This is a genomic window from Streptococcus sp. ZY171113 (assembly GCF_057748235.1).
Genome location: NZ_CM173243.1, coordinates 1,323,237 through 1,548,334 on the forward strand (window position 1 = coordinate 1,323,237; position 225,098 = coordinate 1,548,334).

Here is a 225,098-nt window from a genome sequence, read left to right on the forward strand (position 1 = left end):
TTTCATAATGTAGCCTCCTTCTTGTATTCTAAATCTGGCTGATGTAATCTGGATAAAACAGGGCTAAAATCAACTGGTTTCCCCTCTTGGTCAAAGGCCTTAACCAAGACCTGTTCCTTAATGATGTCATGTTTTCCTTTGTAGGAATAGCCTTGCCCATAGGCGATAAAAGCCAAGTCTCCTTCATCTGTCAGAAGGGCATCCACACCATTTTTTATATCTCGTGTCTGCACGAGATTAAAAACCTCATGAAGGGTCGTTGACAACTCAACTGGTTGATTTTTCAGTTTGTGGTAGTCATCTAGGTAACGTGTCTCTACGTCACAAGTCCAATCATCAAGATTGAAAATAGCTTCAATCACTTGTTCCAGTTCAGCATGATGAATTTCTACTTCCAGTTCATCACAAGATAAAATACTACGGCTTGTTAGTTGTTTCATGGCACTCCTCCAATTCTTTTAGGTATTTGGCAATAGTCGCAATGACAGGAACTGATACACTATTTCCTGCCTGCTTATAGAGCTGACTCTTACTTGAAACCGCCTCTGCTCTGTCGAAAGCCCAATCAGGAAATCCCTGGAGACGGAAACATTCTCTTGGGGTTAGTCTACGGATTCTCAAACGATAGAGCTTGTCTTCAACAAGAAAACCAGTCACCTCAAACCATTTGTCCTTGCGGTATTCCAGGGCTGCGACAACGACTCCTTGCTGGGAGCTGGTCGTTAAGGTATTTGCGATTTGTTTTCCTACCCTTCCTCTCTTGGTCTGGGATTCAGGATAAGAGAGATTGACCGAATCGCCCAGCTCTGCTTGGGCAAAACCTTGTTTGGTCGCCTCACGAATTTTTAAGTGTGGAGCTTCTTGACGAAGCAAGAGCTTTGGAATCTTATCCCCACCCTGCATGGTTGTAAGTGTTGGGGACAGGCCTACTGGATCATAAACTCGTCCAGCTTGGTCAAAAGCCGATGGCAATCTCCCGGCAAGCAGTACGCCGTGCCTATCTTGAGCCGTCAAAGTAAACATGGGGTCTTGGTTAGCCTTGAAACGTCTGCCATTCTGTCGTTTATCAAGCCTGTCTGGTGTTAAGACTGGAATGGCAATCTTAACACCCTCTCCCTTATTTACGGTTAAGGTTGGAGATAGACCTGTCGAGAGATAAACCGCTCCACTCATCCCTCTACCCGACGGATTAACATTACCTAATCGGTCAAGATGAGTTGGGCTACCTTGTCCTCGGAGAGGAAATACTGGTCGGAAACCTCGCTTTCGAGAATGTCCGATAATAAAGACCCGCTCCCGATTTTGGGGAAGGCCGAAATCTTTACTGTTAAGCACCTGCCACTCGACATGATACCCCAATTCATCCAGCGTATTGAGGATTGTGGCGTACGTCCGTCCCTGGTCGTGACTGAGTAACCCCTTGACGTTCTCAAAAAATAGATAAGATGGTTGAATTTCCTTGGCACATCGAGCAAGCTCGAAAAAGAGAGTGCCTCTAGTGTCCTCAAATCCCAGTCGTCTGCCTGCGAGAGAAAAGGCTTGGCAAGGAAAGCCCCCACAGAGGACATCCACTTGTCCTCGGAGTTTTCTGAGTTGATCATCGGTGATTTGGGTAATGTCATGGTATTCTAATTCTCCTTCTGTGTCGTGAATGGCCTGATAAGACCGTCTAGCGAATTTATCTATTTCGCAAAAGCCAATGCAGGTATGACCTTGACTTTCCATTCCTAAGCGAAAGCCGCCAATCCCTGCAAAACAATCAAAAAAGTTCATCTGTTTCTCCTTTCGGGTATCAAAAAAGACCTTACATCTCATAAAGCCTTGGTTAGATATGGTCCTCCATCTCTGGAGCATTGATAATCTCAACCACCAAACTGATGATTGACACAATAAAAATGCCTAGTGCAAGTTTCCACCACATGATTCTCACCTCCTCTCCTGTTCTTGTCGGCGTTCCTTATTCCACTCTGCCAGAATCCCATTAAAAACATACTCAGCTATAACCTCTGCCGTTCTGGCAAATCTCATGTTGTCCAAAGCATACTGGTAACGGTCATCAAAGTGCCTCATGACAAATTCAGCAGCGTTCCTAGAAAAGCCTTCTCGCCTAAACTGATCATGAACCAGTCCCCAAATGTAGTCCTTATCATAAGGGCTCATTTTTTCAACCTTTCGAGTAAGCCCAATCTCCTCCTCGTCCTCTGAAAGAAATTCAGTCTCACTCCTATTAGTCTCACTATCTTCAGTCTCACTAGTGGCTGAATCTAAGACGGGGCCCGTCTGTTTTTGAGACTGGCCCCGTGTTTTTTTAACACCACCCCCGTCTAAATTTAAGACGGGGGTCGGTTCATGTTCCAACTCACCAAGGTAAATCTTATTGGCGAGCCGTCCTTTTTCACTTGATGACTGTTGGACTTCCTCAATCAAACCATAGTCTCGCAGTGATTTCTTAATAGTTAAAAGTTTTGACTTTGAACAGCCTAAAAGTTCCATCAATTTTGAGTTGGAGTAAATCAAGTAGATAAAGCCTTGCTCATCTATCCAGCCCCTACTCAAAGACAACTCAAGTCGATCTTTCAAAACGGCATAGGCAACCTTGACCTCCAGCTTCATGTCCTTGTATCGATCACTCTCAAACAAGAGCTTTGGAAGTTTGTAATATCTTTCCGATGTCTGATAATGATTGGCACTAATGCGTTTCATGATTGCCCTCCAATAATTTGATTTCTAGTTGACCCCCTGTTTTGACGTTAATCAGGCCACTCATTTCTAATTCTTTCAGTATTTCTGTCGCTTTTGGTAGTGTTATTCCCATAGAAAGCATGAGATACCCAACAACACCAAGGCGAGTTGATTCTGCAAGTTCCACGATTTTCCTCCTCTTAAAATAAAAAAGGCAAGAACACTCTAAACTGTTCTTGCCTAAGCAATAATATTTTATAAACTGTGATGAAATCCTCCTTAATGACAGATTGTAGAACGCTCAAATCCTTGATTTATCAGCGTTTTAAGCACCTGTCATTATTATGACACAATCCCCGCCTGGGAAGACAATTCCAGGCCAGTCTTGTTTAAGTCGCTCCATAACGACAACCTTTTCACAGTCACGAATCATGCATAGATTGGTAAAAATCGCTTGTTCTGGCATTGCTTTCTCCTAAAATTAGGCCATCTTATTGAAATCCCAAACGGCATCGACCCAGCCTTCGTAGAAGTCGGGTTCGTGGCAGACCATGAGAATGGAGCCCTTGTAGGCTTGGAGGGCTCGTTTGAGTTCATCCTTGGCATCCACATCCAAGTGGTTGGTTGGCTCGTCCAGAATCAGGACATTGTTTTCACGGTTCATGAGGAGGCAGAAACGGACCTTGGCCTGCTCACCACCTGAGAGGACCTGAATCTGGCTCTCAATGTGCTTGCTGGTCAGACCACAACGAGCCAGAGTTGCCCGTACTTCCGCTTGGTTGAGGGCTGGGAAGGCATCCCAAACCGCCTCAAGTGGGGTCTGGCGGTTACCACCAGCCACTTCCTGCTCAAAGTAGCCAAGTTCCAGATATTCGCCCCGCTCAACCGAGCCACCCAGCGGTGGAATGATGCCCAAAAGGCTCTTCAAAAGCGTCGATTTACCGATACCGTTGGCACCGACAATGGCGATCTTCTGGTTGCGTTCAAAGGTCAAATTAAGCGGTGCCTTGGTCAGAACACGGTCATAGCCAATTTCCAAATCGGTGGTTTGGAAGATGAAACGGCTTGGGGTCCGAGCCATCTTGAAGTCAAAACTTGGTTTTGGTTTCTCAGCTTGGAGCTCGATGATATCCATCTTATCCAGCTTTTTCTGGCGGGACATGGCCATGTTTCGCGTGGCCACCCGAGCCTTGTTACGGGCAACAAAGTCCTGAAGATCCGCAATTTCCTTCTGCTGACGCTCGTAGGCCGCCTCCAACTGGGCCCGTTTCATGGCATGAACTTCCTCAAACTGGTAGTAATTTCCAGAATAGCGGGTCAAGAGCTGGTTCTCCACGTGGTAAACAATGTTAATCACATCATTCAAAAACGGAATATCGTGGGAAATGAGGACAAAGGCGTTCTCGTAGTTTTGCAGGTAACGTTTGAGCCAGTCAATGTGCTCGGCATCCAGGTAGTTGGTCGGCTCATCCAGAAGCAAAATGTCTGGTTTTTCCAAGAGCAACTTGGCCAGAAGAACCTTGGTCCGCTGACCACCAGACAGGGCTGTCACATCGGTATCCATGCCATAGTCCATAACCCCAAGGGCACGAGCCACCTCGTCAATCTTGGCATCCAAAGTATAGAAATCCCGACTCTCCAGACGGTCCTGGAGCTCGCCCACTTCTTCCATGAGGGCATCCATATCTGCCCCCTCGTCGGCCATAGACATGTAGATGTCATTGATCCGAGCCTCGGTCTTGAAGAGCTCATCAAAAGCCGTCCGCAAGACATCACGGACCGTCATGCCCTCTTCCAGCACCGCATGCTGGTCCAAATAACCCGCCGTCACATAGCGCGACCACTCCACCTTGCCCTCATCTGGCTGGAGCTTGCCCGTCACAATGGACATGAAGGTCGATTTCCCCTCACCATTGGCCCCGACAAGACCGATATGCTCGCCCTTGAGCAGGCGGAAGGACACGTTCTCAAAAATGGCACGGTCACCAAAACCGTGGCTCAAATTCTTAACTTCTAAAATACTCATGATTCGTCTTTCTATTCTTTAAGGAAATAGCAGAGCCAAAAGCTCGCTCCTTCTATTTTAGCAGATTTTACCAGAAAAAAACAGGCAGGCCCAGTAAAATCCCCAGCGCAAATCCGACCACAACATCCTTGGGGTAATGAACCCCACCCAGGACCCGCAAGACCGCAAGGACTGCCGCCACCAGCAAAATCAAGCCACCTAGAATCGGCTGATTAGCCAAGGCAACGGTGCCGATAACACTGGCTGAAAAGACGTGGCGGCTGGGGAAGGACTGACCAACCGTATCCTTTTCGATGATGGGTTCAATGGCCCAGGCCTCATAGGGTCTGGCTTTATTGAGGTGTTGGCGTAGCCAGGACACTAAAACAAAGCCCAGAGCTGGGCAAATGACCTGGCCCCAGAAAGTCGGCCAGTCCTGTCTCAGACCTGTTCGTAGTAATACCAAGGGATAGAGGCCATAAACGCCTCTGGTCAAGGCCGTGTTGGCCTGAACAACAAGAAGCTGACTGCTCGGCCATTTTTCCAAAAAAGCCAATAAATGGGCGTAAAAATGCTGGTAATCTTTCTGTCTCATAGCTCCATTTTATCACATTTGCCTGTAAAAAACAGGCTAGGAGCAGTTGAAACCGTTCGCTCCTAGCCCGCCTGATTGCTTCCACTTCAGGTCATTCTGGCATGGGTCCTCCTTAAAAAAACGTTCGGTGGAGAATGCCGTCCTCGTCCCGCTCATAAAAGAGCTCTGAACTCTCCTCCTCCAAATAAAACTGCAACAAATCATCCATAGAATCTGCCAAATCCACTTTGCCCTGAGCAATGTCCTCCTGGGAGACCCAGATGACCTCACCTTCCTCAGACGACCGCAGCTGACCAGTAAAGTCATTGGTTCGGTAGAGAAAAACCAGGTAACGGGTCTTGTCGTCTCGGGTGTGGAAATGCTTGACTCCAACCAGCTTAGGATTGGCAATGATCAAGCCTGTCTCCTCATAGATTTCACGGATAACCGAGTCGTGAATGCTTTCTCCGATTTCCATTTTTCCCTCTTATGTCAAGTAACTGACACTATTTATTTACTTGATTTCTGACTAATTATATCACAAAACAACCTATCAAGAAAGAGACTTGATAGGATTCAAGTCTCTTTATCAACTATTTATAGATAACTGTAAAAAATCCGAGGCAGTCAACGACTACTTTTTCAATGTGAATGCTAATTATTTCTTTGGTTAACTTATCCTTAGTCAACAACTGAACTTTGTTAGCTTCGTTTAGCTGTTCTTCTAAATTCTTAACAGTTTCGTCTATTAGCATTTTCTTAGCAATATAATCTTCTCTGGTCATCAGGTTATCCTTGTAGTCTTGGAATAAGGATAGTTTTTGTTTCTTCAACCGTTCAATTTCTCTAAGCAATCTAGTCTTAGAAGCAATTTGACGGGGCTTAACCACCTTTTGTCCTAGCTTCTCCTTGATTGATTGTTCAATCCTATCTACTCGGCAGGACTTCATTTTTTCACCTTGTCCTTTACAATAGCGACAGGAAAAATACTGATAACCTTGATGGTTATATGAACCAATCAAAGAATGGTCACAATGCTCACAACGAATCAGTCCTGTTAAAATGCTCGGAATTTTCGGAGGCTGAGGGTGTTTTTTCTGAGTAACCTTCTTAGCCTTTAGTTGAGTAACTTGTGCAAATAGTTCTGCCGAAATAATCGCTTCGTGATTATTCTCAATTCGTTCCCACTCTGATTTTGGTAGAGAAACATGCTTCCCCCTTATGTAGGTTCGAGTATTATAGAGATAAGTTCCCTTATAGGCTTCATTCTTCAAAATTTGAGAAACGTTTATAACGCTCCAAACATTCCTCTCTTGCTCCTTTGTTAGTCTGAGAGACTTTTCGTAACGTGCCTGACTGATTTGCATTTTTCTCTCTGCTGGGGTAATGACTTGTTCTTTATTCAAGATTCGAGCAATCTTTTGGTAACTATTACCATCAAGGTACAAGGTAAAAATACGTCGAACAATTGGTGCAACTGCCTCATCAATGATAATCTTGAATCGGTCCTCTGGATCCTTGATGTAGCCAAAGGGTGGCAACCAACTCATGTTTTTTCCAGAGCGTTTCATGCTGTTCATCGTACTCTTAACCTTTTCAGAAACATCCTTGGCATAGAAATCATTGAGGAGGTTTCTAAAGGGAACATCAATATCCAGTCCATTCTGTTCAGATGTCAAACTATCATATTGGTCATTTATAGCTATGAAGCGAACTCCGAGAAAAGGGAAAATATTTTCCAAATAATTCCCTAATTCCAGATAATCACGCATAAAACGCGACAAATCTTTAACAATGATATGACGGATAATTCCCGCCTTAACATCAGCCATCAAGCGTTGAAAGGCAGGTCGATTGAGACTTGTTCCTGAAAAACCATCGTCCACATACTCCAAGCGTTCCCAACGACTAAAGTCTGGTGATTGATTAAGGTACTGATTCAAAAGATAGCGTTGGTTGGTAATGGAGTTACTTTCGTCTGTCCCGTCCTCATCGACGGAAAGACGAAGGTATAAAGCCATTTTAGACATGGTCATCACCTCCCATCAGGCAGGTAAAAGTTACTGTCACAGACTTATCCACTTCAACATCTATCCGTTCTATCACTTCATTAAGCAGTTCTGCCGTTAAAACTGATTGATTTTGGCATTTAGAAAGATGTTTAACCCAACTGACCTGTTGACAATGTTTCTCCTCAATTCTCATCGCTAAAGCCTCATAATGGGCTATTTCTTTTGAGAGAGTTTCAATTTTTGAGGTAATCATCGCCTTTTGAGACAAATAAGTCTCTCGTTCCTGAGCCTCAAGGCGGTAATTCAGATAAAGCTCGCCTTGCTCAGCTTGTAGACTAGCCAAAGTCCTTTGAAGATTTTTTGTTTTCTTTTGGCAGTCTCTAAGGCATTCATCCCTCTTCATTTCTAATTTGGGCAATAAGTTTTTAACCGTGCCAAGCCGTTTCATCTCTGTCTGAATCAAGCTCAACACAATCTTATCTAAGGCTTGTTCACTGATATAGACAGTTTGTTTCTCTGAAGCTTCTGAACCATGAAGATAGTCCATAAAGTAATAGTAATCATACTCTGATTTTGAATTTGAGAAATGCCTACAGTACCTTCGCATTTGAGTTGATTGCCCCTTGGCATAGATAAGACCCTTATAACGATTAGTAGTACGAGGTTGAGTATGTTTCCTTATGTTACGACGTCCGCCGATTAGTTTTTGAAGTGTTTGATGCTCTACTTTAGTAATATAAGCTTCATGACAATCATCTACTTGAATAAAATCTTTCTCAGTTAAGGTTTTATTATGCCGACGTTGAATGAGACTGCCATAAAACGCAGGATTTTGAACAAGCCGCTGAAGGTTCGCAACTTGCCACTGTCGTGTATCATTCTCTGTTCTATACCTTTCTCCTGTTTGGCGATAAGCCATTGGCGTAGCAACTTTCTGCTGATTAAGGTATTTTGTCACCCGGTTGATAGATTGGCCTGCCATTAACTTTTCAAAGACATCTACCATAACAGGTTGAACTATCGGATCAATGATTAAACGATTACCACCCTCTCTTCTTTCTAACTTATACCCATAGGGAGCAAAGCCAGCGATGAAATAACCTTGCTTTGCTTTCTGAATATGACTAGCGGTAACTTTCTTGGAAATGTCCTTAGAATAGAGGTCATTGACCAAATTCTTAATTTCCACCTCAAAGGATTTCTTTTCTTCTAGTACTTTGAGAGTGTCTAAGTTATCATTGATTGAAATAAACCGAACCCCCATAAAGGGAAACACCTTATCAATCAGTAGACCCATTTCAATGTAGTTGCGACCCAAGCGTGACAGGTCTCGAATGATAATACAGTTTATGACACCATTTTTAATGTCTTCCATCATGTCCAGATAGGCAGGTCGATTAAAGGTTTTACCAGAATACTCATAGTCGATGTAACACTTCGTTATAGTTAAACCTTTTTCCTTCGCAAAGGATCTAGCTAGACTTTCTTGCGTCTCTAAGGACTGAGATTTGTTTCGCCAACTTTCTGTACGTTCATTCGACAAACGAATGTAAATGCCTGTCCGATAGGTTTGGAGGGATAACTCTTCCACCGTTTCCTTACGGTAGCGGTTCTTGGTACGTGCCATTAGACCACCTCCGTCACTCTTTGAGATAACTGTTGGAGGATTTCTAATTCTGCTATATCATGAAACACCAGAGTCAGCTCCTGATTTTTGTGAACGACAATTCGGTCAAGTAAGGTAACTAGAGTGATACGATTGAGTTCGTCGTTTTTCTGCATCTCACTCAACTGGTTTAGCCATTTTTGCTTATCCTGGAGTTTATCATACAAGGTTTGGGCTAACTCTTTCTTTTGAATGATAGTATCTTCAATTTTCTTTAGCTTCTGGCGATAGCTTCGCTGAAACTCTTGGTATTCTGTTTCATTGATTAGGCCATCGTCTAAATCTAAATACAAAGACTGGAGCAACTGTTCATACTTCTTTCGATTAGCAAACAGCGAAGTAAAGTCAACTTCCAAAAACTGTGCTTTATTCAAATAATCAGGAACAGTTTTAATAAAATAAGATTTCCAGTCAAGGTGTTGATAGATGAGCGTCGAAACCAAGTCAAGTAACATATCTTGCTTAATCGCATGGCGACTACAGCCTCGTCCGTTATTATAAGTGCTACAAATATACTGAACAGTCTCTTTGTCCTTGTAATGGAGTTTTCGTTGTAACAGCTGCGACTGACAATCACCACAGAACAATAACCCTGCAAAGAGGTCAGGTAACATCTTCCCATGTTTGACATCTCTAAGTAAGAGGTTATTAGCTACTTCAAAAGTGCTCTTGGAGATAATCCCCTCATGTGTATCATCAACTCGTACCCAATCTTCTGGATTCACAGCCACAGACTTTTGTGACTTGTAATTGATTTTGGTTTGCTTCCCCTGTTCCAAACTACCAGTATAGACACGATTTGTCAAAATACGATTGACCATTTTCGTGTCCCACTTATAGCTATGTCCATAAAAGCCTTTAATCTTTTCCTGACAGGCTTTCTTACGTTGCAACGGAGTTTCTATCCCTGCCTGGTTAAGAAAGCCTGCGATAGCGTTTGACGAATATCCCTCTAGTTTAAGAGCAAAGATTTTCTCAATAGTAGGGCGTACATTCTCATCAACCACTAGATGATTCCGTTGCTTGTCATCTTTGCGATAGCCATAAGGGGCAAAAGCTCCAATAAACTCGCCCTTTTGCCGTTTAGCTTTTTGGGTGCTTCGAACTTTTGTTGAAATGTCTCGACTGTAACTATCGTTAATGAGACTTTTGATAGGCATGACCAAATGCGTTTCATTGGTATCAGCCGTCAGGCTATCATAGTGGTCATTGACCGAGATAAATCTGACTCCCATAGCCGGAAAAATTCGCTGGAGGTATTTTCCAGTTTCAATGTAATCTCGACCAAAGCGTGATAAGTCCTTGACAATTATGGTATCAATGACCTTATCATTTACCATTTCCATCATACGGTTAAAATCAGGACGGTTAAAGGTTAATCCACTGATACCATCATCCACAAATTCTTCTAAAATCATAAAATCGTGATTTCTGGCATAGTCTCGCAAAAGCGAGCGTTGGTTGATGATGGAATTGCTTTCCACATTGTCCCCATCATCTCGTGATAGGCGTAAATAAATACAGGCGTTTGTCATGTGTCTCTCCTTAATCAGTGTTTAGGTGCTTACCGATTAAGGACTGAGGTTCTACAACTCTATTTTACATCATTTCTAAAAACATGTCCGCTAAAAACTCAAATTTTTTCAAGCTTTCGACCTAATAAATCATCTAAAACCTCGGTAATCTTTAATGGCTTATCGGTTACTCGAACCGTCACCTTATAGCCCTCAATCATAACTTGCGATAACTCCGCACCTGTTCGTGTTTTTTTCATAATTATTATTTCCTTTACTTTAAAATGTTGACCTCCGTGGGCAGAACTGGTTAAGTCCTACATGGGGATTGCACCCGCTGTCCTTTCTCGTTGGCAGCCTAAACGGTTAGAAGTATCATTATCATCACTTGTTGTCCTGGCAGATAGGTTACCAACCTATTTTATAGTCAACATTATTCGCTCATATCTTTGCGTGCTTAACTAAATTGCTAGACAAGTGAAAATGTCCCACCTTAGTCTATTCAATTGTCAAAGAACAAACTAGGAGGAACTATTTTTTCTTATATCGTTGAATCCGTTTAGGAAAATTTGTTAATCCCAGTAGATAGTCAACACTGACGTTATAAAGATTTGAAATTTCAATAAGTACTTTTGCAGTTAATTCTCTCTCTCCTCTTTCAATTTTTGAATAAGCTGAATGACTAAAAGAAAGATAGTTAGCAACTTCTTTTTGAGTAAGATCATGATCTTCTCTCAAATCTCTTATACGTTGATACATCAAGCACTCTCCTACGTTAAGTATAGAGTATTCTTCTCTCTATTCTTCAAAATTGTCCAATTTGGACAGTGGGAGTCAGCCATATGTGTGTAACACAGAAAAATGCACCAGATTATCTCGTGCATTTTTTTAATATAATAAAGCAATTGCTTCCAAATTCATTGAAACTTTTGAAAATTTTTCACTCGAAGAATAATGAATCAAAATCCCATGACATTAACTTTTTAGCCAATATTTTTTTTAGGTCAAAAAAATCAATTTTTCCTATGTTTTTTATCGCTCTCTCTTGTCCTATTATATAGCTAGCCGCATAAAAGGGTGGTAACTCTTGAAATAATGACGTAAAGCTATCCGTAACCATTACACCATATGAGGAAAAGATTGAACTATAAAGAATTTCTTTCGATGTTTTTGTTCTATATTTTGAATAATTTTTAAATAATTCTATTTGAAAATCCAACTTGCTTCGATTCTCAATTAATAAATTTGATAATAATTTTCTATATTCACTAAGTTCTTCCTTTATTATAATATTACAAATAGAACTCTCAATAAAATGAGCAAGACCTTCCTCATCTTCAATAGACAAAATAACATCATAATATATCTGGTAATAATTCAAGATTGCATGTGAAATTTCATGAAGAATATAAACATTTCGAAATGCTTCTTTCTTCAACGTCGGAAATACTAAAACACTTGTATTACTTAATGGAAGATGTACACACCTAAACGTATCTGTATCAACATAAACAATTTTTCTCTCTACTATATCCTTTACATATTTAAACAGATCTATATCTAGTTTTTTTAACAATAACAATATATTTTCTATTGTTAATTTTTCAAAGTAATTATCAGAATCAAAAATTGTATACATGTATTTAGACAGATCCATTTCTTTTATGCTTCTCAAACCATTTGTTTCACGCCAAATATTGTAATCAAATTTATTTTGAAAAAGTAATTCATTTAATTTAATATTATATTCTTCTTTTTCCAAACAATCTAACTTTTTTGAAAAATCACCATAAAGTTGTGGCAAATTGACTGGAGAGACGTTCATAATTTTTTGCTGTACACAAGAAGGTAAACGCTCTAACTCTTCTATTTTTTTATGTAGATCAACAATATATTCGTCAAGTTCTCCCTCTTCATAAAAATCTTCTAAAAAAACTAAAGAACTATATTGTTCTACAATTGAATAACCAACTCTTCTATTATCCATTCTTCTTACTCAATAACTTAGTAGATAAATACAATAAAATACAGATGACCGCAAATGCAAAAATTAGCCAAACTTTCAAAACAGGGAATGCATCCGATAACCACCCGTTTATATATATAAATATACTCATAACAAGTGATTCTAGCGCGTAATATAGAGATACAATCGTAGTCCTGTATTCATTATTTAGTATGATTTCATTATGAAGAATAACATTGATTCTAATTGATAAAACTGTAAAAGTTACAATATAAACTAAAAACAGCAGAAGTGTAATAATAGATACTTTAGTATTACCGATAATAATTACTAATAAAGTACTTAAAAACAATAAAACTGTAATAAATTTTTTATTATTCTTCACATTTGCTACTTTATCCGAAATGCCCCCTCCAATCATTCCAGCTAAAGAAATAAAAATCCAAATATAACCATGAAGATTTGAAAAAATCGGAACCTGAAATACAGCTTGCCATTGATTAGAAGGTCCGACATCTAGTACAGCTGGCAAAAGAAAAAGTACCAAAATCACTTTAAGTTCTTTAATCATCACTAATTCTGCAAATGTTGCCTTAAGGGTTTTAAATGAATTACTAAATATACTTGAAAAATCTACGTTTTTAATAGTAGAATGAGAAGAAAATACAATCGAAACAAAAAGACCTAGTAAACAGAATATGAGCACACTAACTATAATGGGCAACTTTACATCATAATTATATAAAAACTTTGAACTGGTAAATCCAAATATCAGTGTTAAAATTGAAGATAAAATTGAACTTCTCGAAAAAATTTGTGCGACCTTTTCTTTTTTACCAATTTCATCTAGAGAATTAACCATCCAACTTTGAACAGTTCCAGATTGAAAAGACTCAGCTAGTGCCGAAATAAACGCTGACATTAACAATAATGGAAATATGTTAGATAATAGTAACACCAGACCTATAGCTCTCAAGAAAAAACTCATAACAAGTGTTTTCTTAACACCGATCGTGTCGGTAATAGCTCCACACGGAACTTCTGTCAAAAAGGAAAATATAAAAAATAGACTTAGGTAAATCCCTAACTGATGATGAGTGAAACCTTGCGTGAGCAAAAATATATATAATATAGGATTAAATAACGCCGTCCCAACTGAAATACCTGATAGTATTATAAAATACTTAGTCATAATGTTCTTCATTTTTATTTCCTCTCTCCTTAATGACTATATACTCAATACCAAATTTATCTCTACTTAAAAAACCGAAGTCTACTAGATATCTCCTTAGTAAAGCGTAGTCATCGTAGTATACTTTTAAAATTTCGTTCAATTCTTTCTCAGAAAAAGAAGTTCCTTTTTGTTCGATTTGTTCTAATAAAAAATCAAACACTGCCATTTTTGACCGCATTTTCTTCGGAATTGCTGACAGTTTACCATTTATAAAAAATCTGCTTATTTCACTCATTGAGTTTCCCCTCATTAATAAAAATTATTTTTCTATAATAAATAGCTAAGTACTTATAAATTTCATTTTCTAGTTTAGGCACATTTCCTACCAACCGAATATTACTAGTGTGAATTAAAGACATGTAATCTGCTTCGAAATAATTGTCCAATGAATTAAATCTATGAACAGAATCCAAAGCCGATTCTATAATTCTAGCAACTTTTTCCGTTTTTTGTCTATCTTCTTTACCGATCAAATAAAATTTTAAAATTTTAAATCTTTCATATGAAGACAGCCCAAAGTGATCAAATAAATATATAGTATTTTCTAAAACCAATTCATATATATTTGTTTCACTCAAACTATCAAAGTCAATAGTATTTAATAATGTTTTTAAAATTCTAACGGAATCTTTACATGAGAAGTCTTCAAATTTATCTATCCCCATGTTATAATATCTACCTGTTTCTTTAATATATGGTTTTATAATAAAATCTTTTAAATTACCCTTCTTAAGAATTCTAAGTATTTCTGAGATCTTTTCAATATTTTTACATCGTAACCTTAAAACTTTTTCACCGTCATCATTGACATAAAATATATAGAAAAATTCTATTTTCTTTCTCATCAACTCCGCCATCACTTCCAAAACATTGTCAATAAAATTCTCCAATACAATTTCAAAAAAAATCCATTTATCAAGAGTATCAACATCTTTCACCGTATTTAGTATTGGAATATCTCTGTAATTTCCGTAGTGCTCTTCTCCTCGTTTCAATGATACTACTATTTCATTCGCATACTGCTTATTATCGATTAATAAGCAACTTTTCTCTTGTATAGCCTCTTTAATACAAAGTACTCCATATTTTTTAAGCTCTTTAAATAAATACTTAAAAACGCTCTCATCCGTAAGATCAATAAAAATTTCAACGTCATCCTTAGCATAACAGAATAGATTGGCAATAGAGTTATCTATATTATAAATAATTGATTCCTTAACAGCCTCAGCTGAATTAAAAACTAATTTATTATTTTTAATAAAGAATTGTTCCCTATAAATTATCAACTTGTTATCCACTGTTACTCTCGGCAAATAGTCAAATGTCTCCGAAAAATCTGGGAGAAAATTAAAAGGAATATTGTCAATGTCAGATAGCATTAGCAATAACTGGCATGTTTCATCAAGTAAAGCAATATTAAGCGTCGAATTTAAACTTATATTAAGAGCGTTATTGTTTGAGTCTACAACAATAAATCTATTATGTGATAAATCAATGGTGATATATGTATCAGATAAATCAATTCCCAATGTCGAACTTGAACAAAAATTGACATTTATTCTATTGCTATATTTATTTCTCAGGAAAAAATCAATAGTTCTATCACTAGATATATAATTAATAGAATAACGATTCTCTGAAAACTTGGCATCTGCATTAATAGAGAATAATTTATACAGTGGCTTGGAATTATCTAAATTTAATAATACCGAACTATCTTCTGTAATCATTGTAGTTACCACATCAATAGAAAAGTTACCACTTTTAGAGAAATTAAATTCTCTAGTATCTAACTCTACAAATTTTTTATCATTTGTTATATGGTATGCACCAATTCGATCCATCAAATATTCATGCCAAGCAATTCCACCTTGATACTCATTGCTACGCTTTAAAACATCTCTTGCAATTCTAACAAAATTTTTATCCCGAATTAAATCAGAAAAACGAATTTTATTAATTGAGTAAGTATCCATGAAATATTCTAACAACTCACTATACGTAGAAATTGTTCTTTGAGGTAATAGTCTACTTAAAAATGAAGACAGAATATTCAAATCTCGATTAGTAATTTGTGGTATGTTTATACATCTGGTATTGATAGGACGAAATAAAATCCCTTCTGAACCACAACTATTTACACTTTCTAATTCTTCATACTCTGGTATTAAAAAACCAGCACCAATCAACTCGTTTATAATGTCAAGTGCTTTATCTTCTGAAAGTTCACCACCGCAATATTCTTTGGTTAATAAATGTACCAATTGATCAATGTAAACTCGATTTTTATGATTAATGCATTGAAATATTTTATCTAGCATAGATCGCTCTATCCTAGAAACTTCTTTGTTGTTTTTAACTATAAAATATTTATTATTGCTTGAAATAAGTGAATTAACAGCTAATTTCCCTGTAAAACTATATTCTAAGTTATAAAATTGTAAATCATTTACTTCAAATTTAGATTGCATTACTCCATTCTGAATATAACATTCATTACTCATTCCGAATAAAGGGGTTGTTCTATACCTCATTCGCTCCAAATATTTTTTTTGTTTAGAGGTAGTAGTGACATTCATATAATCAAAAATAACGGAAATATCTTTAACCTGATTTCCAATACTTCCATCCAATGGCAGTATTGGAAATCTCAATTTCATTTTAGAAATCATCTATGGAATTCTACCTCTCAAAAAGTCTGCGAACTTAGTTTTAGTATTTGAAACAAAATGTGATTAATAGAACTTGCCCCAACTTTAGAATAATCGTTTTTTGAATTATACTCGACAATATCACAACCCAATATTTCAGAATCAAGGGAGAATATAAAGCTCAAACATTTTTCTAAATCTGTCAGGCTCAGCCCATTTGGAACAGGGTAAGTAACTCCTGGATTATAAATAGGATCTAAGCAATCAACATCCACAGAGAGATATAATGGGATATTTACGTCATTTTTCAAATACTCCAATAATGTTTCCAAATCATGAAAAGTCTTTATATTTTTTGACGAATTCAATTCATCAAAAAATAACGGTCCTCGTTGTCCAAAATTAATTATTTCAATTTCACCATCAAAATTTTCTTTAATTTTCCTAATCACATTACCATTATGTAACGAATCAATTTGAGAAATATCAAAATGAGCGTCAAAATAAAGTAGCCTTAATTTATCAATTCCAGATTTGTTTATTCCACTAACAATAGAATATGTTAGTGTATGGTCTCCTCCAATAAAAACTGGAAACACTGTATTGGATAAAAAGATTCTATATGCAACCGATTCAATTTCCCTCAACATAGAGTTAGAAAAATTAATATTAAAGAATCCATAATCACAAATAGGAATTCTACTAAAGAGGTGTCCATCTTCCACAGTCAGCATACTCTGATTTGGATTCGGCCATTTGTGTGAACAATCTTTCAAAGTTATTATAGAATCTCTTTCAAAATCATGTTTTAAAGTACCTTGAAAGTAAGGTACTTCAACTATACCTACCCTTTTCTGAGAAAGATTCTTATCATTTAAATCCTCTAATAAGCATCTTCCTTCTAGACCAAAAAATGTGTACCCTAAATTCGGAATTAGATTATAATAGTTTTCTATATTACTTAGAATACAATAATCTTTAAGTAGCTGAATTTCGATATCATTTAATTCTACCTCAACACAATTACCTCGATTACTAATAAGAAAATCGGCAAAATCCTTAGGCAGCTCTAAAAACACCTCAGAGACTCTGACACCATTTTCTTCTCTACATAAATATTTATTTACATAGTATTTCATTTTATTATTCCTAACTAAATAATTCAATACAATTTAATTGTTTATTCTCTTCTCGCAATATCTTAGAAAGCCTTGGAGTTATTCTACTATTAAAATTATCAATATCCTGTAATCCTGGAACTATTACTCTCACACAAGATAGAGGAGCATCATCTCTAGTTAAATTTACACATATTACTTCAAAATTGTTACTTTTTAAATTATCCACTAAAAATTCAATATCATTCTTAATATTTCCCGTTGATAAATTCAAAGTATTCCTGATGTCTATCTCGCCAGAAGAAAATTTAGTTAAAAAAGGCTCTACAGAGTCTTCTTGACCACTTCCCCACTTAATAAATGGGGAATCTTTTAAACTTTTGTCGTTAATATTATTCATTTCAATTTGAGAAACTCGCATTTGTAAAGCTTCATAAAGAGCCCTTTTTATTGCTATATTAACATTCAAATTAGCTCCCGAACCGTGTGTAAATATCGGAAAAGTATCCGACTCCAAAGTACAATGCACGACATATACAAAATCAAATTGATTGATTAGTGATAAATGAACTTGTATTTTTTTATCCTTTAAAAATTGAATTATGCTCAATATTTTTTTATCTGCTATTGTGGATAAATCTATTGCTTGAACAGATAGTAGCGCCTTATGCACAATAGAATATGAATCTCTCTCAAGAATCTCCAATAACGCTTGTAAGATTGCTCTCGAAAGAGTTACTTCCGCAGAAAGACCTGTGGTTGACTGAGAGTGTAACATCATTTTATTTTCTCTATCATAAGGAAAAAAAACAGAATTGGCTGGGACATAAATTGTTTCTGATTTTGTTAAAGAATAAGCTTCAATCCACTCAAATACCTTATTGTCGGAAAATTGATTTGTAAAATTATTATCTAAAACTAGAGATTCTGGAGACAATACATTATTTTTTTGTTTCAAAACACTTAGACTCTCACAAATAAGACCATGATTATCATAATCAAAAATTCTTGCTGAATACCTCTCATATGCTTCTCCTATCGCACTGCACTTTGATTGGATATCAGTTGCCCCTTTTCCTCCATGAACTGAAAAAATATTTTCAAAAACACCCCTAGACGAATAGCTTTTATAGATTGGATAGCCTAAATCATTAAACTTATCTAATTTTTCTACTTTATACACAGGACATAATTCACCAATAGAATTTAACAATACACGAATATTTTCTTCCGAATCAGAGTTACTTTCAACACGTGTATCTCCCATAATATATGATTCATCTTGGAGTATAACTTCCGAATATTCAATCGTTTTTTGAGTTGGATATAAAACTAAGTCAAGACACTCAAACGTTTTATTACTTTTTCTATAAACTAATGGAAAATCAAAATTATAGACACCGTCAATTGTCTTAATCTGTATATCAAAATCATTGTTATCGAAAAATGATAAATAAGACACTACGCCATATTCACCACAAAATATTTCTAGTAAAGAGTAATCTATATTTTCCCGAATTCTCTTAAGTGTAGAAATAACTTGGCTATTTTCTATATAATAAATATTTTCGTGTGTTTCTATTATATAAAAATCATAACTATATATTTCATGTTCGGATGAACTTAATAATTCTATAATATCATCACATTTACGATAATCATGAAGTGTAATAGAAAATATTTTATAACCCATACAATTAAATATATTCAATCTGTTTTCACTATAAATGGTTAGTCCAGTTTCATCAATATATTTTTCTGACAATATATAAAAATAATCCTCTATTTTACAAATAAACTCATTTTTGTTGTTAATATATATTATATCAAGTGATTTCATATTTATAACTACCGAAAAAGGCTGGAAAATCCAGCCCCTATTTTAAAAATCAATAACTAACTATAAGAGGTTAGTTTAATGAACTGTGCAATAATTAAATTCTAGTTGTAGCAGTAGAATATCTACATTTTGATTGGGCAACAACTGGCTTTGAAATAGAAATTTTTTTGATCAAAATTTTCTCATTTTCATTAAGTTTGCTCATTTTTGACAATCTCCTTTCCTATAAATTTAAACATGTTTACAAAATTATTTTTTAAAAATCTCTCGAGACTATCTCACAATACCATTCGCTGGACCAGGATCAATCTCATTCAGTGGTTTCGGTTTATTTGTTCCACCTTTACCAACAGCTAAAACTAGTCCTCCCAACAAAGACATGACAATGAGTTTCTTTAAAAGCTTCTTCATAAGAATCTCCTTTAAGTTTTGATAAGCTTATTATAGCACCCAAAAATTCATTTGTCAATCTTTTTTATATTTTTTTTTGATACTTTTTTTTTTTATACCTTTTTTGTATTTGCAGAAACAAGAAAACGATACCCGCAAGCATCGTTCCAATATCTAATTTTGAAATTTATCTGAGATATAGTGCTCTACTGCCAGAGCCTTCTCAGTATTATCTTCGATTTGCTTATACAAAAAATGTGCAGTCTCAAAGTAGGTTTTAACCGTCGTTCTTTCTGAAAAGTTTTGACTTAGATTTCCCAACAACAAAAATGAATCTGCTAATAAATAAGTTGTTCGATACTCTTGGCATAATTTAATAGTCGCAGTTACTTGTTTAATAGCTGCTTCCATATTCTTTTGTAGCCAAAAATAGCGACCTAGGTTATAGTTAAATTTGATAGACAACTCCAATTCCTCTATTGTATTTAAAGTCAGTTGCTGCAAATGACTCGCCAACTCTTCCTTCATCATATCAAACCTAGCTAGATTATCTGTATCATGATAGAAATTAAAAAGTGTATTGGAAATTTGAAGGTAGTTTATATCTGTCTTATGAGTTGATTTTAACGCCTTCTCTAACCGTTCTATAGCAACTTCTCTTCTATCACGAACGTAAAAATCAACCAATGAAGCAATCCATTCCAGATATATTTTATCTGACAGTGATAAGCGATGAGATTTTTCTTTCTCTAACTCATAGATATATTTCAAAGAGTCATAATTTCTTTGAGTAATGAATGTTTTAGCTATTTTTTTAAACTCAATAAGCTCTGTACTCTCATTCAAAATTTGCTCGTCAAAAAAATAATCCATACTAACATTAAGTTTTTTAGCTAATTGATGCAATAATTCTGAACCAGGAGTATATTCTCCGTTCTCCAAACGACTAATTTGGCCTTGTTTACAAATACCTTCTGCTAATTCTTTTTGAGATAATTTCAATTCTTTTCTTCTGCTCTTAATCCTAGTAGCTAATAAGCTTCCCACTCTGTTTACTCCAATCTATTATTTCTAATTATTTTATCACGATTTCTAAAACGATTCAAATACGGTATATTTAAAATACATTTAAATTACTCTAGTGGAATGTCAAAACCTCTCTCTTTACTATCGATTGCAAAATTTATAGTGTTAACTAATTTCTCCAATCTCCTCACATGATGTTCATAGTCATCTATGGCTGTATTCATCTGTTTTTGATAATCTTCAATCTCTTTCTCCACCTGATCCAGTTTAATGGCTGATGTCAGATTCATCTTAGCGTAGTCATATCTGGCTAGCCGTCTGTTTTCTGGGGATGAGTTGTTGAGATTGAAAAGAACTTCTGCTACCTTGTTGAGATGAGCGACCTTGTCCTGCAAATCCGTAATAGTCAAATCCTGTTGGGCGATGTCCTTGATTAACTCATCTTTGATTTCCTGGTAAGATTGGTTGTTGATGTCTAACTCAATGAGAAGATTAACCTCTGCGATTTTCTCTTTAAGACTGGCAATCGCTGGCCGCCTACGTTTAGGAATATGCTTACTATCGTGAGTAAGTTGACGGATTAGTTCACGGCCTCTCATGTAACGATTGAGGTCTGAACTTTCTTTGTTATAAATAAAAAACTGCGCGGTCTCTCGTATAAAGACATGGTAGGACTTATCTTGTTCGTTCTCATGAATATCCAAGTTTCGGTTTGGGATAAATACCAAACCGTCTTTTTTAATGCCGTAATTCATCTTGATGAAAAGACCGTCCTTGACCACCTTATCAATCTGATGCTCGGCTAGAACAACTTCAAACTCCTGAATCTGGTCACGTTTCTCTTTGAACTCCTTGTAGGCTACTAGGAGTTCCTCACTTGGAAGTTTGTCCTTGTCCTGCTCTTCTTGATAGATTTCAAAGTCTGCGACCAGGTTAGTCAGGTCAAGGTCTGGCGTGGTCTCTCGTTTGTCAAAATAATCTTCAAAGAACTGGACATCGTAAAGGTGTTTGGTGCTGACCTTTTTATTCTCGATAGAAATGGTTCGACCGTTCTCAGTAAAGGTAAAGGTCACATACTTTTTCTTCGGAGAAATTTTCAGGTTTAACTGCTCTGCCATTTCCAAAAGATGAGATAAGTCTCGTGCTCTGAGCAAGAGAAAATCCAGTCGCTGCTCAATGGCTCGTTTGGCAAACTGCTCTCTGAAATAGTCCTCGGTGTAGGGCTGTCGCTTATCCAGCTGATGGCCGCGGATGACCTGCTTCATGCCCCGGTCGGTCATGAAAAATCTGGCGTGCTTGCGAGAGAAATCCATCTCCACGTTGAGAGCGGGAGCCTTGGCCATAAAATCCTCAAAGCTCTTGCTGTTCTCCATGAGAAAATAGAGCCGCTGCTTGAGTTCAAACTTGTGATTGGTCTTGCGGTAGGTTTCAAACTGTTCATGCGAATAGCGATTGGGCGGAATAATCTTTGCCCCTGCTTCTTTTGCCAAGCGGTCAGAAATCAGGCGAAGATTTCTCTCCTGAGCGTAGTCCCATTTGAGCTTCTTGTACGAATTGAGGTCAATGGAATTTATCAGGATATGGTTATGGATATGGTCTTTATCGGTGTGGGTTGTGACGATGAAACGAAAGTTGCCCCCTGTCAACTCCTTGATAGTCTCGTAGCCAATGCGGTTAATCTCTTCAGGTGTCAGATTATCTTCAGGAGAAAAGGACTGAATCAAGTGATGAGCATGAATTTTGGTCTGCTTGATTTGCTGGCGGTCATTTCTGGAATCGTATAACCTATCGTTGTTGACAAAGTTGGCATGATACATCTCCACCAGCTCCTCGTAACTAGGAAAGTCCAAGTAGTTACTCATGCCAAAATCGGAGACCAGTTTCAGCTGCTCTGTCTTGTCAGGATTGAGGATATACTTGATGAGACTCTTACGATACTTGGTGCTATGCACCGCAAAATGCTTAGTAACAACCATAAAACTCCTTCAGCTGCTGGCATTTGATGTTAAAGTCCTTCTCCACTTCCTTGATGAGTTGATTAATCCCCTGCACCAAGAGCTCACGGTCGCTTGACGTTAGAAGATGAGTTTGGTTGACGGTCCGTGCAATTTGATTGAGGTTATTTCCGATACGTTTCAGTTCAAAGACCAGTTCTTCATAGTTACTGGTATCAATGGTCAGGAAGGTCATGTTAGGATTAAGCAGCACCTTTCTGGCATAAGCAGAGAAATTTTTACAGCCACTCTGTCCGATACGGTCGTTTAAAGTTGTTAATTCCTGCTCCGTCAGAAAAACTTTTTTGAGGTTAGTGCGGTAGCGATTTTCCATATCTACCTCCCCATGTACTTGTCACGAAAGTCTAGACTGAGTGGGATAGCTTTCTCGACTTCAGCCATCAGATCCTGAACACAGGTCAAAATAATTCGTAAGTGCTCTGCCGTGGCCTGCTGGGTCTGTTCAGCCAAGACAGTCACCTGTAAAATGTCTCGACTAATTTGCTCAATCTTCTGGGACTGCCAGAGGGTAAACCAATCCGTTACTGACTGCTTCCTCTCAACCAAGTCCATCAGTTTTTGACGGACAAAGGGAGAAAACTGGTCCGCATGTTCCTGCTTCATCAGCTCCTGGATCTGCTCCAGTTCCTCTGGTGTCAGATTGATTTCCTTACGGATAATGCGGTAGTGGTCTGTCATCTTATCATTCTCCTTCTCTACTTGCTCCTATCGGGTCTAACCCGATACCGTATCAGATACGGGGGTCTTCCTTCAGCCTCATCACTTCGCTTTTCGGCTTTTGCGAGCTCAGTTATTGTGTCCACAATAACCCAAAATCTAATCGCCAGCTGACCACAAACCTTACAGATTGGTCAGCCGACGATAAGAAAATATGGTGGCTTCGCCCCCAAACCCCCAATTAAAAATCAAGGATTGATTTTCTAAAACTAGATAGAGTGTAACAAGAGAAAGCTGAAAAAATTATCACAGAAAAAGAAAAAGAGCCGAATGGCTCTTTAGAAATATTAAGCATTAAAATACTCAGATTTTATTTTAGATACTAGGTTGCTAGCAACAGTTGTTACACCAACGTGCATTAACATAGCATCTGAATAATCTAATTGCTTCGCATACTGATACGCAATTTTTTCTGCTACCGCTTCATCTAAACGGTAATCAGAGACTTTCAACAAGGCTTCTACTAATGACTTGCTATAAAGTTCTATTTGACGATCTATTGTTAGGGTTACCATTGGTCTAGCTCCTTTCCTGTATCTGATAAGTATACTTTATCTATCTTCATTATATCACAAAATTCTTGATTATGGATTGATAATTGCTTAAATGAGTAAGGTTGACGAAAATTTTCTAACACTTCTTGCTTGCTTAACTCTCCAGCTTCATACTGTACGATAACCTGAGTCGGGTTATCATCTGTCTGCACACCGTAAATAAAATCAAATTGGTGTTTAGGAATTCCTGTATGAATCCGATTTTCAAAAACAAATTCCGCAAAATCAATATCATCTTCAGATTGTTTATGCTTTGCAAAATAATGACAACAATATTCAGATGATGTAAAAATTTCTTCAAAGTTCTCTATACAAAATTCTAAAACAATGCCAACTTCTTTACTTGTTTCTAAAAATGTTTGTTCGCTACCTAATCCATTATTTAATGCTGAAACTTGTGCATTTATATATTTACAGGCTTGTTCAAAATCAGAAGTGATATAAAAACCAGCACCAAAATCTAATTCACGTCCAGTGTTATAATCAGCACGAATCCCCTTTTTCAATGATTCTAAATGTTTCTCTAAGGTTGCATGATACCACTTCTTTTTTTGTAATTGCCGACGTTGTTTAGTTGTCAGTTCCAAAAAATAATCTCTCAATTCTATCCAATTAACTTAGAAAAAGGCCACCTAGTTATACATTACTGTACCTTCAATGACTTCTAATCTGGCTAGATTATACCACAACATTCCCTAATAAGCAAAAATTCTCTTACTTCTTACTCTGCTTAAACTGCTCTATCCGCTTTTCCAACTCTTCTGTCTTTAGTGTTGCTCTGGCAGTCTCAATACGGTCATCTAAACTTTCTTCCTGAACAACAGGGCTCGTTGATCTAGGATAACTTGCTGGCGCTTCTTGCTCCTCTTGGCCAAAAACTAAATTGATTAACTTTTCAACCTTGTCTAGTTCTGTGTCTGACATACCTGATAAGATGTGAATCAAGGACTTAAATCTATCGGACGATGAATAAATAGTCTCTTTGGATTTGAATAATCTTTTTAACATGGTTCTCCTTTCGCAAAAAACAGTCCCAGGAGGACTGTTAGCTTAAACAAGTGTATCAATCGCCTTTAGAATAGCGGTGATGGTTTTGATGGTGTTGCCTTTCTCATTGACCAACCCCTGCAAACGATCAAGCTCCATCTGATAGGTACTCATGTCTGCTTCGTGGTTGGCGAGTTGTTTCTGAAGGTGCTCCTTGTAAAGCGTGGTTGGGTCTTTGTCCAAAGTAGGGCTGGGAAGTGCTACTACTGCTGGTGACACTTCGGTATTTTCCTGCGGGGCTTGCTGCTTGTCACCAGCCTTTAGCTTCTGGAATTCTGCCTGATAATCAATACTTTCTGTCGTTGACCCTGCTTCACCCTTACCAAAAAGTGCCGCAATCTTGGCTCGTTCCTGGTCAGGTGTCGTCGCTGGTGTGGGTTGGTCTAGTGAACCCTCAAAGGTCCAATCTGCTTGTGTGGTCATTCTGTTCTCCTTGTGTCATTAGATTCTTGTGGGGTATGTGGTTTGGTCATTTTCCCAAAAGCTCGCTCTAAAGCCTCGTCAAAGCGTATTTGACTGCTAGCTTGACAAGTGATAAAGGTTGAGTACATGGCTTCCTGAAGTTGGTCCTGATAGATTTTGAGGCGCTCTTCCTCCTTGGCCACTTTCTCAGCCTGTTTGCTGACTTTTTCTTCTAAACGAGCCACTTGGCTCAAACTCATAGGCATTCCTCCTTCTTTGTGTTTGGGTCTAGCTTATCAGAGACCTGTTGATTTTTTCATCACAGGTCAAATCTTGGGGAGAATAACCAGTCAAGGAACGCTCCTCATAAAACTGGCAGAGCCAATCGTTCAAACTAGGTTCCAGCTTTCGCCTCATCAACTCCTCATTCCAATCTGATTTACCATCAAACATATCTAAAGGTGGTAAATCCTGCTCAACTGGATACCCCTGCTCTCTTAATTTATCAATAAAGTCTCTCCCTGCCTTATCATGATCGACAGCCAAGGTCAAAAGGTTAGTATATTTCTTGAAGTAAGTGGTAGTTTGTAAAATCACATCCAGATAATGACTTAATCGTCCCTTGTCCAGGCTATCAAGAAAACTAAAGTTACCTTTTTCTTCTGATACTAGTCGGATAACATGATAAGCAATAACACTTTTCTTGAGCCCTTCCATAGACACCAGACGAACATCAGATAGTTCTGCCTGATAACATTCGTAATAGCTCATCAAATCAATGGCAGATTCCGCAAAGACAAGTCGCTTGGGATTTCCTATGGTCAAGCTAATCCCTGCGTAACCGTGAGAGCCTTTCATGATTTTCTTGAGCCGTCCCCGCTTGTATCTTTCTGGGTGTTCCTCAATCCCCTGAAGGCTAGCTCCTACCAAATGACCGTGGTGGTCCTTGCTTTTAAGCACAACCACAGGCTCTGAATGCTTGTCGCTCTGCCATGTCCCCTGAGCAAGTAGCCCTTGCCGACCAAAGGTGTTAATGGTCTCATCAGACAGGTGGCGGATGGTCTTTAGGTAGGTTCGAGCAGAATCAAAGTCCTTACTTTCGGGGAGGTAGTAACGAAAAGGCTCTAGTTTTAACTCCTGAACCTCCTGCTCTGGAAAGTCTCCCTTGTCCAAAAAGTGAATCGCCTCCTTGAAGCTAACCCCTGCCATCAGCTGCACAAAGTCGATGACATCGCCCTGAATATCCCGTGAAAACCACTTAAAGGTATTGGTGTTAGTAAAAATCTTGAAGGAATCGTGCTCCACCTGCTCATAAAGGGTGCTTGATAACCGTTTGAGAGGAATACCGAGGGCTCCGGCCACATCCACGATAGACTTCTTTTTAATCATATCTAATGCAATCATCTTATTCTCCTATCAAAAAAAGCAGAAGCCCAACCTTCTGCTTAGGGTGTTGTTGTTGAAACAGGTAATTCAGGAACAGCCGCTGGCTCTGGTCTATCAAACTGAATTGTCGTCAGTGCTTCTGATAGGCCAACCGAATAGGTCTGAAGGTGATTGACAAGGAGCTTGTCTCCCAGCTTGGTGTAGGTCAATCGCAGGAGACGTTTCTCCACTTGATTGGTCTGAGCCTTGTCCTTTTGCTCCAAGTCTGGAACGTAGGTCACTGTATAAGACACCTCGGCTAAGACCTCATTTGAAGCATGATTGAGGTAAATATCGGCCTCCTGATACTGATAGTCCAAGATATAGTCCTTGTAGACCTGCTGGAGGGTATCTTCTTGGCGAGTCAATTCTTCACGGTAGGCTGAATCCGTCAGATAAGGCTTGATACGCTTGTTATTCTCGCCAAGTTGTTTCTTGGTAAAGTAGTGACGGAGAAACTCCTCGACCCCCTCTTGGGACAAGTGACTAGTTTTCTCCTTTTTGGCCTGCACTTCTTGTAGCTTCCTGGCCTCTTGCTTAATGGCTGCCCTGGTCTCGTTGGCCACACTCTGTTTTCCTAGACTGTAACCCATAGTCGAGACAAAGGCTAGTAAAGCAAGACTGGCTAGACTCACTAAAACGACCTGCTTAGTTCTATCAATCATCTATTTTTCCTCTTTTCTGTTATGATAGACCAAGCATACCATGATGGGATTGGGGATTTTATCACAGAAAAAAAGGACACCCGCAGGTGTCCAAATCTAAGATTAAGCCAGATGCCTTGTGAACATAGTCCTCAGTTTTTTAACCAGTAGTCCGGCCAATAAAATATTTATCCCAACAAAGAAAGTTGGAAAACTGAGCCAACCATCGGTCTGAAACTCGCTCACAAATAAAGAAGTTTCTGTAAACAGGAGGTAGAGACCATAAACCTCCACAAAGGCTAGAAAGAAGCCTCCTCCGATTAACACTAAGCCAGTTGCCATAAGAAACAAGCGGTAAAGCAAAAGGAGGATTCCTCCTGTAGCGATGAGGATGAGGATAATTTGTCCGATTTCTTCAAGCATCTTAACCCTCCCCTAACTGTCTCAGGTAATAACCTGCCTTGGCACTATCCAATGCTTTTAATCTTTCAACCAAATCCAAATACTCTACCCGTGTCCCCTCATCAAGGTCTGGGAAGAAGGTCTCACGATTGGTCATGATAACCTCTAATTGACCAGTCAACTCACGAATGGAAAAACTCACATCACCTGTTGCTTCCTCGTATTGGTTTTTCAAGTCACGATAAACCTCATACTGGTCAGGAGTGCTAAAACCCTCACTCAAAAGGTTATCTAGCTGGTGCTTCATGTTTTCAAATTGGTCTGTCATAATGTCTCCCCTTTTGTTTTTCTACCATTAGTCTACCGCGTTCAATTCTTTTTGTCAGCTCATTGCTGCTAAATTTCTAAAGAAAGTTGGTCGTCAAGGACGATTTCTTGCTTATTGAGTTGATTAAGAAAGGGAGCTAGGGCTTCTTCAATGACCTCTATAGGCTCCCCAGCTTCAATCAGGGGCGCAAGGACATCGTATTGGGCTTTAAGGTTTTGATAATGTTCTTCCTTACTAAAAGTCTTATTGACCTGTTCCTTGGCAACGGCTGCCTTATCCCTCATGGTCTTGGCCAAAGCCTCGGTTGTTTCTTTGTCCTTTTCAATGTCGTCAATGACATTGTTAATCCGCTGGAGCGTTCCAATGGGGGATTTCAAATCCAGGCTCACCGAATACTGGTTGTCTCCCACAACTCTAAGCGTGACAATTTCAGGAACAGGTTCACTCAGGCTTCTGGTCGTCACCTTCAAGGCAAAGCCTCGGTAATGGGCTAAGGTACGGAGTTCCTTGGTTTCAGAGCGATTCTGACGAATCAACTGGTGCAGGTACTCCCCTGCCTCACTTTTTTCGGTGTAGGTTTGGCTGCCAAAGGACATGACAAAATCCTTTCCTTTACTATTTTTTGACCGCTCAATGTCCTGGTCATAAAGACTAAGGCGTTTCTCCATAACCGGCAAATCTCGCTCCGCCACCCGTATGGTTTGACGGTAATCGTCCTTGGTTCGCTCAAACGCACGCCGTTCATTGTCCAAAAGCCCCAACTCATTTTCCAGCTCCATCTTGAGTTTAAGAAAGGGATTGCCTGTAGCCAAAGCCTTGAAATCAGAAGCGGTCATGGTCTGCTCATCAATGTCTTCTGCCGCCCGAACAGGCTCTTTAGAGGTCATAATTTGCGTGATGTACTTGAGCTTATTCTCTTGGGTCTGCCAGAGGTAATTGTCAAAGCTCCCTTTGGTGATGTAGTGATAGATGTCCACCTCTTGGTGCTGATTGCCCTGACGGATAAGCCGACCGTTACGTTGGACAATATCAGTCGGTCATTTTTTGCGGACAGTTCATACATGCTATCCTTTTCTGTTCTCTGCTCCTGCGTTTGCTCTCGTTTGATTTCTCCCTCCGTATCTTCTTGGCACAAGCAGGACAATACCTTGATGCACCAGAGCCCGGGACATATTCAACGCCGCACACCGTACAATTTTTAGCGGGCATTGCTGCCCACCGTTTTGTAGGTATGATATGTAATTCATCGACAAAGCCGATGAATTTATAGTAAATCTTGATTTCCTGCTTCACTGTTCCGTCTGCCATCTTCTCACGCTCCGAAACAAGTATCTTGTCTATGAGTGCGTTTATAACTGTTGCATCCAGTTCTTTTAAGCCTTGATAATTTCGGATAAGGGCGAGGAAGTCACGGATTCCCCGTGATTTCTCGTAGCTTTCATTAAGAGTTTCCGTCACCTCTTTCAGCCTTGCTTCAATTTCAAGCTGCTCTTTCTGGTATTTCCCCGACATCATCTCAAAATTCCGCTCGGTAATACGCTCCATGACCTTATCCTCGTAGAGAGAGGAAAACAGCCTGTCCAGTTCCGCAAGGCGTTTGTTCAGCTTCTTACGTTCTTTCTCTAATGCTTTCGCCCTGCTCTGGTCTGTTTCCGTGAGCCGCTTTTCTATGGCCCTGACCGCCTTTTCATCATTCACTGCCATATCCGCAAAACAGTTGATGTCGGCAAGAACGGCATTGAATAAATCCCTTGCTTCTATATTGTGGGCACTACACTCGCTTCTTCCGTTTCTTGCATAATTATTACATGAATACTGTACACAGTCGATAATCTCTGGGCGTTTCCTCCTGTGTACGTTCATTGCCCGCAGAGCACATCCGCAGTCCACACACTTGATAACGCCTGCAAAAATATTTACAAATCCTCCCTTGTTCTGTGGAAGCCTACGACTTGTAATAAGCTGTTGGACAATATCAAATTCCTCCTGCGTGACTATTCCCTCATGGGTATTGGGTATCACTTCCCATTCTTCGGGCAGCTTAGAGGGGCGTTTCTTGCTTTTCATATTGGCGGCAATCCGTTTGTAGCCTACAAGATTTCCCGCATATATCGGGCTTCTTAAAATGCTCCTCACGCTGTTCCCACTCCAAATATAGCGTTTGTCCTCGTTCCCCTCAAAATGACGTTCAAAGCCTGTTTCGCCACGCTCCGCCGCATAAGCGGCAGGGCGTAGGATATGCTGTTTATTAAGATGTCTGCAAATTTTGGCAACTCCATTCCCTTTTAATGCAAGGTCGAATATCTCTTTTACAACATGTGCCACTTTATCATCTATCAGCAGATGGTTGTGGTCGGCAGGGTCTTTGATATAGCCATAAGGGGCGGTAGTTCCCATGAATTTCCCCTGTTGAAACCTCGCCCGATATGCCGATTTTATCTTAACAGATATGTCAGCGGCATACATTTCGTTTAAAATGTTGCGGAAAGGCGTGATGTCCATAGCAGATTTATTCAAGGTATCTACGCCGTCATTGACCGCTATATACCTCACGTTATGCTCTGGGAAGAAAACTTCCAGATATAACCCACAATCAAGATAGTTTCTCCCCAGACGGGATAAATCTTTCGTAATCACGCAGTTTATCAGACCGCTTTCAATGTCTTTTATCATATTCTGGAAACTTGGTCTTTGGAAATTTGTACCAGAATAACCATCGTCCACATACGTTTTTGCTATGTGCCATCCCTGCTTTTTCACATAATCCGTGAGGATGGATTTCTGTGTCGCAATGCTCGCACTCTCGTTATCCGTACCATCGTCTTTAGATAAGCGGCAATAAATGCCGACTAAATAGATTTTCTTTTCTTCTTTGATTCCTGCCATACTGTAAAACCTCCGTATCTGTCCTATCTGTTTTCATGTCCCATTGCGTACATTCTAAGCGGACAGCCCCTCATTGTCGAAGGTGTCGCCCTCGGCAATCTTCTTCCGAATATCCTCGGAGATAATCGGGACAAACGCTTCTGTAACGGTCTGTGTGCCGACATATTCACGGCTGATTATCATCTGCACTGGTGCTTTTGGCACGATACGCTTTCTCTTTTTATCTGCTTTCTTATCCTCGCCCATACTTAAATCTTCCTTTCCAGACAGGGCAGGGAAGAGTTTGGAAATGTCCCCGCCCTGCCAATCAGATACCATTAATCCTCGCTGTTTAATTCTTTCTGTAATGCTTTAAGGAGTGCCGCCGCTTCATCAGCGTTCAGCGTGATTCCCTTGCCGCACTTTTCACGGTTCGGGGAAAAGCTGCGGATGTCATACTTCGGCTCTTTCCCATTCCATGAAATGAGATTGATTTCCTTTGTGTAGCCACTGTCGCCCGTAGACAATACTGCGATTTCCTTTACGATTTCATACTGGATTTCTCTCATTCTCCATACCTCAACTCTCTGTATTTACTTCCCGAAAAAAGAAGATTAGCGGCTGTCACGGTTGCGTTTCCTCTGCAACTCACGCTCCAAAAGTTTGATGATGGTTTCCTCCATCTGCTTCGGCGTTGTGTTCTTCGGAAAGTATTTTTTCAGCTTGCTTGTGTTGATTTTCAAGGTTTCTTTCTGGTTGCCCTTTTCCTCCGTCATAATCGCAAATATCGTATCCATGTCAAGCCGCCCGCTCTGGCTTAACTGTTTCATCCGCTGTGCCTGTGAGAGTGAGGGCGTTGCTTCTTCGCTCTCCATCGTGGCAAAGAGGTTTTCCTGCTCGTCTTTCTTCAAGAAGGACAGTTCCACCGCAGGCGTGAGGGCGATTTTCCCCTCGTCCACCATCTGCAAAATCGGCGGTATCAGTTCCGTCAGGCGGATAAAACGCTGCACGGTCATCCTGCCCACGCCGAAGCCCTGTGCCACCTTGTCGTCCGTCCGCAACTTCGTCACAACTTGTGACGAGGTTAAGTCTGTGCGGAAACCCTGCCGCTTCATGGCTTCGGATTTCATCTTGTAAGCAAACGCCCGCTCCGATGGCAGGATATTCTCACGCTGCAAATTGCTGTCTACAAGGGTGATGATGGCTCGGTCACGGTCTAAGGGCAGGACAAACGCAGGCACGGTATTTATCCCTGCAAGTTCAGAAGCACGGACACGCCGCTGTCCTGCAATCACTTCATAACCGTCCCCGTCCTCTTTCGGGCGTGTGATTATCGGCGTGACAATGCCAAATTCCTTGATGCTTTCCGCTAACTCTGACAGTGTTTCATCTTCTGCCACATGAAACGGATTGTCGGGGAACGGGTACAAGTCTTTGGTCTTTAACACCTTAAAATCCTGTTTCTTCATTCACATATCTACCTTTCTTTCGCTCTGCTTCTATGATTTTTCTGCAATTCTTCCAACACTTCGGGCGGTATTTTTGACAGCAGCCGCCCCATCTGCTCGTTGGTTCTCTGCAATTCAAATATCTTCTGATTCGCTTTCTGCACCTTTAGTTCCTGCTCGTACTTTTCATCACGCATACGCCCCGCATAGTCTGATTCCTGCCCAATTCTCTCTTTCAAACTGTCGATATACGCCTGCTGTTTCCCGATTTCCTTAGAGAATTTCTCCACGTCTGGCAGCCATGCAGAGAGTAAATCTAACGCTTTATCCCTTTTCTTCCCTGCGTTAAAGGCGTTGATGTCGGATAGGGCAGACACGATTTCTTCATACTGTTTATCAAGCCTGCCGCCTAATTTATAGAGCCATGTGGGGACGTGTTTCCGCTTGGTTTCCATTGAGGACTGCCCCCGTTCAAGCTGATTCCACCGTGAGGACATCCGCTCATGGTAGGCGGTCTGCCACTCGGATAATGATTTCTGGTTGCCTAAGATAGCTTTCGCTGACAGCTTATTGTCTGGCGTAATCGGCACAAAGCAGAGGTGCATATGGGGCGTTCTCTCGTCCATATGGACGACAGCGGAGAGGATATTCTGCTTTCCAACACGCTCCGAAATGAAGTCAAGAGCCGTCTGGAAATACGCTTTTTGTTCTTCGGGCGGTAACTGGTTCATAAATTCTGGTGAAGCTGTGATGAGCGTTTCCACCATCATCACGCTGTCTTTCCTTGTCCTGCACCCCGCTTCGGCTACCATGCGGTTAATCTCTTTCTTGTAGGTGTACTTTGGTGGTGCTATGAGATGGTAATTGTTTTTAGAGCGTTCCATATCTATATCTGGGTTGCTTTTGTAGGCTTCTTTCTTCCGCTCGTTGTGGCGTTCACAAGCCGCAACGCCGCCCGCTTTTCGTTTCTGGAAACGCAGGATTGCATAAGGCATAGGCGGATTCCTCCTTTCTTTCGGCGGGTGACCGTCCTTTGGGGTGACAGCGGTGACGGTGGTGACAGCAGTTTTGGGATACCCCCTGCCGACTGCCGCAACTGTCACCCTCACCCCCTGCATGACGGTCATGTCGATGATGACGGTGTTTTTGGGATACCCCCCTCGCAAGAGCCGTCACCGTCATGCCGCCATTCTTTTATCCGAAGCCGTAAGGCGTAGGATAGCAGGGCACAGCCCTGCCTTAAGGGAGTCCAGAGGGAACGTCTGGCACACGACTTTGCAGGGCAAAGTGTAGTGTGTTACACCCTGTAAACGCAGTCGGAAAAATCGGAATGATTTTTCTGACCGCAGGGGTGGTTTTACACGACCGAAAAGGGCGAGTAAATCTCACGCCTGCATTTTGCGTTTACGGGGTGTTCTCCCGTAGGGATGACAGCGGCAGGGTATCCTAAAATCACTGTCACCACCGTCACTGCTGTCACCCGCAGGGCAGAGCCGCCAGCTTTACATGGCTTTAAGCGTCAATGACAGTAACAGGGGGGTATCCTAATATCGCTGTCACCACCATCACCGCTGTCACCCGCCCTCCTTGCAAGGGCAATCCGCCTGCCGTCTTTCCTGCGGCTGTACTGGTAGCAGATACGGTTCTCGCTTAAAAATGTGGTGCGGTATTCATTCAGCCATTTCGTAATCACCGTGGGTATGGTTTCCGTTTCCCCCATAGCGGCTAACAGTTCCGTTGCCGTGCCTATCCATTCTTCCTTATCCCTCATAAAATCCACCAACCGAAAAAGGACATCTGGTATCGTTTCTTTCGCAAGCTGCTCCTGCGTTTTCCGCTCCACAAGCTCCCAACGGCAATCACGGAAACGCAGCGTGTATTCCTGATAAGGCGTGTCCCTGCCCGTCACATACAGCTTGGCGGTGTCAGACGCACGTTTCTCCTTTTCCAGAACAAAGGTAGCGTCCGCACTCCCCGTTAATCCTGTCGTCCCAGACACCTTGTTGAACACGTCGCTGTCATTCTGCTTTCGGATGTGGTGTACGACAATGACCGCCAGAGAGTGCCTGTCGGCAAAGTCTTTGATGAGGGAGATGTCCCCATAGTCGCTTGCATAGGCATTGTCTTTTGAAGCTGTACGGACTTTCTGCAAGGTATCAATGACAATGAGCCTGCTGTCTGGGTAATCTTTCAGATAATCTTCAAGCTGCACGATAAGACCGTCTGACAGCTTGCAGCTTGCCACGGCAAAGTGGAGCCGCCCGCTTGCTTCGTCCGTCAAACGAAATAACCTGTCCTGTATGCGGCAGAACGTGTCCTCAAGGCAGAGGTAAAGCACATCGCCCTCCATTGTCGGCATATCCCATAAAGGGATTCCCTGCGACACGCATAAGCATAGCTTCAGCATGAGCCAGCTTTTGCCTATCTTCTGTGAGCCGCAGAACAGCGATAAGCCTGTCGGGATAAGGCTGTCCACCACAAAGGATGGTTTCTCAAGCGGTTCATAAAGGAGCGTTTCGGCGTTGACTGTCTGTAACTTCTGCATGGCTTTCCTCCTTTCGGGCGGTGTCTTTGTTTTCGTTGCACATAGGCGTTGACCTCCTTAAAAATAGATTTACTCCCACGGAAAAAAGTGAGAGTATGTAATGCCGCCAATCCCACACAAATAAAAAACAGATTTCTTTTTCGGGCGGTGTCGGTCACGGTTGGAGATATTTCTTCAATTTCCGCCTTTACTTTCTCCTTTGCAATCGCAACAGATTTCTGTATTGCCGAAGCGGTGCAATGCTCCATAGCGGCGATTTGGTAAAAATTGAACTCATACTCGTAGTAGAGCAGGAAACGCCGCCTTTGTATCTCTGGAAGGCTCCCAACCGCCTTATAGAGCGTTTCATTCCGTTCTTCCTCAACCATGCGTTCATCAAGGCTCTTAGGCACACGCAACGCCCGTCTGTAAAGGGTTTCGTCCCATACCTCGTTAAACTCCCTGTGCCGCTCGTCCCATTAGAAAAGATTCCTGTTCCTGCGCTCCATCTGCCGAAACTCCATAAAGAACTGTTCCGACACTTCCAACTCGTGGGATTTGCCCTGCCCGTCCTTAAAGCTGATAAAATACCTTGTGCCGCTTTCCGTGGATTCCTCCCGAAGCGTGTATGCCTTAACCCTGTATGCCATCCTGTTGTCCTCCTGCAAAAAATGAGTGAGGGGATTTCCATCCCTCACCCAGTAGCCCGCAGGATGGCAGGCTGTTTTAGAAGCTATAAAATTTTCCGCAGCTTCTTCCGCAGATGGTCTAACCTCGCATAGATGGCACCAGTCGTCAAATGCACAAGCGGGGCAATCTCCTTTGTGGAATACCCCTGCATTTTCAGCAGGACGATTTTCAAGGTACGCCCGTCCACCGTGACTAATACTTGATAGAGATTTTCGCTCTCAATCTCTTCCAGTAACTCCGCAACCGTACCCACTTCCGCCTGCCGCTCCCTGCCTGCCATGTCCTCAAGATATTCCGCAACGTCATTCGTCCATCGGTAAAACCGCCTGTTGGAATTGAAGTCTGCCCTGTCCGCCATGCGTATCTGCTCAATGGTCGCTTCATCAACGCCGCACTCACGCAGCAGCTTTTCCTCCGCTTCTTTCCAGATACGCCATTTCCTGTCCTCCCGTCCGTGGTTGTATGCCATTCTTACTTCCTCCAATCAGAATTGATTGAGAGGGCAGAGAAAAGCCCCCTCATCTTCCCAAAGGAAAAAACAAGGGGGCTGAACGCCTTAAATTTTAATTTTCTATTATCTTTCTTAGTTTTATTAGGATTCTGGCTTTGCGTTTGTTTACAACGCTCTGGGTTATGCCCAACCTCGCCCCGACTTCACGCTCGGAAAGTCCGTCAAAAAAGATTGCCTGTATCAGCTCCTGTTCACTATCCGACAGCAAAGGCAGGGCGGCTTTCATCCTGTCCACCATGACCGCATTGACAACGGTTTCTGCAATGTCCACCGCTTCATCAGTGATAAAGTCCAGAGGATTCCCCTCGCTGTCCGTAAATCCGTCGAGAGATAGCAGTCTATTCTTTGTATCTAATTTTTGCAGATAACGCCACCGTTCCTTGTCACGGTAGAAGTCTGTGTATTGCTCCCTCACGACTTCAAGCAGACAGCCTTGAATGGGGATAAACAGCTTGTCCATATAGGTCTGGTCGGATTCCCTGCAACGGCAGAACTCCGTGTAGGATAATTCCACATAGCCGCCACTTTCTCTGATATATACCTTTCTTGGTGCATATTTCACCATAAATACCTCCCATCTGAATTTTTGAAATGTAAAAAATCCAGATGGAGAGGCGGAGAACGACACCGCATATCAGAAACAGCCCTACGGCACTTTCCAACAAAAATCGACAAAAGAAAAACCGCAAAGGCTCTGTGACCTTTACGGTTATAGGAAATAGTAATTCTATTGTATGGAGATTGTACTTCTACTTTCAAGGTGAGAAGTACCGTTGCACTGGCAGAAATTTTTTTAACTGGTTTCCTGCCGTTCTCTGATATGCTATGTATTGATAAATTTTGCTTCGTATGAGCAGATAGATAACTGCCCGAAAAAAGGACATAAAAAAATCCCTCCAAATTTAAAAACAAATTCAGAGGGTAATTTAGGGTATAACAAAATAACCCACCCGAATATCGTTTTTTTTATTTGGTGAGTTTGTTCTTTCAAATACGAAACAAAAAGAGCCGATGATTCGTGAATTGTTCCACAATTTCATCGGCTCTGCGTCTTAAGCGTCTGGCTCTTTGATGACAGTTATCTTCAAGTTGTCAACTTTAATCAATCTTTCTTGTCTGCATTTTGGACAATAAAGGGGATAATTCTCCAAAACAGTGTCCTTCCTAATTTTATTACGGGTTTTGCTCCCACAAACAGGACACAATATCCATTCGCATTTCATCATAATTAGTCTCTAATCCTTTCAAATCTCATTTTATATGACTTTTGCAAGCTGTTAAGCTAACTTGTGGAACATATGCCGAACCTTATCTATACGGCTATTCGGGCGGCGGGGTTGGCAAATAAATTTACCAATAGCTGGCTGGTATCCTTTTAACTCTGTCAAGCAGACTCCCTGCCCATTTGTGAAACAAGTTAAATCGTTCCTGTATTCTTGAATACATCTAGCAGGGATTTCTCCTTTCAGAATGACCTCGTCATTCTTTATCTGAGTACTTACAATATCTGCACAATACCTTGGAGCATCATGATACGCCCGTGAGAGATATTCCTGCGGTGCATAAATTTCAAAGTGGAGATATGGCTCTAATAGTTCTGTCCCTGCTTTTTTTAAAGCCTGCTCCAATACGATAGGGGAAAGCAGCCGAAAGTCTGCGGGGGTACTTACAGGACTATAATACAATCCATATTCAAAACAGATTTTACAGTCTGTCACTTTCCATCCATACAGCCCCTGCTCGCAGCCATAAAGAACCCCCTCCATAACCGCATTTTGGAACGATTGATTTAAATATCCAAGTGAAACTCTGCTTTCATACTGCACTCCGCTTCCAATAGGGAGCGGCTCTATGGACAACCCGACAGAAGCCCAGAAAGGATTTGGCGGGACTTCTATGTGGATGGTATATTCTGCTTTTCTAAGCGGTCTTTCCATATATATAACAGTAGGCTCTTTTATTTCTGCCTCCACATGATATTTTTCCTCAAGGATGGCACAAATGACTTCCATCTGCACATTCCCCAAAAAAGAAAGTATAATCTCATGCGTTGTAGTATCCACATAATATTTTAAAAGAGGGTCGCAATCTGAAATTTCTGTAAGTGCCCCAAGCAATATTTCCCGCTGTTCAGATTTCTTTACTGCAATCGTTGTTTGGAGCATAGGGAGAGGATTTTCAATAAATTTTCTCTGCGGCAACAGTATTTCGTTCCCCAAAATACTGTTTAGCTGCAAAACATCATTTGGTAAAATTACAATATCACCAGAGCAGGCTGTATCGGATGAATATAATTCACCGTTTGTCGGAACATACATCTCTGTGATTTTTATTTTCTCTTTTTCAGATATTCTAATAACATCCCTCAAATGCAATGTTCCGCTATATATACGCACATAAACAAAACGCCGCCTTTTCTCTGAATATTCAATCTTAAAAACCTGCCCGCATAGTTCAGATTGACCTTCAGGCGTTGATGAATAAAATTTACTGGCAATTACTTCTATAAGCTGCCGAATCCCCAGATTGTTTTTAGCGCTTCCGTGATAAACGGGAAATAACGTTCCGTTTTGGAATCTCCTGTTTTCTTCCTGTTCCAGTTCTGACATTTTAAACGGTTTCCCTGACATATATTTCTCTAATAGTTCATCGTTTCCCATAATTACCGCATCCCACTGTTCCATATCGTCATTGTCCGTTACATTTATATGGGGATGCTGCCCAACCTTTTGCTTCACTATAATTTCCGAAGAAAGCTTTGCTTTCATTTCTTGATATACCATTGGCAAATCAATCCCCTCTTGGTCAATTTTATTGATGAAAAAAATTGTCGGAATCTTCATTGTCTGTAGTGCATGAAACAGTATACGGGTCTGTGCCTGTATGCCATCCTTTGCAGAAACTAATAATACTGCTCCGTCTAATACGGATAAAGAACGGTATACTTCCGCCAAAAAATCCATATGGCCTGGCGTATCTATAATGTTGACTTTTACATCCTCCCACTGAAAAGATGTCACTGCTGTCTGGATAGTGATTCCCCTTTGACGCTCCAAATTCATTGTATCTGTCCTTGTTGTGCCTTTATCTACGCTCCCTGGTTCTGCAATTGCACCACTGGTATACAATAAACTCTCCGTTAATGTTGTCTTTCCTGCGTCAACGTGAGCCAGAATGCCTAAGTTAATTATTTTCATGTGATTTTCCTCCTATCAACACCCAAAAAAGGGCATAAAAATACCCAGTGATAAATACTCCTATCACTGGGTAAATAACTCCAATAGCCCCAAAACACTTATATGTTTTCGGGCATATAAAATTACATGATAAAAGTATTTTTAAACTGGGTACAAAAAACTAAGCCCCATATTAAAAGTGAAACGGGACTGCTACTTTTTGTTCCCACTATCAAATTGACAGTTTATTTAAGAATACCTTGCCGCATATTTATTAACTCCGTGTATAATACTGAATCTAATTATATTCCTTAACCCTTTATTTGTCAAGCTGACAAACTAAAGCAGAAAAAGCGGCAGGATTTCCCCCTGCCACTAATCATCTGTTTATGCAAAAATAATTTCCTTTTCCACAATCTCCCTCGCACAAGCCCTTATGTTATTGAGGCATCCTGTCCATTCTAAGGCGTTTTCTGCCTTTAGCTGTTCCGTTATGCCCTGTGCCTGTTTCATACCCTCTATGAGCCTTTCAAAGCGTTCCTGTGCCTGTCTGTCAATGTCGGCAAGGTAAGCGTTAAGTCTGCCGCTTGTAAGAAGATTGGTGTATGTAACTTTGCAGTGATGCTTCAGATAATCCAAATGCCGCTGTCCCCAGATGCCTATCGGCTGTTCTTCTTCGGCGGGTACAGTTAAGCACGGTATTAAATAATCGCCTTGCCTTTCGTATTTGCCGCCCATTTCCTCAAAAATTGTCTTTGCCATTGTCTGTTACCTCCACATTCTTTTTTATTTTGAATGTCCGCAAAATCCGTCCTACATCTGAGGGACGCCAAGGAACATCTAAGTGGTGGACAGCTTTCATGCGTGATTGTACGTTTAGACCAGTTCCACCTTTTTCCGTAGAAGCCATGAGAATTCGGACCTCACCGCTATTTACCTGACGAGATAGACTATTCTTCTTGTCGTCAGTATTGGCATCATGGACAAAGGCAATCTGGTTGGCTGGAATACCACGATCGACTAAGAGGACTTTCAATTCGTTATAGATGTCAAAAGCATCTCCATCTTTCTTAGGTGTGCCAATATCTGAGAATATCATCTGGGTACTTTCTGTCGCCATATTCTCCCGATAAAGCCGCTCCACATTATCCACCACTTGAAGAAGTTTCTGACTGTCAGACAGCTTGTAAGCAGGGTCTATCAACCGCATATCAATAGCGAGTTTTCTGGCCTCACCCGTTATTTTGAGCATATTATCCACAGTCGGCTCTACCAGACCGTTCTTGATGTCTTCAGACCGTGCCACTAACTCCTCTAAGTAATAGCGTTGGCTATCCGTCAACTCACTCTCTACTGGGATAATCCTAGCCTCTGGCACAGGTAAGTCCAACATATCTGAGGTTTGAATATCAGCTGTTTCCTTATAAATCCGCATGAGTTCAGGCAGGTTGACAAATTTCTTAAAGCGTTTCTTAGGCTGGTACTTATCTCCCGTTGGAGACAGTTCCATTGAATTCTCAATCTGACCAAAAGCTCCCACCCAAGAATCAAAGTGAGCCACCTGATACCGCTCCAGCACATCAGGCTGAACATAGTTCATCATGGTGTAGAGCTCACTGATGGAATTGGAAACAGGGGTTCCTGTCGCAAAGATGATATGGCGATTGTCATGCTCTGACTGGACCTGCCGCACCTTCATCTCCATGTCCACGTTCTTCTTGGCTGTGATATTGGTAATACCTGCCACGTTGCCCAAGCCTGTGATGGGACGGATATTCTTGAAATGGTGGGCTTCGTCCACAAAGAGGCAGTCAATGCCCAAGTTCTCAAACTCAATAAAGCTGTCCCTATCCAGTTTTTGAAGCTCCTCTAATCGTTCTTCCAAAGATCGAATAGCTCGCTCGGATTCCTTGACCGTGTAGTCATTCTCGCTCTTTAAGCAAATCTCTCGCATCTGGCTCAACTTGTCTATGATATAGGCTTCCTGTTTGGCCTTACTCATGGGAATTTTCTCAAACTGGCTATCGCCAATGACAATGGCATCATAATCTCCCGTGATAATCCGCGACACAAACTGCTTGCGGCGAGATTTGACAAAGTCCTTTTTGGTGGTCACAAAAACTTTCTTGGTCGGGAAGAACTTGAGGATTTCCTGACCAAATTGAGCAGTCAGACTAGATGGCACCACATAGAGGGGCTTGTTGACCATACCTAACTCTTTTAGCTTAAAGCCAGCCCCAAGCATGGTCAAGGTCTTTCCTGAACCCACTTCATGGGCTAAAAGGGCTCGTTTTTCCTCCACAATCCGTTGAATGGCATTCTTCTGATGGGGGCGTAAGCTAATATTTTGAGCCAAGCCATCAATAACCAAATGGCTACCATCATAGGTCTTAGACACCGTACGGTTATACAGGCTATTGTAGGTGTCCGCAATCAAGGTCTGAACTTCTGGAGAGGATAAGACAAAGTCCTGGAAAAGCACCTGCATATCCGCTTCCCTGCTTCTCAAGAGGCTGGTTCGCTGGGCATCGGTCACTTGCTTTTGCTTATCACCCTCTTTGACCGTCTGTGTAATAGTAGGCTGATTGGAATTAAGCAGGTTCTCAAACACCTTCCGCCCACTATCATAGCGTGACCCCCTCACCCCCATAGCCGCTTCTTGGGCAGACACACGACGGTTGGTAAACTCCTTAGACAAGGTATAGGTTCCATCAATAGGACTAACCTCAATGACATCTATTAAACTTGGGTCATCCAGAGGTCTCTCCTCCTCCAAAAGCACTGTATAGGCAAATTGCCCATAAACCTCGTTTGGAATCCAACGAGAGCCAATGCGGTAGGCAATATCTGCTAGACCAATCTGGCGTGGTTTGACAGCCTCAAGCAAAGTCTGATAGTGTCTCCAGTCTGCCAAGGCATTGTCCTCTTTTTGAAGCAAATCCACCTGGTCAAGCTTGGTTAAAATATCCCCTGATAGAAAATCCTGACGAGAAACATAAACCACTTTTCCTAAGAGGGCATAAGCAGGATCTAACAAGACCAAATCCCCTAATTCCTCAATCACATCATCTTCTGTTTTGCCTGAATAAAGAGACATCATAAAGGGAATATCTACTCCACGACCATCAGCTAGACTAGTATTGAGGGCATCTTGGGCAGTCTTGACTTCCTTTAGGACACGGTCTGGACGGACTAAGGCTTTCTCAAAGGCCATCGACTTCTTATACTTTACCTTCTTATCTACTGGGTCAATGTATTCATCTTCTAAACTAGCAAGAAGAGAATACTTGTCATCACTGTCAAATAGATTGCGGTTGACATTGCTATTGAGGTAGCCATAGCCTTTGACAAAGCGGTCATACTGGACATTTAAATCCCCAAGTAAGCCCTCAAAGACATCACGGTCATAGTCATAATCCCGCTGGAGATCAATCATTTCCTGATAGGTGTTGCGAAGATTGACCATGCCCTTAATACGGGCAACCTCCTTATCAGACAAAGTTCCTTCATAGAAGACCGTTTTCTTAAAAAGTCCCTTGTGTCGTCCTGTCTTCGTCGCTTCTGGTGACAGGTAAACATCAACAGCTGTCTCATCGGTCACATTCAAAGCCACAAAACGGTCAATGGCTGCTTGAGAATGTTTGGAATCCCAAGCCACAAAATCCCCAACTTCATTGATATAATAGCTAATTTCTTCTGTCTTAGCCCCTACTCGAATCCCATCACGGTCTCGATAGTAAATAGTATCTCCCTCATAGCCGAAACTATAGAGTTCAAGGCTATCCCAAATGCTTTGTGGAATGCTTTTATCCACCTTTTTCTCCATCAGAACTTGGGATTGGATAAAGATGTTGTCCTTAACTTGTGGAAGTGACACTTGCTTCAAAGCCTCATTTAACTCTAACAATAGGGGATGGTCACTTCCCTTCAAAGATAGTGTACCACCATTAAAATTCTTGACTTCATAAGTTCCCAAAACTTGGGAATTATTATCACCATCAAAATAAGGATTAAGCCAAATACGGTCGTCCTTGGCATACCGCTTACTTCCCGAAAAAGCAAGATCATCTGTGAATGCTCTCTTGTTCAAATCCTTTTGGAAGAAGAGAATATCAGTCGTGACACTCGTTCCTGCGATAGCCTTAAAGGCCGAATCGGGCAGACGAACCCCACCCAAAAACTGGGTCGTGTCCTTGATGTCCTGCAAGACATTGTCCACCCGCTTATCCATTGTTCCCGTTGAGGAAATGACCACCACTTGCCCAGTATCATGAACCACGTCCAGGGACTTTTTAATAAAATAATCATGGATCATATAAGGCTTGTCATAACGGTTGTCCGCGATTCTAAAATTACCAAAGGGAATGTTTGAAATAACCAGGTCAAAACTATCCGTCTGAAAAGGCACATCCTCAAAACCCTGAACGAAAATGGTGGTAGTGGGGTGAAGCTGCTTTGCAATGGCTCCTGTAATGCCATCTAACTCCACACCGTACAGTTCGCACTTCTCTCTTAACTGAGCTGGCATGGCCGCAAAGAAATTCCCCGTTCCCATAGACGGATCCAGCACTCGTCCGCCTGTAAAACCGTCTGCGATTAGCTTGTCCCACATGGCTCTAACGATGGCTGGGTCGGTATAGTAAGCAGTTAGAGAACTCTGTTTCATATCTGAGTATTCCTTATCCAATACCAAACTTTTGAGTTCTGCTCGTTCTTCTTCAAACTGAGGATTGTAGTCATCAAAAAAACTATTAGCTAGACCTCCCCAACCGACATACTTAGCTAGTATCTCCTGTTCAGGTGGGCTAGCCTGTCTCCCAGACTTGTCCAGTTCCTTAACCAAGCGAATAGCTGCAAGATTGGCTTCCACCTTAGCCCGTGTCCCTTTAGGGTAAAAATCGGTCAAGTCCTCTGGAAAGACAAAGTCCTGGACTGGATAAGAAAGAATAGTCTCTTCCACAACCTCTCCTGTATCTTTCTCACTTGATGGTTCACTCTGTTCTTCAGTTGGGGCAATTTCGTCTAAAAAAACAGACTGATCAGGTATAACCTGAACTGAACGAGGAGCTATATCGTCATCAAGAAAAGAAAAAAGGTCTAATTCATCCGGATGACCTGTTTTGTCCATCTCAACTTCCACACTAAGATGAGAGACCGTATCTGGCCGATAAAACAGCTGGCTCTTTTCCAACGCACCAAGCGAACCAACATAAAATACAGGACTGTGTAGCACATCATCATCAGGTAAAGCAGCTAACTCAACTCTAATCTGACCCTGGTCTTCCCAAATCCCTGCGACCTCAAACAGGTGACTACCATAATGAACTAAACTGCCCAAAGGGTAGATTCTATGAACCTGTTCCTTGAGTTCTGACAGGCTATCATCAAAAGGAGTTTCCTGTTCTTTAGCCTGAAGTTCTTCCAATAATAAGCGAGATGCCTTGTCTGGCTCTGCTTGAGCCATCAACTCAAAGACTTTGGCCTCCTCTAGCTTCAGCCCATCTTTGGTCATGCGATTGACCAAAAATACCAAACGCTCATAAGGGAGGCTGCTCTCAAGGAAAAATGTAACGCTATCTCTGTCTAATCCTTGGTCAAGCAACTCCACCGCAAGCCTCAACTGATAGACTGAGGCATGAGGATACTGCCCTAAATAAAGTAACTCTTCACTGGACAAACGGTATTTCCCAACCGCATCTAACAAGACACCTCGACTATCCTCTGGGAAATGCTCAACAGGGAAACCAACTTCCTCTAAAAGCTGGTAGTTTCTTGTCAAGAGCTGACGACTGAGGTCTACCAATTCTGCCAGTTCCTGAGAACCTGGTACTCTAGCCAACTCATCTGCCGACCCATCCGCTTCCAGATAGGTAAAAATGGTCTCACCTTCATAGACAGGGATTTGCCTACGTTCTTCATCAAAGTCACCCAAATGAAACTGTGGAGGTCGCACTAGTTTGGCTAATTCATCGTAGTGGCTTAAAATCGCAAACTTTTGGGTCACGTTCAGCTGGTCATAAGCCTCATAGTGCCGACTTTTGCCTAAGCGACGGTCATAAGAAGAGAGTGGTCCAGCTTGATTGGTCAGATAAGCCGTTACCACATTATCAACTTCTTCAAATCTGACAGTTTCTTCCTGCTTCACCCGACTGAGCTCTGCTTTTTTCTGGTCGAACTGAGTAATGATGTCTGCTTTAATGCCCAAGGGCAAGTCCTGATAGGCTGGTAAATGTTCCACAAGCAAACTCGCCTTATCTAGCTTGGCCACAGATTGACCGTAACTGGCAATGACAGATTGGCTATTTTCCTCAAAGGTCAGTTCAGGCTTAGGGATAACCAGAGGCTCATAGTCCAAAATAAAGAGGTCCAGTTCTCGGCTAATGCGGTCCGCTAGATTATTAGCTACCTTGGACACATTGATAAAATCCACCTGATTCATCTGAGACACCAAACTCCCCAAGGACACACCATAATAGCTTCCCACTTGGTCCAAAAGCTGAAAGCGAACGGCGAGGTTATAGGTCGCTACCAAAACCACCATGTCTTTTTCAACAGGACTGAGCTGGGGGAGTTGTCGTAGGCCAGCCTGTGCAAAGCGATAAGTATAGGCTCCCAAATGTTCAGAAGGCTGGTCTCCTTGGCTCAGAAAAGCTTCTAGTTCCGCACTCACATCGTAGGGAGTTGGGAAAAGATTGACACGACCTTCCTGCTCAATAAAGGTTTCCAAAAGCCTTTCCCAAGGCTCATCAAAATGGTGGGCTTGAAAACGTAGAAAAGCCTCCTTAATAGCCAAATCTTGATGCTGATGTTGACGGAGGCGGTTGCTGATGGATTGTATATTCATCCAGTAGTTCTCCTTTGATTTTCTTTAGTCAAAAAGGACTGAGAAAGCTCTCAGTCCCAATCGCTTAGAGGGTCATTGACAGCTCTCGCTGTGCGTCTACTTGAGGTCTTGCCAAGTCTGCCATGTAGCTTTGTAAAAACTGAGAACGGCTATCCAACTTGTCCTGGGCAAGAGCGAGATGAACCAAGTCCCCAAAATAATCATCGCTATCCTCAGCCAGTTGATGACGAATCAAGTCATCTAGGGTTTCTAAACTATAAGGGTCAAAGTCACCCAGCTGCCAACCATCGGACGACACCAAATAAGTAGCCGACTGACCTTGTAAAACATCTGAAATAAACTCATTTCCATCCCCTGTTCGGTAGAGCTTGTCTAGCAGTCGGGTCAGGTCTTGTTTAATCACCTCGTTCTGCTCATCCGCAACCAGACGGAGTTGCTCATCCAGCAGATAAATGTTGTCTGTAGCCATATAGTAATCATAAAGGTCATTAAGGAGAGTTGAGCTAATGATTTGGGTCTCGACACTCAGAACCGCCTTGGTAAAGGCTGACGTATCTTGGTCCAAAAAATACTGCATGACCTGTCGCATCTCCTGAAAGGTGGCGGTTCGTCCAGATAGGATTTCTGCCAAGTCAGCTTGTCCATCGCCATCAGAATCAGGACTTAGTGGATTGGTTCCCAGAGCCAGTTCTTGAGCATCTGTGAGACCGTCTCGGTCACTATCTTTGGTGTAAATGGTCTTAGGCATGGCTGTCCTCACTTTCTAGCTCTTTCTTCTTACGGTGTAACCCATACGCTAGACCTAGCATCAAGCCACCTCCAACAAGACTAAGGATAGAAGCTTCCTCACCAGTTTGTGGGAGACTGGCAACTGGGGTTGGAACTTGTGGTGGAACAGGTGCAGGTTGATTTGGAACGACTGGTGGCGTTGGAGGTGTTGGTGGTTGCACAAGCTCTGGTGTTGTGGTCTTAACCGTGTTAGAACTAATGGTCACGCCATTAACACTATGGCTAAAGGTGTTTTCCACGTCACCAGCCGCAATCCGTTTCATCTGAAGATAAACATCGGCTTGGAAGGTGGAATCTTCTGAAAGACTGGTCAAAAAGTCTTTATCAAAGGAAATAGACACCTGACCAGACTTAGTATCCACTTCTTGAAGGGTGTACTTGGTCACTTCTGTGCCAGCTTTCAGGACTGTCCCATCTATCAAGGTTACGTCCGTCATCAGATAAGCCTGATAAACACCATCATACTGGTCATGTTTTTCATCGTAATCATCGTTAAAGCGATAGTCAGTGAGAGCTGTCGCTCGATGAGCTGGAATGTGTGCTCCTTGAAGGCGGTAGTTAAAGACCTGATTAAGGGTAATCTCCTTGCCATCCAAACTCTGGTCCTTGTGAGACAAATCAATCACCACATCCTTTTTGGGGTCTAGTTTTGGCACGTTGTTCACAACAGTATCCGTCACATAGGCTAGGCCAAAATCAATCTGATAGGCGGTATTGGTGTAGTCACCACCTGTTTTAACCAAGTCTTTCTTTATGGTCATGGGATTGGTTACCACCAAGGTCTGACCCGTCTTGACATAGGTATCATAAAAGGTCTGTGGGTCATCTGCCGTAAAGACTTGAATGGCTCCTTTAGGCACAAATCCCTTACCTGCCATAGCCTCTTGAACAGCCTTTGGTGCTTCAGTTAGAGAAGCGTACACCTTAACGGATAAGCCCTTGACTGCTTGCCCTTGACCGTCAACAATCTGAATCCCGTCTGGTTGCAATTCCAAGGCCTCTTCTGGGTAATCGTCCACCATATAAAAGCCCTTGGCAATCTGGTCCTTGGTCGCAGCCATGCCCTTATAGGCACTATAATCCATGACAATCTTGTAGTAATTGACCATGTCAGGTAGAACCGTCTTCCCATCAATGATCACTCCCTTGTCAGTGGTGTTGGATTTTTTAGGCGTAACAATCGGAATGAAGTTGGATACGTCTTCCGTCTCGTAAGCCAATCCAAAATCAACCTGATAGGCCTTGTTAACATAGGTCTGACCCGAATTATAAAGGCTGTCCTTGACCGTCATAGGGTCAATAATGGTTAAGGATTGGCCTGTCTTCACATAGGTCTCATAGAAAGCCTCATTGTCTTTAGGACGAAAGACTTGGAAAGCTCCTTTTGGTGAGATTTTCTTGGCAAATAGAGCCTCTTTCAAACTATCTGGAGCTTCTTCCAAATTCTGATAGGTTTCAATCATCAGGTCAGATACAATCTTCCCTTCTTGTGTCACCACTTGAATAGCCTTGGTGTCAATCTCAAGAGCTTCCTCTGGGTAGTCATCCACAAAGTAAAACCCCTTAGCAATGGCGTCTTTAGTAGCCACAATACCCTTGTACTGGTCTAAGTCCCATGACAAGGTATAGAAGTTTTTAGAACCAACAAGCATGGCCTGACCATTGATGTCTACCTGGTCGGCATTGAGGTTCTTCTTCATCGGTTCCGGTGTAACAAGCGTGTTGGTCACTTCCTTCGTCGCATAACCATTACCAAAATCAATCTGATAGGCAGTATTGGTGTAGGTTAAAGTCTTGTCCTTGAGGTCAGTACGAACCGTCATGGGACTGGTCACCAAGAGGCTAGTTCCTGTCTTGACATAAGTGTCATAAAAGGCTTGATTGTCTTCTGGAACAATGACTTGAAAAGCTCCTTTAGGGTTAATCTTAGCCGTTGTCAGTTGATGTCTAAGTGTTTCTGGAACTTCTGACAAGTCCTTATAAGTCGTTGCCACAAAACCAGATAAGGCTTTTCCATCTAGGGTTGTGACACTTACTGTCTTATCATTAGTCATCACAGCTTCTTCTGGAAAATCATCCAAGAGGAAAAAGCCCTTGGCAATGGTCTCCTTGGAAGACTGGTCACCCTTATACTGATCCAGGTCCCAGGTCAACGTATAGTGATTGGTTGAACCAACTAAGACCACCGTATCATTGATAACAATGCCATCGCTGTTTTTGTTGGTCTTATCAGGGATTATCAAGGTCGTTGTAGTCCCATCACCTGGTGTCCGAACGGTCACAGGGTTTGAGGTGACGGTGTAGGCGGTTGGTGTTCCCTGATTGATGATGAGCTTGTAAGTGTTAGTGTAAATCGCACCATCATTGACCACCGTACCGTACAAAACAGGAGCTGTCAGGCGATAGCTCTTAGTCAAGTCCTTATTAACTTCAGAGAGGAGACTGTCCTTAGCTGTCAAGCGAACCAAGTGCTTAGAGCTGTCATAAGCCACTTCATAGGCGGTGTTATGTTCTTTGGTTGTCGTTTCGTTGAGGACATAACCTGCTGGTAGGTAGTCCTCAAAGATGAGGCTAGTTGTCGTGATACGATTTGGGGATAGATTCCCCACTTCCAAAGGATAGTTGACGGGAGATGCCTTAGCAACCATACTCTTGTCAATAGACACACGGTCACTATTTTCCACCTCCTTATGAATACCTGGTTGGGTCGCTAAACGGTAGCCATGTACTTGAACACTTGGAACAGCTGGTGGCGTAGGCGTTTTTTCATAGACGGGTTGAGTTGGCAAAGACACTTTCACCAATGTCAAACTCGGCTCCTCAACAGGGCTGGTTGGTTTTGGTGTGAAAGTTACCAGAGGTTCTGGCGTGAAGGTCTTTGGCGTATAGACAGACGGAGTGTAGGTTAAGGGATCTGGTACAGGGTCAAGGTTAGGTTTGACCAAGGGTTTAGGTGTATAAGGACGTACCGTCCGTGCCACAGGCAGGGTATTGAGGGCAAACCAATAGGTCTTACCTCCCACCTGAGTGGGCATATCTCCCTGACCAAAGGTCACTCGGTAGGTATTGCCAGAAGTCACCGTTGACACAATCGCCCCCTTATAGGCATAGCGGCTGGAAGTCGTGTCCCATTCCTCAGGTGTGCCAATCTCATGGGCTCGGTTAGAACCAAGTGACCGTGCTAGACCCTCACCTGTTACTTGAACAGTTGAACCATTGATAGGAACGAACTTGCCTGATGAATCCTTGACATATTCTAAGCCAATGTTGTTGTGGTTCAGTGATGAATGAGTGAATACTCCTGGTTGTTCCTTAGAAAAGGTCACTTGACTACCATCAGCTAAGGTGTATTTGGCCTCCACTCGAAATTCCATCTTGTCGTTTCGCCAGTCACCTGTTCCGTCTCCCCGATAGGCAATAAACCCTTCTGTCGGGTCATTTGGAACAACCAGCTTAACACTATTGGTTCCTGCTGGGGAAACAAGATTGGTAATATCATAGGTCACGCCTGTAATCTTCTTGCCCGCAAAGCTGGCGTTTTGAAGGTTCGAATAGTTGAACCGCAAAGTCTCCCCTGTACGAAACTGGTCATAAACAAAGAAACCCGTCGAATCAAGGATATTACTATAACCACCCAGCATAGCATTTCCCGTGCTAATAATGTGATCGGGATTGCGAGTAGCTGCCCCGTGTTGGGCTTGAGGTTCTCCACGATTAAGGTCAAGAGCCTGGGCAAGGGCTTCTGAAATATAGCCCTCTTCTCCCTTTCTAATCTCTGCCAGTTCTCTGTCGTAGCGAGCTTTTTCAGAGGCATTATAGGCTTTGATGTCTTGATTTTTAGCGTCTGCTTCTGCCTGTTTCTGGGCATTGCTTTTTTTGATGGCTTCAATCTCTGCTTGACGATTGGTTACTCGAGCCTGTTTATCCTTGTTGGCCTGATCCACAGCTGCTTGACCACGGCGATTTTCTTCGTCAATCGCAGCCTGACCCGCCTGATTTCGCTTAGTAATAGCATCGTTATCTTCTTTTGCCTTTGCTAGACCAGTTGCATTTTCTGCTTCGATTTGCTTGTTTTTCGCTGTTTGAGCGTCTGCTTCAGTTTTCTTAGTCACATAGGTGTCAATAGCAGCTTGGTTCTGCTCACTAACACCTTGGACCAGTTTAGTGTAACCCTCATAGGCTTCAGGCGATGTGCCATCACCTGATGTGATGGTCTTATCTGTCACCGTTATCTTGGCATTTGAAAAACGGTTGGTCAAATCAGAAACAGTGGCATTGACGTCCTTCTCAAAGTTTTTCGCCACATCATCTGCCTGTGTATGACTGACTTTCAGGATAGCATTCTCTCCTTCAATCCGCGCCACTTCTGCCGCATGGTCTGCCTTATCTGATTGATATTTAGCTGTCACATCTTTCAGCTCTGATACCTGCTTATCCATATCGGATTTAGCAGTATCGAGAGCTTGATTGGTTTCTTCAGATGTCTGAGTGATTCCAAGGTCCATGTCCTGACCTGATGTAATTGTCACCCCTTCAGCCTTAGCTTCAGCAATCGCTTGCTTTAATGGTGTCTCATCAATGGTCACAGGCATAGTTCCTTGGGATTGCCCTGTTTCCGAAAGACTAGTGTTATGCTCTACTGTCTCAGTAGGCTGTGCTTCAGGGAGGTTGGTAGCTGGATTATCCGTCAGAACAGTCGAAGGTGCACTCGGTGTCAACAATTCATCAGCCTTGGCAACACCACCACCTAAAGCTAGTACAGCTGTTGCGACTGTTCCTAGTGCAACAGAGCAGAGAGTACGGTACTTCTTGCTTTTGCGAAAGACATGTTTCTCACCCTTTTCTTGGGTAATAATGGGTTTTACTTGAATGGGTAGGGTCATGGGACACTCCTTTATGATATTTTTTGTCGATTACCAGAACTACTGGCTAACCTTGCCCCATCATACCAAGAAGGATTTGCGGATTTTATCACGAAAAAAAGCCAGTAGCACACGGCTACTGGCTAAATATCCTCTTAGAAAGCTTCTCATAATTGCTATTTGAAGTAAACTTTGGTAGAATGTAACATAGAAAGTAAAAGGAGGAAAATTATGGCTACAATTAGTATGACAAGAGATATAAAAATAACAACCGCTGATGCTGAAAAAATTCTAAACAGCAAACCATCTGAGTCACTAGAAAATCTACTACAAGTCATTAAGCCTGCGAAGAAAACTACCTCAAATAAATTGATTGCTCAATACCTATCAAAATCATGATACAAACATTATCGCTGACAGACTACCTAGCAACTATTAGTGAGCAAGCTGATGATCTAACACTTGAAGAAAGCTATGATATTTTCAGAAAGATTATAAAAGACACTGTTGATTTTCATGGTAACAATGATATGTTATCTTACTTATTAGATAAAGCTCTTCAATTTGAAAACCATCACCGCTCACGTAATTTTATTGTTGAAAATAGCGAAACAAATGATATTGTGGGGTTCTTTAGCCTTTCTCTTAAAGTTATAGATATTTCAGATTTAGAGAAATCTATCAAGAAGAAACTTATTCTTAAAGGGAAAAGTCCTAACAATGTTGACACTATCCCTGTCCTACTCATTGGTCAGTTTGGTAAAAACACTAAAATCAATCAAATTACTGGTGCAGAATTATTTCAAGAAGTCTTGAAAAAGATTGAACAATTTAGAAGTATTGTAGGTACTCAGATAGTATTTTTAGACAGCTTAAACCACCCTAAAGTGGTTTCATTCTATGAAACATTTGGATTTGTGACTTATAGTAATTTAATTACTGACGAACAGAAAATCACTTACCAACCTATGGCTCTAAATATGTCTCTTTATAATAAATAATCCAGCTAGTCTAAAATGATTAGCTGGATTATTTATTTTTAATAGCCGTACTATCTCATCTGTATTGATAATAAGATAAGACTTATAACATTTGTAAATGTCATAGTAATACCTCAATGTAGGATTGTAACTTCTTCTCCACTTTGAATAGACGAGCATATTCAAAGAGTTTGCCAAGATTGACCTGTCCCATCGCCATATACCTCCTAAAAGCAGGGGCGATGATTTGAATATCTATTTTATAAATTGGTCGTAAACACTCAACAAGTGTCCGCTCTTTATCGTAGACCGCAATCTGTTGATTTGGCTGTCTTTCTATATAAATAATACCAAGGTCATGATGCGACCTGGTAACCACAGGCTCAATACCTGCCTCTCGGATATTAACGGTATTAGTGCCATAAGGAAAGGTCATCTTCGGCTCGAAAGAAATCGTCAAAGACAGCCCGTGTAACCATAAAGCAGTATCTAATGAATAAATGCCTTTTGGAAAACGATACTGCAAGCTATAATACTCATCAATATAGGTCTCTGGTAAACGATAAATCCCACGCTCATCCGTTTCTAAGACACCTTCCGCAACTAACTGATTGACTTGATGATATGGCCAATTTTCCTTTTCAATATCACGATAAGTCAGAAATCCACCATTCAAAGTTACTCGATTTAATACAGCATTCATCTCAATTCCTCCCTTTAAGAATAGATATGCTAACACTTTTATTAAACGTTAGCATATTCTAAAGAAAAATCAATTTATTTCACCGTATAGGCAAAACTCATAGCTGCGTCTGGTCCGCTGATTTTTCGGAAGGTGTAGTTTGGATTGCCATTGACATTGGTCTCTGAGATGAGAAACGACCCATCTGGGTAGACTTTCTCGACAAATGCCACATGCCCGTAAGGAATAGGTGTGCCGTGACTGCCTCCCGCAAAGGAGATAATAGCACCTGATTGAGGCGTTGAACCTGTCTCACCACCTAATGCTGCAGCCGACGCTACCCAATCTTGACCGTTACCCATAACGCTAGTAATAGAAATTTTCTCTCCGTTTCGCCCTTTGAGCTTGAGACCCAATTGGTTGATACGTGCCGCAACTCCCCAAGTACATTGCCGTAGGCATAACCCATACCGTCACCACCTCCAGGGATAGAATTGTCAAAGAGGTCTCCTCTAACGGCTTCTAGGGCAGCTGGATCACTCTGAGCGGTGCCTCCATTTGGTTGACTAAAGCCTTTTTCAATCTGATAGTACCACTCAGTAGCTCTGGTTTGGCGTTCCAAGAGCTTATCACCACTATTGCCCTCCCAATAGGTCAGAAAGACCTGAGCTAGACTGGCTGGACTGCCCGTATTCTGGAAGAAACCGTTAAGCCAATTGGTGTAATAGGGATTGTCTCCCTCAAGCATAAAGTCCAACTGAAGCTCTAAATCATACCAGGGCTTGCCCTTTCTCTTGGCGTACTCCAAAAGTAAGGTGTGGCGACTTGACCCGTCTGCGGTGTCCGTCCATTGCCCTAAACCAAGGCCTCGACGAAGAATATTGGGGTAGCCACCGTTATAAATGGCAGGGCCTCCCATCGCCAGCCAGTTAGGGTCGTCCCATGAGCTATCGCTTGCCCCAACAGGCGGGCTAAGATAATCCCCTTCTGCCCGTTTTGGATTGATAGCTGATTCAACCGACCAGTTGCCTAAGATGGCTGCGATAGCCTGATTGGTCACCCCCTTGGCTTTTAGAAAGATATAAATGGCTTTGGCTCGTTCAAATTCATCCCCACCAAATTGACCGATATTGGGTAAGATAGTGGTCTGGACTTGAACCACCTTGGGAAAGTAAAAAGCAGGATTGACCATCACCAACTTCTTTTGGTCAGGATCATACTTCTCGTAGGAGACTTTAAGTCCTGTACTATCCTTAGTCTGACCAAGCACATCTCCTGCTATTACTTTTTGCCCCTCAACCAAGCGACCTGTGTGAATGCCATACAAACGCAAAGAGACTGAACTGACCTTTTTACCAGCGGTAATAACGACATCATCACCCTCCAGATGAATCGTCCCATCAAGAGGGGCGAGAACCGCTTGATTTTCCTGAGCTTCTAGGATAATAAACTCTTGTAGAGTGGGCTTGCCGTCCAAATGATAGTAACCATAGCGATAGGTCATGGGCAAGACATCATCGTCTGTCTTCCCCTCAAAGGGATTGTCCAGTTCCTGCAAGCTGGCATAGACACCTTCCTCCGACAGTTCTTTGAGGTCATCTTGTTCCTCTTTGGACAATTGATAAGGCGGCTTATCATAAAGCTCCGCCATAGTTTTAAGGCTATCTCCACCATTTAAGTCCTGCCAAAGCGTGGATAGGTAATCTTTATAAGTGCTAGAGGGTGGCAAGACACTTATCCTATCTTCTAAGGCATAATCCTGAAACTGGCTATTCATGTAGGCCATAACGTCATCTACCTTGGTGTAGTAAGTGATACCCTTTTCGCTTGTTCGGGTCTGTTCCGCATCCTCCCAAGTCATGTGAGTGTAAGCCTTGGTTAACTCAAACTCATCTTGTTGGATAAGGGTCTGACTGGCAAAACCTAAGAAAAAAGACATCATAAGCAATAAAAACAACAAGAAACCTGAAACAATCCAAGTAACAGGATTGCCCATCAAGGCCATAAAAGCCTGTTTGAAACTAGAGATGAGGCTTTGAATAATCTTCCCAACCTGTCTGGTCTGGTGTGCTCGTCTGGCGACTTGCCGTTTGAGGCGTTGGGTGAGTTGGTCTTCCCTTCTGTTCAGACGAAATCCCTTACCTGCTTGCCAGTTTTGGTAACGTTCCTTGGTGTGTCTCACCCGTTTGACCATAAACCGTGTACTGGCTTGTGAGAGCTTGACAGCTGACTTACCGGTGTCAATCCCTGCTCTGGAGTAACGTGCCACCTGGTAGCTGGTGTCCACTACTTCCCTAGCACCAGACAAGTCGTCATCTTGACTGGCTAGGTAAAGAACTTCACGACCAAGGTATCTTCCGGCTCGCTTGAGCTTGGTCTTTGGAGACTTATGCCTAGTCACAGCTTTAACTCGTTTCAAGTCTTGTTTGCTTTGTGAGACCTCTTGTTCCGCCTGCAGGCGGTCAAGGGATTTTGCTTGATAGAAAAAACGGGAATGCTTTGCCTGATTCACTTGGTCAGACAGCTTACTCTTTGCCTTCTCTTTTTCCTTGACTGTTTTCAAGTGTTGCCTGGCCTGCTTGTGCCTGGTCTTTGCTTGGGGTAAGCGATGGTGCTTTAATTCTTGATGGGATAGGTCATAAGGATTGGCGGAGGATAAAAGGCTGTCAAACCGCTTGTCTCCCTCTTCTTTGAGGTCGTCAAATTCTTTCTTAGCACTAGAGACCGTTTCCTGATAAGCCACTTGTGCTGGAGATTTAGACGACACCAGACGATGAAAGAGAAAGCCTCGTCTACCTGACTGAGAAATCAAGTTTTGCCGTGCTTCCTGTCGTTTGAGGCGATAGGTGCGTCTTCCCTGTCTTAGATTGGTTTTCTTGGTCAATCTCGCTCGCTTCAATTCTTTCTTCGTGACAGCCATCTTATTCTCCTTCCCTTGTGGCTTGGACCATCTTATCAGGGTCTGTGCTCATCAGGTCAAAGAGTTGGGTATCGGTTGGGATACGGTTCTTGAAGGGTACAACCGTATGACCGGCCTTAATGAGACCTGCCCCACGTTCGGGATTAACTAGGTATTTCTCCAACTCCTTAGACAAACCAAGCAGATGGACCAACTCTTCTCGGTCATTTTTAGCCTGTTTGAGCAGAATCATAAACTCACTATTGGCCAAAATCCGTCTCCCGTTGGCATCCATCAATAGAGTTTCCACATTTTGTGTTATACCCGTTGGAATCGCCCCGTACTTCCGCACCCGGCTCCAGAGTTTGAAGAAGAAATTGCTGGCATATTCATCCAACAACAACAGCTGCATCTCATCGAAGTAAATCCAAGTAGTCTTACCCAGTTGTTGGTTTCTGACCACCCGATTCCAAATCTGTTCAAAAACCACCATGAGAGCAATGGGTTTGAGGGCTTCTCCTAGTTTTTTGACATTGTAAATCACAAAGGATTTATCTGTCGTCACGTTGGTTCGGTGGGCAAACATATCCAGCGACCCTTTGACATAGAGTTCCATATCAAGAGCTAGATTACCTGCTTCTGGTTCAGGTTGCTTGGACAATACAAAGACCCATTCTTCCAAGGTTGGCTCTAGGAAATGTTGGTAGGTCAGCCGCGTCACTCGGTCAATGATTGACTTCTCTCGGCCGTCCATTTGGCGGTCTAAGAGCTTGCCAATCCAGGACAATAAGAACTCTGATTTAAGCTTGACAGGGTCCTCATCAAAGCCATGACTGGATAAATCAAGAACATTGAGGTAGGTCTGGCTATCTGGGGCAATGATGATACTTTCCCCATCAAAGGCTTGACCAATCAATCCATACTCATTTTCTGGGTCGACCACGATAATCTCTGTTTTATCATCCACCTCTTTGAGCCTGGTAGTTGTGATTTCATGCTTGGTTCCCATCCCCTTACCTGACCCCGATGTCCCTAAGATAAGACCAGATGGGGTGTTGAGAGCCTTGCGGTCAATGGTGATGATGTTATTTGAAATCTGGTTAATGCCGTAATATTTCCCTCCCTTGTCCTGCAAATCCACCGAGGTCCAAGGAGATTGTACGGCGATATTGGAGGTCAAAAGACTTCGAGAAATGCCTTTTAAGAAGTTCTTCCCAAGAGGGAGAAGACTATTAAAGGCGGCTTCCTGCATGTAGGGCAAGGGCTCAATAATCAGGTCATGAGAACCTGCCACTTGCTTCATATCGTTAAAGGCTTCTGTGAGAGCTTCTGGGCTATCTTCTAAAAGTCCAATCAGAAAGACGGTCTCAAAGAGTTTATCCCCTGTCTTGGTCATGGTAGTTAGAAGGTCAGCCGCTTCATCAATGGTCGTTTCTAGGACATGACTGGCCTTTTCCAAGTAGATGCCTGAGCGAGCCATCTTTTGTTGCTCACCGATTTTCTGGGATTCCATCAGGGTCTTCTTGGTTCTGACCTTGGCCATAGCCTCAGACTTTTGTGACCCCTGAGCATGAAAACTGATGATGAGTTCCCTATCTGTCTGCATGAGGTCACGGATAAAACCGTCCCCTAACTCTGTCCCATAATCCCTGACATAGACCACCTGCAAGTAACGGTCATCAATAGCTAGGTAATCCTTGTGCTTAAAGGACATACTTTGTGGGGCAATAAAGTGTTTCGTCGTTAGACCCGACAGAGCTAAGTCCTTATAGCTAAATGGCAGATGATTGTCTCCTCGAAGCATATCCGCAAGGATATTAACCCTAGCCTCACCCTCTAGGAGATTGAAGGTGCAATCAATCTCAGCTAAACCATTTTTAACATACTCACCAACTTGAGATAAGAAGCGATGAGCTTGTTTGGTTGAGGTGTCCGTCCGGCCAAAGGTGATGGCTTTAAGAACATTGAAATTATTTTCGCCATTATCCAAATTCTTGTTCATCATTTGATTCAATTCCTCACGAAAATGATTATAGCCATCACCATGCAGAGGGTAAAGAACGCTTGAACGGAACTTATCTAGGTTGACCCTTTGATTGAAGAGGGTTAGCTGAAAATGCGTGCGGTCATCTAAGGCGTTAATCATGTCCGAATACTTGTCCACAATGAGGGCTCGCTCTTCCAGACCAACTGTCTGGTAATTGACATCACCCAAAAGATAGCTTTGGGAATAATAGTCAGGGGTGACTTGCATGAGGCCATTCTCAAATAAGCCTTGGTAAGCAATGGTATTGATGGTTGTTGGTTGTAGTTCTTGACGCAACTCCTTTTGGCGCTTCTTATCAGTCGCAGATCGCTTGGAATTCGTTAATGGGTTTTGTCGTTTTCGCATGAGTATTTTCCTTTCCAGTTAGGGTACGTACAGGGACAGTAAGGGCAAACCGTAGGCGGTAATGCAGGTAATGTTCAAAGGCTAGGTGATTGGGGCGATAGAACCCAAATAGAAGCAAGGGAAGGGTAAAACTCCCTGTAAAACCATAGACAAACCAGTCCCCAAACTGCCAAAAAAAGAGGTTTAAGCCCAAGACTAAAACTGTTATGACTAGGGCTGGCAAAACAAAGATAACCTGCCTGGTCGTAAAGCCCAGCCAGGCTCGGTGTTGGTATTTTGAAATGTCCTTGAAGACACGGGTATTCATTCAATAATCCTCCATAACAAAGATATTCGTTACAAAAACGGAGCAGAACCTCTACTCCGTTATTCTATTAAGCTAGTGCACATTTGCCCTACATCCCTAAAATGCTTCTGGCTGTTCGTTGGGAACTTACTAGGGCAATAATCAATAAAATGGCTTGGACAAAGCTACCAAACATGATAGCTAGAGCCTCACCTGCTCCTGCCCCGTTTGAGACCGCAATCTTACCTGCCGATTCAAAGAGTGGTAACAGAGACACAATCAAGAAAATGAGAATGCCCTGGATGCCGTAAACCATGATGTTCTTTAGGTAGCCAATCCCTACTCCACGCCACTCATCACTCAAAAAAGTTGGGAGAGTGATTGGGGCAAAGGGAAGCATGAGGTAGAGCTGAATAAAACGAATAGTCACCATGAGATTGACCACAGCGGCACTTGCCATTCTGACCAGCCAAATCAAGAGGGCAAAAAAGGCAATAATCATTTTCCCGACGGTGCCTGACCCTTTTAGACCTGATAAGGTATCGTAGGTTTGACCACCTTCAGCTACCAGCCCTGCAATTCGAGTGAGGGCATGGCCAGCTAAGCCCAAAATAGCTTCCACAATCACCGTGGTATTGGCCATCACCACACCAACCATAATAAAACTGACAATCATTGGTGCAATAGCCTCAATGGTCATGGCTCCACCAGACCCTGCAATCTTCTTGGCTAATTTTGAAAACTCCAAGATTAAGATAAGGGCTAAGATAGCCACGCCAATCGGACGCATGACCTGCTCGGTGACGGCTGTCATGTAAGCCCAGACGGTTGGGTTATAGTCTGATAGGGATTTGACCAAATCAGCTGTCGATTCTAAATCCAGCGAGAAGCCCTCAAAGAGGTTATCTGAGGAGACTTTTTCTGAGACCAGAAAAACTAGCTGAGGGAATAAGTTATTCATCACATCGCTCGTCTCCTTCTTAAATGGTAATTTGGGTCACAAAGGCCCCTGCAGCTCCGACCATCACCCCACCAACAATCTCTAAGATGGCATTTCGGACACCTGGTCCGCCATCTTTGATGTTGGTCGCTAGGTTAATGACCCCAATCACGACAAGAAAGGCTCCTGTCGCCACCAAGCCCTTTTGAAGGAGGGACATGGCCTGGGCAAACATGGAGCTGGCATCAACCCCATAGGTTAGGTTTGGTAGTTTTTGTATCATCTATTTTCCTCATTTCTATTTTAGTGTTGCGGTAAAGCGAGGGTCTTGACTCAGGTTTCGCACTCGGTGTCCCCTTAAATCAAGCGGTGGTTCTCCTGTCAAGGCAAGGTCTGGCTCCCACCACCAGTCGTCCCCTTCCTCATCTGCCAAATACTGCCAGTTGGGGTGCTTGAAGGGGTCATACTTCTTGGCATAGAAGGCAGGGGTATTGGCAATTCTGACCAAGCAATCCCCTCGATTCATGTTGCCAACTTCGTCTGGTGTCATGAGATCACGGGCAATCTTCTGATGGCTGAGAGACCCAGACCCTGTTTGGCCAAAGGACCGACTGGTGTTTCTGACATCAATGGTTTGTTTCCCTAAGAGAGCCGACATAAACTTGAAGGTCTCCTCATCATTTCCCCCTAGATAGAGCAGGCTGTCACAGTTGCCTAAAATAGTCTTCCAGGCATCTTTTTCCTTATAGAGACCTTGGAGTTGGGCAATGTTTTGTAAGATAGGAACAAGGCTGATGTTTCGGGAGCGAACGGTTGAGGTCAATTCCGCAAAGTCTGGAATCTCCCCGACATTCGCAAACTCGTCTAAGTAGGCCCTCACATGAATAGGGAGCTTGCCCTTAAATTCCACATCAGCCTGTCTGGTCAAGGTCGAAAAGACAGTTGAGAAAAAGAGGGCAGACAAGAAGCGAAAGGTAGAATCATTGTCTGGAATAACCAAGTAAACCATAGTCTTCTGCCGTCCCCAACTCTTAATGTCCATAGTGTCTAGCTTAGTTAAGTCAATGACCGACTGGATATTAAAGAGTGCAAACTTAGCCGTCGTCACAGCAATGACTGAATCCAAGGTCTTATCCTTGTAGTTTTGAAAATCCGCCCAGTTTCGCATAGTAAAGTTTTCAGCCCCATAGGTCTTGGCGTAGCGTTCAAACATGACCTCTAGTACACTCTTTTCAGCCCCGTCTGCCTTATGAAGGAGTTTAATCAACTTGGAAATTTCCGCAAAAGACGGGTATCGTCCCCTCTTACGACGGTTCTCCAAGTCTTGTTTCTCTTTTGCATGTAGAGCTTTTCTCTCTTTTTTTGACAAACGATCTTCTTCCATCAGCTGTGCTCTGGTCTTTGGTGGGTTGTAAAAATCAACCAGGTAAGAAGCGATGGCACGAACCAAAGTCATCGACGCCTCATCCCAGAAGGGATCGCTGCGTGACCCATTGCCCTTGGTGTTATTGAAATACACCGTCAGCATACGGTTCAAATCATTCTCAGTTTCCACATAACGAAAAGGATTGAAGCCATTGCTTGTCATCATGGACACTAAGTCTAAAATCTTTATCTGATAACCCTCTTTCAGGAAGAATTTTCCTGTCTTTTGAGGCAGGTGGTCCTTGGGGTCAACCACAATATTTGTACAGTTGGCTTGAATCAGATTGGGTTTGACAAAGCGAAAGGTCTTGCCTGCCCCTGAACCACCGATGACAACCAAGTTTTTATTGCGGTCAAACTTAGGTCGCTTCTTCTCCAGAAGGGTAAGGCGAACGGTCTTAGCTAGTATGGTATCCAAAAAGGGATTTTTACTGGCAAAGGCTTGGCTCTCTTGTTTTGTCCCAAAGCGAGCTGACCCATATTCCTGCCCCTCTCGATAGACCTTGGCTCCTGAAGTCGTGTAGAGATAGGTCAAGCCCATCGCACCAAGACCAAACAGAAACCAAAGGCTAGAGCGAAGGGTAAAGTGAAAATTCCAAGGGTTAGAAGCTATCTCATCCTGGCCATTCATCAAGAGGTAGGTCCATCGTTCAAGAACTGGCAGATGATTCAATTCATCATAGAGGAGGCTCAGGCGATGGCAAACATAGCCTAAAGCCAATCCCATCATGATGAAGACAAGTGGTTTTGCTTTAGACATCACAGCACCATCTCTTTCGTTTTGACGCTAGAGCGATCACTCAGAACAATGCTTTCCTTGGCTAAAGCAATTTCCTCATCTAGTGTCTTGTCCGTCACCAAGCCTTTGAGCTTGTCTGCGTCATTGACCAGTTCTTTTAGGAGGGTGTCTAGGTGGGTATCCAGCAAGGATCTGTCCTTGGTGTAAAAATAGAGATAATCGTCTTGAAAAGCGATAGCCAAAGGCAAATTGTTCTTAGCCAACAGCTCTTTTAACTTCTCGACATCCACGGGCTTATCTAAGAGTTCTGTTTTTAAGTCAATGCCATCAATGGCAAACGGGGTCTTGACCAAATCTGCCAGAGTTTGAAGGCCAATTTTATAGGCTGTTTCTTGATGAAGGCCACGTTTGACAGACCAGTCCAGAATCTTAAGCAGGGTTCTCAGCGTTAAGAGACTACTTCGCTCTAAATACTGAAAGGCTTGGCGTTCCTGTTGTTCACTAGACATAGCTTCTCCTTTCTTTGTAGGGATAGGCCTATCTTAAACTAGTTGCCTCGCCTTTTTTATCACAGAAAAGTAGCTAGTAGCACTAAGCCATTCCAAGAAAGATGGAGACCTGTCGCCCCTAATAGGTCAGTTTTTAACCGCATGAAACCAAGGCAAAGTCCTAAACTCCCATAGACCACCCAACTCCCTAAACTATTAGGCTGATGAGCCAAGGCAAAGACGATACTAGTTACCAGTAAGGCGTGATAAGGCTTTGGAAAGACTGACCAGAGGTAACCACGGTAAACCAGTTCTTCGACTAGACTGGCATTGATTAAAAACAAGGCAAAGACACCCAAAGGCAGTTGACTTTGGACAGAGACGAGACTGGTTTGATTGGTGGAAGTAACGGGAGATACGACACCAATAAGAACAGACACCAGAAACATGAAGCCTAGACAAGTAAGTAACCAAACAAATCTTGATTGAGCGGAAAGAGGCCGAGGATACTTGTTCAATAGCCAAACAAGACTGACTAAGTAAAGCAGCTGGAGAATGACAACTTCCCACAAGAAAAGGTAGGCCAACAAGTAACAACTGACCAATAAGCTATTCAGGTACTGGTAGAGGTAGAGACCAAAAATTTTCCAGATTCTAGCGTCTAAATAGGTCTTCATAATCCACCTCCAATACCAATACGATTTTCTCCACCCACTTGGTCTGGGGCATTTGGCAGGTGGACTTGTAATGTCTAATTTTCTGATAAAGCCGATTGAACTCGCTGGGGTACCGGTAACTCCCCGCAAACATCTTCCGTGTCAAATCAGCCCAGCTCATCTCCTTTTCCGCTAACAAGAGGGCAAGATTTTCCCAAAATAATTCCGCCATAGCTCCTCCTAAACACTCAATAAGGCTTTAAGAGCCCGACGCTTTTCTGCTTTCATCTCACGAGGAAGAAAAGCAGGCAAATCCTCTAGGGTCACATCGGGATAAACCTGTTCCTTATCAACAATCAAAGGTAAACGGAGGCTTCTCCCCCGATTGTCCCAGATAATGTCAACAAATCGAGAAAAAGGGAGGTTATCTCTGCGTTTATAAATCAGACAAGTAGAGGTCAAAAAGTCAAAACAGTCTGGGGACAACCGCATCCATTCAAAAACATCTTCTTTCTTGAGCTGGTCAAAGCCCACTGTATCGCAAACAATGCCATAGGCTTCCAAGCTCTCTATCAGGAGCTGATTGCGTTCCTGGTGCTTGCTTAGATAGAGTCGCATGTGATACCCTCCTTCCCCTTGGTTAGGTCTTCCATCACAAACCCACCAAGGATTCTGGTCATATTGACAGGAACCCTGCCCTCACTAAAGCACTTGACCGTCACTAAACTTGTCAGAATACCGTCTTTTTCTTGATGGGTGTAATTCTGCCCATAGGCTCTAAAGGCTAAATCCCCATCGTCAGTCAGGAAACTATCCACACCATTTTTAATGTCCCTCTCCTCCAAAAACTCAAAGACCCGATGGAGATTGGATTCGTAAAAGAGGGGGACATTCATCTCCTTATGGTAGTCATCTTCAAAGGTCACGGTTATCTCACAGTCATAATTAGGCAAGGAAAAGAGGCGATTTGTTATCCTCTCCATTTCTGCCTGATGAATGACCTCATCCAAGTCTGAACAGGTTCTTATGGATTCTTTATGTAGTAGTTTCATGGTTCTCCTCCAATTTCTTTAATTCTCGTGCGATAGCAGCGATAACAGGTACAGACACACTGTTACCTGCCTGCTTGTAGAGCTGACTGTTACTAGACACAGCTTCTGCTCGGTCGAAAGCCCAATCAGGAAATCCCTGGAGACGGAAACATTCTCTTGGGGTTAGCTTGCGAATTCTCAGACGATAGAGCTGGTCTTCAACAAGAAAACCAGTTACCTCATACCACTTGTCCTTGCGATATTCCAGAGCTGCGACAACGACACCTTGTTGGGAGCTGGTCGTTAGGGTGTTGGCCATCTGTTTGCCTACCCGTCCACGTTTAGAATTTGACTTGGGATAGGACAGGTTGACCGAATCGCCAACTGTCGCCTTGGCATAGCCTTGCTTAGTCGCCTCACGAATTTTCAAATGCGGAGCCTCTTGACGAAGCAAGAGCTTTGGAATCTTATCCCCACCCTGCATTGTTGTAAGTGTTGGTGACAGGCCTACTGGATCATACACTCGTCCAGCTTGGTCAAAAGCCGAGGGCAAGGTCCCAGCAAGCAGTACACCATGCCTATCTTGAGCCGTCAAAGTAAACATGGGGTCTTGATTAGCCTTGAATCGTCTGCCATTCTGTCGTTTATCAAGCCTGTCTGGTGTTAAGACTGGAATGGCAATCTTAACACCCGCTCCCTTATTTACGGTTAAGGTTGGAGATAGACCTGTCGAGAGATAAACCGCTCCACTCATCCCTCTACCCGACGGATTAACATTACCTAATCGGTCAAGATGAGTTGGGCTACCTTGTCCTCGGAGAGGAAATACTGGTCGGAAACCTCGCTTTCGAGAATGTCCGATAATAAAGACCCGCTCCCGATTTTGGGGAAGGCCAAAATCTTTACTGTTAAGCACCTGCCACTCGACATGATACCCCAATTCATCCAACGTATTGAGGATTGTGGCGTACGTCCGTCCCTGGTCGTGACTGAGTAACCCCTTGACGTTCTCAAAAAATAGATAAGGTGGTTGAATTTCCTTGGCACATCGAGCAAGCTCAAAAAAGAGAGTGCCTCTAGTGTCCTCAAATCCCAATCGTCTGCCTGCGAGAGAAAAGGCTTGGCAAGGAAAGCCCCCACAGAGGACATCCACCTGTCCTCGGAGTTTTCTGAGTTGGTCATCGGTGATTTGGGTAATGTCATGGTATTCTAGTTCTCCTTCTGTCTCAAAAATGGCCTGATAAGACCGTCTAGCGAATTTATCAATTTCGCAATAGCCAATGCAGGTATGGCCTTGGCTTTCCATTCCCATACGAAAGCCACCAATCCCTGAAAAGCAATCAAAAAAGTTCATCGATTTCTCCTTTCGGGTATCAAAAAAGACCTTACTTATCGTAAAGCCTTGGTTAGATATGGTCCTCCATCTCTGGAGCATTGATAATCTCAACCACCAAACTGATGATTGACACAATAAAAATGCCAAGTGCAAGTTTCCACCACATGGTTCTCACCTCCTCTCCTGTTCTTGTCGGCGTTCCTTATTCCACTCTGCCAAAATGCCATTAAAAACATACTCAGCTATGACTTCTGCCGTTCGGGCAAACCTCATATTGGCCAGAGCATACTGGTAACGGTCATCAAAGTGCCTCATCACAAATTCAGCAGCATTCCTAGAAAAGCCTTCTCGCCTAAACTGGTCATAAACCAGTTCCCAAATATAGTCCTTATCATAAGGGCTCGTTTTTTCAACCTTTCGAGTAAGCCCAATCTCCTCCTCGTCCTCTGAAAGAAGTTCAGTCTCACTCCTATTAGTCTCACTATCTTCAGTCTCACTAGGGGCTGAAATTAAGACGGGGCCCGTCTGTTTTTGAGACTGGCCCCGTGTTTTTTTAACACCACCCACGTCTGAATTTGACACGGGGGTCGGTTCATGTTCCAACTCACCGAGGTAAATCTTGTTTGCGAGCCGTCCTTTTTCACTTGATGACTGTTGGACTTCTTCAATAAGTCCAAAGTCTCTCAGTGATTTCTTAATAGCCAAGAGTTTTGACTTTGAACAGCCTAAAAGTTTCATCAATTTTGAGTTAGAGTAAATCAAGTAGATAAAGCCCTGCTCATCTATCCAACCCCTACTCAAAGACAACTCCAGTCGATCTTTCAAAACAGCGTAGGCAACCTTGACCTCCAGCTTCATGTCCTTGTATCGGTCACTTTCAAATAAGAGCTTTGGAAGTTTGTAGTATCTTTCCGATGTCTGATAATGATTGGCACTAATGCGTTTCATGATTGTCCTCCAATAATTTGATTTCAAGTTGACCTCCTGTTTTGACATTAACCAGTCCACTTGTTTCTAATTCTTTCAGTATTTCTGTCGCTTTTGGTAGTGTTATTCCCATTGTAAGCATGAGGTAGCCAACAACACCAAGGCGAGTTGATTCTGCAAGTTCCACGATTTTCCTCCTTGTAAAATAAAAAAGACAAGAACACTCTAAACTGTTCTTGCCTAAGCAAAAATATTTTATAAACTGTGATGAAATCCTCCTTAATGACAGATTGTAGAACGCTCAAATCCTTGATTTATCAGCGTTTTAAGCACCTGTCATTATTATGACACAATCCCCACCTGGGAAGGCTGCACCCGACCAGGCATAACGTTCTGGCGAGCGGATTTGCATAACGAAACGGCCTTGGCCGTCTTGGATAAAGCACATGTTGGTTAAAATAACGGGTTCAGTCTTAGCCATGTCACTCTCCTTTTCGGTGGTAATGCCCCTATTATACCACAAGCCAGCCTGACAAAAAAGAGACCTGCTGTAACACAAGTCCCCCTGAGAATCGATAGGCGATGATTTAACAGGATTAGCAGTATCTTGATAATACTCCTCTAGTGCTGAGTTGGTAACTATCTTGTTTGACCATAGACGACATCTTTCAGTTTTTTATGCTCTCGGTAAATGTCATTGATGACAATGCCCTGGTCGAGTAATCCTTTCAGCAAATCATTAAAGGATACGGCCTTAGTATATCGTATTTTGACCAGGTTATCATCCAATACCTCAAGACTATAATTGTTCTCACTCTGTTTTAATTTGGCAATGTCTGGCGTTTCCAAGATGACAACTTCTTCTGCAAAATTAGTTGTTAAAATCTGTTTTACAGTCCCCTCCTTAACAACTTTGCCTGAATCTAGGATATAAACATAGTCAGACACCTCTTCTAGCTCATCTAGGTTATGTGAGGTCAATAAAATTGCTTTTCCTTGTTCTCTCAGAGCCACAACAATGTTGAGCATTTCTAAAGCAGATGGCGTATCAACACCCGATGTCGGCTCATCAAAAATATAGGTATCAAAATCACCAAGAGCTGCTTGAATGAAACTAATCTTCTTCCTCATCCCAAAAGAATAACTTTTTATTTTCTTTTTCAAGTCAGCCCCAAGCCCCAATCGTTCACTCAATTCCAAGGCCTGAGACACATCAGGCAAGTTCTTAAAACGACTCATTGCTTTCAGAAATTCGTAACCTGTTAAATCATCATAAATCTCATGAGTATCCGGCATGACAGATACAGTCGAACCCGAAATGTCTCCCCTATCCTGACGATAGTAATCCATAATCAAGCCAATAAGGGTTGATTTACCTGCACCATTGCTACCAATAAGAGCTGTAATCTGATTATTTTTCAAGGTTAAATGAATGTCAGTTAAAACCGTTTTTCCAAAAAATGATTTATTGACACAATTCAATGTTAACATCTTATATCTCCTTTTTTTCAAATAAATAAAGACCTAAGCCAATAAAAGTGGCACTCAAAGCTAGCAGATAAAGAATCTCTACATCGACATCCAAGTAGGGATAGGGGGTCAGCCATTGAAGAATTTGTAACCACTTCTTATCGGTAAAATACATAGCTGAAATACCGACAGCTGGAAAAATAAAACTAATCAAGGTTGTCAACAAGGCAGAGGTTTTCTCCGATTTACTGATAGAAGAGACAAACACAATAATTGCCTCAGTATAGAGATAGATAACCAAGGTATTAACTGCTAATTGCGTACTAACCGGAACATTTCCCTTAAAAAGCATTAACACTAAGAATGACATTAAAAAGACTGTTACAAAATAGATCATGGTCACGCTATATTTGGCAAGAAAAATTTTCTTTCTGGAAAAATATGGCGTGATGAATCTTAGATTTCTACTTTCAATATCATGGGATAGAATGCCAGAGAACAAGACTGATGAGCAAATAAATCCTATCATGACGTAGATTGAAATGATGATTGCTGCCGCCTGTGACGAACCGTCTGGCGATGCCTTGAACAGTTCCTCCGGCATATAAATCGCTATCAATAATGTGATCGTTGCAAAAAACGCACTGACTATCAATGTTCTAAACGTTTTTAATTCATTTTTCAAATAAAATACCATTAAATTCTTCATAACTTCCTCCTGTCTTCTATTTTCTATGATCATCAGATGACTGCACACTTGGTAACAGACAATGCTAAACTAGAAAATCACCTAAACATCATAACCATTTATTGTCGCAAACCTTTTTTACCCATTAGCGGACCTCCTTTTTAGTGTAACAAGCTTGATAAGTTTAGTATAGCAGTTTATTCCCCAAAAAATTGGCTATTTCCTAAATGGTCATTTAACCGTCCTAAACGGGAAAATAGTGACCCTAAAACAGCTTATTGCCTCAGTTATTTTTTCAACCAAGCACGGGATTAGACCGTATTGGGCTAGATGTTCCAGTATCGAGCATTTTTTATCCAACAAAATCGCCTGAACCAGATAAAAATATGGTGCTGTTCCGACACAAAAAAATGGCCCCTATAAGCTTTCGGTCTGGTGGTCAACAGAAAGCTTATAGAGCCAAGACATTAAGGCTCGATTTCCAGCACTTGCGTAAAAGTAAAGTGCTGACTGGTCGTACGCAAGGAAATGTTGGGGTAGGCTTTTAGAATATCAGTCACGTTGGCTAAGCCCAGTCCACGCTCCCCTACTTTAGAAGAGACGCCGCGTTCAAAGATTCTAGCCAAATCCACCTCCCGTTCAGCCGTAGCATTTTGAATAATCAGGACCTGTTTGTTCAATCGCCTATCTTCAAAAAGGCAGACGGCCAAATTGGCCTTGTCTCCTGCCTCTGCTGCCGCTTCGAGGGCATTGTCCAAAAGGATGGAGACAATGGTCAATAAGTCAATTTGTTCGATATGGCTGATAGCAATCGGCGCTTCAACCTCTAAAGAAATGGGGATGGACAAGCTTTGAGCTTCGGATAATTTTGATAGCAACAAACTTTTCAAAGGCAGGTCTTGGACATTGACCAATCTAGCGACTTCAAATCGCTCTCCTTTTAAGGTTTTCCCTGATTCCTTCAGTACACTATCATAGATGTCCGAAATGAGTTGGAGGTCTTTTTTATCAATACCCAACTTCAAACTGGTCAAAATATTGGCGTAATCATGCCTAAAACTCCGGATTTCTTGATAGAGCCCTTCAACCTGTTTGCTGTAATTGTTAATATTTTGTAATTGAATTTCTTTTTGCAGTATCACTTGCTCCTGCAATTCCTGCCGCAGGTTTCTGTCTAAGATATTGACAAAACAGATGAACAAGAGAAAATAAATAGCTGTCAATGACTCTTTATAACCAGTCATTTTCTCCCAAACCTCTTGATTAATATAGCTTAGGTAAGGTGGTAAAACAAAGTAAATTAACATGAAAATATTAGCCGTGATGAGAGCAATTCTTGTTCGCTTATCTAACAGCCTTGTTTTCAAGTGACTAAAGTCATATTGAAAAATACTAATAAGGACTAGTACAACAATTTTAGCGAAGAGAGAGAAAAAACTGACCCCTAGACTAGTTTGGTAAAGATTATACAATACCGGATGATTATAAACAATAAAATAACCAATAAAATTTTTAACCACATCCCAAAAACCAAGCGGAAACAATGAATAAAAGAATAATAAAGAAAGTCTATTTCCCAGTTTACCCATAGACAAGGTATACAGAATAAAATAAACAGGGTAAATCAATACGGCTCCAATAATATAGTCCCATCCAGTAAACTCAAACACGCCAACAAATAGTACAGTCACAACGTAGAACAGAGCAGTGGCGATCACTGCTTTCCTCGGAGTCAACCTCTGGCCTAAAACCTTCGTATGAATCCATAACAAAAGATAAATATCCAGGACACTTAACAAGACTGCCATCTCACACCTCATTTCACGCCACCACAGGTAGCTCTCTCCCCATTTTATCATAACTCACCGAAAATCGCACTAGGACCAAAAAGCGGCTTGCCAGCCGCAAACCGCTCTGCTTAGCCCAGAAGGCCCAACTCCTCAAGGCCACGATAGAACAGGAACAGCGGGTGGGAAGGCCCCAAGCCCATTCGCTTGAGCCGGTCCGTGAACCGCTCCTTGGTCCCTGCTTTCTGGTCCGCACGGACCGTTTTCCCCGTCAGTTCCCCTTCTTTTGGGACCATAGCAGAGCTGGACAGCTGCTTCATGGCCTGGAAAACAGGGGACCGCTTGCCCAAACCGGTCAAGGATTCCTTGACCAAGTTCCCTGGTCCAGTCAGGTAGTCCTGTCCAGGCAAGTTCTCGTGACCAAGCGAGACCAGCTCACCACCAGCCTGACCAGACCAAGTCGTTCCTATCTGACCAGCATGAGCCTTGCCATAACCAGCCAACAAGAGGGCCAAGAGCAGGGCCACCAAGACCCGTAAGATCTCCTGCCCCTTAGGCAAAGTTACCGTCTTCCCAAAACTAGTTCTCTTCATCGAGCAAACCTCCTTGTCCTATCTTCTTAATAAGCCTATTTTACCAGACCATGCTCACCTTTTTTCCCTATTTCCTAAACGGTCATCCAATCGTCCTGAATGGTTAAGAGTTTTCCAAACTGTCAAGGCCACCTGCCGAGCAAGCATAGCCAGCAAGACATAGGCACAACCTGTCACTAGGCTGACACAGGCCCAAAACTCTGAAACACTCAGCAAACCAACCGCCAAGACAGTCGTCACTAGAAACACTCAGTTGATCACCTCGAACGCCCCCGCCGCAAAGGCCAGCCAGATTAGCTTGTCCAGCAGACTTGGTTTGGACACATCAGTCTTACTCATCTTTGCCATCTCAATGTCTCCTGTCTACTCTTTTCTGGCTAGACCCTTAAAAAGGATGAGTCCACTGTTTACTCACTTCCCGTGAATTGGCCAATTCGGAAATCCTTGAAAAAGCCTTTCTGGCCTCATCAGACAGGACGATGCCACCTGGTGCAAACTCCACACAGAATCGGGTGTAGAAATACCGCAACTTGAGGGCAAAAGCAGCTCCCTCCAGGTGGTTGCCGTCGATGAGTTCTTCCCTCGCCTCCTGGAGCAGTTGGTAGGCAATCCGGTACCTCACAGGGGACAGTTTCATGGCTAAAAAGCTTTTCTCGAAGTCCTTAAAAGCGGCTGCACAATTTTCTTTTAGTTCTTTGGTCATTATCATATCCTCCACTAATGGTTTTGTCAGTTGCAACCTTGACACCTTTATTCTAGCATAAAAAGGGGGTCTTTTGGGGGCATTTCCTAAACAGTCATCTAATCGTCCTAAATGGTAAAAACTGAGCTGGAAAAAAGCTTGTGGCCAAGAAAAAAATGACAGAAGCTCTGCCATTTTTCCAAAAAAAAGCTAATCCAAGCCAATCTCCAGCACCTGACAAAAGGTGTGGTTGGAGCTGCTGGTGTTGAGCGACACGTTGGGGTAACGGTCAATCAGGCTCATGGCGTTATAAAGGCCAATCCCCCGCCCCTGGCCCTTGCTGGTCACGCCGAAAGCGTAGAGGTCTCCGATAGCGACGCTGGCGGCCTTGGTGCTGTTTTCCACTATAAAGACCTGCTTGTCCTTGGCGGTCAGGTAGGCGATGGTCAACTGGGGCCGGGCGGCCTCCAGAGCAGCCTCGCGAGCATTGTCGCAGAGGATAGAAACAATGGTGATGAAGTCCACCAGGGCCATGCCGGCCGGCTCGATGGGGTCAGGAACCTCCAAGGTGACGGCCACGCCCTCTTCTGAGGCTTGGAGAAATTTGGCCGCCAAGAGGCTTTTGAGGGCAGAATTGTTGAGGTTGATCAGGCGGCCGACGTCATATTTTTGGTGCTTCAACCGACTATTGGCTGTCGCCATGACCGAATCATAAACCATCCGAATCTGGTCCAGGTCCTCCTCCTCAATCCCCAACCGCAGGGTGGTCATGAGGTTAGCGTAATCGTGCCGAAACCCACGCACCTCCCGATAAAGGCCCTCAATCTGCTGGCTGTACTGTTCCAGGTTCGTCAGCTGCATGTCCTGCTGGAACTGCAGCTGGGCTTGCAATTTCTGCCTCAGATGGCCGTCGAGTTGTTTTACTAAACCCATAAAGAAAATCAAGTACAAAATCAAAATTAACTGGCGACCAGCCAAGGTCGGTAGGCCTTTTTCATACTCTAAGAAAGCCAGGGTCTCAATCACAACAAAGTAGCCCGCCATCACCCAGTTTGCAAACATCATCACCCGTCGATCATCAACCTCCAAGAGTATCGTTTTTAACTGCCTGAAATCATAATTCAACCACTTTAGGAATACCAACACCAAGCAAATGACAAAAACATAGGTCAGTAGGGCTGGTATGGGAGTGCTTAACAGACTGTCCCTATCACCAAAAAAGGGAATGATGAAATATTCCGTAGCACGAAAGAAAATATCGAATAGTATCGTAACAAATAGCCCATAAAAGATGAGTAAAGTCCTGGATATGGGTCTAAGGAAATACCCTGCAAGAAAGATACCGTACAACGGATCATCCAAAAAATTAAAGATTGTTGTTCCTGACAAGACCATCAATAACAAGAGTAAAGCAACCATGGGAAGCCGTAACAGATAGGCTAGTAAAATGTTCTTCACAGATAAAGTCACACCATTAACCTTGAAAAACAGCCAAATAATACCAAAAATAATGGTTAACCCTGTCATCGTATTCAGCATTCTCTAGCCCCTCTCATGCAAACGCTCAATAGCTGCCAGAACCGCCTCCAGCTTGTTTCTGGCAACCATGCAGCTGCTGCCATTTGGAAAATAGAGCAGGCGTTGGCTCCGGTCCACCTTGACCACATTGGCTGGATTGATGGCAAAAGAGCGGTGACAGACCAAAAGCCGCTTGTCCTGTTTAATGATGTCAGACAGGCTGGCCGTGAACTCCATCCGGTCCGACTTGGTGTAAAGAATGACCCGATGAGGCCGAGGGGAGGTCTCCAGGTAGAAGACTTCCTTAAAGGGAAACTGAACCTGAGCATACTTGGACTTAAAATAAAAGGAATCCTCGGCCAGGGTCTGACTGTCCTTGCCCCGAGCATAGAGCAGGGCCGTCTCCAAGCGAGCCTCAAAGTCTGCCGCCCCCAGTTCCTTATCAATGAAATCCAGAGCCGACACCTGATACCGAAAGGACAGGGGCATAAATTCCGAATGAGTGGTCACAAAAACGATGAGGGCATAGGGGTCAATCTCCCTAATCTCCCTGGCCACCTGCAAGCCCTTGAGCTCCTCGGTCTTGATTTCAATGTCCAAAAAGAACAACTGGTGGGCCCCCTTCTCCTCCACCGCCGCCAAGAGCTGATCCGGCTTACCAAAAATCTCAAAGGTCTTGGGCTTCACACCATGTTTGGCCAAAAGCTGCCCCAAGACCCCCTCAATCCGCCCCTGCTGGATCGGATCATCTTCAAGCACAAAAATATTCATCGTACCCTCCTAACAGTCCTTTACTTCTAGTTTACCATAAAGCTAAAGGCTTTCATACGGGAAAATAGCCGAGCTGGACAGGCATTTTCCACCAAAAACCACCAGCAAAGGGCAACTAAGCTTCCTTACTTCTAGCCAGTAAAGAGGATAGTTGCCCAGGCCAGACGGGCCCTTGCCCTAACGACAGCAATCACCAAGACAAGCTTCACCAGCTTGACCGAGCCTTCTTGCCAACACCTAATCAAGCCCAAACAAGGAAAGGACACCAGCAAACAGACCAAGCTGTGACCGGTCCTTGCGAACCTGACCCTCAATCAAGAAATCCAGCTCCCGTTTCCAGGCTGCTTCCGCCAAGGATAGGCTAATGCCATCACTCAAGAACCCCCGTCCCAGAGCCTCCAATTCCTGCTTGACCACCAGACAATCGCCCATACGAGCTAATTGGGAAGCCTCAATCCGATACTTTACCTGCTGCAACTGGAAGAGCTGGGTCGGCTTAGCTCGACCGGACTCAACCAAAGAAGACTCTAACCGCTCCAACAAGGACAGCATTTTTTCAACAACCATTATCATTTCCTCCAATTTTTCTAAGAGCCTGTATTCACAATCGAAGTATTTGATTGACTAGGCTAGTTTTGGTGCAATCGAGAAACATTTTTGCAGAAATACTGGCCGTATTACCAAAAAATGTGACAAAAAGTGAGCCAAAACTAGCCAGTCAGGTGAATGCTGAGGTGTGAATACAGGTTCTAAAATCTTATAGCACTGTCGTTTATCGTTTATGACTGATTCAGTCTGCCTTGCCCTACCATCAGGGCTGCCTGCGACAAACCATATCGCCCTAAAATAAACGAACGCACTCTATCAGCTGACACCCTTAGTTTAGCAAAAAAACGTCCGAACCCAACTACCTTTTCCTAAACAGTCATCCAAACGTCCTAAATGGTAAAAACTGGCCAGACATCTGACCAGTTTCTGAGTTACTGTCGCCTAAAGTCAACAAACCGAGTGCCCTGATAGGTCAGGATTCCTTGGTCGCCCTCGGCCAGTTGGCCGTAGACCCGACCCTTGACCTTGAATTCTAGGCGGGTCTTGTCCATAAACTCAAAAGTCACATAGTAATCTGTATGGCTATGGTCACCCCAGACATGTTGGCGTTTGGTCACTAGACGGGCTGGTTTTTCAAGAACTTCAGCTTGGTTATTGCTCTGCCATTGTCCCAAAGATCGTAAAAGGCGAAAGACAATAATAGCGACAATCAGCCCAGCAAAGAGGTAAAAGGGCATAAAGGGATCTGGAAAATAGGTCATACTACCACCTCGGTTCTGCATCAAAGGTCCAGCGGCGGGTCCAAGTGAAAGTCTCGCCAGGGGTCACAGTAATGGTCTGGATAATCTCAGGGCTGACGATGTGGTCGGTCGCCCAAATTAGGAGGCTGGTCGGCTTGACGTCGTCCACGCCCGTCACGCTGGCCTTGGCCCCCTTGTGGAGGAGCTTCCAGGTGAAGCTGTCCTTGAGGTCAGCCTGGTCGGTCGCAAGCACACTCAGCGACACATCGGTCTCCGTCTTCTCAAAGCGAATGGCCTTGCCGTCAGCGATGAAGTTGTTGTGGTCATAGCCACCCCAGCCCTCCAGCCGCTCGCTGCCCAGGTCCTTCATGTCCGGAAACTCCAGGCGGTAGTCCGGCGAAATGGCCATGCCGTCGATGCTGAGGAAATTGTGGCAGTACTCCTCGGTCACGATGGTCTTGTCGCCCACATTGGTGATGGCCCCCTCCAAAATCAGGGTATTGCCCTCAATACGGATGGTCTTTTTGGTTTCCGCGGCGTAGCCGCGACATGGCAGAGCTGCTGTCACAAACTCAGCAGAGGTCTCCGTATGGGTAAAGGTCACCGGATAGGGCTCAACCTCCTCATACTTATGGGCAAACTGGTAGCCCAGCTGGCTGTCCTGCTTAATCAGACCCACCCCCAGTTTCGGGAAAAAGTCCCCGATTGGCGTGTCCTCGCTGAAATCACCGCTAAACTCACAGCAAAGCCCACGACCACCAGAAGACAGGTGACGGAGATTCATGGGCTCATTGGCCCCAAAATGGGTATCCCCATCCAAGACAACGTTGGAAATAAAGCCTGCTCGGTCAAAGCGGAAGGTGTCATTTGGTCGCTCGCCTGGCTCTGCAATCTCCACCCGCAAACGCTCATTGGTCAAATAAAACATGCTTGCCTCCTTGAAATCATGGTTTTCTTCATTTTATTATAGCATATCCAAGAGTGTTTGTAAAACGGTTTCAATACTTCTCATCAAAAAACCAAGGCCTGTTCAGCCTTGGCGACTTGGTTTAGGATAGCCGTTCCCGCAACTTCTCCACAAAGAGGTAGGCTGCTGGGCAAATGACCGTGTTTTTCAGAGTCAGGTGATTGATTTGGTAAATCTTCTTGCGGTCGGTATGGGGAAAGGCTGCGCAGGCTTTAGGACGGACATCATAAATGCTGCACAGGTTATCATCACCCAGAAACGGACAGGGCATGGACTTGAAGACCTTATCACCATCCTCATCCACCTGCAAGTAGAGGTCTTCAAAAACAGGCAATTTCATCCGAAAATGCTTGGCAATCCTGGTAATGTCAGCTTCTGTAAAATCAGGCCCAAGGGTCCGACAGCAGTTGGCACATTCCAGACAGTCAATTTCGGCAAAGACCTCCCTATGAATCTCCTGAACCAGCTTATCCAGGTTTTTGGGTGGCTTTTGCTTGAGTTTGACCAAGAACAGCCGGTGCTCCTTCTGCTTTTGCAGGGCCAGTTGTTTGTATTTTTCAATGTCTAAGGTCTGTTTGGGCATGGGCTTATTTCCTAAAATATTCTGTAAATAGAGCTATCATTAGACTCTATCTGAATTATTTTGATTTTAATCTTTTAATTAATTGACCGGCAAATAACAACGCAATCTCATCTGAATTATAAGATTTTGACGATATTGCCTGTATATTACTAACAGATGGATATTTCTTAGATAAGTCTTCATGAGAAATATTATGAATAATAGGTAAAATTAATTTCTGACCTTCGACAGTCTGTCTTGACAAAAATTCATACAATTCTTTCTCAGTCCACTCTCGATCAAAAAAATTATTAGAGATAACAATAATTGCAAAAGTTGCTTTTTGTACACCTTCTAAGATACGTTGCTTCCAATTATCTCCCCATTCAAGAGAGTTTTTATCATAAAAAATATTTATACCAAGCTTTTGTAACGAGGAATTTAAGTCATCTACAAAATCTGGTTTATCAACATTTGCATGGGATAAGAAGACATCGTAAATGGAGTTCTTCTGCTCCTCAATCATAAGTTTTTTCTCATCTTGTTTAGATTTATAAAAATAACCATCCTTCAAAACTTGAAGATAATATGGAATGTTGTCTGCCCAAGTAACCTTAATTAGCTCTGCATCTTGTAATTCTTTGAAACACCCTCGCAAAATAATATCTTCTTTTTTGTTCAAGCTATTAAATCGAGTTCTCCAATAATCTGATACTTCTTCATTATCAAGAATTTCTTGTAAAACTTCTTCAGCTTCCTTCGATACATACATCTCAATACCTGCTTAGTTTTAATATCTATTAAATTCTAGTATTCCTTCTCATTATACCCAAAGTCAGCCAAGTCCAGCTTCTTATCCCGCCAGTTTTTCTTGACCTTGACCCAGGTTTCGAGGAAGACCTTGTCGCCCAGCATGAGCTCGATGTCACGACGAGCAAGAGATCCAATTTTCTTGAGCATGGCCCCTTGCTTGCCGATGATAATGCCCTTCTGGCTATCACGCTCGACCATGATGGTGGCTCGGATATGAACCTTATCGGTCTCTTCGTCCCGCTTCATGGACTCGATGACCACGGCCACCGAGTGGGGCACTTCCTGTTGGGTCAGGTGCAGAACCTTCTCCCGAATCATCTCAGAAACAAGGAAGCGCTCTGGGTGGTCGGTGATCTGATCTTCTGGGAAATACTGGAAGCCTTCTTCCAGATTGTCCGTCAAAATTTCCATCAGGCGGTTGACGTTGTTGCCCTGGGTGGCTGAAATCGGCACGATTTCCTTAAAGTCCATCTGGCTGCGGAAGTCGTCAATCTGTTCCAAGAGCTGGTCAGGGTGAACCTTATCAATCTTGTTGATGACCAGGATAACCGGCACATTAGCCTTTTTCAGGCGTTCAATGATCATGTCATCGCCCTTGCCCCGCTTCTCATCGGCAGGCACCATGAACAGCACGGTCTCCACTTCACGCAGGGTCGAATAGGCCGCCTCCACCATGAAATCCCCCAGAGCCGTCTTGGGCTTGTGGATACCTGGCGTGTCGATAAAGACAATCTGCTCAGTCTCTGTCGTGTAAATCCCCATGATTTTGTTCCGAGTGGTCTGGGCCTTATCGCTCATGATAGCGATTTTCTGACCCATGACATAGTTCAAGAAGGTCGATTTGCCCACATTTGGGCGGCCTAAAATGGCTACAAAGCCTGACTTGAATGACATGCTGTCTCCTTTTTCTATTTCTCTTAATGCCCCATGGCAAAGCTGCCAGAAGCGTATTCTTCAATCATCAGACGATGGCTATCAAAAGCCAAGTCCAACTGGTCAATCTCTTCTTTGCTGAAAAAACGCAGGTCAAGACTTTCCGCATTGCGGTGCTGGCTGATATTAACCTCTTCCAAGGCCTGCATTTCATAAATAAAACTGATGGACTGACACTTGTCCCCATTAGGGTAATGATGTTCAGCCTTGGTATAAACATTGAGCAGGCGTTTGGCTTCTACCGCAAGCCCAGTTTCCTCTCTGAACTCACGGATAGCCGTTTCTAAGGAACTCTCGCCTAGCTCCATTGCCCCACCAGGAAGGCCCCACGTGCCAAAATCACTCCGCCGCTGCAGCAAAATCCTGCCTGCCTCATCCGCCAAAATCCCGCCAGCAAAATTCAGAATAATCTTGTCATGCCCGACCCTTGAGCGGATATAGCCGATATAGTCTTGTGTCATCTTTCCCTTTCTTAAAATAGCAGAGCTAAAACCTTAGGCACAAAGACAAGCAGTCCAACCAAAGCAGCATAAACAGACCAAAGCAAGACTGCTCCTGCTGCCATGTCTTTTGCTGCCTTGGCAAAATCTGAAAACCGTGGGCCACAGACCAGGTCAACCAAATTTTCCACAGCAGAGTTAAACAACTCCAAAGCCATGACGCCGAAAATAGCAGATAATAAGAACAGCCACTCGACGACGGTCACCTGAAAAAGAAGCCCTGCAACCACAGCAATCCCAGCCGCCAACAGGTGTTTTTTCATGTTGCGTTCATCACGCACCCCTTGCTTGATACCAGACCAAGCAAATTCCAAACTTGATAAAAAGGTCCGATTCTTCCAATGCTGGTCGATGGCTCTGGTTTCAAAACTGATGGTGTGTTTTTCAGTCCGAAAACCCTTAACATCAAAAATCTTCAGGTCCTCTTGGTCAGGTTCCTGGGCTAAATTAGTCTCTTGTAAGTCCATAAGCCGTCAAAATCTCCTCTTGTAAACCAAACATCTCCGCCTCATCTTCGGGCGTGTAATGATCGTAACCGTTGATGTGTAAGAAGCCATGAACCGCTAGAAAGCCCATCTCCCGTTCATAGGAGTGGCCATAGTCCTCAGCCTGCTCGGCCGCCTTGTCGATGGAAATAAAGAGCTCGCCGATGTAGCTATCCATTTCACCCAAAATCTCCGCCAAATCAGGGTCTTCGGCCAAATCCTCTACGTCAAACTGAATGCCCGTCTCTGGCTTGTACTCCAAGCTGATGACATCGGTCGGCCGATCCGTATCACGATAGAGGAGATTGAGTTCGTGACTGCGGGCATTGTCCACAAAAGTCACCGCCATCTCCTTGTCAGCCTTGCCCAGCCTATCTGCCGCAAAGGCCAAAATCTCCCTGGTCTGGGTCAAAATGGCCTCAGAGACCTGACCCGTTTCATCAATGAGTTCAATATACATGATACCACTCACCTCTCTTTGTTATTCCCTTTATTATAACATACGTTGAGCTGATATTCACTATGAAACCTTCAACAGACCAACCTTCTCTACAAAAAATACCAATCGCAATTGTGAGACATGGACAGGTATTGACCAATTAGCTAAAAAGAATACTCAAAATTATTCGCTACGATTAGGGAAATCATGACGCCTCTGGAATTTTTCTCTATCGAAATAATCCCCACTCCGTCAGACTGTAGTAGCTGTTTGAAGCATAAAAATTCTTAGCACCCGCTCATACTCTTCTCAGGTTACGATTGATGTCATCAAATCGATTAGCTGTTTTGCCCAATTGTTGTTACCTCCCTACATTCCCCCACTAATTAAAAACAAGGTAGAAAATAAAGTTAGTATCTCTTTTTGTATCAGGGCTTCCTACTTGTCAACTGATTTTACTGATGGTGGTGGGGTCCTGCTTAACATCTCCCTACTCTCGTACCTGCTGTGACAAAAAAAGCGGCTCTCACCGCTTTTAATCTGATTTAAGCTAACTTGCTGGCTGCTGCTTCGTCCACAATAACATAGACTTCAGGATGGTTTTGAAGAACGCTGGCTGGCAAATCTGAGGTAACTTCCCCATGAATCATGCCGTAAACAGCGTCAGCCTTATTCTCCCCATAAGCCATAAGAATGATGGCCTTGGCGGACATAATCGACTTAATCCCCATAGAGTAGGCACGGCGAGGCACATCTTCTTCTTTTTCAAAGAAGCGGGCGTTAGCCTGAATGGTATCTTCGGCCAAATCAACCAGGCGGGTAGTCACATCAAAGGATGTTCCAGGCTCGTTGAAACCGATGTGGCCATTTTGACCGATGCCAAGGATTTGCAGGTCAATCGGGTACTGCTCAATGAGGGCATCGTAACGCTTGGTTTCGGCCTCAACATCCTCAGCCAAACCATTTGGCAAAAAGTTTTCCTTGAATGGCTTGTGCTGGAAGAGGTGGTGATTCATGAAGTAAGCGTAAGACTGATCATTATCAGCCGACAAGCCCTCATACTCATCTAAGTTGATGCTGCGAAGGTCTGAGAAGTCCAGGTCGCTCGCTACGATGTTTTCATAGAAAGTAATCGGGGTACTGCCAGTCGCCAAGCCTAGAGTCTTAGCACCAGCTTCCAATTTCTCCTTAAGCAAGTCAAAGGCAACCTTGCCACCCTCAACCGTGTCCTTAACCTTAAATACTTTCATTGATAGCCTCCTTTTGGTCTATACCGATTTAATACCTCTATTATATGGTATAGACCAATTTTTGTCAAGTGTCATTTTTCATTCCCGATAAAAAACACCCATTCATCATAAGATGAAGTGGGTGTTACACTATCTATGCCAATTTTTCTGCAACGGCTGCCAAGAGGTCAGCTATCTTGCTGGCATCTGAGCCACCGGCCATGGCCAGATCTGGTTTACCACCACCGCGACCTGCGATGATTGGGGCCAGTTCTTTGACCAGGTTACCAGCGTGGGCGTCAGCTGATTTGCTGGCCACCAAGAGGTTAACCTTGTCACCGATAGCTGCAACCAGAACGAGAACGTCTGAGTGATCGCCCTGCTTCCAGTTGTCAGCAAAGGTGCGGAGGGCACCAGCGTCTGATACATCAACCTGGCTAGCAATGTAGCGAAGACCATTGGCCTCCTGAACGGCCTTGAAGAGGTCGCCAGCAGCTGCTGCAGCGGCCTTCTCTTTGAGGCTAGCGTTCTCTTTTTGGAGGTCACGGAGGTCAGCTTGGAGGCTGGCTACCTTGTTTGGCACTTCCTTGATTTGAGGGGCCTTGAGGGTGGCCGCAATCTGCTTGAGGGCATCCTCGGTCTCACGGTAGGCCAGGAAGGCTTCACGGCCAGTCACGGCCAGGATACGGCGGGTACCTGAACCGATACCTTCTTCTTTGACAATCTTGAAGAGGCCAATTTCAGCAGTGTTGGTCACGTGGGTACCACCACAAAGCTCGACGGAGTAGTCGCCAACGGTAACAACACGGACAAGCTTGCCATACTTCTCACCGAAGAGGGCCATGGCACCCATGCTCTTGGCGGTATCCACATCAGTCTCAACAGTCACAACAGGGATGGCTTCCCAGATTTTCTGGTTAACGTCTTCTTCGATGCGACGAAGTTCCTCTGCAGTCACGGCTTCGAAGTGGGTGAAGTCAAAGCGGAGGAAACCAGCTTCGTTGAGGGAACCTGCCTGAGTGGCATGCTCACCGATAACCTCATGCAGGGCAGCGTGGAGCAAGTGGGTGGCCGTGTGGTTTTTCTCAACTGACAGGCGGCGAGCCTTGTCAATTTCCAAGACGTAGTCGGTGCCCAGAGACAGGCTGGCCAAGACTTCAACCGTGTGAAGTGGTTGACCGTTCGGCGCTTTTTGAACGTCGATAACACGAGCAACCGTATCGCCCTTGTCATTTTTTAAGACACCGTGGTCGGCCACCTGACCACCCATTTCAGCGTAGAATGGGGTTTGGTCGAAGACCAGGAGGGCCTGACCTTCTGACACCGCTTCGGTCCGCTCATTGTCCGCAATGATAACAGAAAGCTTACCAGTCAGGCTATCTGCACCGTAAACAAAGGTCGATGGCTCAACGATACCAGCCAGGGTCTCGTTTTGCATGCCCATAGAGCCGCCTTTGACAACGCTGGCCCGTGCCCGTTCTTGTTGCTCGGTCATGGCTACCTTGAAGCCCTCGTGGTCGATGGCAAAACCTGCATCTTCTGCCAATTCCTCCGTCAATTCAACAGGGAAGCCGTAGGTGTCGTAAAGTTTGAAGATTGCCTTGCCGTCAAGGGTGGTCTGACCGTCCGCTTTGAGCTGCGCCAGCAATTGGTCCAAATGAACCGAACCAGCGTCAATGGTGCGAGCGAAGGTTTCTTCCTCACGCTTGACGATTTTCTCGATGAAGGCCCGCTTCTCCAGAATCTCAGGGTAGTAGCTCTCCATGATGGTGCCAACAGTCTCAACCAGCTTGTAAAGGAAAGGCTCGTTGATGCCCAAGCGACGGCCGTGCATGACGGCACGACGGAGGAGGCGGCGAAGGACATAGCCACGGCCCTCGTTACCAGGCAGGGCACCGTCGCCAATAGCAAAGCTGAGGGCACGGATGTGGTCAGCGATGACCTTGAAGCTCATGTTGTCGCCATCTTGGTCATAAACCTTGCCAGACATGTCCGCCACACGCTGGATAATCGGCATGAAGAGGTCGGTCTCAAAGTTGGTCTTAGCCCCTTGAACGATGGAGACCAGACGCTCCAGACCGGCACCCGTATCGATGTTCTTGGTCGGCAACTCCTTGTACTCGCTGCGTGGCACGCTAGGATCAGCGTTAAACTGGGACAGAACCACGTTCCAAATCTCGATGTAGCGGTCGTTCTCGATGTCTTCCTCAATCAGGCGGATGCCGATGTTTTCTGGGTCAAAATCGGTACCCCGGTCAAAGAAGATTTCCGTGTCCGGTCCTGACGGCCCGGCACCGATTTCCCAGAAGTTATCTTCCAAAGGAATCAGGTGGCTTGGGTCAACGCCCAACTCAATCCAGCGGTTGTAAGAATCGGTGTCCGCAGGGTAGTAGGTCATGTAGAGTTTTTCCAGCGAGAAATCAAACCAGTCTGGACTGGTCAAGAGTTCAAAGGCAAAACCGATGGCCTCATCACGGAAATAGTCACCGATAGAGAAGTTGCCCAGCATCTCAAACATGGTGTGGTGGCGAGCCGTCTTACCAACGTTTTCAATGTCGTTGGTTCGGATGGATTTTTGGGCATTGGTAATCCGTGGGTTTTCAGGAATCACGGTACCGTCGAAGTATTTTTTCAGGGTGGCCACACCAGAGTTAATCCAGAGCAGGGTTGGGTCGTTAACAGGCACCAAGTTGGCTGATGGCTCAACCGAGTGACCTTTTGAGGCAAAGTAGTCCAGCCACATTTGGCGAACTTGGGCAGATGTCATGTATTTCATGGGGTTCTCCTATTCATAATCGTGTTTTTTTTCAAAGAGTGAGATGTGTGAGGGTGGTATGGGGATTGTTAGCCCCTATTGTGTGATTGTTATAGTTCAACAATAGATATGACAGAACAACTGTCAAACAAATCACTACCACAATTAAAACTGAGTTGGACAACTAGGAACTGCTGGGTTGGATGTTTTCAACTTGCGTTATCTGATTGTTCAAGTTCAACCACAGCAGTCAAAGAACAACTTCCATTCAAACCTTTACCAAATCCAATCCGATCGCTTAGGTTGCCGCTGAGCTTGCTGCGGCTGCTTCTTTTTCTTTAACGTAATCAATGGCGATGACCAAGGCCACCACCAAGTCGGCATAAGCCTCATCATAGACGGTCACTTGGTAGGTTGAGGTCAGCTTAAACCATTCTTGGTTGATGACCGCAATAGTCTGGCCGTTCTTGGTCAGGGTAAAATCCATGTCCCAGAAATTGCCCTGAATGACCATGTCCAATCCCTCGATATGGTAGCGGGGTTTGAACCAGGTGAACTCTTTTTGCAGGGCAAAGGTTTGACCGCCAGCTAGGCTGATGTCAAACCGGGGTAAAAACCAGGAAAATTTTTCCTTGATAAAGGCGACTTCCTGCTCTGCCATGTCACAAATGGTAAACTCCTTGAACCAACGCAGGAGGGAACCGGTGACCTGGTAGCAGGGCTGGTCATGGCTATCCTTGACCAAAAACTTACCGGACAAGGACCAGAATTTTTGCTTGATATAAAATTGCTTCATCTCTACCTCCTTATGAGCTGCGTCCCTGCATTTCCACATAGTCAATGGCCACCGCTAGAGACCACCAAATCAGTATAAGTCGCATCCAAAACCGTCAGTTGGTAGGTCGAGGTCAGGCGAAAGACTTCCTTACTAATCTAGGTAACTAGCTGACCAGTCTGGTCCTTGAGAACAAAGTCCAGGTCCCAGATATTGCCCTCAACCAACCAAAGGCAACTTGTCGAATTCGTAACGGTCACGGAAAATCGTCAAAGTCTTCCGAATGGTGAAGGCCTGACCATCAGCCAAGGCCACCGTAAACCGAGGCAGGAAGGTCAAGAGTTCTCGGCTAATCCGACTGACCTCCTGGCCGTCTGCTCCGAAAATGATAAAGGTCCCCTCAACCCGATAATCGACCCGGCCCTGCTGGTCCTTAATCGCGAACCGCTCGCCTCCCAGACGAAAGTCTTGCTTTAGCTGATAGGTTTTCACCCTGTCGTCACCACCAAAAAATGACAAAGCCAATCAAACGAGGGGCGAAAAACCGCGGTACCACCCTCATTCAATGACCTTGTCATTCTCATTAGCTATGCGTTTTGACCAGCAAGTAGCAGGACCATTCTCAGGTGACTGGCTCACAGCAACCGCCAGCTTTCTGAACACCTTATCAGAATCATCCATTCTTGCTAGTTGGGACTAGCCCCTTGATGTTATTGGCCTTCGCTACTGCTTGAGCTTTCCGCCGCCTCAGAACTGCTGCTTGACGCAACGGCATCGGTTGTTGCGTAAACAGACAGGATGTTGGCAAAGGTATCATCCTTGATTTTCACGTTGGCTTTTTCAAGAGCCGCAGCAACCACTTGACGTTGGAAGTTGCTGTCAGCTTTTTTCTGATCCAAAAGCCACTTCTCTAACCGCTCCTTGTAGGTCGTCCAATCAGCATTTTTCTCAGCCTTAGCAGTTGGTTTAACAATGTAATAACCTGTTGTAAAGGTCTGCTGGTTAGTAACCGTTACAAGGTCTGAAATGGTATTGACAGCCGTTTTAGCTGCGGCCTCACGCACCTCAGCTGGCAGGTTGTTCTCAGCAGAGTCAAACTTGTACTCAGACTGGCTGGCCTTGGTTTTTTCCTTGGCGATGGCTGCAAAGTCTGCCCCCTCGGCCTTGACTTGTTCCAAAACAGCCTTGGCTTCTTCCTCTGTTTCCAAAAGAATCACTTGGGCCGTAATTTCTGGCGTGTACTTGTCGTAAGCCTGCTTTAAAGCCTCATCTGTAAGATCTTGCTTAGCCGTCTCTTCAACCGCTGTTTCCAAGAGCAGGTTCTTACGCAACTCTTGCTTGTAGGTTTCTGGGGTCAAGCCAACACCTGCCAAGGCTGTCGCAAAGTTGTCGCCGTATTGCTCAGCCGTCTTGTTGTAGGCTTCCGTCAATTTCTCCTCAGTCACCTTGTCACCGTACTGCTCTTCAAAGACACGGGACAAAATCAGGGTCAACATGGCCTGTTGAGCCGCTTGGGTGCCCTTAACTTCTTGATAAAAATCAGCGACAGTAATAGTGTCACCCTTCATGGTCACCAGCTTGGTATCCTCAGTTGTGCCTTTAGCACAGGCAGCCAGGGTCGCCACCGACAAGAGGGTCACAAGCCCCATTGCGAAACGTTTCTTCATGTGTTTACTCCTTTTTACATTAACTTGACTATTATACCACATTTTCTAAAAAATAGCTTAATCAAGTAGATTGATTTGCTCAGTATTTTTTCGGATGATGAGTAGGCCGTCACCCAGCGGGACCAAACTAGCGGTCAAGTCAGGATGATTGAGGGTGGCATCAAAGAGCTTATGGAGGCCACGGTAGATGGCCCGCTGGCCTCGGCTAATGGCTTCCGCTGGCAGGGTGATGTCCCCACCTTGAAAGACGTCATCGATGACCACCAGGCCGCCGACAGTCAAGCGTTTCAAAATTTCTGGCAAGAAAACAATGTACTTGGACTTGGCCGAATCCATAAAAGCAAAGTCATAGGTCTCAGTCAGCGTTCCAAGAACATCTACCGCATCCCCTTCCAGGAGGGTAATTTGGTTTCGGCTGTCATAGTTGGCAAAGTTGGCCTTGGCTAGGCCAATCATTTCCTCGTTACGGTCGATGGTGGTCACCTTAGCCTCAGGTGAACTCTCCGCCATCAGGAGAGCTGAAAAACCGATAGCCGTTCCAATTTCCAGAATGTTCTTGGGCTGTAAACTCTCCAAGAGCAGACGGAAATAGGCTACCGTCTCGTGGGGAATGACAGGAATGTTGTGTTCCTTGGCGAAGGCTTCCAGTTCTGCCAGGGGCCCTGAAACAGGTTTCTGCTGAGTCCGCATAAAATCAACCACTTCAGGTTTGACCACGGGACGTCTCATGTTGTGATTTGAATGTTCGTTATATGTTTTTACCATAACCTCATTATACCACAAAACCACCTGTCTCCCCTTCTAAAAAATGGCAAAACCAAAAAGAAATGGCAGAAGCCATTTCCTTTTCTTATTCAACCGTTACCGATTTGGCCAGGTTACGTGGCTTGTCCACATCCAGACCACGCTGGAGGGAAGCATAGTAGGCCACCAACTGAGTTGGAATAACCATGGCAATGCTGGACAAATAAGGATGGACCGCCGTCACCAGCACGTCGTCGCCTGCCTGGGCAACGCCTTCTTCGGCGATGGTCAGCACGCTGGCCCCACGGGAAGCCACCTCAGAAATGTTGCCACGCGTGTGAGCCGCCACGGCAGGATTGTTGGACAGGAGGGCGATGACAGGCGTGCCGTCCTCAATCAGGGAAATGGTGCCGTGCTTGAGCTCGCCCGCTGCAAAGCCCTCACATTGGATGTAAGAAATCTCCTTGAGCTTGAGGCTAGCTTCCATAGCCACATAGTAGTCGCTGCCACGGCCGATGTAGAAGGCATTTCTGCTGGTCAATAGCAGAGCTTCCACCTTGCTGGCGATGGCCTCTTTTTCCGACAGGCTAGCTTCAATGGATTGGGCAACCAGAGAGAGCTCCCGCACCACATCAAAGTCTACCGCTGGCTGGTGCTGGTTAGCCCGACCGACCGCCGTTGCCAAAAGAGCCAGAGCCGCAATCTGGGCCGTGTAGGCCTTGGTTGACGCCACCGCAATTTCTGGACCTGCGTGAAGGAGCAAGGTATGGTTGGCCTCACGAGACAGGGTTGAACCAGGCACGTTGGTGACAGTCAGGCTTGGAATGCCCAGTTGGTTGGCCTTGACCAGAACCTGGCGGCTATCGGCTGTTTCACCAGATTGGCTGATGAAGATAAAGAGCGGTTTGGCACTCAAGATAGGTGTGTGGTAGCCCCATTCGGAAGCAATACCCAGTTCCACAGGGGTCTGGGTCAGGTCTTCCAAAAAGTTCTTGGCTGCAAAACCAGCATGGTAGGAGGTACCTGCTGCAATGATGTAGAGGCGGTCAGCCTCCTGCACAGCCTTGATAATAGCCTCATCAATGACCAGGTCACCAGCCTCATCGGTGTACTTCTGGATAAGTTTCCTCATGACGGTCGGCTGCTCGTCGATTTCCTTGAGCATGTAGTAAGGGTAGGTGCCCTTACCGATGTCAGACAGGTCAAGCTCTGCCGTGTAGGCTGCCCGTTGGCGTGGGTTGCCTTCAAAATCTGTTACCGTCACGCTGTCCTTGGTCACCACCACCAGTTCCTTGTCCTGGATTTCCATGAACTGGTTGGTTTCACGAATCATGGCCATGGCATCTGAGCAGACCATGTTGTAGCCGTCACCAAGACCAATCAAGAGAGGTGACTTATTCTTGGCAACGTAAATGGTGTCCGCATCCTGGTTATCAATCAAAGCGAAAGCATAAGAGCCTTCAATGATAGACAGGGCTTTCTTGAAGGCTGACAGGGTATCCAGACCTGCGCTAGCAAATTCTCCCACCAAATGAACCGCAATCTCGGTGTCGGTCTGGCCCATGAAGTCGTGGCCGGCCAGGTAGGTGTCCTTGATGGCCTGGTAGTTCTCGATGACGCCGTTGTGGACCAGGGTGAAACGCTTGTCCTGGGACTGGTGAGGGTGGGCGTTGACCTCGCTCGGCTTGCCGTGGGTGGCCCAGCGGGTGTGGCCGATACCAGTTCCGCCATGAATGTCGATGCCCAGCTTGTCCCGCAGGTTGGCGATACGACCAACCGAACGAATCAGACGACTGTCACCCTCGCCCGCCGTCACAAAAATCCCCGCCGAGTCGTAGCCTCGGTACTCCAGCTTTTCCAAGCCCTGCATCAAAATATCGGTGGCATTCTTATTACCAACCACGCCTACAATTCCACACATGTGATAAACTCCTTAAATTGGTCTAGTCTGATTTAATCGACTAAAAAATCAGCTAAACCAGCATATCACATCATACAAAAGCTGTCAAATATAAAAATTGGTCTAGTCTAATTTTATCCAGTAAAAAAGAGGGGCAGTTCCCCCTCTTAGCTGTCATCACATCAAGGCTGGCTACTGAGCAAACCCTGCCAAGAACAGCTGACGGCATTTATCAACAATAATCTCATCATCCAGTGCCACATGGCCATGATTGAGGTGACGCCCCCGATCCCACTCACAGAGGAAAACATCACCAGCTGCTCCCTCCTCAAGGGTAAAATAACGTTGCTGGTTAAAATTCTTGTCGAAAAAGAGCAAAATCTTATGGCAATCTGGCACCTGCTCTGGTTTAGGAAAACTCAACCGCACCAAAAAGCGGTCCTCACTGAGGCTAAAATAGTCCACTGCAAACTCTTCCTCTTGATAAGGGCACTCACTATTGGCCAAAAGGTAAGCATTTCTAAAGGAGGCAAACAAGGCCTTGCTACCTGCTGACAGATAGGCAATAAAGAGCTCTTTCTTCTCAAAAAACTCCTGGGGAAAGAGCTTGTGTTCCAAATGGTAACGAATGTGTTGCGACATCAACTTAACCTCCGACTTTTTCTTATATTATAGCATAAAACGCTCTCATCTGAAAAGTCATTTTCCCTTTTTTTGGAAAATAGCTGAGCTGATAAGGCCGTTAAGGCTTGACAAGCCAGCTCCTCTTCTGCTAAACTAAAACTAACAAAAAACGGAGGTAAGGTGACGTGAACAAGTAAATCTACTGATAAATTCTTATCTGGTAGGTTCACCCAGTTAAGCTGGGTGCTTGTTTCTGGTCCTCAAAGTCTTTTTTGGCACAGTCTTTTTGGCCTTCCCTACTGGATAAGTGGAGAATTTTTTCGTGCCAGAAAGAGGTGTTTATGTTAGAACTCAGAAATCTCACCATCAATCACTTGAAGGACTTGCGACCCTTGGTTGAGCAGCTAACCCTGACGGTCCAGCCAGGAGACCGAGTGGCCCTTATCGGGGAAGAAGGCTCAGGTAAGTCCACTCTGATGAAACTCTTGGTCAATCCAGACCTGATTGTCCCCTATGCCCAGGTCAGCGGAAACTGGACCATCTCAGCCAAGCAGGTGGCCTATCTGCCCCAGGAAGTGCCTGAGGAGCTTTTGAACTTGGCCATTAGCGACTTTCTCTATCGAGACCTGGACTATGCCGTTTTTGACTTCAATCTCCTCTATCGCTTGGCTGGGCAGATGGGCTTTCCAGCTGAGAAATTAGAAGATAGCCAGCAAACCCTAGCCCAACTCTCAGGTGGGGAACGGCTCAAACTCCAGTTGCTCAAACTCTTGGCCACCGGACCTGATTTGCTCCTGCTGGATGAGCCCTCCAGCGACTTGGACCAGGCCAGTCTGACCTGGTTGGAGAGCTTTCTAGCTGACACAGGCCTGACCATGCTCTTCATCTCTCACGACCAGAGCCTGCTCTGCCATTTAGCCACAAAAATCATCCATCTGGAACAGGTCAGAAAACGGCGAGTGGCCAAGACCCAGGTCAGCCACTTGGGCTACGAGGCCTATCTGGAGGCCAGGGAGGCAGCCTTTGAGCGGAACTTGCAGGTGGCTAGAAAGGAACGGGAGGATTACGAGAGCCAGATGACCAAGCTGCGGGGGCTCAAGTCGGCCGTCCACCACCAACTCAATCACACCAAGAATGATGTTGCCGGCAGACTGCTCGCCAAGAAAATGAAGAATCTCCTGTCTCAGGAAAAACGGTTTGATAAGGCCGCCGAGGGCTTTACAGAACTTCCTGACCAGCTGGAGGCCATCGGGCTTGACCTGAGCAAAATCACTCCCCTGCCCAACCAAAAAATTCTGATCAATATTGACACCCAGCTACCAACAGGTCAGACCTGCCAGCTGATCCTAAAGGGCCAGGACAAGCTGGCCCTGGTCGGAAACAACGGGGTCGGCAAGACCAGCCTCCTGAGGGTCATCTACCAAAACCTGCTAGAGAAAGGTAACTTGGCCGTCACCTACCTGCCCCAGACCTATGCCGACCTCCTACCTGATGGCCTGTCTGCCCTGGATTTTCTCTGTCAGGTTGCTGAGATAGAGCCTGCTAGAACCCTGCTGGCCCAACTCCAATTCACTCGGGAAGAAATCTTCCACGCCACCAATCAGCTGTCGGGTGGCCAAAAGGCCAAGCTCTTTCTGGCTAGGGCTTACTTGTCTGGCAGCCAGGTCCTATTACTAGATGAGCCGACCAGGCACCTATCGCCGACTTCCCAAAGGGAGTTTTATGACATTCTGTCTAACTACCCTGGGGCCGTGGTCTTGGTTAGCCACGACCGACAACTCTTGGAAACCTTGAAATGGCCAACCAGGGAATTGGACAGGGAGGGCCTGCATTAAGCGAGAAAAAAGACGAGCCCAGGCCCGTCTTTTTAACTACCCAATCTCAGCAATGGCTTCGATTTCAATTTTCACATCACGTGGCAGGCGAGCAACCTGAACCGCTGAACGGGCTGGGAAATCACTCTTGAAGACCGCCTGGTAAACCCCGTTAAAAGCCGCAAAGTCATTCATGTCAGCCAGGAAGCAGGTGGTCTTGATGATATGGTCAAAATCTGTTCCCGCCTCAGTCAAGATGGCTGCCAGATTTTTCAAGACCTGCTCGGTCTGTTCTTCGATGGTCGTTCCCACAACCTCACCTGTTTCAGGCGACAGAGGAATTTGACCGCTGGTAAAGAGAAGGTTGCCGACCACCTTGGCCTGAACGTAAGGGCCGATGGCTGCTGGTGCCTGTTTGGTATCAATGGTTTTCATAAGAAACTCGCTTTCCTTTTTCTTTCATTTTACCGCAAACAACCAAAAATTGCAACCGCTACCCGATTATGGTATAATAAATCAAAAAAGGAGTTTCCCATGATCATCAAAGAATTTTGTGCTGAAAACCTGACCGACCTCTATCGCCTGGTGGGGACCGACATCACCCGTGTTGAGCTCTGCGACAACCTGGCTGTTGGTGGCACCACGCCCAGCTACGGCGTGCTCAAGGAGGCCGCCCGCTTCCTCCACGACAACCAGATTAACCTGGCCACGATGATTCGCCCCCGCGGCGGCGACTTCGTCTATAACGACACCGAGCTCCGCATCATGGAGGAGGACATCCTCAAGGCTGTCGAACTAGAGAGCGACGCCCTGGTCTTTGGCTGCCTGACACCTGAGGGCCTGATTGACACCGAGGCCATCGAACAGCTTCTGCCCGCTTGCCAAGGGGTGGACATGGTCTTCCATATGGCCTTTGATTTGATTCCAATAGCCGAGCAGCCAGCCGCCTTGGAGCAGCTGATTGAGCTCGGGTTTACCCGACTGCTTCTCCATGGTTCAGCAGAACGCCATAACATTTTTGACAACCTGGATCATCTCAAAGCCCTGATTAAACAGGCTGATGGTCGGATTGAATTCCTCCTCGGCGGTGGTGTCAACAAGACCAACTACCAAGAACTCTTAGCCCAGACAGGCACCAACCAGGTCCACGGGACTGGCCTGCTCTAAGACCAAGTCTGATGAACTTACAAGCCCCCTTGGGAGAGCTTCTCAAACTCCTCCACTACCATCACTTCTACCACCTCCCTGTCCATTTTCCTACAAGCAATCACCATCAATCGCTTGATCGGCTCTTGATAGCCTTTTTAGAAGATGGACAAGTCAACTTCGTCGCCCTAGATCAGGAACGGGGCCTCACCTCTGCTCCAGCCAAAGCCAATAGCTTTAAGCAAAAAGATGTTCTAGCAGGACTGAGTGCCGTACCCCTCAGCAGACTTAGTAATGTGGAACTCTTTGCTTTAGCCCCAAAAGACCAGCCTAGTGTCCGCAGGCTTCACCAACTTTACCCTAATGTCAAGCTCTTGGAGCCTCTCTTTCTGGCTAACCAGCAGCACTTGACTGACGACTATGACCCCTACCGCTACACGCGAACAGCCGACAAGACAAAAACAGGTCTCCCCACCACCAGCGAGGGGCGTTCTGACATCAATTACGACCAGGCTCTGCAAGCTTTTTCAAGGCGGCGGACTGGCGAACCAGCTGAGCTCGCCATGATTTACACCGACCCCAAATCTCAGCAACAGGTCAAAATTTTTGTCCGTGGCTGGTATTTTCTCAACGGTAAACCACCCTTACAACTGAGCTGGCAACCGACTCACACTCGAAAAAGCCCTTATCGAAGTTCCCATATTTTTATTGATAAAACGAGTAAGGCCTTCTTTTTCCAAGGTGAAATCTATAAACAGAGACAAGCACCTGTCTTTATCAAAGACCTGAAATTTTCCAGTAAACCATCTGCAAAGGTGGAACAAAATTGGTTAAATTTCCTCCAAAAAATGGAGGCACTCGATTACAAGGGGCTGATTGAACTCAAGTCTCTTAGCTGATAAACAGCTCTGCCATTCTCCCAAACCACCAAAAAAGGCCCAAGGGCCTTTTTTTTTTTACTCTCCTAAAATGGTAGCGACCTTGGTGTTAATCAGGTCGATGGCTACCAGGTTGCTGACGCCCTCAGGGATAACGATGTCCGCGTAACGCTTGGTTGGCTCGATAAACTGATGGTACATGGGCTTGACCACGCTGGTGTACTGGTCGATGATGCTGTCTAGGCTCCGGCCACGCTCCTCCATGTCTCGCTTGATGCGGCGGATAATGCGGATGTCGTCGTCGGTATCCACAAAGAGCTTGATGTCCATGAGGTCCCGCAGACGCTTGTCCTCAAGAACTAGGATACCCTCAACGATGAAGACATCCTGAGGCTCCTGGCGGTAGGTCTTGGCACTCCGGGTGTGCAGGGTGTAGTCGTAAATGGGAATGTCCACCGGACGACCAGCAATCAGCTCGTTCAAATGCTCAATCATCAAGTCCGTGTCAAAAGCCAGCGGGTGGTCATAGTTGGTCTTGACCCGCTCCTCAAAGGTCAGGTGGGCCTGGTCCTTGTAGTAGGAATCGTGCTCAATCATGGCAATCTTGGCATCCGGGAAATTGGACAGGATGGCCCGAGACACACTGGTCTTACCGCCACCTGAACCACCTGTCACACCGATAATAATGGGTTTTTGTCGCATCTTGCTCTCCTCTTTTTTTCATTCCTAACCATTTTACACCATTTCGGAAAAAGTCGCCAGCCTTTTGTCGCTCCTCTCCTTTTGAAAACCAAAGAACAAAACCTGCCATTTATTGGAGAAAATAGCAGAGCTGACAAGTGAAAATTTGCCTGCACAAAAAAACTGGGACAGTCCCAGTTTTGTCTAATAGGTCCTAAACCGCTGGTAACGGGTTTCTAGTAACTCTTCCAAGGGCAGCTGGCTCAATCGATCCAGTTCGCTGATGAGATTGTCCTTGATGGTCGCCACTACTTCGCTGGTAAAATAACCGTGTTCAGGGATGACCTTGTCCACAACCCCCATGCGGAGGAGCTCGCCAGCTGTGATCTTCATGAGCTCGGCTGCCTCCGCCGCTCGGCTCCCATCCTTCCAAAGAATAGAGGCAAAGCCCTCTGGGCTGAGAACCGCATAAATGGTGTGTTCCAGCATCCAAACCTGGTCGGCCACACCGAGTGCTAGGGCACCCCCAGAGCCACCCTCGCCGATGATGATGGCGATGATGGGCACTCTTAGGTTGCTCATCTCCAGGAGGTTTCGGGCAATGGCCTCGCCCTGGCCCCGCTCCTCAGCACCCACGCCAGGGTAAGCCCCCGCCGTGTTGATAAAGGTGATCACAGGACGGCCAAACTTCTCCGCCTGTTTCATCAGGCGAAGGGCCTTGCGGTAGCCTTCAGGGTTAGGCTGGCCGAAATTCCGCTTGAGGTTGTCCTGCAGGTTTTTCCCTTTTTGGATGCCGATGACCGTCACTGGACGGCCAGCCAAACGAGCCAGACCACCAACAATGGCCCCATCATCCGCAAAAAGCCTGTCGCCATGCAGGGGGAAAAAGTCCTCAAAAACCTGTTCCATGTAGTCCAGACTGGTCAGACGGGTCTGACTTCTGGCTTCTTTCAAAATCCGTGCCACATCACTCATCGGTCACCTCCATGTAGGGCAAGCAAGTCTGCCAAGCGGTCTCGTAAGTCCATCCGATTAACGATGGCATCCACAAAACCATGTTCCAAGAGAAATTCCGCCTTCTGGAAATCATCGGGCAGGTTCTCCCGAACCGTGCTCTCAATGACCCGACGGCCAGCAAAACCAACCAGGCTCTGGGGCTCAGCTAGGATAATATCCCCCTGCATGGCAAAACTTGCCGTCACCCCGCCCGTTGTCGGGTCAGTCAAGACCGTCAGGTATAGCAGACCAGCGTCAGAATGCCGTTTAACGGACGCAGAAATCTTGGCCATCTGCATGAGGGACATGATGCCCTCCTGCATCCGAGCCCCACCAGAGGCTGTAAAAATCACCACGGGCAACCGCTCTATCAAGGCCAGCTCAAAGAGGCGGGTGATTTTCTCACCAACCACGGTTCCCATAGAGGCCATGATAAAGTGTGAATCCATGACCGCCAAGGCACAGGCCTGGCCCTTAATCTTGGCCCGCCCTGTCACCACGGCCTCATCCAGACCAGTCTGTTCACGCACCGCTGCCAATTTATCCACATAACCAGGAAAGTTGAGGGGATTAGTCATTTCAATACCCGTAAAGAGTTCGTCAAAACTCCTCTCATCAACCGTTATGGCCAGACGCTCCTGGGCCGAAATCCTAAAGTTATAGGCACACTTGGGGCAGATTCTGGCCGCCCCCAAGTCCTTGCGGTAAACCATGGCCTTGCAGGCAGGGCACTTGTCAAAAAGCTCATCAGGGACTTCTGGTGTCACCAACCTATCCGACAAAACATCACGGCTAGGCTTAATTCGGATGTACTTTTCCTTACGCTTAAATAATCCCATTAGTCACCCTCCTTGTCCGCCTGATAGGCTGGCAAGAAAGCCTCCATAAGAAAGGAGGTGTCGTAGTCCCCAGCCACCACATGGTCGTCCGAAATCAAGTCAAACTGGAAGTCGGCATTGGTCACCACACCGTCCACCTCAAGCTCGTAAAGGGCCCGCTGCATCTTCATCAGGGCCTCAAAGCGGTTGGCCCCATGCACTATGACCTTGGCAATCATGCTGTCATAGTAGGGCGGGATCACATAGCCAGGGTAAACCGCACTATCCACCCGAATCCCCACCCCACCGCTGGGCAGGTAGAGGTTCTTAATCTTGCCCGGGCTCGGAGCAAAGTTAAACCGCGGATTTTCCGCATTGATGCGGCACTCGATGGCATGCCCCTTGATTTGGACGTCTTCTTGGGAAATGGCCAGAGGCTCGCCTGCGGCGATACGGATTTGTTCCTTGACGATGTCCACACCCGTCACAAATTCTGTTACAGGGTGTTCCACCTGAATCCGAGTGTTCATTTCCATAAAGTAGAACTCACCGATAGCCTCATCCAAGAGGAATTCAATGGTTCCCGCATTTTCATAGCCCACAGCCTGGGCAGCCCGAACAGCCGCCTCACCCAGCTTGTCCCGCAAGGTTTTTCCGATAGCGATAGACGGGGCCTCTTCCAACACCTTCTGGTTATTCCGCTGGAGGGAGCAGTCCCGCTCACCCAGGTGAATAATGTTGCCATAGCTATCACCCAAGATTTGCACCTCGATGTGACGGGCTGGGTAGATGACCTTCTCAATGTACATGGCCCCGTTGCCAAAGGCCGCCTTGGCCTCCTGAGAAGCTGATTCAAAGGCTGCTTCCAGGTCTTCGCGGGCCTTGACCTTACGAATCCCCTTACCACCGCCACCAGCGGAAGCCTTGAGCATGACAGGGTAGCCAATCTTGTCGGCTACTGACAGGGCTTCTTCAGCGGTGAAGACTTCACCGTCCGAACCAGGAATAACAGGAACCCCAGCCTTGATCATCTCAGCACGGGCATTGATTTTGTCCCCCATCTTATCCATGACGCTGCCGCTAGGCCCGATGAAACGGATGTTCATCTCCTCGCACATGGTGGCAAACTTGGAGTTCTCACTCAAAAAACCAAAGCCAGGGTGGATGGCCTGGGCCCCTGTCACCATAGCCGCTGACAGGACCGCATTCATATTGAGGTAGGAATCGATGGACTTGGCTGGGCCGATACAGATGGCCTCATCTGCCAAGAGGGCATGGAGGGAAGACTTGTCAGCTTCCGAATAAACCGCCACCGTCTCGATGCCTAATTCTCTAGCTGCACGGATAATCCGCACCGCAATTTCGCCACGATTGGCAATTAAAATCTTTTTGAACATGATTTTTTCTCTCTCGATTGTTTTCTAAGGTGGGGCGGTCGCAAGCAACCACCTCACGGTGTTTCATTGCTCATCGGTGAGCCTAAGATCTCACCGATACCGCAGTGGTCTTAGCGATGTTATCGCTAAGACCACTTGTCCCACAGCGAAAACAATCATCTTATGGCAGGTCCTCGTGAGGACCTGTCAACCGTCAAGCAATGACTTGTTCAAGAAAACAAGTTAAGACTAGCTAGCACTAGGCAGCTTGTCAAAGCTCTGCTATTGGCTCCAAAAGCCCAAATAGAAGCTTAAACCAAGCCTTAGCTCCCAATCGCAAAGGTCAGGGTGCCACTAGCTGCCAGCTTGCCGTCTACCTCGGCCTTGGCCTCGACGACAGCAATGCTGCCACGGCGTTTGACAAAGGTCGCTGTCATGACCAGCTGGTCACCAGGCACCACTTGCTTTTTGAACTTGACCTTGTCCATGCCAGCGTAAAAGACCAGCTTGCCCTTGTTTTCAGGCTTGGACAATTCCAAGACACCGGCCGTCTGGGCCAAAGCCTCCATAATCAGGACGCCAGGCATAACTGGGTAGCCAGGAAAATGCCCCTCAAAGAAGGGCTCGTTGATGGTCACATTCTTGATGGCCACGATGGTGTCATCGCTGACCTCCAAGACACGGTCCACCAGCAAAAAGGGGTAACGGTGAGGCAGGGCCTCTTTGATTTGGTTAATAGCCATCATTTCAGTCGCACCAATCCTGTTCCAAACTCGATAACGTCCTCATTGGCCACCAAAATCTCGGTCACCACCCCATCGCGTGGGGCTGGAACTTCGTTCATGACCTTCATGGCCTCGATGATGAGGAGGGTCTGCCCCTTCTTGACCGTGTCGCCGACCGCCACAAAGGCTGGCTTATCAGGCGCCGGACTCAAATAAGCCACGCCCACCAGCGGGCTTTCCACCACCTCGCCTTCGGCCGCTTGACTTGAGGCAATGGCAGAGCTAGCAGGACTTTCTGCCACCGCAGGACTAGCTGACGGGGCTGGAGCTAGAGCTGCCGCAGGTGCGGTAAGAGGAGCCGTTACAGGGGTAGCTGGTATTGGCTTGCCCTCATTTTTTGAGAAAACCAACTCCTCGCCACCTGTTTTATAAGCAAATTCACGCAGGCTCGAGGCATCAAACTGAGCCAGCAAGTCCTTAATTTCAGCAATATTCATTTAGTTCTCCCAACGTTTGAAGGCAAGCACCGCATTGTGACCGCCAAATCCAAAAGTGTTGGACACGGCATAAGCCACTTCCGCCTGACGACCTTGACCGTAAACCACATCAGCTTCAATGTCATCAGACAATTCCTTAGTTCCAGCTGTCATCGGAATGAAGCTATGACGCATGGACTCGATAGCCGCAATGGCTTCAACCGCCCCAGCAGCCCCCAGCAGGTGGCCTGTAAAGGACTTGGTTGATGAGACAGGCACTGTCTTACCAAAGACTTGAACGATAGCGGCACTCTCCCCTTTTTCATTGGCAGGGGTTGAGGTGCCGTGGGCATTGATGTAACCAACCTGGGCTGGCTCGATACCAGCCTCATTCAGGGCCAATTTCATAGCCTTAATAGCACCCAGACCTTCTGGGTGCGGTGAGGTCATGTGGTGGGCATCACAGGTATTGCCGTAACCAACCACTTCAGCAAGGATGGTCGCACCACGTTTTTGGGCGTGCTCCAAGCTCTCAAGAACCAACATGGCAGACCCTTCACCCATAACGAAACCGTTGCGGTCCTTATCAAATGGAATAGAGGCACGGGTTGGGTCTGCTGTTGTTGACATGGCCGTCAGGGCTTGGAAACCAGCCATGGCAAACTTGGTGATGGAACTCTCCGTACCACCAACCAAGAACACATCTTGGAAACCGAACTTGATGTTGCGGAAGGCTTCACCAATGGCATCGTTGGCTGAAGCACAGGCCGTGTTGACCGACTTACAGATACCGTTAGCACCAAAACGCATGGCCACGTTACCAGAAGCCATGTTAGGCAAACATTTTGGCAGGGTCATTGGTTTGACCCTCTTGGGGCCCTTGACAGCCAAACGAAGAACCTGGTCTTCGATTTCATAGATACCACCGATACCAGTCGCTACGATAACACCGAAACGGTCGCTATCAAGGTTCTCAACATCCAACTTGGCATTAGCTACCGCTTCTTCTGCCGCATAGAGGGCATAGAGCGAATAATCGTCAAAGCGATTGGTGTCCTTCTTAACGAAGTACTTGTCAAAGGGGAAATCCTTGATTTCACCCGCATTTTTGACATCGTAGGCAGAGGCATCAAACTTGGTGATGGGGCCGATACCGATTTTACCTGTTTCCAGGCTTTTCCAAAACTCTTCTGGGGTATTTCCGATTGGTGAGGTCACACCGTAACCTGTTACAACAACTCTAGTCATGATTTTTCTCCTTTTGAGAATGGTTTTCTTATGGCTAGTTTCTTAAGTGGTCAGGGACGGTAGCAGCCCCTACGGGTCTCATACCTCATTCGGAAGCCACAGTCTTCCGAATGCCCTTGTTCTATCAGTGATAAATCACTGATAGAACCGTGACCACGGCGAAACTCGCCAGTTAAGCTCACTTCGTGAGCCTCTAGCAGAGCATCTCATCAACAATCTTTAACTGTTAATGCCCAAAAATTTACTGCATGGTCATGCCGCCGTCGATGGCAATGACTTGGCCAGTCAGGTAGTCTTGGCTGGCCAGGAAGGTAGCGACGGTCGCTACTTCTTTGGCCTCACCAATCCGTTTCATGGGAATTTGAGCGATGGTCAATTCCTTCATCTTGTCACCCATGGCGTCCGTCATATCCGAGGCAATAAAACCTGGTGCGATGGCATTGACCCGCACATTGCGGCTGGCCACTTCACGAGCCACCGACTTGGTAAAGCCAATCAGACCAGCCTTCGAGGCCGCATAGTTGGCTTGACCGACATTGCCTGTCAGACCAATCACGCTGGACACGTTGATAATGGCACCTTGACGGGCCCTGGTCATGGGCTTGAGCACCGCCTGGGTCATGTTGAAAGCTCCAGTCAGGTTGATGGCCAGGACCTGTTCAAAGTCCGCCTGGGTCATCTTGAGGAGGAGCTTGTCCTTGGTAATCCCAGCGTTGTTGACCAGGATATCCACGCTGCCCAGCTCTGCTATGGCGTCAGCAACCATGCGGGACGCATCCGCACCGCTGGACACATCGCCAGAAATAGCCACCACCTTGACGCCGTAGTCAGCGAAACTATCGATCAGGCTTTGGGCAATGGCAGAGCGGCCATTGAGGATGACGTTGGCACCTTGCTTGGCAAACTCATGTGCCATAGCCAGGCCAATCCCGCGGGTCGAGCCCGTGATAAAAACATTTTTTCCCTTGAGTTCCATGCGATCTCCTATTCTTCCAAAAAGGCTGTCAGACTAGCCAAATCTTCGACCGTCTGGCAGGCCAGGGTCTTGTCAATTTTCTTGATAAAGCCACTCAGCACCTTACCAGGACCAATTTCGATAAACTCGGTCACGCCCAGTTCCGTCATGGTTGCAATGCCCTCATAGAAACGAACAGGCTCCTTGACCTGACGGGCTAGGAGGGACTTGATGTCGCTGTGGGCCATGACCTCAGCAGTCGTATTGCTGATGAGGGGCAGGTTAAAGTCTGAGAAAGTCACGCTTTCCAGTTCCGCAGCCAGGACCTGACTGGCAGGCTCTAAGAGGGCAGTGTGGAAGGGACCAGAGACATTGAGTTCAATCAAGCGTTTGGCACCAGCTGACTTAAGCAGGCCAACGGCCTTGTCCACCGCAGCCACCTCCCCACCGATAACGATTTGGGCTGGGGTGTTGTAGTTGGCTGGGGTCACGATACCGAGCGAGCTAGCCTCCTGGCAAGCTGCTTCGATGACCGCAGGGTCGGTGTTGAGCACCGCCACCATTTTACCAGAACCTGCTGGGGCTGCTGTTTCCATGAACTGGCCACGTTTGGCCACCAGGCCAACCGCTGTTTCAAAGTCTAGGGCACCCGAGGCCACCAGGGCCGAGTATTCTCCCAAAGACAAGCCAGCAACCACGTCAGCAGTCAAGCCCTTGTCCTGCAAGAGCCGCCAGATAGCCACCGAAGTGGTCAAGATGGCTGGCTGGGTGTAGCGGGTCTGGTTGAGCTTGACCTCGTCCTCGTCAATCAAGGCACGCAGGTCGTAGCCCAGCACCCGACTGGCCTGGTCAAAGGTCTCACGAACAATATCAAACTGGTCATAGAGGTCCCGTCCCATACCCAGGTACTGAGCCCCTTGCCCAGCAAATAAAAGGCCTGTTTTTCCCATAGTCTCCTCACTATTCTGCCCAGACTTGGGCTTGTTTGGCGATAACAGCTTTGGCCCCTTCATAGAGGTCAATCAAAATCTCCTCACAGGTCTCTTCCTTGGTCACTAAACCAGCAATCTGACCAGCCATGACTGAACCGTGGTCAACATCACCGTCCACAACGGCATTGCGAAGGGCACCAGCTCCCAAGGTCTCAAAGATGGACAGGTCTGGATTTTCCTGCTTGAAGCAGTCCAATTCCGCCTTGTCAAAATCACGGGTCAGTTTGTTTTTCAAGCCCCGAACAGGGTGACCAAAGTGCTGGGCTGAAATGACGGTGTCAATGTCCTTGGCCTTGATGACCTTGGCCTTGTAGTTGGGGTGGGCGTTGGATTCTTTAGCCACCAGAAAACGAGTGCCGACCTGGACGGCTTCCCCGCCCAGCATAAAAGCTGCTGCCACACCTTCACCGTCAGCAATTCCTCCTGCCACAATAACAGGAATCTCTACTGCGGCAGCGACTTGCCGGGCCAGAGCCATAGTGGTCAATTTACCGATGTGGCCACCAGCTTCCATACCTTCTGCGACTACGGCGTCAGCCCCTAATTTTTCCATCCGCTTGGCCAAGGCCACGCTTGGAACAACTGGGATAACGGTAATGCCAGCCTCATGGAAGCGTTCCATGTACTTGCCAGGGTTACCCGCACCCGTTGTCACCACCTTGACCCCTTCTTCGATGACCAAATCGACGATGTCGTCCACAAAAGGCGATAGGAGCATGATGTTGACCCCAAAGGGCTTATCGGTCAAAGACTTGATTTTATCAATATGGGCCTTAACCACCTCTTTCGGAGCGTTACCGCCACCGATAATGCCCAGACCGCCCGCCTTGGACACCGCACCAGCCAGGTCGCCGTCCGCTACCCAGGCCATGCCGCCCTGAAAAATCGGGTACTTAATGCCTAACAATTCTGTGATACGTGTTTTCATGTGTCGTTTACTTTCTATACATAAGGTTTAGCAAGATGTGCTAGGAAAACAAGGAAGCACTTCTCTTGCTTTCCTAACAGTTTGATTATCAAAAACTTTGAAAATCAAACTATAAGACTAAGAAGTGGAGGCCAGATAACCAGCCTCGGACCTTCTTATTAACATGTAAGTCTTGACTGCTTTAAGCCGCCTGAGACTAGGCGACTGGTCGTAGACGATACCAGGGTGTAGCAGACCTTAAACACCAAGCCTTATGGGCATTGGATAAGGCCTCCACTAGCTCTGCCCTTGGAGTAATATGGACTCCAAGGACTTCCCGTCGCAAGACCAGGCAAGGACCTATCAGGCGAGCTTAAAGAGGTTCTTAGATTTTGCCTTCAACGTAGGCAACCAAGTCGCCAACCGTGTTCAAACCGTCTTCGGTTTCGATTTGGATGTCAAAAGCGTCTTCGATTTCTGAAATCACTTGGAAGACGTCCAGTGAATCAGCGTCCAAGTCATCAAAGGTTGTGGTGAGGGTAACTTCCTCAGCATCTTTGCCGAGTTCTTCAACGATGATTTCTTGTACTTTTTCAAATACTTCCATGGGTAGGGTCTCCTTTAGGATAATAATAATTTTATAAACGGGTGCTAGCCCATTGATAACAAGTTAAAGGTTAATAAGGATGCTGCCCCAGGTTAGCCCGCCGCCGAAACCTGAGAGCAAGATGGTCTGGCTACCGTCCAGTTTGATGTCACCTCTGTCCACACACTCTGAGAGTAAAATGGGTATGGAGGCGGCACTGGTGTTACCATAGGCCATCATGTTGGCTGGAAATTTGCTCCTGGCCACACCGATTTTCTTGGCCATCTTATCCAAGATACGATCATTGGCCTGGTGGAGCAGGTAGTGGTCAACCTGGTCGCTGGTCAATCCTTGACTGGCCAGAAGGTCCAAGATACTTCTCGACACGGTCTTGACGGCAAAGTCAAAGATGGCTCGGCCGTTCATCTGAACGTGGCTGTCTGCCTGCTCTGCTATTGCCGCAAAAGGGGAAGAAAAGCCCAGCTGACCTGACTGAAGGGCAGAACCAGAGCTACCGTCGGTATTGAGGCTCTCGGCCAAGAAGTGTCGACTGTCGCTGGCCTCAAGTAAAACACCACCGGCCCCGTCCCCGAAGAGGACAGCGGTCGAGCGATCAGACCAGTCCAAAATCTTGGAAAAGACCTCGGCACCGATGACCAGGCCCCGCTGGTAGAGGCCCGACTGGATAAACTTGTCGGCCGTTGACAGGGCAAAGGTGAAGCCAGAACAGGCTGCCGTCAGGTCAAAGGCGAAGGCCTTGCTGGCCCCGATAGCCCCCTGAACCAAGGCAGCCGTCGAGGGCATGAGGCTGTCGGGTGTGATGGTCGCCACCAGGATAAAGTCCAAATCAGTCGCCGCCAAGCCAGATTTGGCTAGAAGTTTCAGGGCCACCTGTGTGGCCAAGTGGCTGGTGTTCTCGGTCTGGCTAATCCGCCTCTGGCGAATCCCAGTCCTTGTGGCAATCCACTCGTCACTGGTGTCCAGGAGTTTAGCCAAATCGTCATTGGTGATGATCTGGTCGGGCACATAGTGGGCCACCTGGCTGATTTTAGAGTAGGTCATCACTAAGTTCCTCAAGAAACTGGTGGAGCTTGGCCAGGCCGTTTTGCAGGGCCTCGACTTCACTCTCAGACATGTCATCAATAATCTTCAACACCATGCGTTTGTGGAACTGACGATGGAGGCGGTAGAGCAGACGACCTCTGCTGGTCAAATCAACATAAACCACCCGACGATCCGTCAGTGAACGGGTTCGGGTGATGTAACCCTTAGCCTCCAGTTTATTGAGGCTGGTAGTTACCGTTCCCAGGGTCAAGAGCAATTCCCTAGCAATTTCCGTCGGAGTCACCTGCTCTGACTTTCCAATAATGTCGATGGTGTGCATCTCCTTAATGGTCACGTCACTAAACTTACTGGTCTTGAGGCTATTTTCCTCAACAATCAAAACCTTGTTAAAGATGTCCACCAAGTAACTATTGATTTGATTGTAGTCCATGCGACACCTCCTTTTCTGCTCACGCTTAAAACTATTTGACAATCAAATTATATCAAAACACGAGTGCTTTGACAAGTACAAATCTGATGAAATTGTTTTCTTGCTCTATTGACCAGTGAACTGAGGGCGGCGTTTCTCGGTATAGGCTCGGACACCTTCCTTGAAATCCTCTTTGAAGGCCAGGTCAGACTGTAAGTTCAACTCCAGCTTGGCATAGTCTTCCCAGCCGGCAAACTCGCTGGCCCAAATCATCTGCTTGATGGCGGCATAGGATTGGAAGGAGGCCCGCTTGAGTTTGATAATCAGGCTATTGACAGTCTTGTCCAACTTTTCAGGCTCACAAGTCTTGTAAACAAAGCCGTATTCAAGCCCTTTTTCTGCTGAAACGGCCTCTGCGGTCATGGTCAGCTGGGTGGCTCGGTTGATGCCCAGGGAGCGGGTCAAGAGGAAAATCCCACCAGCATCTGGGGCCAGGTTGACATTGACAAAGGCCTGAATGAATTTTGCCTTGTCCGTTGCAATGCAGAAATCCGCTGCAATGACCAGGTTGAAGGCTGCACCAGCAACTGGCCCATCCACCGCCACAATAACTGGCTTAGGCAACTGCTTGATAGCAAAGGCGATGGTGTTGACCAGCTCTGCTATTTCAACCAAGGAAGACACATCGTCAGCGTCCACAGCCCGCTGCATCTCTGCTAAGTCACCGCCGACCGAAAAGACCTGGCCATTGCCCTTGATAAGGAGGATTTTGACCGCCTCATCTTGACCCGCTTGGCCAATGGCAGCCAAAATCTCCTGGCAAATGGCCACATTAAAGCCGTTGGATACCTCTGGTCGGTTGAGGGTCAGGGTCGCAATGCCGTCTGCCACCTCATAAAGAATGCCTGTAAACATGAGCTTCTCCTTATTTTTATTAGAAGTTTTAATTATTTGATAATCAAACTTTATAACCATTATAACGGATTTTCCTAAAAATGCAAGTAAAAACTGCAGATTTACTGACAAAGCCTGGCAGGTCTGCTATAATGTTAGGGTATCACACAAAAGAATAGGAAGGAACCCATGAAAGTTATCAAATTCGGAGGCAGTTCCCTGGCCTCTGCCCAACAGTTGCAAAAAGTTCTCGGCATTGTCAAAAGCGACCCTAGCCGCCGCTTTGTCGTCGTCTCTGCCCCAGGTAAACGGTCTGCCGACGACACCAAGGTCACCGATGCCCTCATCAAATACTACAAAAACTATGTGGCTAATCAGGATGTGACCGCTGACCAGACCTGGATCATCAACCGCTACAAGGCCATCGTGGACGAACTGGGCCTTTCTGCTAAAATTCTGGATGAGATTGCTGTCAATATTGTCAGCCTGGCCAGCCTCCCAACCGACAAGAACCCCTTCCTCTACGACAGCTTTTTGGCCGCAGGTGAGGACAACAACGCCAAACTGATTGCCGAATACTTCCGCAAAAACGGCCTCTTAGCCCGCTACATCCACCCTCGAGAAGCAGGAATCATCGTGACCCCTGAGCCTGGCAACGCTCAGATTCTGACCTCCAGCTACAACCAAATCCAAAAACTCCGTGATGTGGAGGATATCTTGGTCATCCCTGGCTTCTTCGGCGTGACCGAGACCGGCGACATCTGCACCTTCTCCCGCGGCGGTTCGGACATCACGGGTTCCATTGTTGCGGCAGGGGTAAAGGCAGAGCTCTATGAGAACTTCACCGATGTGGATGGGATTTTCGCTGCCCACCCAGGCGTGGTTCAGAACCCCCACTCCATCCCAGAATTAACCTACCGTGAAATGCGGGAGTTGGCCTATGGTGGCTTCTCAGTCCTCCATGATGAGGCCTTGATTCCTGCCTACCGTGGCAAGGTGCCCATTGTCATCAAAAACACCAACAACCCCGACCACCCAGGCACACGAATTGTCCTGGAGAGTGCCAAAAAAGACAACCCTGTTGTCGGTGTCTCTGGGGACGACAAATTTGTCAGTATTAACATTTCCAAGTACATGATGAACCGCGAAGTCGGCTTTGGTCGCAAGGTCTTGCAAATCTTAGAAGACCTCAACATCCGCTTCGAGCACATGCCAACAGGCATTGACGACCTGTCCATCGTTTTGCGGGAGCGGGAATTGACCCCAATCAAGGAGCAGGAAATCATCGACCAATTGACCAGAAAGCTGGAAGTTGACCATGTGGATATTGAACGAGACCTGTCCATCATCATGATTGTCGGTGAAAACATGAAGAACCACATTGGTGTGACCGCTACGGCAACAACAGCTCTGGCTGAGCACAGCATCAACCTGGCCATGATTTCCCAAGGTTCTAGCGAGGTTTCTGTTATGTTCGTCGTCAAAACAGCTGACGAAAAAGAAGCCGTTCGAGCCCTTTATCACGCCTTCTTTCACTAAACCATAAAGAGGCTGGGAATTGTCCCAGCCTCTTTATTCATCTCATTTTCCTGTCCGAAGATTGGACCTAGTCATTGTTATCCTGTTCCAATTTTGCCGCAAACCGCCTCAGTTCAGTAACCAACACCACCTGGTCTGTCAGCAGGTTATAAAGGCCGTCTTCTGACAAGACTCCCCGTTTGAGGTCAACAGGCAAGTCTCCCCGCTCGTCAGCTTCAAAATCAACCCGCCAGTCAGTTTCATAGTAGGTCTCCAAACCAGCCAGGAGCGGCTTGATGGCTTGGGCTTCTTCTAAGAGAGCCTCCAAGCGGTTAAAAAAATCTTGCACTTGGTCAAAGGCTGCTTCTTGTTGTTTTATACGGTCAATCTGAGTCATTCCATTTCCTCCATAGTCCTTGCGGCCTCATAGGCCCCTAAATCAGCTCCCTTGAGGTAGCTAGGGTCAATCACATCATAAAAGTCAGACAGGGGCAGGCTGAGGCCGCTGTCAAAGACCAGGAGGCCGTTTTTCACCTCAAAACCATCGGAATAATAACCTCTGGCTGCCAACTGGCTAGGCAGGTCCAAGGCAAAGGTTTTGGATAAGAGAAAGTCCTTATCAGCTCGCCCCTCTAGGTCGACTGCCAATCGGTCCACTGCATAACTACCATAGTAAGACAGAAGGTCATTCAGGGTAAATTGGCTCTGATCATCCTTCACATGTTGCCGAGTAATGACCTTACTGGCCAGGAGCTGGTAGCCAGTCTTAGCCTTGGCATAATCGGTCTGATAAACCACCAAGCGGCTAACACCGACCAGCTCAGTTGCTTCCAGCTGTCCACGGATAACCGTCACATCTGCCTGGGGTTGATTTGCTGTCAAGAGCTGATAATTGCCCACCATCATGCCTGTCAGATCGGCCTCAATACTAGCTGGACTAACCAGATAGGCTGGGGACCCATAATGATGGTCCTGACCTGCGTAAGCGACTGGGGCATATTGGGCAGACAGGGCCTTCTCCGTGGCCAGTACCTGGGCTAGAGAGCGAGACAGAGCTTCCCGGTCCCTGACCCACCAGCCCAGAGCTAGGCCTCCAACCAGCGTCAGAATGGCCACCACACTAATAAACCATTTTTTCATCAGTTCCACCTCCCTTGAAATCGTTTCCTTACTTCTATTATAGTCCTTTTGGGCCATTTTTGCCAGAAAAAACCTCCCAGATGGGAGGCTGCTTGAGCTATTTGGACAGGCCTTGGAACCGCCATTTGAAGCGGAAGAACATGTAGGTTGGATAGATGAGGTTGAGGACGCCATAGGCCAAGGCGTAGCCGGCCAGAACATCACTCGGATAGTGCACCCCCAAATAAATACGTGACAGACCAACCAAGATAATCAGGGCAATGAGACTGGTCTGGATAAGCACTTTCTGCCAACCCTTATCAAGGCGTTGACTGGCCACAATCAGAAGGCTACCGAAAATCAGCAAGGCTCCGGTCGCATGACCGCTAGGGAAGGAATAGCCGCCTGCCTCCACCAGATGGGGGAGGCCTGGACGAACCCGTCCGTAGAGGAGCTTAAACAAGGGAATCAACATCCCTGCCAGAGAGCCGCTGGCCAGCACCAAGGCTGCTTCTGCTCGCCAGTTTTTCCAAAAATAAAACAAACCAGCAAAGAGGGCGACCCAGAGGACCTGAGCCAGAGGGTCACCAAGGAGCGTCAGCTGACTAAAGAAGCTGGTCAGAACTGGGGGTAGACCGCCCCGAACCAGGGTTTGGATGCTGCTATCAAAGCCCACCAGTTGGTCGGGGTAGAACTTAACCACATAGCCTAGAAGGACAAAAATCAGGAGGCCGTAAGAGGCCCTGGTGTAGAAGGCCGTCCGATTAGGCATGACCGACCCTCCGCAGGACCCGCCAGAGCAGGGCGAAGGCCAGACTAAAGAGCAGGCCCTGAATCAGGTTGAAGGGCAGGACCATCCCGAAAAGGTAGGGGTTGACCCCGATATAGGCCGCAATATCAAAGTTAGCAAAGGTCGCGTAAAGGGGAATGGCGTAAACCAGGTTAAGCAGGAGCATGGCCACGGTCAGACTGAGGGTGCCAAGGCCACTAGCTAGAACAAAACTCTTGGCTGTTCGGCTCTTTTTCCAGAACATGGCAAAGCAGGCCACAAAGAGCCCCAAGGCCAGGATGTTCATGGGCAGGCCGATATAATCATTGACCCCACGGTTGTTGAGCAAGAGTTTGAGCACCGTCCGCAAGAGCAAAATCACATAGGCAGACTTGAGATCTAAAAGCACCAGGCCAACCAGGACGGGCAGAATACTGAGCTCCACCTTGAGAAAATCAGCACCCGGAATAATGGGGAAACTAAAGAACATGAGGACAAAGGACAGAGCCCCCAAGATAGCGATGTGGGTCAAACGTTGTGTTTTTGACATGAAAAAATTCCTCCAATTTGAACAATTGAAAGAAGTCCCAAAGAGTATGCAACTATGCAGAAAAACCCTTTGTCTTCTCCCATCCAGACTTTTTACTCGTGATTACCGATTTGGATTTGATGACCACTCGTTTTAACTGTCGGTTGTGGAATTGCACCACATCAGCTTTCGCTCACGGACTTCTGATAACCCTTGCTAGACTAGATGGGCTTAGTCTAGGCGACGAGCCGCAGGCAGTACAAGTGGTACGGCAAGGCTCGGCAACGACGATTAAGCCTATCTAGTCAGCAAGGGCAAGCAGTCACCGCCGGTCGGGAATCTCACCCTGCCCTGAAGACAAGACTAGGATACCAAAAAATCTCATTGATTGCAACCGTTTCGTCTCACTAGTTAGTAATTGTTGGAATTTGATGACGAACGAGGTCAAAAAATGACAGAAAGCCTGATTTTATGATAAAATAAAGGTTATGACAGTAAAGACTTTTTTAGCAAAAACAGTGGGGAAATCAGCCCACTTTGCCCTCAGTAAACTCGGACGAGGCTCAACCCTGCCTGGTAAGTTAGCCCTCTCCCTCGACCCGCACATCCTTCAAAATCTGGCCAAGGACTACGAAGTGGTGGTCATCACTGGAACCAACGGTAAGACCCTAACCACTGCCCTGACCGTGGGCATTCTCAAGGAGGCCTTTGGTGAGGTGGTGACCAACCCTAGCGGGGCCAACATGATTACGGGGATTGCCTCGACCTTTTTGAGTGCCAAACCAGGAAAATCTGGCAAGAAGATTGCGGTCCTAGAGATTGACGAGGCCAGCCTGGCCAAGGTGACCGACTACATCACACCTAGCCTGATTGTCCTGACCAATATTTTCCGTGACCAGATGGACCGCTTCGGCGAAATCTACACCACCTACCAAATGATTTTGGATGGAGTTGCCAAAGCACCTACTGCTACCATTTTGGCCAACGGTGACAGCCCGCTCTTTAACTCCAAACCCCTGACCAACCCTGTCCGCTACTATGGCTTTGACACCGAAAAAACGGAGCCAAAACGGGCCCACTTTAACACGGAAGGGGTGCTCTGCCCTCACTGCGACAGCATCATCACCTACCGCCTCAACACCTACGCCAACCTGGGCGACTACACCTGCCCTAACTGTGCCTTTGAGCGGCCGCAATTAGATTATGCCCTGACCCAGTTGACCGAGCTGACCCACCTGTCTTCAGGTTTTATCATTGATGGCCAGGATTACAAAATCAATGTCGGTGGCCTCTACAACATCTACAACGCCCTAGCTGCGGTGGCGGTTGCTGAATACCTGGGGGTTGCACCTGCAACCATCAAGGCTGGTTTTGACAAGTCACGAGCGGTCTTTGGTCGCCAGGAAACCTTCAAGGTTGGAGACAAGGACTGTACCCTGATTTTGATTAAAAACCCTGTCGGTGCCAACCAGGCCCTGGAAATGATCAAATTGGCCCCTTACGACTTCAGCCTGTCTGTCCTGCTCAACGCCAACTATGCGGATGGGATTGACACCAGCTGGATTTGGGATGCTGATTTTGAGATGATTCACCAGATGGACGTCACGGCTGTCAATGCTGGTGGGGTTCGCTACCCAGAAATCGCCCGTCGCCTACGAGTGACTGACTACCCGAGCGACCAGATTACCCCTCAGGCCAGCCTTGAAGACCTCCTTGCCAGCATCGAACAACAGCATAGCCAGCACGCCTACATCTTGGCCACCTATACTGCCATGCTGGAATTGCGTGACCTCCTGACCAAGCGTCAGGCTGTCAGAAAGGAGAGAAACTAATGGTCTACACCTCATTAAAATCAGCTGACAATCAGGACTACCGCTACCAACTCAACATCGCCCACCTCTACGGCGACCTGATGAACACCTATGGCGACTACGGTAACGTGCTCATGCTCAAGTACATCGGGGAAAAACTAGGAGCTCGCGTTCAGGCAGATGTCGTGTCTCTGGGAGACGATTTCGACAAGGACTTTTACGACATTGCCGTCTTTGGTGGTGGCCAGGACTATGAACAATCCATCGTTTCCAAGGACCTGCCTGCCAAAAAAGAGGCCCTCAATGCCTTTATCCAGGAAAACAAGGTCATGGTAGCCATCTGTGGTGGCTTCCAGCTCCTGGGGCAATACTACGTGCAAGCCAATGGCGTCAAGATTGACGGGGTTGGGGTCATGGGCCACTACACCCTCAATCAGGAAAATAACCGCTACATCGGGGACATCAAAATCCACAACAAGGAGTTCAACGAAACCTATTATGGTTTTGAAAACCACCAGGGACGGACCTTCCTGTCTGAGGATGAAAAGCCCCTGGGCGAGGTCCTCTACGGCATCGGGAACAACGATGAACACAATGGCGAAGGGGTTCACTACAAGAACGTTTATGGCACCTACTTCCACGGTCCAATCCTGTCCCGCAACACCAACCTGGCCTATCGCATGGCGGTGACGGCCCTCAAAAACCGCTACGGGCAGGACATCCAACTGCCGAGCTACGACGACATTCTCAGCCTGGAAAGACCTGAAGAATACGAAGACGTGAAGCGTAAGGTTGACATGAACTAAACGACAAAACCTCGGCCGGGACTCGACCGAGGTTTTTCTGCCATGCTTTAGAAAAAGAAAAAAAGAGCCTAGGCTCTTGATGATGGAATCTAGGGGGATCGAACCCCTGACCTTTTGGCTGCCAGCCAAACGCTCTCCCAGCTGAGCTAAGACCCCAAAATCTCAATTTGGTAACTTAAATGTTACTAAACGTGATTACTTTTATAGTTTACCTTAAAAACTAACAACTGTCAAGACCTTTTCAAAAAAAATTATTTTTAATTCACCACAAGCTTAACGAAAAACCTCAATTTAATGTGTAAACCACCTGATCTCGTCTCAACTAGAACTGGGTACACGTTCATCTTGACTTTTCAGTGCTTTAACAAACTATTCAAAATGTCCTGCTCAACTTGCTCAATAAAAATAGAAGGCAAGGATGAAATCCCCGCCTCTAATCTATTCATTTCATTGTAGATAATGTAATCTACTTATCGCCCTTGTTACGAATGACAAAACCTGGTTGTTTTTCGCTTGATGTGCGGTGAGGCTTCTTGTTGTCCTTATTGGCAAAGTCCTTGTAGTTCTTGTTGGACTTGCGTTTGAAATCGCGACGCTCTCCATCTCGGTCATCTCGACGTCGGTCGCCTCGGTAACCACCCTTGCGGTCACGAGAACCACGGTCATCACGGTCACGACCCCTGCCACCTCGACTGCCCTTGCCCTTGGCCTGGCCAGGGGCGAACTTAAACGGCAGTGGTTTTTCCTGGGCAATTTCAACCTTAGGCATGGTTTCTGGATCAGAAACCGTCAGGCTGAGGATGTATTGGGCCAACTCTTCTGGGCTAAATTCGGCCGCCAATTTGAGTGCGTCAGCCTTAAACTTATCAAAGTTGGCACGGATGTTCTCGTCTGCAAAGTCCCGCTCAATCTTCTTGAGGGCCACCTTTTTGGTCGCCGCAAAGGCTTCTTCTGCCGTTGCAGGCTTCATCCCCTTCATGCGTTTCTTGGTCAAATCCTCGATAATGGCCAAATAACCCATCTCGTTTGGCGAGACAAAGGTGATGGACTGGCCAGATTTACCGGCCCGACCCGTCCGACCAATCCGGTGAACATAGCTCTCAGGATCTTGGGGAATGTCGTAGTTATACACGTGGGTGACACCTGAAATGTCCAAACCACGGGCCGCCACATCAGTCGCTACCAGAATGTCAATGTTATCATTTTTGAAATCACGCAGAACCCGCAAACGCTTGTTCTGGTCCAGGTCACCGTGGATGCCTTCGGCACGGAAGCCACGGATTTTCAAACCACGGGTCAATTCGTCCACCCGACGCTTGGTCCGACCAAAGACGATAGACAGCTCAGGCTGGTCCACATCCATAAGGCGGGTCATGGTGTCAAACTTCTCATGCTCACGCACACGAATGTAGTACTGGTCAATCAGCTCTGTGGTCAATTCCTTGGCCGCAATTTTAACATGCTCAGGCTCTTTCATGAACTGAACGCCGATGCGTTTGATCGGATCTGGCATGGTAGCTGAGAAGAGCAGGGTCTGACGGTCTTCGGGCGTGCGGCTGATGATGGCTTCGATGTCTTCCAAGAAGCCCATATTGAGCATCTCGTCTGCCTCATCCAAAATCAGGGTCTCAATGCCGTCCAAACGAAGGGCCTTACGCTTAATCAAGTCCAGAAGACGACCTGGTGTCCCAACCACCACATGAGCACCTGATTTGAGGGCCTTGATTTGTTTCTCAATGCTAGAGCCGCCATATACTGAGCGGACTTTAACACCCTTTTCACGGCCAAAACGGAAGAGCTCTTCCTGGCTCTGCACAGCCAATTCACGGGTCGGGGCAATGACCAAGGCCTGGATGGCTGGGTTGTTGGTGTCAATCTTGTTGAGGGTCGGCAGACCAAAGGCTGCCGTCTTACCCGTACCCGTCTGGGCCTGACCAATCACGTCCTTGCCTTCGAGGGCCAAGGGAATGGTCATCTCCTGAATGGGTGATGGGGTTTCAAAGCCAGCTGCTTCAACAGCGGCCAAAATCTCTGCGGACAGAGCAAGTTCATTAAATTTCATGTGTCTTCTTTCTAAAAAGGCAGTGCGAAGCTGCCTTATAAGGCGTTTTATCTTGTCATGGAATCACAACCTACCTAGTATAACACAATTTCCATAAATAAACAGAGATTTGCCTTGAAACCCTAACTAACACGTTTTCATACAAAAAGACTGGTAGAACCAGCCTTTCGTGCCTTCATGTTGTGTCCAATGCCAATAGGCTGTTTAAGCCTTAAAGGCATCCAAGAGCACCTTAAACTCCTCGTTGGTCAGGGTAATGCCCTTGCCCATCTTGCTGTGGTCTGGGCTCCAGGTACGGATGTCATACTTGGCTTCTGCACCATTGAAGCTGACCCGGTTGAGTTCCTTGGTCCAGCCCTTGTCGTTGGTGGACAGCACCAACAAGTGTTCTGTAATCTCAAAGCTAAATTCTGCCATAGCTTACTCCTTCTAACGGCTCAGCCGTTGTTTTTTCTTACTGAGTTATTCGTAAGACTAATGAAAAATAAGTGATTTAGGGACAATAGCTTGCCTTGCCCAGATAAAGGAAGAAACCGTCAGTCTCGGAAATCGGTGCCTGGTCAGCCTCATAAACCAAGATGAGGCTATTGACTGGATCAGCTAAAACATCTGGAAACTGGGGCATGAGTTGGTCATCATAGGAAAAGCCAGTCAACAAGTGAGGCAGGTCCGAACTGGCTTGGTCAAACCACTCCGCTTCCAAGAAATCTGGGTCTAAGTCAATCCCGAACGCTGTTTCAAAGGCTGATGGGACGTATTCTCCCTCCTCGTCATAAAAACCTGTCACATAGGCTTCTAAGTCGTCCGCGCTAGCCATTTTTCCAACAAAAAGATGGACGGTGGACTGCGAATTATTCCTCATCATCTGATGCCTCCCCTAAAGCACTGGCGAAAAATCCTACTAAAAAGTCAGCCAGACTAGAAAAACTGGTGACAAGTTCACCTGATGGTTTGTCCAACTCTTGATAAGACTGGCTCTGGCGGTCGTAGACCCACCAACTCATATCACTGTCACCCAAATAAAGAAAGTCTGTCGGGTTCACGTCGTGCCAAATGGCATTCATCAGCAGTAAATCATAGCCTTCTTTGTCGGTAGCAAAGTCACGGTCAGCCACATGGCCGTAAAGAATATGACCGTCCCACTCCAGCCCGTTCACCACCGCTAAAATAGCCCGATATGCCTCAGGAAGAACCAAGTCTTCCGACGATTTAAAAGGGCCACAGGTTGGATAGGCCTCTTCATCATGAGATTGGGCCAGAGACTGCAAGGTTTCCAACTGGTTTAACCACTTTTTCTCTATCATTTGTTCAACAACTCCCTAGCCTGCTGTCTGGCCGTCTCGGTCACATCAGCCCCCGCCAACATCTTGGCGATTTCCTCAATCCGCTCATCTGGGGTCAAGAGACGCACCGTTGAGACCGTGCTGGTCTCGCTGCTGGTTTTAGAGATAAAGAACTGGTTGTCCGCGATGGCGATGACCTGAGGCAGGTGGGAGATGGCCAGAACCTGACCGTTCTGGCCGATTTTATAGATTTTTTGGGCAATAGCTTGCGCTACTCGGCCGGACACGCCCGTGTCCACCTCGTCAAAGACGATGGCTGTCTTGTCTTCCTTGCGTGAGAACGACGACTTGATGGCCAACATGAGGCGGGACAATTCCCCGCCAGAGGCCACCTTGACCAGGGGCTTGAAATCTTCACCAGGGTTGGTTGAAATGTAAAACTCCACCGCCTCGTTGCCCTCTCGGCTGAACTTGCTCTTGGTGAAGGTCACCTGGAAACGGGCCTTCTCCATGTAGAGGTCTTGGAGTTCCTGATGAATATCAGCTTCCAGAGCCACCGCCAATTGGTGTCTGGCCTCAGACAGGCTCTTGGCCTCCGCCACCAGTTGCCGCTCCAAGCCTTTCAATTCCTGCTCCATGTCTTCTGAAGACAGGTCCGAACCCGTCAGGTGGTCGTATTCCTTACTGATTTGAGCATAGTAAGTCAGAACATCGTCCACCTGGCCACCGTACTTGCGGGTCATGGTGTGAATGGTATCCAAACGAGACTCGACTTCCATAAGGCGGTTGCCGTCAAATTCCAGACCGTCAATGGTTGCCTCCAGCCGCTTGGTCACATCCTCCAAGACATAGTAGGCCTCAGACAAATGCTGGGACATGTCCTTGTAGCTAGGGTCAAACTCCTCCAAACTCTCCAGGTCGTTCATGGCCGTTCGGACATTGGCTAAACTGGAAAAGTCTTCGTTATCCAGCATGGCATAGGCTGAAGCCAGGGTATCAGCGATGTTTTTATGGTTGAGCAATCGCTCCCGCTCCGCAGTTAGTGCCTGGTCCTCACCAGGTTTGAGGTCGGCCGCTTCCAGCTCGGCCAGCTGGAAGGCCAGCATATCAATCCGTGCCTTGTGCTCCTCTTGATTTTTCTTGATGGTCAAGACCCGTTTGCGGTGCTTGCGGTAGCGGTCAAAAGTCGCTTGGTAGCTGGTTTTCAGTTGCCAAAAGGCCTCGTCCCCAAAGCTATCCAAGAGGCCGATGTGGCGTTGGGGCCGCATGAGCTCTTCCTGGTCATGCTGGCCGTGAATATCCACCAAATGCTCTCCGATGGCCTTGAGGGTGGTCAAGTTGACCAGCTGGCCGTTGACTCGGCTAACTGACCGCCCGTTGGCAAAGATTTCTCGGCGGATAATCAGCTCATCCGTCTCCTCAATCCCGTTGTCAACCAAGACCTGCTGAAGAGCTCGGCTATTTCCCAGAGAAAAAAGCCCCTCAATCTCGGCCTTGGGCTGACCGTGGCGAATGACGTCGTGGCTGGCGCGACTGCCCAGCATCATGTTCATGGCGTCGATGATGATGGACTTGCCTGCCCCGGTCTCCCCGGTCAGAACTGTCATGCCCCGGTCAAAGGTCAGGCGAATCTCCTCGATAATGGCAAAGTTTTTAATGGCAATTTCTAGTAGCATGCCTCTTCCTTCCTAGTCGTCCTTGGGCTTAAAACTTTGGTGGGCTTGGTCAACCAAGGCCTTGATCTGGCCAGCCACCTGATTGATCGGCTGGTCTGTTTTTTCCAGGTGGGCTAAAAATTCCACATTGCCCTGGCCACCTTGAATGGGTGAGAAATCCAGACCCAGAACAGAAAACCCTGTCTCAACCGCCATGGCCGTCACCTCTTCCAGAACCTTGACATGGACAGCAGGGTCCTTGACAATCCCATTCTTACCAATCTGCTCACGGCCCGCCTCAAACTGAGGCTTGATGAGGGCCACCACCTGGCCGCCAGCCGCCAAAACCCCCTGCAAGGCTGGCAAAATCAAGCCCAGCGAGATAAAGCTGACGTCAATTGAAGCAAAGCTGGGCTGGCCTCGGTCAAAATCAGCCAGCTGGGCATGGCGAAAATTGTACTGCTCCATGGAGACCACCCGTTCATTTTGGCGAAGTTTCCAGACCAGCTGGTTGGTGCCCACATCAACAGCATAAACCAAGTCCGCTCCAGACTGGACCATGACATCGGTAAAGCCACCTGTCGAGGCCCCGATATCCAGACAGAGCTTGCCCTCAACAGACAGGCCAAAGACCGCCAAGGCCTTCTCCAACTTGAGCCCGCCTCGGCTAACGTATTTTAGTTTCTCGCCCTTGAGCTTGAGCTCGGTGGTCTCGTCGATTTTCTCCCCCGGCTTGTCGTAGCGGTGGCCGTTAATGACCGCCACCACCAGACCTGCCATGACGCCCCGCTTGGCCTGCTCCCTGGTCTCAAAAAGCCCCTGTTTGTGGGCCAGCACATCAACCCGTTCCTTAGCCATGCAGTCGCAACCTTTCTATCACTTCCTTGCTTCCTGTCAGGTCCGCCCCCAGCTTTTCTTCCAGTTTTTGGAAAATGGCTGACGCTGCTGACAGGGTCTCGTCCAAAATCTCGTAGGACTTGTCCAGTCCCAAGAGGTTGGGGTAGGTGGACTTGTCTGCTGACAGGTCCTTCTTGGGCGTCTTACCCAGGTCTTCAAAACTAGCAGTCACATCCAAGATGTCGTCACGCACCTGGAAGGCCAAACCAACTAGGTCACCCGCCGTCCGAAAATCAGCCTGGGCCTCCCTGTCCAGCTCGGCTATTAGCCCTGCTGCCACAAAAGGAAAGGCCAAGAGTTTGCCCGTCTTGTTGGCGTGAATGGCCTGCAAGTCAGTCAAGGACACCTGCTTCCCCTCGCCAGCCATGTCCAACATCTGACCGCCTACCATGCCGTAGCTGCCCGCCGCATAGGAGAGCTCCCGAATCAGGTCCAACCGCACCTGGGCCGGCAAATCGCTCTCAGCCACCAGGCCAAAGGGGTCCAGAAAGAGGCTGTCCCCAGCCAAAATGGCCGTGGCCTCATCAAACTGCTTGTGGTTGGTCAAGCGGCCCCGGCGGTAGTCGTCGTTGTCCATGGCCGGCAGATCATCGTGAATCAGACTGCCCGTGTGAATCATCTCCAGAGCCGCCGCCACTTGGAAGTGGGCAGGAGCCAAACTCAAGCCCAGCCCCTCCAAAAGCTCCAAGAGCAAGAGCGGACGAATCCGCTTGCCCCCTGCCTCAAGCGAGTAGCGAATGGCTTCAACCAAGCGGTCAGAAACCGCCGCCTGACCATAGTAGGTCGCCAAAGCCGCCTCAATCCCTGCTAACTTGGTCATCTAGTCCAGCTCCTTCTCGCTGCCGTCAGCCTGGACCACCTTGAGCAGGGTCTCCTCAGCTGCCGCCAAGGTCTTCTGCAAGTCCTTGGACAGGACCATGCCTTCTTGAAAGGCTGAAATGGCCTCTTCCAAAGGCACTTCACCATTTTCCAAACGGGTCACAATGGCCTCCAAGGCCTGCAATTTTTCCTCAAATGTCTGTGTTTTACTTGGCATGATTTCCCTCTTTCATTTACTGGGCCAACTCGCCCTTGATTTCTGTCACTTCTGCCACAAATTGGCCGTCAGCCAGGGTCACCTCAACCTGGTCCCCGACCGCTAGACCGGCGACTGAACTCCGACTTGCTCCCTCTTGCTGGACGATGGCAAAGCCTCGCTTGAGGATTCGACTGGTATCCAGAGACAGCAACCGTGCCTCATTTTTTTCTAGCCGAGCGGCCAACTGGGTCAGGGTCTGGCGAATCTGCTGAATCAACTTGGCTTCTTGAGCCGCAACCCCTTGCTGCAAGTGCTTGACCTGACCAGGCAAATTGGTCGCCAGTAGCCGTTGCTGGAGCAGGGCCTGACTGGTCTGGCTAGACCTGACTTGTTCCCTGAAACGATTGACCAAGGCCAAACGAGCACGGTCCAGCCCTTGCAGGTAAACATCGTAGAGCCGTTCAGGCTGACGGAAGATGACTGAATTGGCCAACTTGGTCACCCGCTCCCTGCGGTAGTTGATTTGGCGTTGCAGGGCCTGATGGGCACGTAACTGTCTGTCCTTGACAAAGGCCAGGACATCCGCTTTGGTCACAGGCGTGGCCAATTCAGCCGCAGCAGTCGGAGTCGCCGCCCGCCTGTCCGCCACAAAGTCGGCCAAGGTGGTATCCGTCTCGTGACCCACTGATGAAATAACTGGCAAGCGAGACTCGAAAATGGCCTCGACCACCACTTCCTCGTTGAAGGCCCAGAGGTCCTCAATGGAACCCCCACCCCGACCGACAATCAGGACATCCAGGTCATCACGCTCATTGGCCCGACGGATATTAGCGGCCACTTCCTGGGCGGCTCCTTCTCCCTGAACCTTGGTCGGAAAGAGAACAATCTCCACACCCGGAAAGCGACGGCTGACTGTGGTGTGAATGTCTCTGATAACCGCCCCGCTGGGACTGGTCACCACACCTATTTTCTGGACGAATTGGGGCAGGGTCTGCTTGTGACGATCATCGAAGAAACCCGCCTCGCCCAACCGTTTTTTCAACTGCTCAAAGGCCACCGCCAAGGCACCGATGCCGTCTGGCTCCGCTCGTTCAATCACAATCGAGTAAGACCCACCAGGCTCATAGAGCTGAATCCGACCGATGACATTGACCTTCATCCCCTCTTCCAGCTCAAAGCCCAGAGACTTATAAACCCCAGCCCACATGGTGGCCTGGATGACCGCCTTGTCGTCCTTGAGGGAAAAATACTGGTGGCTGGGCCTACGGCGGAAGTTGGACACCTGACCGGTCAAATAGACCCGCTCCAGATAGGGGTCACGGTCAAATTTTAATTTCAAATACTTGGTCAAATCCGTGACCGACAAATAGTCTGGCATAGGCCCTCCTTACTCTCCTATCTCTAACTGGCTATGAAAACAGAGCAAGGCTCCATTTTCTACTCCTTCTATTATAGCAAAAAGTCAAAAAAGTGACTGGGTTCAGCCACTTTTTCACTTATGATTTGGTCTTGTCTTTATCTTTAGTCGATTGGTCTGACTTGTCCTCTTGTTCCAAACCTTGAATCAGATAAAACAGGCTCACCGCAAACATGGGAAGGCCAAGAAACCAAGGTTTGAGCAAGAAACTCATGGTTAAGCCGTTGAAGAAGAAAACAAAAGCTAACACCAGCTTGTCATTTTTCATAGACCAATCCTCCTACTGAACTGACCGCACCGCAGAGTCATAGGTCTGCTCCATGAGCATGGTGATGGTCATTGGGCCAACACCGCCAGGAACAGGGGTGATGTGGCTGGCAATCGGCTCAACCTCATCGTACTTGACATCGCCGCAGAGCTTGCCGTCCTCGTCACGGTTCATGCCCACGTCGATGACCACAGCTCCTTCCTTGACAAAGTCCTTGGTCACAAAGTTGCCGCGACCGATGGCCACCACCAAGACATCCGCTGTCCGCGCCAGCTCTGGCAGGTTCTTGGTGCGGGAGTGGGCAATGGTTACGGTAGCGTTTTGATCCATGAGGAGCTGGGCCATTGGCTTGCCGACAATGTTGCTCCGGCCAATCACCACAGCATTTTTGCCCGCCAGCTCAATGTCGTAAGCCTTGAACATCTCCATGACACCCGCAGGTGTACACGGCACCATGACCGCGTGACCGCTCCAGAGGCGGCCCATGTTCATGGGGTGGAAGCCGTCCACGTCTTTTTCTGGGGAAATGGCCAGCAAAACCTCTTCCTCGTTGATGTGTTTAGGTAGGGGCAGCTGAACCAGAATCCCATGGAAACTGTCGTCTGCATTGTATTTGGCGATGAGGGACAAAAGATCCTCCTGACTAATGGTATCAGGAACTCGAACCACCTCGCTCTTGAAACCAGCCTTGAGGGCAGACCGCTCCTTGTTGCCCACATAGACTTGACTAGCAGGATCCTCACCCACCAAAATCACCACCAGACCAGGCACGATGCCCTTGTTTGCCTTCAACTTGGCCACCTTTTCTGCCAGTTCTGCCTGCATCTTGGCTGCCAGAGCCTTGCCATCAATAATTGTTGCCATGATAACTCCTTTGTTCTTGATAGGTCTATTTTAACAAAATATTAACAAAAATAAAAGTATTTTTATTTCTGTTCGTCATTTTTGTCATCTAGGTAGTTTTCTTGAGTTTTCTTAGCCAGTTCATTCTTTTTTGTCTGATCTACCAAGAGTTTGGTGTACTTGCTAATGCCAAAAATTTTGACCAAGGAAAAAACGGCCAGTAGGAGAATCACAATCTGTTTCGGTGTCATAAACCCTCTCTTTCTTTTCCTCATTATACCCCGACTGAACCTGAAAGGCAAGAAGAATGACATTTTCCCGCAAATACCGTATAATAGAAGGACATTAGTCAAAGGAAAGGCATCATGAAAACAGACAAGTTACGTCAGAGTAATAACATTGAAGACCGCCGTGGACAGGGCCATGTTGGCAGTTCAGGCACACCGTTTGGCCGTCAAGGCTCATCTATGGGGAGTAACCTCCTGCTGTCTTTACTCTTCTCCCGCATGGGCTGGAAGGGCAAGCTCCTCTTGGTTCTCTTTCTTCTCCTCTTTGGCCGCGGTGGTTTTGGAAATCTCTTCGGTAATAGCGCAAGCTATTCTCCCTACCAGTCCACTCAAGTGTCCACCAACCGCACCAATTTGACTGATGCGGACTCTGAATTTGTCAGCAAGGTTTTGGCCAGTACAGAAGATTTTTGGGCCCAAGAATTTTCCCGTCATGGCATGACCTATCAGCCACCGTCTCTAGTCTTTTACGAAGGCCAAACTCAGACGGCCTGTGGTCTTGGACAGGCAGCCGCTGGGCCCTTCTACTGCTCTGGTGATGAAAAGATTTATCTGGACATGTCTTTCTATGAAGAATTGACCACCAAGTACAGGGCCCAAGGTGACTTTGCCATGGCCTATGTTATCGCCCACGAGGTCGGCCACCATGTTCAACACGAACTCGGAACCATGACTCAATACGCTCAAGCCAAACGTGGCCTGTCTGAAAAACAGGCTAATGCCTTGACCGTTCGTTTAGAACTTCAGGCTGACTACTATGCAGGAGCCTGGGCCAAACACGTGGACGGCCAAGGTTACCTAGATGTTGGTGACATTGAAGAAGCCATGAACGCTGCCCATGCCGTTGGTGACGATACCCTCCAACATGAGGCCTATGGCCGAGTGGTTCCTGACAGCTTTACCCACGGCACTTCTGAGCAACGTAAAACCTGGTTTGACCGTGGTTACCAATACGGGGATTTGGAACACGGCGACACCTTTAACAGCGACATTTAACCCTCACATAGACCGCCATCAGGTGGTCTTTTCTACTGGTTTTGAGACAGCGATTGCTTCCAACAGACAAAGCTCTGCTATGGCCTAAAACAGTAAAACCTCCTCTGAAAACATCAGAGGAGGTTAGCTACTACTGGGATGTGAGGCAATCTGGGCAAATGCCGTAAATCAGAAACTGTTCTCGGGTTACCTGGTAGCCTGTTTTTTCTTCGGCTTCTTTTTTGAAAATGGACAGGTCAACATCCATAAAATCTGCAATTTTGCCGCAGACTTCACAGACCACGTTGAGGTGCTCGTGACCTAAAAAATCAAAATAAGTGGTGTTGTCATTAGACACCTTGAGCTCAGACACAAAACCTTCCTCAACCAGAACCCGCAGGTTGTTGTAGACCGTGGCCAGGCTCATGCCAGGAATAAGGGGCAAGAGGTCACGGTAAATCTGCTCCGCACTGGGGTGGTGCTTGGCCGCAATCATATAACGCAAGACAGCTTTCCTGGTCTCGGTAATTCGGATGTGTTTGCTCTTGAGGTGACTAATCACCTGACCATAGTCCTCTTGCTGAGTGGCCGTCAAGACAATCGCCTCTGCCATAGTGTCCTCCTCGGTGGTATTTCCTCTATTATAACAAATTTTTCAAAAAATTGTCTAAAAAGAAACCTTGCTCACAACTGACCATAGGTCTGGCAGAAAGCCACCTTGAGCTGGGTAAAGGTTCGCAGGTCGTTGAGCAACTGAAAGAGCAAGGCCCGGCTCTCAAAAGCTGCCCTGGTCTGGGGCAGGTCCCGCTGGCGAAACCTGGTCAGATAGGCATCAATGGCCTGCATGAGCTCCTGACCTGAGTTTTCCTCACTCAACTGGTCAGCTGTTTGGGAAAATAGCTGAGCTAAGAGCTGGCTTTCTTCTGACTGATGGTTGAGGTCGTTGACTAAAAGGGCCATCCGTCTCAAGACCTGAAGCTGGGCCATACGCATGTCAAAGTAATGAACCTGGTAGTTGGTCTGGTGAAAAACCTGATTATGCCGATCACGGTAGACTAGATTGAGGGCCGCCTCAATCTCCTCTTCCAATCGGTCAATCAAGATGCCTTCATTTTTACCATTGCCAGACTGGAGAAACACCTGAAACCGTCGCAAAATCACTCGTAGCCCCTCTTCAACCCGCTGGTGATAGGCCTCAATCTGCCTGACCTTAGAGGGCATGTAAAGATTAATCAAGAGAGCCAGACCTGCCCCCAGCAAAAACAGCGCCAGCTCATTTCCCAAAAGAGACCAGCTAAGTTTTTTTTCCTGCAAGAGATGGAGGACCAGAACCGTACTGGGAGCCAGGCCAACCTCCAGCTGAAAGCGATAAACCAAGGGGATGTAGAGGGCTAAAAAGAGGGTAAACGTTAGAAAAGAAAAGCCCAGAAAACTAAAGAGACCGCTAGCCAAGCCCAGGGCCAGAAGGGTGGCCAAGAGCCGGCCACGGGCCACCTTAAAGGAGCTCCGTCTGGTGTCAAGGACGCTGAGCAGGGCAATGACACCTGCCGAACTAGCATAAGCAAGCCCCAGCTGGTCTGCCAGCAAAAAGGCGAGGCTGGTCGCTAAAACCAGCTTGATGGTGCGTTGAAAAAGGGACATGACCACTCCTTTCTCTTGTGTCTATCGTGACCTAATAAGACTTGAAACGATTGCCCAAGTCTCGGATGACCTGAGCCACGGTTTCTGGCTGAGCCATCACCTGCTGGTCGGCATAGGCTGTCAGAGGCTCATAGTCTCCCACCTGAACAGCATAGGTGGCTCTGTCAAAGAAATCCATATCGTTCTTATCATTCCCAAAGGCGACAAACTCCCTGCCGCAAAACCGTTCCACCGTCGCCCCCTTGGTGACGCCTTTTGGATTGAGGTAGAGGGCATTTTCCCCTTCATGGTAAAAGATAGCCGAGCGGTCTAGCTGGTTCAGTTGGCTCATCAAGGGTTCCGCCAGGTCTGGGCGGTCACCGAAAAAGATGACCAACTTGGTCGGATCGGCCAGTTCAGACCAATGTTTACGCTCGGCCATTCCCAAAGGATCAACAAAAGGATAGAAAGCCACGCCCTCAGGACGATTGCAGGCATAATCAAAAGCATCATCCAGAAAATAAGCCAAATCGTGGGTCTGACAGTAAGCCAGGGCCAGCTCTAAGCTCTGGTGGTCAAGCTGCTCCTGATAAACCAACTGTCCGCCCTCATAAGCGATGCCACCGTTGAGACCAATGACCAGCCGCTGAGACAATTCCTGGCCCAAGATACCCAAACAGTCCCGATAGGAACGAGCCGAAGCAAAAATCAAGTCGTGACCAGCCGCTTCTAAGGCTGTCAGGGCTTCCCTGATAGGGTCAGGCAAGTTATCCCCATCAAAGCAAATGGTTCCATCCAAGTCAAAGACAAATCGCATCATCCTACCTCCCTTGCCAAAAAGCCAGTCGGAAAGGTTCCAACTGGCTAGGCTTTTTCTTATTGAACAGTACGAACACGCATGGTGTTTGTTGAACCAGCAACACCTACAGGCACACCAGCAACGATAACAATGTTGTCACCAGCTTCAACCAGACCTTGCTCTTTAGCAACTTTCTCAGCCAACTCGAACATGTCATCAGTTGACTCAGGACGGTCAGTAATCACTGGGATAACACCCCAGTTAAGGGTCAAGCTACGTTGCACCTTGTCAGTGAAAGTGATGGCCAAGATGTCAGCATTTGGACGGTAGTGAGAGATGGCACGAGCTGAGTAGCCAGTTTCTGTTACGGTTACCACCAATTTGATGTCCATTGAGTTGGTTGCATCACGAACCGCTGACGCAATAACATCAGTCTTGCTGTCACGAACATAGTTATCAGAAGATAGACGGCCGTACTCTTTCAAGAGGGTTTGAGCCTTCTTGCTGATGGTAGCCATGGTACGAACAGACTCAACAGGGTACTTACCGTTAGCAGACTCACCAGAAAGCATGGTAGCGTCTGTACCATCGATAACAGCATTGAAGACGTCAGATACTTCTGAACGGGTCGCACGAGGCTTCTCAGTCATGGTCTCAAGCATGTTAGTTGCTGTGATAACTGGCTTACCAACACGGTTACATGCTGCGATGATTTGTTTTTGGTAAACTGGTACCATTTCATAAGGTACTTCGATACCCATGTCACCACGAGCAACCATGATACCGTCAGACGCTTCAAGGATTTCTTCCAAGTTGTCGATACCTTGTTGGTTCTCGATTTTAGAGATCAACTGAACATGCTCGTTGCCAGTTTCTTTCAAGATGTTACGCACTTCGTTAACATCCTTAGCTGTACGAACGAATGAAATGGCGATGTAGTTGAGGCCTTGCTCCAAACCGAAACGAATATCAGCGTTGTCACGCTCAGCCAAGGCTGGGAAAGGAATCTTAGTGTAAGGGATGTTGACACCTTTTTGTTTACCAACAACACCGTCGTTTTCAACGCTAACGATAAACTCACGTTTAGCCTCGTCCTTGTCAACAACAGTCAAACCAAGTTTACCATCGTCAACCAAGATTTGGTTACCAACGTGAACATCATTGAAGATGTCCAAACCACCAGCAACGTTGAGGGCAATCACTTCAGGAGTTGACTTGATGCCTTGAGTTGTCGCCACACGCAACTGGTCACCAGTCTTGTAGGTGTGGAAATCAGCACCGTCTTCGAAAACTTCTGTACGGATTTCAGGACCTTTAGTGTCCAAGAGGAAACCAACCTTGCGGCCAGCGATTTCTTCCGCACGACGAACAGTCGCCATACGAGCACCTTGCTCAGCGTGGTCACCGTGAGAGAAGTTGAAACGGAAAACATCCGCACCCTCTGTAATCAACTGTGCAATGGTTTGAGCTGATGTCTCAACATCCAACTGACCAGCCCAGTAGCCTGACTCGCCATACTTTTTACCGTCACGAGTTTCTACTGCGGGACCGAGGGTTGAAACAACTTTAGCACGTTTATGCATTTTAATTCTCCTTTTTTCTATACAAGTAAATCTTAGTGGGCCAAGTCACGGTTAAGGGCTGCGAAGTCCAAACGTGCCTTGTGAGGGTTGTTGACGATAATCTTACCATCTTCAGTCAAGCTAAAGAGGGCTCCCTCTTCTGCTGTTCCCAGAATTGGGCTTTCCACCAACTCTTCGTTGTGGATACCAACAGCCAAACCGCCACGGCCTGCCTTGAGCAATTCAACCGCATGAGCACCCATCCAAGAAGCAAGGACACGGTCACGCGGGCTTGGGTTACCACCACGCAGAATGTGACCAAGGTTGGTCACCCGCAAATCGCTGGTGTCGCCAGCTTCTTTGAGGAGCTTGGCAAATTCCTCAGCAGGCATAACACCTTCTGCCAGAACGATAATGTGATGGTTCTTGCCCTTGTTCTCATAACCATCCTTGATGTTGGCTACAACTTGGTTGATGTCGTAAGCTTCTTCAGGGATGATGATTTGGTCGGCACCGCCAGCGATACCTGACCAGAGGGCAATGTCACCAGCGTTACGGCCCATGACCTCAACAACAAAGGTTCGGTTGTGGCTGGCAGACGTGTCACGCAACTTGTCCAAAGCGTCCGTCGCTGTGTTAACAGCCGTATCAAAACCGATGGTGTAGTCCGTACCAACGATATCGTTATCAATGGTACCAGGAACACCAACAGCTGGGAAGCCGTGCTCAGTCAGACGCATGGCACCATGATAAGAGCCGTCGCCACCGACAACCACAACACCTTCAATACCGTGTTTTTTCAACTGCTCAATGCCCTTGAGCTGGCCTTCCAACTCCTTGAACTCTGGGTAACGGGCTGACTGGAGGAAGGTTCCCCCACGGGTCAGACGGTCAGATACCCCACGGGCAGTCAGTGGGAAGATGTCCCCTTCAACCATGCCAGCATAGCCACGGTTGATGCCATACACTTCCATGCCCTCGGTAATCGCCTTACGCACAACCGCACGCACGGCAGCGTTCATACCAGGGGCGTCGCCACCGCTGGTCAAAACAGCAATACGCTTCATGTTTATCCTTTACTCCTTTTGGGAAAGTAACCAGTCTTGGCTGGTTCAAATTTAATTGACTTATCTATTATAGCACAGTTTCTAGGAACTTGTCTCAAATTTTTATTCGGTTTTATCGAAAAATCGTTTTCATGGCGTAATCCATCAACTCTGCTTCTAGTTCAAGCGTTTTCGTCACTCGGAGCTGGCTGACCTGGAGAGTGGTTTTGGTGTCCTCATAGCGGAGCACCACAGGGTAATCCCCAGGATAGGCCTGCAAAATCTGCCAGACCGCCTGGTCGTGGTCATGGTTGGCCAGCTGAATCCAGAATTTCTCCGAAACGGGCTTGGCCAGCTGATTGAGCACCATCTGCAAACTGCCATTTCTCTCCTGAATCCGGCCAGTCATCAGGTAAATCTGACCTTCCTCCAGCTGGTCCTTGTGGTGTTGGTAGGTCTCAGGAAAGAGGGTGACGTCACATTTTTTCTTGGTGTCGGTCACGGTCAGAAAGGCCATGAGTTCCCCCTTGGTCTTGGTCCGAATGGTCCGAATCCCCTGTAACTGCACTAAAATCGTGGTCTGACTGCCCTCCACCAAATCCGCCAGCGGGGTAAAATTCCCCTGCTCCTGCTTGGCCAAACTGACCAGAGGGTGGGGACTGAGGCCGACACCTAGCAGGTCAACTTCCAGCTGGTATTTTTCCGCAGGGGTGTAATCATCCGCTGGCAACCAGCTGTAAGCCGAATCCGCAAAGAGGCTGCCCAGTTCGTTGACAAAGGTAAAGAGGTGGTCCAGGTTGACCCCAATCTTTCTGCGGTTGGGTTCAAACTGGTCAAAGAGGCCGATGTGGATCAGCGGCAGCAAGATCTCCGCCTTCTGGTACTTGACGGGCAGCTTGGTCAGGAAATCCTCCACCCCAGAAAAAGGCCTGTTCTCAATTACCCAGTAAGACAGGTCTCGGGGAACCGCCCGTAGGTTGTGCAGACCCAACGTGATGCCCTGCTCGGCTATTTTATCCAAAAAAGGCACCGTGTTGAGGGACAGTCTCCTGAGGGCAAAGCCCGCCTCCAGGGCGTCCGTGATGTAGTCGGGGCTGGAGTAGTTGAGCATGACGTCGTAGAAGACGTCAGGGTAGTGGGCCTTGAAGTAGGCCAGCTGGAAGGCCAGGGCCGAGTAGGCATAGGCGTGGCTGCGGTTGAAGCCATAGCCTGCGAACTTGGCCATCATGGCGTAGAGTTTTTTGGCCGTCTCCAGGTTCCGGCCCAAGGCTTGCGCGCCAGATAGGAAATCGTCCTCCATCTTTTTCATCTCTGCCATGTCTTTTTTGGACATGGCTCGCCGCAGCAAATCGGCACGGCCCAGGCTAAAACCGCCATAGACCTGGGCAATCTGCATGACCTGCTCCTGATAGAGCATAATCCCGTAGGTCGGAGCCAGAATCGGGGCCACCAGGTCATCAATCAGGTCAACAGGCTCCTGGCCGTACTTGCGTTTGATGAAATTGTCGATGTAGTCGCTGGCCCCCGGCCGGTTAAGGCTGGTTGTGGCCACCACTTCTTCAAACTTGGACGGCTTGACCCGCTTGAGCAGGTTGATGGCCCCTGCCTGTTCAAACTGGAAAATGCCCTTGGTGCGGCCGCTGGCAAAGAGCTTGAGGGTCTCAGGGTCTTCGAGGTCAATAGACTTGATGTCGATAACCTTGCCATAATCGGCCGCCACCTTCTCAGCCATTTTTTGAACGAAGGTCAGATTTCGGAGGCCCAGGAAGTCCATTTTCAGAAGACCGTTGGCCTCGACAGCTGGGGCGTCATACTGGGTGATCAGCATGTCCTCGCCAGCCTTGACAGGAATGTGCTGGGTCAGGTCATCATCGCTCATGACAATCCCTGCGGCGTGGATGGAAGTCTGCCTTGGCTGACCCTCAATCCGCTTGGCAATGGCAAAGGCCTGTTCGTACTCAGGCTTGCTTTTAATCAGCTGGCGGAAGGACAGGTTCTTCTCGTAGGCCGAACTAAGCGTGTCCTTGAAGCCGATTTTCTTGGTGATCTTGGTCAGCTCATACTCAGGCGTGCCGAAGCGTTTGAAAACGTCCCGAATGGCCTGCTTGGCCCCAAAGGTTGAGAAGGTGACAATCTGGGCCGAATGGTTGCTGCCGTAGCGGTCACGAACATAATGGAGAAACTCGCTCCGATAGATGTCTGGTAGGTCAATGTCAATATCGGGCATGCTGTACCGCTCACGGTTGAGAAACCGTTCAAAGAGCAGGTTGTTGGCCACGGGGTCAATACCTGTGATGTCCAGAGCATAGGCCACTAGACTGCCTGCGGCAGATCCCCGTCCCATACCCATATAGTAGCCCCGACTGCGACCGAACCGCAAGAGGTCCCAGACAATCAGAAAATAATCGTCAAAACCCATGTCGTGGATAACGGTCAACTCCTCTGTCAGTCGCCCTTGGTAGGCTGCTTGCCAAAGGTTCTTGTCCTTGAGGCCCTTTTCGGCCCGCTCCCGCAGTTCTTCAACGGCTGGCCGTTCTCGGTTAAACCGCGGCAGTTTCAGGTCGGTGTCAAACTCATAGCGGACGCCCGCCACCAGCTCAGCCAGGTTGGCCAAGCTCTCTGGGAACCGCTCCCTGAACCGCTCAGCCATTTCCCCCGCCGGAAAAAGAGCCTGACCCTGGGCAGGCTCCGGCGTGTCCCTTAGGGCCTGGTTGTCCCGAATGGCGTGGAGGACCCTCAGGGTTTGGGTGTCTTCTGGGGTGAAATACCTGGCGGTCTGCAAGGGGATGACGGGCTGGGGATAGGCCACTTGCGGGCTGTCCAGACTAACGCCGATGTAATGGGGCTGCGCTAACGCCACCCGCTCCGCCCAGGCAGCAGGCACCACCACCGCCAAGTCCTGACCATAGTCCACCAAATTCCAATCCTCGCCCATCATGACCTGGCTGGAAATCTTGAGCAAGTCTCGGTAACCTTGACCATTCTTGGCAATCAGGTAGAGGGGGCAAGACCCCTCCTCCAGTTCATAAGCCACCTCCAGCCCCAAAATTGGCTGCAAGCCAGCTTTCTGGGCCAGACGGATAAACTGATAGGCCCCGTAGAGGTTATCCCTGTCCATGATGCCCAGGTACTGGTAACCCAGGCTCTTGCCCCGCTCCACATAGGCCTGCAGGTCAATCACACTATCCATAAATGAATACACCGTCTTGGTGTCTAGCTGAGCAAACATGGCCGCCCTCCTTTTTCTTACTATTATAGCACGAATCCCCTGACAGGGCTGACTTTTTTCTTTCAGCTAGGCATGTCACTTGACAAAATCCCTTTTCTGCTATATTATCTAAATAGTACAATTAAAAAATGAACTCATAGAAAGGATGTGAGACTTATGGCTTGGACCTTTGATGAAAAATCACCCATCTATGCACAGATTATGCAACACATCAAGATGAAAATCGTCTCCTACGAGATTAAGAGTGGCGAACAGTTGCCGACTGTCCGTGATTTTGCTGAGGAGGCTGGGGTCAATCCCAACACCATGCAACGGGCCTTTACCGAATTGGAACGGGAAGGCATGGTCTTCTCAAGACGGACAGCTGGTCGTTATGTGACCGAGGATCAGGAGCTGATTGCTCAAAAACGCCACGAATTGGCCCAGGACGAAGTGACCAACTTTGTCAATAAGATGTTGGCCATCGGCTTCAACCAGGACGATTTGGTGACCGAACTGACCGACTACCTAAAAGGGGCTTAATAGGAAACAGTTTTCATGGCTAACTGGAGCCTTGCCTTAACTGACCTAGCGTCAGTTCTTCTGAGCCTGACCAAACTGTCTCAGGGCAAAAAGCTCCTGGCTCTGACTTGGGCCTTTCTAGCCCTGACCCGCTTCGTCACGCGCCATCAACGCTAGCAGACCTACAAAGACTATTTGAACCAATAGGAGAACGATATGACCCACCTACTCCAACTCCACCACCTCAGTAAATCCTACAGCAAGCACCAGGCCCTCAAGGACCTGACCTTGACCATTGAACCCGGCAAAATCATCGGCCTCTTGGGCCCAAACGGCAGCGGCAAAACCACGCTGATTAAACTCATCAACGGCCTTTTGCAGCCGACCTCTGGCGAGATCCTCATTGCTGGCCAACGCCCTTCTGCAGCCACCAAGGCCCTGGTGTCCTACCTGCCCGACGCCACTTACCTGAGAGACAACATGAAGGTGTCTGACCTCTTGGATTTCTTCCAGGACTTTTACCCTGATTTTGACCATGGCAGAGCGATTACCCTGCTGGCCGATTTGGACATTGACCCGACCAGTATCTTGAAAAACCTATCAAAAGGGAACAAGGAAAAGGTCCAGCTGATTTTGGTCATGAGCCGTCAGGCCAAATTGTATGTTCTCGATGAACCCATCGGCGGGGTTGACCCAGCTGCCCGAGACTACATTCTCAGAACCATCATCAACAACTACAGCCCTGACAGTTCCGTTATCATCTCCACCCACCTGATTAGCGATGTGGAGCAGATTTTTGACGACGTTATTTTCATCAAAAAGGGCGAGTTGGTCTTGCAAGGCAACACCGATGACCTCCGTTTTGAACACGGCAAGTCCATCGACGCCCTCTTCAGAGACACCTTTAAGGTCTAGGAGGTTTTTATGTTTGGAAAACTACTCAAATACGAAATCAAAGCCGCTGGCAAGTGGTATGTCCTGCTCTATCTGGCCACCTTGCTTTTCTCAGCAATTTTCGGCCTGGGCATGAAGGTCATGTTCGGTTCAACCTATGCGACCATTGAATATGCCAATAACCGACCACTATCTACCCTGGCAAGCCTGAGCCTAACCTTTGTCATGTTTGTCATCTTTGCCTTAATCATCGCCCTTAACATCTCCACTTTCTTCCTAATCATCAACCGTTTTTACAAGAATGTCTATGGCCGTGAAGGTTACCTAACCATGACCCTGCCGGTGACCAGTCACCAGATTATCTTGTCAAAACTGACCGCAGCCGCCATCTGGGGGAGCCTCAGTTTCCTGACCTCCATTGCTAGCTTCTTCATTTTCCTATCACCAAGTTTTGACTTCAATCATGTGATGACAGAACTGCCAATCTACATCAAGATGGCCAACAACTATGTGCCGCTTTCCTTGGTCTTTCTTGCCAGCATTGCCAACACCTTTTCGGGAATTCTCCTGACCTATTTGGCTATTTCCATCGGCCAGCTCTTCCAAAACCGTCGTGGACTCATGGGCTGCGTGGCCTACTTTGTCATCTATGTCCTACTCAGTTTCATAGTCACCTTTATCACACCTGAAATGGCTTATTCAAAACTCTTCGGTCCAGACCACTTCATCCTTATCCTAATCACGTCTATCTTCGAAATCATCATCTGCTACTTTGCCACCCATTACATCATGACCAAGCATTTGAACATTCAATAAGTCAAATCCCCGTTGCCTTTAGTTTAGCAACGGGGATTTTTTTATAGGCGAACTCCAAGAGCAATCCGAGCGTAGCGGCTCATCCGCTCAACCGACCAAGCTGGGTACCAAACCAGCTTAACCTCGGACTCGGTCACCTCTGGCACGGTTTTGAGAACATCGTACATCTGATCCGTAATCAAGTCCGCCAAAGGGCAGCCCATGGTGGTCAGGCTGATGTCAATTTCAGCTCGGCCATTTTGCTCAAAACGAATCTCATAAACCAAGCCCAGGTTGACAATGTCAATGCCAAGCTCAGGGTCGATAACCTCTTCCATGGCCTGCAAGATGCGGGTCTTGATGTCGTCGATTTGCTCAGGGGTGTAGGTTTGTTCTGACATGATTTACCGTTCCTCCTTGTCTTCTAACTCTTTAATACGCTTGAGCAGGTCCTGCAGCTGGCCCTCTTTCAAGGCTGACCATAGCAGCCCCTCATGAAAACGTTCTAAACGCACAAGCCCAACCAAGACAGTCACCAGCTCCATCACGGACAGGTCTGTCTGCTCAAGCCTTTCAAAATCCTGTATGTTCTTATCCTTTAGAAGCCTTGGGTAATCAGCCACCTCTGGATAAGCCTGAACAAGATCACCAACAGCTTGGCGAAACTGCTCAACCACGGGCGAGTAAACAGGAAAACGATGATACTCACCAATCCAGTCGGTCTCCCCTTTGGGGCCAAACTGATTGAGATAGGCCGTCAAGGGTGAAAACAAGGCCATAATCCCTTCCTAATCAGTTTCTCTAGTCGGTTGTTAATAGTGAGGTGAGCGACTGGAGAAAGCCGTTCGAGTAATCTCGCTAGGCCTTCATCTTTGCGAGCGTGTCGCTAACGCACCACACCGAAAATCCGGTTCTTTACCAAAATTCTAGGTTCACTGCTCGCTATCTAGTTTTCAAGCTCTCACCTCAAACGTCCCTCGGACTAGTTCACCGATTGATTGCTCTTGGGACCAGAACTATCGAACCAGATGTCCGAGCAAGCTCGCCACGCCTTCTTATTTTCAAGCGTGGTGCTGACGAACCGCACCGAAAATCCGGTTCATTACCAAAATTCTAGGTTCACTGCTCGCTATCTAGTTTTCAAGCTCTCACCTCAAACGTCCCTCGGACTAGTTCACCGATTGATTGCTTTTGGGACCAGAACTATCGAACCAGATGTCCGAGCAAGCTCGCCACGCCTTCTTATTTTCAAGCGTGGCGCTGACGCACCGCACCAACAATCCCGTTCACTCTCCCATTTCTCGGGTCATCGCTGATAAGGTGACACTGCTCGCTCTCTAGTTTTCAAGCTCGCACCTAAAAACGTCCCCCGGACGTTTTTAGTCCTCAATAAAGTCTCTCAACTGCTTGCTGCGGCTTGGGTGGCGGAGTTTGCGGAGGGCCTTGGCCTCAATCTGGCGAATCCGCTCACGGGTCACGTTAAAGACCTTACCCACATCTTCCAAGGTCCGCATCTTGCCATCGTCCAGACCAAAACGCAGACGGAGCACGTTCTCCTCACGGTCGGTCAGGGTGTCCAGGACTTCGTCCAATTGCTCCCGCAGGACCACACGAGTGGTGTAATCAACTGGGTTTTCGATTACTTCATCTTCGATGAAGTCACCCAAGTGGCTATCATCTTCCTCACCAATCGGTGTTTCCAAGGAAACTGGCTCCTGGGCAATCTTGAGGATTTCACGCACCTTGTCAGGGGTCATGTCCATCCGCTCTGCAATCTGTTCAGGGGTCGGCTCGGTACCCAACTCCTGCAAGAGGTTACGTTGCTCACGAACCAGCTTGTTGATGGTTTCCACCATGTGAACTGGGATACGGATGGTACGAGCCTGGTCGGCGATGGCACGGGTAATGGCCTGACGAATCCACCAAGTCGCATAAGTCGAAAACTTAAATCCCTTGGCATAGTCAAATTTATCAACCGCCTTCATCAGCCCCATGTTCCCTTCCTGAATCAGGTCCAGGAACTGCATGCCACGGCCCACATAACGCTTGGCGATAGAGACAACCAAACGTAAGTTAGCCTCAGCCAAACGCTGCTTGGCTTCTAAGTTGCCTTCCGCTACCAAGAGAGCCAATTCTTTCTCCTCATCGTTGGTCAAGAGCGGCACCACACCGATTTCCTTGAGGTACATGCGGACAGGATCGTTGACCTTAGCCGAGTTCGAGCCCATCAGTTCCTCGTCGCTCAGTTCCTCTGGTTGGACTTCAGCAATCATGTAAGTGGTTGACGGGTTACCTTCCTTGTCCGTGATGGCCAAACCACCGTCAGTCAACCGAGTCAACAGGTCGTCAATCTGATCTGCATCCAGCCCAAAGGGGATAACCAACTGATCGGTCACCATATCGTCAACAACCGTTCCCGCTTGCTTGTGCTTACGGATAAATTCGGCTACTTGAACATTAAAAGTTGAAATGTCTGTCGTCTTTGTCATAGGGTCTCCTATTCTAATTGTCTTTTTTGGGCAATAAGGGCAGCCAGAGCTTCTTCTGCTCCAGAAATATCACCAAGTTGACTGTGTTCGCGAATGGCTTTCTGGTGGTGTGTCATGACCTGTTGGCTCAAATAGCGGTCCCGCCACCTGAGCAAGTCCTCCCACTCCCCATCAACCATGTCTTGAGGGAAATTCTCTGCTAAAACAGCATAGTAAGCCTTGTTCACATGTTCAGATAAGTGAGACAGGGTCTGGGGACTAAGGTCGCCATCTCGTTTCAGCACCTGAAACAACTCATCTAACTCTTGAGTGACAAAGGAAAACGCCTCTAGCTGGTTGAGAAGGGCCTCATTGGTCAATAAACGGTAAAAGAGTTGCCGTTCACACCGCAAGAGCCCACCTGATTGGTGGGATAACTGGGGCAAGACCTGCCAGGATGGCGGCGGGGCCTGAGGGGCCTCCTGACCCCTTGCCTGCCACCGCAGGCGATCAACCGCCTGCTCCACCATGAAATAATCAAAATCAGGGAGTCGATCCGCCACCAGCTGGCTATAGGTCTGCTGGGCGGTAATAGACGGCTCCTTAGCAATCAACTGAGCCATCTGGTCCACATAGGCAATCTGGGCTTGCAGGTTATCCAAGTTTCTAGGCAAGTAATAGCTGGCGTAAAATTCCACCTTGCTGATGCGAGCCTGGGTCAGAAAGCTGGCCAGAGCTTCTGGTGAATGGTTTTGCAGGTAGTCATCAGGGTCCATCTGGTCAGGAAAACGGACGATGTCCACCTGAAACTGAGCCAAGAGGTCCAGAGACTTAGCAATGGCATTCTGACCAGCGGCATCCCCATCATAGGTTAAAATCAGCTTAGAAGCGTATTTCTTTAGCTGCTTGGTGTGGTCAGGGGTTAGGGCCGTTCCCATGGTGGCCACGGCATTGGTAATCCCAGCCCGATAGGCCGCAATCACATCCATGAACCCTTCCATCAGGTAGAGCTCTTTAGTCTTTTTAGCCACGCTCTTGGCCTTGTCTAGGTGGTAAAGCTCTGCCGACTTGTTAAAAATCGGGGTAGAACGGGTGTTCTTGTACTTGGCCTGCTGGTCCGCTCCGCCATTGTCCCGCCAAATCCGCCCAGAAAAGCCAATGGTTCGGCCACTATCATCCAGGAGTGGAAACATGATCCGGTCCTTGAAGGTGTCAAAAAAGCGGTTGGAGTCACTGAGGTTAAAGAGGCCTGAGTTGGTCAAGGCATCCGCCTCGTACTTGGGTGACAGGCTCTGGTAGAGGTAGTCGGCCTCATCAGGTGCCAGTCCAATCTTGAAATAGGTCAGAACCTCGTCATCCAGACCCCGCTGGGCCAAGTAAGCCTTAGCAGCCTGGCCCTGGGTAGTGGTCATGAGGACAGCGTGGTAAAACTTGGCCGCATCTTGGTTGATGTCGTAGAGGACCTGGTTGGGGGATTGGGGCCTCGCCTGCTGCTGGGGAGCAATTCCCCCAACCTCGATGCCTGCCCGCTCAGCCAGGATGGTCGCCGCCTCCACGAAGGTGACCTGCTGGTAGTCCTCCAAGAACTTGAAGGCATCACCCGACTTGCCACAGCCGAAACAGTGGTAAAACTGCTTGTCTTCCACCACGTTAAAGGAGGGCGTTTTTTCTTTGTGAAATGGGCAGAGCCCAAGAAAATGCCGTCCCGCCTTGGTCAAAGGGGTTACTTCAGCGATGAGGTCAACGATGTTGATACTGGCCTTTATCTCAGCAATCTTATCTCGGTCAAGAGCCACCTCATCACCCCTTTCAGAAATTTTGGTTCACATTCCATTATAACATAGATAGGTAAAGAAGTAAAATAGTAGGGAGTAAGATGCACGCCGTACGCATGAAGAAAATGCATGCAACTATCTTTTTGAGTTACACGCATTTTTCAGAAATTACCTTGAAAACACCTCGTGTTCGGTACTATTCTATTCATCTCACGGAAATTATACCAAAATTTTCATCTAAAAAGTGCAACACTTCTCTGAAAAATTGTTTTCTTCATGCGTTTGTTCTAAGTAAGAGGAAAACCATCACATGAAATTAATTTTCATTGACTTTCAGAAAGTGATGGGAAAAATTAAATTTTGTGAGCATATTTGTTGCAAGCAGATGACAAAAACGTTATACTAGCCAAGTAATAAAATTTTAAAGGAGATTCTAAATCATCATGATTAAAGAATTAAAAGCTTTTTTGTTCAAGGGCGATGTCCTTAACCTTGCCGTAGCGGTTATCATCGCGGGTGCCTTCGGTGCTATTGTCACTTCATTTGTTGCTGACATCATCACTCCGCTCTTGCTTAACCCAGCTTTGAAAGCTGCTAACGTTGATAAGATTGCTGCACTATCTTGGAACGGTGTTGCTTATGGTAGCTTCTTGAGTGCTGTGATTAACTTCCTTGTTGTTGGTACTGTATTGTTCTTCGTTGTTAAGGCTGCTGAAAAAGCAATGCCTAAAAAAGTTGAAGAAGCTGCACCAGCTGGTCCAACTTCTGAAGAGCTTTTGGCTGAAATCCGCGACTTGTTGAAAAAATAAGTCTAACTAAACTCCCCAAATGGGGAGTTTTTTTGTTAGGCTTGACCTCAAGGCCATGACAAGATTAGCTTTTTGTATTATACTAGACCTATGAAAACCTACGAAATTCTTTTTGAAAAACTTTATCAACAAGATGACTTTGTCCGAGGTCAAGAGTTAGCTGACCAATTGGGCATCTCCCGAACCGCCATTTGGAAAGCCGTACAGGCCCTGGAACAACAGGGTCTGATTATCCAATCAATCAAGAAAAAAGGTTATAAGCTCCTAACGGGTGACCTCATAGTCCCAGAGCGACTAGCCCAAGAACTAGCTATCCCAGTCAGTTACAACCCATCTAGCAGCTCAACCCAGCTAGACGCTAAGGCTGGTCTAGAAACCGGTTTAACCGCTCCCCGCCTCTATCTGGCCCCAAATCAGACTGGAGCTAAAGGCCGTTTTGGCCGCTCCTTCTTCGCCTGCCCTCAGGGGGGCATCTACATGTCCCTCCACCTCCAACCCAACCTGCCCCATCCCGACCTGCCCGCCTACACCCTCATGGTCGCAGCCAGCCTGGTCAAGGCTATCGCCCATTTAACGGGCATCCAATGCCAGATTAAATGGGTCAATGACATCTACCTTGGGCAAAAAAAAATCGCCGGTATCTTGACCGAAGCGATAACAGCAATTGAAACGGGCCTGGTGACCGACATTATTATCGGGGTCGGCATCAATTTCCACATCAATGATTTTCCCGATGACCTCAAGGACAAGGCTGGTTCCCTCTTCCAAGAACAACCGACCATCCTTCGCCAGCAGCTAATTGCCGAAACCTGGCGACTCTTCTTCCAGACCCCCGAACCCGATTTAGTCCGCTACTATAAGGACTGGTCCCTGGTCTTAGGCCGTGAGATTTCCTTTTTGGAAAAAGGGCAAAGCTGCACAGCCAAGGTCCTGGACATCAGCGACAAGGGTGAACTGCTCATCGAATTCCCCTCAGGCCAGCAAGGCTATCTCAATAGTGGAGAAATCAGTCTTACTTCTTGGGACCTGACAAAAAACGGCTAAACCTGTCCACCAAATAAACACGATAGAGGTTTCTCACCAAAAGAACACCCCAAAAAAAGGCTAAAAGAGCTTGGTCTGCAAACAAGGCTTGACTAAAAAACAAGGTTTGAACAGCACAAATCAGTGCCATAATAAGAAACGATTTTATTGGCATACTCCTATTATAGCAAAAAGTCCTAGAAAAATCTTCTAGGACTTTCAGCTTACAAGGCCTTGGCCTCTGTTCGTTCAATCTTATCAACGGTTACCCCTTGAGCTTGAATCTTTTCTGTCAACAGGTCTAATTCATAATTGCCATCAATTTGAAACTCAATAACAACCTTACCTGACTTTCTTGTTGTCGAAATCACCCGTCTGATGTTGAGGTTTTCTTCAGCGATTACCTTGGTCACCTTCTCCATAATACCAACCGTATTGTCCACCAGAACACGAACACGCACCCCAGCTTCACCATAACCCGAAACCTCGAGGAAGGTCCGAAAAACGTCTCGGTCAGTGATAATCCCTGAAAGACGCTCCCCATCAGCAACAGGTAAGACACCAATCTTGTGCTTCATCATCACATAAATAGCGTCTTCTAAACTAGCATAGGGAGATACCGTCACCACATCCTTAATCATGACGTCCTTGACCTTAGTTTTGTTGAGCAAATAATTCATCTCGTAGATAGAAAGACTGGTCGCCTTGGATGGACTGGCCTCAGCAATGGTCTTTTCTGTCACAAGCCCAACCAAACGATCCTGATCAATAACAGGCAAGCGACGAAGCCCCTGCTCTTTCATGATGTCTGCCGTTCTAGCAATAGTCGTCTCTGGCGACACATAAACCACCTTCTGTGTCATAAAATCTTTAACAGCCATATAAACCTCCTTGTGGCTTTTTTTCTATTATACCATAATTTGCAAGTGTTTTCACTTGTTTTTGATATTTTTTTGAAAATAACACAGCAACTAAAAAACAGTTCCAAGGAACTGTTTCAAGTGCTAATCTCTATTTCCCATCAATCGCAAAATATTCAGGAAAAGGTTAATGAAGTTCAAGTAAAGGCTAAGAGCTAGGGAAATCACCCACCCATCACCAACGCGGCCACCCGTTTGCAGGTAAACCTGCTTAATGCGTTGGTTGTCATAGGCGATAATGCCTGAAAAAAGAACAACTGAGACAAGGCTCAACAACAAACTCAGGGCTGAACTTCTCAAAAAGAAATTAACCAAACCTGCAATCACCAACCCCATCAAGGCCCCCATCAGGGCTTTTCTAAAGCCTGACAGGTCTTTTTTAGTGACTTGGCCCCAAATCGCCATGGCAAAGAAAAGTCCAGCAGCGGAAAGAAAAGCTGCCAAAACACTGGTTTTAGTGTAATAGGCCAGGGTAAAGCTCATGGTAAAGCCGTTAAGAGCTGAATAGCCTAGAAACATCGGAAAAGCCACAGGACTATTTTTGGCCGCAGCTGTAGAAGCAGCGACCACCAGGCCAACTTCAATTAGCCAAAGGGCCCAGATGACAACTCGGCCACCTTGTAAAATCGCAATCATCTGCGATTGAAAAACGGTCAGCATGAGACCAGCCACTAGACCTGATAACAGCAGGCCAAGGCCAACCAGGCCATAGATTTTTGCATAAAAAGTTGTCAAACCCACCTGGGCTCGATTGGTAAGTGATGTCATCTGTATTCTCCTTTTCTTCTTCAGAGGTTTCCCTCCCTGTGGTAAACTAGCCTATTTTCCAAGGAAGAGGCTAAATTAAGTAAAACAATACAATGCCTGCCGCCACAGCCACGTTGAGGCTTTCGGCCTGACCTGGCATGGTGATGTGAACCAAGTGGTCTGCCAGCTCTGCCATTTCCACAGAAATACCAGCTCCCTCGTTGCCCATGACTAAGGCGAAGTGGGGGAGTTTGGGGAGGGCACGGTAGTCCACCGAGGTCTTGGACAGGGTTGTGGCAAGGACAGGGACCGCCAGGTTTTTGAGGGCCAGAACCAGCTGGTCCTTGGCCAAGCGGTAAACCGGCAGGTGGAAATGGCTACCCTGCATGGCCCTGAGGGTCTTGGCGTTATAGATGTCGGCCGTCTGCTGGGTCAACAAGACCCCGTCCAAACCAGCCGCATCCGCTGTCCGAATCATGGTGCCCACATTACCAGGATCCTGAACATCCTCCAGGACCAGGTAACGACCAGGCGAAAGCTGGCTCAGGTCCTGATTGGGGAGGGCAATCTGGGTCACAATCCCTTGGGGCGATGGGCTGTCTGCCAAGTCCTTCAATACCTCTGGGCTGACCAAGACCAGCTCGGTCCCTTGGTCAAGCTTGTCCGCCTCATCTGCCACCACAAAAACCCGTTCAATAACCGCACCAGCTGCTCTAGCCTCCTCGTAAAGGTGCCAGCCCTCAATCAGGTAAGATTGGGTACGGTATTTTTTTTGATGAAGTTTTTTGGTGTTTTTGATGAGATTATTGGCTTTTGAGGTTATAATAGTCATAGAAACATTATAACAGAACTGGCCTAGAATGCAAAAAATAGGCTGAAAAATTGGAGGTTCTCATGAAAAAAGTGCGTTTGGTGGTCTCTGGTCGGGTTCAAGGGGTTGGTTTTCGCTATGCCGTCCAAGCCCTGGCTTGGGAGCTGGGTGGCCTATACGGCAGGGTCTGGAACAATGACGACGGCACCGTGGAAATCCTGGCCCAGTCTGATGACAGCCAGCTCATGGCCCGCTTTATCCAAGAAATCAGAAAAGGCCCCTCCCCCTTTGCCAGGGTGAGCTATGTCGATGTCACCATGGTTGCTTTTTCAGATTATAAGGATTTCCGCGTCAGCTATTAAAAAATCAGCCTCCAGAACTATTGAGAAATTTCTCAAAAAAGGGTAGAATAGATAGGTATCACTAAAAGGTAAAGGAAAAATCATCTTGAAAAAAAATCGTCTCCTACTCTCTGGGCTTGGGCTCAGTCTCCTCCTCTTTCTCTCTGGTTGTGTTCGCACAAAAAATGGTGTCCCTACCCGTGATGACTTTGAGTGGATTTACTTGGTGGAACCTATGGCAAAGGTTATCCGCCACTTCGCCATTGACAAGGCTCTAGGCTTTGGTTTAGCCATCGTCATTGTGACCATCCTGGTTCGCTTATTCATCATCATGCCACTCGGTTTGTACCAATCCTGGCAGGCCACTTACCAGGCTGAAAAACGCAACTACTTCAAGCACATTCTGGACCCGCTCAACAAGCGATTGCGTGAAGCTGAAACCAGCGAAGAAAAGATGGCCATCCAAACTGAAATCATGGCTGCCAACAAGCATTACGGCCTCAGCCTCTTTGGCGGTATGGGCTGTTTGCCAATCTTGATTCAGATGCCATTCTTCTCTGCCCTCTTTTACGCTGCACGTTATACGGATGGTATTGCAGGCACCAGCTTCCTTTGGTTCCGTTTGGATAAACCTGACTTGATTCTCACAGGGATCATCGTTGCACTCTACTTCTTGCAATCCCACCTGTCATTAGCAACCGTCCCTGAGGAGCAAAAAGACCAGATGAAGAGCATGATGTACATCACACCGCTGACGATGGTCATATTCGGTTTTGCCTCACCCGCAGGTGTGCTTCTCTACTGGCTTGTCGGTGGTATCTTTGCCATCATCCAACAGTTGATGACCACTTATATCCTCAAACCAAAACTCAAGGCCAAGGTGGCTGAGGAATACCGCCTCAACCCACCAAAACCTTACCGTCCACAGGCGGCAACTGGCCAGCCCAAAGACGTCACAGCAAGTAGCAAAACAAGCCCAATCACAAAAGCCATCAGCGACAACAATAAAAAACGTAACGCTGGTAAACAAAACCGTTAAGCTTTACCCCTTAAATCATCTCTGATTTAACACAAAAAACTGCTAATGAATCATCTGACGGTACGATACCGCAGATGATTCTTTTATTTTACAAAGAGAGCCTTCCTGAAAAAGAATTGTCGCCAGATTTTTCAAAAATATAAAGCGACCTCTTATAAAAAAGCAAGTTTTATCAACTGTCACCCCTTATGACGGAGAGGCAACTGACCTTTGTAAGATGACCTTTGCCTCTTCAAAATAGGGAAGAAATGGACCAGCATTAAAGACATCTTCCCCGTAACTTAAGAATCGCTCACCAGCTTCAACTGATGATAGGGGTTGTCAACGACTATTGCCCAAGAAAGGTAAAACACTTCCCTTCAATCACATGTTATTCATTTTTGATCAAGGCCTTTCGTTAGTAGCCTAGCGGGCAACATAAAGGGCAGATCCCATTTGGAATCTGCCTCTTTATCTTACTTCGTTTTGGTTACTTTAAGGATTTCCACTTCATAGCTGCCTGTCGGCGAATCAATCGTCGCCTTATCACCAGCTTTTTTACCAATCAAGGCCTGAGCCATCGGGCTTTCGTTAGAAATTTTACCCGCTAAAACATCTGCGGCAGCCGAACCCACAATTGCATATTTCTCCTTGGTCTTTTGACCAACTTCACGGATTTCAACGGTTTTACCAATGGCCACTTCGTCCTTGGCAATCGCATCACTATCGATGATTTCCGCATAACGAATTTGCGTTTCCAGGGTTGAAATTTGGCCTTCAACAAAGGCTTGTTCATCTTTAGCCGCATCATATTCACTGTTTTCTGACAAGTCACCATAAGAACGGGCAATTTTCAGCCGTTCGATAACTTCTGGACGACGCACCAAAATCAGTTCTTCAAGCTCTTTTTCCAGCTGAATTTTTTCAGCTAAAGTCATAGGATAGGTTTTTTCTGCCATAGTTTTCTCTTTTCTATTATTATCAAAAGGAAACACGGTACCGAAGCACCATGTTTACCAATTAGTCTAGGTGGCTGTTGACATACTTCTCAACGTTGCTGTTGTGTTCTTCAAAGGTATCTGCATAGTAAACGGCACCTGTGGTAACATCGGCAACAAAATAGAGGTAGTTTGTTTTGGCTGGTTCAATGCTGGCCTCAATGGCTGAAAGACTTGGGCTATCAACGGGACCAGGGGTCAAACCAGGGTTCACATAAATGTTGTAAGGAGAATCAATCGTTGTGTCAATACCTGCGTCCTCAGCCAGTGTGGTCTTATCGCCCAACTTATCCATGGCATAAAGGATGGCAATGTTACTTTGCAATGGCATGTCAATGGCCAAACGGTTATAGAAAACGCTGGCGATCTGACGACGGTCATCGTCAGTCTGACCTTCTTTTTCAACCAAGGATGCCAGACTGAGCACGTCATTAACCGTCATGCCCCGCTCTGCAATTTGCCCATAGTAAGGTGACAAGCGACCGTCCATGGCTGACAACATCTCCTCAACCAAACCTTCTAGCGTGGTTGTCTCATAGTAAGCGTAGGTTGCTGGGAAAAGGTAACCTTCCAATCGGTACTTGACCGCACCTGCATCAGGTAGGCTGGACAGGAGGTTAGGGTACTTGGCAACCATACGCTCGATAAATTCAGGTTTCTGCACCAAGGCGAGGAAATCCTCTTCCTTAAATGGGGTTTTATCCGTCTTATCTTCAGTGGCACCGTTACTGGTGACCACCTTGGCAATCTGCGTCAAGGTGTAGCCTTCTGGAATGACAATCTTACCAAGTGCTGGCAGGACTGGTTCTGGAGTGCCTCCTTCTTGGAGGAGTTTGGAAATATCATCCAGCGACATGCTCTTTTGGAAATTGTAATAACCACTCTGGAAACCAGTGTAGTTTTTGAACTTGGTGTAATAGTTGAAGACGATACCACTCTTAATAACACCGGCTTCTTCCAGCACTTGACCAATCAGCCTGTTGCCAGACCCTTCTGGGATTTCCACTTGAATAAATTCGGTTGCTTGTTTATCCAATGGCTTGACAGCACTTGAGACATAGAAGAGCCCCAGACCGCCAACCGCCAAAATCAGAAAGAGGAGAATGGAGGCAACAACGAGCGATAATTTTTTAGCCAAACGGTTTTTCTTCGCTTTCTTTCCAAGACCGATCGCTGCGGTTGCTCTCGGTGGCAGGTAAACATCGTCCTCGTCGTCATCACTCAACAGAGGCTGGTTAACCTGAGTTTCTTCTTCTGGCTCAGTGATAAGAGCAGAAAGAGGTTCTGGTTGAGTAGGTTCTTCTACTGATGGTTCTGACACAGCAATCTGCGAAACAACTTCTTCTGGCTCCACAAGCGGCTCATGCTCTTCGACTACAATCGTTTCTGGTTGGGACACCATTGCCACTGGCTCTTGCAATGTCACCTCCGCAAGGGGCAGTTCTTCAGCAACTTCTTGAACCGTTTCTTGAGCTTGACGAGCTGCCAGGATTTCCTGGGTCAGTCGTGCTTTTTCGGCCAAACGCTCTTGCTCCAAGACGGCCTGCTCAGCCACATAGGCTTCATATTCAGCCTGACGGCGAGCTTCTTCCTCTTGACGAGCCAATTCGGCCAACTGAGCTTGGCGTTCTGCCTCAAGGCGAGCAGTTTCTTCACGGGCTTGACGAACAGCTTCCGCAGCAGCTTCTTCTTGTCGCTTAGCTTCTTCCGCCATCAGACGAGCCTGACGCTCCATTTCTAAACGTTCAGCCTCTGCACGTGCAGCTTCTTCACGAGCTAGGCGTAAGGCCGCTTCAGCCTCAGCCTGCTTTCGCTCCATTTCTGCTTTCAGCTCTTCCTGACGAAGGCGTTCTTCTTCGGCCAATCTCCGGACGCGTGCAAGACTGGCAGCCTCCAAATCAGCTAAAATCTTTTCCTTAAAATTAGTTTTTTGGTGAGCTTTTCCTGTCTCATCATCCTTAAAGATGTCTTTCAAAGCTGAACCTCCTTGTCTCTATCTCTCGTCATTATACCTTAATTGTTCCTAAAAAGCAAGAAACATCTAAGACTAAGCCTTTAGACTACTGATTATTAATGGTCAGACGTGACAAGAGTTCCTCAAATGCATGCTCATAAGTCTGAATATCCCCTGCTCCCATAAAGACAAAGACCGCATTATTGTGATCCAAGAGCGGAGAAACATTATCGACCGTTACCACTTGGGCTGGTTTAGCAATCCGTGCCGCCAAATCCTCAACTTTTACCTCACCCTTATCTGCTTCGCGAGCCGAACCATAAATTTCTGCCAAATAAACACTATCAGCGTCATTTAAGGCTGCTGCAAATTCATCCAAGAGGGCGATGGTACGGGTAAAGGTGTGGGGTTGGAAAATCGCAACGATTTCCTTACTTGGGTACTTCTGACGTGCCGCATCCAGGGTGGCAATAATCTCAGTTGGGTGGTGGGCAAAATCATCAATCAAAATCGTGTCGTTGATGATTTTTTCTGTAAAGCGACGCTTCACGCCTGGGAAGGTCTTCATGTGCTCCCGAACCAGCTCCATATCAAAACCAGCGACATAGAGGTTACCGATAACGGCCAAGGCGTTGAGGATATTGTGCTTGCCATAGGCTGGCATATGGAAAACGCCTAAATCCAAATCCCTATGCAGAACACGGAAATCTGACCCACCTGTTGTCCGCACCAAATCCACCGCACGGAAATCATCGCTTTCCTCAAAACCGTAGTAATAAATCGGGGCGTTGGCGGTGATGTTTTTCAGATAAGGATCCTCACCATAGAGAAAGAGGCCTTTTTCAACCTGTTTGGCATAATCGTTAAAAGCATCAAAAACGTCGTCCACGCTCGTGAAATAATCTGGGTGGTCAAAATCAATATTGGTAATAATTGAATATTGAGGGTAGTAAGGGGCAAAATGACGCTCGTACTCATCCGATTCGAAGACGAAATACTGCCCCTTAGCTGAACCGCGACCTGTGCCATCACCAATCAAGTAGCTGGTGTCCGTGATGTTTTTCATGATGTGTGACAACAAACCTGTCGTTGACGTCTTACCGTGGGCACCTGCGACACCAAAACTGATGAAATCTCGCATGAAGTCCCCCAAAAACTCATGGTATCGCTTGAAAGGAATGCCCTTATCCAAGAGGTAACGCAATTCAGGGTTGGTTTTATCACCTGTCTCATCGATCACTTCTTTGAAGGCATTGCCAACAATGACTTCAGCCCCTTCTGGCACATGCTCACCTGAAAATGAGAAAATCGGCACACCAGCCAAATCCAGCTCACGCTGGGTGAAATAATATTTCGTGTCGTCACTTCCTTGCACCTGATGGCCCATCTGATGGAGCATCAGTGCCAAGGCACTCATCCCTGAACCTTTAATTCCTGTAAAATGATAGGTTTTTGTCATCATATCTCCTCTAATTGTTGTCCTCTAGGGCTGATAGGTTGAGCTCCTGAGCAATTTGTCTTTCTTTCTTACGTTGGTTATCCTTATAGTTATAAACTTGACTTTGCTTGAGAAAATCAAAGTTTTGCTTCTGCTGCCCCTTGGTTGAGGGGTTGGCTGGTTGCTGATAGGTCTTTGGCAAATCAACCAGGATATAATCGGTCTGTTCCAAAACTTTAGCATAACTGCTCCAGTTGGTCTCGCCAGGCTCTTTATCCGTTGCAGGGCGTTGGCTAACTGGTTCTACCTCGATGGGACGGGCTGGAAGTGCCTTTGACGACCGCTTTTTCTCAGGAAGCACCAGGGCCTGACGTTTCTTTTTCACATCAGCACGGGCTTCATGTCGCAACCGTTCCCGCTGCGACGGGGCAGCAAGTGGTTGGGGAGCTGACGGCTCTACCTTTGACCGAACCTCCTCGGCCTTTACTGTCCCATAGGTCTTATCGCGATAATCCCCACGGATATTGACAATCAAATCCTCATTGTCATAGAGGGTCATCTGCCTTGGGTGAGTAATGACTGGCTCATCATCTGCAATCAATGGAAATCGTTTCAGCTGTTTTTCCATGACGAATGCTCCTTTCTTTCCAACACTTCATTATACCTTAAAAACTGATTTTTTTCAAAAGGTCAGCCTAAGAAATCCCTAAAATTTCCTTGAAATCATCAAGGGTTAGGCTTGTTTTCAAACCGTCCCCTTCCAAAACATCTTTTATCAGGTGACGTTTCTTTTCTTGCAAGAGCAAGATTTTTTCCTCGATACTCCCTTTTGTAATCAAACGATAAACTTGGACAACCTTCTCTTGCCCCATACGATGGGCCCTGCTGATAGCTTGCATCTCAACGGCAGGATTCCACCATAGGTCAACCAAAATCACCGTGTCTGCTCCCGTTAGGTTGAGCCCAACGCCTCCCGCCTTGAGGGACATGAGAAAGGCATCACGACTCCCCTTATTGAAGGCTTTGGTCAATTGCTGACGCTGGGCAACGGGGGTTGCCCCAGTAATCAGGTAACTGGATAAACCTTGACCGGCCAGCTCCTCCTCAATCAAACTCAGCATACCTGTAAACTGAGAAAAAATCAGTGGGCGATGACCGTTGTCTTTCAATTGCTGAATCAATTCACTCAGACCTTGGAGTTTGCCACTCTCGCCGTCATAGGGCATAAAGAGACCTGGAGTATTGCAAATCTGACGCAAGCGTGTAATTCCTGATAGGAACTCAATTTTCTGTCGCGAAAATGCCTCAGGACTGGTCGCTCTAACCTGTTGACTAAGCTGCTCCAACTGTGCCAAGTAAATGGCTTTTTGATCCTTGGTCATCTCATTATGGTAGGTCATCTCAGTCACCTCGGGAAGTTCGGTCAAGACCTCCTCTTTTTTCCGCCTTAAAACAAAGGGCTTGATGATTTTAGCCACCTCTTTTGACGTCAGCTGGTTAAACTGATTCTTGCTGACAAAAAGACCTGGTAAGACAATTTGGAAGATGGACCAGATTTCCAACAAGCGGTTCTCAATCGGTGTACCAGACAGGGCAAAACAACGGTTCACTTCAAAGTCCCGCAAGGCTTGAGCAATCTTGGTCTGGCTGTTTTTCAAAACCTGAGCTTCATCTAAAATCAGCAGGTCATAGCCTCCGGTTTGATAGGTGTCCAAGTCTTGACGGAAACTGTGGTAAGACGTTACTGTTACCTGCTGGTCTTGGGCAAGCAAGGTCTCTCTCTGGGACTTATTGCCCTGAACCACACAAACCTTGGCTTGGGGATAAAATTTGGCAAATTCATCCTGCCAGTTATAGATCAGGCTGGACGGGGCCAAGACCAGGGCCCGTTTTCCAGATGCCAAATGGCCTGATAAAAAGCTAATGGCCTGTAAGGTCTTACCAAGGCCCATATCATCTGCTAAAATCCCTCCAAAGCCATAATGATCTAAGACAGATAACCACTGAACCCCTTGTTTTTGGTAGCCCCTCAAGGTTGCCTGGACGGGTAACTCTCCCAGTTCAAATCGCTCTGGCTGGGACAGATAAGCAAGCATCTCTTCTAATTCAGCTGAAACCATCGCCTGATCGTAGTCCGACAAGGCTTCTTTGACTTGGAGACTGGCCAAATTGGTCAGTTGGTAGCGGCCATGGTCAACCTGCTTTGCCCTCAGGGCTTCAAGTGTCTTAGAAATCCGTTTCACCTCGTCATCAAAGACCATTAGCTGGCCAGACTTGGTGATGAAATAGGCCTCTTGCTGGCGTAAGCTGGTCAAGGCACGGTGGATGTCTTCCTGGTCCAAACTTGAAAAATCAAAATTGACCTCCAGAAGCCCACCAACCTGAGACAAGTGAATTCGTGGTCGCTCCTGACCTTTTAGACGAGCCATCGCTTCGCTGAGTTCTACTGAACCAAATGCCCTTAGCTGCGGTAGCCCATTTTCAAAAAAATCATAGAGGGCTGCTCCCTCTGGTTGGGGACGGCTAACCTTGAAGCCCGACGAAAAACCTAAGCGGGCCAGAAGATTATCCAGTTGCTTCTTCTTGCGAGGGTTGCTCACAAAGGGCAGGTGGTCAAAGTCTTCCGGGCTGGTCACTACCTGCTGACCGTAATCGAGGCTGACCTGTAAGTCTAATCGGCCTGTTGGACTAACATCTAGTGCGAAGGACACCTCAAAATCCACCTGCTCAAAAGCCTTTGGAGCAAGGACTGGCCCAAGCTGAGCAAAATCAGCCAAGCGTTCGGCCAAGTCCCCCTGATCATCAAGGTGCAGGCTTAACTCCCGTTCCTTGTCCGAGTTCAAAGGTAGGGTTTGAATGGCTTTGACCAGAGCTAACTGTTGGTCAGATAGGGAGTAAAACACCCCTGCTTTATAGAGGTAGCGGTAATCAAACAAGGCCTGTTTGAACCCCTCACGAATCCGCAAACGAATCCCATCAAGGTCCACCTCAACCTGAAAGACAAAGAGGCCACTATCGCTCGTCAGCGGCTGAGTCGAAAACTGGGTGAGTTCCTGTCCCAGATTCAAGCTAAGGCTTGACTCAGGCAAGGCTTGAATGAGACGGATTCCCTCCTCAAAGAAACCTGCTGGCAAAAACAAGCGGCGGCCATTGTCAGGAAAAAAGACTGGACTACCACTTGAGGCCATTTTCTCCAGAAAGGCCAAAAACACCTGACTAGCCTGGTCAAAAAAGGTGGCAGCTAGGGGTTCGTAGTAATTTTTCCCAATCTGATAGGAGCCCTGTTGCTGGTAGAGAGCCAGAAAGCCAAGAATATCACGAACAATGTAATGTCTAGTGTCTGGCAGTCGACGAATTCGTAAGGTCCAGACCAATTGTGAACTATAAAAATGCCGTTCCCCCACCACAGACAGCTGGTACTTGACGTCTCCGTCCTCAATACGGTTTAAGCCAGCTAAAAATTTCCTCGCAAAAAGTTGGTCTTCCCTCAGTTGCTGGACAGGAACATCCTCAGGTGGAGCTGGTGGCGTGATGGGCCGACCGTGTTTAACCAAATGTTCTGCCCCAGCCACATGTTGACAATACCCCTTACTAACAAAGACCTCACACGAACAGGTTCCCAGTCCATCTTCAAGGTCATAGGTCACCTCTTGATCCGCCACTTGCAACTGCAAGATGTTGCCACTTTCTGTCGTCACAGAAACCTGACCAGACTTAAACAGGCTGATGCCCTCATTACGGATCCGCCCTGGAATTAATCTTGCCATGCTCCCTCCAATTTCTTCAGATTACTAAAAGTTTATTATATCATAGATGATAAATTTTTTCTCACATCTCTCCTGTTTTTTGACAAAAATAGCCCCTTCTTTCCACAAAATAAGAAATATCCAACCGCCACCTCCGTTTATTTTTATGGTATAATGGTTCTAGTATTTTTTATTGAGGAAAGAAACATGTCAAACACCTACTACAACGCCATTAACTGGAATGCTATTGAAGATGCGGTGGACAAGTCCACCTGGGAAAAACTGACCGAGCAGTTCTGGCTCGATACCCGTATCCCACTGTCAAATGACCTGGACGACTGGCGTCGCCTGTCAGACACGGAAAAAGACCTGGTTGGTAAGGTCTTTGGTGGCCTGACCCTGCTGGACACGGTCCAGTCAGAGAGCGGTATGGCCCAGCTCAAGAAAGATGTCCGCACCCCGCACGAGGAAGCGGTCCTCAACAACATTGAGTTTATGGAATCCGTTCACGCCAAGTCCTACTCGTCTATCTTTTCAACCCTCAACACCAAGAGCGAAATCGAGGAGATTTTCGACTGGACTAACTCCAACGACTACCTCCAGAAGAAAGCTGAGATTATCAACGAGATTTACCTCAACGGCACGCCTTTGCAAAAGAAAGTGGCCAGCGTTTTTCTGGAAACCTTCCTCTTCTACTCAGGTTTCTTTACCCCGCTCTACTACCTGGGCAACAACAAACTGCCTAACGTGGCGGAAATCATCAAGTTGATCATCCGTGACGAGTCGGTCCACGGGACCTACATCGGCTACAAGTTCCAACTGGGCTTTAACGAGCTGTCAGACGAGGAACAAGCAGAGCTCAAAGACTGGATGTACGACCTCCTCTACACCCTCTACGAGAACGAGGAAAACTACACCCGCTACCTCTACGACGGTGTGGGCTGGACCGAGGAAGTGCTGACCTTCATCCGCTACAACGCCAACAAGGCCCTCATGAACCTGGGTCAAGACCCGCTCTTCCCAGACACGGCCAACGACGTTAACCCCATCGTCATGAACGGCATCTCGACCGGCACCAGCAACCACGACTTCTTCTCCCAGGTCGGCAACGGCTACCTGCTGGGAACCGTGGAGCCCATGCAGGACGATGACTACACCATCGGCTTATAAGAAAACAGTGAGTTTCGGCTCACTGTTTTTGCTTGTTTTTTTGGTGAAATAGCTGAGCTGATTTGCTCGTTCTCACAGCTTATCCGACTTGAAAAGAGTGGGCCCAAGCCCACCCTTTTCTTCTGTCTTTGTAAACCAACTGTTCAGCTGGGCTATTGCCCCCAAAAAGAGGGCATCCAGAGCTGACCACCAGCCTAGCGGTAGAAGCGCCGCACCATCTTGAGGTTGCGGATCATGATGTAGAGGTGGATGACGGCTAGAACAATGATGGCCAGGACCTGATTGGTCTGGGTCAGCAGGCCTACCGCCAGCACAAGCAGGTAAAGGATCGGCAGGATGACACCAGAGAGTTTAAGGACGATATCAAAGGCCATCTTGTAGTTGGCTTCCAGTTCCGCCTCATCCTGCTGGAGAACGTTGTTTTCCAGCTCCTTGAGGGTGGGAATCAGAGGCACTTGGGTCCCACGCAGGCGGTTATAGAGCTTGAGCAGGTACATTTGCAAACCAGCAAAGACCAGCAAACCGACAAAGGCGTAACCTGAAAAAACAAGTTCAAAAGCGTCTTCTGCTAGCAGGATCTTGTAGTTGAGGGCCAGGAGGGCGATTCCCAGAACCGAACCAACGCCAGTCGCCACCATGGCATAGCCGTGCTGGCGGTTGACTGAGCGGTAAAGGTCATCGCTGACCTCGTCATCCGCCTCAGCCTCAAAGGCCTTGAGGGTTCTGACAAGGCGATAAATCAGATAAGCACTCGCAAGAAGGGCCAGCAAGAGACCGACATTTCCCAGCAGGTTTAAGTTGTCCACCACCACCTGCTCGCTAATCTTAACAGGCTGTTCAAACAGGCCTAGATAGCCTGATAGGAAACCAAGTGGGGCACCAATTAAGGCTACGATGCCTAATTGCTTCAACCAACGTTTTAAGTTACTGTTCTTTGTCATGTCTGTTCTCCTTTTTCTCTTTCTCCATTGTTGTTGCAAAAGCAGTGCAGTAGAGGATGATAGGGAATATCTCCAGTTCAATGGCTACTGGTAACTTGCCCAGATCTCCCAAAATCACCAGCAAGAGGCCTAAGATAGCTGGTGTCAGCAACAAGCCTCCCACATAAGCTTTGGTCTGGTAAGCCTTGACCAACCAGCTGGGTTTCAGGTAGAGGAGGCCAATCAGGCCATAAAACAACCAGCTGAGCTGCCAGCCTTGCTGACCTGTCAGAAACAGAGACAGACCAAGCAGGAAGGCTGCCAAAATCAGGAAGATGATGCCAAGGGTACGGTAGAGGTCTTTTTGAGAGTTAGTCATGCGGGGACTCCTTTTTGATGTCTGATAAACTATCCATCAGGTTGATGGTATAGAAGATAAAGATGGTCCAGTCCAAATCAACTGGAAAAGGCAACTTGTCCGCTCCAAGCAGCAGAACCAGAATTCCCAAACAGGCTGGCAGGGTGTTTATCAGTTCGAACCAGGGCTTGTCTTGAATCAGCTTGACCAGCCAGGCTGGTCGCAGCCAAATCAGGCCCCAATGTAGGGGCAAGAGAGCCCCCAGAGGAAATTCTGGCTGGCCAGTCGACAATCTAATTACCAGCTGCAAGAGGCTTGCCCCGATTAAGGCCAGTCCCAAAACCCGCCAGATGGTCCATTTTTGCTGTGTTGATGTCGTGTTTGTCATGAGTTAGTCTCCTTCTTCTACGAGCGAAAAAACATTGTCCACGGGTTCCTTGAAAATCCTGGCAATCTTGAGGGCGATAAGGACGGAGGGCAGGTACTCGCCCCGTTCAATCAGGCTGACCGTCTGACGGGAGACCTGGGCCAGCTTGGCCAATTCGGTCTGGTTGAGGCCGTCCCTGGCCCGCAGTTCTTTTAATCGATTTTTAACAATTTCCATAGCAAAACCTCCTATTTAACGAGGAAGAGCAAGGCCAGAGTAGCCACTAAATTATTGAGCAGGTGGAGGGCGATGGCCAGCTCCAAGCGACGGCTAATGCGGTAAACGAGAGCCAGCACCAAGCCCATTCCCCCATAAATGACCCAACTACCCATATCAGTCGGTACATGAATCAGGGCGAAAATCAAGGTGCTAAGGCCCAGGCCCCAGAGCGATTCTCGCTTGAAGAGGCCGCTCATGATTAGACCACGCATGACCACTTCCTCCACAATCGGGGCAACGATGAGCAAAAAGGTTACCATCATCTGAGGCGGTAGGTTGGCATCCATGATGGCCTGCTGGTTGCCTGGGATAAGGCTACCCCCGTTTTGCAAGACCATAATAAGAATGCCAAGTAAATTAAAGATTCGAATAAGGAGGAAACCGCCGAGGACAAAGAGCAGGTGCTGCCACCAGGCCCACTTGGCCTTGCTGTCAAAGAGGCCAACCATCTTGGCCAAGTAGAGGGTTCCCAAGGCGAGGACAAGCCCCAGGCCTGCCAAGAGCCAGCTGTTCCAAACCCCAAACAGTTGGGCTAAGAGGAGTTGCAGCCCCATCAAGAGGACTGCTAGCAGGCCTGCCTGCCATTTTTTAAGTGAAAACATCATGTTAAACCTCCTAAACTAATTCCACCGACTTGATGTCGTCCAAGCGGACAATCTTGGTCAGGACCTGCCCCTTCTTGTCCGTCCGCTGGATTTTGACCCAGTCTTCATCGACGGCCAGGACCATCCAAGCCTCCTGTGTGCTAACCCAATCATCCATCTCCAACTTGACCGACTGGTTGACTAACTCCTTAAAAATTGCTGACATCTGATTTGCTCCCTTTCCTTGTTTGTCTAACTTCTTCACCTGACGGCTCAACTTATCTACCTTATCCCCATAGTAGAGGCAAAGCATGAAGGCCATAACTCCAAAAAATGCCATCACTTACTCCTTTTCTTCTTTTAGGGCTAATAGCAGAGCTGGTAGACTGACCAGCCCTCCCAACCAGGGGAGAAGGCTGACAAGAGCTGCTGCACCATCTCCCAAACCGATTGCGACCCCAACCAGAAAACCAACTATGGCTGCACTCCCAATGATTAGAGCTGCCAGATTTTTAGACACTTGTTTATTCATTTGTTTGTCCTCCACATCAGTTTTTCTTAGACCCTGATTGCCTCCGCCACAAGAGCCAGATGATGGCCAAGAAGAGAGCTACCCTCAGCAGGTCCTGTGAGATGGCATAGAGGATAATCCCCAGAGCCGTTCCAACCAAAAATAGTTTAAGGTGCTTTGTCATCTTACTTCTCCTTTTTTCTTGCCTGTAAACTGGTTTCCAAACCAGCCAAACCACACACCAAGAGCGTGACGGTGCTCGCATCCAAGGACTGCCAGCCCAGCATGTCCTGGATAAGCACCCAAATCAAGCACAGACAGGTCAAAATCTGCACCACCCGAGCCACTGTCCTTCCAGTAATCACTAGGTCTTTTTTAACTTGTTTTTCCATCTGAGAACCTCCTATTTTGTCATCGTTTTCCTTAACTGACTTCATTGTAACACATCATTTTATTTTTGACAAGTATCATTGTCAAATTTTTTATGATTTTTGTCAAAAAAAGTATTTTCCTTGTCATTGAGAATAAGGTGGCCAGCTCTGCCATTTCCCGAAACAACAAAAAAACCGCTGGGGCAAGCCAAGCGGTTAAGGGGTGAGTTGATTAGCGTTCCACCAAGAGGGCGGTGCCCATGCCGCCCCCGATGCAGAGGGTGGCCAGACCTTTTTTGGCGTCACGCTTGGCCATCTCGTGGAGGAGGGTGACCAGGATGCGGGCACCAGAGGCCCCGATGGGGTGACCCAAGGCGATGGCTCCACCGTTGACATTGACCAAGTCTGGGTTGAAGCCCAACTCCTGGTTGACGGCACAGGCCTGGGCGGCGAAGGCTTCGTTGGCCTCGACCAGGTCCAGGTCAGCCACGGTCCAGCCAGCCTTAGCCAGGACCTTTTGGCTGGCGTAAATCGGCCCGCAACCCATGATTTCTGGATCCAAGCCAGCGTCCGCATAGGCGGTGACCGTCGCCAAGGGGATCAAGCCCAGCTGGTCCGCCCGCTCCTTGCTCATGAGCAAGACGGCCGCCGCCCCGTCGTTGATACCTGAGGCGTTGCCTGCCGTCACGCTGCCCCCTTTTTGGAAGGCCGGCCGGAGTTTGGCCAAAGCCTCCAGCGAGCTCTTGGCTCGTGGGTATTCGTCTTTGGCAAATAGCAGAGCTTCTCCCCGTTTTTGAGGGATGGACACCGGCACGATTTCCTCATCAAAGCGGCCTGCTGCCTGAGCAACGGCAGCCTTTTCCTGAGAAGCCAGGGCAAAGGCGTCTTGAACCTCTCGGCTGATGCCATACTGGTCAGCCACCTTTTCAGCCGTTAGGCCCATGTGGTAGTCACCAAAAGCATCGGTCAGGCCATCCTTGAGTAGGGTGTCCACTAGCTGGCCTGAGCCCAAACGGCTGCCCCACCGCTGGTCAGGTAAAAGATAAGGGGCCTGGCTCATGTTTTCCGTGCCACCAGCCACCACTACCTCGGCATCGCCCAGACGGATGGCTTGAACAGCCAGCTGAATAGCCTTGAGGCCTGAACCGCAGACCTTGTTAACAGTAAAGGCAGGTGTGGACTGGGGTAAGCCAGCGGTGATAGCTACCTGACGGGCCACATTTTGCCCCAGGCCAGCTCCCAAAACGTTGCCCATGATGACTTCATCAACTTGGTCAGGAACCAAGCCAACTCGGTCCAAAAGGGCCTCAACAACCGTCGCTCCCAGAGCCACCGCTGACACATCTTTCAAGCTGCCACCAAAGGCCCCAATGGGCGTTCGGACAGCAGACACAATCACAACTTCTTTCATTTTTTCGTTTCTATTCTCGTTTCTGGTAATGATTGACCAAGCGACCGTGGAGCAGGTAATCGACCTGTCTCAGGTCCGCAATGGTCTTGCAATTGAGGGCACACATGATCAACCTCAACTCCTCTTTCCAACCCTCAACCATGCTGACGGCCTCATCAAGAGTGTGATGTTCCACCAGTTCTAAGACCGTTCGGGACAGGCCGACAGCCTTGGCTCCCAGAACCAGGGCCTTGACCATGTCCAGGGGGTGGCGAACGCCACCCGAAGCCAAAATCTCCACCTCGTCTGTCAGGTCTTGGAGATTGAGCAGGGTTTGGACGGTTGATTGGCCCCAGTCGTCCAGGTAGGAGCGATCCCCCCCCCGCTGGTTCTCGATGTAGGCAAAACTGGTCCCGCCTCGTCCTGAAATATCCACCGTCTTAATCCCCAGCTCCTTGGCCCGCAGAACGGTTTTTCTGTCCATGCCAAAACCGACCTCCTTGAGGACCACGGGAAGAGGCATCTTCTGGCCGTAATCAGCTAGGTTGCTCGGCCATTTAGCAAAAGACCGCTCGCCCTCGGGCATGAGCAACTCCTGCATGAGGTTGACGTGGACCTGCAAAAAGAGGGGCTGGACCGCCTCAACCGCCTGCAAGCCCAGCTCATAGGGCTTGTCGATACCGATGTTGGTGGCCAATAGCAGAGCAGGGTGGCTGGTTTTGGTCGGAAAACTATCGTCAGCAGGGTTCTTGAGGGCCGCACTGTAAGAGCCGGTCACCAAGAGCAGGCCACAGCGCTGTGCCAGCTCAGCCAGCTTGAGGTTGATGGCCTTGGCCCGCTCACTCCCACCCGTCATGGCATTGATGTAAAAGGGAAAGTCCCAGCGGTAACCCGCAAAATGGGTGCTTAGGTCAATGTCCGCTAAATCATGATCTGGCAAGGAGCAGTGAATCAGCTCCAGGTCGTCAAAACTATTGTAGGGCGACTGGTAGGCTAGGGCGTGGGTGATGTGATCATCTTTGCGGTTAGACATGGGGTACCTCAATCCAATAACGTTTGGTCTGCGACTGGTCGTCAGGGTCAATATAGGTGTTCTCGTAGCGGCCACCGTTGGCCAAAATGGTTTTTTCAGACCCAAGATTGGTGACATCACAGGTCAGCAAGGCTTGCTGAATACCTAAGCGACCAGCCTCAAGCAAGGCCAGTCGCAACTGCTCCTTGGCATAACCTTTTCGTCGCTCGCTAGGACAGATGGAATAGCCAATATGACCAGCACTATTGACCAAAAAGCCCTGGTCAAGCCAGTGCCTGATGTTACAAATGCCAACCATCTTCTGATCCGCCTCACGAATGCAGAGAAAGGTGGACGAGGGCACTCGCCCTTCTTCAACACCTTCTGGGCTGGTAATGGCAGCCACATAGGCCAGCCAGTCTTCCAAGTCAGCCATGTTTTCTAAGCGAGCACCGCCATAGAGGTGCTGACCTGCTTGGGCAAATTCCGCCTTGTAGGCGGCCACCTGATCCAAATAAGCCCTAGACGGCACAACTAATTTCAAGTCACTCATGACAGGCTCTCCTTATAAATCACAGTCAATCCAGCCGCTTCCCAACGGTCAATCAAGTTCTGGGTCTGGTCAGGGTCAAAACACATGGCAATGCCGCAGTCACCGCCACCTGCCCCGCTGGACTTGGCCACCGCAGGCAGACCCTGACTGGCCGCCACCAAGGCCGCTAGTTCTGGGGTCAGAATAGCTGGGTGGAGGTCAGTCAAATGCTGACCCAAGACTTGCAAACTAGTCATGAGCTGAACTTGATTGCCAGTCTCCAAGGCCTGATAGGCCAGCTCCACACCAGCCTGGCTGGCTCTCAAGAACTCTTCTGTGATACTGGACTTGACCTGCTTGACCAAATCGTTGGAAATGGCAGGCTGACCTGTCCAGCCCACTAAAAAGTCAAAGGACAGAGCTGGTTTAACGGGTTTAATGACATAGCCCCAGTCCAACTCTAGCACGTCTGCCAAGGGGCGACTGGCCAGCCAATCAGCCACCTGCTGACGGTCAAAGGACTGGTAGTAAACCAAGTCCTCATAGACAATACAGGCCACGTCTCCCATGGACCCCAGATCACCCCGTTTGAGAAGGACACAGGAAGCCAAACGGAAGAGCTGGTCAGCTGACAGGTCAAGCTCATAGAGCTCTGCCATTGCCCGCAGGGCCAAAACCACCACCGACCCCGAGGAGCCCAGGCCCAGTTTACGGCCGTCCCGCTCCAACTTGCCGGTGATGGTCAGGGCGAAGGGCGATAGGGGCCGACCCAGGTAGTCGCCAAAAAGGGCGACCGTCTCCTGAATCAAGCCGTAGTTGGCGTCGGGCGTCAGGTCAACGGCGTAGTCAAACAGATCCGACTGGAGGCAAAAGGCCTCCGCCCAAGCCGCCGTCGCCCTCATGTAGAGGGGGATGTCCTTAATCAGGGCAGGCTGGCCAGGGATCAAAACGGCATACTCGCCCGCCAGGTAGAGCTTGCCACAGGTTTTTACCTCAATCACTTACAACTCCTTGGTTCGGGACACGATGACCCGGTAGTCCTCGGCCAAAATCTCGGCCAGGGCCTCCAGGTCCTCCTCACGGCAGAGGACCTTGACGTTTGGTCCAGCGTCCATGGTGAAATAGCAGAGCCACCCAGCCTGCCGCAGTTCTAGGACCCGCTCCATGGCCACATAAGAGCTCTCGGTCAGGTAGGAAAAGGCAGGGCTGGCTGTCCGAGTAGTGGCATGCATGGCCAGGGCGTTCCGCTCGGTCAATTGACCCACCTTTTCAAAATCATTGACCTTGAGATAGGCCAGCATGTCCACATAATCCTGCTCCGATTGACTGACCCAGTCTGCCCAGTTGGTCGAGGTCTCCACACAACGTTTCATTCCCTCACGGCTGGACACGGGTTTCTTCTGGTCGTTTAGAACCAGCATGATCATGCCCAGCTTGAGGTCAGTTTGCACTCGGAAAATCTCTCCCGTGTCCTTGTCCCAGGCCGACAGAGGGCCAAAGAAAGAGCGAGCTGATGACCCCGAGGCAAACTTGGCCAGCTGGGCCAGCTCCGATTGGGCCAGACCTGTTCCAAAGAACTCATTACAAGCCTTGACCAGGGCAGACAGACCAGACGAACTGGACGACAGACCAGCTGCCGTCGGCATGTTGTTGCTGGTGTCAATCCGCACAAAAATTTCCTGGTCCTTGCGGAAAAGGTCCAAAACCTTGCTCATTTTGACCTGCTCGGCCTCATCCTGCAGAACCCCATCAATGTAAAACTGGTCGCTCTCCGCCACCGACAGGGTGGTCTCCGTGAACATGTCCTCCAGGGTCAGGGAGATGCTGCTGGTCGCTGGTTTCATGGTCGCTGCGTCGCTCTTCCCCCAGTACTTGACGATGGCGATATTGGCGTAGGACCGCACGCTTACAGGTTCTCTATCCATGTGTTCACTGCTCCTTCTTCTCTTAGCCTTTGGGCAATGGCTTGCGCTCGGCCATAACTATCGGTCAGGGCGATGATGCAGCCTCCCAGACCGCCACCGCTCATCTTGGCCCCAAAGGCACCAGATTTCAGGGCCTCATCAACCAGATGGTCAGCCTCCTGGCAGGAAACCCCCAACTGGCTGAGCAAGCCATGGGCCTTTGTCATGAGGCCCCCCAACTGGGACAGGTCCCCTGCTGGTAAGGCCTGCAAAAACTGCTCTGCCAGGGCTCCCAAATCAGACAGGATGTCCACCTGCCCCTGCTCTCTTACTTGGTCAACCGCCTGGCTGGTATTGCCATAGACCCCTGTATCCGCAATGATCAAATGGGCGGACAGGTTAACTGGGCAGGCTGAAAAGCCCTGCCCCCGCTGGTAACAGATGGGGCTGTCGCTCAGGCAGGTTTTGGCATCCAAACCCGATGGGTTGCCGTGGGCAACTTTTTCGGCCTGGTTGACCAGGTCTTCTAGGACCTGCTCCGTCAGGTCACGGCCATAGTAGTCAAAAACAGCTCGAATGACTGCAATGGCCACGGCTGCTGACGAGCCCATGCCCCGTTGCTCAGGAATGGCTGAGCTGACCTCATAGCTGATAGCCTGCTCTGCCATGCCCAAAAAAGCCAAGGCCACCTCAACCGCTCGGTCAATGGGATCAAGCGGGTCCAAGGCCAGCTGCTCTGGGGCCGCTGTGACATGAGCCACCGCCTCCACCCGAGGCAGGGGGACCGCCAGAGCTGGGTAGCCGTAGACCACCGCATGCTCCCCCATCAAAATAATCTTACTGTGGGCCAAGCCCACACCAACCGTTTTTTTCATCCCTTCTATTTTAGTATAAATCAGAAAAAAATGCGACTGGAAAGTCGTTTTCAGAAAAAAGTCCGCCTTGGGACCGAGAAGCATCGGTCATCACGTCACCCTGACCATTAAATCAGGCGCTTTTCAAAAAACTCAAGCACACAAAAACCAGCCCGAAAGCTGGTCTTGTCTCACATGACAATCACATTAAAATGATGACCATCCAAATCCGTAAAGGCAGCCCCATAGAAACCGTGGGCAGCTGTCGCTGCCTTGGTGACCTGCCCGCCGGCAGCCACTACTCGGGCTACCAGCTGGTCAACCTCTTCCCTAGTGCTGACGTTGAGGGAAATCATCACTTCTCGTCCCTCAGTCGCTAGGGCAAACGGCATGCGTTGGGCAAAGGTCTCCGTGTCAAACAAGACAATGGTCCCTCCCTCTGGCAGGTTGAGGGCCTTAATGTCACCGTGCGTCGCCACCTGAAAACCGATGGCCTGATAAAAGGCCTCTGCCTTATCCAAGTCTGCTACTGCCATATTAAACCAAAATGATTTCATCATCGTCTCTTTTCTATTACTACAAAGGAGGCCGGACAATGATCCAGCCTCCACATTTCCTTGTTACAACTTAAGCTGGTGATACCACGTTGAGGGTCTCACCAAGTTCCGCTAAACGAGCTGCCCATTCTTCATGGGTCAATCCATGCTGCTCCACATAGCGGTTGCGGGCATGAGCACGGCATTCTGCTGAACAGCCACGAACATACTTATGTTCGTTCTCTTCAGACGTCAACAAGTGACGGTTACAGAATGGGTTAGCACAATTAACATAACGTTCACATGGCGTGCCATCGAACCAGTCCTTACCAACAACAGTTGGGTTCACATGGTTGACGTCAACAGCAATCCGCTCGTCAAAAACGTACATCTTGCCGTCCCAAAGCTCGCCACGCACCTCTGGGTCCTTACCGTAAGTGGCGATACCACCATGAAGCTGGCCAACATCCTTGTAGCCCTCACGCACCATCCAACCTGAGAACTTCTCGCAACGCACGCCGCCGGTACAGTAAACCACCACACGCTTGTCCATGAACTTCTCTTTGTTGTCCCGCACCCATTGCGGCAACTCACGGAAGTTACGGATGTCCGGGCGAATGGCTCCGCGGAAATGACCGAGGTCGTATTCGTAGTCATTACGGGTATCCAAAACAACGGTGTCCTCATCCAGCAGAGCTTCTTTGAACTCCTTCGGTGTCAAGTAAGCACCCGTTGTCTCCAATGGGTTGATGTCATTATCAAAATCGTTGTCTTCCAGACCCAGGTGAACAATTTCCTTCTTGTAACGCACAAACATTTTCTTGAAGGCCTGTTCTTCTTCCAGGTCAATCTTGAACCAGAGGTCAGCAAAACGCTCATCGCTGTGAACCCAGTCCATGTACTTCTGAGTGGTCTCAAAGTCACCTGAAACGGTACCGTTGATGCCCTCTTCAGAAATCAAAATCCGACCCTTGAGCCCGATTGATTTACAGAAATCCAAGTGAACCTGCGTGTATTCTTTGGCATTTTCAATTGGAACATACTTATAGTAGAGTAAAACTCTGATGTCCTTTGACATAGCTGTCTCCTTATCTTTGCATGAGATAATTTAGGGTAATCGCCTTGAGGCAATTAGTTACAGTCTAGCATAAACTTCACAAAAAATCAAGTGTGATTTTCCACACAACCCCTTGACTTGTAAGGGCTTTTATGACAAAATAAAACTAGAAAAAGATAAAAGAAATGAGGCTTTCACATGATTATTGGTGTTCCAAAAGAAATCAAAACCAACGAAAACCGGGTCGGGGCTACCCCTGCTGGTATTTTGGCCCTAACCCAGGCTGGCCATACAGTTCTGGTCGAAAGTGGTGCTGGATTGGGCTCAGGCTTCAGCGACCAGGAATACGCCGACCAAGGAGCAGTTATCAAAACCTCTGCTGCTGAAGTCTGGGCAGCCGACATGGTCCTCAAGGTCAAGGAACCCTTGGAAAGTGAGTACACCTACTTCCGTCCAGGTCTCCTTCTCTTCACCTACCTCCACCTGGCCCCTGCACCTGAACTGACCCAGGCTCTCCTGGACGGTGGCGTGACCGCCATCGCCTATGAGACCGTGGTTAAGGACGGCCAACTGCCCCTGCTCAATCCCATGAGTGAAGTGGCTGGTCGCATGGCGGTTCAGATGGGTGCCTATTTCCAGACCAAACTTCAGGGTGGCTCAGGCATCCTTCTGGGCGGGGTTCCTGGGGTTAAAAAAGGCAAGGTGGTCATCATCGGTGGCGGGGTGGTTGGAACCAACGCAGCCCAAATGGCCCTAGGCCTGGGAGCTGATGTGACCATCCTAGACGTTTCCGCCAAGCGTTTGGCTGAACTAGACGTCCTCTTTGACAAACGGATTCAGACCCTCATGTCCAACCCCCTCAACATTGCAGATAGCGTCAAGGACGCCGACCTCTTGATCGGTGCAGTCCTAATTCCAGGTGCCAGAGCTCCTAAACTAGTGACCAAGGCCATGATTGCCAGCATGAAAAAAGGCTCTGTGGTTATTGACGTTGCTGTTGACCAGGGCGGTATCATCGAGACAGCTGATACCATCACCACCCACGAGCAGCCAACCTACGCCGTTGACGGTGTCCTCCACTACGCCGTGGCCAACATGCCTGGTGCTGTTCCCCGCACTTCAACCATCGCCCTGACTAACGTGACCCTTCCTTACGCCTTGGAATTGGCTAACAAGGGAGCTGAAGAAGCCATTCGAGACAACTCTGGCCTCCTGACTGGCCTCAACACCTATCAAGGTCAAGTCACCAACCAGGCCGTGGCCCAATCCCTTAACCTGCCTTATACCCCCTTCCAACCATAAAAAAACGAAGCAAAATGGCTCAAAACTAAAACAGAGGCTCACAAGGTGAATCTCTGTTTTTTGGTCTCGAACTTGATTAGTCTTTTCGACCCAACCAAGTCACTTGATCAGGAACTGGGTCCTCGCCTCCCTCGTTAAAGGGGTGGCAACGGCAAATCCGTGTCGTTCCCAGCCAAAGCCCCTTGAGGCCATGTTTTTCAATGGCCTCAATCATGTAAGTCGAACAGGTCGGCCGGAAACGACAAGAGGGCGGAAAAAGGGACGAGATAAAGCGTTGGTAAAACCGTATGGGGGCAATTAAGACCTGTCTCATTTGATTTTATTGACAGCTGCATTGTGGAGCTGGCTGATTTCTTTCTTGTTGAGGCGACGGGCTTCACCCGGCTTGAGCCCTGTCAAATCCAGAGTACCAAAGCGGGTGCGTGACAGTTTGTCCACCAAGAGACCGACGCTTTCAAACATCTTCTTAACCTGGTGGTTACGGCCTTCATGAATAATCAATTCGACCACCGAACGGTCTTTTTCCTTGTCCACCTTGATGATGGTGTAGCGGGCAGGCTTGGTTTTCTTGCCGTCGATAACCACTCCCTTGGTCAGCGGCCGCAGGTTTTCCTTGGTTGCAATGCCCTTGACCCGTGCCAGATAGACCTTGTCAATCTCGTTCCGAGGGTGAATCATCTTATCGGTGAAATCCCCATCGTTGGTCAAAATCAAAAGACCTGACGTGTCCCAGTCCAGACGGCCAACAGGGTAAATCCGTTCCTTGACCATGGGCAAAAGGTCAACGACCGTCTTTCTGCCCTTGTCGTCTGACACGCTGGAAATGACCCCACGCGGCTTGTTGAGCAGGTAGTAAACCTTCTCTTCGTTGTAAATCGGTGTGCCTTCCACTTCCACCTTGTCACCGTTTTTGATGGTGGTGGCCAGCTCCGTCACCACTTGGCCGTTGACAGTCACTAGACCCTGTTTAATCAGCTCCTCAGCCTTGCGGCGGCTGGCCAGCCCAGCATGGGCGATGTATTTGTTAATTCTCATTGTCGTTTCTTTCTGCACTTTCTTCTTCTAAGAGGTCACCTGAACCAAACAAGGCAACCTCCTCGTCTGCGATGACCAAACTGGACACGTCTGGCAGCTCAGCCAAATCATTGATACCCATAAAATCCAAAAAATAGGCCGTGGTCGCATAGAGGTTAGGCCGGCCAATAACCTCCTTTTTGCCCGCCTCCGCAATCAAGCCAAAGGCCAGGAGTTTGGCGATGGCTCCGCTGGAGTTAACACCACGGATGTCGTCCACCTCAATCCGAGTGATGGGCTGCTTGTAGGCGATGATGGCCAAAGTTTCCAGACTGGCTCGAGACAGGCTCTGGTTGGTCGGGGTCTTAGCGTAGGCCTTGAGCAGGTCCGCATGCTCAGCCTTGGTCACCAGACGGTAGGCCTTACCCGTCTCCAAGAGACAGAAGGCACACTCCCTGTCAGCCTCGTACTTGCCCTTTAGCTTTTCCAGCTGTTGGGAAATGGCTGACGCTGACAAATCCAAAACCTCAGCCAACTGCCGCAGGGTCAACCCCTCTTCCCCCGCTACAAAGAGCAGGGCTTCTAGTTTTGCAAGGTAGCTCATCTTAGTTCCTTTCTACTCCACTGGCGGTCAACCAGACCTCCCCAAAAACCTCTTTCTGCTCCACCCAAACGGCCTTGATTTTAATCAATTCCAAAACCGCCAGAAAGAGGGTAATCAGTTCAGACAGGGACTGGCTGCCCTCGAAGACCTGAGTTAGGGTCAGGCGGGGCTGGCCTTCCAACTGCTGGGAAATCCGAGCCATCATGTCCTCAATCTTGAAATTCTCCTTGGCTATGGTAGTATGGCTATTGCGAACCTGGGCCTGCTTGGCTGCCATGACCTTAGAGAAGGCCAGATAGAGGTCGATGGTGGTCTTGTCATGATTGAGGGTCATGTCCTCCGCTACCAATTCTTCCTTGGCCTTGGAGAAATAGAGGGCCCGCTCCTCGTGTTGCTGGGCCAATTCCTGACTGGCCTGCTTGTAGAGCTTGTACTCCTCCAACTGTTGCAGCAGGTGGAGCTCAGGGTCCTCCTCAACAGGCGTGTCCTCGACCAGCTTGGGCAGCAGCCTTCGGCTCTTAATCAGCATGAGCTGGCTGGCCATGACCATGTAGTCTCCCGCCAACTCTAACCGCAAAGCCGTCAGGGTGGCCACATAGGCCAGGTATTGCTCGATAACCTCGACCAACGGCACCTCGTAGATGTCCATCTGGTACTTGGACACCAAGTGGAGCAGCAAGTCCAGCGGCCCCTCAAAATCTTTTAACTTAATGTCCATGTGTCCTGTACTTCTCCAAACTTGTCGGGCTCTTGAGTCCCAGATTTTTGGCCAAGGTGCTGACGCTGACACCAGCAGCCAGCTGGGCCAGGATGTGTTGCTCTCGTAACTTTTGAGCCGTCATCTCTGACAAGTTCAAGCTGGTCAGGTAGGTCGACAGGGTCCGAAACAACCATTGGCGGGAAAAGGGCTGGCCTTTCTTATCAAAGAGATAGACCTGAGCCAGCTGATTAGCCAGGTAGGGCAAGAGGCGGTCAGGCAAGTTCAAGACCCTCATCAAGTCGCCTTTTCTTACCGTCAAGACCTGAAAGTCCAGCTGCAGGTCCTCAACCCTGATGGCCAAGAGCTCGCTAGGGGTCAGACCCAGGCTCCAAATCAGAAGCGCCGCCAGCTGGCCCTGATGGTGGACCGTCTCCTGCCAAAGCAGGTCCCAGTCCCCCAAAGCAACCTCATTTCGAGACTTGGCTGGAGTTTGACCAGCTTGCAGACGGTAAAAATCAGCCACCGCCCCCTGCTGATAAAGGTAATAGAGGAATTGATTGACTGCTGACACTTTGCGGTTGCGGGCAGTTGGTTTCAAGTCCAGTAGAAAAGTTTCGTAAACCTGGAGTTTGGTCTGGTTGATCTGGTTATCCACTCGGTTGATAAATTGCTCCAGGTCATAAGCATAAGCCGCTCTGCTATTGGCCGACAAGCGCTTGGTGGCTAAAAAGTCCCCAACCCTAGCCCTCATCAGCGACCTCCGCCCCCAGGGTCAACCCCTTAGACTTGGGCACCAAGTCATAGTCGTCCGCAAAATCATGAAGCAGGCTATTGATGGCCTTTAGAATAGCCTTACGGGTAATAATGCCAGTAAACTCGCCACTTGGTGCCACCACAGGCAGAAAGGAGGCATCAACGAGTTTGTGCATAATCTCAGTCAAATCAGCCGTCAGACCAATCGTGGCAAGGTCCTTGTTGACCATGTAACCAATATCCAAATCAGCCAGGGACTCCAGGGGCAATTCCTGTTCAGCCTGATAGCGAACAATGTCCGACACGCTGATGGTCCCAACGTATTTTCTGTCCTTGGTGATGACAGGAACCCTGGAAAACCCATTGTTGGCCAAGAGCAGCATGACATGGTCTGTGTTATGGGTGTCTACAAAAATCGCCACATCACTGGCTGGGGTCAAATAAGTCGCCCAGTGCTTTTTGAGAAAGACCTCAAATTCTTTTGCAATCATCGTGAAAATTCCTTCGATAAACTTGGGTAAAGCTGGTGGGTCAGGTCATAAAAATGAACCGCAATAGTAGTATCTGACACCTCAATCACCGCATAAAGTTTCTCCTGAACAGGCCCACGAGGCTGGAGAACCGAACCTGGGTTGACAAAGACCGTCTTGCCCTCCTGCCAGGCCGCCGCCGCATGGAGGTGGCCGTAGAGGCAGATATGGGCTTCTGCTTCCTCAGCCAAATAAACCAAGCGATTCCAGCCAAAGTTAATGCCCTGCAAATGGCCGTGAACCTGCAAAATCCGCAAGCCCGGTAAATCGGTCACCAGCTGATCAGGAAAACCACCATCGTAGTCGCAGTTGCCCAAAACCGCCTGCACCCCGACCCAAATGGGGTCGCTGGCCGGCAGTTCCGAATCGCCATTGTGGAAAATGGCATCCACCTGACCCGCATAGTGGGCCAAAATCGCCTCAACCACCCCACGGTCGCCGTGGGAATCACTCATTACAAGGAGCCGTTTGCTTGCCATGCTGGGAAAACCTCCATGAGTTTTTTGACCGCCAGGCCCCTGTGGGACTGGGCATTTTTTTCTTCGGGCAATAGCTGAGCAGAGGTCTTGTCCCCTTCTCCGACTAAGAAGAGCTTGTCATAGCCAAACCCGTTATCGCCCTTTTCTTCAAAAGCAATGTAACCAGGCCAGTCTGCCTCAACCACCAGGCTCTCCCGACCAGGGGCAGCCACCACCAGGGTACAGTGGAACTGGGCTGAGCGATTTTCCTTGTCAAAAACCGTTGCCAGCTCATGGAGGAGCTTGGCCCGGTTGCTGGCATCCGTTGCCTCCGGTCCAGAAAAACGAGCTGACCAGACCCCTGGCAGACCGCCAAGGATGTCAACTTTTAGGCCAGAATCATCTGACAGGACCATCTTGCCCGTCAGCTCCGCAATGGTTTCCGCCTTGAGGCGGGCATTTTCTTCAAAGGTGGTGCCAGTTTCTTCAACGTCAGGCAGGTCAGGGTAGTCGTTGAGGTTTTCAACAGCTATGCCCAACTTGGCAAAGAGCTTGCGGAATTCCTTGGTCTTGCCCTCGTTCTTGGTTGCAATCAAAATGGTATCTCCAAAACCACCAGCCTGACCAAAGAAATCAGCTGTCTTGACCCCACCCTCTGGCAGGTGAACAAAGATCAGCTGGTCTCCTTCGGTCACCATGACCGCACCCGCATGCTGCTTGACCACCAGCTCACGACCCGTCTCTGCCACAATCATGTCAGCGACAAAGCGAATCAGCTGGAAAATGTCCGTCAGCTTGACGATTGTAATCGCGTAACTATTGGGATGAAAGTTGTCCTCCCCCACCTGCACATAGGGATTGTGAAGTTGTCGGAGCAAGAGAGACAGGTTATGCGTAAACTCGTCATTACGATCACCTAGACCGCTGATAAAGCCATGTCCCCCCCACTCACCGATAAACCAGTTGCGGTCGTCCTTATACTCATAAATCTTTTTTGTCATGCCTTATTCCTTCTTTCTGCTGTCGTCTCATTGCTTACTGGCCTAAAGCCTTACCTGTTCCACCGTCATGTCAATTCCTGGTAGCCAATCAGCTGCGATAGCTGAAAAGCTACTTGCACCACCCGTCGTATAGAAACGGTGGGGACCTGTCGGCTGCGTTGGGTCATGGTTAATGCCAAAGTAGTTGAGCAAGACGGAGATGTCCCGCACGCTCTCTGCTCCGCTATCCACCAAAGCCACCGACGGCCCCATGACGTTCTGGATGATGGGCCTAAGGAGCGGGTAATGGGTACAACCCAGAATCAGGGTGTCCACTTGGCCCACCAGGGGCGCCAGGCTCTCATAAACCACCTTCTTGGCCAGGCTGGTCGTCATCTGGTTGGACTCCACCAAAGGCACAAAGTGGGGGCAGGCCAGGCTCTCCACCTGGGTCTGCGGCGAGAGGCTGGTGATTTTTTCCTTATAAATATCAGATTGGACGGTCATGGGGGTCCCAATCAGGCCAATCTTGCCTGATTTTGAGGCCTTGATGGCCGCGCTGGCCCCTGGCATGATGACCCCGATAACGGGAATGTCCAGTTTCTTCTTGATGTCCTCCCAGACCACGGCAGTCGCCGTGTTGCAGGCTAGGACTATCATTTTCACGTTTTTGGTCAAGAGAAAATTGACCAAGTCCCAGGTGTAGGCCGCAATCTGCTCAGCAGGCCGAGGGCCATAAGGGGCCCTGGCCGAGTCGCCGATGTAAACCACTTCCTCGTGGGGGAGCTGCCGCATGAGCTCACGCACCACGGTCAAGCCGCCCACGCCTGAATCTAAAAATCCAATCGGTCTATTATCCATGTTTTCCTTCTAATCGTCAAAAAAATCACGCCAACGGCGTGATTGTTGACAAGTTGGCAATCACTGCCCACTCCTATTTTTTCTTGGCCTTGGCACGGGCTTCTTTTTGCTGTTTCTGCATTTGACGCACCACGGCTTGAACCTTAGCTTCACTTGGTTTTTGACCCATTTGGCTCATCATGGTGCGGATAATGTCCGCATTAAAGGGCGGGTTTTCTTCCAAGTATTTTTCCATTTGCTTGCGGGCAATCAGGGCACCACCAAAGAGGCCACCAAGACCTGCCAGGGTAATCAATAGCATCGCTACCCAAATATTCATGTCACGAACTCCTTTTATTTTCTTATCGTTACTATTATAGCAGAAAATCCCCCCACTGGCAAAGGGAAAAGCCGTCTCCTGCCTCTAGGGCTTGGGGGCAATGGCAGAGCTGGTTAGACCGCTCTTGCTCTGGGAAAACTAGTTTGTCCTGCTCTGCTATGTCCCTAACGCAACTCACTCATCATCCAACCCCATAACCGTGGCCAGGTAGTCCTCTGGGGTTTCCGCCCGACGAATCAAGCGAGCGGTGCCGTCCTCCTGGTAGAGGATTTCCGCTGAGCGGAGCTTGGCATTGTACTGGTAGCCCATAGAGAAACCGTGGGCTCCGGTGTCGTGGATAAAGAGGGTGTCGCCAATCTCCGCCACAGGCAGGTCCCGTTGAACCGCCAGCTTGTCGTTGTTCTCGCAGAGGCCACCGACCACATCAACGGTTTCCGTCGGCGTCCCTTCTGGACGGGTCATGTTGGTCACATGGTGGTAGGAGCCATACATGGCTGGGCGGAGCAGGTTAACGCTGGAGGCATCCACGCCCACATACTTGCGGTAGGTGGTCTTGCGGTGGGTAACCGTGGTCACCAGGCCACCGTGTGGAGCCAGCATAAAGCGGCCCAGCTCGGTGAAAATCTTAACTTCACCCAAACCAGCTGGGGTCAGGACTTCTTCATAAACCTTGCGGACCCCCTCACCGATGATGGCGATGTCATTCGGAGTTTGCTCAGGCTTGTAGTCCACTCCGATACCACCAGACAGGTTGATAAAGTCCAGACTAATCCCTGTCTTGTCCTTAATCTCAACGGCCAATTCAAAGAGCTGTTTGGCCAATTCTGGGTAGTAGTCGTTAGTCACCGTGTTTGAAGCCAAAAAGGCATGGAGACCGAAGGTCTTGACACCAGCTGCTTGCAGGTCTTGGTAACCTTGCAGGAGCTGGTCCTTGGTCATGCCAAACTTGGAATCCTCTGGATTGTCCATGATGTCAGTCCCCAAGGCAAAGACACCGCCTGGGTTGTACCGCAGGGACATGGTCTCAGGCAGGGTCATTTGGCTGCTGACAAAGGCGATGTCCTCGTAGGCGTCCAGGTTGATAATCCCACCAATCTGATCGGCATATTGGTAGTCACTAATTGGCGTGTTGTTGGACGAGAACATGATGTCGGTAAAGCCCAGCTTATGGCTCATGAGCAGCTCAACACCTGTTGCACAGTCCACCCCACAGTTCTCCTCTTGCAAGATTTTCAAGATGGCTGGGGTTGGGGTGGCCTTAACAGCAAAGTATTCCTTAAAGCCCTTGTTCCAAGCAAAGGCCGCATTGACTGCACGAGCTTTTTCCCGAATACCCTTTTCATCATACAAATGAAAGGGGGTCGGAAACTGGTCGGTGATGATTTTCAAGTTTTCTGATGTAATAAATGGTCTTTTCATAGAAACTCCTTCGAATATGCTACCTGCTATTATACCATATTGGGACTAGAAACTCAGCCCTTTCAGACCAGGTTGTGGAAAATCAAGTCCGTTTCCGCCGCCATAAGTAACATCAAAAGAGGAATAAACTCTAATCCTAATCTTGAAAACAATGATACCTTTCCCCTCTATCTATCTTTAACTAGATAACATCCTTTTGTAACACTATAAAAGATAACCAACAAACAAAGAACGATAAGGCTAGGTTGCCAAAAACCTACTATATCTACTGCACTTTGTCCAAAAAGTTGACCGATAAAGTATACTAAAATTAAAATAATGGCATTGAAAACGACAGAGACTAATAAGATTAACACGGAATGTATGATTGCTTCTGCAACACGTATTTTAAAAAGTTGTAATCTTGACACGCCCAGTGTTTGTAACAGTCTAATGTCTTCACTATCTTTGTTGGAAGATAAAATGGTAAGAGAAATCGAATTAGTAATAATCAGAATTATAGGAGCAGACAGATAAGCAATGAAGGAGGCTCTTGCTTCATGGACACTGTTTGCTGTATTCATGAAGGTATACATATTTTGGGTATAAAGTATAAACCCTGAAATGAGCGTTATCCCCATAGCCATTGACGCCTGTATACTTTTTAAATAGCTCGGATTGTATAACAAATGCCAAAACCCCGTATTGATGACATAATTTTTAGTTGGGAATAGCTTCATTGACAATTTCATTAAACCAATCTGGAATGACGGAGATATGGACTGAATGATAAAGAGATGGACAATTAATAAAAATAAAATGAGACTAGACTGTGTTACAATTGTTTCTCTATTTTGGGTAAAACCTGCTGAAACAACAGAGCCGACACACAGTAACCATAGGAGTAAACGGATAGAGAAGCTAACAAACCTAGCCGCCTTAATTCTTCTTGTTCTATGATTTTGTTTTGAATTGGATTCTTTTTTTAGTAGTCGGCTAGAATAAAAATAAGCCCCTAAGCCAACAATCGTTGGTACTATAAAAATACTCAACAAAACAGTTGGAATATTGGCTGTAATCACCAAATCAGGTAACTCATCTCTTCCTAATAACTGTTGTAAAAATTTGTAGTAGCTATCTGTCGCAGCGAATGAAAGTATTGTTCCAATAATACTAACAATCAGGGCCATTAAATAAAACTGACCAGCGATAAGTATAGATAATTGAGATTTACTTGCTCCTAAAATTGTCCATAATTGATAATCCTTTTTAAAGATATCTATTAGCAGTCTTATATTATTTGAAATAAGGAAAAATAGAGTCGTCCCTCCAAAGACAATGAGCATCTGAAATAGTTGAGAAGCGTTTATATTGGCGGTTTTTAAGGCACTAGCAATACCAAATAAGGAGGTCCCAACAATCAGGCTAGAGACAAATAAGAGTGGTATTGTGCCTAACCATTGCCTTTTGGTGTATTGAAATTGGTAAATGATTAATTTTAGCATAAACAGTTCTCCTCAAATTAATCTTTACTGGTTTCAAGTGCTTGGTAGAGCTCAGCTGCGGATGGTTTCATCAGTTGTTGAGAAATCTTTCCATCTTTTAAAATGAGTGCTCTGTCAGTTTTTGAAGCCAACTCAATATCGTGAGTAACCATAAACACACATTTCCCCTGACTGGCTAACTGACGAAGAGAATCAAAAATCAGTTTTCTTGAGACACTATCCAAGGCTCCTGTTGGCTCATCAGCGAAAATAATCTTGCTATCTGCTAATATGGCACGAGAAATAGCCACTTTTTGCTGTTCTCCACCTGATAAGGTAGACACTAATGACGAGAGGTCTGCTTTAAAATTTAGACCATCCAACAAGGCTTTGACGTGATGGCTATCAACAGTCTTTCCTGAAAGTCTCAGAGGTAGGGTAACATTTTCCAGCACGGGTAAAGCTGGCACCAGATTGTATTGTTGAAAAATAATGGCAACATCTTGACGTCTAAATTTAGCAAGTTTGCCATCTTTCAAGGCATATGGATTCACACCATTGATAACAACCTCGCCACTTGTTGGTTCAGATAAACTTGATAAACAGTTTAACAAGGTTGACTTACCAGAACCGCTGACACCAAGGATCGAGACAAACTCCCCATAGTTTACAGATAAAGAAACATCTTTCAATATAGAAACAGTCTTATCTTTACCTAGCAAAAATTCCTTTGAGAGATTTGTGACTTTAACAGCTGCATCTCTAGCCATAATTCTTTCTCCTTTTTTTATGAATTATCAAACCATCAATTGGTCATGAACATGTAAATTGAAAATTTTTCTTATTCTCAGTATCTGTAACTCCTTTTCACGATTTCCGTCGCCAAGCCCCATAAAGTAAAAGGGTCAACCGCAGGGTTCTCCAGCATAGCAAGCAGGTCACAAAGGCAACAAGGAGCAGCATCCAAAGTGGGACGGGAGCCAAATCTGGTTTTGGGAAAAGCAACTCTCTGACCATAAACCCAGTCAGAAAGACAAACAAGGCACTAAAAGCTAAATAAATGGTATAAGCAAGCCCAACAATCAGCCATCGCACCCAATGCCACTTGGACCGATTCTTTTTTGGCCCTGTGGTTAAAATATGCTCTGACCCTACCAACAAACCATCAAATAAGAGTTCAAAAAAGAATTCAAGCATAGTCTTCCCCTTTCTTCAAGATTAGTATAACCTTTTTCTTAGCAAAAACAAAGCCAAAACCTAGCTTCAAAGAAAAATCAGTCCTAAGGATGAGTTACAGCCTCCCAAGAGAACAGGTCCAGCAAAAAACCATCGAAAAAGGTGATAAGCATTAAAACAAGCCATACAAACTGCGAGGGCGAACTATAAGCGTGAAAAATAGTCTCGATAACTGCGAGGGCGAACGATAAGCGTGAAAATAAGTCTCGCTATCTGCGAGGGCGAACTATAATCATGAAAATAAGTCTCGATAACTGCGAGGGCGAACGATAAGCGTGAAAAATAGTCTCGATAACTGCGAGGACGAACTATAAGCGTGAAAAATAGTCTCGCTAACTGCGGGGGCGAACGATAAGCGTGAAAATAAGTCTCGCTAACTACGAGGACGAACTATAAGCGTGAAAATAAGTCTCGCTAACTGCGGGGGCGAACGATAAGCGTGAAAAATAGTCTCGATAACTGCGAGGGCGAACGATAAGCGTGAAAATAAGTCTCGCTAACTGCGAGGACGAACTATAAGCGTGAAAAATAGTCTCGATAACTGCGGGGGCGAACGATAAGCGTGAAAAATAGTCTCGATAACTGCGAGGGCGAACGATAAGCGTGAAAATAAGTCTCGCTAACTGCGAGGACGAATTATAATCGTGAAAAATAGTCTCGCTAACCGCGAGAGCGAACGATAACTGTTAAAACAAGTCACGCAAATGACTGGAACAGCTGACAACTGGCACCGTGTTATCCCTGTAAAAAACTACAACTTTATGGTATCATTCAAAGTGTTAAATACTTGACGCTAGCATGTGTGAGTTTAATCGGATGATTAAGGAAGTGTTCCTATGAGTTCAAAAGAGAAAAAATTTATTCTGAACTATTTTATTTTTAATATTATTTACTTTGTTTTTTTATACCTAGTTCCACCATTTCCGCCATTTTATGAAGATGACGCTATCAAAATATTCATCGTTGGTACTATCTTAGTCTTATTCTTTCTGACAGGAATTCAAAGCATCATTTTTTGTTTGTTCCAGTTGCCTAAAAAGTTAGAGAAAAATGGTCGCTTTCTCTTTTTTCAATTGCTCAATACCCTGATGATCCATTTCATCTGTATTGATGGCATCATGTATGGATTTCAATTCGAATTTACCATCATTCATTTGAAAGAGATACTGATCCTGTCTTTTATCTATTACATCGGTTTCTTAGTGAGTTATTTGAAAAATATCAAGACTAAAAGCTAAGGCGTTCACGTTTTCCGTCAACGTCTTTTTTATAATCGCTTCTAGCCATCATAAAACAAGGCGTCAGCCTCGTCAAAAAAGCAGTCACTCAAACGCGACTGCTTTCTATTCGTAGACACTAAAATCGTACTCTGTACTATGTTAAGAAGAAAAATTGCTACCGCGACATTCTATCGACAGACAATAAAATGTGACGTCAATCACAGGATAAAGAAAACCGCCTACCGGCGGTTCTCATTTCGTCACCTAAAACGCGACATTTAGTCGCATAAACAGAAAAGTCGCTGCCGCGACTTCTGATTCACAGACAATAAAACGAGGCGTCAGCCTTGCAAGGAAAAAGCAGTCGGCAACCGACTGCTTCCTATTTCTATACCATAAAATGTGACGCCAGTCACATTTTATCCACCCAGATAGGCTTTCCTTACTTCATCAGAGGCCAGGAGCTCTTGTCCTGTACCAGACAGAACGATTTTTCCTGTTTCCAAAACATAACCACGGTCAGCGATGGAGAGGGCCTTGTTAGCATTCTGCTCAATGAGGAGAACAGTTGTCCCTTGTTTTTGGATGTCTTGGATGATGTCAAAGATTTCCTGGATGAAAATCGGTGCCAGACCCATAGACGGCTCGTCAAGGAGCAAGAGCTTAGGCTGGCTCATGAGAGCCCGCCCCATGGCCAACATCTGCTGCTCACCACCTGACAGGGTGGCGGCGTCCTGGTTCTTCCGCTCTTCCAAACGTGGGAAGCGGGCGAAGATTTTTTTCAGGTTTGCCTGGTTTTCCTCACGGTTGTTCTTGAGGAAGGCACCCATTTCCAGGTTTTCCATAACGGTCAGACCGGCAAAGACGTGACGGCCTTCTGGCACCTGAGCCAGACCGTCTGCCACGATTTTACGAGCAGGAACTTTTTGGATTTCATTGCCCAAATAAGAAATGGTTCCTGAACTTGGGCGAACCAGACCAGAGATGGTCCGCAGGATAGAGGTCTTACCAGCACCGTTGGCACCGATAAGGGTCACGACTTCTCCCTCGTTAACATGGAAGGAGACGTCCTTAACGGCCTCGATAACGCCGTACTGGACAGATAGGTTGTCAACTTTCAACATAGACATTAGGCTTCACCTCCCAGATAGGCTTCGATAACACGTTTATTGACCTTGATTTCCTCTGGCGTGCCGTGGGCAATCAAGCGGCCGTATTCCAGCACATAAATCCGCTCGGTGACTTCCATAACCAGGCTCATGTCGTGCTCAATCAGGATGATGGTGATGCCGAACTGGTCCTTGATTTGACGAATCAGAGCGGTCAATTCAGCCGTTTCCTGAGGGTTCATACCTGCCGCTGGCTCGTCCAAGAAGAGAATCTTAGGCTTGGTGGCCAGGGCTCGAACGATTTCCAGACGGCGTTGCTGGCCGTAAGGCAGGTTCTTAGCCAGGGTATCCGCATCCGTGTCCAGACCAAAGATGGCCAAGAGTTTGAGAGCTTCTTCTTTCAGCTCTGCTTCATGGCTGTAAAACTTTGGCAGACGCAGGAAGGATGCCAGCAGGTGAGGCTTGGTCTGGTTGCCCAGACCGATCAGAACATTTTCCAAAACGGTCATGTTCTTAAAGAGACGGATGTTTTGGAAGGTCCGAGACAGACCAAGGCTGGCAATGGTATAAGGTGCTTTGCCATTTAACACCGTCCCGTCAAGCGTGACCGTGCCCTCACTAGGCTCATAAACGCCCGTCAGGAGGTTAAAGAGCGTGGTCTTACCCGCCCCGTTAGGGCCAATCAAGCCGACCAGCTCGCCCTCATGGAGCTCCATGGTCACATCGCCGACAGCGGTCAGACCACCGAAATGTTTAGTTAGGTTTTTAACCTCTAAGAGTGCCATCTACTTGCCCTCCTTTTTCTTGAAAAATGAGCTGAGCTGCAACTCTTTGGTCCCCAGAAGACCGCCTGGACGGAAGACCATGACAAGAATCAAGGCCAAAGAGTAAATAATCATCCGCAGGTCAGAGACACTTTGGAGGAACATGTTGAGCGTGCCCAGAACCCCAGCCGATACCATGGTACCAGTCATGGAACCCAGACCGCCAAATACCGCCACAATCAAGTACTCGATGGACCGCAGGACGCTGAAGTCCTTAGGAACGATGGTCCCGATGTAGCCCACATAGAGCGAACCAGCAACGGAAGCCGTCATGGCCGCAATCACAAAGGTGATGACCTTGATTTTGGTGGTGTTGACCCCCATCGATTCGGCCGCAATCTCGTCCTCACGAACTGAGATGACCTCACGCCCCATAGGGCTTCTCAGGAAGTTCATGACCAAAACGGTAATCAGAACCACAGCCACAAAGACCGTCTGCCAGCTGGTGTAGGGCAGAACCCCAGAAATACCAGCCGCACCGTTGGTCAGGCTGCCACCGTTGATGATGGCAATACGGATAATCTCCGCCACACCCAGGGTCGCAATGGCCAGATAGTCACCCTTCAACCGCAAGGTTGGGATACCAACTGCCAAGGCCACCAGACCAGCAACAATCATCCCAACCAACATGGACAGGTAGTAACCAGCATAGGTTGGCATGGAGCGGGTCAGAATAGCTGTCGTATAGGCACCGATGGCCATAAAACCAGCCTGACCCAGAGAGAATTGACCAGAGAAACCAAGAATCAAGTTGGTTCCCAGAGCCATGATCATGGAAATCCCAATTCCCATCAGAATCTGCAAGTGGTAAATCCCCAGAACACCGCTGGCTGCCAAGGCCTGAATAATGACGAAAAGGCCGATAATCAGACCCAACCAAATCAGGTTGACTTTAAGATTTTTTTTCATCTTACACCTTCTCCTTCACATTTTTACCAAGGATACCCGCTGGTCGAACCAGGAGAATCAAAATCAAGATGCCGTAAACCACCGCATCCCGGTAGCTAGATAGACCGATGGAAACAGAGAAGGTTTCCAAGAGACCGATGATGAAGCCACCCAGAGCCGCACCAGGGATAATCCCGATACCGCCCAGAACGGCTGCTACGAAGGCCTTAACCCCAGGCACCATGCCCATCAGCGGGTCAATGGAATTGTAGTAAAGGCCAATCAGGACACCAGCTGCACCTGCCAGGGCAGAACCCAGAGCGAAGGTAAAGCTGATGGTCGAGTTAACGTTAATCCCCATGAGCTGAGCGGCATCGCTATCCACCGAAACGGCCCGCATGGCCTTACCCATCTTGGTCTTCTTAACGATGAACTGCAAGAGGACCATGAGGGCCAAAGAAACCCCCAGAATGGTCAGCTGAACGTTGGTAATGGAGAAGAGGCCCAGGTCATACTTAACCGTCTCCAAAGCCTGCGGGAAAGCCCGCACATTGGCTGAGAAGAGGTAAACCATGCCGTACTCCAGGAAGAAGGACACCCCGATAGCGGTAATCAGAGCCGCAATCTTGGTGGAATTTCTCAGAGGACGGTAGGCCAGAAACTCAATCAGAACCCCGATAGCTGCCGTCAGGGCCATGGCCAAAATCAGGGCCACAAAGAAATTGAGCTTGAGCTGGTTGATCAGATAGTAGCCGATAAAGGCCCCCATCATGTAGAGGTCACCGTGGGCGAAGTTAATCAGGCGGATAATCCCGTAAACCATGGTGTAACCCAGGGCCAGAAGGGCGTAAACCGATCCCAGAATCAGCCCGTTGACAAGTTGTTGGAGCATAAGTCACCAATCTTTCTATTTTTTTGGTCATAGCCCAGCTGGTCAGTCTTTTCAGAAAAGACTGACAAATCAGCTAGAGCTAACTTTACTATTATACCAGCTAAGAGGCTGGATGTCAGCTCCAGCCTCTTAGAATCTTTATCTTATGGTCATACTGACTTAATCAGCTTATTTAACCTCAACCACTTCGGCAGTTTCTTCTTTACCGTCTTTCAAACCAACCATGATAGCTGATTTAACTGGGTTGTGTTTCTCATCGATGGTCATCTTACCAGTTACACCGGCAAAGTCCGCCAACTTAGCCAAGTTAGCTGCCACTTCTTGAGACGATTTGGCACCCTTAGCTGCTTCAGCAATCATGTTAACAGAGTCATAAGCAAGGGCTGCAAACATGTTTGGCTCTTCACCGTATTTCTTCTTGTAAGCCTCAACGAAGGCCTTAGCTTGGTCAGAAAGCTCAACCTTGGTTGAGTAACCAGAAACGTAGAAGACATTGTTGGTGTTAGCCGCACCAGCTGATTCGATGAACTTAGCGTCAGCAAATCCGTCAGGACCAAGGATTGGCTTGTCGATCCCCATCTCACGGGCTTGCTTAGTGATCAAACCAGTCTCAGTGTAGTAACCTGGCATAACGATGGCATCGAAACCTTTATCTTTGAGCTTGGTCAAGGCAGCTTGGAAGTCCTTGTCACCTGATTGGAAGGTTTCTTCCGCAAGGATTTCACCCTTGTAAGTCGCTTTGAAGGTGTCTGCGATACCCTTAGCATAGTCACTTGAGGCATCGTAGTAAAGGACAACCTTCTTAGCTGACAAGGTGTTATCAGCATACTGGGCCAAGACTTGACCTTGGAAGCTGTCTTGGAAGGTGGCACGGAAAATGTACTCTTTAGCACTTCCATCAGCGTTAACCGTCAAGCTGTCCTTGGTACCAGAAGGAGTTACCAGTGGCACACCAGCAGCAGTCACGTTTGGTGCAGCGGCATCCACCGCACCTGATGTTGCAGGACCAACTACGGCAACAACCTTGTCTTGAGTGGCCAAGCTGGTTGCAACAGTAGCTGCTTCAGCTGTTTCAGACTTGTTATCTTTAGAAACAACTTCGATTTTCTTACCGTCGACACCACCAGCTTCGTTAATCATCTCAACCGCCAGGTCAGCACCGTTTTTCTCAGCAGCACCGTAAGCTGCTACGGCACCTGAAAGCTCCAAGTTGTAACCAAGTTTGATAGTCTCCGTCACTTCTGTACCAGCGGCATTAGCAGAACCAGCTGGAGCTGCTGACGGGGCAGCACCACAGGCAGTCAAGACAGCGGCACTGAAAAGGGTATAAGCTGCGTAGGTCAATGTTTTTTTCATGGGAAATCTCCTCAAATCGTTCTATATTTTCTTTTCAGAAATTCATTTACTTTTTCTGAAAAACCACTGCTAACGTGGTATGTTATCAATGATACAGAATTATCAGAAAATTGTCAACCCATATGACCTACTTTTTTTACAAATTTTCTAAAAATTTTTACCGCTGAAGACTTCCCACAAAATCCCGATCAATCTCATCCAGAAGAGAAACCTTGACCTCCTTGACAAACTTGAGTTGTTTGAGCTGCTTGACAGTCTCCTCTACCTCTTCACGGTCGACGTAAAGCAACACATAGCGGCCCTGCTTAGAATGATAGTGAAAATCTCCGAACTTATTGAGCTTTCTGGCTTCACGATTATAGTAAAGGTAGATAAAAACCCCTAAACGGTCTGGATGTAACATAAAACGCCTCCTCTAACTGCTTTTCTCTATCATATCACGATAAGGCCCTTTGGGCAAGTTCTTGGGAAAATAGCCGAGCTGACCAGCAAAAAAGGCTGGAAACCTCTTCCAACCTGCTTAATAGCTCTGCTATTGACCCTCGACGTAGTCAAAACCACGCTCTTTCATGTCGTCAATGCTGCCCAAATCGACAACATTAGTGTAGCCTTTTTCTTCCAAAATGCTTTTGGCTTCCTTGGACTTAACACCCAGGCGGCAATGCACATAGATGGGTTGGTCCTTGTCCTCAGGCAACTCAGCGGTCGCCAAGTCCTCTAAAGGCAGGCTCTGGCTGCCATCAATGTGGCCTTGAGCATAGAGTTCTGCAGTGCGGACATCCAAGAGAAGAGCGTTGGCTTCTAAATCCTTACGGTGTTTTTCAGTCATCTGAAAACCTCCTTTAATCTTTTCTTTAGTTTACAACTTTTTTCCATAACAAACAAGATTTTAGCTCACACCACTGTCTCCTTATGGTATAATAGGGAAAACACCTGAGGAGGACTTATGTTACCAACCAAACTCAACAACTACTACCTCAAGATGGACGAACATGTCCTGACCGTTCCTTATTATAACGAAGAGCGTCGGATTCGAGTTCTCCTGCCCAAAGACTACGACAAGGAAGACTGGGCGAGTTATCCCGTTCTCTACATGCACGATGGTCAAAATGTCTTTTACAGCAAGGAGGCCTTCTCAGGCCATTCCTGGAAGGTCATTCCGACCCTGAAAAACAACCGCCACCTGCCTAAGGTCATTGTGGTCGGTATTGACAACGCTGGGGAAAATCGCCTCCACGAATACGCCCCTTGGATGACTGATGTGGGCAAAACCCCTGAGACGGCCAGTGTCGGTGGTGACGGCATGGCCTACGGGGACTGGGTGGTTAATATTGTTAAACCCTTCATCGACCAGACCTACCGAACCAAGCCTGACCGAGAGCATACCCTGCTTGCAGGCTCTTCAATGGGCGGCATCATCACCGCCTACATGGGAGCTGCCTACCCAGAGGTCTTTGGCAATCTGGGCGTCTTCTCTCTGGCCTCTTGGTTCAGTGAGCGGGATTTCCTCCGCTTCTGTAACAGCCATCCCCTTCATCCCGCCAGCAAGGTCTTTATCCAAGTAGGGACCAATGAGGGGGATGAGATTGATGAGCTCTTTATTTCCAACCTCAACCAGGCCTACATTGATTGTAGCCTGCGTTACTACCAGTCCCTGATCCGGACAGGTCTTGATGTGGACAACATCGACCTCCACATCATGGCCAATGAAATCCACCATGAAAAACATTGGGCCGATCATTTCCTGGAGTTCCTCCAATTCACCCTCAAAGACTAGAACCAGTAAGTGGGGCCCAATCGCTAACCTGCTGGTTTCGATTTTCCCTCGCCTCTCTAATGTTTACGGTTGGGGCTGAAACAGTCCACTAGCCTGTTTCACTCCCACCACCTGTTGGGAAACGGCTGTTTGAGGTGACGAATTGAGCTCGCAACAGTCATAAGAGCTGTAATAGCTAATGAAATCAGCAAAGAAAGGGTCGAGTTGCAAAGAAAAAACCAGGATTTCTCACCTTCAAGGCCGACACACCTTGAAGCACTCAACCACTGCGGCACGTTTAACTCATGAGAAAAGACTAACGAGGTCTGGACCAAGTCCCAGCCTCTTTTTTTCTACCCTAAATCAGAAAAACTCAGCTGCACAAGGTGACAGCTGAGCTATTTTCAACAAATTAATACAAACGGCCCTCTTGCTCCAGCTGACGCAGGAAGAAAGGCATCTGCTGGCGCCACCAGTCCCAATCGTGGGCCACGTCATGGCCCCAGAAGTCGAACCAACCTGGAATGCCCTTGGCCGCAAAGGCCTCTTGTAGGCGTCGGGTGTCGTGAATGTGGGGTTCTTCCCAAGCCCCTTGACCAACAGCCACAATGTAGCGGTTTTGACGGTAGCGGTCGAGGAACCAACTGTCCGTCTGATTCCAGAGGTAGTCAATGGGCGAGTTGTAGTAGGCCTGTTCCTCCCCATGAAAATCTCCTGTGAAAAAACGGACATCATAGACACCTGACAGGGCCACAGCCACGTCAAAGAGGTCTGGGTGACGTAGGGCAAAGTTCATGGTGTGGTAGCCTCCCATAGAACAACCTGTGGCCACTAGGCCACCTGTCCATCCCGTTTCATGGCGAATCAGCGGCACCAATTCGCTAACGATATAACGGTCATAAGCCTCGTGAGCAGCTGCCTTGTCATGAGCAGACTTATAAAGATGAAGCCAAGACTCGCTATCCACCGAGTCAGGGGTATAAAAGCGGAGCAAGCCACGGTCGATAAAGTCCTGGCAGGCCTCAATCATGCCAAAATCGCCGTATTCGTTTTGGCTACCGCCAGATGAGGGAAAGACAATGACTGGCTTACCCGCATGGCCATAGACGTTGAAGGCCATTTCCCGGCCCAGGTTGCCACTCCAGTGGCTGCGTCGTTCAAAATGCATCTGTTACTCCTATTTCTTTTCTTGACTATAAGCGATGATGGCCTGCAAATCAGCCAGGGTCTTGCCACGAATCACCAGGCCAATCTGACCCATGATTTTTGAAAAGACGGCTGGAACCTCTTGGATCGAAATGATGGCTGGACCAAACTTGGATTTAATGTCATCAAGGCTATGAGCGTAGTTCTGATTGCCCTTCCTAGACAGGTAGCCACAGATATAGGACCTGCTGACTTGGGCAGAAAAAGGTTTGCCCTGGACAATATTGACATACTCTTGGAAAATATCAAAGTCGTTAGCGTAGTTCCAGAGGTCAATGGTTGCCCCGCCTGGCGGACGGCAATTGATTTCCAAGGGCAGGAGCTCACCAGTAGCCTTTTTGCGGAAAAACTCAAAGTGGAAAAAGCGTTCCTTAATGCCAAAGGCCTCTACGCAGGCTTGACCCATGGCCACCAAATCTGCTGGTAGTTCCTGACCAACGTACATGAACATGTCCTTGTCCTGGGTCACCATGTTGAGCACCACGTCTGAGTAGGACAGGCCGTCATAGAAAACCACCTGGCCATCACGATCACAAAGGCCATCAAAGGTGATGACGTCCCCGTCAACAAACTCCTCCATGATGTATTCTACCGTCGGATTGGCATAGCCAAAGAAGTCTTCCAGTTCCTGGGCAGTCTTGAACTTATAGGTATCCGATGCCCCTACACCTGAGTTGGGTTTGACAATGATTGGGAAGCCCAATTCCTTGGCCAAGGCCCTAGCATCGGCTGGGCTGGTAAAGACCCGCCCCTTGGCAACATCGAAACCAGCCTGACGAAAGACTTCTTTCATCTGGGCCTTGGTCTTGATGGCCAGCATGTCTGCTGTTTTGTAGCCTGTCACGTTAAAATCTGTCCGTAACTTGGCATCCAACTCCAACCAGTGCTCATTGTGGGACTCGATGCGGTCAATTCGACCGTACTTGTGAGCAAAATAAGCCACTGCTCGATAAACCTGATCGTAGTCCTCCATGTTATCCACACGGTAATACTCAGTCAGGTTATCCCGCAAGCCCTGAGACAGGTCCTCGTAAGCCACATCCGCAACCCCCAAGGCTCGAATGCCAGCCTGCTTGAGCCGATTGGCAAAGGGCTCAAAGTTGGTCGGAAAATGAGGGGATACCAAGACAAAATTTTGTACAGTCATCTTAAAACCTCCTAAATGAAAACTTTTACCTAGTTTACCACAAAAAAAGATAAATTTCCAGATAATTATCTGAAAATATTGAAAATATTATTTCTTTGCTAATTTCAACAGACTTTGTTAGACTAGGTCTATGGACATTCTAAAATTACTCAACACCGTGGCCGGTGAAAACACCTATTTTTTGACCAATGACCAGGCTGTTCTGGTCATCGACCCAGGAAGCGACAGCGACAAAATCGTCGAGACCCTGACCAAGATTGGTAAGCCTGTGGCAGCCATCCTTTTGACCCACACCCACTACGACCACATCATGAGTGTGGATGTGGTTCGGGACCAGTTTGGTCAACCACCAGTCTACGTCTCCGAGCACGAGGCCAGCTGGCTCTACACGCCGACAGACAACCTCTCTGGCTTAGCCCGCCACGATGACATGGCTGACGTCATCATCCGACCTGCCGACCATCACTTTGTCGAGCACCAAACTTACGATTTGGCTGGTTTCCGATTCGAGGTTCGACCGACCCCAGGCCATTCCATCGGCGGCGTTTCCTTTGTTTTTCAGGAGGAAGAGGCCGTCATCACAGGTGATGCCCTCTTTAAGGGAACAATCGGCCGAGCTGACTTGCCGACCAGCGATTTCGACAGCCTGATTTCAGGCATCAAGACCCAGCTCTTCACCCTGCCAGACCACTACACGGTTTACCCAGGTCACGGCATGAACACGACCATTGGCCAGGAAAAAGCCTTTAACCGATTCTTCCAAGATTAGCATTTAAAAACCAGGTTGACAAGATCAGCCTGGTTCTAATATACCTATAAAATCTATTGCAACACAACAAAAAAGCGTTTAGAGAAGTACCTCTAAACGCTTTTGATAGTAGGCTTGAACCCTTATATCTTATTTTTTAAGGTTGTAGAATGATTTCAAACCTTTGTAAGCTGCAACGTCGCCCAATTGGTCTTCGATGCGAAGCAATTGGTTGTACTTAGCCACACGGTCAGTACGTGACAATGAACCTGTCTTGATTTGACCAGCGTTAGTCGCAACAGCGATGTCAGCGATGGTTGAATCTTCAGTTTCACCTGAACGGTGAGAAACAACGGCAGTGTAACCAGCTTCTTTAGCCATTTCGATCGCTTCGAAAGTCTCAGTAAGCGTACCGATTTGGTTAACTTTGATAAGGATTGAGTTAGCAGCACCTTCTTGGATACCACGAGCAAGGTACTCAGTGTTGGTTACGAAGAAGTCGTCACCAACCAACTGAACACGGTTGCCAAGACGCTCAGTGAGGGCTTTCCAACCATCCCAGTCGTTTTCATCCATACCGTCTTCGATAGTGATAATTGGGTACTTGTTAACCAACTCTTCAAGGTAGTCAACTTGCTCAGCAGATGTACGAACAGCAGCACCTTCGCCTTCGAATTTGGTGTAGTCGTAAACGCCACGCTCTTTGTCGTAGAATTCTGATGACGCGCAGTCGAAACCGATCATGATGCCGTTTTCGCCAGCTTCGTAACCAGCAGCTTCGATGGCAGCAAGGATAGTTTCTACACCGTCCTCAGTTCCTTCAAACTTAGGAGCGAAACCACCTTCGTCACCAACAGCTGTTACCAAACCACGAGCTTTAAGGATTTTCTTAAGGGCGTGGAAAACTTCAGCACCCCAACGAAGACCTTCTTTGAAAGTTGGTGCACCAACTGGCATGATCATGAACTCTTGGAAAGCGATTGGTGCGTCAGAGTGAGAACCACCGTTAACGATGTTCATCATTGGAGTTGGAAGAACTTTAGCGTTGAAACCGCCAAGGTAGTTGTAAAGTGGCACTTCAAGGTAATCAGCAGCTGCACGAGCAACGGCGATAGACACACCAAGGATAGCGTTAGCACCAAGTTTACCTTTGTTAGGTGTACCGTCCAAAGCAATCATAGCACGGTCGATACCTTGTTGGTCACGCACGTCGAAACCGATGATGGCTTCAGCAATCACGTTGTTCACGTTGTCAACCGCTTTTTGGGTACCAAGACCAAGGTAGCGAGACTTGTCGCCGTCACGGAGCTCAACCGCTTCGTGCTCACCAGTAGAGGCACCTGAAGGCACCATACCACGACCGAAAGCACCTGATTCGGTGTAAACTTCAACCTCGAGGGTTGGGTTACCGCGTGAGTCCAAGACTTCGCGAGCGTAAACATCAGTAATAATTGACATTAGTACTCTCCTTATGAGTTTAATTTGTTACCTTTTTATCTTAGCATAATTTTAGAAAATAGGCAAATTAAAATCTTTCTTCCCCAAATTTTTTTCAATTTAGGCTATAATAGGGACAAAGGAGACACCATGACAATTGATAAAAAACTCTTGGAGGCGGCAGCTGGCGAGCGTCGTTTCAACCCCGACCAGCACCGCCGTTATTTGGGAACATTGGCCGAGCGGGTCATCCTGTCCATAAGCCTGGCTGACGCTGCAAAACCAGCCATCCAGACAGCTTTTCCCACTATGTTAGAAACCTTACTGGCCAACCACCCTGACCTCCAGGTCAAGCTATCTGACCTTCTGGACCAGAAAGTCAGCATGACCTACCTGAAAACGGCCCAGGACCTGGGCATCACGGCCACCATCGTGGCTGAGGACAAGGCTAGATCCCCCTACGGCCTCATCGTCCACGCCCAAGAGGCAGTTGAGGTCGCTGACCCAGATGTCAACAGGGTCTTTGCTCAGCTATTGGCCCCCAAGGAAGAAAAAAGCCAGAAAAAATCCTTCTGGCAGAAACTCTTTGGTTAAGTCCTTACGGGACAGACCATGTAATAGGTCTTAACTCCTGGAAAGGGCATCTGGTCCAACTGGCCAAAAACCTGAAAGCCATGCTTGATATAGAAGTCCTTGGCTTGATAGGACCGTGTCGTCAAGATAAGTTGCGTGACGCCGTTGTCGCTAGCATACTCTTTCAACTGTTCGAGTAAACGGCTCCCCAATCCTGATTGCTGCAGCTCCGTTTTAACAGCCAAATCCTTGATTTTAATGGCATCATAAGCACGGTCACAAGACATCGCAGCCATCAATTGCCCATCTTCTGAAATGGTGAAAACCAAGGGACCATTTTGTGACTTGTCATTCGGTTGACCAAATGTTTCCAGGTACTGTTGGTCAAAAACCGTCTTAAAAAAAGCTTGTACTGCTGGGTCCAGATTATTCTTAAGCTCTACTGTCATTTTATCACCTCAATTCAACTATCAGACATCTACCTCCTATTCTAAATGAACTGCTCTAAAATTGCAAACCCTACCATAAATCGACACATTCCAGGAGTAGCACTTGACTTATAACCGAAATAAGGACCGAAAGGATAACACATGACTGAACAATGGAACGCTTACCGTGCTGACGGCAGCTTGACCGACCTGGTCCTCTACCGTGACCAGCCCATCCCTGCCGGCCACTACCATCTGGTCGTTGAGGCCATGATTCAGCACACCGACGGCGACCTGCTCCTTGTCCAGCGGGCCAGCACCAAGGCCAGCTACGCCAACCATTGGGAGTGCTCGGCCGGCGGTTCTGCCCTCTTTGGGGAAATGGCAGAGCAGGCCATCAAGCGGGAGGTCTTGGAAGAAACGGGTTTGGAACTGAGCCAACTAGACCTCTTTGACAGCTTCATCAATGAGGAACACCAGTGCTACTTCAAGATTTTCCGAGCCAGAACCAATCAAGACAAAGCTTCTGTCCAGCTTCAAGTGGAAGAAACCAGCGACTACCGTTGGATCAAACCAGATGACTTAGCTGACTTTATGGCTGCCAACAAACTGATTCCAAGGCATGAAGAGACCTTACGGCGACGATTTTTAGACGAAAAGGATTGAGTACCAGCTCAACCCTTTTTTACTAGCCAGACGCCCACCAATAGCGGTCGCCTTTCTTTCCATCATCACGCATCAAACCCAATTCATGGATTTCCCGAACAAAACTCCGACATTTCACAAGGGGAAACGTCTTGTCGTATAACTTTCCATCAAGTCTTGGATAGGTAACAATCTCATAGGGCGGTTTCAAGTCATACCCCAATGGCTTGGCCCGTAAATGCTTTGGCCGAGGGTCTTCGACGACCCACGATAAATCAATAACAACTAGTCCCCACTTTGTCTCCAATTCTTCCTGACTAGGGTTTGGAAAGGTCAACTCTGGGGTCACCGGTGCCCAATACATCTCATAACGTGTCCCTGAAATTGATTTTAGGACAGACATGCCATTCATCAGTCGTTCTCCAACAACTCCATCAACTTATAGAGGTTTGGCTCGTTAATTTGGTGGGGGGCCTGCTCACGCACCACAGGTTTAGCACAGAAGGCCACACCCAGACCAGCTGTTTGAATCATGGGCAGGTCGTTGGCCCCGTCACCCATGGCAATGGTTTGGGAGAGGTCAAGTCCGTTTTCAGCTGCCCATTCCTTGAGCTTGGCCACCTTGGTCTCCTTGGTCACAATGTCTCCGACCGTCCGACCCGTCAGGACACCGTCTGCCACTTCGAGCCGGTTGGCCTTGGTGTAGTCTAATCCCAGCTGGTCAGCCAAACGGTCCACGGTCTCATGGAAACCACCTGACACCACCCCGACCTTGTAACCACGGGCATGAAGCTCGTCAACTAAAGCCTTTGCTCCCAGATGAAAATGGATTTGTTCCGTAACCTGGTCAAAGATGCTGACAGGAAGACCTTTCAGGAGGGCGACCCGCTCAGCCAGAGCGGCCTCAAAATCCAATTCCCCATTCATGGCTCGCTCGGTGATGGCTGCGATTTCTGAACCGAAACCAGCCGCTTCTCCCAATAAATCAATGACTTCTTCCTGAATGAGTGTGCTGTCCACATCCATGACCAACAATCCCTTAACCATGAGCAACCTCCGCTTGTTTTTTCTCTAGTTTACTAAAAAAAGATGAAAAAAGCAGGGAATAGCTCTGCTATTTCCCCGCATAAGGACTAAAACTGAACGTTATCAGACACAAAGCCTGGGATGTCGGTGTTGACCTGCCAGGTCATACCGAACTTGTCTACCACGATGCCGTAGGCCGGGCTCCAAGGGGTCTCCCCCAAAGGCAGGTCGATCCGCTGGGCGTCCTGCTCCAGCTTGCCAAAAATGGCTGCCGCTTCTTCTGCGGTCTCCACCTGGATGCAGGCCGTCATGTTGGTGCCTTGGGCATAAGCATGGCCCGAACCATTGTCAGACAGTTGCAGGCGGATGCCACCGATGTTGAGGTTGGCGTTGAGGACCTTGTCTTTGTCTTCCTCAGGTGTGCCAGGAATGGCCTGACCAAAGGTCGTGCAGGCCACCAACTCCGCCTCAAAAACATCCTTATAAAACTCAACAGCCTCAAGGCCGTTACCATCAGTCACCAAATACAATTCAAGTGCTTTTACCATCTTGATTCTCCATTTTCTAAAAGGTTCAAGCTAGTCTAACCTAAAGTCTTTGGAAAGGCAAGGATTTTGGCTGGTTTTTTGGGGCAATGGCAGAGCTGAACATCAAGCCAAGCTAGTCAATAAACCAACTGAAAAACATGAAAACCTTGCCATTTGCCACAAAACAAGCTATAATAAAGGCAGTTTAAGCAAGAAAGGATTCCTTATGACATTTACTGACTACACCTATACCCGTCCAGACTACGAGGCTCACAAGGCCCAGTTGACTGACTTGATTGCTCAGGTGGCCAAGGCCGCTGACGCTGAGACCGCCAAGGCCGCGGTTGAAGCCATCGTGACGGCTGAAAACACCATCCAAACCCACAACACCCTCTGGAGCATCCGCCACTCCATCGACATGAACGACGAGTTCTACAACGAGGAAACCAAGTTCTGGAACGAATTCGGTCCCCTTTTTAGCGAAGTGACCAACGAGGCCTACAAGGCCATCTTGGCCAGCCCTTTCCGTGCTGAGTTTTCAGACATCCTGCCTGAAACCTTCTTCATGCTGGCCGAAAACAAGGCCAAGATTTTCTCTTCTGAGATCATCCCTCTGTTGCAAAAAGAAAATGAGCTCCAGGACCAGTACAGCAAGCTGATTGCTTCTGCTAAACTGGACTTCCAAGGCCAAACCTATAACCTGCCGCAGCTGATTCCTTTCTATGAGGACACCGACCGTCAGGTCCGCAAGGAGGCAACTGAGACCCGCGCAGCCTTTTTCCAAGACAACCAAGCCGAGTTTGACCGCATCTACGACGATATGGTCAAGGTTCGCCACGAGATTGCGACCACGCTGGGCTTCAAGGACTATGTGGAATACGGCTACCTGGCCATGAACCGTTTGGACTACAACCGTGACATGGTAAAGGTCTATCGTGAGGAAATCCTCAAGCACGTGGTGCCTGTGGTTCAGGAGCTTCGCAACCGTCAGGCCAAGCGGATTGGCGTGGACAAGCTGGAGGCCCACGATTTTGCCTTTGAGTTTCCAAACGGCAATGCCAAACCTCAGGGCAGCTACGATGACATTATCGCTCACGCCCAACACATGTACCGAGACTTGTCACCTGAAACTGGCGAATTCTTCGACTTCATGGTGGACAAGGACCTCTTGGATTTGGTGGCTAAAACCGGTAAAAACAGCGGTGGCTACTGCACCTACATCCCTGACTACAAGAGCCCATTTATCTTCTCTAATTTCAACGGCACCAGCGGCGATATTGATGTCTTGACCCACGAGGCTGGTCACGCCTTCCAGGTTTACCGTTCCCGCTGGATCAAGCCGGTTGAGGTTCTCTGGCCAACCTACGAAACCTGTGAAATCCACTCCATGTCCATGGAATTCATCACCTGGCCTTACATGGACGGCTTCTTCGGTGACCAAACGGCCAAGTACAAGTTCAGCCACCTGGCTAGCACCCTGCTCTTCTTGCCTTACGGGGTCTTGGTGGACCACTTCCAGCATGAGGTTTACGAGAACCCGACCATGACTGCTGCAGAGCGTCGGGCCACTTGGACCCGCCTGCGTGACCTCTACCTGCCAGACCGCCCGCAAGACGATGCCCTCTTCTGGTTTGCCCAAGGCCACCTCTTTAGCTCGCCCTTCTACTACATCGACTATACTCTGGCCCAAGTCTGTGCCCTCCAATTCTGGAAACGGACTCAGATTGACCATGACCCAACAGCCTGGGCCGACTACCTCCACATCTGCGACCTGGGCGGCAGTAAGACCTTCCTGCAAGTCGTAGCGGCGGCCAAGCTCCAGTCACCATTTGAACCTGGTGCCCTTGAGGGAACCGTGGCGGCAGCCAAGGCCTACCTGGACGCTGTCGATGACCTGAGTCTCTAAGGATTTTCTTTTGGGAAATAGCTGAGCTGCTCTGCTATTTTCCAAAAAAAACAAGCAAGACCAGATTTGACGTCTGGTAGGACAAATTCATGAAGAAAACGACGATTTCAGAAAACAATTTTTCAGAGAAGTGTTGCACTTTTTAGATGAAAATTTTGGTATAATTTTCATGAGATTAATAGAATAGTACCTATTATCGAAGTGTTTTCAAGAAAATTCCTGAAAAAATGCATGCAACTAGAAAATGGTTGCATGCATTTTCTTCATGCCTACGGCGTGGACGTCTGGTCTTTTGCGTTTCGTTTGTGAAGAATTTGTGATAAAATAAGGGTATGCGTATCCAACAACTCCACTACATCATCAAAATTGTCGAAACAGGCTCCATGAATGAGGCCTCCAAGCAACTCTTTATCACCCAGCCCAGCCTGTCTAATGCTGTTCGGGATTTAGAAAGGGAGATGGGCATCACCATCTTTATCCGTAATCCCAAGGGCATCACCCTGACCAAGGACGGGGTTGAGTTCCTTTCCTATGCCCGTCAGGTGGTTGAGCAGACCGCCCTTCTGGAGGAGCGTTACAAGAACAAGGGGGCCAGCCGAGAACTTTTCAGCGTGTCTGCCCAGCACTACGCCTTTGTGGTCAATGCCTTCGTCTCCCTGCTCAAGGGGGCTGACATGACCCAGTACGAGCTCTTTTTGCGGGAAACCAGAACCTGGGAAATCATCGACGATGTCAAAAACTTCCGCAGCGAGATTGGGGTCCTCTTCCTGAGCACCTACAACCGAGACGTCCTGACCAAGCTCTTTGATGACAATCGTTTGACGGCTGTTCCCCTCTTCAAGGCCCACCCTCATATCTTTGTCAGCAAGAGCAATCCGCTGGCCAAGAAGAAAAAAGTGACCTTTGAAGACCTGGCCGAGTTCCCCTACCTGAGCTATGACCAGGGCATCCACAACTCCTTCTACTTTGCCGAGGAGATGTTTGCCCACTTGGACCACAAAAAATCCATCGTGGTCAGCGACCGGGCCACCCTCTTTAACCTGCTGATTGGTCTGGACGGCTACACCATCGCCACCGGTATCCTCAACAGCAACCTCAACGGGGACAACATCGTTTCCATTCCCCTGGAGAGCAAGGAGGAGATTGATTTGGTTTACATCAAGCACGACAAGGCTAACCTGTCCAAGATGGGTGAACGTTTTATCCAGCACCTGTTAGACGAAGTCCAGCCAGACAAGGTTCGCCCCACTTATGACACTGAAACGTCCACCTAAAACCAGCCAGAACAAGCCAAAACCCACGATGGAAAGACCATCGTGGGTTTTGTTGTGGGCTCTTAAAAGCCCTTGTATTTTCCTTCTTGGTAGTGGTAACGGTCCAACTTTTCCTGGGCCAGGTCACCCCTGGCTACCGCGACCTTAACCGCACAGGCTGGCTCCGTCAGGTGCCGACAGTCCGAAAACTTGCACCCTTTAGCCAAGGCCACAATATCCTCAAACAAGCTGGCCACCTCCACCGCTTCCTGACGGTCAATCCCCTTAAACCCCGGGCTATCAATCAAGTAGTAGTCCAACTCCTCTAACACATGGAGGGTGGTTCCCGTAGTGGTGTGCCGCCCCTTGCCATCCTTCTTCTTAACCGCCTGAGTCCGCTCCAGGTCTCGCCCCAGCAGGGCATTGAGCAAACTGGACTTGCCCGCTCCCGAAGCACCAATCATCAGCCCGATTTTTCGGGGAATGAGCTGACGCTGAAAGGTTGCAAGGGACTGGTCATCAAAGATGCTCAGGGCTGTAAAGGCAATCTGAGGATAGAGACTGGACAAGTGTGCCAGCTGCTCGTCCACATCTGGACACAAATCTTTCTTGGTCAAGAGAACATGAAGTTCCAGACCCTCCTGGTCAAAAACTAGAACAAACCGTTCCAGCTTGGACAGGGAAAAATTCTGGTCTAGGGCGACCAGGATAAAGAGCTGGTCAACATTACTGGCCAAGAACTGGCTGTCTCTTGTTTTGCGATAGTCTTTCAGGCTCTGGTTGACAGCCTTTTTGACCACCCGCTCCCGCACCAGCAGGTCTGCGATGACTAGTCAGCCCTTGCTTTCTGCCAGTTGGACAAGGTCTCCCACGACATAGGCTGGGTCTCCATAAGCTTTTTTGACGGTCACCAGCTCTCCGCTGGCTAAACCGATTTGGTAGCTCTGCCGTGTTTCCGATACCACCCGTCCTTGGTGTTCCTGACCGTCACAGGGTCCCAATCCATAACACCATTTTTCCATAAAAGCTTCCTAAACGGTCTGCTGAATCTGGTGCATGCGGGCGTAAATCCCGCCCTGGGCCAGGAGCTGGTCGTGGGTGCCCCGCTCGACAATCCGTCCCTGATCCAGAACCAAAATCTGGTCAGCGTGCTGGATGGTGGACAGGCGGTGGGCGATGATAAAGGTGGTTCGGCCCTCCTTGAGGACGGCCATGGCCTGCTGAATCAGCTCCTCGGTCTCGGTGTCGATGTGGGAGGTCGCTTCATCTAAAATCAAGAGTTTAGGATTGGCAAAGAGGGTCCGAGCAAAGGCAATGAGCTGACGTTCCCCGCTGGAGAAGGCCGCCCCTTTTTCAACCACAGGCTCATGAATGCCTTTTTCAAGGCGGGCCAGCATGGGACCAGCCCCAACCTTTTCAAGGGCGGCTCTGATGTCCTCATCCCTGGCCCCCTCCTGGTTCATGCTGACGTTGCTGGCGATGGTTCCCGTAAAGAGATAAGGGTCTTGGAGAACAATCCCCATGTGGCTCCGCAGGCTCTCCCGTGAAAACTGGCTGATGTCCTGACCATCGATGCAAATCTGACCTGCCTTGGGGTCATAAAAACGATAAAGCAGGTTCATCATGGAAGACTTGCCTGAGCCCGTGTGGCCAACCAGAGCAATGGTCTGGCCTGGCTCCGCGGTCAGGTTGATGTCAGACAGGGTGGCCTTGCCATCCTCGTAGGCAAAGGCAACCTGTTCAAAGGTCACCCGACCCTGGTCAACCACCAGCTGGTCAGCCTTATCAACTTCCACCTCTTCCTGCAAGAGGGTAAAGACCTTGCGGCCAGTTTCCAGCGACCGCTGGATGTTGGGGTATCGTCTTGTCAGGAGACCCATGATGTCAAAGAGGTCCAAGAGATAATTGAGGTAGAGAAAAAGTTGACCGACCGACAGGTTGCTCTGACCAGCCACAAACTGGTAGCCAACCAGGGCTAGAACCAGAGCCACCACGGCATTTCGGAAGAATTCGGTCAGGGGCCAACCAGCCAAGGAATTGGCCTTCATCTGCTTGATTTCAGCCAGTCGCATCTGGCCGATGGTCTCTTCAAACTCAGCTAAGGCCGTGTCTTGCTGGCCAAAGACTTGAATGATGCCGATACCGTTCATGACCTCGTTGACCTGGCTGTTGACCTGGCTTCTGGCCTCGAAATAATCCTTGACCGGCTTATCCGTCAGCTTTTTGTAAACAAACTGGATGCCATAGAAAATCGGCAAAAGAGGCAGGAGGGCAAAGCCAACTGCTGGATTGACCCAAAAGATAATCCCGTAGGTCAGGACCAATTTGAGCAGGTTAAAGGTCACAAAGACCAGATTATCGTAAAATTCCGTCCGCAAGGTTTCCGTATCGTTGACAATCCGAGTGGCAATCTTTCCCGCTGGCTTGTCATCAAAATAAGCAATGGGCAAGGCCTGCATGACCGCATAGGCCCGATTTCGCAGGTTCTCAATCACCTTGTTGGAACAATGGTTGAGCAGGCGACTGGCCAAATAGCCCAGACCAGCAGCCACCACCAAGAGGAGCAAGTAAGCCCCCAAGCCCTCTAAAAGGGCTGCTTGGTCAAAGGGCTGGCCTTCTGACAGGGGCTTGAGCTGGCTGTCCACCAAGTTTTTGAGGTGGAGGGGGGCCAGCTGGTTACTGAGCATGCCCAGGAGGTAAATCAAGCTGGCCAGGGAAAAGATGCCTTTAATCTGCTTGATTTCCTTGATTAAATCACGTAAGGTTTTCATTAGCTCTCCTCCTGTCCTTGTTGGCGATTGTACTGGTCAGCATACCAGCCTCCTTGGGCCAGCAGGTCGTCTGGTCGTCCTTCTTGAACAATTCGACCCTCGTCCATGACCAGAACCCAGTCGGCATGATGGACCGCTGACAGGCGATGGGCCACGATGACCGTGGTCTTGCCTGCCCGTTCGGCTTGGATATGGTCGATAATGGCCTGCTCGGTCTTGGCATCGACCGCAGACAGCGAATCATCCAAAATCAAGACCTCTGGCTGGCGTAAGAAGGCTCGAGCGATGGACAGGCGTTGCTTTTGCCCGCCTGAGATGGACACGCCCTTCTCCCCGATTAAGGTCTCCAGGCCCTGGGACATCTGGGCCACGTCTTGGTCAAAGACCGCCGTCGCCAAGGCCTGGTCCAGCTCCTCAGCCGTCGCCTCAGGCTTGCCCACTAGCAGGTTGGCCTTGACCGACTTAGAAAAGAGGGTGTGTTCTTGGGGAACATAGCCGAGCTGGGCTTCCAGATCTCTTATCCGATAGTCGGTGACTGGCCGGCCATTAAGGGTAAAACGCCCACCTCCCAGAGGGTACTGACGGAGAAACTGACGAATCAAAGTCGTCTTGCCAGACCCTGTTTTCCCAACAATACCAACGGTCTGCCCCTTGGTCAAGGTCCAGTTGATGCCATCTAGGGCCAGGCGGTCTGACTGAGGGTAGGAAAAGGTGTAGTTGTCAAAGGCATAGACCTCCGGGGTGCTCACCGTCAACTGCCCATCCTCTTCCAAGCCATCGCTGGTTTCCAAAAGCTCTTTAATCTTGGCAAAAGAGGTCTTGCCCGTCTGATAAGTCAAAATAACATCCGAAATCATCCACATGGGTTCAATCAGCGAGACCATGTAGAGCTGTAAGGCCATGACCTGACCCAGAGACAAGCGACCAGCCGCCAATTCCTTGGCCCCCAGCCAGAGAATGATGATGGTCGATAGACCGATCAGGATGGTGGAGAGGGGATTGTAGAGGGATTGGAGGGCAGCCGTCTTGGTGGCGACCTGTCTCAAATCCTGGGTTCGCTGGGCAAAGGCGGCTTCCTGCACCGCTTTTTTACTGTAAGCCCGTGCCACTCGAACCCCTTCAACCACCTCAAGAACCTCATTGTTCAGCCCTGCCACCGCTTCACGGTTTTCCTCAATCAGCTGGTCTTGTCGGCCAGCAATATGGTAAATCGCGACAGCCATTGCCACCAAAGGTAAAAAGGCCAAGAGGCTAATCCGCCAAGACATGAGGACCATGGTCGGCAGGATAAAGGCAATCATGCCACCGCCGTAAACAAGCGCCATGAGGCCAAAGCCCAACATGTTCCGCAGGCCATCCATATCGGTGGTAAAACGGGTCATCATGTCACCCGAGCGAAAGGCCTCGTAAAAAGGCGTCCGCATGGTCAGGAGTTTGCGAAAGGCATCTTCCTGAAGCCCAAAGCGGAAATCAGAGGCTGTCGCAAAGAGCTTGTAAAACCAAAAATAGGCCGAGCCATAGTTGAGGACAGCTGCCCCAACCAAAATCAAGAGGTCACGCACCAGACTAGCCTGGGTCAGTTGCCCAGCCGCCATCTGATCCACCAGCCCTTGAATGGTCTGGGTCGGCACCAAGAGGGTCACATCATAAACAATTATAGCCACTAACAGCCAGAGATAAAGCCACTTGTGCTGCCACACGTAGCGTCCTAATACACGAAACATCTGTTTCTCCTTTCACGACAAGAAGGTCAAAAACACAACAAAAAGCCCAAGCAGAAAGTCTCTGCCTGGGCACCACTAGTCGGTCAAAAAACCTAGTTTGGTCCACCAAAAAGGAGAGTCTTCTGCGTCAACATAAAACGGTTCAATGCAATTGATTTATTCATGGTACTAGTCTCCTTTCTGATTTCGAACTGATTTTAGGGCTGAACCCTAAAGACTGGTTCAGTTTATCACAAAAACTGCTTGCTGTCAAGGAGCAACTGAAAAATAAAAAAGTTAAGCTTTCTTTAAGTTAACGCTTGCAATATCAAAAAAATTCTGATAATATAAAATTGTAACATGGAAGCTCTTAGATTTATATATAAATAGAGAAAGGAGGGAAATAGGGGCTTTCATGGCATCAAAAAAATATTAGCCCCAGGAGAACAAAAAAACCATCGCCCTGTTTAGTTGCCTGATGCTGAGCCCCATGCTTCTTTTAGCAAGGCCTGCAAAGGCTGAAACTGTTGAAGTTACGACTAACGCCCATCATACCTTGGCATATTCTAGGGTAATCCCCCGTTGGACCTATTACCGTGGTTATAGCTTTACCGAATTGGTCAGAAACAACCGAGGTAAAATGGTCCCTGTACACTTTTATTGGACAGAGGATATATCTAGCGGCCCTAACCCAAAATATTATTATCTTGGCGTTATTGAAGATACCGATTTTGGGGTTTACAACAAAATTATTTCAGATACAAAATAGTGATGAGTTAAGCTAGACTATCTCCCTTGGGAAATCCTCGTTTCCGAGGGAGTTTTGACATTTCAAGATTAAGGAGGTTCCCATGATTGACGTTTCTAAGATTTCCAAATCCTACGGTCAACACCGGGTGCTTGATCGGCTCAACCTTCAGGTTCAGGCGGGAGAGATTGTGGCCCTGGTTGGCCCCAACGGGGTCGGTAAAACCACCCTACTTAAAATCATCTGTCACCTGGAAAAGGCCGACAAGGGCACGGTCAGCGTGGCTGGGGTCTCCCATACCGACCAGGCCGTTTTCAAGCAGGTGGCCATCATGCTGGACGCTTCTGCCCTCTATGGCTACCTGACCGGCTATGACCACCTGGCCTATGTCGCTGCCCAGCACGGCCTGAGCAAGGCTGCCATCGAGGAGGTTGTCGATGACCTCAAGATTGGTCACTACATCAACAAACGGGTCTCAGGCTACTCCCTGGGCATGACCCAGAAACTCCTCTTTGCCATGGCTGTCCTGCCCAAGACCCCCTTTTTGATTTTGGATGAACCCCATATCGGGCTGGACCCGACCAACATCATCCAGCAGCGGGACTACCTGAAAAAACTGAGCCAGTCCGGAACAGGCATCCTCCTGTCCTCCCACCACCTGGCAGAGATTGAACACCTGACCGACAAGGTCTTCTTCCTCAAAAACGGCCAGCTCTTGCAGCAGGCCTTTGCTGTCCCACCTGGGACAGCCTATCTGGTCACCCTAACCCCCTCATCAGAAACCGATGACTGGTTGGACAAGCACCCCCAAACCCTCCTCCATCGTGGGGAAAAACTGACCATCGGTCTGACCGAACAAGGCCTGCTGGAGGTCATCGGTCAAGTTCCCGCCTCAGCCATCAAAGACATCAGTCGGGCCAGCGACTACCTGGAAACCTACTACCGCCAGCTCTACTTGGAGGAGGTGTCCCATGAGCCTGAGATTTGAACTGAAAAAACTCATCTGCCAGCCCCTCTTTCTCCTGCTTTGCCTGGTCAGCCTGACCCTGACCTGGCAGATCAACAAGGACCTGACCTCACGGCAGACCACCTACATCAAACGCACCCAAAGCCAACTCCATGAACTCTCCTCCCTGGTCAACGACCTCCAAAACCATGAACGAGAGGACATCAAAACCAGGGCCAGGGGCGCAGCCAGCGACCTGGTCTTGATTGATAGCCTCCTCACCGAAAGGAAGTTTCAAGACATCCCCGTCCTGCGGCAACGCCTCTACACGGATCTGGACTACCTGATGGCCACCATTCCCCAGGTCTTTGAAAGCAGGCCCGTCATCGACCGCTACCAACTCAGGCAATGGACCAAGTGGAACAAGTGGCTCCTCGACCACCAGCTGGCTGACGGCCCCGCCAAAGAAGGCTGGTCGCCTGGCCGTCAACTCCAAAACCTGACCGAGAGCTATTTCCACCCCCTCACCCTCCTCCTCGCCATAGGCTACCTCCTCATCAGCCAGTACCAGGAACGGCGACTGGGCTACCTGACCTGGAAAAGAACCCAGGTGGCCAGCCCCCTAGCCATCGAAGGCAAACGACTCCTGGCCCGCTTCTTGGCCCTCAGCATCCTGACCAGCCTGTCCCTGGCCTTCTGGGTCGTGACCATCCTCAAATCAGGCACCCTCACCAAAACCCTCTGGTTGGAACCCATCGCCCTCAACTATGGCCAAGACCTGATTCCCCTCTGGACCTACCTGCTGCTCCTTTGGTTGGGTGGCCTCCTCCTGCTCCTCACCTTCAGCCTGAGCTTTATCATTCTGGACCACCTGATTCGCAGGGACTGGCTCTACCTGACCCTCAGTCTCGCCCTGCCCCTGAGTCTCATCTCCCAATCTCAGGTCACCTCTACATTTTTGGGGCAATGGCTGAGCGTCATCAACCTGCCGACCTACCTGGCCAACCATGACCTGCCAGCTAGTCGGGTTCGCCTAGGGCTGACCCTGATTGGTCTCGATGCCCTGGCTCTGACCCTGATTGTCCTCTTCAACCGTGTCTTACCTGACCTCAAGGACAGCCAGCACCAGGAACTCACTCCCCGACACCTGGCCAGACCAGCTGCCTTTGAAGGCCTCAAACTGCTTCGGCGAGATGATCTAAAAACCCTGACCCAGGCCATCCTCCTCATCAGCAGCCTCTTCACCCTAACCACTTGGTTGGAAAAAGAGGGGATCATTACCGAGGAAAGAGAACGGGTCAGCATGGAGTACGACTTTTATAAGTGGCTACCGACAACCGTCCCACAAACTCTGCTTGATTTTTCCAAAGAAGAACTGGACGCCAGGGTCGCCTGGCACGTCAAACAAAAAGCCGTGGGCTATGGCAAGAGCCGGGCCTATCTGCTAGGAAACGACCAGATCCTGCCAGCCTACTTAGCCTTTCTGGACTGGGAAGAGGGCAATCTGAACAGCTCCCAAGACTTGCTGGACGGGGGAAATTACGCCCCCGAACTCACTCAGGCAAACCTCAACCGCCTCAAGGTCCGCAACCAGATCAGCCACTACTACTGGCAGTCCCTACCAGCAGACGCCCAGCCCCCCTTCAGGGGCCACCAGTACGTCCTGCCTGAACTGGAAGACCAGTTTCGTTTGAACCACGAGAGCATGACAGCCGAGTATGAGGAGGCTAAAGACTGGTTCAAACCTACCGATAGAACAGGGATTGGTAGCCTCCGTAGCCTCTTTGACGGCCCCTTTATCTGGGTCTGCCTAGCTGTCAGCCTAGCACTAGCTTGGCAGGGCAAGGGAGCAGCCAGCGAAGACGGCCAAGCCAGCCTCTACCAGACCCAACCGCTGGGCTTTACCCCCTTCCTCCGCCAGCAATGGCTGTTAGGGCTAGCCAAGGCCAATGGCTTTACCCTAAGCCTTATCCTGGTCACCTTTTTGGGCAACAGCCTCCTCCACGGCATGGGTAACCTGGCTGGAGGTTTTCTCTGGCTCAACACCCAAGGTCAGGGCCTACAAGTTTTGGACGTCCTCCCTACCCCAACCTGGGTAGCCTTTATCAGCAACGGCCACTACCTCTTGGTCATGACCCTCGTCCTCCTCACCCTCCAAAGCCTCCTCCTCACCCTGGGCCACTACCTCCAAACCCTGCTCCCCAAACACCTGCTGACCTACCTCCTGGTTCTTGGCCTCTTTGCCTTCCTCCTCTACCAGGTCAGCCCCGACTTTCAGGGACAAACCTTCTTCAAAGCCCTTTGGCAGTTGCTTGCCCCCAGCAGTTAAACCAAAAAACCGAGCTAGAACCCAGCTCGGTTTTGTCTTTCTTTGGAAAAATAGCAGAGCTGACAGCTGGTTTAACCCAGCCTAGTCCGCCTCGTAGGCCTTGATGATTTCAGCTACCACGGGGTGACGCACCACATCCTTGGCCGAAAAATGGACAAAGTCGATGGCCGAAATGCCCTGGAGTTTCTCGCTAGCATCAATCAGACCCGACTTGACCTTGCTGGGCAGGTCAATCTGGCTGGTGTCCCCATTGACAATCATCTTGGAGTTGAAACCAAGACGGGTCAAGAACATCTTCATCTGCATGATGGTCGTGTTCTGAGCCTCATCCAAGATCACAAAGGCATCATCCAGCGTCCGCCCCCGCATGTAGGCCAGAGGGGCAATCTCGATAATCTCCCGCTCCATGAGCCGAGTGGTCTGCTCCTTGCCCAAAATCTGATAAAGGGCATCGTAAACCGGCCGCAGGTAGGGGTCAACCTTCTCCTTGAGGTCACCCGGCAAGAAGCCCAGGCTCTCGCCAGCTTCCACCGCAGGTCGAGTCAGGATAATCCGCTTGATTTGACCCCGCTTGAGGGCTGTCACCGCCAGGGTCACGGCCAGGAAGGTCTTGCCCGTCCCCGCAGGCCCAATCCCAAAGACGATGTCGTGTTTTTTCACGCTATCCACATAGACCTTCTGACCCAGGGTCTTGACCCGAATGGGCTTGCCGTAGTTGTCCTTGATGATTTCTTCCTCGTATAGAGCGACAAACTTGTTAATCTCATCGGTTCTAGCCATGGAGATGGCCGTCACCACATCAGGCGTCGCAACAACCATGCCCCGCCCCACCAAGACCAGGAGGGCCTCGATGACCAGACGGGCCAGCTCCACAGCTGCTTCTTCACCGATAACCTGAACCACTTCGGTCCGAGCGTGGATGGTCACGTCAAATTCCTGCTCCAAAAGTTTAAGGTGCCGCTCATTGGTTCCAAACAAACTCAGCACATCATCAGGGTGCCTGAGGGCAATATCTTTCGAAAATGCTTGCAAACTAAACTCCTTATCAGACCTTTTCTTTGATTATAGCATAAAAAGCGAGGCTTGACCTCACTTTTCTATCGTTTTGGAAAAATAGCAGAGCTAAAAACCAACTGACTAGCTTTTCGACGCTCGGTGTTTGTACCAAGGAAGCACTTGCAACCCAAGCCTAAGGAGGGACGCCCCCTACCAGATAAGCAGTCAGCGGGGGCACATAATAGGCATAAGCCAGACCCAGCACCAAAGCTGTGATGAACAAGTTCGACCGCCAAAACCGATAGCGGTCAAGCCAGAGGCTAATCAGCCAATAACGGAGAAAAACACTCTCGACTGGCAATCAGCTGCTCATGCCTATGAAGCCACCCACACCGTGATCGCTAGGATTTGGCTCATGCCACCTCAAAAGAGCCAGATGAAAGGAAAGAGGACTAGCCCCAGATTGAGACTGGCCAAGAACAAGAAGTTACCCCCTTTCTTCCAGCTAATGAACCAGCCTATCAGACCAGCACGAATCAAGCTCCAAACCAAACTCCCTGCCAGCAAACCGCAGAAAAACAAGAGGACTACAAATCCCATAATCCCTCCTAATGCTCCAGATAAGTTTCCCAAATCTGGTCAAAGTCGCTCATAGAAAAGGCAAAACTGGCCTCTTCTTCCAAAAAACGGCTGATGGTATCAAAATCATCCGTGTGCTTGGGAAAATCACTCTCCTCTGCCACCAAATCCGCCAACCTGGCCTCAGCCGTGGTCGGTTTAGGGTGACGCTTGGTCATGAGCCAATGGTAAAAAGATGTTCTCACGCCCAGTTCTCCTTGAGGAAGGCCTTGCGGATTTGACTGCTAAAGGCATAGCGTTCTGGATTTTTCTTGTAGAAGGCCTGGTGGTAGTCCTCCGCTGGGTAGAAAGCGACAGCCGGTTCGATAGTGGTCACAATAGGCTGGGTAAAACGACCTGAGTCTTGCAGGGCTTGCTTAGACTGCTCGGCGATTGCCCGTTGGGCCTCAGTCGTGTAGAAAATCACGGGGCGGTAAGACGAACCACGGTCCTCGAACTGGCCAAAAGCGTCGGTCGGGTCGGTCTGCCGCCAGTAAATCTCGACCAAATCCGCATAGGAAATCTGCTCAGGGTCAAAGATAATCTCCACCGCCTCGGTGTGGCCAGTAGTCTTGGAGCAAACCTGCTCGTAGGTTGGGTTCTCGACGTGGCCACCCGTGTAGCCAGACAGGACCGACTGGACACCAGCCATCTCCTCAAAAGGGTGCACCATGCACCAGAAGCAACCGCCTGCAAAAATCGCACGTTCCATTAGTTTTTCCTTTCTTCCGTTAACCATCGTCAGAGACTAACCAATGGTCTCTGTTCCAAACTCGTCTTGCTTGACTTTACCAGCCTTCATGAGACCTCCGAGAGCTTTCTTGAACTGGCCCTTAGAAATGCCAAAGGTGGCCTTAATCTCATCTGGACTGGACTTGTCATTGAGGGTCATGAAGCCGCCCTGGCCCTGCAAGTAGGTCAAAATCATCTGGGCATCGTTATCCAACATCTCAAAAGAGCGTGGTTTGAGGGAGAGGTTGAGGGTCTTGTCAACCGCCCTAAAGCCGATGACCCGAACCGACAATTCCTCACCCAGGCGAGGCTCGCTATAACGCTCATTGGGGTGGATAAAGCCCAGCATGTTGTTATCTGGCAGGTAAACAAAGGTGCCTGACAACTTCAAACGGTAGACAATGGCCCGCAACTGCTGGTTCTGCATGTTGTCGTAGGCCTTGCCAGCCATCTTCTGAAAGACCTCTGGCTCTGCTGGTAAGGCCCAGATGCGGTCCTTCTTGTCCACGGTCAGTTTGACATAGAGCTTGTCGCCCTTTTTGGGCCAGAGTTCCTTCATCTCAGGCAAGACATCCAAGGACACCACCACCTGCTTGTCTGGCAGGCCCGTGTCCACAAAGACACCCAGGTCCTTACGAACATCAGTCACTTGCCCCCAGCCATAGCTGGTCAGGGTCGCTGCCTGCTCCAGCGTGGTTAGGCGAAGCCGTTGCTTCATGTCCGTGTAAACCAAGCCTGACACCGCCTGGCCCAAGGCAAAGTCGCCCTCGCCCTTGGCCACCGCGTAGGTCAGCCCGTCCTTCTGCACGTAGAAAAAGTCCTTGTTCTCATCGGTAATCAGCCCCGTCAGGACCTCTAATTGTCTCGTCATGTTTCCTCCTTATGGAAAATGGCAGAGCGGACAACCGCCACCCTGCCAGTTACTATGTGTCTTAAATGTCCAAGAGTTCTTTCTCTTTGTCCGCAATCATCTTGTCGATGTGTTTGACCGCATCATCTGTTGCTGCCTGGATGTCTTTTTCCAGTTTTTTCAATTGGTCCTCGGTGATTTCCTTGGCTTTTTCTTGTTTCTTGGCCTCATCCATGGCATCACGACGGATGTTACGGATGGCAACCTTAGCATTCTCACCAACTTTTTTCACTTCCTTAGCCAGATCACGGCGGGTTTCTTCCGTCAAAGCTGGGATAACCAAACGGATAACGGAACCGTCGCTCGATGGCGTGATGCCCAAGTCAGAGGCGTTGATAGCCCGCTCGATTTCCTTCAAGACAGACTTGTCAAATGGGGTGATGAGAAGCACACGAGCTTCAGGAACGGTAATAGAAGCCAATTGGTTGAGGGGGGTTGGGGCACCGTAGTATTCAACTGAGATACGGTCCAAGAGGCTGGCATTGGCACGGCCAGCACGGATACCAGCCAGTTCACGAGAGAGGGATTGGTGCGAGTGTTCAAAGCGTTCTTTAGCTTTTGCAATAATGGTCATGGGGTTCTCCTTTTTATCCTATATCCGTTGCTTATTTGCCACCGTTAGAGACAGTGGTTCCGATTTGTTCACCGAGCACCACCCGTTTGATGTTGCCAGGTTCGTTCATGTTAAAGACGACCAAATCGATGTCGTTGTCCATAGACAGGGTGCTGGCCGTTGAGTCCATGATTTTCAGGCCTTGCTTGAGGACTTCGATATGGGTCAACTCGTCAAATTTAACCGCGTCAGCGTTCTTGCGTGGGTCATCGTTATAAACGCCGTCCACACCGTTTTTAGCCATGAGAATGGCATCGGCCTCAATTTCCGCGGCCCGCAGGGCAGCGGTCGTATCGGTTGAGAAGTAAGGCGAGCCTGTTCCAGCTGCGAAAATGACAATACGGCCTTTCTCCAAGTGACGCAGGGCCCGACCTCGAATGTAAGGTTCAGCCAGCTGTTGCATGTTGATGGCTGTTTGTACACGGGTGTCCACCCCACATTGTTTGAGGCTATCAGCCATCACCAAAGCGTTCATGACCGTGCCCAGCATGCCGGTGTAGTCCGCAGACACCCGATCCATGCCAGCTGCCGCAGCAGGCTCACCCCGCCAGAGGTTTCCACCACCGATAACCAGAGCAATTTGCACACCTGATTCAGCCACTTCTTGGATTTCCTTGGCCATGGTTTGAACGGTCGGCAGGTCGATACCGATGCCACGCTCGCCAGCCAAGGCCTCACCAGATAGCTTAATCAAGACACGATTGTACTTGGGTTGCACCATTTTTTTCTCCTTCTACAACTTGAGTTCTTATCCTTATTATTTTACCACAAGTTAGAAAAATGCGGTAGTGGAAAGGTTACTTTTTCACGCCAAGAAAATGAAGGAGGAGGGGACGAATGCAATAAATTTTATTATATTTAGCATTCTTAAAGAAAACACTTGACTTCTTTTGGTTATTGTTTTACAATAACGATAGAATAATAATTATCATAAAACAATAACAAAGGAGTCGCAAGATGAAACATCAACTATTTCGTGTCGCTATTGCCATCTCAAGGTTAGCTCAGTATGCTTTTTATGGTCTTATTGGTCTCTTTAGCCTGGGTGGCCTCATCATCCTCTTTGGAGGTTCCTCCATTTGGGGACTTATTCCTAACCCAGATAATCGTTTAGTCTACCTCTTCCCTATCATTCTTGCCATTCTGCTTCTCCTAGTCTTTAGTTACCTGGCTCGTTTGCTCAGACATCTCCTCAGCAATTTTAGTCAAGATAGGCTATTCACACAGGAGAATCAGCTGATTGTGAAAAAGATTATCGCTGCCTTGTTGGCTTGGGCAGGCATTCAACTCTTTAGTGCCGTCACCTTTCGATTGAATGGCTTAGCACAAGTGAGTGAGTTATTTGATGCCTCATTGACATCTTACCTCTTGAACGCCTTATTTTTAGGCATCAGTTTAGTTGTCTTATTTATTCTTCACCAAGGGCAGGTGGTCAAAGACGACAACGATGACATCATTTAGCGAGAACTTATGGAAGAAATAAAAGTACATTTAGACAAGTTGCTCAAGCAACGAAAAATAACTTCTAAAGAATTGGCAGAAGGAATCGGCATCACCGAGGCCAATTTATCCATTTTGAAAACAGGCAAGGCAAAAGGTATTCGCTTCAATACGCTCATGAGCATTTGTCGACTACTGGACTGCCAGCCTGGAGATATTTTAGAATACCATAAAGGAGAACATCATGATTAAATCATTAACCAAACTCACTCTTTTAAGCCTTCTCCTCTTAACAGGCTGTAGCATCACGGATACCATGTCTGAGGTTAAACAGGATATCAACGAAACTGTTCAATCAGAAGTCAGTGCGACATTGGACCAGTTAGGCATTGCTAAAACCATTTACCTCACCCCAAATCAAGAGGTCAAGCCCGTTGAACCAGTCTTTACGGGGCAGGTCTATGTTCTGGTTACCAAAGAAAGCTTGGAAAAACATGCTGACAACCAATCCTTCAGGTTGAATGGCCAGGTGATGGAGACCATTTCAGAAAAGAGCGAGGATGATTTCAATATTCGTTATAATGGACAAACCTATTTCACGATTGGAAAAGTTGAGGTGGACGAGCTTAACGAACTACAACTCAATTCAGATTGGAACCAACCTGTTTTATTAGCCTTGAAAAACTAAGGCTACATCATCGAAACGCTTTGCTTGTCAAGGCGTTTTTGTCTTGTTAAACAAGCGATTAAATAAGAGCTTATCTTGAGAGTTGAAAAATAAAAGAGGTCACCTGATGCTCAGGTCACCTCTTGTTAGGGCTAAGGGACTCATTAGAAAAGACTGAACTTGACAAAAACTGTTGAAATACTTCTACCAGTCACCACCTATACCTTTCTAGGAGCTAATCAAACCTTGCAAGAGTAGACTGACCAGGGTCAGGGTCAGCCAGACCAGGCCCCCCAAGAGGAGCGGTTTAACGCCTGCGGTCTTGATTTGGCGGAGGGACATCTTGCTGCCAACGGCAAAGAGGGCGGTGGCCATGAGGAGCTGGGACAGGAAACGGCTGGCGGTCAGTAGAGACTTTGGTAGCAACCCTAGACTGCTGACCAGAGAGGCTAGGAGGAACCAAAGGATAAAGGTTGGAAAAATCTGTTTGAGGGAAAAGCCTCTTTCCCTGCTCTGCCATTTCCCCAAAGGAAAGAGGGCAAAGGCCAAACAGGCGGGCACAATCAGGAGGGTGCGGGCCAGTTTGACCACGGTAGCGGCATCTCCAGCGGCCGTGCCGTAGCCGTAGCCAGCCGCCACGACCGAGGAGGTGTCGTTGATGGCTGTGCCAGCCCAAAGGCCGAAACTGTCCTGACTGAGCTGGAGGAGTTGTCCGACTGGGGGAAAGACCACCAGGGCCAGGAGGTTAAAGAGGAAAATGGTCGAGAGGGCCAGGCCCACCTCGTCCTCCTCCGCCTCCAAAATCGGGGCTGCCGAAGCGATGGCCGAACCACCGCAAATGGCCGTCCCAAAACCAATCAAGAGGCTGAGGCGGCGGGTCAACTTGAGACGTTTGCCAATCAAGAGGCTGAGCCCGAGGGCCAAGAGGGCCAGGGGAAGGCTGATTTGAAGCGACCAGAGGCCCAGGTCCTGGATGTCCCTAAAGGACAGGCGAAACCCCAAGAGAATAATGCTGTACTGGAGGCCTTTCTTGCTGGCTAGGGTCAGGCCAGACTGCCAATCAGGCCTGGTCTTTAGCCAGCCTGACAGGGCTAGACCGGTCAAGAGAGCCAGAATACTGCTGCCCAAGAGGGGGATTTGGCTCCCCAAAACCAAGGCCAAATAGCCAAAAATCAGGGCCACCGTCAGGCCCCCTAACTCACGTTTCATCATGCCACACTCCTTGTCATAAAAAAAGAAGGCCCTCGCCTTCTCAATCGCATACCCCCTGCAGGAATCGAACCTGCAACTACTTCTTAGGAGGAAGTTGTTATATCCATTTAACTAAGGGAGCTGGTACCACTATTGTACCCTAGTTGGGCCCAAATTGCAAGTTGATTTTCCGCTCGCCCACGCCGTACGCATGAAGAAAATGCATGCAACTATCTTTTTGAGTTGCATGAATTTTTCAGAAATTTTCTTGAAAATACTTCGATAATCGGTACTATTCTATTCATCTCATGAAAATTATACCAAAATTTTCATCTAAAAAGTGCAACACTTCTCTGAAAAATTGTTTTCTAAAATCGTCGTTTTCTTCATGCGTTTGGCGTGCCGCTCGCTCAAGGTTAGGCTTCTTTGGGAAATGGCAGAGCAACTGAGCTGATTTCCTCAGTTTTTGCCGTCACCATCTCCCACCACGCAACCTACAAAACCTTTACTGTAAAATAACCCTCAGCCATCAAGGACCTGAGGATGCTAATCGCCTCATCCAAATCCTCTGGTTCAAACTGAATGTCATAGTGGTAAATCTGTTTCCGATAGGGTTCAACCCTCACCCCTAACTCATGGAGGCGAGTCAAGTCGGCCGTTAAGCGTTGATCCATCTTTTCCAAGTCCACATCTATGTCATAAGTGTGACTCAGGCGGTTCAAAAAGGCCTTATCCGCATGATAGGCTTGACGGTTAACTGAACGCACCAAAGCATGTAAATCATAAACTTCTGACACAAGGCTTTGCCGAATCATGATCAGGTCTTCTTCCACAGAAGCACCAGCAGTCAAAAAACCAAAGGCCAGGCGATCATCAAGCTCTGGCTCGCCATAATCAAAGAGAGGGTTGGCCCTTTGCTCCTCTGTCAAGGTCACAAAAGCAACGGAACCTCCCGTTGCATCTGTCATGCCTACTTTCACTTCAACAGCAGCTTGGCCCAGTTCTAACCGTTCAAATTCAGCTTCAATCAGCCGTTCAACTTGTTGGGCTCTCCCTAAACTGACACAAGCTGTCAGCACCAAGGAGCTAAGCAGTAAAAAGAGGCCAGCTAATCTTCTTCTCATCTTTCCTTCCTCCTCACCACGGGGTTCCTCTTCCTTCAAACATTATCGCAGGTCTTTCTCCACCTTGTCAAGACAAAACCGCAGCTTGAGCTGCGGCTTTGTCCTTCAATTTAGAAAAGTTCCTTGTAGAAAGCAATGGTTTCTTCCAGAGTTGGCATGAAGGGGTTTCCTGGTGCACAGGCGTCAATGAGAGCATTCTTAGACAGGTACTCGAAGTCAAAGTCTTCTTCCTTGATGTCAAGCTCGGTCAATTTTTTCGGAATACCAACGGTGGCTGAGAGTTTTTCAATCTCGGAGATGGCGTAGCTGGCACACTCTTCATCAGACTTGCCGTCCACCGCAAGGCCCAGGGCCTTGGCGACATCACGGAAGGCTGCTGGGACGCGTTTGGCATTTTCCCGCTCGATGATTGGGAGAAGCATGGCACAGCAGACACCGTGTGGCAGATTGTAGACTGCCCCCAATTGGTGAGCCATGGAGTGAACGTAGCCCAGACCTGCATTGTTAAAGGCCATACCACCAAGGAAGATGGCATTGACCATGGCTTCACGGGCTTCCACATCTTGACCATTGGCAACGGCACGAGGCAGGTATTCTTTAATCAGTTCGATGGCTCCGATAGAGAGTTTTTTGGTCACCCCGTAGGCACCTGGGGTCACCAGAGCCTCAATAGCATGGGTCAGGGCATCCATACCAGTCGCCGCTGTCAGGTCAGCTGGTTTGGACAGCATGAGCTCTGGGTCATTGACCGACATGATGGCCAGACTGTTCTTATCCACCATGACCATCTTAACCTTACGCTCCTCATCGGTAATGACGTAGTTGATGGTGATTTCAGCCGAGGTACCAGCAGTCGTGTTGATGGCCACAACTGGCAGACCCTTGTTGGCGGATTTGTGGAGACCTTCCAAGTCTTGTGGGGTCACCTCATTGGTCGCCATGATGGAAATACAGCTGGCCGCATCCTGAGGCGAACCGCCACCAGCAGACACGATAAAGTCACAGTTTTCAGCCTTGAGAACAGCCAAACCATCATAGACGTTCTTACAGGTCGGGTTTGGATCCACATCCTCAAAGACCACAAACTCGATACCCGCAGCTTCTAGTGGCCCAGTTACCTTGGGTAAGATATCGCTAGACGCGATAAAGTGGTCGGTCACCACTAGGGCTTTTTTGAAACCCAGCTCCTTGACCTGAGCTCCAAATTCCTTGATGACACCAGGGCCAATCAAGTTAACAGCAGGAACATAAAAAGTTGCCATAGCATTTCTCCTTTATGATAGCGTTTTACTATCTCTATTGTACGACATTCTATTTGTGAAATCAAGAACAAAGTTGTGCTAAACAGCTATTTTTTGCAAAAAAAATAACCCTTCCCAGCTTATTTAATTGGGTCTAGTAAAAAACTCCTTAGCCCATAAAATACAGGGAATGACTAACTATCTAAATGCTACTTGAGTTAAGACCTATACGAAAACGAAAACCATTCTTGTGTCCAGGGACAGTAAAAACTCCCACTTGAAACAAGGGAGAGATGAGTTAAACACAGCCTAAAAACATCAAAAAAAGACTGGCAAACCAGTCTTTCCATCCGAACTGAGCCCGGCCGGCGAGCTGAGCAAAACTCCAGAACATCACAAAAGCCCCCACTTGGAACAAGTGAGAGCTTAGTTGAATTCGCCCTAAAATGGCTAAAAAATCCTGTGACCCACTCACAGTCCAAAAACTGTTTCTGGGTCATCTTGATTTTTAACGCCATTTCTTGACGGACTCCATATCCTATCTTAACGACGGATTTCTTTGATACGAGCAGCCTTACCTTGAAGGGCACGCAAGTAGTAAAGTTTAGCACGACGGACTTTACCGTAACGCACAACTTCGATTTTATCAACACGTGGTGTGTGGAGTGGGAAGGTACGTTCTACACCGATACCGCCAGAGATTTTACGAACGGTGTACATCTCAGAGATGCCTTGGCCTTTACGAGAGATAACAACGCCCTCGAAAAGCTGGATACGCTCGCGGTTACCCTCGACAACTTTCGCGTGAACGCGAACGGTGTCACCAGGACGGAAAGCAGGGATGTCAGTACGCAGTTGACCTTCGGTCAATGATTGGATCAATGGATTCATGTTTTACTCCTTCTCTTACCAATCTTGGGTGCTTTGAAACCCAGCGGATTAGCCGTTTTTTGTGCGTCCATTACACACGTCTTTTATTTTACTATAAAATGGCAGAGCTGTAAAGGATTTTTGCTCAAAAAACACGCCGTTCGCATGAAGAAAATGCATGCAACTATTTTCTAGTTACACGCATTTTTTCAGAAATTTTCTTGAAAATAACTCAAAAATAAGAACCATTCGATTCATATCGCATGAATTATATCACAAAAACTACCAAATTTTTCACTATTTCTATGAAAATACGATTTCTGAAAACTAAATTTTCTTCATGCAGTTGGCGTGCTCAAAAAAACACTACCAGCTGGCTTTTTTGACGCCTGGCAGTTGACCCTGGTGGGCCAGTTCGCGGAAGGTCACACGGCTGACCCCAAATTTCCTCATGTAGGCACGGGGGCGACCATCCGTGCGGTCACGCAATTTGAGGCGGTTAGGGTTGGAATCCTTAGGCAATTTTCTCAGGGCCTCATAGTCTCCTTTTGCCTTGAGCTCCCGACGCAGGTCAGCGTACTGGGCCACCAATTTCAGTTGCCGTTCGTAACGGGCGATTTTTGATTTCTTAGCCATTTGCTTCTCCTTTTTATTTAACTGGTTAACAAAAATAGTTTACCACATTCTCAAAAATTTGCAAGCAAAAACTTAACCAGTTTTGCAACTTCTTATCAGCTCAGCCATTTCCCAAAAGAAAAAAGCCCCGCACGGGGGCCTCTCTCATCTAGTCTAGTGCCGCTGCAAGGCCTTCTGCAAAGGCCTCCAGTTTCTCGATGTCCTCGTCCTCGGCAGCCAAATCAACCTTGACTGAGTCAGCACCCTTGGTCGCACCGCTCTTTTCAAAGGCCGCCTCAAAATCATCGACCGCCTTGCAGAAATAGTCGTAGAACGTGTCACCCGAGCCGACCACACCAAAGACCTTACCAGTCAAGTCCAGGTCCTGCAAGTCCTCGTAGAAGTCCACAATCTCGTCAGGCAAATCGCCGTCGCCATAGGTGTAGGTGGCCACCACAGCGATGTCAGCGTCCTCAAAGTCGCTGGCATCCACGCTGGTGCATTCCTCCAGCTCCACCGTATGCCCAAGCTCGGTCAGCTTGTTGGCCACGATGTCCGCAATTTCCTCGGTATTTCCAGTCATGCTGGCGTAAACAATCTTAGCTAAAGCCATAAAGTCCTCCTGTTTTCCTCCTATTATAGCATAGTCCCCGCCTTTGGGCTAGTCTAAAAAGCCCTCATAGCCCTCTTTTAGGGCCAATAGCAGAGCCGTTTTCTGGTCCTGACTGGTAAAACTGGCTCGGATGGCATGTTCGTTGAAGGTCAGAAAGTCCCTGACGGTGGTCCCAAAGTGTTGGTGATAGAGCTGGTACTCCTTGGTTAAACTGGTGTTGGACACCGTCCGGTTGTCGGTGTTGATGGTGATTTTACCGCCCAGAGCATAGAGTTTTTTGTAGGGAAAATCCTCCAAGCACTTGATGGCCTTGGTGTGGAGGTTGCTGACCAGACACAGTTCAGCGGTCGCCCCAGCGGCTACAAATCGCTCAACCAACTCGTCCGACTGGGTCAGGGCAGACCCGTGGCCAAACCGAGTGATGTTGAGGTCCAGCCCTGCCGCAATGTTGGCCGCACAGCCACATTCCCCCGCGTGAAGGGTAAAGGGCAGGCTCAGGTCTTGGGCAGTCGTGATGGTCTCAGCCAGCACCTGGGTGGGGAAGTTCTCCTCGTCGCCCGCAAAGTCGAAACCGACCAGGCCCCGAGGAACCAGGTGACGGACGGCCTTGAAGATGGCCAGGCTCTCTTTCTGATCCAGCTGCCGCATGCCACATACTAGGGCCTTGGCCACGATGCCAAAGTCCTGATGGGCCTGCTCAAACCCGTCCAAGACAGCCTCGACCACCTCAACCGCCGTCAGGCCCTTTTCCATCGACAGGACAGGGGCAAAGCGGATTTCGGTGTAGATGACGGCCTCTTCCGCTGCCTGGCGAGCCACGTCGTAGGCAGACAGCCTCAGGGCCTCCTGGGTCTGGAGCAGGGGCAAAACAAAAGCAAAGGTTCTCAGGTACTGGTTGAGGCTGGTCACCTCCTCAGGGGCCGTCACCAGCTTGGCCAGCTCCTCATCAGTCTCAGGCAAAGCTTGGCCGACCAAATCCGCCAACTGACGGATAGCCGCCAGAGATAAAGAGCCATCCAAATGGCAATGAAGTTCGGTTTTTGGCAAGACTTTAAAATCAATCACGGAAATAATCCCCCTAAAAAGATGTAATTCCTAATAGTTTACCACAAGAACTTGAAAAATCAAGTGATTTTTGACTAAATTCCTCTCATTTCTAAAACTTGAAAAAACAGGCAGGTTGTGCTATGCTGAAACCACCATATAATAAGGAGACTACCCATGACATCTTATCAAAAACCAACCGTCTGGACTGACCAAGCCAGTTCACAAGGTAAATTTACAGGCATTAACCGACCAACAGCAGGGGCACGTTTTGAACAGACCCTGCCAAAAGGCGACAAGCCCTTCCAACTCTACTCTCTGGGCACGCCAAATGGGGTCAAGGCAACTATCATGTTGGAGGAATTGAAGGCCCTGGGTCTGGCAGCTGACTACGACCTCTACCAGATTGCCATCATGGATGGTGACCAGTTCGGATCAGACTTTGTTGGCCTCAACCCTAACTCTAAGATTCCAGCCCTCTTGGACCAGTCTGGCCAAGAGCCTGTTCGGGTCTTTGAATCCTCCCATATCCTGCTCTACCTAGCTGACAAGTTCCAGGCCTTTATCCCTCAAGACCTTGCCCAGCGGGCTGAAGTCCTCAACTGGCTCTTCTGGCAGACAGGGGCAGCTCCCTTTGTCGGCGGTGGTTTTGGTCACTTCTTCCACTACGCTCCCGAAGCCTTTGAATACCCAATCAACCGCTTCACCATGGAAACCAAACGCCAGCTGGATTTGTTGGACAAGGAACTGGCTCAAAAAACTTACATCACAGGCGACACCTACACCATCGCCGACATGGCCATCTGGGCCTGGTATGGCCAATTAGCCCAGGACAAGCTCTACGCTGGGGCTTATGAGTTCTTGGATATGACCAGCTACAAACACCTCCAGGCCTGGGCAGAAAAGATTAGCCAACGCCCTGCTGTGCAAGCTGGCCTCAAGGCTGATTACCAACCAATCAAGTAAGCCATGGCCTTTCACTTGAAAACCTTTGAGGAGTTGACAACTCGGGAACTCCACCAGATTTACCAGCTGCGGTCAGCCGTCTTTGTGGTCGAACAGGCCTGTGCCTATCAAGACATTGATGACCATGACCTGACTGCCCTCCACCTGATGTTCACCAAAGACCAGCAACTGCTGGCCTACTGCCGCTTGATTCCAACGACTGATTTGGTCAAATTGGGGAGGGTGGTCGTGGCCCAGACCGCTCGTGGTCAGGGGCTGGGGAGACAGTTGGTAGAGGAAGCTCTAGCTACCTGCGTCAGCCATTATCCTAAAACACCCATCTACGCCCAGGCCCAAGCCCATCTGGAGGCCTTCTACCAGTCTCTGGGCTTTGAGGCCACCTCGGACGCCTATCTGGAGGACGGCATTCCCCACATCGACATGATTAGAAAGGGGTCAGCATGACCGATTTTCACGCCATTTTGGAGGCTGTTAAGGCCCACCAGACCATTATCATCCACCGCCACCAAAAGCCGGACCCTGATGCTATCGGGTCTCAGGTGGGGCTGGCGGAGATTCTCCGCCACAACTTTCCCGATAAGCGGGTACTGGTGACGGGCTATGACGAGCCAACCCTGACCTGGCTGGCCACTATGGATCAGGTGGGCGAACGGGACTACGATGGAGCCCTGGTCATCGTGACCGACACGGCCAATCTGGAGCGGATTGACGACGGCCGTTACGACCAGGGGGCCATGCTAATCAAGCTGGACCACCACCCCAACGACCAGCCCTACGGCGACCTCTGCCTGGTGGACACGACCGCCTCTAGTGCCAGCGAGATGGTGACCGATCTGGCCCTGACGACTGGCCTGGACCTCCCGCTGTCTGCCGTCCGCCTGCTCTACGCCGGCATCGTGGGCGATACGGGTCGTTTTCTCTTCCCCAATGCCACGGCTAAGACCTTTGCTATTAGCGGGGTCTTGCGGAGCTATGACCTTGATTTTTCTCTGCTCATGCGGCAGATGGACAGCGTGCCAGAACGGGTGGCCAAGCTCATGGGCTATATCTTAGAGCAGGTCAGCATTGACCAGAACGGGGCAGCCTATGTGGTCCTGACCGCTGAGCTCCTCAACCGTTACGGGGTCGGTTCCAACGAAGTCAGTCAGGTGGTCGGCACCCCTGGCCGAATTGAAACCGTTGAAAGCTGGGCCATTTTCACCCAGCAAGAGGACGGCCACTACCGGGTCAACCTGCGGAGCAAAACTGTGGTCATCAACGGCCTGGCCAAGGAACACGACGGCGGTGGCCACCCCCTGGCCAGCGGTGCCTGGGCTTATAGCCAAGACGAGATTGCCACCATCTACCAAAAATTACAGGGCTTGGTGGCAGAGGCCAAACGTGGCTAAGAAGCTGTATTCACAATGTAACCAATGACTTGAACAAGCTCATTTTAGCTCATTCACCGTCAGATACTCTGGTCTACGCTTAGTATTTCTGCAAAAAATCGTCCTCAATTGGGTCAAACTTAGTCCAATCAGTTTAATATTTTTATTGTGAAAACAGGTTCTAAGAATTTTTGTTAGAGGAAATTAATGGAATTTATAGGATTAACTCTTTATTTCAATAAAGAGTTTGGTTATTTATTAGGGGCACATACAAAACAATTAAATACAAAGATATCAACTATTCATCCAAACGTGAAAACAGCGTCATCGAATATTTCTAATGATGAGCTATTGAACCTTATTTATGAAGTCATTCAGATTTCTAAAAGTAATCCCATGTTATTAAGTGAAAGCTCAGTTGATTACTGGCAAGTAACAGGCATATCTACATTTCGAGCTTTTAGCAACAGTTTTTCCTCAGTTAAAATATTTGTAAAGGATGAAAAATGTCGAATTATAGGTCTAAAATTGTCAGGTAAATCTGGAGGTTATGCTATTGATAAGACAAAAGAAATACACTGCTCGGTGACAGAATTATCTCATAATATCGAGATGGTAAAATCTTTTTTATCTGTTGAAAAACCAAAAAAATCTTATTTTGCTCGTAATTTCAACTCTTTGAGTGGAAAGTTGGTAGAATTCGAGGATTTCCCTGATAAATTTTTAGATATGGGAGATGGTAATACGGATGCGTATCAGATACTTCAGGATTTTCGTAATCCTAAAAATTATTTGGTATTTGTGATTGATAGTGGATACATTAGCTTTGGTGAATCTGATATAAAACTAATTTTTGAAAAACAATATGGAACTATTTTAGATTTTGATTATCAGATTATTTCAGATAAACTATATAAGATTAAAGTAAGTGCCAAAACTACATCAAAAGAGGTTGTTTCCTATCTTTTTGAAGATAGAGAAGGTTTCCTTGAAGTAATTTATGTTATTGATTTACAAGCTCCAGAAACAGATATTGAAACTATTCGACAAGAGTTTGAATCTGTTATTCAATCTATAAAAATTTCATAATAATCCTCCGAAGTTACTGTAACCGCCCAATAACGGAGTATATTGAAATTTAGCTACAAAAAAGCAACGGCATCAAATCCGTTGCTTTTTTTGTTTGAATCAGGAAAACTTTTGTCTCCTGCTCCTCTCCATAATGGTCTTAGTCCTCACGACGGCGTCGACGAGCTAATACTGCCAGTGTCGACGTCAAGAGGCCGAGACCCATTAAGGTCATGACCGAACTAGAATCACCTGTTTTTGGCAAGGTTCTTGTTCCTGTTTTAGTCACATGAAGAGTTGCTTCTTGAAGCGGCAATGCCTCCTCTGAAACCTGAGGCTGTTCTGGTTGCGTTGCTTTTTCTGGCAACCTTGGTTCGTCAAGTTTACGGTAAGTATTAATAATGTTTCCTTGCGTATCTTTAACTGAACCAACTAATTCATAGCCTGAGATAGGCTCACCAGAGTGGTCACCACTTTCTGGAGACTTAATCGGCTGGCCTTTTTCATCAAAGAAGCTGGTTCTAATCAATTTACGGTAAACGTTAAGAACATTACCGTGAGCATCCGTTGTCGAGAAGATAAGCTCGTAACCCTCAATGAGGATACCTGGACTAGAGCCATCAGTTGGTGGCTTGATTGTCTGACCATTGTCATCAACATAGAACGTTGTTGCTGCCGGACTCAAACTTACTTTGCGATAAGTGTAGGTCACGTTACCGTTGGCATCCGTGCTGCTGGTCACCAACTCATAGCCTGGGATAGCTGTGCTACCGTCTGTTGGCGGAGTGAGAGGCTGGCCTTTTTCATCAACATAAGTTGTCGTCGGGGTCGGACGAGGTGTCTCAACCTTACGGTAAGTGTAAATCACGTTACCGTTAGCATCTGTGCTACTGGTCACCAGCTCGTAGCCTGGGATAGCTGTGCTACCGTCTGTTGGCGGAGTAAGAGGCTGGCCTTTTTCATCAACATAAGTTGTCGTCGGGGTCGGACGAGGTGTCTCAACCTTACGGTAAGTGTAAATCACGTTACCGTTAGCATCTGTGCTACTGGTCACCAGCTCGTAGCCTGGGATAGCTGTGCTACCGTCTGTTGGCGGAGTAAGAGGCTGGCCTTTTTCATCAACATAAGTTGTCGTCGGAGTCGGACGAGGTGCCTCAACCTTACGGTAGGTGTAAATCACGTTACCGTTGGCATCCGTGCTGCTGGTCACCAGCTCGTAGCCTGGGATAGCTGTGCTACCGTCTGTTGGCGGAGTAAGAGGCTGGCCTTTTTCATCAACATAAGTTGTCGTCGGGGTCGGACGAGGTGTCTCAACCTTGCGGTAAGTGTAAATCACGTTACCGTTGGCATCCGTGCTGCTGGTCACCAACTCATAGCCTGGGATAGCTGTGCTACCGTCTGTTGGCGGAGTAAGAGGCTGGCCTTTTTCATCAACATAAGTTGTCGTCGGGGTCGGACGAGGTGTCTCAACCTTGCGGTAAGTGTAAATCACGTTACCGTTGGCATCTGTGCTGCTGGTCACCAGCTCGTAGCCTGGGATAGCTGTGCTACCGTCTGTTGGCGGAGTAAGAGGCTGGCCATTTTCATCAACATAAGTCGTCGTCGGGGTCGGACGAGGTGTCTCAACCTTACGGTAAGTGTAAATCACGTTACCGTTGGCATCTGTGCTGCTGGTCACCAGCTCGTAGCCTGGGATAGACTTGGCTGGAACAATGCCTTCTTCGACTGACGAGATGATCCTACCGTTCTCGTCAACAAAGAGGCTTGTTGGCCGTGGAACAACCTTACGGTAGGTATAGGTCACGTTGCCGTTGGCGTCCGTGCTACTGGTCACCAGCTCGTAGCCTGGGATAGACTTGGCTGAAACAATGCCTTCTTCGACTGACGAGATGATCCTACCGTTCTCGTCAACAAAGAGGCTTGTTGGTCGTGGAACAACCTTACGGTAGGTATAGGTCACGTTGCCATTGGCGTCCGTGCTACTGGTCACCAGCTCGTAGCCTGGGATAGACTTGGCTGGAACAATGCCTTCTTCGACTGACGAGATGATCGTACCGTTCTCGTCAACAAAGAGGCTTGTTGGTCGTGGAACGACCTTGCGGTAGGTGTAGGTCACGTTGCCATTGGCGTCCGTGCTACTGGTCACCAGCTCATAGCCTGGGATAGACTTGGCTGGAACGGTCCCTTCTTCGACCAATGAAATCACATTGCCAGTTTCATCAACAAAGTTGGTTTGCTGACGGGCATAGACGTGGGTCAGGTTACCGTCACCATCGACACGGGTTTCCTTGAAGTAGTAACCTGTGAAGGTCGCTGGGTCAAGTAAGCCATCAACCGTTGCTGACAGAGCTCTGCCATTTTCCGTCACATAAGAAGTGGTCAATGGGGTCACCGTCGGCGTGTAGGTCGCTGCCGCTGGCGTGCCGTTGATGTCCTGGCGAACCACTGTCACACCGCTACCACGGCCCGTGAAGGTTGCTTCTGGGGTGAAGGTCACCGTACCGTCTGGAGCGACGGTGTAACGGCCCTCGCCTGGGATGGTCAGGTCAGTGCTACCGTCCGCAAAGGTGGCTGGAACGCTGTCATCCATCGGAACAGCATCAGCACCTGGGATAAAGGTCACCTGGCCGCTTTGCGGCTGGCCTTGGAGGCCAGTGCTGGTCGTCGGTGTACCTGTCGGTGTCACGGTTGTAACCACCTGGATATAGGTCGCTGTCGCCGGGGTGCCGTTAGCGTCCACACGGACAACTTCAACCCCTTGGGTTCGACCGGTAAAGCCTGGTTCTGGAATAAAGGTCACCGTGCCGTCAGGAGTGACGGTGTAGCGGCCCTCGCCTGGGATAGTCAGGTCAGTGCTGCCGTCCACAAAAGTGGCTGGGACACTGTCATCCATCGGAACAGAATCATGACCTGGCACAAAGACCAGTTTGCTGCTCTGTGGCTGGCCTTGGAGACCACGGGTCAGAACTGGGGTACCAGTTGGGATAACTGGCGTCACTCTTGGCGTGTAGGTAGCTTCAACCTTCTGTTCCAAATCTTTAGAAGTACCATCTTGGTTGGTGACTGTGATAGTAGCTTCCACCACTGCTGGGGTAGCTGTACCCGTAAAGCTTGGCTCTGGCACAAAGGTCACCTGGCCAGTTGCTGGGTCAATGGTGTAAACACCTTGGCCAGCAATAACAAGCTTGCCGTCTTGATCTGCACCTTGAAGGGCAAAGCTGGTCAACTGACGGTCGGTGATGGCCAGACCGTCCTGGTCATCAGCATTAGTCAGTTCAAAGACTGGCGTGCCTGTTTGACGAGCACCTTGCAGACCAGTTGAACGCACTGGTGTGCCCTGACCTGTCACGGCCTCAACTCTCGGCATATAAGTTGCTGTCGCTGGTTCTGGCAAGAGAGCTGTTTGGCCCTTCTCGTTAGTCACTTTGGTAGTGCCGAGAACTGTCACACCTTGACCTCTACCCACGAAGTCTGGTTCTGGAATGAAGGTTACCGTGCCATCAGTTGCGATGATGTAAATTCCCTCATTTTCAACTGTCAAGCGAGTGCCGTCGCCTGTCGCACCTTGGAGGGTGAAGACAAGCTCACGCGTGGTGTTTGGTTTGGTGTCCTCATCCTCAAGACCAGTGGTGATGCTGATGGCTGGCTTGCCAGTCTGGGTTGCACCCTGCTTATCGCTAGAATTCGCTGGGGCAGTGCTGGTCGCCATAGCCTTAACCAATGGCTTGTAGGTCGCCATGATTTTCTCAGCGAGAATCTCAGACTCATTGTTCTCGTTGGTCACTCGAACGCTGGCCTCAACCGTCACGCCTTGGCCCTGACCGACAAAGCCTGGAGCTGGAACGAAGGTTACCAAACCGGTATCAGGATTGATGGTATAGGTTCCCTCGGTCGTTGTCAGGCTGTTACCTGTCGCACCTGCGATGGCATAGCTGTCAAGGGCACGAGTCGTGTTAGGCTTCTCGTCCTTGTCCTCATTGTTTGTGAGAGTGAAGGTCGGACGGCCTGTTTGCGTCGCTCCTGGGAAGTCCTCAGAGGTCGCATTGGTCTTGGTGTTGGTGACTTCTTCAACACTTGGCGTGTACTTGGCTGTCGCTGGTTCTGGCAAGAGAGCAGTTTCGCCCTTCTCATTGGTCACCTTGATGGTACCGAGAACTGTCACGCCTTGACCTCTACCCACGAAGTCTGGTTCTGGGATGAAGGTCACCGTACCATCAGTTGCGATGGTGTAGGTACCTTCGTTTTCAACTGTCAAGCGAGTGCCGTCGCCTGTCGCACCTTGGAGGGTGTAAACCAGTTCACGTTTAGACGCGTCTTTATTGTCCGCATCCTCAAGGCCAGTTGTGATGGTGATGGCTGGCTTACCAGTTTGGGTCGCACCCTGCTTGTCCGTAGAGGTTGCTGGGGCAGTTCTGGTCGCCATAGCCTTAACCAATGGCTTGTAAGTCGCCGAGATTTTCTCGGTAAGAATCTCAGACTCATTGTTCTCGTTAGTCACTCGAACGCTAGCTTCGACCGTCACACCTGCACCTTGGCCCACAAAGCCTGGGGCTGGAACGAAGGTTACCTCGCCAGTAGCTGGATCAATGGTATAAGTACCCTCACTCGCAACCGTCAAGCTGTTGCCTGTCGCACCTGCGATGGCATAGCTGTCAATAGCACGAGTCGTGTTTGGCTTCTCGTCCTTGTCCTCATTGTTTGTGAGAGTGAAGGTTGGTTGACCAGTTTGCGTCGCTCCTGGGAAGTCCTCTGACGTCGCGTTGGTCTTGGTGTTGGTTACCGCTTCAACAGTCGGCGTGTAAGCCGCTGTCGCTGGGTTAGGCAAGAGGGCAGTTTGGCCATTCTCGTTGGTCACCTTGATGGTACCAAGGACAGTCACGCCACGACCTGTGCCCACAAAGTCTGGTTCTGGAATGAAGGTCACCGTGCCATCAGCTGCGATGGTGTAGGTTCCTTCATTTTCAACTGTCAAGCGAGTGCCGTCGCCTGTCGCACCTTGGAGGGTGAAGACCAGTTCACGTTTAGACGCGTCTTTATTGTCCGCATCCTCAAGACCTGTTGTGATGGTGATGGCTGGCTTACCAGTCTGGGTTGCACCCTGCTTGTCAGTCGACGTCGCAGGAAGAACCGTTGTCGCCATGGCCTTAACCAATGGCTTGTAGGTCGCAGAAATCTTCTGCTCAAGGATTTCAGAGTCGCCGTTCTCGTTAGTCACTCGAACGCTAGCCTCAACCGTCACACCTGCACCCTGACCGACAAAGCCTGGGGCTGGAACGAAGGTCACGATACCTGTTTGTGGGTCAATCGTGTAAGTTCCCTCCGTCGTTGTCAGGCTGGTGCCTGTCGCACCTGCGATGGCATAGCTGTCAATAGCACGAGTCGTGTTAGGCTTCTCGTCCTTATCCTCATTGTTTGTGAGAGTGAAGGTCGGTTTACCTGTTTGCGTCGCTCCTGGGAAATCCTCAGAAGTCGCATTCTCTTTAGTGTTGGTCACTTCTTCAACACTTGGCGTGTACTTGGCTGTCGCTGGGGCTGGCAAGAGAGCTGTCTCACCCTTCTCATTGGTCACCTTGATGGTACCAAGCACTGTCACACCTTGACCTCTACCCACAAAGTCTGGTTCTGGGATGAAGGTCACGGTACCATCAGCTGCGATGGTGTAGGTACCTTCATTTGGAACCACCACCTTACCAGTCTCGTCCGCACCTTGGAGGGTGAAGACCAGTTCACGTTTAGACGCGTCTTTATTGTCCGCATCCTCAAGACCTGTTGTGATGGTGATGGCTGGCTTACCAGTCTGAGTTGCACCCTGCTTGTCCGTAGAAGTTGCTGGGGCAGTGCTAGTCGCCATAGCCTTAACCAGCGGCTTGTAGGTCGCTGTGATTTTCTCGGTGAGAACAGCTGATTTGCCGTCCTCATTGGTAACTTTAACAGCTGCTTCAACTGTCACACCTGCATCTTGGCCGACAAAGCCTGGGGCTGGAACGAAGGTCACGATACCTGTTTGTGGGTCAATCGTGTAAGTTCCCTCCGTCGTTGTCAGGCTGGTGCCTGTCGCACCTGCGATGGCATAGCTGTCAATAGCACGAGTCGTGTTAGGCTTCTCGTCCTTATCCTCATTGTTTGTGAGAGTGAAGGTCGGTTTACCTGTTTGAGTCGCTCCTGGGAAGTCCTCAGACGTCGCGTTGGTCTTGGTGTTGGTCACTGCTTCAACACTTGGCGTGTACTTGGCTGTTGCTGGGTCTGGCAAGAGAGCAGTTTGGCCATTCTCATTGGTCACTTTGATGGCACCGAGAACTGTCACGCCACGACCTGTACCCACGAAGTCTGGTTCTGGTGTGAAGGTCACCGTGCCATCAGTTGCGATGGTGTAGGTTCCTTCATTTTCAACTGTCAAGCGAGTGCCGTCGCCTGTCGCACCTTGAAGGGTGAAGACAAGCTCACGCGTGGTGTTTGGTTTGGTGTCCTCATCCTCAAGACCAGTGGTAATG

231 protein-coding genes, 2 tRNA genes, 6 pseudogenes and 1 riboswitch (2 of these 240 cut by a window edge) are annotated in these 225,098 nt (G+C 47.7%); of the genes and pseudogenes, 34 read left to right on the plus strand and 205 right to left on the minus strand.

Translation table 11 applies throughout. From position 1 onward, the window contains the following. The 50 genes and pseudogenes from AC3ARB_RS06185 to AC3ARB_RS06430 form a co-directional block, all read right to left on the minus strand. Positions 1 to 6 carry the 5' portion of a hypothetical protein gene (locus AC3ARB_RS06185; protein WP_488319721.1) on the minus strand. The gene continues 372 nt to the left of window position 1, outside the view, so only the first 6 of its 378 coding nucleotides appear in the window; the start codon lies at positions 4 to 6; its stop codon lies off the left edge, out of view. Beyond that, complete coding sequence (locus AC3ARB_RS06190) at positions 3 to 440, minus strand: hypothetical protein (protein WP_488319722.1); 438 nt, start codon at positions 438 to 440, stop codon at positions 3 to 5. The genes AC3ARB_RS06185 and AC3ARB_RS06190 overlap by 4 nt, the downstream gene beginning before the upstream one ends. Continuing rightward, positions 418 to 1,773 (minus strand): DNA (cytosine-5-)-methyltransferase, encoded by a 1,356-nt coding sequence (gene dcm, locus AC3ARB_RS06195; protein WP_488319723.1) that lies wholly within the window; start codon positions 1,771 to 1,773, stop codon positions 418 to 420. The genes AC3ARB_RS06190 and dcm (AC3ARB_RS06195) overlap by 23 nt, the downstream gene beginning before the upstream one ends. 153 nt (positions 1,774 to 1,926) lie before the next feature. After that, the gene (locus tag AC3ARB_RS06200; protein ID WP_488319724.1) at positions 1,927 to 2,703 is read right to left on the minus strand and encodes a replication initiator protein A; all 777 of its coding nucleotides are present in this window, start codon (positions 2,701 to 2,703) and stop codon (positions 1,927 to 1,929) included. After that, a complete protein-coding gene (locus AC3ARB_RS06205) occupies positions 2,690 to 2,869 on the minus strand; it encodes a hypothetical protein (RefSeq protein ID WP_488319725.1) in 180 nt (59 codons plus the stop codon). The genes AC3ARB_RS06200 and AC3ARB_RS06205 overlap by 14 nt, the downstream gene beginning before the upstream one ends. Positions 2,870 to 3,007: 138 nt before the next feature. Further along, entirely contained in the window at positions 3,008 to 3,148 is a 141-nt protein-coding gene (locus tag AC3ARB_RS06210; RefSeq protein ID WP_488319726.1) for a DNA mismatch repair protein MutT, read from the minus strand. Between the two features lie 15 nt (positions 3,149 to 3,163). Next, the gene (locus tag AC3ARB_RS06215; protein ID WP_488319727.1) at positions 3,164 to 4,708 is read right to left on the minus strand and encodes an ABC-F family ATP-binding cassette domain-containing protein; all 1,545 of its coding nucleotides are present in this window, start codon (positions 4,706 to 4,708) and stop codon (positions 3,164 to 3,166) included. Between the two features lie 67 nt (positions 4,709 to 4,775). After that, positions 4,776 to 5,282 (minus strand): phosphatase PAP2 family protein, encoded by a 507-nt coding sequence (locus AC3ARB_RS06220; protein ID WP_488319728.1) that lies wholly within the window; start codon positions 5,280 to 5,282, stop codon positions 4,776 to 4,778. A gap of 112 nt (positions 5,283 to 5,394) precedes the next feature. Continuing rightward, positions 5,395 to 5,739 carry an NUDIX domain-containing protein gene (locus AC3ARB_RS06225; protein WP_488319729.1) on the minus strand — a complete coding sequence of 115 codons (345 nt, stop codon included), beginning with the start codon at positions 5,737 to 5,739 and terminating at the stop codon, positions 5,395 to 5,397. Positions 5,740 to 5,854: 115 nt separating this feature from the next. Next, a complete protein-coding gene (locus tag AC3ARB_RS06230; RefSeq protein ID WP_488319730.1) occupies positions 5,855 to 7,291 on the minus strand; it encodes a recombinase family protein in 1,437 nt (478 codons plus the stop codon). Then, the gene (locus AC3ARB_RS06235) at positions 7,284 to 8,900 is read right to left on the minus strand and encodes a recombinase family protein (protein WP_488319731.1); all 1,617 of its coding nucleotides are present in this window, start codon (positions 8,898 to 8,900) and stop codon (positions 7,284 to 7,286) included. The genes AC3ARB_RS06230 and AC3ARB_RS06235 overlap by 8 nt, the downstream gene beginning before the upstream one ends. Further along, the gene (locus AC3ARB_RS06240; RefSeq protein ID WP_488319732.1) at positions 8,900 to 10,474 is read right to left on the minus strand and encodes a recombinase family protein; all 1,575 of its coding nucleotides are present in this window, start codon (positions 10,472 to 10,474) and stop codon (positions 8,900 to 8,902) included. Before AC3ARB_RS06240 ends, AC3ARB_RS06235 begins: the two co-directional genes overlap by 1 nt. 98 nt (positions 10,475 to 10,572) lie before the next feature. Beyond that, positions 10,573 to 10,713 (minus strand): hypothetical protein, encoded by a 141-nt coding sequence (locus AC3ARB_RS06245; RefSeq protein WP_488319733.1) that lies wholly within the window; start codon positions 10,711 to 10,713, stop codon positions 10,573 to 10,575. A gap of 271 nt (positions 10,714 to 10,984) precedes the next feature. Further along, positions 10,985 to 11,212, minus strand: a complete 228-nt coding sequence (locus AC3ARB_RS06250) for a helix-turn-helix domain-containing protein (protein ID WP_488321539.1) — start codon at positions 11,210 to 11,212, stop codon at positions 10,985 to 10,987. Between the two features lie 181 nt (positions 11,213 to 11,393). After that, the gene (locus AC3ARB_RS06255; protein WP_488319734.1) at positions 11,394 to 12,440 is read right to left on the minus strand and encodes a hypothetical protein; all 1,047 of its coding nucleotides are present in this window, start codon (positions 12,438 to 12,440) and stop codon (positions 11,394 to 11,396) included. Continuing rightward, complete coding sequence (locus AC3ARB_RS06260; protein ID WP_488319735.1) at positions 12,433 to 13,623, minus strand: MFS transporter; 1,191 nt, start codon at positions 13,621 to 13,623, stop codon at positions 12,433 to 12,435. Before AC3ARB_RS06260 ends, AC3ARB_RS06255 begins: the two co-directional genes overlap by 8 nt. Further along, positions 13,604 to 13,888: a DUF2087 domain-containing protein gene (locus AC3ARB_RS06265; protein ID WP_488319736.1), complete on the minus strand. Its 285-nt coding sequence runs from the start codon at positions 13,886 to 13,888 to the stop codon at positions 13,604 to 13,606. Before AC3ARB_RS06265 ends, AC3ARB_RS06260 begins: the two co-directional genes overlap by 20 nt. Next, positions 13,881 to 16,313: a lantibiotic dehydratase C-terminal domain-containing protein gene (locus AC3ARB_RS06270; protein WP_488319737.1), complete on the minus strand. Its 2,433-nt coding sequence runs from the start codon at positions 16,311 to 16,313 to the stop codon at positions 13,881 to 13,883. The genes AC3ARB_RS06265 and AC3ARB_RS06270 overlap by 8 nt, the downstream gene beginning before the upstream one ends. Positions 16,314 to 16,342: 29 nt before the next feature. After that, entirely contained in the window at positions 16,343 to 17,443 is a 1,101-nt protein-coding gene (locus AC3ARB_RS06275) for an arginase family protein (RefSeq protein WP_488319738.1), read from the minus strand. Positions 17,444 to 17,453: 10 nt separating this feature from the next. Next, positions 17,454 to 19,262, minus strand: a complete 1,809-nt coding sequence (locus AC3ARB_RS06280; RefSeq protein WP_488319739.1) for a YcaO-like family protein — start codon at positions 19,260 to 19,262, stop codon at positions 17,454 to 17,456. Between the two features lie 273 nt (positions 19,263 to 19,535). Then, positions 19,536 to 19,673, minus strand: a complete 138-nt coding sequence (locus tag AC3ARB_RS06285) for a hypothetical protein (protein ID WP_488319740.1) — start codon at positions 19,671 to 19,673, stop codon at positions 19,536 to 19,538. Positions 19,674 to 19,826: 153 nt separating this feature from the next. Further along, positions 19,827 to 20,699, minus strand: a complete 873-nt coding sequence (locus AC3ARB_RS06290) for a helix-turn-helix domain-containing protein (RefSeq protein WP_488319741.1) — start codon at positions 20,697 to 20,699, stop codon at positions 19,827 to 19,829. Between the two features lie 86 nt (positions 20,700 to 20,785). Continuing rightward, the gene (locus AC3ARB_RS06295; protein ID WP_488319742.1) at positions 20,786 to 22,654 is read right to left on the minus strand and encodes an SAG1250 family conjugative relaxase; all 1,869 of its coding nucleotides are present in this window, start codon (positions 22,652 to 22,654) and stop codon (positions 20,786 to 20,788) included. After that, complete coding sequence (gene mobC, locus AC3ARB_RS06300) at positions 22,641 to 23,006, minus strand: plasmid mobilization relaxosome protein MobC (RefSeq protein WP_488319743.1); 366 nt, start codon at positions 23,004 to 23,006, stop codon at positions 22,641 to 22,643. Before mobC ends, AC3ARB_RS06295 begins: the two co-directional genes overlap by 14 nt. A gap of 2 nt (positions 23,007 to 23,008) precedes the next feature. Beyond that, entirely contained in the window at positions 23,009 to 23,371 is a 363-nt protein-coding gene (locus tag AC3ARB_RS06305) for an SAG1252 family conjugative relaxosome accessory protein (RefSeq protein ID WP_488319744.1), read from the minus strand. Between the two features lie 326 nt (positions 23,372 to 23,697). Continuing rightward, positions 23,698 to 23,925, minus strand: coding sequence for a hypothetical protein (locus AC3ARB_RS06310; RefSeq protein ID WP_488319745.1), 228 nt, complete (start codon positions 23,923 to 23,925; stop codon positions 23,698 to 23,700). Then, positions 23,919 to 24,551, minus strand: coding sequence for a DUF3990 domain-containing protein (locus AC3ARB_RS06315; RefSeq protein WP_488319746.1), 633 nt, complete (start codon positions 24,549 to 24,551; stop codon positions 23,919 to 23,921). The genes AC3ARB_RS06310 and AC3ARB_RS06315 overlap by 7 nt, the downstream gene beginning before the upstream one ends. 127 nt (positions 24,552 to 24,678) lie before the next feature. Further along, entirely contained in the window at positions 24,679 to 24,972 is a 294-nt protein-coding gene (locus AC3ARB_RS06320) for a hypothetical protein (RefSeq protein ID WP_488319747.1), read from the minus strand. 42 nt (positions 24,973 to 25,014) lie between these two features. Continuing rightward, entirely contained in the window at positions 25,015 to 25,434 is a 420-nt protein-coding gene (locus AC3ARB_RS06325) for a DUF5945 family protein (protein ID WP_488319748.1), read from the minus strand. Further along, a complete protein-coding gene (locus AC3ARB_RS06330) occupies positions 25,431 to 25,667 on the minus strand; it encodes a DUF5965 family protein (protein WP_488321540.1) in 237 nt (78 codons plus the stop codon). The genes AC3ARB_RS06325 and AC3ARB_RS06330 overlap by 4 nt, the downstream gene beginning before the upstream one ends. 34 nt (positions 25,668 to 25,701) lie before the next feature. Continuing rightward, a complete protein-coding gene (locus AC3ARB_RS06335; RefSeq protein WP_488319749.1) occupies positions 25,702 to 26,817 on the minus strand; it encodes a DNA primase in 1,116 nt (371 codons plus the stop codon). Between the two features lie 41 nt (positions 26,818 to 26,858). Further along, positions 26,859 to 27,503, minus strand: a complete 645-nt coding sequence (locus AC3ARB_RS06340) for a hypothetical protein (RefSeq protein ID WP_488319750.1) — start codon at positions 27,501 to 27,503, stop codon at positions 26,859 to 26,861. Between the two features lie 102 nt (positions 27,504 to 27,605). Further along, positions 27,606 to 27,905, minus strand: coding sequence for a DUF5966 family protein (locus AC3ARB_RS06345; RefSeq protein ID WP_488319751.1), 300 nt, complete (start codon positions 27,903 to 27,905; stop codon positions 27,606 to 27,608). Position 27,906: 1 nt separating this feature from the next. Beyond that, a complete protein-coding gene (locus tag AC3ARB_RS06350; protein WP_125177064.1) occupies positions 27,907 to 28,212 on the minus strand; it encodes a DUF5962 family protein in 306 nt (101 codons plus the stop codon). A 68-nt stretch (positions 28,213 to 28,280) separates the two neighbouring features. Continuing rightward, positions 28,281 to 29,249: pseudogene (locus AC3ARB_RS06355) on the minus strand (hypothetical protein); the annotation flags it as partial. Then, positions 29,242 to 31,098 carry a recombinase family protein gene (locus tag AC3ARB_RS06360; RefSeq protein ID WP_001820670.1) on the minus strand — a complete coding sequence of 619 codons (1,857 nt, stop codon included), beginning with the start codon at positions 31,096 to 31,098 and terminating at the stop codon, positions 29,242 to 29,244. The gene AC3ARB_RS06360 and the pseudogene AC3ARB_RS06355, both read right to left, overlap by 8 nt. A gap of 54 nt (positions 31,099 to 31,152) precedes the next feature. After that, a complete protein-coding gene (locus AC3ARB_RS06365; protein WP_001820669.1) occupies positions 31,153 to 31,344 on the minus strand; it encodes a hypothetical protein in 192 nt (63 codons plus the stop codon). Positions 31,345 to 31,415: 71 nt separating this feature from the next. Next, positions 31,416 to 31,646: a YdbC family protein gene (locus AC3ARB_RS06370; RefSeq protein WP_001206986.1), complete on the minus strand. Its 231-nt coding sequence runs from the start codon at positions 31,644 to 31,646 to the stop codon at positions 31,416 to 31,418. A 45-nt stretch (positions 31,647 to 31,691) separates the two neighbouring features. After that, a complete protein-coding gene (locus AC3ARB_RS06375; RefSeq protein WP_000743700.1) occupies positions 31,692 to 32,546 on the minus strand; it encodes a ParB/RepB/Spo0J family partition protein in 855 nt (284 codons plus the stop codon). A gap of 8 nt (positions 32,547 to 32,554) precedes the next feature. Continuing rightward, complete coding sequence (mobV, locus tag AC3ARB_RS06380) at positions 32,555 to 33,520, minus strand: MobV family relaxase (RefSeq protein ID WP_001820668.1); 966 nt, start codon at positions 33,518 to 33,520, stop codon at positions 32,555 to 32,557. A gap of 524 nt (positions 33,521 to 34,044) precedes the next feature. Continuing rightward, complete coding sequence (locus AC3ARB_RS06385) at positions 34,045 to 35,070, minus strand: AAA family ATPase (RefSeq protein WP_001170964.1); 1,026 nt, start codon at positions 35,068 to 35,070, stop codon at positions 34,045 to 34,047. A gap of 154 nt (positions 35,071 to 35,224) precedes the next feature. After that, a pseudogene (locus AC3ARB_RS06390) lies at positions 35,225 to 35,699 on the minus strand (RNA polymerase sigma factor). A gap of 83 nt (positions 35,700 to 35,782) precedes the next feature. Continuing rightward, on the minus strand, positions 35,783 to 36,208 hold the full coding sequence (locus AC3ARB_RS06395; protein WP_000323895.1) for an RNA polymerase sigma factor: 426 nt from the start codon (positions 36,206 to 36,208) through the stop codon (positions 35,783 to 35,785). Between the two features lie 94 nt (positions 36,209 to 36,302). Further along, the gene (locus AC3ARB_RS06400) at positions 36,303 to 36,815 is read right to left on the minus strand and encodes a sigma-70 family RNA polymerase sigma factor (RefSeq protein WP_488319752.1); all 513 of its coding nucleotides are present in this window, start codon (positions 36,813 to 36,815) and stop codon (positions 36,303 to 36,305) included. Between the two features lie 487 nt (positions 36,816 to 37,302). Beyond that, positions 37,303 to 37,476, minus strand: a complete 174-nt coding sequence (locus AC3ARB_RS06405) for a cysteine-rich KTR domain-containing protein (protein WP_002779755.1) — start codon at positions 37,474 to 37,476, stop codon at positions 37,303 to 37,305. Between the two features lie 51 nt (positions 37,477 to 37,527). Then, entirely contained in the window at positions 37,528 to 39,447 is a 1,920-nt protein-coding gene (gene tet(O) / locus AC3ARB_RS06410; protein ID WP_488319753.1) for a tetracycline resistance ribosomal protection protein Tet(O), read from the minus strand. Positions 39,448 to 39,813: 366 nt separating this feature from the next. Next, complete coding sequence (locus AC3ARB_RS06415; RefSeq protein ID WP_001140406.1) at positions 39,814 to 40,188, minus strand: TnpV protein; 375 nt, start codon at positions 40,186 to 40,188, stop codon at positions 39,814 to 39,816. Beyond that, positions 40,169 to 46,270 (minus strand): DEAD/DEAH box helicase family protein, encoded by a 6,102-nt coding sequence (locus AC3ARB_RS06420; RefSeq protein WP_488319754.1) that lies wholly within the window; start codon positions 46,268 to 46,270, stop codon positions 40,169 to 40,171. Before AC3ARB_RS06420 ends, AC3ARB_RS06415 begins: the two co-directional genes overlap by 20 nt. Before the next feature lie 604 nt (positions 46,271 to 46,874). Next, a pseudogene (locus AC3ARB_RS06425) lies at positions 46,875 to 47,018 on the minus strand (calcium-binding protein); the annotation flags it as partial. Beyond that, positions 47,011 to 51,942 carry an SspB-related isopeptide-forming adhesin gene (locus tag AC3ARB_RS06430; RefSeq protein ID WP_488319755.1) on the minus strand — a complete coding sequence of 1,644 codons (4,932 nt, stop codon included), beginning with the start codon at positions 51,940 to 51,942 and terminating at the stop codon, positions 47,011 to 47,013. The pseudogene AC3ARB_RS06425 and the gene AC3ARB_RS06430, both read right to left, overlap by 8 nt. A gap of 210 nt (positions 51,943 to 52,152) precedes the next feature. On the opposite strand from AC3ARB_RS06430, the gene AC3ARB_RS06435 reads away from it, so the two are divergent. Together AC3ARB_RS06435 and AC3ARB_RS06440 are read left to right on the plus strand one after the other, a co-directional pair. Next, a complete protein-coding gene (locus tag AC3ARB_RS06435) occupies positions 52,153 to 52,320 on the plus strand; it encodes a hypothetical protein (RefSeq protein ID WP_488319756.1) in 168 nt (55 codons plus the stop codon). Then, positions 52,317 to 52,922, plus strand: a complete 606-nt coding sequence (locus AC3ARB_RS06440; RefSeq protein WP_488319757.1) for a hypothetical protein — start codon at positions 52,317 to 52,319, stop codon at positions 52,920 to 52,922. Before AC3ARB_RS06435 ends, AC3ARB_RS06440 begins: the two co-directional genes overlap by 4 nt. A 100-nt stretch (positions 52,923 to 53,022) precedes the next feature. On the opposite strand, the gene AC3ARB_RS06445 is transcribed toward AC3ARB_RS06440, so the two are convergent. The 40 genes and pseudogenes from AC3ARB_RS06445 to AC3ARB_RS06640 all read right to left on the minus strand — a co-directional run bounded on the left by AC3ARB_RS06445 (position 53,023) and on the right by AC3ARB_RS06640 (position 89,911). Next, positions 53,023 to 53,604: a type IV toxin-antitoxin system AbiEi family antitoxin domain-containing protein gene (locus AC3ARB_RS06445; protein ID WP_488319758.1), complete on the minus strand. Its 582-nt coding sequence runs from the start codon at positions 53,602 to 53,604 to the stop codon at positions 53,023 to 53,025. A 74-nt stretch (positions 53,605 to 53,678) separates the two neighbouring features. After that, positions 53,679 to 56,503: pseudogene (locus tag AC3ARB_RS06450) on the minus strand (phage tail tip lysozyme). Position 56,504: 1 nt separating this feature from the next. Next, positions 56,505 to 58,874 (minus strand): VirB4-like conjugal transfer ATPase, CD1110 family, encoded by a 2,370-nt coding sequence (locus AC3ARB_RS06455; RefSeq protein ID WP_488319759.1) that lies wholly within the window; start codon positions 58,872 to 58,874, stop codon positions 56,505 to 56,507. Then, entirely contained in the window at positions 58,825 to 59,181 is a 357-nt protein-coding gene (locus tag AC3ARB_RS06460) for a PrgI family protein (RefSeq protein WP_488319760.1), read from the minus strand. The genes AC3ARB_RS06455 and AC3ARB_RS06460 overlap by 50 nt, the downstream gene beginning before the upstream one ends. An 88-nt stretch (positions 59,182 to 59,269) precedes the next feature. Then, on the minus strand, positions 59,270 to 60,121 hold the full coding sequence (locus AC3ARB_RS06465) for a VirB6/TrbL-like conjugal transfer protein, CD1112 family (protein ID WP_488321541.1): 852 nt from the start codon (positions 60,119 to 60,121) through the stop codon (positions 59,270 to 59,272). Between the two features lie 19 nt (positions 60,122 to 60,140). Next, positions 60,141 to 60,383, minus strand: coding sequence for a hypothetical protein (locus tag AC3ARB_RS06470; protein ID WP_029175065.1), 243 nt, complete (start codon positions 60,381 to 60,383; stop codon positions 60,141 to 60,143). Positions 60,384 to 60,398: 15 nt separating this feature from the next. Continuing rightward, complete coding sequence (locus AC3ARB_RS06475; protein WP_488319761.1) at positions 60,399 to 62,285, minus strand: VirD4-like conjugal transfer protein, CD1115 family; 1,887 nt, start codon at positions 62,283 to 62,285, stop codon at positions 60,399 to 60,401. After that, positions 62,285 to 62,773: a hypothetical protein gene (locus AC3ARB_RS06480; RefSeq protein ID WP_488319762.1), complete on the minus strand. Its 489-nt coding sequence runs from the start codon at positions 62,771 to 62,773 to the stop codon at positions 62,285 to 62,287. The genes AC3ARB_RS06475 and AC3ARB_RS06480 overlap by 1 nt, the downstream gene beginning before the upstream one ends. 59 nt (positions 62,774 to 62,832) lie before the next feature. Next, the gene (locus tag AC3ARB_RS06485) at positions 62,833 to 63,429 is read right to left on the minus strand and encodes a CPBP family intramembrane glutamic endopeptidase (RefSeq protein WP_488319763.1); all 597 of its coding nucleotides are present in this window, start codon (positions 63,427 to 63,429) and stop codon (positions 62,833 to 62,835) included. Next, a complete protein-coding gene (locus AC3ARB_RS06490) occupies positions 63,407 to 63,640 on the minus strand; it encodes a transcriptional regulator (protein ID WP_488319764.1) in 234 nt (77 codons plus the stop codon). The genes AC3ARB_RS06485 and AC3ARB_RS06490 overlap by 23 nt, the downstream gene beginning before the upstream one ends. 8 nt (positions 63,641 to 63,648) lie before the next feature. Further along, on the minus strand, positions 63,649 to 64,026 hold the full coding sequence (locus AC3ARB_RS06495) for a hypothetical protein (protein ID WP_488319765.1): 378 nt from the start codon (positions 64,024 to 64,026) through the stop codon (positions 63,649 to 63,651). After that, positions 64,011 to 64,460: a hypothetical protein gene (locus AC3ARB_RS06500; RefSeq protein WP_488319766.1), complete on the minus strand. Its 450-nt coding sequence runs from the start codon at positions 64,458 to 64,460 to the stop codon at positions 64,011 to 64,013. Before AC3ARB_RS06500 ends, AC3ARB_RS06495 begins: the two co-directional genes overlap by 16 nt. Beyond that, a complete protein-coding gene (gene dcm, locus AC3ARB_RS06505) occupies positions 64,444 to 65,793 on the minus strand; it encodes a DNA (cytosine-5-)-methyltransferase (RefSeq protein WP_488319767.1) in 1,350 nt (449 codons plus the stop codon). Before dcm (AC3ARB_RS06505) ends, AC3ARB_RS06500 begins: the two co-directional genes overlap by 17 nt. Positions 65,794 to 65,946: 153 nt before the next feature. Continuing rightward, complete coding sequence (locus AC3ARB_RS06510) at positions 65,947 to 66,723, minus strand: replication initiator protein A (protein ID WP_488319768.1); 777 nt, start codon at positions 66,721 to 66,723, stop codon at positions 65,947 to 65,949. Next, entirely contained in the window at positions 66,710 to 66,889 is a 180-nt protein-coding gene (locus AC3ARB_RS06515) for a hypothetical protein (RefSeq protein WP_488319769.1), read from the minus strand. The genes AC3ARB_RS06510 and AC3ARB_RS06515 overlap by 14 nt, the downstream gene beginning before the upstream one ends. Positions 66,890 to 67,057: 168 nt before the next feature. Beyond that, a pseudogene (locus AC3ARB_RS06520) lies at positions 67,058 to 67,183 on the minus strand (8-oxo-dGTP diphosphatase); the annotation flags it as partial. Between the two features lie 158 nt (positions 67,184 to 67,341). Continuing rightward, the gene (locus tag AC3ARB_RS06525; protein WP_488319770.1) at positions 67,342 to 68,193 is read right to left on the minus strand and encodes an ABC transporter ATP-binding protein; all 852 of its coding nucleotides are present in this window, start codon (positions 68,191 to 68,193) and stop codon (positions 67,342 to 67,344) included. Position 68,194: 1 nt separating this feature from the next. Beyond that, the gene (locus tag AC3ARB_RS06530; protein ID WP_488319771.1) at positions 68,195 to 68,881 is read right to left on the minus strand and encodes a hypothetical protein; all 687 of its coding nucleotides are present in this window, start codon (positions 68,879 to 68,881) and stop codon (positions 68,195 to 68,197) included. A gap of 446 nt (positions 68,882 to 69,327) precedes the next feature. Beyond that, complete coding sequence (locus tag AC3ARB_RS06535; RefSeq protein WP_488319772.1) at positions 69,328 to 70,668, minus strand: GHKL domain-containing protein; 1,341 nt, start codon at positions 70,666 to 70,668, stop codon at positions 69,328 to 69,330. Positions 70,669 to 70,778: 110 nt separating this feature from the next. Further along, a complete protein-coding gene (locus tag AC3ARB_RS06540) occupies positions 70,779 to 71,240 on the minus strand; it encodes a hypothetical protein (protein WP_488319773.1) in 462 nt (153 codons plus the stop codon). Between the two features lie 385 nt (positions 71,241 to 71,625). Next, positions 71,626 to 71,943 carry a hypothetical protein gene (locus AC3ARB_RS06545; protein WP_488319774.1) on the minus strand — a complete coding sequence of 106 codons (318 nt, stop codon included), beginning with the start codon at positions 71,941 to 71,943 and terminating at the stop codon, positions 71,626 to 71,628. Positions 71,944 to 72,132: 189 nt separating this feature from the next. Further along, positions 72,133 to 72,987: a GHKL domain-containing protein gene (locus AC3ARB_RS06550; protein WP_488321542.1), complete on the minus strand. Its 855-nt coding sequence runs from the start codon at positions 72,985 to 72,987 to the stop codon at positions 72,133 to 72,135. 477 nt (positions 72,988 to 73,464) lie between these two features. Then, positions 73,465 to 74,211, minus strand: coding sequence for a response regulator transcription factor (locus AC3ARB_RS06555; protein WP_488319775.1), 747 nt, complete (start codon positions 74,209 to 74,211; stop codon positions 73,465 to 73,467). Positions 74,212 to 74,448: 237 nt separating this feature from the next. Continuing rightward, complete coding sequence (locus tag AC3ARB_RS06560; protein WP_488319776.1) at positions 74,449 to 74,778, minus strand: hypothetical protein; 330 nt, start codon at positions 74,776 to 74,778, stop codon at positions 74,449 to 74,451. A gap of 413 nt (positions 74,779 to 75,191) precedes the next feature. Beyond that, positions 75,192 to 75,521, minus strand: a complete 330-nt coding sequence (locus tag AC3ARB_RS06565) for a DUF2500 domain-containing protein (protein ID WP_488319777.1) — start codon at positions 75,519 to 75,521, stop codon at positions 75,192 to 75,194. 1 nt (position 75,522) lies between these two features. Then, complete coding sequence (locus AC3ARB_RS06570) at positions 75,523 to 76,428, minus strand: hypothetical protein (RefSeq protein ID WP_488319778.1); 906 nt, start codon at positions 76,426 to 76,428, stop codon at positions 75,523 to 75,525. Positions 76,429 to 76,549: 121 nt separating this feature from the next. Continuing rightward, the gene (locus AC3ARB_RS06575) at positions 76,550 to 77,050 is read right to left on the minus strand and encodes a YkgJ family cysteine cluster protein (RefSeq protein ID WP_488319779.1); all 501 of its coding nucleotides are present in this window, start codon (positions 77,048 to 77,050) and stop codon (positions 76,550 to 76,552) included. Between the two features lie 55 nt (positions 77,051 to 77,105). Continuing rightward, positions 77,106 to 77,801 (minus strand): toll/interleukin-1 receptor domain-containing protein, encoded by a 696-nt coding sequence (locus AC3ARB_RS06580; protein ID WP_488319780.1) that lies wholly within the window; start codon positions 77,799 to 77,801, stop codon positions 77,106 to 77,108. Between the two features lie 35 nt (positions 77,802 to 77,836). Beyond that, positions 77,837 to 78,736: a GTPase Era gene (gene era, locus AC3ARB_RS06585; RefSeq protein ID WP_488319781.1), complete on the minus strand. Its 900-nt coding sequence runs from the start codon at positions 78,734 to 78,736 to the stop codon at positions 77,837 to 77,839. A gap of 23 nt (positions 78,737 to 78,759) precedes the next feature. Beyond that, a complete protein-coding gene (locus AC3ARB_RS06590; RefSeq protein ID WP_488319782.1) occupies positions 78,760 to 79,236 on the minus strand; it encodes an NUDIX hydrolase in 477 nt (158 codons plus the stop codon). An 11-nt stretch (positions 79,237 to 79,247) separates the two neighbouring features. After that, the gene (locus AC3ARB_RS06595; protein WP_488319783.1) at positions 79,248 to 79,742 is read right to left on the minus strand and encodes a diacylglycerol kinase family protein; all 495 of its coding nucleotides are present in this window, start codon (positions 79,740 to 79,742) and stop codon (positions 79,248 to 79,250) included. Further along, a complete protein-coding gene (gene ybeY, locus AC3ARB_RS06600; RefSeq protein ID WP_488319784.1) occupies positions 79,723 to 80,220 on the minus strand; it encodes an rRNA maturation RNase YbeY in 498 nt (165 codons plus the stop codon). Before ybeY ends, AC3ARB_RS06595 begins: the two co-directional genes overlap by 20 nt. A gap of 524 nt (positions 80,221 to 80,744) precedes the next feature. Continuing rightward, on the minus strand, positions 80,745 to 81,449 hold the full coding sequence (locus tag AC3ARB_RS06605; protein WP_488319785.1) for a glucosamine-6-phosphate deaminase: 705 nt from the start codon (positions 81,447 to 81,449) through the stop codon (positions 80,745 to 80,747). A 133-nt stretch (positions 81,450 to 81,582) separates the two neighbouring features. Then, positions 81,583 to 84,204 carry an alanine--tRNA ligase gene (gene alaS, locus AC3ARB_RS06610; protein ID WP_488319786.1) on the minus strand — a complete coding sequence of 874 codons (2,622 nt, stop codon included), beginning with the start codon at positions 84,202 to 84,204 and terminating at the stop codon, positions 81,583 to 81,585. A 277-nt stretch (positions 84,205 to 84,481) separates the two neighbouring features. Then, complete coding sequence (locus tag AC3ARB_RS06615) at positions 84,482 to 84,979, minus strand: LURP-one-related/scramblase family protein (protein ID WP_488319787.1); 498 nt, start codon at positions 84,977 to 84,979, stop codon at positions 84,482 to 84,484. A 10-nt stretch (positions 84,980 to 84,989) separates the two neighbouring features. Further along, positions 84,990 to 85,450: pseudogene (locus AC3ARB_RS06620) on the minus strand (LURP-one-related/scramblase family protein). A gap of 218 nt (positions 85,451 to 85,668) precedes the next feature. Beyond that, positions 85,669 to 86,625 (minus strand): peptidyl-prolyl cis-trans isomerase, encoded by a 957-nt coding sequence (locus AC3ARB_RS06625; protein WP_488319788.1) that lies wholly within the window; start codon positions 86,623 to 86,625, stop codon positions 85,669 to 85,671. Positions 86,626 to 86,682: 57 nt separating this feature from the next. Then, the gene (locus AC3ARB_RS06630; RefSeq protein ID WP_488319789.1) at positions 86,683 to 87,390 is read right to left on the minus strand and encodes an O-methyltransferase; all 708 of its coding nucleotides are present in this window, start codon (positions 87,388 to 87,390) and stop codon (positions 86,683 to 86,685) included. A gap of 85 nt (positions 87,391 to 87,475) precedes the next feature. Beyond that, positions 87,476 to 89,290: a glutamine--fructose-6-phosphate transaminase (isomerizing) gene (glmS, locus tag AC3ARB_RS06635; protein WP_488319790.1), complete on the minus strand. Its 1,815-nt coding sequence runs from the start codon at positions 89,288 to 89,290 to the stop codon at positions 87,476 to 87,478. Between the two features lie 171 nt (positions 89,291 to 89,461). Continuing rightward, positions 89,462 to 89,911 carry a hypothetical protein gene (locus AC3ARB_RS06640; protein WP_488319791.1) on the minus strand — a complete coding sequence of 150 codons (450 nt, stop codon included), beginning with the start codon at positions 89,909 to 89,911 and terminating at the stop codon, positions 89,462 to 89,464. A 323-nt stretch (positions 89,912 to 90,234) separates the two neighbouring features. On the opposite strand from AC3ARB_RS06640, the gene AC3ARB_RS06645 reads away from it, so the two are divergent. Next, on the plus strand, positions 90,235 to 91,728 hold the full coding sequence (locus AC3ARB_RS06645) for an ATP-binding cassette domain-containing protein (protein ID WP_488319792.1): 1,494 nt from the start codon (positions 90,235 to 90,237) through the stop codon (positions 91,726 to 91,728). A gap of 36 nt (positions 91,729 to 91,764) precedes the next feature. On the opposite strand, the gene AC3ARB_RS06650 is transcribed toward AC3ARB_RS06645, so the two are convergent. Further along, positions 91,765 to 92,142, minus strand: a complete 378-nt coding sequence (locus tag AC3ARB_RS06650) for a RidA family protein (RefSeq protein WP_488319793.1) — start codon at positions 92,140 to 92,142, stop codon at positions 91,765 to 91,767. A 99-nt stretch (positions 92,143 to 92,241) separates the two neighbouring features. On the opposite strand from AC3ARB_RS06650, the gene AC3ARB_RS06655 reads away from it, so the two are divergent. Then, the gene (locus tag AC3ARB_RS06655) at positions 92,242 to 92,874 is read left to right on the plus strand and encodes a copper homeostasis protein CutC (protein ID WP_488319794.1); all 633 of its coding nucleotides are present in this window, start codon (positions 92,242 to 92,244) and stop codon (positions 92,872 to 92,874) included. Positions 92,875 to 92,885: 11 nt separating this feature from the next. Next, the gene (locus AC3ARB_RS06660; protein ID WP_488319795.1) at positions 92,886 to 93,752 is read left to right on the plus strand and encodes a hypothetical protein; all 867 of its coding nucleotides are present in this window, start codon (positions 92,886 to 92,888) and stop codon (positions 93,750 to 93,752) included. Positions 93,753 to 93,809: 57 nt separating this feature from the next. Here AC3ARB_RS06660 and udk read toward each other — a convergent pair whose 3' ends face one another. The 14 genes from udk to fabM form a co-directional block, all read right to left on the minus strand. Continuing rightward, positions 93,810 to 94,433 (minus strand): uridine kinase, encoded by a 624-nt coding sequence (udk, locus tag AC3ARB_RS06665; RefSeq protein ID WP_488319796.1) that lies wholly within the window; start codon positions 94,431 to 94,433, stop codon positions 93,810 to 93,812. Between the two features lie 183 nt (positions 94,434 to 94,616). Next, complete coding sequence (locus AC3ARB_RS06670) at positions 94,617 to 95,387, minus strand: acetyl-CoA carboxylase carboxyl transferase subunit alpha (protein ID WP_488319797.1); 771 nt, start codon at positions 95,385 to 95,387, stop codon at positions 94,617 to 94,619. Next, the gene (gene accD / locus AC3ARB_RS06675) at positions 95,384 to 96,247 is read right to left on the minus strand and encodes an acetyl-CoA carboxylase, carboxyltransferase subunit beta (RefSeq protein ID WP_488319798.1); all 864 of its coding nucleotides are present in this window, start codon (positions 96,245 to 96,247) and stop codon (positions 95,384 to 95,386) included. The genes AC3ARB_RS06670 and accD overlap by 4 nt, the downstream gene beginning before the upstream one ends. Further along, a complete protein-coding gene (locus AC3ARB_RS06680) occupies positions 96,247 to 97,623 on the minus strand; it encodes an acetyl-CoA carboxylase biotin carboxylase subunit (protein WP_488319799.1) in 1,377 nt (458 codons plus the stop codon). Before AC3ARB_RS06680 ends, accD begins: the two co-directional genes overlap by 1 nt. Positions 97,624 to 97,925: 302 nt before the next feature. Next, complete coding sequence (gene fabZ / locus AC3ARB_RS06685) at positions 97,926 to 98,348, minus strand: 3-hydroxyacyl-ACP dehydratase FabZ (RefSeq protein ID WP_488319800.1); 423 nt, start codon at positions 98,346 to 98,348, stop codon at positions 97,926 to 97,928. After that, positions 98,345 to 98,824 (minus strand): acetyl-CoA carboxylase biotin carboxyl carrier protein, encoded by a 480-nt coding sequence (accB, locus tag AC3ARB_RS06690; protein ID WP_488319801.1) that lies wholly within the window; start codon positions 98,822 to 98,824, stop codon positions 98,345 to 98,347. The genes fabZ and accB overlap by 4 nt, the downstream gene beginning before the upstream one ends. Next, entirely contained in the window at positions 98,825 to 100,051 is a 1,227-nt protein-coding gene (gene fabF / locus AC3ARB_RS06695; protein WP_488319802.1) for a beta-ketoacyl-ACP synthase II, read from the minus strand. It abuts the gene before it with no gap. Between the two features lie 241 nt (positions 100,052 to 100,292). Continuing rightward, positions 100,293 to 101,027 (minus strand): 3-oxoacyl-[acyl-carrier-protein] reductase, encoded by a 735-nt coding sequence (gene fabG / locus AC3ARB_RS06700; protein WP_488319803.1) that lies wholly within the window; start codon positions 101,025 to 101,027, stop codon positions 100,293 to 100,295. A gap of 8 nt (positions 101,028 to 101,035) precedes the next feature. Next, complete coding sequence (gene fabD, locus AC3ARB_RS06705) at positions 101,036 to 101,956, minus strand: ACP S-malonyltransferase (protein ID WP_488319804.1); 921 nt, start codon at positions 101,954 to 101,956, stop codon at positions 101,036 to 101,038. A gap of 10 nt (positions 101,957 to 101,966) precedes the next feature. Continuing rightward, a complete protein-coding gene (gene fabK, locus AC3ARB_RS06710) occupies positions 101,967 to 102,926 on the minus strand; it encodes an enoyl-[acyl-carrier-protein] reductase FabK (RefSeq protein WP_488319805.1) in 960 nt (319 codons plus the stop codon). Positions 102,927 to 103,290: 364 nt separating this feature from the next. Then, positions 103,291 to 103,512, minus strand: a complete 222-nt coding sequence (locus tag AC3ARB_RS06715; protein ID WP_488319806.1) for an acyl carrier protein — start codon at positions 103,510 to 103,512, stop codon at positions 103,291 to 103,293. Positions 103,513 to 103,575: 63 nt separating this feature from the next. Then, a complete protein-coding gene (locus tag AC3ARB_RS06720; protein WP_488319807.1) occupies positions 103,576 to 104,553 on the minus strand; it encodes a beta-ketoacyl-ACP synthase III in 978 nt (325 codons plus the stop codon). Beyond that, positions 104,540 to 104,986, minus strand: a complete 447-nt coding sequence (fabT, locus tag AC3ARB_RS06725; protein ID WP_488319808.1) for a fatty acid biosynthesis transcriptional regulator FabT — start codon at positions 104,984 to 104,986, stop codon at positions 104,540 to 104,542. Before fabT ends, AC3ARB_RS06720 begins: the two co-directional genes overlap by 14 nt. A gap of 105 nt (positions 104,987 to 105,091) precedes the next feature. Next, positions 105,092 to 105,880 carry a trans-2-decenoyl-ACP isomerase gene (gene fabM / locus AC3ARB_RS06730; protein ID WP_488319809.1) on the minus strand — a complete coding sequence of 263 codons (789 nt, stop codon included), beginning with the start codon at positions 105,878 to 105,880 and terminating at the stop codon, positions 105,092 to 105,094. A 168-nt stretch (positions 105,881 to 106,048) separates the two neighbouring features. Between fabM and AC3ARB_RS06735 the strand changes: the two genes are divergently transcribed. After that, complete coding sequence (locus AC3ARB_RS06735) at positions 106,049 to 107,398, plus strand: aspartate kinase (RefSeq protein WP_488319810.1); 1,350 nt, start codon at positions 106,049 to 106,051, stop codon at positions 107,396 to 107,398. A 67-nt stretch (positions 107,399 to 107,465) separates the two neighbouring features. Here the strand turns inward: AC3ARB_RS06735 and AC3ARB_RS06740 are convergent, their stop codons facing one another. The 4 genes from AC3ARB_RS06740 to AC3ARB_RS06755 form a co-directional block, all read right to left on the minus strand. Next, the gene (locus tag AC3ARB_RS06740) at positions 107,466 to 107,774 is read right to left on the minus strand and encodes a DUF4298 domain-containing protein (protein WP_488319811.1); all 309 of its coding nucleotides are present in this window, start codon (positions 107,772 to 107,774) and stop codon (positions 107,466 to 107,468) included. After that, positions 107,771 to 108,517: a hypothetical protein gene (locus AC3ARB_RS06745; RefSeq protein ID WP_488319812.1), complete on the minus strand. Its 747-nt coding sequence runs from the start codon at positions 108,515 to 108,517 to the stop codon at positions 107,771 to 107,773. Before AC3ARB_RS06745 ends, AC3ARB_RS06740 begins: the two co-directional genes overlap by 4 nt. 97 nt (positions 108,518 to 108,614) lie before the next feature. Then, positions 108,615 to 109,268, minus strand: a complete 654-nt coding sequence (locus AC3ARB_RS06750) for a phosphatase PAP2 family protein (protein WP_488319813.1) — start codon at positions 109,266 to 109,268, stop codon at positions 108,615 to 108,617. Beyond that, positions 109,261 to 109,815: an ECF transporter S component gene (locus tag AC3ARB_RS06755; RefSeq protein ID WP_488319814.1), complete on the minus strand. Its 555-nt coding sequence runs from the start codon at positions 109,813 to 109,815 to the stop codon at positions 109,261 to 109,263. The genes AC3ARB_RS06750 and AC3ARB_RS06755 overlap by 8 nt, the downstream gene beginning before the upstream one ends. A gap of 67 nt (positions 109,816 to 109,882) precedes the next feature. After that, positions 109,883 to 110,157, minus strand: a riboswitch (FMN riboswitch). A 125-nt stretch (positions 110,158 to 110,282) separates the two neighbouring features. Between AC3ARB_RS06755 and murT the strand changes: the two genes are divergently transcribed. Beyond that, positions 110,283 to 111,626, plus strand: coding sequence for a lipid II isoglutaminyl synthase subunit MurT (murT, locus tag AC3ARB_RS06760; protein WP_488319815.1), 1,344 nt, complete (start codon positions 110,283 to 110,285; stop codon positions 111,624 to 111,626). Further along, a complete protein-coding gene (gene gatD / locus AC3ARB_RS06765) occupies positions 111,626 to 112,411 on the plus strand; it encodes a lipid II isoglutaminyl synthase subunit GatD (RefSeq protein ID WP_488319816.1) in 786 nt (261 codons plus the stop codon). The genes murT and gatD overlap by 1 nt, the downstream gene beginning before the upstream one ends. Positions 112,412 to 112,494: 83 nt before the next feature. Here the strand turns inward: gatD and AC3ARB_RS06770 are convergent. From AC3ARB_RS06770 to AC3ARB_RS06830, 13 genes are all read right to left on the minus strand, one after another. Further along, positions 112,495 to 112,567: transfer RNA gene (locus AC3ARB_RS06770), tRNA-Ala, on the minus strand. A 310-nt stretch (positions 112,568 to 112,877) separates the two neighbouring features. Then, positions 112,878 to 114,473 carry a degradosome RNA helicase CshA gene (cshA, locus tag AC3ARB_RS06775; protein ID WP_488319817.1) on the minus strand — a complete coding sequence of 532 codons (1,596 nt, stop codon included), beginning with the start codon at positions 114,471 to 114,473 and terminating at the stop codon, positions 112,878 to 112,880. 204 nt (positions 114,474 to 114,677) lie between these two features. Further along, the gene (locus tag AC3ARB_RS06780) at positions 114,678 to 114,890 is read right to left on the minus strand and encodes a YdbC family protein (protein WP_488319818.1); all 213 of its coding nucleotides are present in this window, start codon (positions 114,888 to 114,890) and stop codon (positions 114,678 to 114,680) included. Positions 114,891 to 114,966: 76 nt separating this feature from the next. Then, a complete protein-coding gene (locus AC3ARB_RS06785) occupies positions 114,967 to 115,338 on the minus strand; it encodes an immunity 22 family protein (protein WP_488319819.1) in 372 nt (123 codons plus the stop codon). Further along, the gene (locus AC3ARB_RS06790) at positions 115,325 to 115,777 is read right to left on the minus strand and encodes a YrhA family protein (protein ID WP_488319820.1); all 453 of its coding nucleotides are present in this window, start codon (positions 115,775 to 115,777) and stop codon (positions 115,325 to 115,327) included. The genes AC3ARB_RS06785 and AC3ARB_RS06790 overlap by 14 nt, the downstream gene beginning before the upstream one ends. After that, on the minus strand, positions 115,774 to 117,432 hold the full coding sequence (gene recN, locus AC3ARB_RS06795; RefSeq protein WP_488319821.1) for a DNA repair protein RecN: 1,659 nt from the start codon (positions 117,430 to 117,432) through the stop codon (positions 115,774 to 115,776). Before recN ends, AC3ARB_RS06790 begins: the two co-directional genes overlap by 4 nt. 12 nt (positions 117,433 to 117,444) lie before the next feature. After that, positions 117,445 to 118,269 carry a TlyA family RNA methyltransferase gene (locus AC3ARB_RS06800; protein ID WP_488319822.1) on the minus strand — a complete coding sequence of 275 codons (825 nt, stop codon included), beginning with the start codon at positions 118,267 to 118,269 and terminating at the stop codon, positions 117,445 to 117,447. Then, positions 118,262 to 119,128, minus strand: coding sequence for a polyprenyl synthetase family protein (locus AC3ARB_RS06805; protein ID WP_488319823.1), 867 nt, complete (start codon positions 119,126 to 119,128; stop codon positions 118,262 to 118,264). Before AC3ARB_RS06805 ends, AC3ARB_RS06800 begins: the two co-directional genes overlap by 8 nt. After that, complete coding sequence (locus tag AC3ARB_RS06810; protein ID WP_488319824.1) at positions 119,129 to 119,344, minus strand: exodeoxyribonuclease VII small subunit; 216 nt, start codon at positions 119,342 to 119,344, stop codon at positions 119,129 to 119,131. Between the two features lie 16 nt (positions 119,345 to 119,360). Then, positions 119,361 to 120,704, minus strand: coding sequence for an exodeoxyribonuclease VII large subunit (gene xseA / locus AC3ARB_RS06815; RefSeq protein ID WP_488319825.1), 1,344 nt, complete (start codon positions 120,702 to 120,704; stop codon positions 119,361 to 119,363). 118 nt (positions 120,705 to 120,822) lie between these two features. Continuing rightward, positions 120,823 to 121,011 (minus strand): hypothetical protein, encoded by a 189-nt coding sequence (locus AC3ARB_RS06820; protein WP_488319826.1) that lies wholly within the window; start codon positions 121,009 to 121,011, stop codon positions 120,823 to 120,825. Positions 121,012 to 121,023: 12 nt separating this feature from the next. Beyond that, positions 121,024 to 121,875, minus strand: a complete 852-nt coding sequence (locus AC3ARB_RS06825) for a bifunctional methylenetetrahydrofolate dehydrogenase/methenyltetrahydrofolate cyclohydrolase (RefSeq protein ID WP_488319827.1) — start codon at positions 121,873 to 121,875, stop codon at positions 121,024 to 121,026. A 62-nt stretch (positions 121,876 to 121,937) separates the two neighbouring features. After that, on the minus strand, positions 121,938 to 122,105 hold the full coding sequence (locus AC3ARB_RS06830) for a hypothetical protein (protein ID WP_488319828.1): 168 nt from the start codon (positions 122,103 to 122,105) through the stop codon (positions 121,938 to 121,940). Between the two features lie 114 nt (positions 122,106 to 122,219). On the opposite strand from AC3ARB_RS06830, the gene ypfJ reads away from it, so the two are divergent. After that, positions 122,220 to 123,137 carry a KPN_02809 family neutral zinc metallopeptidase gene (gene ypfJ / locus AC3ARB_RS06835; protein WP_488319829.1) on the plus strand — a complete coding sequence of 306 codons (918 nt, stop codon included), beginning with the start codon at positions 122,220 to 122,222 and terminating at the stop codon, positions 123,135 to 123,137. Between the two features lie 130 nt (positions 123,138 to 123,267). On the opposite strand, the gene AC3ARB_RS06840 is transcribed toward ypfJ, so the two are convergent. The 6 genes from AC3ARB_RS06840 to AC3ARB_RS06865 all read right to left on the minus strand — a co-directional run bounded on the left by AC3ARB_RS06840 (position 123,268) and on the right by AC3ARB_RS06865 (position 131,372). Next, entirely contained in the window at positions 123,268 to 123,729 is a 462-nt protein-coding gene (locus tag AC3ARB_RS06840) for a Fur family transcriptional regulator (RefSeq protein ID WP_488319830.1), read from the minus strand. A gap of 71 nt (positions 123,730 to 123,800) precedes the next feature. Continuing rightward, positions 123,801 to 124,757 carry an aromatic acid exporter family protein gene (locus AC3ARB_RS06845; protein ID WP_488319831.1) on the minus strand — a complete coding sequence of 319 codons (957 nt, stop codon included), beginning with the start codon at positions 124,755 to 124,757 and terminating at the stop codon, positions 123,801 to 123,803. Between the two features lie 31 nt (positions 124,758 to 124,788). Next, positions 124,789 to 125,556: an HAD-IIB family hydrolase gene (locus AC3ARB_RS06850; protein ID WP_488319832.1), complete on the minus strand. Its 768-nt coding sequence runs from the start codon at positions 125,554 to 125,556 to the stop codon at positions 124,789 to 124,791. 56 nt (positions 125,557 to 125,612) lie between these two features. Beyond that, positions 125,613 to 127,118 carry a pyruvate kinase gene (gene pyk / locus AC3ARB_RS06855; protein ID WP_488319833.1) on the minus strand — a complete coding sequence of 502 codons (1,506 nt, stop codon included), beginning with the start codon at positions 127,116 to 127,118 and terminating at the stop codon, positions 125,613 to 125,615. 32 nt (positions 127,119 to 127,150) lie between these two features. Continuing rightward, a complete protein-coding gene (gene pfkA, locus AC3ARB_RS06860; protein ID WP_488319834.1) occupies positions 127,151 to 128,164 on the minus strand; it encodes a 6-phosphofructokinase in 1,014 nt (337 codons plus the stop codon). 112 nt (positions 128,165 to 128,276) lie between these two features. Next, positions 128,277 to 131,372 carry a DNA polymerase III subunit alpha gene (locus tag AC3ARB_RS06865; protein WP_488319835.1) on the minus strand — a complete coding sequence of 1,032 codons (3,096 nt, stop codon included), beginning with the start codon at positions 131,370 to 131,372 and terminating at the stop codon, positions 128,277 to 128,279. 156 nt (positions 131,373 to 131,528) lie between these two features. Between AC3ARB_RS06865 and AC3ARB_RS06870 the strand changes: the two genes are divergently transcribed. The 4 genes from AC3ARB_RS06870 to AC3ARB_RS06885 are packed head-to-tail and all read left to right on the plus strand — an operon-like array spanning position 131,529 to position 133,583. Beyond that, the gene (locus tag AC3ARB_RS06870) at positions 131,529 to 131,894 is read left to right on the plus strand and encodes a GntR family transcriptional regulator (RefSeq protein WP_488319836.1); all 366 of its coding nucleotides are present in this window, start codon (positions 131,529 to 131,531) and stop codon (positions 131,892 to 131,894) included. Positions 131,895 to 131,909: 15 nt separating this feature from the next. Further along, the gene (locus AC3ARB_RS06875) at positions 131,910 to 132,050 is read left to right on the plus strand and encodes a hypothetical protein (protein WP_488319837.1); all 141 of its coding nucleotides are present in this window, start codon (positions 131,910 to 131,912) and stop codon (positions 132,048 to 132,050) included. A 39-nt stretch (positions 132,051 to 132,089) separates the two neighbouring features. Beyond that, entirely contained in the window at positions 132,090 to 132,788 is a 699-nt protein-coding gene (locus AC3ARB_RS06880) for an ABC transporter ATP-binding protein (protein WP_488319838.1), read from the plus strand. Positions 132,789 to 132,797: 9 nt separating this feature from the next. Next, a complete protein-coding gene (locus AC3ARB_RS06885; RefSeq protein ID WP_488319839.1) occupies positions 132,798 to 133,583 on the plus strand; it encodes an ABC transporter permease in 786 nt (261 codons plus the stop codon). Between the two features lie 41 nt (positions 133,584 to 133,624). Here AC3ARB_RS06885 and AC3ARB_RS06890 read toward each other — a convergent pair whose 3' ends face one another. The 4 genes from AC3ARB_RS06890 to dnaG all read right to left on the minus strand — a co-directional run bounded on the left by AC3ARB_RS06890 (position 133,625) and on the right by dnaG (position 137,826). After that, complete coding sequence (locus AC3ARB_RS06890) at positions 133,625 to 133,963, minus strand: metal-sulfur cluster assembly factor (RefSeq protein ID WP_488319840.1); 339 nt, start codon at positions 133,961 to 133,963, stop codon at positions 133,625 to 133,627. Between the two features lie 3 nt (positions 133,964 to 133,966). Next, the gene (locus AC3ARB_RS06895; protein ID WP_488319841.1) at positions 133,967 to 134,341 is read right to left on the minus strand and encodes a DUF6508 domain-containing protein; all 375 of its coding nucleotides are present in this window, start codon (positions 134,339 to 134,341) and stop codon (positions 133,967 to 133,969) included. 600 nt (positions 134,342 to 134,941) lie between these two features. After that, positions 134,942 to 136,051 (minus strand): RNA polymerase sigma factor RpoD, encoded by a 1,110-nt coding sequence (gene rpoD / locus AC3ARB_RS06900; protein WP_488319842.1) that lies wholly within the window; start codon positions 136,049 to 136,051, stop codon positions 134,942 to 134,944. Positions 136,052 to 136,059: 8 nt separating this feature from the next. Further along, positions 136,060 to 137,826, minus strand: coding sequence for a DNA primase (gene dnaG, locus AC3ARB_RS06905; protein WP_488319843.1), 1,767 nt, complete (start codon positions 137,824 to 137,826; stop codon positions 136,060 to 136,062). A gap of 422 nt (positions 137,827 to 138,248) precedes the next feature. Here dnaG and mscL point away from each other — a divergent pair, with 422 nt between their 5' ends. Next, positions 138,249 to 138,614, plus strand: a complete 366-nt coding sequence (gene mscL / locus AC3ARB_RS06910; protein WP_488319844.1) for a large conductance mechanosensitive channel protein MscL — start codon at positions 138,249 to 138,251, stop codon at positions 138,612 to 138,614. Between the two features lie 90 nt (positions 138,615 to 138,704). Beyond that, positions 138,705 to 139,658: a bifunctional biotin--[acetyl-CoA-carboxylase] ligase/biotin operon repressor BirA gene (gene birA / locus AC3ARB_RS06915; RefSeq protein WP_488319845.1), complete on the plus strand. Its 954-nt coding sequence runs from the start codon at positions 138,705 to 138,707 to the stop codon at positions 139,656 to 139,658. Here the strand turns inward: birA and AC3ARB_RS06920 are convergent. The 4 genes from AC3ARB_RS06920 to AC3ARB_RS06935 all read right to left on the minus strand — a co-directional run bounded on the left by AC3ARB_RS06920 (position 139,627) and on the right by AC3ARB_RS06935 (position 142,136). Beyond that, the gene (locus tag AC3ARB_RS06920) at positions 139,627 to 139,812 is read right to left on the minus strand and encodes a DUF3272 family protein (protein WP_488319846.1); all 186 of its coding nucleotides are present in this window, start codon (positions 139,810 to 139,812) and stop codon (positions 139,627 to 139,629) included. The two genes, birA and AC3ARB_RS06920, sit on opposite strands and share 32 nt — an antisense overlap. A 49-nt stretch (positions 139,813 to 139,861) precedes the next feature. Continuing rightward, positions 139,862 to 140,518 carry a CBS domain-containing protein gene (locus AC3ARB_RS06925; protein WP_488319847.1) on the minus strand — a complete coding sequence of 219 codons (657 nt, stop codon included), beginning with the start codon at positions 140,516 to 140,518 and terminating at the stop codon, positions 139,862 to 139,864. 123 nt (positions 140,519 to 140,641) lie between these two features. Continuing rightward, positions 140,642 to 141,325: a Bax inhibitor-1/YccA family protein gene (locus AC3ARB_RS06930; RefSeq protein WP_488319848.1), complete on the minus strand. Its 684-nt coding sequence runs from the start codon at positions 141,323 to 141,325 to the stop codon at positions 140,642 to 140,644. Positions 141,326 to 141,395: 70 nt separating this feature from the next. Then, entirely contained in the window at positions 141,396 to 142,136 is a 741-nt protein-coding gene (locus tag AC3ARB_RS06935) for a TrmH family RNA methyltransferase (RefSeq protein ID WP_488319849.1), read from the minus strand. Positions 142,137 to 142,198: 62 nt separating this feature from the next. Here AC3ARB_RS06935 and AC3ARB_RS06940 point away from each other — a divergent pair, with 62 nt between their 5' ends. Both AC3ARB_RS06940 and yidC read left to right on the plus strand, forming a co-directional pair. Further along, the gene (locus AC3ARB_RS06940) at positions 142,199 to 142,477 is read left to right on the plus strand and encodes an acylphosphatase (RefSeq protein ID WP_488319850.1); all 279 of its coding nucleotides are present in this window, start codon (positions 142,199 to 142,201) and stop codon (positions 142,475 to 142,477) included. 85 nt (positions 142,478 to 142,562) lie between these two features. Beyond that, positions 142,563 to 143,495: a membrane protein insertase YidC gene (yidC, locus tag AC3ARB_RS06945; RefSeq protein WP_488319851.1), complete on the plus strand. Its 933-nt coding sequence runs from the start codon at positions 142,563 to 142,565 to the stop codon at positions 143,493 to 143,495. A 455-nt stretch (positions 143,496 to 143,950) separates the two neighbouring features. On the opposite strand, the gene greA is transcribed toward yidC, so the two are convergent. The 5 genes from greA to AC3ARB_RS06970 all read right to left on the minus strand — a co-directional run bounded on the left by greA (position 143,951) and on the right by AC3ARB_RS06970 (position 151,631). Beyond that, positions 143,951 to 144,433: a transcription elongation factor GreA gene (gene greA, locus AC3ARB_RS06950; protein ID WP_488319852.1), complete on the minus strand. Its 483-nt coding sequence runs from the start codon at positions 144,431 to 144,433 to the stop codon at positions 143,951 to 143,953. Positions 144,434 to 144,494: 61 nt separating this feature from the next. Next, on the minus strand, positions 144,495 to 146,447 hold the full coding sequence (mltG, locus tag AC3ARB_RS06955; protein WP_488319853.1) for an endolytic transglycosylase MltG: 1,953 nt from the start codon (positions 146,445 to 146,447) through the stop codon (positions 144,495 to 144,497). Positions 146,448 to 146,532: 85 nt separating this feature from the next. Further along, positions 146,533 to 147,885, minus strand: a complete 1,353-nt coding sequence (gene murC, locus AC3ARB_RS06960; RefSeq protein WP_488319854.1) for a UDP-N-acetylmuramate--L-alanine ligase — start codon at positions 147,883 to 147,885, stop codon at positions 146,533 to 146,535. A 10-nt stretch (positions 147,886 to 147,895) separates the two neighbouring features. Continuing rightward, the gene (zapJ, locus tag AC3ARB_RS06965; RefSeq protein ID WP_488319855.1) at positions 147,896 to 148,492 is read right to left on the minus strand and encodes a divisome accessory protein ZapJ; all 597 of its coding nucleotides are present in this window, start codon (positions 148,490 to 148,492) and stop codon (positions 147,896 to 147,898) included. 67 nt (positions 148,493 to 148,559) lie between these two features. Beyond that, positions 148,560 to 151,631: a pilus expression-regulating Snf2 family helicase gene (locus AC3ARB_RS06970; RefSeq protein WP_488319856.1), complete on the minus strand. Its 3,072-nt coding sequence runs from the start codon at positions 151,629 to 151,631 to the stop codon at positions 148,560 to 148,562. Positions 151,632 to 151,817: 186 nt separating this feature from the next. Here AC3ARB_RS06970 and nrdF point away from each other — a divergent pair, with 186 nt between their 5' ends. Then, positions 151,818 to 152,780 (plus strand): class 1b ribonucleoside-diphosphate reductase subunit beta, encoded by a 963-nt coding sequence (gene nrdF, locus AC3ARB_RS06975; protein WP_488319857.1) that lies wholly within the window; start codon positions 151,818 to 151,820, stop codon positions 152,778 to 152,780. Positions 152,781 to 152,974: 194 nt separating this feature from the next. Here the strand turns inward: nrdF and AC3ARB_RS06980 are convergent, their stop codons facing one another. From AC3ARB_RS06980 to trhO, 17 genes are all read right to left on the minus strand, one after another. Beyond that, a complete protein-coding gene (locus AC3ARB_RS06980; RefSeq protein ID WP_488319858.1) occupies positions 152,975 to 153,721 on the minus strand; it encodes a DUF3169 family protein in 747 nt (248 codons plus the stop codon). Continuing rightward, on the minus strand, positions 153,705 to 154,079 hold the full coding sequence (locus AC3ARB_RS06985) for a hypothetical protein (RefSeq protein WP_488319859.1): 375 nt from the start codon (positions 154,077 to 154,079) through the stop codon (positions 153,705 to 153,707). Before AC3ARB_RS06985 ends, AC3ARB_RS06980 begins: the two co-directional genes overlap by 17 nt. Beyond that, positions 154,072 to 154,446, minus strand: coding sequence for a hypothetical protein (locus AC3ARB_RS06990; RefSeq protein ID WP_488319860.1), 375 nt, complete (start codon positions 154,444 to 154,446; stop codon positions 154,072 to 154,074). Before AC3ARB_RS06990 ends, AC3ARB_RS06985 begins: the two co-directional genes overlap by 8 nt. A gap of 3 nt (positions 154,447 to 154,449) precedes the next feature. Next, on the minus strand, positions 154,450 to 154,662 hold the full coding sequence (locus AC3ARB_RS06995; RefSeq protein WP_488319861.1) for a helix-turn-helix transcriptional regulator: 213 nt from the start codon (positions 154,660 to 154,662) through the stop codon (positions 154,450 to 154,452). An 11-nt stretch (positions 154,663 to 154,673) separates the two neighbouring features. Further along, positions 154,674 to 155,309, minus strand: coding sequence for a CPBP family intramembrane glutamic endopeptidase (locus AC3ARB_RS07000; RefSeq protein ID WP_488319862.1), 636 nt, complete (start codon positions 155,307 to 155,309; stop codon positions 154,674 to 154,676). A gap of 10 nt (positions 155,310 to 155,319) precedes the next feature. Continuing rightward, a complete protein-coding gene (locus AC3ARB_RS07005) occupies positions 155,320 to 155,628 on the minus strand; it encodes a hypothetical protein (protein ID WP_488319863.1) in 309 nt (102 codons plus the stop codon). Between the two features lie 3 nt (positions 155,629 to 155,631). Next, positions 155,632 to 155,820: a hypothetical protein gene (locus AC3ARB_RS07010; RefSeq protein WP_488319864.1), complete on the minus strand. Its 189-nt coding sequence runs from the start codon at positions 155,818 to 155,820 to the stop codon at positions 155,632 to 155,634. A gap of 16 nt (positions 155,821 to 155,836) precedes the next feature. Then, on the minus strand, positions 155,837 to 155,983 hold the full coding sequence (locus AC3ARB_RS07015) for a hypothetical protein (RefSeq protein ID WP_488319865.1): 147 nt from the start codon (positions 155,981 to 155,983) through the stop codon (positions 155,837 to 155,839). A 1-nt stretch (position 155,984) separates the two neighbouring features. Beyond that, on the minus strand, positions 155,985 to 156,191 hold the full coding sequence (locus AC3ARB_RS07020; protein WP_488319866.1) for a hypothetical protein: 207 nt from the start codon (positions 156,189 to 156,191) through the stop codon (positions 155,985 to 155,987). Positions 156,192 to 156,402: 211 nt separating this feature from the next. Beyond that, positions 156,403 to 157,581, minus strand: a complete 1,179-nt coding sequence (locus AC3ARB_RS07025; RefSeq protein ID WP_488319867.1) for an acetyl-CoA C-acetyltransferase — start codon at positions 157,579 to 157,581, stop codon at positions 156,403 to 156,405. Between the two features lie 10 nt (positions 157,582 to 157,591). After that, positions 157,592 to 158,593, minus strand: coding sequence for a type 2 isopentenyl-diphosphate Delta-isomerase (fni, locus tag AC3ARB_RS07030; RefSeq protein ID WP_488319868.1), 1,002 nt, complete (start codon positions 158,591 to 158,593; stop codon positions 157,592 to 157,594). Further along, entirely contained in the window at positions 158,586 to 159,125 is a 540-nt protein-coding gene (locus AC3ARB_RS07035; RefSeq protein ID WP_488319869.1) for a GNAT family N-acetyltransferase, read from the minus strand. Before AC3ARB_RS07035 ends, fni begins: the two co-directional genes overlap by 8 nt. Next, positions 159,122 to 160,105 carry a phosphomevalonate kinase gene (locus tag AC3ARB_RS07040; RefSeq protein WP_488319870.1) on the minus strand — a complete coding sequence of 328 codons (984 nt, stop codon included), beginning with the start codon at positions 160,103 to 160,105 and terminating at the stop codon, positions 159,122 to 159,124. Before AC3ARB_RS07040 ends, AC3ARB_RS07035 begins: the two co-directional genes overlap by 4 nt. Then, positions 160,106 to 161,029 carry a diphosphomevalonate decarboxylase gene (gene mvaD, locus AC3ARB_RS07045; RefSeq protein WP_488319871.1) on the minus strand — a complete coding sequence of 308 codons (924 nt, stop codon included), beginning with the start codon at positions 161,027 to 161,029 and terminating at the stop codon, positions 160,106 to 160,108. Then, complete coding sequence (gene mvk, locus AC3ARB_RS07050) at positions 161,011 to 161,883, minus strand: mevalonate kinase (RefSeq protein ID WP_488319872.1); 873 nt, start codon at positions 161,881 to 161,883, stop codon at positions 161,011 to 161,013. The genes mvaD and mvk overlap by 19 nt, the downstream gene beginning before the upstream one ends. A gap of 170 nt (positions 161,884 to 162,053) precedes the next feature. Further along, a complete protein-coding gene (locus AC3ARB_RS07055) occupies positions 162,054 to 162,419 on the minus strand; it encodes a VOC family protein (RefSeq protein WP_488319873.1) in 366 nt (121 codons plus the stop codon). Positions 162,420 to 162,489: 70 nt separating this feature from the next. Continuing rightward, positions 162,490 to 163,476 (minus strand): oxygen-dependent tRNA uridine(34) hydroxylase TrhO, encoded by a 987-nt coding sequence (gene trhO, locus AC3ARB_RS07060; RefSeq protein WP_488319874.1) that lies wholly within the window; start codon positions 163,474 to 163,476, stop codon positions 162,490 to 162,492. 177 nt (positions 163,477 to 163,653) lie between these two features. Here trhO and ald point away from each other — a divergent pair, with 177 nt between their 5' ends. Beyond that, positions 163,654 to 164,757 carry an alanine dehydrogenase gene (ald, locus tag AC3ARB_RS07065; RefSeq protein ID WP_488319875.1) on the plus strand — a complete coding sequence of 368 codons (1,104 nt, stop codon included), beginning with the start codon at positions 163,654 to 163,656 and terminating at the stop codon, positions 164,755 to 164,757. A 76-nt stretch (positions 164,758 to 164,833) separates the two neighbouring features. Here the strand turns inward: ald and yidD are convergent, their stop codons facing one another. The 20 genes from yidD to AC3ARB_RS07165 all read right to left on the minus strand — a co-directional run bounded on the left by yidD (position 164,834) and on the right by AC3ARB_RS07165 (position 182,212). Continuing rightward, positions 164,834 to 165,070, minus strand: a complete 237-nt coding sequence (yidD, locus tag AC3ARB_RS07070) for a membrane protein insertion efficiency factor YidD (RefSeq protein WP_488319876.1) — start codon at positions 165,068 to 165,070, stop codon at positions 164,834 to 164,836. Continuing rightward, entirely contained in the window at positions 165,067 to 165,792 is a 726-nt protein-coding gene (locus AC3ARB_RS07075; protein WP_488319877.1) for a pseudouridine synthase, read from the minus strand. Before AC3ARB_RS07075 ends, yidD begins: the two co-directional genes overlap by 4 nt. Then, a complete protein-coding gene (gene scpB, locus AC3ARB_RS07080; protein ID WP_488319878.1) occupies positions 165,782 to 166,375 on the minus strand; it encodes an SMC-Scp complex subunit ScpB in 594 nt (197 codons plus the stop codon). Before scpB ends, AC3ARB_RS07075 begins: the two co-directional genes overlap by 11 nt. Before the next feature lies 1 nt (position 166,376). After that, positions 166,377 to 167,093 (minus strand): segregation/condensation protein A, encoded by a 717-nt coding sequence (locus AC3ARB_RS07085; RefSeq protein ID WP_488319879.1) that lies wholly within the window; start codon positions 167,091 to 167,093, stop codon positions 166,377 to 166,379. Then, positions 167,083 to 167,826: a site-specific tyrosine recombinase XerD gene (gene xerD, locus AC3ARB_RS07090; RefSeq protein ID WP_488319880.1), complete on the minus strand. Its 744-nt coding sequence runs from the start codon at positions 167,824 to 167,826 to the stop codon at positions 167,083 to 167,085. Before xerD ends, AC3ARB_RS07085 begins: the two co-directional genes overlap by 11 nt. Next, positions 167,816 to 168,319, minus strand: a complete 504-nt coding sequence (cbpB, locus tag AC3ARB_RS07095) for a cyclic-di-AMP-binding protein CbpB (protein ID WP_488319881.1) — start codon at positions 168,317 to 168,319, stop codon at positions 167,816 to 167,818. Before cbpB ends, xerD begins: the two co-directional genes overlap by 11 nt. After that, positions 168,316 to 168,837 (minus strand): metallophosphoesterase, encoded by a 522-nt coding sequence (locus AC3ARB_RS07100; protein ID WP_488319882.1) that lies wholly within the window; start codon positions 168,835 to 168,837, stop codon positions 168,316 to 168,318. The genes cbpB and AC3ARB_RS07100 overlap by 4 nt, the downstream gene beginning before the upstream one ends. Next, on the minus strand, positions 168,813 to 169,817 hold the full coding sequence (locus AC3ARB_RS07105; protein ID WP_488319883.1) for a nucleoside-triphosphate diphosphatase: 1,005 nt from the start codon (positions 169,815 to 169,817) through the stop codon (positions 168,813 to 168,815). Before AC3ARB_RS07105 ends, AC3ARB_RS07100 begins: the two co-directional genes overlap by 25 nt. Positions 169,818 to 169,859: 42 nt before the next feature. Then, the gene (racE, locus tag AC3ARB_RS07110) at positions 169,860 to 170,657 is read right to left on the minus strand and encodes a glutamate racemase (RefSeq protein ID WP_488319884.1); all 798 of its coding nucleotides are present in this window, start codon (positions 170,655 to 170,657) and stop codon (positions 169,860 to 169,862) included. Positions 170,658 to 170,730: 73 nt separating this feature from the next. Further along, entirely contained in the window at positions 170,731 to 170,976 is a 246-nt protein-coding gene (locus AC3ARB_RS07115; RefSeq protein WP_488319885.1) for a YneF family protein, read from the minus strand. 174 nt (positions 170,977 to 171,150) lie between these two features. Then, positions 171,151 to 172,395, minus strand: a complete 1,245-nt coding sequence (locus tag AC3ARB_RS07120) for a diaminopimelate decarboxylase (RefSeq protein ID WP_488319886.1) — start codon at positions 172,393 to 172,395, stop codon at positions 171,151 to 171,153. A 167-nt stretch (positions 172,396 to 172,562) separates the two neighbouring features. Further along, entirely contained in the window at positions 172,563 to 173,879 is a 1,317-nt protein-coding gene (locus tag AC3ARB_RS07125; protein WP_488319887.1) for a beta-carotene 15,15'-monooxygenase, read from the minus strand. Positions 173,880 to 173,896: 17 nt separating this feature from the next. Further along, the gene (locus tag AC3ARB_RS07130) at positions 173,897 to 174,628 is read right to left on the minus strand and encodes an ABC transporter ATP-binding protein (RefSeq protein WP_488319888.1); all 732 of its coding nucleotides are present in this window, start codon (positions 174,626 to 174,628) and stop codon (positions 173,897 to 173,899) included. Positions 174,629 to 176,733: 2,105 nt separating this feature from the next. Then, positions 176,734 to 177,444, minus strand: coding sequence for an ABC transporter ATP-binding protein (locus AC3ARB_RS07135; RefSeq protein ID WP_488319889.1), 711 nt, complete (start codon positions 177,442 to 177,444; stop codon positions 176,734 to 176,736). After that, positions 177,444 to 178,208, minus strand: coding sequence for an ABC transporter ATP-binding protein (locus tag AC3ARB_RS07140; protein WP_488319890.1), 765 nt, complete (start codon positions 178,206 to 178,208; stop codon positions 177,444 to 177,446). The genes AC3ARB_RS07135 and AC3ARB_RS07140 overlap by 1 nt, the downstream gene beginning before the upstream one ends. Continuing rightward, on the minus strand, positions 178,209 to 179,156 hold the full coding sequence (locus AC3ARB_RS07145) for a branched-chain amino acid ABC transporter permease (RefSeq protein WP_488319891.1): 948 nt from the start codon (positions 179,154 to 179,156) through the stop codon (positions 178,209 to 178,211). It abuts the gene before it with no gap. 1 nt (position 179,157) lies between these two features. Beyond that, complete coding sequence (locus tag AC3ARB_RS07150; RefSeq protein WP_488319892.1) at positions 179,158 to 180,027, minus strand: branched-chain amino acid ABC transporter permease; 870 nt, start codon at positions 180,025 to 180,027, stop codon at positions 179,158 to 179,160. Between the two features lie 168 nt (positions 180,028 to 180,195). Beyond that, positions 180,196 to 181,383, minus strand: coding sequence for an ABC transporter substrate-binding protein (locus AC3ARB_RS07155; RefSeq protein WP_488319893.1), 1,188 nt, complete (start codon positions 181,381 to 181,383; stop codon positions 180,196 to 180,198). Positions 181,384 to 181,540: 157 nt separating this feature from the next. Then, positions 181,541 to 181,786 carry a DUF2129 domain-containing protein gene (locus tag AC3ARB_RS07160; RefSeq protein ID WP_488319894.1) on the minus strand — a complete coding sequence of 82 codons (246 nt, stop codon included), beginning with the start codon at positions 181,784 to 181,786 and terminating at the stop codon, positions 181,541 to 181,543. A 129-nt stretch (positions 181,787 to 181,915) separates the two neighbouring features. Then, positions 181,916 to 182,212 carry a rhodanese-like domain-containing protein gene (locus AC3ARB_RS07165; protein WP_488319895.1) on the minus strand — a complete coding sequence of 99 codons (297 nt, stop codon included), beginning with the start codon at positions 182,210 to 182,212 and terminating at the stop codon, positions 181,916 to 181,918. A 117-nt stretch (positions 182,213 to 182,329) separates the two neighbouring features. Here AC3ARB_RS07165 and AC3ARB_RS07170 point away from each other — a divergent pair, with 117 nt between their 5' ends. Then, on the plus strand, positions 182,330 to 183,160 hold the full coding sequence (locus AC3ARB_RS07170) for an alpha/beta hydrolase (RefSeq protein WP_488319896.1): 831 nt from the start codon (positions 182,330 to 182,332) through the stop codon (positions 183,158 to 183,160). A 391-nt stretch (positions 183,161 to 183,551) separates the two neighbouring features. Here the strand turns inward: AC3ARB_RS07170 and AC3ARB_RS07175 are convergent, their stop codons facing one another. Continuing rightward, entirely contained in the window at positions 183,552 to 184,307 is a 756-nt protein-coding gene (locus tag AC3ARB_RS07175; protein WP_488319897.1) for an esterase family protein, read from the minus strand. A 9-nt stretch (positions 184,308 to 184,316) separates the two neighbouring features. After that, positions 184,317 to 185,492 (minus strand): ATP-grasp domain-containing protein, encoded by a 1,176-nt coding sequence (locus tag AC3ARB_RS07180; RefSeq protein WP_488319898.1) that lies wholly within the window; start codon positions 185,490 to 185,492, stop codon positions 184,317 to 184,319. Positions 185,493 to 185,622: 130 nt separating this feature from the next. Here AC3ARB_RS07180 and AC3ARB_RS07185 point away from each other — a divergent pair, with 130 nt between their 5' ends. Next, on the plus strand, positions 185,623 to 186,261 hold the full coding sequence (locus AC3ARB_RS07185; protein ID WP_488319899.1) for an MBL fold metallo-hydrolase: 639 nt from the start codon (positions 185,623 to 185,625) through the stop codon (positions 186,259 to 186,261). A gap of 129 nt (positions 186,262 to 186,390) precedes the next feature. On the opposite strand, the gene eno is transcribed toward AC3ARB_RS07185, so the two are convergent. After that, positions 186,391 to 187,698 carry a surface-displayed alpha-enolase gene (gene eno, locus AC3ARB_RS07190; RefSeq protein ID WP_488319900.1) on the minus strand — a complete coding sequence of 436 codons (1,308 nt, stop codon included), beginning with the start codon at positions 187,696 to 187,698 and terminating at the stop codon, positions 186,391 to 186,393. Positions 187,699 to 187,827: 129 nt separating this feature from the next. On the opposite strand from eno, the gene AC3ARB_RS07195 reads away from it, so the two are divergent. After that, positions 187,828 to 188,271: a DUF1694 domain-containing protein gene (locus AC3ARB_RS07195; protein ID WP_488319901.1), complete on the plus strand. Its 444-nt coding sequence runs from the start codon at positions 187,828 to 187,830 to the stop codon at positions 188,269 to 188,271. Here the strand turns inward: AC3ARB_RS07195 and AC3ARB_RS07200 are convergent. Beyond that, positions 188,268 to 188,699, minus strand: coding sequence for a GNAT family N-acetyltransferase (locus tag AC3ARB_RS07200; protein WP_488319902.1), 432 nt, complete (start codon positions 188,697 to 188,699; stop codon positions 188,268 to 188,270). The two genes, AC3ARB_RS07195 and AC3ARB_RS07200, sit on opposite strands and share 4 nt — an antisense overlap. Before the next feature lie 141 nt (positions 188,700 to 188,840). On the opposite strand from AC3ARB_RS07200, the gene AC3ARB_RS07205 reads away from it, so the two are divergent. After that, positions 188,841 to 189,344, plus strand: coding sequence for an NUDIX hydrolase (locus AC3ARB_RS07205; RefSeq protein WP_488319903.1), 504 nt, complete (start codon positions 188,841 to 188,843; stop codon positions 189,342 to 189,344). A gap of 22 nt (positions 189,345 to 189,366) precedes the next feature. On the opposite strand, the gene AC3ARB_RS07210 is transcribed toward AC3ARB_RS07205, so the two are convergent. From AC3ARB_RS07210 to AC3ARB_RS07220, 3 genes are all read right to left on the minus strand, one after another. Then, a complete protein-coding gene (locus tag AC3ARB_RS07210; RefSeq protein WP_488319904.1) occupies positions 189,367 to 189,735 on the minus strand; it encodes a hypothetical protein in 369 nt (122 codons plus the stop codon). After that, entirely contained in the window at positions 189,735 to 190,376 is a 642-nt protein-coding gene (gene serB / locus AC3ARB_RS07215; protein WP_488319905.1) for a phosphoserine phosphatase SerB, read from the minus strand. Before serB ends, AC3ARB_RS07210 begins: the two co-directional genes overlap by 1 nt. A gap of 80 nt (positions 190,377 to 190,456) precedes the next feature. Continuing rightward, positions 190,457 to 190,897 (minus strand): VOC family protein, encoded by a 441-nt coding sequence (locus tag AC3ARB_RS07220; protein ID WP_488319906.1) that lies wholly within the window; start codon positions 190,895 to 190,897, stop codon positions 190,457 to 190,459. Between the two features lie 205 nt (positions 190,898 to 191,102). Between AC3ARB_RS07220 and AC3ARB_RS07225 the strand changes: the two genes are divergently transcribed. Both AC3ARB_RS07225 and AC3ARB_RS07230 read left to right on the plus strand, forming a co-directional pair. Next, entirely contained in the window at positions 191,103 to 192,782 is a 1,680-nt protein-coding gene (locus AC3ARB_RS07225) for a M3 family oligoendopeptidase (RefSeq protein ID WP_488319907.1), read from the plus strand. 332 nt (positions 192,783 to 193,114) lie between these two features. Beyond that, positions 193,115 to 194,056: a LysR family transcriptional regulator gene (locus tag AC3ARB_RS07230; RefSeq protein ID WP_488319908.1), complete on the plus strand. Its 942-nt coding sequence runs from the start codon at positions 193,115 to 193,117 to the stop codon at positions 194,054 to 194,056. Between the two features lie 62 nt (positions 194,057 to 194,118). Here the strand turns inward: AC3ARB_RS07230 and rsgA are convergent, their stop codons facing one another. The 4 genes from rsgA to AC3ARB_RS07250 are packed head-to-tail and all read right to left on the minus strand — an operon-like array spanning position 194,119 to position 198,530. After that, positions 194,119 to 194,835 carry a ribosome small subunit-dependent GTPase A gene (gene rsgA / locus AC3ARB_RS07235; RefSeq protein WP_488319909.1) on the minus strand — a complete coding sequence of 239 codons (717 nt, stop codon included), beginning with the start codon at positions 194,833 to 194,835 and terminating at the stop codon, positions 194,119 to 194,121. A gap of 33 nt (positions 194,836 to 194,868) precedes the next feature. Beyond that, positions 194,869 to 195,057: a hypothetical protein gene (locus AC3ARB_RS07240; RefSeq protein WP_488319910.1), complete on the minus strand. Its 189-nt coding sequence runs from the start codon at positions 195,055 to 195,057 to the stop codon at positions 194,869 to 194,871. 9 nt (positions 195,058 to 195,066) lie between these two features. Then, complete coding sequence (locus AC3ARB_RS07245; RefSeq protein WP_488319911.1) at positions 195,067 to 196,806, minus strand: ABC transporter ATP-binding protein; 1,740 nt, start codon at positions 196,804 to 196,806, stop codon at positions 195,067 to 195,069. Then, positions 196,806 to 198,530, minus strand: coding sequence for an ABC transporter ATP-binding protein (locus AC3ARB_RS07250; protein WP_488319912.1), 1,725 nt, complete (start codon positions 198,528 to 198,530; stop codon positions 196,806 to 196,808). The genes AC3ARB_RS07245 and AC3ARB_RS07250 overlap by 1 nt, the downstream gene beginning before the upstream one ends. Positions 198,531 to 199,360: 830 nt before the next feature. Here AC3ARB_RS07250 and AC3ARB_RS07255 point away from each other — a divergent pair. Both AC3ARB_RS07255 and AC3ARB_RS07260 read left to right on the plus strand, forming a co-directional pair. Next, the gene (locus AC3ARB_RS07255; RefSeq protein ID WP_488319913.1) at positions 199,361 to 200,245 is read left to right on the plus strand and encodes an ABC transporter ATP-binding protein; all 885 of its coding nucleotides are present in this window, start codon (positions 199,361 to 199,363) and stop codon (positions 200,243 to 200,245) included. After that, a complete protein-coding gene (locus AC3ARB_RS07260; protein WP_488319914.1) occupies positions 200,229 to 202,532 on the plus strand; it encodes a hypothetical protein in 2,304 nt (767 codons plus the stop codon). Before AC3ARB_RS07255 ends, AC3ARB_RS07260 begins: the two co-directional genes overlap by 17 nt. Positions 202,533 to 202,613: 81 nt before the next feature. Here the strand turns inward: AC3ARB_RS07260 and AC3ARB_RS07265 are convergent, their stop codons facing one another. The 7 genes from AC3ARB_RS07265 to pyrH all read right to left on the minus strand — a co-directional run bounded on the left by AC3ARB_RS07265 (position 202,614) and on the right by pyrH (position 207,122). Next, a complete protein-coding gene (locus tag AC3ARB_RS07265; protein WP_488319915.1) occupies positions 202,614 to 203,564 on the minus strand; it encodes a PhoH family protein in 951 nt (316 codons plus the stop codon). Between the two features lie 387 nt (positions 203,565 to 203,951). After that, on the minus strand, positions 203,952 to 204,128 hold the full coding sequence (locus AC3ARB_RS07270) for a hypothetical protein (protein WP_488319916.1): 177 nt from the start codon (positions 204,126 to 204,128) through the stop codon (positions 203,952 to 203,954). A gap of 8 nt (positions 204,129 to 204,136) precedes the next feature. Then, a complete protein-coding gene (locus AC3ARB_RS07275; RefSeq protein ID WP_488319917.1) occupies positions 204,137 to 204,352 on the minus strand; it encodes a YozE family protein in 216 nt (71 codons plus the stop codon). Beyond that, on the minus strand, positions 204,349 to 204,858 hold the full coding sequence (gene msrA / locus AC3ARB_RS07280) for a peptide-methionine (S)-S-oxide reductase MsrA (protein WP_488319918.1): 510 nt from the start codon (positions 204,856 to 204,858) through the stop codon (positions 204,349 to 204,351). The genes AC3ARB_RS07275 and msrA overlap by 4 nt, the downstream gene beginning before the upstream one ends. 36 nt (positions 204,859 to 204,894) lie before the next feature. Then, a complete protein-coding gene (locus tag AC3ARB_RS07285; protein WP_488319919.1) occupies positions 204,895 to 205,749 on the minus strand; it encodes a S1-like domain-containing RNA-binding protein in 855 nt (284 codons plus the stop codon). 61 nt (positions 205,750 to 205,810) lie between these two features. Beyond that, a complete protein-coding gene (gene frr / locus AC3ARB_RS07290) occupies positions 205,811 to 206,362 on the minus strand; it encodes a ribosome recycling factor (protein ID WP_488319920.1) in 552 nt (183 codons plus the stop codon). A 31-nt stretch (positions 206,363 to 206,393) separates the two neighbouring features. Further along, entirely contained in the window at positions 206,394 to 207,122 is a 729-nt protein-coding gene (pyrH, locus tag AC3ARB_RS07295; RefSeq protein WP_488319921.1) for a UMP kinase, read from the minus strand. A gap of 236 nt (positions 207,123 to 207,358) precedes the next feature. Between pyrH and AC3ARB_RS07300 the strand changes: the two genes are divergently transcribed. Genes AC3ARB_RS07300 through AC3ARB_RS07310 form a run of 3 tightly spaced genes read left to right on the plus strand, consistent with a single transcriptional unit; the run spans position 207,359 to position 208,529 of the window. Then, entirely contained in the window at positions 207,359 to 207,862 is a 504-nt protein-coding gene (locus tag AC3ARB_RS07300; protein ID WP_488319922.1) for a hypothetical protein, read from the plus strand. Positions 207,863 to 207,871: 9 nt separating this feature from the next. Next, a complete protein-coding gene (locus tag AC3ARB_RS07305) occupies positions 207,872 to 208,093 on the plus strand; it encodes a helix-turn-helix domain-containing protein (RefSeq protein ID WP_488319923.1) in 222 nt (73 codons plus the stop codon). Beyond that, a complete protein-coding gene (locus AC3ARB_RS07310) occupies positions 208,086 to 208,529 on the plus strand; it encodes a hypothetical protein (protein ID WP_488319924.1) in 444 nt (147 codons plus the stop codon). The genes AC3ARB_RS07305 and AC3ARB_RS07310 overlap by 8 nt, the downstream gene beginning before the upstream one ends. Positions 208,530 to 208,736: 207 nt before the next feature. On the opposite strand, the gene AC3ARB_RS07315 is transcribed toward AC3ARB_RS07310, so the two are convergent. The 8 genes from AC3ARB_RS07315 to add all read right to left on the minus strand — a co-directional run bounded on the left by AC3ARB_RS07315 (position 208,737) and on the right by add (position 215,233). Then, the gene (locus tag AC3ARB_RS07315; protein WP_488321543.1) at positions 208,737 to 209,717 is read right to left on the minus strand and encodes a YeiH family protein; all 981 of its coding nucleotides are present in this window, start codon (positions 209,715 to 209,717) and stop codon (positions 208,737 to 208,739) included. A gap of 52 nt (positions 209,718 to 209,769) precedes the next feature. Beyond that, positions 209,770 to 209,841, minus strand: a tRNA-Arg gene (locus AC3ARB_RS07320). Between the two features lie 352 nt (positions 209,842 to 210,193). Further along, positions 210,194 to 210,823 carry a hypothetical protein gene (locus tag AC3ARB_RS07325; protein ID WP_488319925.1) on the minus strand — a complete coding sequence of 210 codons (630 nt, stop codon included), beginning with the start codon at positions 210,821 to 210,823 and terminating at the stop codon, positions 210,194 to 210,196. A 110-nt stretch (positions 210,824 to 210,933) separates the two neighbouring features. Beyond that, complete coding sequence (locus AC3ARB_RS07330) at positions 210,934 to 212,085, minus strand: iron-containing alcohol dehydrogenase (protein ID WP_488319926.1); 1,152 nt, start codon at positions 212,083 to 212,085, stop codon at positions 210,934 to 210,936. 522 nt (positions 212,086 to 212,607) lie between these two features. Further along, positions 212,608 to 212,955 (minus strand): 50S ribosomal protein L19, encoded by a 348-nt coding sequence (gene rplS, locus AC3ARB_RS07335; protein WP_488319927.1) that lies wholly within the window; start codon positions 212,953 to 212,955, stop codon positions 212,608 to 212,610. A gap of 345 nt (positions 212,956 to 213,300) precedes the next feature. Then, positions 213,301 to 213,570, minus strand: coding sequence for a 30S ribosomal protein S14 (gene rpsN / locus AC3ARB_RS07340; protein WP_488319928.1), 270 nt, complete (start codon positions 213,568 to 213,570; stop codon positions 213,301 to 213,303). Positions 213,571 to 213,718: 148 nt separating this feature from the next. Beyond that, positions 213,719 to 214,162 (minus strand): flavodoxin, encoded by a 444-nt coding sequence (locus tag AC3ARB_RS07345; RefSeq protein WP_488319929.1) that lies wholly within the window; start codon positions 214,160 to 214,162, stop codon positions 213,719 to 213,721. A gap of 48 nt (positions 214,163 to 214,210) precedes the next feature. Continuing rightward, complete coding sequence (add, locus tag AC3ARB_RS07350; protein ID WP_488321544.1) at positions 214,211 to 215,233, minus strand: adenosine deaminase; 1,023 nt, start codon at positions 215,231 to 215,233, stop codon at positions 214,211 to 214,213. Positions 215,234 to 215,383: 150 nt separating this feature from the next. Here add and yghU point away from each other — a divergent pair, with 150 nt between their 5' ends. From yghU to AC3ARB_RS07370, 4 genes are all read left to right on the plus strand, one after another. Continuing rightward, positions 215,384 to 216,172, plus strand: coding sequence for a glutathione-dependent disulfide-bond oxidoreductase (gene yghU / locus AC3ARB_RS07355; RefSeq protein ID WP_488319930.1), 789 nt, complete (start codon positions 215,384 to 215,386; stop codon positions 216,170 to 216,172). Positions 216,173 to 216,175: 3 nt separating this feature from the next. Then, positions 216,176 to 216,616 (plus strand): GNAT family N-acetyltransferase, encoded by a 441-nt coding sequence (locus AC3ARB_RS07360; protein ID WP_488319931.1) that lies wholly within the window; start codon positions 216,176 to 216,178, stop codon positions 216,614 to 216,616. Further along, on the plus strand, positions 216,613 to 217,560 hold the full coding sequence (locus tag AC3ARB_RS07365) for a DHH family phosphoesterase (protein ID WP_488319932.1): 948 nt from the start codon (positions 216,613 to 216,615) through the stop codon (positions 217,558 to 217,560). The genes AC3ARB_RS07360 and AC3ARB_RS07365 overlap by 4 nt, the downstream gene beginning before the upstream one ends. 186 nt (positions 217,561 to 217,746) lie before the next feature. Continuing rightward, positions 217,747 to 218,628 carry a hypothetical protein gene (locus AC3ARB_RS07370; RefSeq protein WP_488319933.1) on the plus strand — a complete coding sequence of 294 codons (882 nt, stop codon included), beginning with the start codon at positions 217,747 to 217,749 and terminating at the stop codon, positions 218,626 to 218,628. Positions 218,629 to 218,767: 139 nt separating this feature from the next. On the opposite strand, the gene AC3ARB_RS07375 is transcribed toward AC3ARB_RS07370, so the two are convergent. After that, positions 218,768 to 225,098 carry the final stretch of a GEVED domain-containing protein gene (locus AC3ARB_RS07375; RefSeq protein ID WP_488319934.1) on the minus strand. Its footprint extends 20,207 nt past the window's final position, so the window shows 6,331 of its 26,538 coding nt (coding positions 20,208-26,538); its start codon lies off the right edge, out of view; it ends in the stop codon at positions 218,768 to 218,770.

What these genes read in the sequence shown, in the direction of transcription:
- AC3ARB_RS06190 (WP_488319722.1), bottom strand. Translation starts at nt 440, where the DNA reads ATGAAACAACTAACAAGCCGTAGTATTTTATCTTGTGATGAACTGGAA.
- dcm (WP_488319723.1), bottom strand. Translation starts at nt 1,773, where the DNA reads ATGAACTTTTTTGATTGTTTTGCAGGGATTGGCGGCTTTCGCTTAGGA.
- AC3ARB_RS06200 (WP_488319724.1), bottom strand. Translation starts at nt 2,703, where the DNA reads ATGAAACGCATTAGTGCCAATCATTATCAGACATCGGAAAGATATTAC.
- AC3ARB_RS06210 (WP_488319726.1), bottom strand. Translation starts at nt 3,148, where the DNA reads ATGCCAGAACAAGCGATTTTTACCAATCTATGCATGATTCGTGACTGT.
- AC3ARB_RS06215 (WP_488319727.1), bottom strand. Translation starts at nt 4,708, where the DNA reads ATGAGTATTTTAGAAGTTAAGAATTTGAGCCACGGTTTTGGTGACCGT.
- AC3ARB_RS06220 (WP_488319728.1), bottom strand. Translation starts at nt 5,282, where the DNA reads ATGAGACAGAAAGATTACCAGCATTTTTACGCCCATTTATTGGCTTTT.
- AC3ARB_RS06225 (WP_488319729.1), bottom strand. Translation starts at nt 5,739, where the DNA reads ATGGAAATCGGAGAAAGCATTCACGACTCGGTTATCCGTGAAATCTAT.
- AC3ARB_RS06230 (WP_488319730.1), bottom strand. Translation starts at nt 7,291, where the DNA reads ATGTCTAAAATGGCTTTATACCTTCGTCTTTCCGTCGATGAGGACGGG.
- AC3ARB_RS06235 (WP_488319731.1), bottom strand. Translation starts at nt 8,900, where the DNA reads ATGGCACGTACCAAGAACCGCTACCGTAAGGAAACGGTGGAAGAGTTA.
- AC3ARB_RS06240 (WP_488319732.1), bottom strand. Translation starts at nt 10,474, where the DNA reads ATGACAAACGCCTGTATTTATTTACGCCTATCACGAGATGATGGGGAC.
- AC3ARB_RS06245 (WP_488319733.1), bottom strand. Translation starts at nt 10,713, where the DNA reads ATGAAAAAAACACGAACAGGTGCGGAGTTATCGCAAGTTATGATTGAG.
- AC3ARB_RS06250 (WP_488321539.1), bottom strand. Translation starts at nt 11,212, where the DNA reads ATGTATCAACGTATAAGAGATTTGAGAGAAGATCATGATCTTACTCAA.
- AC3ARB_RS06255 (WP_488319734.1), bottom strand. Translation starts at nt 12,440, where the DNA reads ATGGATAATAGAAGAGTTGGTTATTCAATTGTAGAACAATATAGTTCT.
- AC3ARB_RS06260 (WP_488319735.1), bottom strand. Translation starts at nt 13,623, where the DNA reads ATGAAGAACATTATGACTAAGTATTTTATAATACTATCAGGTATTTCA.
- AC3ARB_RS06265 (WP_488319736.1), bottom strand. Translation starts at nt 13,888, where the DNA reads ATGAGTGAAATAAGCAGATTTTTTATAAATGGTAAACTGTCAGCAATT.
- AC3ARB_RS06270 (WP_488319737.1), bottom strand. Translation starts at nt 16,313, where the DNA reads ATGAAATTGAGATTTCCAATACTGCCATTGGATGGAAGTATTGGAAAT.
- AC3ARB_RS06275 (WP_488319738.1), bottom strand. Translation starts at nt 17,443, where the DNA reads ATGAAATACTATGTAAATAAATATTTATGTAGAGAAGAAAATGGTGTC.
- AC3ARB_RS06280 (WP_488319739.1), bottom strand. Translation starts at nt 19,262, where the DNA reads ATGAAATCACTTGATATAATATATATTAACAACAAAAATGAGTTTATT.
- AC3ARB_RS06285 (WP_488319740.1), bottom strand. Translation starts at nt 19,673, where the DNA reads ATGAAGAAGCTTTTAAAGAAACTCATTGTCATGTCTTTGTTGGGAGGA.
- AC3ARB_RS06295 (WP_488319742.1), bottom strand. Translation starts at nt 22,654, where the DNA reads ATGGTTGTTACTAAGCATTTTGCGGTGCATAGCACCAAGTATCGTAAG.
- mobC (WP_488319743.1), bottom strand. Translation starts at nt 23,006, where the DNA reads ATGGAAAATCGCTACCGCACTAACCTCAAAAAAGTTTTTCTGACGGAG.
- AC3ARB_RS06305 (WP_488319744.1), bottom strand. Translation starts at nt 23,371, where the DNA reads ATGACAGACCACTACCGCATTATCCGTAAGGAAATCAATCTGACACCA.
- AC3ARB_RS06310 (WP_488319745.1), bottom strand. Translation starts at nt 23,925, where the DNA reads ATGGTAACCCTAACAATAGATCGTCAAATAGAACTTTATAGCAAGTCA.
- AC3ARB_RS06320 (WP_488319747.1), bottom strand. Translation starts at nt 24,972, where the DNA reads ATGTTAAAAAGATTATTCAAATCCAAAGAGACTATTTATTCATCGTCC.
- AC3ARB_RS06325 (WP_488319748.1), bottom strand. Translation starts at nt 25,434, where the DNA reads ATGACCACACAAGCAGATTGGACCTTTGAGGGTTCACTAGACCAACCC.
- AC3ARB_RS06335 (WP_488319749.1), bottom strand. Translation starts at nt 26,817, where the DNA reads ATGATTGCATTAGATATGATTAAAAAGAAGTCTATCGTGGATGTGGCC.
- AC3ARB_RS06340 (WP_488319750.1), bottom strand. Translation starts at nt 27,503, where the DNA reads ATGATTGATAGAACTAAGCAGGTCGTTTTAGTGAGTCTAGCCAGTCTT.
- AC3ARB_RS06345 (WP_488319751.1), bottom strand. Translation starts at nt 27,905, where the DNA reads ATGCTTGAAGAAATCGGACAAATTATCCTCATCCTCATCGCTACAGGA.
- AC3ARB_RS06350 (WP_125177064.1), bottom strand. Translation starts at nt 28,212, where the DNA reads ATGACAGACCAATTTGAAAACATGAAGCACCAGCTAGATAACCTTTTG.
- AC3ARB_RS06360 (WP_001820670.1), bottom strand. Translation starts at nt 31,098, where the DNA reads ATGGCAGGAATCAAAGAAGAAAAGAAAATCTATTTAGTCGGCATTTAT.
- AC3ARB_RS06365 (WP_001820669.1), bottom strand. Translation starts at nt 31,344, where the DNA reads ATGGGCGAGGATAAGAAAGCAGATAAAAAGAGAAAGCGTATCGTGCCA.
- AC3ARB_RS06370 (WP_001206986.1), bottom strand. Translation starts at nt 31,646, where the DNA reads ATGAGAGAAATCCAGTATGAAATCGTAAAGGAAATCGCAGTATTGTCT.
- AC3ARB_RS06375 (WP_000743700.1), bottom strand. Translation starts at nt 32,546, where the DNA reads ATGAAGAAACAGGATTTTAAGGTGTTAAAGACCAAAGACTTGTACCCG.
- mobV (WP_001820668.1), bottom strand. Translation starts at nt 33,520, where the DNA reads ATGCCTTATGCAATCCTGCGTTTCCAGAAACGAAAAGCGGGCGGCGTT.
- AC3ARB_RS06385 (WP_001170964.1), bottom strand. Translation starts at nt 35,070, where the DNA reads ATGCAGAAGTTACAGACAGTCAACGCCGAAACGCTCCTTTATGAACCG.
- AC3ARB_RS06395 (WP_000323895.1), bottom strand. Translation starts at nt 36,208, where the DNA reads ATGGCATACAACCACGGACGGGAGGACAGGAAATGGCGTATCTGGAAA.
- AC3ARB_RS06400 (WP_488319752.1), bottom strand. Translation starts at nt 36,815, where the DNA reads ATGGTGAAATATGCACCAAGAAAGGTATATATCAGAGAAAGTGGCGGC.
- AC3ARB_RS06405 (WP_002779755.1), bottom strand. Translation starts at nt 37,476, where the DNA reads ATGATGAAATGCGAATGGATATTGTGTCCTGTTTGTGGGAGCAAAACC.
- AC3ARB_RS06415 (WP_001140406.1), bottom strand. Translation starts at nt 40,188, where the DNA reads ATGGCAAAGACAATTTTTGAGGAAATGGGCGGCAAATACGAAAGGCAA.
- AC3ARB_RS06420 (WP_488319754.1), bottom strand. Translation starts at nt 46,270, where the DNA reads ATGAATATACAATCCATCAGCAACCGCCTCCGTCAACATCAGCATCAA.
- AC3ARB_RS06430 (WP_488319755.1), bottom strand. Translation starts at nt 51,942, where the DNA reads ATGACCCTACCCATTCAAGTAAAACCCATTATTACCCAAGAAAAGGGT.
- AC3ARB_RS06435 (WP_488319756.1), top strand. Translation starts at nt 52,153, where the DNA reads ATGGCTACAATTAGTATGACAAGAGATATAAAAATAACAACCGCTGAT.
- AC3ARB_RS06440 (WP_488319757.1), top strand. Translation starts at nt 52,317, where the DNA reads ATGATACAAACATTATCGCTGACAGACTACCTAGCAACTATTAGTGAG.
- AC3ARB_RS06445 (WP_488319758.1), bottom strand. Translation starts at nt 53,604, where the DNA reads ATGAATGCTGTATTAAATCGAGTAACTTTGAATGGTGGATTTCTGACT.
- AC3ARB_RS06455 (WP_488319759.1), bottom strand. Translation starts at nt 58,874, where the DNA reads ATGCGAAAACGACAAAACCCATTAACGAATTCCAAGCGATCTGCGACT.
- AC3ARB_RS06460 (WP_488319760.1), bottom strand. Translation starts at nt 59,181, where the DNA reads ATGAATACCCGTGTCTTCAAGGACATTTCAAAATACCAACACCGAGCC.
- AC3ARB_RS06465 (WP_488321541.1), bottom strand. Translation starts at nt 60,121, where the DNA reads ATGAATAACTTATTCCCTCAGCTAGTTTTTCTGGTCTCAGAAAAAGTC.
- AC3ARB_RS06470 (WP_029175065.1), bottom strand. Translation starts at nt 60,383, where the DNA reads ATGATACAAAAACTACCAAACCTAACCTATGGGGTTGATGCCAGCTCC.
- AC3ARB_RS06475 (WP_488319761.1), bottom strand. Translation starts at nt 62,285, where the DNA reads ATGTCTAAAGCAAAACCACTTGTCTTCATCATGATGGGATTGGCTTTA.
- AC3ARB_RS06480 (WP_488319762.1), bottom strand. Translation starts at nt 62,773, where the DNA reads ATGTCTAGTGAACAACAGGAACGCCAAGCCTTTCAGTATTTAGAGCGA.
- AC3ARB_RS06485 (WP_488319763.1), bottom strand. Translation starts at nt 63,429, where the DNA reads ATGAAGACCTATTTAGACGCTAGAATCTGGAAAATTTTTGGTCTCTAC.
- AC3ARB_RS06490 (WP_488319764.1), bottom strand. Translation starts at nt 63,640, where the DNA reads ATGGCGGAATTATTTTGGGAAAATCTTGCCCTCTTGTTAGCGGAAAAG.
- AC3ARB_RS06495 (WP_488319765.1), bottom strand. Translation starts at nt 64,026, where the DNA reads ATGCGACTCTATCTAAGCAAGCACCAGGAACGCAATCAGCTCCTGATA.
- AC3ARB_RS06500 (WP_488319766.1), bottom strand. Translation starts at nt 64,460, where the DNA reads ATGAAACTACTACATAAAGAATCCATAAGAACCTGTTCAGACTTGGAT.
- dcm (WP_488319767.1), bottom strand. Translation starts at nt 65,793, where the DNA reads ATGAACTTTTTTGATTGCTTTTCAGGGATTGGTGGCTTTCGTATGGGA.
- AC3ARB_RS06510 (WP_488319768.1), bottom strand. Translation starts at nt 66,723, where the DNA reads ATGAAACGCATTAGTGCCAATCATTATCAGACATCGGAAAGATACTAC.
- AC3ARB_RS06525 (WP_488319770.1), bottom strand. Translation starts at nt 68,193, where the DNA reads ATGTTAACATTGAATTGTGTCAATAAATCATTTTTTGGAAAAACGGTT.
- AC3ARB_RS06530 (WP_488319771.1), bottom strand. Translation starts at nt 68,881, where the DNA reads ATGAAGAATTTAATGGTATTTTATTTGAAAAATGAATTAAAAACGTTT.
- AC3ARB_RS06535 (WP_488319772.1), bottom strand. Translation starts at nt 70,668, where the DNA reads ATGGCAGTCTTGTTAAGTGTCCTGGATATTTATCTTTTGTTATGGATT.
- AC3ARB_RS06540 (WP_488319773.1), bottom strand. Translation starts at nt 71,240, where the DNA reads ATGAAGAGAACTAGTTTTGGGAAGACGGTAACTTTGCCTAAGGGGCAG.
- AC3ARB_RS06545 (WP_488319774.1), bottom strand. Translation starts at nt 71,943, where the DNA reads ATGACCAAAGAACTAAAAGAAAATTGTGCAGCCGCTTTTAAGGACTTC.
- AC3ARB_RS06550 (WP_488321542.1), bottom strand. Translation starts at nt 72,987, where the DNA reads ATGATGTTTGCAAACTGGGTGATGGCGGGCTACTTTGTTGTGATTGAG.
- AC3ARB_RS06555 (WP_488319775.1), bottom strand. Translation starts at nt 74,211, where the DNA reads ATGAATATTTTTGTGCTTGAAGATGATCCGATCCAGCAGGGGCGGATT.
- AC3ARB_RS06560 (WP_488319776.1), bottom strand. Translation starts at nt 74,778, where the DNA reads ATGGTTGTTGAAAAAATGCTGTCCTTGTTGGAGCGGTTAGAGTCTTCT.
- AC3ARB_RS06565 (WP_488319777.1), bottom strand. Translation starts at nt 75,521, where the DNA reads ATGACCTATTTTCCAGATCCCTTTATGCCCTTTTACCTCTTTGCTGGG.
- AC3ARB_RS06570 (WP_488319778.1), bottom strand. Translation starts at nt 76,428, where the DNA reads ATGTTTTATTTGACCAATGAGCGTTTGCGGGTGGAGATTGCAGAGCCA.
- AC3ARB_RS06575 (WP_488319779.1), bottom strand. Translation starts at nt 77,050, where the DNA reads ATGCCCAAACAGACCTTAGACATTGAAAAATACAAACAACTGGCCCTG.
- AC3ARB_RS06580 (WP_488319780.1), bottom strand. Translation starts at nt 77,801, where the DNA reads ATGTATGTATCGAAGGAAGCTGAAGAAGTTTTACAAGAAATTCTTGAT.
- era (WP_488319781.1), bottom strand. Translation starts at nt 78,736, where the DNA reads ATGTCATTCAAGTCAGGCTTTGTAGCCATTTTAGGCCGCCCAAATGTG.
- AC3ARB_RS06590 (WP_488319782.1), bottom strand. Translation starts at nt 79,236, where the DNA reads ATGACACAAGACTATATCGGCTATATCCGCTCAAGGGTCGGGCATGAC.
- AC3ARB_RS06595 (WP_488319783.1), bottom strand. Translation starts at nt 79,742, where the DNA reads ATGGACTTACAAGAGACTAATTTAGCCCAGGAACCTGACCAAGAGGAC.
- ybeY (WP_488319784.1), bottom strand. Translation starts at nt 80,220, where the DNA reads ATGTATATTGAACTCATTGATGAAACGGGTCAGGTCTCTGAGGCCATT.
- AC3ARB_RS06605 (WP_488319785.1), bottom strand. Translation starts at nt 81,449, where the DNA reads ATGAAAGTATTTAAGGTTAAGGACACGGTTGAGGGTGGCAAGGTTGCC.
- alaS (WP_488319786.1), bottom strand. Translation starts at nt 84,204, where the DNA reads ATGAAATACATGACATCTGCCCAAGTTCGCCAAATGTGGCTGGACTAC.
- AC3ARB_RS06615 (WP_488319787.1), bottom strand. Translation starts at nt 84,979, where the DNA reads ATGAAGCAATTTTATATCAAGCAAAAATTCTGGTCCTTGTCCGGTAAG.
- AC3ARB_RS06625 (WP_488319788.1), bottom strand. Translation starts at nt 86,625, where the DNA reads ATGAAGAAACGTTTCGCAATGGGGCTTGTGACCCTCTTGTCGGTGGCG.
- AC3ARB_RS06630 (WP_488319789.1), bottom strand. Translation starts at nt 87,390, where the DNA reads ATGGTAAAAACATATAACGAACATTCAAATCACAACATGAGACGTCCC.
- glmS (WP_488319790.1), bottom strand. Translation starts at nt 89,290, where the DNA reads ATGTGTGGAATTGTAGGCGTGGTTGGTAATAAGAATGCCACCGATATT.
- AC3ARB_RS06640 (WP_488319791.1), bottom strand. Translation starts at nt 89,911, where the DNA reads ATGTCGCAACACATTCGTTACCATTTGGAACACAAGCTCTTTCCCCAG.
- AC3ARB_RS06645 (WP_488319792.1), top strand. Translation starts at nt 90,235, where the DNA reads ATGTTAGAACTCAGAAATCTCACCATCAATCACTTGAAGGACTTGCGA.
- AC3ARB_RS06650 (WP_488319793.1), bottom strand. Translation starts at nt 92,142, where the DNA reads ATGAAAACCATTGATACCAAACAGGCACCAGCAGCCATCGGCCCTTAC.
- AC3ARB_RS06655 (WP_488319794.1), top strand. Translation starts at nt 92,242, where the DNA reads ATGATCATCAAAGAATTTTGTGCTGAAAACCTGACCGACCTCTATCGC.
- AC3ARB_RS06660 (WP_488319795.1), top strand. Translation starts at nt 92,886, where the DNA reads ATGAACTTACAAGCCCCCTTGGGAGAGCTTCTCAAACTCCTCCACTAC.
- udk (WP_488319796.1), bottom strand. Translation starts at nt 94,433, where the DNA reads ATGCGACAAAAACCCATTATTATCGGTGTGACAGGTGGTTCAGGTGGC.
- AC3ARB_RS06670 (WP_488319797.1), bottom strand. Translation starts at nt 95,387, where the DNA reads ATGAGTGATGTGGCACGGATTTTGAAAGAAGCCAGAAGTCAGACCCGT.
- accD (WP_488319798.1), bottom strand. Translation starts at nt 96,247, where the DNA reads ATGGGATTATTTAAGCGTAAGGAAAAGTACATCCGAATTAAGCCTAGC.
- AC3ARB_RS06680 (WP_488319799.1), bottom strand. Translation starts at nt 97,623, where the DNA reads ATGTTCAAAAAGATTTTAATTGCCAATCGTGGCGAAATTGCGGTGCGG.
- fabZ (WP_488319800.1), bottom strand. Translation starts at nt 98,348, where the DNA reads ATGATGGCTATTAACCAAATCAAAGAGGCCCTGCCTCACCGTTACCCC.
- accB (WP_488319801.1), bottom strand. Translation starts at nt 98,824, where the DNA reads ATGAATATTGCTGAAATTAAGGACTTGCTGGCTCAGTTTGATGCCTCG.
- fabF (WP_488319802.1), bottom strand. Translation starts at nt 100,051, where the DNA reads ATGACTAGAGTTGTTGTAACAGGTTACGGTGTGACCTCACCAATCGGA.
- fabG (WP_488319803.1), bottom strand. Translation starts at nt 101,027, where the DNA reads ATGGAACTCAAGGGAAAAAATGTTTTTATCACGGGCTCGACCCGCGGG.
- fabD (WP_488319804.1), bottom strand. Translation starts at nt 101,956, where the DNA reads ATGGGAAAAACAGGCCTTTTATTTGCTGGGCAAGGGGCTCAGTACCTG.
- fabK (WP_488319805.1), bottom strand. Translation starts at nt 102,926, where the DNA reads ATGAAAACACGTATCACAGAATTGTTAGGCATTAAGTACCCGATTTTT.
- AC3ARB_RS06715 (WP_488319806.1), bottom strand. Translation starts at nt 103,512, where the DNA reads ATGGAAGTATTTGAAAAAGTACAAGAAATCATCGTTGAAGAACTCGGC.
- AC3ARB_RS06720 (WP_488319807.1), bottom strand. Translation starts at nt 104,553, where the DNA reads ATGACCTACTCTAAAATCAGCCAGGTGGCCCACTATGTGCCCGACCAG.
- fabT (WP_488319808.1), bottom strand. Translation starts at nt 104,986, where the DNA reads ATGGACTACAATCAAATCAATAGTTACTTGGTGGACATCTTTAACAAG.
- fabM (WP_488319809.1), bottom strand. Translation starts at nt 105,880, where the DNA reads ATGTTTACAGGCATTCTTTATGAGGTGGCAGACGGCATTGCGACCCTG.
- AC3ARB_RS06735 (WP_488319810.1), top strand. Translation starts at nt 106,049, where the DNA reads ATGAAAGTTATCAAATTCGGAGGCAGTTCCCTGGCCTCTGCCCAACAG.
- AC3ARB_RS06740 (WP_488319811.1), bottom strand. Translation starts at nt 107,774, where the DNA reads ATGACTCAGATTGACCGTATAAAACAACAAGAAGCAGCCTTTGACCAA.
- AC3ARB_RS06745 (WP_488319812.1), bottom strand. Translation starts at nt 108,517, where the DNA reads ATGAAAAAATGGTTTATTAGTGTGGTGGCCATTCTGACGCTGGTTGGA.
- AC3ARB_RS06750 (WP_488319813.1), bottom strand. Translation starts at nt 109,268, where the DNA reads ATGCCTAATCGGACGGCCTTCTACACCAGGGCCTCTTACGGCCTCCTG.
- AC3ARB_RS06755 (WP_488319814.1), bottom strand. Translation starts at nt 109,815, where the DNA reads ATGTCAAAAACACAACGTTTGACCCACATCGCTATCTTGGGGGCTCTG.
- murT (WP_488319815.1), top strand. Translation starts at nt 110,283, where the DNA reads ATGACAGTAAAGACTTTTTTAGCAAAAACAGTGGGGAAATCAGCCCAC.
- gatD (WP_488319816.1), top strand. Translation starts at nt 111,626, where the DNA reads ATGGTCTACACCTCATTAAAATCAGCTGACAATCAGGACTACCGCTAC.
- cshA (WP_488319817.1), bottom strand. Translation starts at nt 114,473, where the DNA reads ATGAAATTTAATGAACTTGCTCTGTCCGCAGAGATTTTGGCCGCTGTT.
- AC3ARB_RS06780 (WP_488319818.1), bottom strand. Translation starts at nt 114,890, where the DNA reads ATGGCAGAATTTAGCTTTGAGATTACAGAACACTTGTTGGTGCTGTCC.
- AC3ARB_RS06785 (WP_488319819.1), bottom strand. Translation starts at nt 115,338, where the DNA reads ATGATGAGGAATAATTCGCAGTCCACCGTCCATCTTTTTGTTGGAAAA.
- AC3ARB_RS06790 (WP_488319820.1), bottom strand. Translation starts at nt 115,777, where the DNA reads ATGATAGAGAAAAAGTGGTTAAACCAGTTGGAAACCTTGCAGTCTCTG.
- recN (WP_488319821.1), bottom strand. Translation starts at nt 117,432, where the DNA reads ATGCTACTAGAAATTGCCATTAAAAACTTTGCCATTATCGAGGAGATT.
- AC3ARB_RS06800 (WP_488319822.1), bottom strand. Translation starts at nt 118,269, where the DNA reads ATGGCTAAGGAACGGGTTGATGTGCTGGCCCACAAACAGGGGCTTTTT.
- AC3ARB_RS06805 (WP_488319823.1), bottom strand. Translation starts at nt 119,128, where the DNA reads ATGACCAAGTTAGCAGGGATTGAGGCGGCTTTGGCGACCTACTATGGT.
- AC3ARB_RS06810 (WP_488319824.1), bottom strand. Translation starts at nt 119,344, where the DNA reads ATGCCAAGTAAAACACAGACATTTGAGGAAAAATTGCAGGCCTTGGAG.
- xseA (WP_488319825.1), bottom strand. Translation starts at nt 120,704, where the DNA reads ATGCCAGACTATTTGTCGGTCACGGATTTGACCAAGTATTTGAAATTA.
- AC3ARB_RS06820 (WP_488319826.1), bottom strand. Translation starts at nt 121,011, where the DNA reads ATGAAAAATGACAAGCTGGTGTTAGCTTTTGTTTTCTTCTTCAACGGC.
- AC3ARB_RS06825 (WP_488319827.1), bottom strand. Translation starts at nt 121,875, where the DNA reads ATGGCAACAATTATTGATGGCAAGGCTCTGGCAGCCAAGATGCAGGCA.
- AC3ARB_RS06830 (WP_488319828.1), bottom strand. Translation starts at nt 122,105, where the DNA reads ATGACACCGAAACAGATTGTGATTCTCCTACTGGCCGTTTTTTCCTTG.
- ypfJ (WP_488319829.1), top strand. Translation starts at nt 122,220, where the DNA reads ATGAAAACAGACAAGTTACGTCAGAGTAATAACATTGAAGACCGCCGT.
- AC3ARB_RS06840 (WP_488319830.1), bottom strand. Translation starts at nt 123,729, where the DNA reads ATGGCAGAGGCGATTGTCTTGACGGCCACTCAGCAAGAGGACTATGGT.
- AC3ARB_RS06845 (WP_488319831.1), bottom strand. Translation starts at nt 124,757, where the DNA reads ATGTCCCTTTTTCAACGCACCATCAAGCTGGTTTTAGCGACCAGCCTC.
- AC3ARB_RS06850 (WP_488319832.1), bottom strand. Translation starts at nt 125,556, where the DNA reads ATGATGCGATTTGTCTTTGACTTGGATGGAACCATTTGCTTTGATGGG.
- pyk (WP_488319833.1), bottom strand. Translation starts at nt 127,118, where the DNA reads ATGCATAAACGTGCTAAAGTTGTTTCAACCCTCGGTCCCGCAGTAGAA.
- pfkA (WP_488319834.1), bottom strand. Translation starts at nt 128,164, where the DNA reads ATGAAGCGTATTGCTGTTTTGACCAGCGGTGGCGACGCCCCTGGTATG.
- AC3ARB_RS06865 (WP_488319835.1), bottom strand. Translation starts at nt 131,372, where the DNA reads ATGTTTGCTCAGCTAGACACCAAGACGGTGTATTCATTTATGGATAGT.
- AC3ARB_RS06870 (WP_488319836.1), top strand. Translation starts at nt 131,529, where the DNA reads ATGGCTTGGACCTTTGATGAAAAATCACCCATCTATGCACAGATTATG.
- AC3ARB_RS06875 (WP_488319837.1), top strand. Translation starts at nt 131,910, where the DNA reads ATGGCTAACTGGAGCCTTGCCTTAACTGACCTAGCGTCAGTTCTTCTG.
- AC3ARB_RS06880 (WP_488319838.1), top strand. Translation starts at nt 132,090, where the DNA reads ATGACCCACCTACTCCAACTCCACCACCTCAGTAAATCCTACAGCAAG.
- AC3ARB_RS06885 (WP_488319839.1), top strand. Translation starts at nt 132,798, where the DNA reads ATGTTTGGAAAACTACTCAAATACGAAATCAAAGCCGCTGGCAAGTGG.
- AC3ARB_RS06890 (WP_488319840.1), bottom strand. Translation starts at nt 133,963, where the DNA reads ATGTCAGAACAAACCTACACCCCTGAGCAAATCGACGACATCAAGACC.
- AC3ARB_RS06895 (WP_488319841.1), bottom strand. Translation starts at nt 134,341, where the DNA reads ATGGCCTTGTTTTCACCCTTGACGGCCTATCTCAATCAGTTTGGCCCC.
- rpoD (WP_488319842.1), bottom strand. Translation starts at nt 136,051, where the DNA reads ATGACAAAGACGACAGACATTTCAACTTTTAATGTTCAAGTAGCCGAA.
- mscL (WP_488319844.1), top strand. Translation starts at nt 138,249, where the DNA reads ATGATTAAAGAATTAAAAGCTTTTTTGTTCAAGGGCGATGTCCTTAAC.
- birA (WP_488319845.1), top strand. Translation starts at nt 138,705, where the DNA reads ATGAAAACCTACGAAATTCTTTTTGAAAAACTTTATCAACAAGATGAC.
- AC3ARB_RS06920 (WP_488319846.1), bottom strand. Translation starts at nt 139,812, where the DNA reads ATGCCAATAAAATCGTTTCTTATTATGGCACTGATTTGTGCTGTTCAA.
- AC3ARB_RS06925 (WP_488319847.1), bottom strand. Translation starts at nt 140,518, where the DNA reads ATGGCTGTTAAAGATTTTATGACACAGAAGGTGGTTTATGTGTCGCCA.
- AC3ARB_RS06930 (WP_488319848.1), bottom strand. Translation starts at nt 141,325, where the DNA reads ATGACATCACTTACCAATCGAGCCCAGGTGGGTTTGACAACTTTTTAT.
- AC3ARB_RS06935 (WP_488319849.1), bottom strand. Translation starts at nt 142,136, where the DNA reads ATGACTATTATAACCTCAAAAGCCAATAATCTCATCAAAAACACCAAA.
- AC3ARB_RS06940 (WP_488319850.1), top strand. Translation starts at nt 142,199, where the DNA reads ATGAAAAAAGTGCGTTTGGTGGTCTCTGGTCGGGTTCAAGGGGTTGGT.
- greA (WP_488319852.1), bottom strand. Translation starts at nt 144,433, where the DNA reads ATGGCAGAAAAAACCTATCCTATGACTTTAGCTGAAAAAATTCAGCTG.
- murC (WP_488319854.1), bottom strand. Translation starts at nt 147,885, where the DNA reads ATGACAAAAACCTATCATTTTACAGGAATTAAAGGTTCAGGGATGAGT.
- zapJ (WP_488319855.1), bottom strand. Translation starts at nt 148,492, where the DNA reads ATGGAAAAACAGCTGAAACGATTTCCATTGATTGCAGATGATGAGCCA.
- AC3ARB_RS06970 (WP_488319856.1), bottom strand. Translation starts at nt 151,631, where the DNA reads ATGGCAAGATTAATTCCAGGGCGGATCCGTAATGAGGGCATCAGCCTG.
- nrdF (WP_488319857.1), top strand. Translation starts at nt 151,818, where the DNA reads ATGTCAAACACCTACTACAACGCCATTAACTGGAATGCTATTGAAGAT.
- AC3ARB_RS06980 (WP_488319858.1), bottom strand. Translation starts at nt 153,721, where the DNA reads ATGACAAAGAACAGTAACTTAAAACGTTGGTTGAAGCAATTAGGCATC.
- AC3ARB_RS06985 (WP_488319859.1), bottom strand. Translation starts at nt 154,079, where the DNA reads ATGACTAACTCTCAAAAAGACCTCTACCGTACCCTTGGCATCATCTTC.
- AC3ARB_RS06990 (WP_488319860.1), bottom strand. Translation starts at nt 154,446, where the DNA reads ATGACAAACACGACATCAACACAGCAAAAATGGACCATCTGGCGGGTT.
- AC3ARB_RS06995 (WP_488319861.1), bottom strand. Translation starts at nt 154,662, where the DNA reads ATGGAAATTGTTAAAAATCGATTAAAAGAACTGCGGGCCAGGGACGGC.
- AC3ARB_RS07000 (WP_488319862.1), bottom strand. Translation starts at nt 155,309, where the DNA reads ATGATGTTTTCACTTAAAAAATGGCAGGCAGGCCTGCTAGCAGTCCTC.
- AC3ARB_RS07005 (WP_488319863.1), bottom strand. Translation starts at nt 155,628, where the DNA reads ATGGCATTTTTTGGAGTTATGGCCTTCATGCTTTGCCTCTACTATGGG.
- AC3ARB_RS07010 (WP_488319864.1), bottom strand. Translation starts at nt 155,820, where the DNA reads ATGAATAAACAAGTGTCTAAAAATCTGGCAGCTCTAATCATTGGGAGT.
- AC3ARB_RS07015 (WP_488319865.1), bottom strand. Translation starts at nt 155,983, where the DNA reads ATGACAAAGCACCTTAAACTATTTTTGGTTGGAACGGCTCTGGGGATT.
- AC3ARB_RS07020 (WP_488319866.1), bottom strand. Translation starts at nt 156,191, where the DNA reads ATGGAAAAACAAGTTAAAAAAGACCTAGTGATTACTGGAAGGACAGTG.
- AC3ARB_RS07025 (WP_488319867.1), bottom strand. Translation starts at nt 157,581, where the DNA reads ATGAAAGAAGTTGTGATTGTGTCTGCTGTCCGAACGCCCATTGGGGCC.
- fni (WP_488319868.1), bottom strand. Translation starts at nt 158,593, where the DNA reads ATGTCTAACCGCAAAGATGATCACATCACCCACGCCCTAGCCTACCAG.
- AC3ARB_RS07035 (WP_488319869.1), bottom strand. Translation starts at nt 159,125, where the DNA reads ATGAGTGACTTGAAATTAGTTGTGCCGTCTAGGGCTTATTTGGATCAG.
- mvaD (WP_488319871.1), bottom strand. Translation starts at nt 161,029, where the DNA reads ATGGATAGAGAACCTGTAAGCGTGCGGTCCTACGCCAATATCGCCATC.
- mvk (WP_488319872.1), bottom strand. Translation starts at nt 161,883, where the DNA reads ATGAAAAAAACGGTTGGTGTGGGCTTGGCCCACAGTAAGATTATTTTG.
- AC3ARB_RS07055 (WP_488319873.1), bottom strand. Translation starts at nt 162,419, where the DNA reads ATGAAATCATTTTGGTTTAATATGGCAGTAGCAGACTTGGATAAGGCA.
- trhO (WP_488319874.1), bottom strand. Translation starts at nt 163,476, where the DNA reads ATGTCAAAGGACATCAGAGTTTTACTCTACTATAAGTATGTTCCAATT.
- ald (WP_488319875.1), top strand. Translation starts at nt 163,654, where the DNA reads ATGATTATTGGTGTTCCAAAAGAAATCAAAACCAACGAAAACCGGGTC.
- yidD (WP_488319876.1), bottom strand. Translation starts at nt 165,070, where the DNA reads ATGAGACAGGTCTTAATTGCCCCCATACGGTTTTACCAACGCTTTATC.
- AC3ARB_RS07075 (WP_488319877.1), bottom strand. Translation starts at nt 165,792, where the DNA reads ATGAGAATTAACAAATACATCGCCCATGCTGGGCTGGCCAGCCGCCGC.
- scpB (WP_488319878.1), bottom strand. Translation starts at nt 166,375, where the DNA reads ATGAGCTACCTTGCAAAACTAGAAGCCCTGCTCTTTGTAGCGGGGGAA.
- AC3ARB_RS07085 (WP_488319879.1), bottom strand. Translation starts at nt 167,093, where the DNA reads ATGGACATTAAGTTAAAAGATTTTGAGGGGCCGCTGGACTTGCTGCTC.
- xerD (WP_488319880.1), bottom strand. Translation starts at nt 167,826, where the DNA reads ATGAGGGCTAGGGTTGGGGACTTTTTAGCCACCAAGCGCTTGTCGGCC.
- cbpB (WP_488319881.1), bottom strand. Translation starts at nt 168,319, where the DNA reads ATGATTGCAAAAGAATTTGAGGTCTTTCTCAAAAAGCACTGGGCGACT.
- AC3ARB_RS07100 (WP_488319882.1), bottom strand. Translation starts at nt 168,837, where the DNA reads ATGGCAAGCAAACGGCTCCTTGTAATGAGTGATTCCCACGGCGACCGT.
- AC3ARB_RS07105 (WP_488319883.1), bottom strand. Translation starts at nt 169,817, where the DNA reads ATGACAAAAAAGATTTATGAGTATAAGGACGACCGCAACTGGTTTATC.
- racE (WP_488319884.1), bottom strand. Translation starts at nt 170,657, where the DNA reads ATGGATAATAGACCGATTGGATTTTTAGATTCAGGCGTGGGCGGCTTG.
- AC3ARB_RS07115 (WP_488319885.1), bottom strand. Translation starts at nt 170,976, where the DNA reads ATGAATATTTGGGTAGCGATGCTATTGATTACCCTGGCAGGTCTTGGT.
- AC3ARB_RS07120 (WP_488319886.1), bottom strand. Translation starts at nt 172,395, where the DNA reads ATGAAAAGACCATTTATTACATCAGAAAACTTGAAAATCATCACCGAC.
- AC3ARB_RS07125 (WP_488319887.1), bottom strand. Translation starts at nt 173,879, where the DNA reads ATGCTAAAATTAATCATTTACCAATTTCAATACACCAAAAGGCAATGG.
- AC3ARB_RS07130 (WP_488319888.1), bottom strand. Translation starts at nt 174,628, where the DNA reads ATGGCTAGAGATGCAGCTGTTAAAGTCACAAATCTCTCAAAGGAATTT.
- AC3ARB_RS07135 (WP_488319889.1), bottom strand. Translation starts at nt 177,444, where the DNA reads ATGTCTATGTTGAAAGTTGACAACCTATCTGTCCAGTACGGCGTTATC.
- AC3ARB_RS07140 (WP_488319890.1), bottom strand. Translation starts at nt 178,208, where the DNA reads ATGGCACTCTTAGAGGTTAAAAACCTAACTAAACATTTCGGTGGTCTG.
- AC3ARB_RS07145 (WP_488319891.1), bottom strand. Translation starts at nt 179,156, where the DNA reads ATGAAAAAAAATCTTAAAGTCAACCTGATTTGGTTGGGTCTGATTATC.
- AC3ARB_RS07150 (WP_488319892.1), bottom strand. Translation starts at nt 180,027, where the DNA reads ATGCTCCAACAACTTGTCAACGGGCTGATTCTGGGATCGGTTTACGCC.
- AC3ARB_RS07155 (WP_488319893.1), bottom strand. Translation starts at nt 181,383, where the DNA reads ATGAAAAAAACATTGACCTACGCAGCTTATACCCTTTTCAGTGCCGCT.
- AC3ARB_RS07160 (WP_488319894.1), bottom strand. Translation starts at nt 181,786, where the DNA reads ATGTTACATCCAGACCGTTTAGGGGTTTTTATCTACCTTTACTATAAT.
- AC3ARB_RS07165 (WP_488319895.1), bottom strand. Translation starts at nt 182,212, where the DNA reads ATGACTGAAAAACACCGTAAGGATTTAGAAGCCAACGCTCTTCTCTTG.
- AC3ARB_RS07170 (WP_488319896.1), top strand. Translation starts at nt 182,330, where the DNA reads ATGTTACCAACCAAACTCAACAACTACTACCTCAAGATGGACGAACAT.
- AC3ARB_RS07175 (WP_488319897.1), bottom strand. Translation starts at nt 184,307, where the DNA reads ATGCATTTTGAACGACGCAGCCACTGGAGTGGCAACCTGGGCCGGGAA.
- AC3ARB_RS07180 (WP_488319898.1), bottom strand. Translation starts at nt 185,492, where the DNA reads ATGACTGTACAAAATTTTGTCTTGGTATCCCCTCATTTTCCGACCAAC.
- AC3ARB_RS07185 (WP_488319899.1), top strand. Translation starts at nt 185,623, where the DNA reads ATGGACATTCTAAAATTACTCAACACCGTGGCCGGTGAAAACACCTAT.
- eno (WP_488319900.1), bottom strand. Translation starts at nt 187,698, where the DNA reads ATGTCAATTATTACTGATGTTTACGCTCGCGAAGTCTTGGACTCACGC.
- AC3ARB_RS07195 (WP_488319901.1), top strand. Translation starts at nt 187,828, where the DNA reads ATGACAATTGATAAAAAACTCTTGGAGGCGGCAGCTGGCGAGCGTCGT.
- AC3ARB_RS07200 (WP_488319902.1), bottom strand. Translation starts at nt 188,699, where the DNA reads ATGACAGTAGAGCTTAAGAATAATCTGGACCCAGCAGTACAAGCTTTT.
- AC3ARB_RS07205 (WP_488319903.1), top strand. Translation starts at nt 188,841, where the DNA reads ATGACTGAACAATGGAACGCTTACCGTGCTGACGGCAGCTTGACCGAC.
- AC3ARB_RS07210 (WP_488319904.1), bottom strand. Translation starts at nt 189,735, where the DNA reads ATGAATGGCATGTCTGTCCTAAAATCAATTTCAGGGACACGTTATGAG.
- AC3ARB_RS07220 (WP_488319906.1), bottom strand. Translation starts at nt 190,897, where the DNA reads ATGGTAAAAGCACTTGAATTGTATTTGGTGACTGATGGTAACGGCCTT.
- AC3ARB_RS07225 (WP_488319907.1), top strand. Translation starts at nt 191,103, where the DNA reads ATGACATTTACTGACTACACCTATACCCGTCCAGACTACGAGGCTCAC.
- AC3ARB_RS07230 (WP_488319908.1), top strand. Translation starts at nt 193,115, where the DNA reads ATGCGTATCCAACAACTCCACTACATCATCAAAATTGTCGAAACAGGC.
- AC3ARB_RS07240 (WP_488319910.1), bottom strand. Translation starts at nt 195,057, where the DNA reads ATGGAAAAATGGTGTTATGGATTGGGACCCTGTGACGGTCAGGAACAC.
- AC3ARB_RS07245 (WP_488319911.1), bottom strand. Translation starts at nt 196,806, where the DNA reads ATGAAAACCTTACGTGATTTAATCAAGGAAATCAAGCAGATTAAAGGC.
- AC3ARB_RS07250 (WP_488319912.1), bottom strand. Translation starts at nt 198,530, where the DNA reads ATGTTTCGTGTATTAGGACGCTACGTGTGGCAGCACAAGTGGCTTTAT.
- AC3ARB_RS07255 (WP_488319913.1), top strand. Translation starts at nt 199,361, where the DNA reads ATGATTGACGTTTCTAAGATTTCCAAATCCTACGGTCAACACCGGGTG.
- AC3ARB_RS07260 (WP_488319914.1), top strand. Translation starts at nt 200,229, where the DNA reads ATGAGCCTGAGATTTGAACTGAAAAAACTCATCTGCCAGCCCCTCTTT.
- AC3ARB_RS07270 (WP_488319916.1), bottom strand. Translation starts at nt 204,128, where the DNA reads ATGGGATTTGTAGTCCTCTTGTTTTTCTGCGGTTTGCTGGCAGGGAGT.
- msrA (WP_488319918.1), bottom strand. Translation starts at nt 204,858, where the DNA reads ATGGAACGTGCGATTTTTGCAGGCGGTTGCTTCTGGTGCATGGTGCAC.
- AC3ARB_RS07285 (WP_488319919.1), bottom strand. Translation starts at nt 205,749, where the DNA reads ATGACGAGACAATTAGAGGTCCTGACGGGGCTGATTACCGATGAGAAC.
- frr (WP_488319920.1), bottom strand. Translation starts at nt 206,362, where the DNA reads ATGACCATTATTGCAAAAGCTAAAGAACGCTTTGAACACTCGCACCAA.
- pyrH (WP_488319921.1), bottom strand. Translation starts at nt 207,122, where the DNA reads ATGGTGCAACCCAAGTACAATCGTGTCTTGATTAAGCTATCTGGTGAG.
- AC3ARB_RS07300 (WP_488319922.1), top strand. Translation starts at nt 207,359, where the DNA reads ATGAAACATCAACTATTTCGTGTCGCTATTGCCATCTCAAGGTTAGCT.
- AC3ARB_RS07305 (WP_488319923.1), top strand. Translation starts at nt 207,872, where the DNA reads ATGGAAGAAATAAAAGTACATTTAGACAAGTTGCTCAAGCAACGAAAA.
- AC3ARB_RS07310 (WP_488319924.1), top strand. Translation starts at nt 208,086, where the DNA reads ATGATTAAATCATTAACCAAACTCACTCTTTTAAGCCTTCTCCTCTTA.
- AC3ARB_RS07315 (WP_488321543.1), bottom strand. Translation starts at nt 209,717, where the DNA reads ATGAAACGTGAGTTAGGGGGCCTGACGGTGGCCCTGATTTTTGGCTAT.
- AC3ARB_RS07325 (WP_488319925.1), bottom strand. Translation starts at nt 210,823, where the DNA reads ATGAGAAGAAGATTAGCTGGCCTCTTTTTACTGCTTAGCTCCTTGGTG.
- AC3ARB_RS07330 (WP_488319926.1), bottom strand. Translation starts at nt 212,085, where the DNA reads ATGGCAACTTTTTATGTTCCTGCTGTTAACTTGATTGGCCCTGGTGTC.
- rplS (WP_488319927.1), bottom strand. Translation starts at nt 212,955, where the DNA reads ATGAATCCATTGATCCAATCATTGACCGAAGGTCAACTGCGTACTGAC.
- rpsN (WP_488319928.1), bottom strand. Translation starts at nt 213,570, where the DNA reads ATGGCTAAGAAATCAAAAATCGCCCGTTACGAACGGCAACTGAAATTG.
- AC3ARB_RS07345 (WP_488319929.1), bottom strand. Translation starts at nt 214,162, where the DNA reads ATGGCTTTAGCTAAGATTGTTTACGCCAGCATGACTGGAAATACCGAG.
- yghU (WP_488319930.1), top strand. Translation starts at nt 215,384, where the DNA reads ATGACATCTTATCAAAAACCAACCGTCTGGACTGACCAAGCCAGTTCA.
- AC3ARB_RS07360 (WP_488319931.1), top strand. Translation starts at nt 216,176, where the DNA reads ATGGCCTTTCACTTGAAAACCTTTGAGGAGTTGACAACTCGGGAACTC.
- AC3ARB_RS07365 (WP_488319932.1), top strand. Translation starts at nt 216,613, where the DNA reads ATGACCGATTTTCACGCCATTTTGGAGGCTGTTAAGGCCCACCAGACC.
- AC3ARB_RS07370 (WP_488319933.1), top strand. Translation starts at nt 217,747, where the DNA reads ATGGAATTTATAGGATTAACTCTTTATTTCAATAAAGAGTTTGGTTAT.